Source organism: Fictibacillus sp. Mic-4 (assembly GCF_049843615.1).
Lineage (GTDB): Bacteria > Bacillota > Bacilli > Bacillales > Fictibacillaceae > Fictibacillus_A > Fictibacillus_A gelatini.
The window spans coordinates 115,344-346,029 of sequence record NZ_JBBHZM010000001.1 but is presented as its reverse complement, the minus strand read 5'-3'; the positions used below and the strand labels follow the sequence as shown (position 1 = coordinate 346,029).

The 230,686-nt window shown below is 41.1% G+C and carries 242 protein-coding genes, 1 tRNA gene, 1 pseudogene and 1 other annotated feature (2 of these 245 only partly in view); of the genes and pseudogenes, 50 read left to right on the top strand and 194 right to left on the bottom strand.

Annotation, left to right across the window (positions count from 1 at the left end; translation table 11 throughout):
* The 52 genes from WD019_RS01780 to smc form a co-directional block, all read right to left on the bottom strand.
* A protein-coding gene (locus WD019_RS01780; protein ID WP_425710458.1) for a FliA/WhiG family RNA polymerase sigma factor crosses the window boundary here: on the bottom strand, positions 1–481 show its 5' portion. It extends 287 nt beyond the left edge of the window; 481 of the gene's 768 nt are visible here — the first part of the coding sequence; the start codon lies at positions 479–481; the stop codon falls past the left edge of the window.
* A 106-nt stretch (positions 482–587) separates the two neighbouring features.
* On the bottom strand, positions 588–1,076 hold the full coding sequence (locus WD019_RS01775; RefSeq protein ID WP_026675852.1) for a chemotaxis protein CheD: 489 nt from the start codon (positions 1,074–1,076) through the stop codon (positions 588–590).
* A complete protein-coding gene (locus tag WD019_RS01770) occupies positions 1,069–1,710 on the bottom strand; it encodes a chemotaxis protein CheC (protein WP_425710457.1) in 642 nt (213 codons plus the stop codon). Before WD019_RS01770 ends, WD019_RS01775 begins: the two co-directional genes overlap by 8 nt.
* Positions 1,710–2,171, bottom strand: coding sequence for a chemotaxis protein CheW (locus WD019_RS01765; RefSeq protein WP_026675854.1), 462 nt, complete (start codon positions 2,169–2,171; stop codon positions 1,710–1,712). The genes WD019_RS01770 and WD019_RS01765 overlap by 1 nt, the downstream gene beginning before the upstream one ends.
* A gap of 27 nt (positions 2,172–2,198) precedes the next feature.
* Positions 2,199–4,238: a chemotaxis protein CheW gene (locus WD019_RS01760; RefSeq protein WP_425710456.1), complete on the bottom strand. Its 2,040-nt coding sequence runs from the start codon at positions 4,236–4,238 to the stop codon at positions 2,199–2,201.
* Positions 4,239–4,253: 15 nt separating this feature from the next.
* Complete coding sequence (locus WD019_RS01755) at positions 4,254–5,294, bottom strand: protein-glutamate methylesterase/protein-glutamine glutaminase (protein ID WP_026675856.1); 1,041 nt, start codon at positions 5,292–5,294, stop codon at positions 4,254–4,256.
* Positions 5,295–5,303: 9 nt separating this feature from the next.
* The gene (locus tag WD019_RS01750) at positions 5,304–6,158 is read right to left on the bottom strand and encodes a MinD/ParA family protein (RefSeq protein ID WP_425710455.1); all 855 of its coding nucleotides are present in this window, start codon (positions 6,156–6,158) and stop codon (positions 5,304–5,306) included.
* Positions 6,151–7,281, bottom strand: coding sequence for a flagellar biosynthesis protein FlhF (flhF, locus tag WD019_RS01745; RefSeq protein ID WP_425710454.1), 1,131 nt, complete (start codon positions 7,279–7,281; stop codon positions 6,151–6,153). The genes WD019_RS01750 and flhF overlap by 8 nt, the downstream gene beginning before the upstream one ends.
* A complete protein-coding gene (gene flhA / locus WD019_RS01740) occupies positions 7,281–9,314 on the bottom strand; it encodes a flagellar biosynthesis protein FlhA (protein ID WP_425710453.1) in 2,034 nt (677 codons plus the stop codon). Before flhA ends, flhF begins: the two co-directional genes overlap by 1 nt.
* A gap of 30 nt (positions 9,315–9,344) precedes the next feature.
* Positions 9,345–10,424 carry a flagellar biosynthesis protein FlhB gene (gene flhB, locus WD019_RS01735; RefSeq protein ID WP_026675860.1) on the bottom strand — a complete coding sequence of 360 codons (1,080 nt, stop codon included), beginning with the start codon at positions 10,422–10,424 and terminating at the stop codon, positions 9,345–9,347.
* A 3-nt stretch (positions 10,425–10,427) separates the two neighbouring features.
* Positions 10,428–11,207, bottom strand: coding sequence for a flagellar biosynthetic protein FliR (gene fliR / locus WD019_RS01730; RefSeq protein WP_035349718.1), 780 nt, complete (start codon positions 11,205–11,207; stop codon positions 10,428–10,430).
* Between the two features lie 2 nt (positions 11,208–11,209).
* A complete protein-coding gene (gene fliQ, locus WD019_RS01725) occupies positions 11,210–11,482 on the bottom strand; it encodes a flagellar biosynthesis protein FliQ (RefSeq protein ID WP_026675862.1) in 273 nt (90 codons plus the stop codon).
* 16 nt (positions 11,483–11,498) lie between these two features.
* On the bottom strand, positions 11,499–12,179 hold the full coding sequence (gene fliP / locus WD019_RS01720; protein WP_026675863.1) for a flagellar type III secretion system pore protein FliP: 681 nt from the start codon (positions 12,177–12,179) through the stop codon (positions 11,499–11,501).
* Positions 12,172–12,855 (bottom strand): flagellar biosynthetic protein FliO, encoded by a 684-nt coding sequence (locus WD019_RS01715; protein ID WP_425710452.1) that lies wholly within the window; start codon positions 12,853–12,855, stop codon positions 12,172–12,174. Before WD019_RS01715 ends, fliP begins: the two co-directional genes overlap by 8 nt.
* Before the next feature lie 13 nt (positions 12,856–12,868).
* A complete protein-coding gene (locus tag WD019_RS01710; RefSeq protein WP_425710451.1) occupies positions 12,869–13,231 on the bottom strand; it encodes a response regulator in 363 nt (120 codons plus the stop codon).
* A 30-nt stretch (positions 13,232–13,261) separates the two neighbouring features.
* Positions 13,262–14,398: a flagellar motor switch phosphatase FliY gene (gene fliY, locus WD019_RS01705; protein ID WP_026675865.1), complete on the bottom strand. Its 1,137-nt coding sequence runs from the start codon at positions 14,396–14,398 to the stop codon at positions 13,262–13,264.
* A complete protein-coding gene (fliM, locus tag WD019_RS01700; protein ID WP_026675866.1) occupies positions 14,388–15,383 on the bottom strand; it encodes a flagellar motor switch protein FliM in 996 nt (331 codons plus the stop codon). The genes fliY and fliM overlap by 11 nt, the downstream gene beginning before the upstream one ends.
* 40 nt (positions 15,384–15,423) lie before the next feature.
* Positions 15,424–15,855, bottom strand: a complete 432-nt coding sequence (gene fliL, locus WD019_RS01695; RefSeq protein WP_026675867.1) for a flagellar basal body-associated protein FliL — start codon at positions 15,853–15,855, stop codon at positions 15,424–15,426.
* Positions 15,856–16,071, bottom strand: coding sequence for a flagellar FlbD family protein (locus WD019_RS01690; protein ID WP_026675868.1), 216 nt, complete (start codon positions 16,069–16,071; stop codon positions 15,856–15,858).
* Positions 16,072–16,126: 55 nt separating this feature from the next.
* Positions 16,127–16,912: a flagellar basal body rod protein FlgG gene (gene flgG / locus WD019_RS01685; RefSeq protein ID WP_026675869.1), complete on the bottom strand. Its 786-nt coding sequence runs from the start codon at positions 16,910–16,912 to the stop codon at positions 16,127–16,129.
* A gap of 25 nt (positions 16,913–16,937) precedes the next feature.
* Positions 16,938–17,387, bottom strand: coding sequence for a flagellar hook assembly protein FlgD (gene flgD / locus WD019_RS01680; protein ID WP_026675870.1), 450 nt, complete (start codon positions 17,385–17,387; stop codon positions 16,938–16,940).
* 5 nt (positions 17,388–17,392) lie between these two features.
* The gene (locus WD019_RS01675) at positions 17,393–18,637 is read right to left on the bottom strand and encodes a flagellar hook-length control protein FliK (protein ID WP_425710450.1); all 1,245 of its coding nucleotides are present in this window, start codon (positions 18,635–18,637) and stop codon (positions 17,393–17,395) included.
* A gap of 10 nt (positions 18,638–18,647) precedes the next feature.
* The gene (locus WD019_RS01670; protein WP_425710449.1) at positions 18,648–19,226 is read right to left on the bottom strand and encodes a magnesium transporter MgtE N-terminal domain-containing protein; all 579 of its coding nucleotides are present in this window, start codon (positions 19,224–19,226) and stop codon (positions 18,648–18,650) included.
* A gap of 15 nt (positions 19,227–19,241) precedes the next feature.
* Complete coding sequence (gene fliJ, locus WD019_RS01665; RefSeq protein ID WP_026675873.1) at positions 19,242–19,679, bottom strand: flagellar export protein FliJ; 438 nt, start codon at positions 19,677–19,679, stop codon at positions 19,242–19,244.
* A gap of 1 nt (position 19,680) precedes the next feature.
* Positions 19,681–20,991 carry a flagellar protein export ATPase FliI gene (gene fliI / locus WD019_RS01660; protein ID WP_425710448.1) on the bottom strand — a complete coding sequence of 437 codons (1,311 nt, stop codon included), beginning with the start codon at positions 20,989–20,991 and terminating at the stop codon, positions 19,681–19,683.
* Entirely contained in the window at positions 20,960–21,766 is an 807-nt protein-coding gene (gene fliH / locus WD019_RS01655; RefSeq protein ID WP_425710447.1) for a flagellar assembly protein FliH, read from the bottom strand. The genes fliI and fliH overlap by 32 nt, the downstream gene beginning before the upstream one ends.
* The gene (gene fliG / locus WD019_RS01650) at positions 21,759–22,772 is read right to left on the bottom strand and encodes a flagellar motor switch protein FliG (RefSeq protein ID WP_026675876.1); all 1,014 of its coding nucleotides are present in this window, start codon (positions 22,770–22,772) and stop codon (positions 21,759–21,761) included. Before fliG ends, fliH begins: the two co-directional genes overlap by 8 nt.
* A gap of 76 nt (positions 22,773–22,848) precedes the next feature.
* Positions 22,849–24,444 (bottom strand): flagellar basal-body MS-ring/collar protein FliF, encoded by a 1,596-nt coding sequence (gene fliF, locus WD019_RS01645; protein ID WP_425710446.1) that lies wholly within the window; start codon positions 24,442–24,444, stop codon positions 22,849–22,851.
* A gap of 88 nt (positions 24,445–24,532) precedes the next feature.
* A complete protein-coding gene (fliE, locus tag WD019_RS01640) occupies positions 24,533–24,835 on the bottom strand; it encodes a flagellar hook-basal body complex protein FliE (RefSeq protein ID WP_051291170.1) in 303 nt (100 codons plus the stop codon).
* Between the two features lie 10 nt (positions 24,836–24,845).
* Entirely contained in the window at positions 24,846–25,295 is a 450-nt protein-coding gene (flgC, locus tag WD019_RS01635) for a flagellar basal body rod protein FlgC (protein WP_425710445.1), read from the bottom strand.
* A gap of 3 nt (positions 25,296–25,298) precedes the next feature.
* A complete protein-coding gene (gene flgB, locus WD019_RS01630; protein ID WP_026675880.1) occupies positions 25,299–25,679 on the bottom strand; it encodes a flagellar basal body rod protein FlgB in 381 nt (126 codons plus the stop codon).
* A 397-nt stretch (positions 25,680–26,076) separates the two neighbouring features.
* A complete protein-coding gene (gene codY / locus WD019_RS01625) occupies positions 26,077–26,856 on the bottom strand; it encodes a GTP-sensing pleiotropic transcriptional regulator CodY (protein ID WP_425710444.1) in 780 nt (259 codons plus the stop codon).
* A 68-nt stretch (positions 26,857–26,924) separates the two neighbouring features.
* Positions 26,925–28,322 carry an HslU--HslV peptidase ATPase subunit gene (hslU, locus tag WD019_RS01620; protein WP_035349721.1) on the bottom strand — a complete coding sequence of 466 codons (1,398 nt, stop codon included), beginning with the start codon at positions 28,320–28,322 and terminating at the stop codon, positions 26,925–26,927.
* Positions 28,323–28,396: 74 nt separating this feature from the next.
* Entirely contained in the window at positions 28,397–28,939 is a 543-nt protein-coding gene (gene hslV, locus WD019_RS01615) for an ATP-dependent protease subunit HslV (protein ID WP_425710443.1), read from the bottom strand.
* 93 nt (positions 28,940–29,032) lie between these two features.
* Entirely contained in the window at positions 29,033–29,935 is a 903-nt protein-coding gene (xerC, locus tag WD019_RS01610; protein ID WP_026675884.1) for a tyrosine recombinase XerC, read from the bottom strand.
* A gap of 61 nt (positions 29,936–29,996) precedes the next feature.
* Positions 29,997–31,301: an FADH(2)-oxidizing methylenetetrahydrofolate--tRNA-(uracil(54)-C(5))-methyltransferase TrmFO gene (gene trmFO, locus WD019_RS01605; protein ID WP_026675885.1), complete on the bottom strand. Its 1,305-nt coding sequence runs from the start codon at positions 31,299–31,301 to the stop codon at positions 29,997–29,999.
* Between the two features lie 7 nt (positions 31,302–31,308).
* Positions 31,309–33,387, bottom strand: a complete 2,079-nt coding sequence (gene topA, locus WD019_RS01600; protein ID WP_425710442.1) for a type I DNA topoisomerase — start codon at positions 33,385–33,387, stop codon at positions 31,309–31,311.
* A gap of 105 nt (positions 33,388–33,492) precedes the next feature.
* Positions 33,493–34,368, bottom strand: a complete 876-nt coding sequence (gene dprA / locus WD019_RS01595) for a DNA-processing protein DprA (protein WP_026675887.1) — start codon at positions 34,366–34,368, stop codon at positions 33,493–33,495.
* Between the two features lie 55 nt (positions 34,369–34,423).
* The gene (gene sucD, locus WD019_RS01590; protein ID WP_026675888.1) at positions 34,424–35,338 is read right to left on the bottom strand and encodes a succinate--CoA ligase subunit alpha; all 915 of its coding nucleotides are present in this window, start codon (positions 35,336–35,338) and stop codon (positions 34,424–34,426) included.
* A 21-nt stretch (positions 35,339–35,359) separates the two neighbouring features.
* Positions 35,360–36,520 carry an ADP-forming succinate--CoA ligase subunit beta gene (gene sucC, locus WD019_RS01585; protein WP_026675889.1) on the bottom strand — a complete coding sequence of 387 codons (1,161 nt, stop codon included), beginning with the start codon at positions 36,518–36,520 and terminating at the stop codon, positions 35,360–35,362.
* Positions 36,521–36,676: 156 nt separating this feature from the next.
* Complete coding sequence (locus WD019_RS01580) at positions 36,677–37,450, bottom strand: ribonuclease HII (RefSeq protein ID WP_026675890.1); 774 nt, start codon at positions 37,448–37,450, stop codon at positions 36,677–36,679.
* Positions 37,451–37,532: 82 nt separating this feature from the next.
* A complete protein-coding gene (gene ylqF / locus WD019_RS01575) occupies positions 37,533–38,384 on the bottom strand; it encodes a ribosome biogenesis GTPase YlqF (RefSeq protein ID WP_425710441.1) in 852 nt (283 codons plus the stop codon).
* An 8-nt stretch (positions 38,385–38,392) separates the two neighbouring features.
* Positions 38,393–38,932: a signal peptidase I gene (lepB, locus tag WD019_RS01570; protein ID WP_026675892.1), complete on the bottom strand. Its 540-nt coding sequence runs from the start codon at positions 38,930–38,932 to the stop codon at positions 38,393–38,395.
* 123 nt (positions 38,933–39,055) lie between these two features.
* On the bottom strand, positions 39,056–39,403 hold the full coding sequence (gene rplS / locus WD019_RS01565) for a 50S ribosomal protein L19 (RefSeq protein WP_026675893.1): 348 nt from the start codon (positions 39,401–39,403) through the stop codon (positions 39,056–39,058).
* Positions 39,404–39,519: 116 nt separating this feature from the next.
* The gene (gene trmD, locus WD019_RS01560) at positions 39,520–40,263 is read right to left on the bottom strand and encodes a tRNA (guanosine(37)-N1)-methyltransferase TrmD (protein ID WP_026675894.1); all 744 of its coding nucleotides are present in this window, start codon (positions 40,261–40,263) and stop codon (positions 39,520–39,522) included.
* Position 40,264: 1 nt separating this feature from the next.
* Positions 40,265–40,783 (bottom strand): ribosome maturation factor RimM, encoded by a 519-nt coding sequence (gene rimM, locus WD019_RS01555; RefSeq protein WP_026675895.1) that lies wholly within the window; start codon positions 40,781–40,783, stop codon positions 40,265–40,267.
* Between the two features lie 105 nt (positions 40,784–40,888).
* Positions 40,889–41,116, bottom strand: coding sequence for a KH domain-containing protein (locus tag WD019_RS01550; protein ID WP_026675896.1), 228 nt, complete (start codon positions 41,114–41,116; stop codon positions 40,889–40,891).
* Positions 41,117–41,131: 15 nt separating this feature from the next.
* Positions 41,132–41,404, bottom strand: a complete 273-nt coding sequence (gene rpsP / locus WD019_RS01545; protein WP_026675897.1) for a 30S ribosomal protein S16 — start codon at positions 41,402–41,404, stop codon at positions 41,132–41,134.
* Positions 41,405–41,485: 81 nt separating this feature from the next.
* Positions 41,486–42,826 carry a signal recognition particle protein gene (ffh, locus tag WD019_RS01540; RefSeq protein ID WP_425710440.1) on the bottom strand — a complete coding sequence of 447 codons (1,341 nt, stop codon included), beginning with the start codon at positions 42,824–42,826 and terminating at the stop codon, positions 41,486–41,488.
* A gap of 56 nt (positions 42,827–42,882) precedes the next feature.
* Positions 42,883–43,206 (bottom strand): putative DNA-binding protein, encoded by a 324-nt coding sequence (locus WD019_RS01535; protein ID WP_026675899.1) that lies wholly within the window; start codon positions 43,204–43,206, stop codon positions 42,883–42,885.
* Positions 43,207–43,310: 104 nt separating this feature from the next.
* Positions 43,311–44,294 carry a signal recognition particle-docking protein FtsY gene (gene ftsY / locus WD019_RS01530; protein ID WP_425710439.1) on the bottom strand — a complete coding sequence of 328 codons (984 nt, stop codon included), beginning with the start codon at positions 44,292–44,294 and terminating at the stop codon, positions 43,311–43,313.
* Between the two features lie 16 nt (positions 44,295–44,310).
* The gene (gene smc / locus WD019_RS01525) at positions 44,311–47,883 is read right to left on the bottom strand and encodes a chromosome segregation protein SMC (protein WP_425710438.1); all 3,573 of its coding nucleotides are present in this window, start codon (positions 47,881–47,883) and stop codon (positions 44,311–44,313) included.
* A gap of 173 nt (positions 47,884–48,056) precedes the next feature.
* Between smc and WD019_RS01520 the strand changes: the two genes are divergently transcribed.
* Positions 48,057–48,281, top strand: a complete 225-nt coding sequence (locus tag WD019_RS01520) for a DUF1128 domain-containing protein (RefSeq protein ID WP_026675902.1) — start codon at positions 48,057–48,059, stop codon at positions 48,279–48,281.
* Positions 48,282–48,320: 39 nt separating this feature from the next.
* Here WD019_RS01520 and rnc read toward each other — a convergent pair whose 3' ends face one another.
* The 9 genes from rnc to WD019_RS01475 all read right to left on the bottom strand — a co-directional run bounded on the left by rnc (position 48,321) and on the right by WD019_RS01475 (position 57,110).
* Complete coding sequence (gene rnc / locus WD019_RS01515) at positions 48,321–49,028, bottom strand: ribonuclease III (RefSeq protein ID WP_035349844.1); 708 nt, start codon at positions 49,026–49,028, stop codon at positions 48,321–48,323.
* A 160-nt stretch (positions 49,029–49,188) separates the two neighbouring features.
* Positions 49,189–49,425 carry an acyl carrier protein gene (gene acpP, locus WD019_RS01510; protein ID WP_026675904.1) on the bottom strand — a complete coding sequence of 79 codons (237 nt, stop codon included), beginning with the start codon at positions 49,423–49,425 and terminating at the stop codon, positions 49,189–49,191.
* Between the two features lie 77 nt (positions 49,426–49,502).
* Positions 49,503–50,243 carry a 3-oxoacyl-[acyl-carrier-protein] reductase gene (gene fabG / locus WD019_RS01505; protein ID WP_026675905.1) on the bottom strand — a complete coding sequence of 247 codons (741 nt, stop codon included), beginning with the start codon at positions 50,241–50,243 and terminating at the stop codon, positions 49,503–49,505.
* Between the two features lie 4 nt (positions 50,244–50,247).
* The gene (fabD, locus tag WD019_RS01500) at positions 50,248–51,186 is read right to left on the bottom strand and encodes an ACP S-malonyltransferase (protein WP_026675906.1); all 939 of its coding nucleotides are present in this window, start codon (positions 51,184–51,186) and stop codon (positions 50,248–50,250) included.
* Positions 51,186–52,196 (bottom strand): phosphate acyltransferase PlsX, encoded by a 1,011-nt coding sequence (gene plsX / locus WD019_RS01495; RefSeq protein ID WP_026675907.1) that lies wholly within the window; start codon positions 52,194–52,196, stop codon positions 51,186–51,188. Before plsX ends, fabD begins: the two co-directional genes overlap by 1 nt.
* Complete coding sequence (gene fapR, locus WD019_RS01490; RefSeq protein ID WP_026675908.1) at positions 52,197–52,772, bottom strand: transcription factor FapR; 576 nt, start codon at positions 52,770–52,772, stop codon at positions 52,197–52,199.
* 95 nt (positions 52,773–52,867) lie between these two features.
* Positions 52,868–54,910 carry an ATP-dependent DNA helicase RecG gene (gene recG / locus WD019_RS01485; RefSeq protein ID WP_425710437.1) on the bottom strand — a complete coding sequence of 681 codons (2,043 nt, stop codon included), beginning with the start codon at positions 54,908–54,910 and terminating at the stop codon, positions 52,868–52,870.
* 142 nt (positions 54,911–55,052) lie between these two features.
* Positions 55,053–56,726: a DAK2 domain-containing protein gene (locus WD019_RS01480; RefSeq protein WP_425710436.1), complete on the bottom strand. Its 1,674-nt coding sequence runs from the start codon at positions 56,724–56,726 to the stop codon at positions 55,053–55,055.
* Between the two features lie 21 nt (positions 56,727–56,747).
* A complete protein-coding gene (locus WD019_RS01475) occupies positions 56,748–57,110 on the bottom strand; it encodes an Asp23/Gls24 family envelope stress response protein (RefSeq protein ID WP_026675911.1) in 363 nt (120 codons plus the stop codon).
* 226 nt (positions 57,111–57,336) lie between these two features.
* On the opposite strand from WD019_RS01475, the gene rpmB reads away from it, so the two are divergent.
* Positions 57,337–57,525, top strand: a complete 189-nt coding sequence (gene rpmB / locus WD019_RS01470) for a 50S ribosomal protein L28 (RefSeq protein WP_026675912.1) — start codon at positions 57,337–57,339, stop codon at positions 57,523–57,525.
* 74 nt (positions 57,526–57,599) lie between these two features.
* On the opposite strand, the gene spoVM is transcribed toward rpmB, so the two are convergent.
* The 17 genes from spoVM to WD019_RS01385 all read right to left on the bottom strand — a co-directional run bounded on the left by spoVM (position 57,600) and on the right by WD019_RS01385 (position 74,946).
* Positions 57,600–57,680 carry a stage V sporulation protein SpoVM gene (spoVM, locus tag WD019_RS01465; RefSeq protein WP_035349723.1) on the bottom strand — a complete coding sequence of 27 codons (81 nt, stop codon included), beginning with the start codon at positions 57,678–57,680 and terminating at the stop codon, positions 57,600–57,602.
* A 101-nt stretch (positions 57,681–57,781) separates the two neighbouring features.
* Positions 57,782–58,426 (bottom strand): thiamine diphosphokinase, encoded by a 645-nt coding sequence (locus tag WD019_RS01460; protein ID WP_425710435.1) that lies wholly within the window; start codon positions 58,424–58,426, stop codon positions 57,782–57,784.
* Positions 58,423–58,995, bottom strand: coding sequence for an energy-coupled thiamine transporter ThiT (gene thiT / locus WD019_RS01455; protein WP_425710434.1), 573 nt, complete (start codon positions 58,993–58,995; stop codon positions 58,423–58,425). The genes WD019_RS01460 and thiT overlap by 4 nt, the downstream gene beginning before the upstream one ends.
* 48 nt (positions 58,996–59,043) lie before the next feature.
* Positions 59,044–59,691 carry a ribulose-phosphate 3-epimerase gene (gene rpe / locus WD019_RS01450; protein WP_425710433.1) on the bottom strand — a complete coding sequence of 216 codons (648 nt, stop codon included), beginning with the start codon at positions 59,689–59,691 and terminating at the stop codon, positions 59,044–59,046.
* A gap of 1 nt (position 59,692) precedes the next feature.
* Positions 59,693–60,571 (bottom strand): ribosome small subunit-dependent GTPase A, encoded by an 879-nt coding sequence (gene rsgA, locus WD019_RS01445; RefSeq protein WP_425710432.1) that lies wholly within the window; start codon positions 60,569–60,571, stop codon positions 59,693–59,695.
* 1 nt (position 60,572) lies between these two features.
* Positions 60,573–62,576: a Stk1 family PASTA domain-containing Ser/Thr kinase gene (gene pknB, locus WD019_RS01440; RefSeq protein WP_425710431.1), complete on the bottom strand. Its 2,004-nt coding sequence runs from the start codon at positions 62,574–62,576 to the stop codon at positions 60,573–60,575.
* Positions 62,573–63,337: a Stp1/IreP family PP2C-type Ser/Thr phosphatase gene (locus WD019_RS01435; protein ID WP_425710430.1), complete on the bottom strand. Its 765-nt coding sequence runs from the start codon at positions 63,335–63,337 to the stop codon at positions 62,573–62,575. The genes pknB and WD019_RS01435 overlap by 4 nt, the downstream gene beginning before the upstream one ends.
* Before the next feature lie 5 nt (positions 63,338–63,342).
* Complete coding sequence (gene rlmN, locus WD019_RS01430) at positions 63,343–64,428, bottom strand: 23S rRNA (adenine(2503)-C(2))-methyltransferase RlmN (protein ID WP_026675919.1); 1,086 nt, start codon at positions 64,426–64,428, stop codon at positions 63,343–63,345.
* A 25-nt stretch (positions 64,429–64,453) separates the two neighbouring features.
* A complete protein-coding gene (rsmB, locus tag WD019_RS01425) occupies positions 64,454–65,800 on the bottom strand; it encodes a 16S rRNA (cytosine(967)-C(5))-methyltransferase RsmB (RefSeq protein ID WP_425710429.1) in 1,347 nt (448 codons plus the stop codon).
* Entirely contained in the window at positions 65,790–66,716 is a 927-nt protein-coding gene (gene fmt, locus WD019_RS01420; RefSeq protein WP_425710557.1) for a methionyl-tRNA formyltransferase, read from the bottom strand. Before fmt ends, rsmB begins: the two co-directional genes overlap by 11 nt.
* A 24-nt stretch (positions 66,717–66,740) precedes the next feature.
* On the bottom strand, positions 66,741–67,220 hold the full coding sequence (gene def / locus WD019_RS01415; protein ID WP_026675922.1) for a peptide deformylase: 480 nt from the start codon (positions 67,218–67,220) through the stop codon (positions 66,741–66,743).
* Between the two features lie 37 nt (positions 67,221–67,257).
* Complete coding sequence (priA, locus tag WD019_RS01410; protein WP_425710428.1) at positions 67,258–69,666, bottom strand: primosomal protein N'; 2,409 nt, start codon at positions 69,664–69,666, stop codon at positions 67,258–67,260.
* Positions 69,663–70,868: a bifunctional phosphopantothenoylcysteine decarboxylase/phosphopantothenate--cysteine ligase CoaBC gene (gene coaBC / locus WD019_RS01405; protein ID WP_026675924.1), complete on the bottom strand. Its 1,206-nt coding sequence runs from the start codon at positions 70,866–70,868 to the stop codon at positions 69,663–69,665. Before coaBC ends, priA begins: the two co-directional genes overlap by 4 nt.
* Positions 70,869–70,930: 62 nt before the next feature.
* Positions 70,931–71,137, bottom strand: coding sequence for a DNA-directed RNA polymerase subunit omega (rpoZ, locus tag WD019_RS01400; RefSeq protein WP_026675925.1), 207 nt, complete (start codon positions 71,135–71,137; stop codon positions 70,931–70,933).
* 1 nt (position 71,138) lies between these two features.
* Entirely contained in the window at positions 71,139–71,753 is a 615-nt protein-coding gene (gmk, locus tag WD019_RS01395) for a guanylate kinase (protein ID WP_026675926.1), read from the bottom strand.
* A gap of 29 nt (positions 71,754–71,782) precedes the next feature.
* Positions 71,783–72,037, bottom strand: coding sequence for an extracellular matrix/biofilm regulator RemA (remA, locus tag WD019_RS01390; protein ID WP_026675927.1), 255 nt, complete (start codon positions 72,035–72,037; stop codon positions 71,783–71,785).
* Between the two features lie 233 nt (positions 72,038–72,270).
* Entirely contained in the window at positions 72,271–74,946 is a 2,676-nt protein-coding gene (locus tag WD019_RS01385; RefSeq protein WP_425710427.1) for a calcium-translocating P-type ATPase, SERCA-type, read from the bottom strand.
* Positions 74,947–75,033: 87 nt separating this feature from the next.
* Between WD019_RS01385 and WD019_RS01380 the strand changes: the two genes are divergently transcribed.
* Positions 75,034–76,749, top strand: coding sequence for an Rqc2 family fibronectin-binding protein (locus tag WD019_RS01380; RefSeq protein ID WP_425710426.1), 1,716 nt, complete (start codon positions 75,034–75,036; stop codon positions 76,747–76,749).
* A 74-nt stretch (positions 76,750–76,823) separates the two neighbouring features.
* Here the strand turns inward: WD019_RS01380 and WD019_RS01375 are convergent, their stop codons facing one another.
* The 48 genes from WD019_RS01375 to WD019_RS01140 form a co-directional block, all read right to left on the bottom strand.
* On the bottom strand, positions 76,824–77,471 hold the full coding sequence (locus WD019_RS01375) for a class I SAM-dependent methyltransferase (protein ID WP_425710556.1): 648 nt from the start codon (positions 77,469–77,471) through the stop codon (positions 76,824–76,826).
* A 76-nt stretch (positions 77,472–77,547) separates the two neighbouring features.
* Positions 77,548–78,174, bottom strand: coding sequence for an orotate phosphoribosyltransferase (gene pyrE / locus WD019_RS01370; protein ID WP_425710425.1), 627 nt, complete (start codon positions 78,172–78,174; stop codon positions 77,548–77,550).
* On the bottom strand, positions 78,171–78,887 hold the full coding sequence (pyrF, locus tag WD019_RS01365) for an orotidine-5'-phosphate decarboxylase (protein ID WP_026675932.1): 717 nt from the start codon (positions 78,885–78,887) through the stop codon (positions 78,171–78,173). The genes pyrE and pyrF overlap by 4 nt, the downstream gene beginning before the upstream one ends.
* On the bottom strand, positions 78,887–79,798 hold the full coding sequence (locus WD019_RS01360) for a dihydroorotate dehydrogenase (protein ID WP_425710424.1): 912 nt from the start codon (positions 79,796–79,798) through the stop codon (positions 78,887–78,889). The genes pyrF and WD019_RS01360 overlap by 1 nt, the downstream gene beginning before the upstream one ends.
* Entirely contained in the window at positions 79,795–80,568 is a 774-nt protein-coding gene (locus WD019_RS01355) for a dihydroorotate dehydrogenase electron transfer subunit (RefSeq protein WP_425710423.1), read from the bottom strand. The genes WD019_RS01360 and WD019_RS01355 overlap by 4 nt, the downstream gene beginning before the upstream one ends.
* Positions 80,565–83,774, bottom strand: coding sequence for a carbamoyl-phosphate synthase large subunit (carB, locus tag WD019_RS01350; RefSeq protein WP_425710422.1), 3,210 nt, complete (start codon positions 83,772–83,774; stop codon positions 80,565–80,567). Before carB ends, WD019_RS01355 begins: the two co-directional genes overlap by 4 nt.
* Entirely contained in the window at positions 83,767–84,861 is a 1,095-nt protein-coding gene (carA, locus tag WD019_RS01345; RefSeq protein ID WP_026675936.1) for a glutamine-hydrolyzing carbamoyl-phosphate synthase small subunit, read from the bottom strand. Before carA ends, carB begins: the two co-directional genes overlap by 8 nt.
* Positions 84,858–86,144 (bottom strand): dihydroorotase, encoded by a 1,287-nt coding sequence (locus tag WD019_RS01340; RefSeq protein ID WP_425710421.1) that lies wholly within the window; start codon positions 86,142–86,144, stop codon positions 84,858–84,860. Before WD019_RS01340 ends, carA begins: the two co-directional genes overlap by 4 nt.
* Positions 86,129–87,043 (bottom strand): aspartate carbamoyltransferase catalytic subunit, encoded by a 915-nt coding sequence (locus WD019_RS01335; RefSeq protein WP_425710420.1) that lies wholly within the window; start codon positions 87,041–87,043, stop codon positions 86,129–86,131. The genes WD019_RS01340 and WD019_RS01335 overlap by 16 nt, the downstream gene beginning before the upstream one ends.
* Positions 87,044–87,176: 133 nt before the next feature.
* Positions 87,177–88,493, bottom strand: coding sequence for a solute carrier family 23 protein (locus tag WD019_RS01330; protein WP_026675939.1), 1,317 nt, complete (start codon positions 88,491–88,493; stop codon positions 87,177–87,179).
* A gap of 302 nt (positions 88,494–88,795) precedes the next feature.
* Positions 88,796–89,332, bottom strand: a complete 537-nt coding sequence (pyrR, locus tag WD019_RS01325) for a bifunctional pyr operon transcriptional regulator/uracil phosphoribosyltransferase PyrR (protein WP_026675941.1) — start codon at positions 89,330–89,332, stop codon at positions 88,796–88,798.
* A 187-nt stretch (positions 89,333–89,519) separates the two neighbouring features.
* Entirely contained in the window at positions 89,520–90,431 is a 912-nt protein-coding gene (locus WD019_RS01320) for an RluA family pseudouridine synthase (RefSeq protein ID WP_026675942.1), read from the bottom strand.
* The gene (gene lspA, locus WD019_RS01315) at positions 90,424–90,894 is read right to left on the bottom strand and encodes a signal peptidase II (protein WP_026675943.1); all 471 of its coding nucleotides are present in this window, start codon (positions 90,892–90,894) and stop codon (positions 90,424–90,426) included. Before lspA ends, WD019_RS01320 begins: the two co-directional genes overlap by 8 nt.
* Positions 90,895–91,019: 125 nt before the next feature.
* Positions 91,020–91,697: a TraR/DksA C4-type zinc finger protein gene (locus WD019_RS01310; protein ID WP_026675944.1), complete on the bottom strand. Its 678-nt coding sequence runs from the start codon at positions 91,695–91,697 to the stop codon at positions 91,020–91,022.
* Between the two features lie 95 nt (positions 91,698–91,792).
* Positions 91,793–94,555, bottom strand: a complete 2,763-nt coding sequence (gene ileS / locus WD019_RS01305; protein WP_425710419.1) for an isoleucine--tRNA ligase — start codon at positions 94,553–94,555, stop codon at positions 91,793–91,795.
* Positions 94,556–94,612: 57 nt separating this feature from the next.
* Positions 94,613–94,860, bottom strand: a binding site (T-box leader).
* 63 nt (positions 94,861–94,923) lie between these two features.
* Complete coding sequence (locus tag WD019_RS01300) at positions 94,924–95,421, bottom strand: DivIVA domain-containing protein (RefSeq protein WP_026675946.1); 498 nt, start codon at positions 95,419–95,421, stop codon at positions 94,924–94,926.
* A gap of 79 nt (positions 95,422–95,500) precedes the next feature.
* Complete coding sequence (locus WD019_RS01295) at positions 95,501–96,274, bottom strand: RNA-binding protein (RefSeq protein ID WP_425710418.1); 774 nt, start codon at positions 96,272–96,274, stop codon at positions 95,501–95,503.
* A 10-nt stretch (positions 96,275–96,284) separates the two neighbouring features.
* On the bottom strand, positions 96,285–96,542 hold the full coding sequence (locus WD019_RS01290) for a YggT family protein (protein WP_035349854.1): 258 nt from the start codon (positions 96,540–96,542) through the stop codon (positions 96,285–96,287).
* A 42-nt stretch (positions 96,543–96,584) separates the two neighbouring features.
* Positions 96,585–97,019 (bottom strand): cell division protein SepF, encoded by a 435-nt coding sequence (locus WD019_RS01285; RefSeq protein WP_026675949.1) that lies wholly within the window; start codon positions 97,017–97,019, stop codon positions 96,585–96,587.
* 12 nt (positions 97,020–97,031) lie between these two features.
* Positions 97,032–97,709, bottom strand: a complete 678-nt coding sequence (locus WD019_RS01280; protein WP_425710417.1) for a YggS family pyridoxal phosphate-dependent enzyme — start codon at positions 97,707–97,709, stop codon at positions 97,032–97,034.
* 18 nt (positions 97,710–97,727) lie between these two features.
* Complete coding sequence (pgeF, locus tag WD019_RS01275; RefSeq protein ID WP_425710416.1) at positions 97,728–98,543, bottom strand: peptidoglycan editing factor PgeF; 816 nt, start codon at positions 98,541–98,543, stop codon at positions 97,728–97,730.
* A gap of 90 nt (positions 98,544–98,633) precedes the next feature.
* Positions 98,634–98,921: a YlmC/YmxH family sporulation protein gene (locus WD019_RS01270; protein ID WP_026675952.1), complete on the bottom strand. Its 288-nt coding sequence runs from the start codon at positions 98,919–98,921 to the stop codon at positions 98,634–98,636.
* Between the two features lie 121 nt (positions 98,922–99,042).
* Entirely contained in the window at positions 99,043–99,825 is a 783-nt protein-coding gene (gene sigG, locus WD019_RS01265) for an RNA polymerase sporulation sigma factor SigG (protein WP_026675953.1), read from the bottom strand.
* A gap of 96 nt (positions 99,826–99,921) precedes the next feature.
* A complete protein-coding gene (gene sigE / locus WD019_RS01260; RefSeq protein ID WP_026675954.1) occupies positions 99,922–100,641 on the bottom strand; it encodes an RNA polymerase sporulation sigma factor SigE in 720 nt (239 codons plus the stop codon).
* A gap of 24 nt (positions 100,642–100,665) precedes the next feature.
* On the bottom strand, positions 100,666–101,586 hold the full coding sequence (gene spoIIGA / locus WD019_RS01255) for a sigma-E processing peptidase SpoIIGA (RefSeq protein ID WP_026675955.1): 921 nt from the start codon (positions 101,584–101,586) through the stop codon (positions 100,666–100,668).
* 178 nt (positions 101,587–101,764) lie between these two features.
* Positions 101,765–102,916 carry a cell division protein FtsZ gene (gene ftsZ, locus WD019_RS01250; protein WP_026675956.1) on the bottom strand — a complete coding sequence of 384 codons (1,152 nt, stop codon included), beginning with the start codon at positions 102,914–102,916 and terminating at the stop codon, positions 101,765–101,767.
* Between the two features lie 76 nt (positions 102,917–102,992).
* Positions 102,993–104,276 (bottom strand): cell division protein FtsA, encoded by a 1,284-nt coding sequence (gene ftsA, locus WD019_RS01245; protein ID WP_026675957.1) that lies wholly within the window; start codon positions 104,274–104,276, stop codon positions 102,993–102,995.
* Positions 104,277–104,418: 142 nt separating this feature from the next.
* Complete coding sequence (locus tag WD019_RS01240) at positions 104,419–104,772, bottom strand: small basic family protein (RefSeq protein WP_026675958.1); 354 nt, start codon at positions 104,770–104,772, stop codon at positions 104,419–104,421.
* Between the two features lie 2 nt (positions 104,773–104,774).
* Positions 104,775–105,473, bottom strand: coding sequence for a DUF881 domain-containing protein (locus WD019_RS01235; RefSeq protein ID WP_081412531.1), 699 nt, complete (start codon positions 105,471–105,473; stop codon positions 104,775–104,777).
* On the bottom strand, positions 105,463–106,170 hold the full coding sequence (locus WD019_RS01230; RefSeq protein WP_026675960.1) for a DUF881 domain-containing protein: 708 nt from the start codon (positions 106,168–106,170) through the stop codon (positions 105,463–105,465). The genes WD019_RS01235 and WD019_RS01230 overlap by 11 nt, the downstream gene beginning before the upstream one ends.
* Entirely contained in the window at positions 106,154–106,939 is a 786-nt protein-coding gene (locus WD019_RS01225) for a cell division protein FtsQ/DivIB (RefSeq protein WP_026675961.1), read from the bottom strand. Before WD019_RS01225 ends, WD019_RS01230 begins: the two co-directional genes overlap by 17 nt.
* 179 nt (positions 106,940–107,118) lie before the next feature.
* Complete coding sequence (murB, locus tag WD019_RS01220; RefSeq protein ID WP_154657875.1) at positions 107,119–108,033, bottom strand: UDP-N-acetylmuramate dehydrogenase; 915 nt, start codon at positions 108,031–108,033, stop codon at positions 107,119–107,121.
* 42 nt (positions 108,034–108,075) lie between these two features.
* Positions 108,076–109,185: an undecaprenyldiphospho-muramoylpentapeptide beta-N-acetylglucosaminyltransferase gene (gene murG / locus WD019_RS01215; RefSeq protein WP_425710415.1), complete on the bottom strand. Its 1,110-nt coding sequence runs from the start codon at positions 109,183–109,185 to the stop codon at positions 108,076–108,078.
* Between the two features lie 126 nt (positions 109,186–109,311).
* Positions 109,312–110,412 (bottom strand): stage V sporulation protein E, encoded by a 1,101-nt coding sequence (spoVE, locus tag WD019_RS01210; RefSeq protein ID WP_026675964.1) that lies wholly within the window; start codon positions 110,410–110,412, stop codon positions 109,312–109,314.
* 102 nt (positions 110,413–110,514) lie between these two features.
* On the bottom strand, positions 110,515–111,870 hold the full coding sequence (gene murD / locus WD019_RS01205) for a UDP-N-acetylmuramoyl-L-alanine--D-glutamate ligase (protein ID WP_425710414.1): 1,356 nt from the start codon (positions 111,868–111,870) through the stop codon (positions 110,515–110,517).
* The gene (mraY, locus tag WD019_RS01200; protein WP_026675966.1) at positions 111,870–112,850 is read right to left on the bottom strand and encodes a phospho-N-acetylmuramoyl-pentapeptide-transferase; all 981 of its coding nucleotides are present in this window, start codon (positions 112,848–112,850) and stop codon (positions 111,870–111,872) included. The genes murD and mraY overlap by 1 nt, the downstream gene beginning before the upstream one ends.
* Positions 112,847–114,226, bottom strand: coding sequence for a UDP-N-acetylmuramoyl-tripeptide--D-alanyl-D-alanine ligase (locus WD019_RS01195; protein WP_425710413.1), 1,380 nt, complete (start codon positions 114,224–114,226; stop codon positions 112,847–112,849). The genes mraY and WD019_RS01195 overlap by 4 nt, the downstream gene beginning before the upstream one ends.
* A 1-nt stretch (position 114,227) precedes the next feature.
* The gene (locus tag WD019_RS01190; RefSeq protein ID WP_425710412.1) at positions 114,228–115,691 is read right to left on the bottom strand and encodes a UDP-N-acetylmuramoyl-L-alanyl-D-glutamate--2,6-diaminopimelate ligase; all 1,464 of its coding nucleotides are present in this window, start codon (positions 115,689–115,691) and stop codon (positions 114,228–114,230) included.
* A gap of 162 nt (positions 115,692–115,853) precedes the next feature.
* Positions 115,854–117,773, bottom strand: a complete 1,920-nt coding sequence (locus WD019_RS01185; protein WP_425710411.1) for a stage V sporulation protein D — start codon at positions 117,771–117,773, stop codon at positions 115,854–115,856.
* A 92-nt stretch (positions 117,774–117,865) separates the two neighbouring features.
* A complete protein-coding gene (locus WD019_RS01180; protein ID WP_425710410.1) occupies positions 117,866–119,998 on the bottom strand; it encodes a penicillin-binding protein in 2,133 nt (710 codons plus the stop codon).
* A gap of 13 nt (positions 119,999–120,011) precedes the next feature.
* Entirely contained in the window at positions 120,012–120,377 is a 366-nt protein-coding gene (gene ftsL / locus WD019_RS01175; protein WP_026675971.1) for a cell division protein FtsL, read from the bottom strand.
* Between the two features lie 13 nt (positions 120,378–120,390).
* Positions 120,391–121,323, bottom strand: a complete 933-nt coding sequence (rsmH, locus tag WD019_RS01170; protein WP_026675972.1) for a 16S rRNA (cytosine(1402)-N(4))-methyltransferase RsmH — start codon at positions 121,321–121,323, stop codon at positions 120,391–120,393.
* 40 nt (positions 121,324–121,363) lie between these two features.
* Entirely contained in the window at positions 121,364–121,795 is a 432-nt protein-coding gene (gene mraZ / locus WD019_RS01165) for a division/cell wall cluster transcriptional repressor MraZ (RefSeq protein ID WP_026675973.1), read from the bottom strand.
* Positions 121,796–121,922: 127 nt separating this feature from the next.
* On the bottom strand, positions 121,923–123,548 hold the full coding sequence (gene bshC, locus WD019_RS01160; protein ID WP_425710409.1) for a bacillithiol biosynthesis cysteine-adding enzyme BshC: 1,626 nt from the start codon (positions 123,546–123,548) through the stop codon (positions 121,923–121,925).
* Positions 123,549–123,642: 94 nt separating this feature from the next.
* A complete protein-coding gene (locus tag WD019_RS01155) occupies positions 123,643–124,539 on the bottom strand; it encodes a 2-dehydropantoate 2-reductase (RefSeq protein WP_425710408.1) in 897 nt (298 codons plus the stop codon).
* A gap of 89 nt (positions 124,540–124,628) precedes the next feature.
* Complete coding sequence (locus tag WD019_RS01150; protein WP_425710407.1) at positions 124,629–126,167, bottom strand: acyl-CoA carboxylase subunit beta; 1,539 nt, start codon at positions 126,165–126,167, stop codon at positions 124,629–124,631.
* An 89-nt stretch (positions 126,168–126,256) separates the two neighbouring features.
* Positions 126,257–126,469 carry a biotin/lipoyl-containing protein gene (locus tag WD019_RS01145; protein ID WP_425710406.1) on the bottom strand — a complete coding sequence of 71 codons (213 nt, stop codon included), beginning with the start codon at positions 126,467–126,469 and terminating at the stop codon, positions 126,257–126,259.
* 26 nt (positions 126,470–126,495) lie between these two features.
* On the bottom strand, positions 126,496–127,842 hold the full coding sequence (locus WD019_RS01140) for an acetyl-CoA carboxylase biotin carboxylase subunit (RefSeq protein ID WP_425710405.1): 1,347 nt from the start codon (positions 127,840–127,842) through the stop codon (positions 126,496–126,498).
* A gap of 169 nt (positions 127,843–128,011) precedes the next feature.
* On the opposite strand from WD019_RS01140, the gene WD019_RS01135 reads away from it, so the two are divergent.
* Entirely contained in the window at positions 128,012–128,503 is a 492-nt protein-coding gene (locus WD019_RS01135) for an N-acetyltransferase (RefSeq protein ID WP_026675979.1), read from the top strand.
* A 23-nt stretch (positions 128,504–128,526) separates the two neighbouring features.
* Here WD019_RS01135 and WD019_RS01130 read toward each other — a convergent pair whose 3' ends face one another.
* The 4 genes from WD019_RS01130 to WD019_RS01115 form a co-directional block, all read right to left on the bottom strand.
* Positions 128,527–129,156 carry an RsfA family transcriptional regulator gene (locus WD019_RS01130; protein ID WP_026675980.1) on the bottom strand — a complete coding sequence of 210 codons (630 nt, stop codon included), beginning with the start codon at positions 129,154–129,156 and terminating at the stop codon, positions 128,527–128,529.
* 112 nt (positions 129,157–129,268) lie between these two features.
* Positions 129,269–130,030, bottom strand: coding sequence for an enoyl-CoA hydratase/isomerase family protein (locus tag WD019_RS01125; RefSeq protein WP_425710404.1), 762 nt, complete (start codon positions 130,028–130,030; stop codon positions 129,269–129,271).
* A 105-nt stretch (positions 130,031–130,135) separates the two neighbouring features.
* On the bottom strand, positions 130,136–130,309 hold the full coding sequence (gene rpmF, locus WD019_RS01120; RefSeq protein ID WP_026675982.1) for a 50S ribosomal protein L32: 174 nt from the start codon (positions 130,307–130,309) through the stop codon (positions 130,136–130,138).
* 59 nt (positions 130,310–130,368) lie between these two features.
* The gene (locus WD019_RS01115) at positions 130,369–130,887 is read right to left on the bottom strand and encodes a YceD family protein (protein ID WP_026675983.1); all 519 of its coding nucleotides are present in this window, start codon (positions 130,885–130,887) and stop codon (positions 130,369–130,371) included.
* 151 nt (positions 130,888–131,038) lie between these two features.
* On the opposite strand from WD019_RS01115, the gene WD019_RS01110 reads away from it, so the two are divergent.
* A complete protein-coding gene (locus tag WD019_RS01110; RefSeq protein WP_425710403.1) occupies positions 131,039–132,226 on the top strand; it encodes a nucleotidyltransferase in 1,188 nt (395 codons plus the stop codon).
* A gap of 27 nt (positions 132,227–132,253) precedes the next feature.
* Here WD019_RS01110 and WD019_RS01105 read toward each other — a convergent pair whose 3' ends face one another.
* Entirely contained in the window at positions 132,254–133,303 is a 1,050-nt protein-coding gene (locus tag WD019_RS01105; RefSeq protein ID WP_081412533.1) for a SepM family pheromone-processing serine protease, read from the bottom strand.
* On the bottom strand, positions 133,287–134,087 hold the full coding sequence (locus tag WD019_RS01100) for a patatin-like phospholipase family protein (RefSeq protein ID WP_425710402.1): 801 nt from the start codon (positions 134,085–134,087) through the stop codon (positions 133,287–133,289). The genes WD019_RS01105 and WD019_RS01100 overlap by 17 nt, the downstream gene beginning before the upstream one ends.
* 117 nt (positions 134,088–134,204) lie before the next feature.
* Between WD019_RS01100 and ylbJ the strand changes: the two genes are divergently transcribed.
* Positions 134,205–135,413 carry a sporulation integral membrane protein YlbJ gene (gene ylbJ, locus WD019_RS01095; RefSeq protein ID WP_026675987.1) on the top strand — a complete coding sequence of 403 codons (1,209 nt, stop codon included), beginning with the start codon at positions 134,205–134,207 and terminating at the stop codon, positions 135,411–135,413.
* A 3-nt stretch (positions 135,414–135,416) separates the two neighbouring features.
* Here the strand turns inward: ylbJ and coaD are convergent, their stop codons facing one another.
* Entirely contained in the window at positions 135,417–135,905 is a 489-nt protein-coding gene (gene coaD / locus WD019_RS01090) for a pantetheine-phosphate adenylyltransferase (protein WP_026675988.1), read from the bottom strand.
* A gap of 6 nt (positions 135,906–135,911) precedes the next feature.
* A pseudogene (rsmD, locus tag WD019_RS01085) lies at positions 135,912–136,484 on the bottom strand (16S rRNA (guanine(966)-N(2))-methyltransferase RsmD); the annotation flags it as partial.
* 305 nt (positions 136,485–136,789) lie between these two features.
* Here rsmD and WD019_RS01080 point away from each other — a divergent pair.
* Positions 136,790–137,167 carry a DUF7147 family protein gene (locus WD019_RS01080; RefSeq protein ID WP_026675990.1) on the top strand — a complete coding sequence of 126 codons (378 nt, stop codon included), beginning with the start codon at positions 136,790–136,792 and terminating at the stop codon, positions 137,165–137,167.
* Between the two features lie 19 nt (positions 137,168–137,186).
* Here WD019_RS01080 and WD019_RS01075 read toward each other — a convergent pair whose 3' ends face one another.
* The 5 genes from WD019_RS01075 to ylbD form a co-directional block, all read right to left on the bottom strand.
* Positions 137,187–137,462, bottom strand: a complete 276-nt coding sequence (locus tag WD019_RS01075; RefSeq protein ID WP_026675991.1) for a YlbG family protein — start codon at positions 137,460–137,462, stop codon at positions 137,187–137,189.
* A gap of 89 nt (positions 137,463–137,551) precedes the next feature.
* Complete coding sequence (locus WD019_RS01070) at positions 137,552–137,992, bottom strand: YlbF family regulator (RefSeq protein ID WP_026675992.1); 441 nt, start codon at positions 137,990–137,992, stop codon at positions 137,552–137,554.
* 86 nt (positions 137,993–138,078) lie between these two features.
* A complete protein-coding gene (locus WD019_RS01065) occupies positions 138,079–138,468 on the bottom strand; it encodes a hypothetical protein (RefSeq protein ID WP_425710401.1) in 390 nt (129 codons plus the stop codon).
* A gap of 150 nt (positions 138,469–138,618) precedes the next feature.
* The gene (locus WD019_RS01060; protein WP_026675993.1) at positions 138,619–138,858 is read right to left on the bottom strand and encodes a YlbE-like family protein; all 240 of its coding nucleotides are present in this window, start codon (positions 138,856–138,858) and stop codon (positions 138,619–138,621) included.
* Positions 138,859–138,872: 14 nt separating this feature from the next.
* Positions 138,873–139,310 carry a spore coat protein YlbD gene (ylbD, locus tag WD019_RS01055; RefSeq protein WP_026675994.1) on the bottom strand — a complete coding sequence of 146 codons (438 nt, stop codon included), beginning with the start codon at positions 139,308–139,310 and terminating at the stop codon, positions 138,873–138,875.
* A 145-nt stretch (positions 139,311–139,455) separates the two neighbouring features.
* On the opposite strand from ylbD, the gene WD019_RS01050 reads away from it, so the two are divergent.
* Complete coding sequence (locus tag WD019_RS01050) at positions 139,456–139,950, top strand: PaaI family thioesterase (protein WP_425710400.1); 495 nt, start codon at positions 139,456–139,458, stop codon at positions 139,948–139,950.
* A gap of 11 nt (positions 139,951–139,961) precedes the next feature.
* On the opposite strand, the gene WD019_RS01045 is transcribed toward WD019_RS01050, so the two are convergent.
* Positions 139,962–140,987 carry a CAP domain-containing protein gene (locus WD019_RS01045; RefSeq protein WP_026675996.1) on the bottom strand — a complete coding sequence of 342 codons (1,026 nt, stop codon included), beginning with the start codon at positions 140,985–140,987 and terminating at the stop codon, positions 139,962–139,964.
* Between the two features lie 129 nt (positions 140,988–141,116).
* On the bottom strand, positions 141,117–141,551 hold the full coding sequence (locus WD019_RS01040; RefSeq protein WP_026675997.1) for a CBS domain-containing protein: 435 nt from the start codon (positions 141,549–141,551) through the stop codon (positions 141,117–141,119).
* 175 nt (positions 141,552–141,726) lie between these two features.
* Here WD019_RS01040 and WD019_RS01035 point away from each other — a divergent pair, with 175 nt between their 5' ends.
* Complete coding sequence (locus WD019_RS01035) at positions 141,727–142,074, top strand: YugN family protein (RefSeq protein ID WP_026675998.1); 348 nt, start codon at positions 141,727–141,729, stop codon at positions 142,072–142,074.
* A gap of 74 nt (positions 142,075–142,148) precedes the next feature.
* On the opposite strand, the gene WD019_RS01030 is transcribed toward WD019_RS01035, so the two are convergent.
* From WD019_RS01030 to WD019_RS00990, 9 genes are all read right to left on the bottom strand, one after another.
* Positions 142,149–142,997, bottom strand: coding sequence for a cytochrome c oxidase assembly protein (locus tag WD019_RS01030; protein WP_051291181.1), 849 nt, complete (start codon positions 142,995–142,997; stop codon positions 142,149–142,151).
* Positions 142,998–143,079: 82 nt separating this feature from the next.
* The gene (locus tag WD019_RS01025; protein ID WP_026675999.1) at positions 143,080–143,415 is read right to left on the bottom strand and encodes a cytochrome C oxidase subunit IV family protein; all 336 of its coding nucleotides are present in this window, start codon (positions 143,413–143,415) and stop codon (positions 143,080–143,082) included.
* A gap of 2 nt (positions 143,416–143,417) precedes the next feature.
* Positions 143,418–144,038: a cytochrome c oxidase subunit 3 gene (locus WD019_RS01020; protein WP_425710399.1), complete on the bottom strand. Its 621-nt coding sequence runs from the start codon at positions 144,036–144,038 to the stop codon at positions 143,418–143,420.
* Complete coding sequence (ctaD, locus tag WD019_RS01015; protein WP_026676001.1) at positions 144,038–145,885, bottom strand: cytochrome c oxidase subunit I; 1,848 nt, start codon at positions 145,883–145,885, stop codon at positions 144,038–144,040. The genes WD019_RS01020 and ctaD overlap by 1 nt, the downstream gene beginning before the upstream one ends.
* Positions 145,886–145,912: 27 nt before the next feature.
* A complete protein-coding gene (coxB, locus tag WD019_RS01010) occupies positions 145,913–146,935 on the bottom strand; it encodes a cytochrome c oxidase subunit II (RefSeq protein WP_026676002.1) in 1,023 nt (340 codons plus the stop codon).
* Between the two features lie 184 nt (positions 146,936–147,119).
* Positions 147,120–148,055: a heme o synthase gene (cyoE, locus tag WD019_RS01005; protein WP_026676003.1), complete on the bottom strand. Its 936-nt coding sequence runs from the start codon at positions 148,053–148,055 to the stop codon at positions 147,120–147,122.
* Positions 148,056–148,604: 549 nt separating this feature from the next.
* On the bottom strand, positions 148,605–152,051 hold the full coding sequence (gene pyc, locus WD019_RS01000; protein ID WP_425710398.1) for a pyruvate carboxylase: 3,447 nt from the start codon (positions 152,049–152,051) through the stop codon (positions 148,605–148,607).
* A gap of 103 nt (positions 152,052–152,154) precedes the next feature.
* Positions 152,155–153,324: an FtsW/RodA/SpoVE family cell cycle protein gene (locus tag WD019_RS00995; RefSeq protein WP_026676005.1), complete on the bottom strand. Its 1,170-nt coding sequence runs from the start codon at positions 153,322–153,324 to the stop codon at positions 152,155–152,157.
* Positions 153,325–153,465: 141 nt separating this feature from the next.
* Entirely contained in the window at positions 153,466–153,747 is a 282-nt protein-coding gene (locus tag WD019_RS00990) for a YlaN family protein (RefSeq protein ID WP_026676006.1), read from the bottom strand.
* Between the two features lie 120 nt (positions 153,748–153,867).
* Between WD019_RS00990 and WD019_RS00985 the strand changes: the two genes are divergently transcribed.
* The gene (locus WD019_RS00985; RefSeq protein ID WP_026676007.1) at positions 153,868–154,371 is read left to right on the top strand and encodes a hypothetical protein; all 504 of its coding nucleotides are present in this window, start codon (positions 153,868–153,870) and stop codon (positions 154,369–154,371) included.
* A gap of 50 nt (positions 154,372–154,421) precedes the next feature.
* Here the strand turns inward: WD019_RS00985 and WD019_RS00980 are convergent, their stop codons facing one another.
* A complete protein-coding gene (locus tag WD019_RS00980) occupies positions 154,422–155,756 on the bottom strand; it encodes a PhoH family protein (RefSeq protein ID WP_154657876.1) in 1,335 nt (444 codons plus the stop codon).
* Positions 155,757–155,909: 153 nt separating this feature from the next.
* Between WD019_RS00980 and WD019_RS00975 the strand changes: the two genes are divergently transcribed.
* A complete protein-coding gene (locus WD019_RS00975) occupies positions 155,910–156,500 on the top strand; it encodes a YhcN/YlaJ family sporulation lipoprotein (protein WP_026676009.1) in 591 nt (196 codons plus the stop codon).
* Positions 156,501–156,590: 90 nt separating this feature from the next.
* Complete coding sequence (locus WD019_RS00970; protein WP_026676010.1) at positions 156,591–156,791, top strand: YlaI family protein; 201 nt, start codon at positions 156,591–156,593, stop codon at positions 156,789–156,791.
* 53 nt (positions 156,792–156,844) lie between these two features.
* Here WD019_RS00970 and WD019_RS00965 read toward each other — a convergent pair whose 3' ends face one another.
* Together WD019_RS00965 and typA are read right to left on the bottom strand one after the other, a co-directional pair.
* Entirely contained in the window at positions 156,845–157,165 is a 321-nt protein-coding gene (locus WD019_RS00965; RefSeq protein WP_026676011.1) for a YlaH-like family protein, read from the bottom strand.
* 66 nt (positions 157,166–157,231) lie between these two features.
* A complete protein-coding gene (typA, locus tag WD019_RS00960; RefSeq protein ID WP_026676012.1) occupies positions 157,232–159,070 on the bottom strand; it encodes a translational GTPase TypA in 1,839 nt (612 codons plus the stop codon).
* A 145-nt stretch (positions 159,071–159,215) separates the two neighbouring features.
* Here typA and WD019_RS00955 point away from each other — a divergent pair, with 145 nt between their 5' ends.
* Complete coding sequence (locus WD019_RS00955; protein WP_026676013.1) at positions 159,216–159,401, top strand: DUF5325 family protein; 186 nt, start codon at positions 159,216–159,218, stop codon at positions 159,399–159,401.
* A 303-nt stretch (positions 159,402–159,704) separates the two neighbouring features.
* Here the strand turns inward: WD019_RS00955 and WD019_RS00950 are convergent, their stop codons facing one another.
* Positions 159,705–160,499, bottom strand: a complete 795-nt coding sequence (locus WD019_RS00950) for an inositol monophosphatase family protein (protein ID WP_425710397.1) — start codon at positions 160,497–160,499, stop codon at positions 159,705–159,707.
* A gap of 120 nt (positions 160,500–160,619) precedes the next feature.
* Positions 160,620–160,808 (bottom strand): hypothetical protein, encoded by a 189-nt coding sequence (locus tag WD019_RS00945; protein ID WP_026676015.1) that lies wholly within the window; start codon positions 160,806–160,808, stop codon positions 160,620–160,622.
* A 204-nt stretch (positions 160,809–161,012) separates the two neighbouring features.
* Here WD019_RS00945 and WD019_RS00940 point away from each other — a divergent pair, with 204 nt between their 5' ends.
* Positions 161,013–161,660, top strand: coding sequence for a YktB family protein (locus WD019_RS00940; RefSeq protein WP_425710396.1), 648 nt, complete (start codon positions 161,013–161,015; stop codon positions 161,658–161,660).
* A gap of 86 nt (positions 161,661–161,746) precedes the next feature.
* On the opposite strand, the gene WD019_RS00935 is transcribed toward WD019_RS00940, so the two are convergent.
* Positions 161,747–162,709, bottom strand: coding sequence for an NAD(P)H-dependent flavin oxidoreductase (locus WD019_RS00935; RefSeq protein WP_035349734.1), 963 nt, complete (start codon positions 162,707–162,709; stop codon positions 161,747–161,749).
* A 120-nt stretch (positions 162,710–162,829) separates the two neighbouring features.
* On the opposite strand from WD019_RS00935, the gene WD019_RS00930 reads away from it, so the two are divergent.
* Positions 162,830–164,308, top strand: a complete 1,479-nt coding sequence (locus tag WD019_RS00930; RefSeq protein ID WP_026676018.1) for an aminotransferase class I/II-fold pyridoxal phosphate-dependent enzyme — start codon at positions 162,830–162,832, stop codon at positions 164,306–164,308.
* An 81-nt stretch (positions 164,309–164,389) separates the two neighbouring features.
* Here WD019_RS00930 and WD019_RS00925 read toward each other — a convergent pair whose 3' ends face one another.
* Entirely contained in the window at positions 164,390–164,509 is a 120-nt protein-coding gene (locus WD019_RS00925; RefSeq protein WP_081412537.1) for a GapA-binding peptide SR1P, read from the bottom strand.
* Positions 164,510–164,629: 120 nt separating this feature from the next.
* Positions 164,630–164,929, bottom strand: coding sequence for a DUF3055 domain-containing protein (locus WD019_RS00920; RefSeq protein WP_026676019.1), 300 nt, complete (start codon positions 164,927–164,929; stop codon positions 164,630–164,632).
* A gap of 201 nt (positions 164,930–165,130) precedes the next feature.
* Here WD019_RS00920 and WD019_RS00915 point away from each other — a divergent pair, with 201 nt between their 5' ends.
* From WD019_RS00915 to WD019_RS00905, 3 genes are all read left to right on the top strand, one after another.
* Entirely contained in the window at positions 165,131–165,562 is a 432-nt protein-coding gene (locus WD019_RS00915; protein WP_026676020.1) for a DUF1885 family protein, read from the top strand.
* A gap of 172 nt (positions 165,563–165,734) precedes the next feature.
* Positions 165,735–166,946 carry a quaternary amine ABC transporter ATP-binding protein gene (locus WD019_RS00910; RefSeq protein ID WP_425710395.1) on the top strand — a complete coding sequence of 404 codons (1,212 nt, stop codon included), beginning with the start codon at positions 165,735–165,737 and terminating at the stop codon, positions 166,944–166,946.
* 5 nt (positions 166,947–166,951) lie between these two features.
* Complete coding sequence (locus tag WD019_RS00905; protein ID WP_425710394.1) at positions 166,952–168,682, top strand: glycine betaine ABC transporter substrate-binding protein; 1,731 nt, start codon at positions 166,952–166,954, stop codon at positions 168,680–168,682.
* 461 nt (positions 168,683–169,143) lie between these two features.
* Here the strand turns inward: WD019_RS00905 and lpdA are convergent, their stop codons facing one another.
* From lpdA to pdhA, 4 genes are all read right to left on the bottom strand, one after another.
* Positions 169,144–170,556, bottom strand: coding sequence for a dihydrolipoyl dehydrogenase (lpdA, locus tag WD019_RS00900; RefSeq protein ID WP_026676023.1), 1,413 nt, complete (start codon positions 170,554–170,556; stop codon positions 169,144–169,146).
* A gap of 4 nt (positions 170,557–170,560) precedes the next feature.
* Entirely contained in the window at positions 170,561–171,844 is a 1,284-nt protein-coding gene (locus tag WD019_RS00895) for a dihydrolipoamide acetyltransferase family protein (protein WP_425710393.1), read from the bottom strand.
* Positions 171,845–171,918: 74 nt separating this feature from the next.
* Positions 171,919–172,896, bottom strand: a complete 978-nt coding sequence (locus WD019_RS00890) for an alpha-ketoacid dehydrogenase subunit beta (RefSeq protein WP_026676025.1) — start codon at positions 172,894–172,896, stop codon at positions 171,919–171,921.
* Position 172,897: 1 nt separating this feature from the next.
* The gene (pdhA, locus tag WD019_RS00885) at positions 172,898–173,983 is read right to left on the bottom strand and encodes a pyruvate dehydrogenase (acetyl-transferring) E1 component subunit alpha (RefSeq protein WP_026676026.1); all 1,086 of its coding nucleotides are present in this window, start codon (positions 173,981–173,983) and stop codon (positions 172,898–172,900) included.
* Positions 173,984–174,368: 385 nt separating this feature from the next.
* Here pdhA and def (WD019_RS00880) point away from each other — a divergent pair, with 385 nt between their 5' ends.
* From def (WD019_RS00880) to rnjA, 4 genes are all read left to right on the top strand, one after another.
* A complete protein-coding gene (def, locus tag WD019_RS00880) occupies positions 174,369–174,920 on the top strand; it encodes a peptide deformylase (RefSeq protein ID WP_425710555.1) in 552 nt (183 codons plus the stop codon).
* A gap of 98 nt (positions 174,921–175,018) precedes the next feature.
* Positions 175,019–175,207 carry a hypothetical protein gene (locus WD019_RS00875; protein WP_154657878.1) on the top strand — a complete coding sequence of 63 codons (189 nt, stop codon included), beginning with the start codon at positions 175,019–175,021 and terminating at the stop codon, positions 175,205–175,207.
* A 44-nt stretch (positions 175,208–175,251) separates the two neighbouring features.
* Positions 175,252–175,461, top strand: coding sequence for a DNA-dependent RNA polymerase subunit epsilon (locus WD019_RS00870; protein ID WP_026676029.1), 210 nt, complete (start codon positions 175,252–175,254; stop codon positions 175,459–175,461).
* A gap of 3 nt (positions 175,462–175,464) precedes the next feature.
* Positions 175,465–177,135 carry a ribonuclease J1 gene (gene rnjA / locus WD019_RS00865; RefSeq protein WP_026676030.1) on the top strand — a complete coding sequence of 557 codons (1,671 nt, stop codon included), beginning with the start codon at positions 175,465–175,467 and terminating at the stop codon, positions 177,133–177,135.
* A 44-nt stretch (positions 177,136–177,179) separates the two neighbouring features.
* Here the strand turns inward: rnjA and WD019_RS00860 are convergent, their stop codons facing one another.
* From WD019_RS00860 to WD019_RS00845, 4 genes are all read right to left on the bottom strand, one after another.
* Entirely contained in the window at positions 177,180–177,845 is a 666-nt protein-coding gene (locus tag WD019_RS00860) for a potassium channel family protein (RefSeq protein ID WP_026676031.1), read from the bottom strand.
* 105 nt (positions 177,846–177,950) lie between these two features.
* Positions 177,951–179,759 carry an ABC transporter ATP-binding protein gene (locus WD019_RS00855; protein WP_425710392.1) on the bottom strand — a complete coding sequence of 603 codons (1,809 nt, stop codon included), beginning with the start codon at positions 179,757–179,759 and terminating at the stop codon, positions 177,951–177,953.
* On the bottom strand, positions 179,756–181,525 hold the full coding sequence (locus tag WD019_RS00850) for an ABC transporter ATP-binding protein (RefSeq protein ID WP_425710391.1): 1,770 nt from the start codon (positions 181,523–181,525) through the stop codon (positions 179,756–179,758). Before WD019_RS00850 ends, WD019_RS00855 begins: the two co-directional genes overlap by 4 nt.
* A gap of 198 nt (positions 181,526–181,723) precedes the next feature.
* Positions 181,724–182,272: a peroxiredoxin gene (locus tag WD019_RS00845; protein WP_026676034.1), complete on the bottom strand. Its 549-nt coding sequence runs from the start codon at positions 182,270–182,272 to the stop codon at positions 181,724–181,726.
* Between the two features lie 233 nt (positions 182,273–182,505).
* On the opposite strand from WD019_RS00845, the gene WD019_RS00840 reads away from it, so the two are divergent.
* Positions 182,506–183,351, top strand: coding sequence for a mechanosensitive ion channel family protein (locus WD019_RS00840; RefSeq protein WP_425710390.1), 846 nt, complete (start codon positions 182,506–182,508; stop codon positions 183,349–183,351).
* A 21-nt stretch (positions 183,352–183,372) separates the two neighbouring features.
* Here the strand turns inward: WD019_RS00840 and WD019_RS00835 are convergent, their stop codons facing one another.
* From WD019_RS00835 to WD019_RS00810, 6 genes are all read right to left on the bottom strand, one after another.
* Positions 183,373–184,674, bottom strand: a complete 1,302-nt coding sequence (locus WD019_RS00835) for a hemolysin family protein (protein ID WP_026676035.1) — start codon at positions 184,672–184,674, stop codon at positions 183,373–183,375.
* Between the two features lie 97 nt (positions 184,675–184,771).
* Positions 184,772–185,017, bottom strand: a complete 246-nt coding sequence (locus WD019_RS00830; RefSeq protein WP_026676036.1) for a YkuS family protein — start codon at positions 185,015–185,017, stop codon at positions 184,772–184,774.
* Positions 185,018–185,268: 251 nt separating this feature from the next.
* The gene (locus WD019_RS00825; protein ID WP_425710389.1) at positions 185,269–186,390 is read right to left on the bottom strand and encodes an N-acetyldiaminopimelate deacetylase; all 1,122 of its coding nucleotides are present in this window, start codon (positions 186,388–186,390) and stop codon (positions 185,269–185,271) included.
* A gap of 34 nt (positions 186,391–186,424) precedes the next feature.
* The gene (gene dapD / locus WD019_RS00820; protein ID WP_026676038.1) at positions 186,425–187,144 is read right to left on the bottom strand and encodes a 2,3,4,5-tetrahydropyridine-2,6-dicarboxylate N-acetyltransferase; all 720 of its coding nucleotides are present in this window, start codon (positions 187,142–187,144) and stop codon (positions 186,425–186,427) included.
* An 80-nt stretch (positions 187,145–187,224) separates the two neighbouring features.
* Complete coding sequence (locus WD019_RS00815) at positions 187,225–188,088, bottom strand: LysR family transcriptional regulator (protein WP_026676039.1); 864 nt, start codon at positions 188,086–188,088, stop codon at positions 187,225–187,227.
* A 95-nt stretch (positions 188,089–188,183) separates the two neighbouring features.
* A complete protein-coding gene (locus tag WD019_RS00810) occupies positions 188,184–189,083 on the bottom strand; it encodes a cation diffusion facilitator family transporter (protein ID WP_026676040.1) in 900 nt (299 codons plus the stop codon).
* A 334-nt stretch (positions 189,084–189,417) separates the two neighbouring features.
* Here WD019_RS00810 and WD019_RS00805 point away from each other — a divergent pair, with 334 nt between their 5' ends.
* Positions 189,418–189,591: an aspartyl-phosphate phosphatase Spo0E family protein gene (locus WD019_RS00805; RefSeq protein ID WP_081412538.1), complete on the top strand. Its 174-nt coding sequence runs from the start codon at positions 189,418–189,420 to the stop codon at positions 189,589–189,591.
* A 60-nt stretch (positions 189,592–189,651) separates the two neighbouring features.
* On the opposite strand, the gene WD019_RS00800 is transcribed toward WD019_RS00805, so the two are convergent.
* Together WD019_RS00800 and WD019_RS00795 are read right to left on the bottom strand one after the other, a co-directional pair.
* On the bottom strand, positions 189,652–190,026 hold the full coding sequence (locus WD019_RS00800) for a hypothetical protein (protein WP_425710388.1): 375 nt from the start codon (positions 190,024–190,026) through the stop codon (positions 189,652–189,654).
* A gap of 85 nt (positions 190,027–190,111) precedes the next feature.
* Positions 190,112–190,327 (bottom strand): hypothetical protein, encoded by a 216-nt coding sequence (locus WD019_RS00795; protein WP_026676042.1) that lies wholly within the window; start codon positions 190,325–190,327, stop codon positions 190,112–190,114.
* Positions 190,328–190,573: 246 nt separating this feature from the next.
* Here WD019_RS00795 and WD019_RS00790 point away from each other — a divergent pair, with 246 nt between their 5' ends.
* Entirely contained in the window at positions 190,574–192,553 is a 1,980-nt protein-coding gene (locus WD019_RS00790; RefSeq protein WP_051291184.1) for a transglycosylase domain-containing protein, read from the top strand.
* 182 nt (positions 192,554–192,735) lie between these two features.
* Positions 192,736–193,530, top strand: coding sequence for a hypothetical protein (locus WD019_RS00785; protein ID WP_425710387.1), 795 nt, complete (start codon positions 192,736–192,738; stop codon positions 193,528–193,530).
* A 471-nt stretch (positions 193,531–194,001) separates the two neighbouring features.
* Here the strand turns inward: WD019_RS00785 and WD019_RS00780 are convergent, their stop codons facing one another.
* Positions 194,002–195,102 (bottom strand): CotH kinase family protein, encoded by a 1,101-nt coding sequence (locus tag WD019_RS00780; protein ID WP_425710386.1) that lies wholly within the window; start codon positions 195,100–195,102, stop codon positions 194,002–194,004.
* Between the two features lie 124 nt (positions 195,103–195,226).
* Between WD019_RS00780 and WD019_RS00775 the strand changes: the two genes are divergently transcribed.
* Both WD019_RS00775 and WD019_RS00770 read left to right on the top strand, forming a co-directional pair.
* Positions 195,227–195,385 carry a hypothetical protein gene (locus WD019_RS00775; protein ID WP_425710385.1) on the top strand — a complete coding sequence of 53 codons (159 nt, stop codon included), beginning with the start codon at positions 195,227–195,229 and terminating at the stop codon, positions 195,383–195,385.
* Positions 195,386–195,495: 110 nt separating this feature from the next.
* A complete protein-coding gene (locus WD019_RS00770; protein ID WP_154657880.1) occupies positions 195,496–195,753 on the top strand; it encodes a hypothetical protein in 258 nt (85 codons plus the stop codon).
* Positions 195,754–196,083: 330 nt separating this feature from the next.
* Here the strand turns inward: WD019_RS00770 and WD019_RS00765 are convergent.
* Both WD019_RS00765 and WD019_RS00760 read right to left on the bottom strand, forming a co-directional pair.
* Positions 196,084–196,155 (bottom strand) — tRNA-Val (locus WD019_RS00765).
* Between the two features lie 133 nt (positions 196,156–196,288).
* A complete protein-coding gene (locus WD019_RS00760; RefSeq protein ID WP_425710384.1) occupies positions 196,289–196,843 on the bottom strand; it encodes a phosphatidylglycerophosphatase A family protein in 555 nt (184 codons plus the stop codon).
* Positions 196,844–196,958: 115 nt separating this feature from the next.
* Here WD019_RS00760 and WD019_RS00755 point away from each other — a divergent pair, with 115 nt between their 5' ends.
* The 3 genes from WD019_RS00755 (at position 196,959) to WD019_RS00745 (ending at position 198,772) form a co-directional block, all read left to right on the top strand.
* A complete protein-coding gene (locus WD019_RS00755) occupies positions 196,959–197,687 on the top strand; it encodes an alpha/beta hydrolase (RefSeq protein ID WP_026676048.1) in 729 nt (242 codons plus the stop codon).
* A gap of 132 nt (positions 197,688–197,819) precedes the next feature.
* Positions 197,820–198,332, top strand: a complete 513-nt coding sequence (locus WD019_RS00750; RefSeq protein ID WP_026676049.1) for a 2'-5' RNA ligase family protein — start codon at positions 197,820–197,822, stop codon at positions 198,330–198,332.
* Between the two features lie 2 nt (positions 198,333–198,334).
* Positions 198,335–198,772, top strand: a complete 438-nt coding sequence (locus WD019_RS00745; protein WP_026676050.1) for a GNAT family N-acetyltransferase — start codon at positions 198,335–198,337, stop codon at positions 198,770–198,772.
* Between the two features lie 183 nt (positions 198,773–198,955).
* On the opposite strand, the gene WD019_RS00740 is transcribed toward WD019_RS00745, so the two are convergent.
* Positions 198,956–199,849: a hypothetical protein gene (locus tag WD019_RS00740; protein ID WP_026676051.1), complete on the bottom strand. Its 894-nt coding sequence runs from the start codon at positions 199,847–199,849 to the stop codon at positions 198,956–198,958.
* 137 nt (positions 199,850–199,986) lie between these two features.
* Complete coding sequence (locus tag WD019_RS00735) at positions 199,987–201,165, bottom strand: hypothetical protein (protein ID WP_026676052.1); 1,179 nt, start codon at positions 201,163–201,165, stop codon at positions 199,987–199,989.
* 117 nt (positions 201,166–201,282) lie between these two features.
* Here WD019_RS00735 and WD019_RS00730 point away from each other — a divergent pair, with 117 nt between their 5' ends.
* Together WD019_RS00730 and WD019_RS00725 are read left to right on the top strand one after the other, a co-directional pair.
* Positions 201,283–202,251 carry a hypothetical protein gene (locus tag WD019_RS00730; protein ID WP_026676053.1) on the top strand — a complete coding sequence of 323 codons (969 nt, stop codon included), beginning with the start codon at positions 201,283–201,285 and terminating at the stop codon, positions 202,249–202,251.
* Positions 202,248–202,400, top strand: a complete 153-nt coding sequence (locus tag WD019_RS00725) for a hypothetical protein (RefSeq protein WP_154657881.1) — start codon at positions 202,248–202,250, stop codon at positions 202,398–202,400. Before WD019_RS00730 ends, WD019_RS00725 begins: the two co-directional genes overlap by 4 nt.
* Before the next feature lie 30 nt (positions 202,401–202,430).
* Here WD019_RS00725 and WD019_RS00720 read toward each other — a convergent pair whose 3' ends face one another.
* From WD019_RS00720 to wecB, 4 genes are read right to left on the bottom strand one after another with little or no spacing between them, the layout of a single operon-like run.
* Positions 202,431–203,330: an NAD-dependent epimerase/dehydratase family protein gene (locus tag WD019_RS00720; RefSeq protein WP_026676054.1), complete on the bottom strand. Its 900-nt coding sequence runs from the start codon at positions 203,328–203,330 to the stop codon at positions 202,431–202,433.
* A complete protein-coding gene (locus WD019_RS00715) occupies positions 203,327–204,151 on the bottom strand; it encodes a dTDP-4-dehydrorhamnose reductase family protein (RefSeq protein ID WP_026676055.1) in 825 nt (274 codons plus the stop codon). The genes WD019_RS00720 and WD019_RS00715 overlap by 4 nt, the downstream gene beginning before the upstream one ends.
* Positions 204,148–205,131: a polysaccharide biosynthesis protein gene (locus WD019_RS00710; protein WP_026676056.1), complete on the bottom strand. Its 984-nt coding sequence runs from the start codon at positions 205,129–205,131 to the stop codon at positions 204,148–204,150. The genes WD019_RS00715 and WD019_RS00710 overlap by 4 nt, the downstream gene beginning before the upstream one ends.
* Positions 205,128–206,216 (bottom strand): non-hydrolyzing UDP-N-acetylglucosamine 2-epimerase, encoded by a 1,089-nt coding sequence (gene wecB, locus WD019_RS00705; RefSeq protein ID WP_425710383.1) that lies wholly within the window; start codon positions 206,214–206,216, stop codon positions 205,128–205,130. Before wecB ends, WD019_RS00710 begins: the two co-directional genes overlap by 4 nt.
* A gap of 237 nt (positions 206,217–206,453) precedes the next feature.
* Between wecB and WD019_RS00700 the strand changes: the two genes are divergently transcribed.
* Positions 206,454–206,858, top strand: a complete 405-nt coding sequence (locus WD019_RS00700) for a hypothetical protein (RefSeq protein WP_051291187.1) — start codon at positions 206,454–206,456, stop codon at positions 206,856–206,858.
* Positions 206,859–206,895: 37 nt separating this feature from the next.
* On the opposite strand, the gene WD019_RS00695 is transcribed toward WD019_RS00700, so the two are convergent.
* Complete coding sequence (locus WD019_RS00695; RefSeq protein WP_425710382.1) at positions 206,896–207,933, bottom strand: glycosyltransferase family 4 protein; 1,038 nt, start codon at positions 207,931–207,933, stop codon at positions 206,896–206,898.
* A 177-nt stretch (positions 207,934–208,110) separates the two neighbouring features.
* Between WD019_RS00695 and WD019_RS00690 the strand changes: the two genes are divergently transcribed.
* The gene (locus WD019_RS00690) at positions 208,111–209,175 is read left to right on the top strand and encodes a glycosyltransferase family 4 protein (RefSeq protein ID WP_026676059.1); all 1,065 of its coding nucleotides are present in this window, start codon (positions 208,111–208,113) and stop codon (positions 209,173–209,175) included.
* Positions 209,176–209,238: 63 nt separating this feature from the next.
* Here the strand turns inward: WD019_RS00690 and WD019_RS00685 are convergent, their stop codons facing one another.
* On the bottom strand, positions 209,239–210,711 hold the full coding sequence (locus WD019_RS00685) for a glycosyltransferase (RefSeq protein ID WP_425710381.1): 1,473 nt from the start codon (positions 210,709–210,711) through the stop codon (positions 209,239–209,241).
* An 83-nt stretch (positions 210,712–210,794) separates the two neighbouring features.
* Positions 210,795–211,733, bottom strand: a complete 939-nt coding sequence (locus tag WD019_RS00680; protein ID WP_425710380.1) for a glycosyltransferase family protein — start codon at positions 211,731–211,733, stop codon at positions 210,795–210,797.
* Between the two features lie 209 nt (positions 211,734–211,942).
* On the opposite strand from WD019_RS00680, the gene WD019_RS00675 reads away from it, so the two are divergent.
* The 3 genes from WD019_RS00675 (at position 211,943) to cysC (ending at position 213,592) form a co-directional block, all read left to right on the top strand.
* Positions 211,943–212,260: a hypothetical protein gene (locus WD019_RS00675; RefSeq protein ID WP_425710379.1), complete on the top strand. Its 318-nt coding sequence runs from the start codon at positions 211,943–211,945 to the stop codon at positions 212,258–212,260.
* Between the two features lie 135 nt (positions 212,261–212,395).
* Positions 212,396–212,830 (top strand): hypothetical protein, encoded by a 435-nt coding sequence (locus tag WD019_RS00670; RefSeq protein WP_026676062.1) that lies wholly within the window; start codon positions 212,396–212,398, stop codon positions 212,828–212,830.
* Positions 212,831–213,001: 171 nt separating this feature from the next.
* Positions 213,002–213,592 (top strand): adenylyl-sulfate kinase, encoded by a 591-nt coding sequence (gene cysC / locus WD019_RS00665; RefSeq protein ID WP_425710378.1) that lies wholly within the window; start codon positions 213,002–213,004, stop codon positions 213,590–213,592.
* A gap of 37 nt (positions 213,593–213,629) precedes the next feature.
* On the opposite strand, the gene WD019_RS00660 is transcribed toward cysC, so the two are convergent.
* Positions 213,630–213,956: a hypothetical protein gene (locus WD019_RS00660; protein WP_425710377.1), complete on the bottom strand. Its 327-nt coding sequence runs from the start codon at positions 213,954–213,956 to the stop codon at positions 213,630–213,632.
* Positions 213,957–214,187: 231 nt separating this feature from the next.
* On the opposite strand from WD019_RS00660, the gene WD019_RS00655 reads away from it, so the two are divergent.
* The 11 genes from WD019_RS00655 to WD019_RS00605 all read left to right on the top strand — a co-directional run bounded on the left by WD019_RS00655 (position 214,188) and on the right by WD019_RS00605 (position 222,637).
* Positions 214,188–214,511, top strand: coding sequence for a hypothetical protein (locus WD019_RS00655; RefSeq protein WP_425710376.1), 324 nt, complete (start codon positions 214,188–214,190; stop codon positions 214,509–214,511).
* 115 nt (positions 214,512–214,626) lie between these two features.
* Positions 214,627–214,836 (top strand): hypothetical protein, encoded by a 210-nt coding sequence (locus WD019_RS00650; RefSeq protein WP_425710375.1) that lies wholly within the window; start codon positions 214,627–214,629, stop codon positions 214,834–214,836.
* 247 nt (positions 214,837–215,083) lie between these two features.
* Positions 215,084–215,464 carry a spore coat protein gene (locus tag WD019_RS00645; protein WP_425710374.1) on the top strand — a complete coding sequence of 127 codons (381 nt, stop codon included), beginning with the start codon at positions 215,084–215,086 and terminating at the stop codon, positions 215,462–215,464.
* A gap of 163 nt (positions 215,465–215,627) precedes the next feature.
* Entirely contained in the window at positions 215,628–215,909 is a 282-nt protein-coding gene (locus WD019_RS00640; RefSeq protein ID WP_425710373.1) for a hypothetical protein, read from the top strand.
* Positions 215,910–215,943: 34 nt separating this feature from the next.
* Complete coding sequence (locus WD019_RS00635) at positions 215,944–216,393, top strand: hypothetical protein (RefSeq protein WP_425710372.1); 450 nt, start codon at positions 215,944–215,946, stop codon at positions 216,391–216,393.
* 422 nt (positions 216,394–216,815) lie between these two features.
* Positions 216,816–217,583, top strand: a complete 768-nt coding sequence (locus tag WD019_RS00630) for a glucose-1-phosphate cytidylyltransferase (RefSeq protein WP_425710371.1) — start codon at positions 216,816–216,818, stop codon at positions 217,581–217,583.
* 3 nt (positions 217,584–217,586) lie between these two features.
* Positions 217,587–218,576 (top strand): GDP-mannose 4,6-dehydratase, encoded by a 990-nt coding sequence (locus WD019_RS00625; protein ID WP_425710370.1) that lies wholly within the window; start codon positions 217,587–217,589, stop codon positions 218,574–218,576.
* Between the two features lie 3 nt (positions 218,577–218,579).
* Positions 218,580–219,494 carry a putative nucleotide-diphospho-sugar transferase gene (locus tag WD019_RS00620; protein ID WP_425710369.1) on the top strand — a complete coding sequence of 305 codons (915 nt, stop codon included), beginning with the start codon at positions 218,580–218,582 and terminating at the stop codon, positions 219,492–219,494.
* A 15-nt stretch (positions 219,495–219,509) separates the two neighbouring features.
* Positions 219,510–220,691 carry a glycosyltransferase gene (locus tag WD019_RS00615; RefSeq protein ID WP_425710368.1) on the top strand — a complete coding sequence of 394 codons (1,182 nt, stop codon included), beginning with the start codon at positions 219,510–219,512 and terminating at the stop codon, positions 220,689–220,691.
* Entirely contained in the window at positions 220,688–221,626 is a 939-nt protein-coding gene (locus tag WD019_RS00610; protein WP_425710367.1) for a hypothetical protein, read from the top strand. Before WD019_RS00615 ends, WD019_RS00610 begins: the two co-directional genes overlap by 4 nt.
* 225 nt (positions 221,627–221,851) lie before the next feature.
* A complete protein-coding gene (locus tag WD019_RS00605; RefSeq protein ID WP_026676073.1) occupies positions 221,852–222,637 on the top strand; it encodes a hypothetical protein in 786 nt (261 codons plus the stop codon).
* A gap of 46 nt (positions 222,638–222,683) precedes the next feature.
* Here the strand turns inward: WD019_RS00605 and WD019_RS00600 are convergent, their stop codons facing one another.
* The 3 genes from WD019_RS00600 to WD019_RS00590 all read right to left on the bottom strand — a co-directional run bounded on the left by WD019_RS00600 (position 222,684) and on the right by WD019_RS00590 (position 225,223).
* The gene (locus tag WD019_RS00600) at positions 222,684–222,872 is read right to left on the bottom strand and encodes a hypothetical protein (protein ID WP_026676074.1); all 189 of its coding nucleotides are present in this window, start codon (positions 222,870–222,872) and stop codon (positions 222,684–222,686) included.
* A gap of 189 nt (positions 222,873–223,061) precedes the next feature.
* Positions 223,062–223,451 carry a CBO0543 family protein gene (locus WD019_RS00595; RefSeq protein WP_281172150.1) on the bottom strand — a complete coding sequence of 130 codons (390 nt, stop codon included), beginning with the start codon at positions 223,449–223,451 and terminating at the stop codon, positions 223,062–223,064.
* Positions 223,452–224,356: 905 nt separating this feature from the next.
* Positions 224,357–225,223 (bottom strand): polysaccharide deacetylase family protein, encoded by an 867-nt coding sequence (locus WD019_RS00590; protein WP_425710366.1) that lies wholly within the window; start codon positions 225,221–225,223, stop codon positions 224,357–224,359.
* Between the two features lie 547 nt (positions 225,224–225,770).
* On the opposite strand from WD019_RS00590, the gene WD019_RS00585 reads away from it, so the two are divergent.
* Positions 225,771–227,117, top strand: a complete 1,347-nt coding sequence (locus WD019_RS00585) for an APC family permease (RefSeq protein ID WP_425710365.1) — start codon at positions 225,771–225,773, stop codon at positions 227,115–227,117.
* A gap of 131 nt (positions 227,118–227,248) precedes the next feature.
* Here the strand turns inward: WD019_RS00585 and WD019_RS00580 are convergent, their stop codons facing one another.
* The 4 genes from WD019_RS00580 to WD019_RS00565 form a co-directional block, all read right to left on the bottom strand.
* Positions 227,249–227,473 carry a hypothetical protein gene (locus WD019_RS00580; protein ID WP_425710364.1) on the bottom strand — a complete coding sequence of 75 codons (225 nt, stop codon included), beginning with the start codon at positions 227,471–227,473 and terminating at the stop codon, positions 227,249–227,251.
* A 135-nt stretch (positions 227,474–227,608) separates the two neighbouring features.
* Complete coding sequence (locus WD019_RS00575) at positions 227,609–228,859, bottom strand: ATP-binding protein (protein WP_425710363.1); 1,251 nt, start codon at positions 228,857–228,859, stop codon at positions 227,609–227,611.
* Positions 228,860–229,529: 670 nt separating this feature from the next.
* Entirely contained in the window at positions 229,530–230,309 is a 780-nt protein-coding gene (gene fabI, locus WD019_RS00570) for an enoyl-ACP reductase FabI (protein WP_026676080.1), read from the bottom strand.
* A gap of 356 nt (positions 230,310–230,665) precedes the next feature.
* Positions 230,666–230,686, bottom strand: partial view of a hypothetical protein gene (locus WD019_RS00565; protein ID WP_169729193.1) — the 3' end only. Its footprint extends 126 nt past the window's final position; the window shows 21 of its 147 coding nt (coding positions 127–147); its start codon lies off the right edge, out of view; the stop codon is at positions 230,666–230,668.

Genomic DNA, 230,686 nt, shown 5'->3' with positions numbered 1-230,686 from the left:
CATCGATTGAGAGGACGTTGGCAAAAAAGCTTTCCGATAAGACGCTCGTTACTTCTTCTTCAGTAAGCCCTACTTCTTTTGCCACTTCGTCTGCTGTTACGGTCCGCAAATTCCTTTGCTCTAATTTTTCGATCGCCGCTTCAATTTTTTTTGTTTTTTCCCTGAGAGATCTTGGTAGCCAATCTTCTCTTCGAAGACCATCTAGAATTGCGCCTCTTATTCGAAACGAAGCATATGTATCAAATTTCAAATCCCTTTCTAGATCGAATTTTTCAAGGGCATCATATAAACCGAGCATCCCAAGGCTATTTAATTCATCTTTATTAATATTTTTTGGTAATCCTGTAGCGATTCTCTGGACATGATATTGTACTAGCGGCAAATACATTCTGAGAATCGCTTCCCCGATTTCCCTGTCACGAGTTGCATTCCATTTTTCCCATAATTCCTGTTCAACTGAGACGGAAGTTGATGTAGCCATCTCTACTCCCCCTGTTACAATTTACTTAGAAGCACGAAACTCTAGTGTTTTTTCGTGTCATCTTAAATTGTTATCATTTTAAATGAATACGTATCAATTCATCGATTTAAATTACATATATCCCCATATCAATTGTTTTTATGGATAATTCCGCCGTTTGTGGATTAAATTCAATTGTTCTTCCTTTATTCCCGCCCGTATCTTCGGCAACAAGGCGGATGTGCAGACGGTCAAGCTCTTTTTTGACAGCTTCTACATTGCGCGGACCTACCCTCATCATTTCATTTCCCCCTGCGAACTGAAACATTTGTGAACCGCCTGCAATTTTCGCCTTCACCTCATGTGCGCCAGCTCCCCATTTTATAAGATTTTCGAGCAATAGCGGTATGGCAGTATCCGCATATTTTGCTTTATTGATCGGCTTGACTCTCGTTAATTCGGAATTCGGCAACATGACATGTGCCATTCCTGAAATTTGCTTTCGTTCGTCAAACAGGACGACGCCTACACATGATCCTAAACCGGTCGTCCTTATAAGCTGTGGAGCTTTTGCAATATTCATATCGGCTATTCCTACTTTTATTACATCATTCATCCAGTGGAACCCCTAACGCCTGGAATATTTTCTTAAATGAGTCCGGGTCCGGTAACAAGAAGAAATAGCCTTGAATTTCATGCGCTAAGTGTTCTGATTGATCGATAAACGTCGTGTTGATAACAATCGCATGATCGCCAGCCCGGGATAGTTCAAGCAGACCAAAACTTAATATTGCGCCGGCCATGTCGATGCTTAAGGCAGGAGGGGACGGCTCAACATTCAGTTTTGTAAAATCCGCAAGCGACGAAAGGTAAGATCCGGCTAAAATATTACCCGCTTCTTGCAGGGCGGAAATCGCGAGTTCAGAAAATGCATGTTCACTCCTTGCTGCCAATTCTTCACCAATAAGATCGCGGCTCAGCCTTTTAGCCTGTTTGACTGGCAGCATAAAAAACATGCTGCCGGGTGCATCCCCTTCGATTCGTAAAAAAACCGATGATACAACCGTTTCAGGCCCCCCAACCAATTCCGTGATTTCCTCAAAATTCACGATTTTGACAGAAGGAACTTTCATTTCGATCGGCTTATTTAAAAGCTGGCTCATTGCGGTAGCGGCATTTCCGGCCCCGATATTCCCCACTTCTTTTAAAATATCCAGGTGAAAAGATGTGAAGTTTTGCTCAAAATTCATTACAATCCGCTTCCTATTTGCTCAAGTTGGTTCAACTCTTGTTGATTGAGCACTTTTTCTAAGTTCAGTAATATTAATAAGCGGTTTTCTAGTTTGGCTACTCCCTCAATGTATTCGGCACATACTCCGCCTACGACTTCAGGAGGCGGTTCTATGGCGTCAACCGGAATATCAATCACATCATTCGCTCCGTCTACAATCAGCCCTACTTCCATCATATCGACTGTAACAATGATAATTCTTGTGTTCTCGTTCGTTTCAATCTCTTCCATATTAAAACGGCTTCGCAAATTAAGAATTGGTGTGACAATCCCCCGTAAATTGATGACACCTTTAATAAAGTCGGGCGTTCGCGGAATTCTTGTGATGGGCAAAACTCGTTCAATCGACTTCACTTGATGGACATCAACTCCGTATTCCTCATCATTTAATTGGAAAACAATTACTTTCTTTTCATTCATTTTTAACACCCCGCAACCAATTTTTTCTTATTGTATTAATGCGTTACAATCAATGATTAGAGCAACCTGGCCATCTCCGAGAATCGTCGCGCCCGATATAGCAAAGACGGAGGTTAAATAAGACCCGAGCGACTTCAAGACAATTTCTTGTTGCCCGATAAAAGAGTCGACGACAAGGCCTGCCATTTTCTCCCCTTTTCGAACGACGACAACCGGGTAAAATCGGTCTTTTTCAGAAACAACAGGAACTTCGAAAATGTCTTTCAAAAAGATGAGCGGGACAACTTTCCCTCGAAAATCAATTACTTTTTGATGATGTGCCGATAAAATTTCTTCTTTTTTAATAACGGCTGTTTCGATGATTGACGAAAGTGGAATCGCATATTTTTCTTGCTGCACTTCCACTAATAAAGATGGAATGATCGATAAAGTGAGTGGAAGCTGGATCGAAAAGACCGTTCCAACGCCAGGTGTCGATTCAACCGCTACTTGACCGCCAAGCGATTCAATCTTACTTTTTACCACATCAAGACCTACTCCGCGACCGGATATGTCAGAGATGTGATCCGCAGTAGAGAAACCTGAAGCGAACAACAATTCATCGATCTGTTTATCCGTCATAGAAAGCGACATTTCCTTTGACACAATACCGTTTTCAATCGCTTTTTTCAGCACTTTTTCACGATTGATTCCAGCCCCGTCATCTTCAATTTCAATAAAAACGTGGTTGCCGCTATGATAAGCCCGTAAAGTAATCGTCCCCTCTTCGGTCTTTCCTTTCTTTTTGCGAACATCGGGCAGCTCGATCCCATGATCGATCGAATTGCGCAACAAATGAACGAGCGGGTCACCGATTTCATCAATTACCGTACGGTCCAGTTCCGTCTCTTGACCGATGATTTCCAGATTAATCGATTTATTCAACTCTTTCGCAAGCCCTCTCACCATACGCGGAAAGCGGTTAAATACTTGTTCGACCGGAACCATTCGCATTGTTAAAATAATCCCTTGTAAATCAGAAGAAATTCGCGCCATATGTTCGACCGTCTCATTTAATTCACTGTTTCTTAAATCTTTTGCGATATCTTCTAATCTGCCACGGTCAATAACGAGCTCTTCGAACAAATTCATTAATTGGTCAAGGCGATCGATATTTACCCGAATCGTTTTACTTGTAACAGTAGTTTGGCCTTTCTGTCCAGACATTGCTTCTTTCGCATGATCCGTTTTTTCCGCTGTTAAATTAGCTTCTTGTTGTTCTTCGTTCGCCTTTGTTTCAGTGCTGCCGGGAGTTTCTTCATCCACAGACTTTAAAAGCTCCCTCGTAATCGGGTGAACATCAACGTTCGTAATCTCTGAAACTCTTAAAATGCGATCGATCAATTCTTCGCTTGAAGTTTTTGTAATAACTGTTACTTGAAATTCGCTTTCAAACTCCTCTTGTTCCAGCATCTCTACAGATGGGACTGACTTTACAACTTCTCCAACCTGTTCGAGAACTTCAAAAACCATAAACACACGAGCGGCTTTCAATATACAATCATCCCGCAGGCGAATAATTGTATAAAATGCATTGTATCCCTGGTCGATGGATTCAAGAAGGACTGTTTTTTCGAAGGAATCGATCGCGAGTTCCTGCTCCCTGCCGTTGTCATCGTTGTTTGCATTTATAGGGGCAGCTTCCCCCTCTCCGTTTTCGATCGCAGCGAGCCTGGCTACCGTTTCCGTAACATTCCTTTTCCCATCGCCGCCATTGCTTATATCCAAAACCATTGCTTCCAAATGATCCAAACAAGAAAACAATACATCGAGGACATTGGACGAAACTTCTATTGTTTCGTTTCTGATTCCATCAAGCACATTTTCCATGACATGCGTCAGTTGTGCCAGGTCTTCAAAGCCCATCGTGGCGGACATTCCTTTTAACGTATGTGCCGAACGAAATATTTCGTTAACGATTGATATTTCATGCGGCGTTTTTTCAAGAGCAATGATATTATTATTGATCGCCAATAAATGTTCTTTACTTTCTTCAATAAACACATCTAAATATTGATTCAATTCCATGACGGCATCTCCTGTTTACACATTATTTAAAATACATGATGCAAGATTCTCGAGATGAGCGATGTGATCGATTTTTCCGGTTTTTACAGCTGCCTTTGGCATCCCATAGATAACGGATGATTCTTCTGATTCCGCGATGGTTATGCAATTTCTTTGTCTTTTCAAGTTAATAATGCCACTGGCCCCATCAACGCCCATTCCTGTCATGACAACTGCCACTTTGGAAAAACCCGTAAGATGAGCGGCACTGTCAAACAATACATTTACAGCCGGCCGATGTCCTAATGCCGGGGGATCTTCACTAAGCTCAATTTTTAGAATGCCTTTATCTTCTGCCACTTTCATATGCTTCCCCCCGGGGGCAATATAGGCGACATTGTTTTGAATACTCTCTCCATGCTCAGCTTCTTTCACCGTAAGCTCTGATAATGTGTTTAAACGCTCGGCTAAAGAGCGGGTAAACCCCGGAGGCATATGCTGAACAATTAATAATGGCGCGTTTAAAGTTTCTGGAAGCTTTGACAACAGTACTTGCAACGCTTTTGGTCCACCAGTTGACGTTCCGATAAGGACGATCTTCTTCAAAGAACATGGTGGCCTCTCAAATCTCTCAACCTTTTTCATTGGACTCATTATTTGAGGGCGCCTGTTCAACTTCACTTTTGCTGCCAGCACCACTTTTTCAATTAATTCCGCTTTCACTTTCTCAATATCCAGTGAGATAGATCCGGACGGCTTGGCAACAAAATCGATGGCTCCGAGCTCCATGGCTTGAATCGTATGATCAGCGCCGGCCTTTGTCATGCTGCTTAGCATAATGACAGGAAGGGGAGTCGTCTTCATTAGAATGCGTAAACATTGAAGCCCATCCATAATTGGCATTTCAACATCCAGCGTTAAACATTGCGGCTTTAACTCTTTCACTTTTTTCAATGCATCTTCGCCATCCCGCGCCGTGCCAACCACTTCAATTCGCTCATCTGATGCGAGCATCGTAGAGATCAGTTTCCGCATAAAGGCTGAATCATCAACGACGAGAACTCTTATTTTTGCCACCGGAACCTCCTACCTTTCTATAAGAAATGACTTAATCTTGTTGATAAAATGACTGAAGGTAGCAGTTCGCTTTTTTTCATCTCCTATATACGATCTTGTTAATTGCTCCAACGATTTACTAATTTTTGCTCCCGGTAAATAAAGAGCAAATGGCTGTTGCGCCTTTACCGCTTGCTGAACCGCCACGTCATGTGGCAAATAGCCGATACAGTTAACGTTCATGTTCAGAAAACGGCTTGATACTTCTTGTATTTTTCTCGCAACCGCCCTTCCTTCCCGTTCATTTTCACATTGATTGATGACAGTCTGGATGGGGAGATCCCTATTTTTGAACGTTAAATACTTTATCATCGCATACGAATCTGTAAGAGAAGTAATTTCAGGTGTTGTTATGACGATCGCTTCATTACTCGATAATATAAACCGTAAGCTCGTCTCGGAAATGCCTGCACCTAAATCGAATATAATGAAATCGTAAACCTGGTTTAAATGTTCGAGCTGCGATATAAAGTAGGCTTTTTGCTTTTCGCCAAGTTGGAAAATTTCAGTTAACCCGCTTCCTCCTGCAATATAATCTAAGCCTGATGGCCCTTTTTCGATGATTTCGCGGATGGAGCGTCTATTTTCAAATATGTCGACGATCGTATAGCTAGTTTTCATTCCGAGTAGTAAATCGACATTCGCCATTCCAATGTCAAGGTCGAATAGTAAAACCTTCTTCCCGAGCTTCACAAGATTAAGAGAAAAATTAATGGAAAAATTAGTTTTCCCTACCCCGCCTTTGCCGCTGACAACAGAAATTACTTTTGTTTGCTCGTTTTTAGACTGCAGTTTTCTTCGCAAATTTTCTGCTTGATCAATCATTTTTCATTTCCTCTAAAAACAAATGGATTAATTCTTCAGCCTTTGCTTCAAACATGTCATCCGGCACATTTTGGCCGTTCGTTATATACGCAAGCTTCGCCTTTTGTTCGATCATTAAGTTGAGAATGGATCCAAAAGTTGCCGTTTCGTCTTTTTTCGTCACAATCACCTTATGGATTGGTAGCTTCTTAAACTGTTCATATATTGTTTGCATATCCCCATACTTGCTCGTTAATGAAAGGACAAGGTAATTTTGCATTTTGTCATCCATTTGAATGATGCGCTGCAATTCTTCAATATAATATCGATTGAAGAAATTTCTTCCGGCTGAATCGACAAGAATAAGATCATAGCCAGCAAACTTTTCTTTCGCCCTCTTAAAATCTTCAGTAGAATAAGCGACTTCACACGGAATGTTTAAAATATCCGCATATGTTTTCAACTGCTCAACCGCTGCAATCCGATAGGTATCTGTCGTAATAAAAGCGACCTTCTTCTCATCTTGAAGAACAGCTTTTGCTGCAATTTTTGCAAGTGTTGTCGTCTTTCCTACGCCGGTCGGCCCGACTAAATTCAAGATTTTCGCTTCATAATGAAATCCGCCAAAATCGCTTTTTAAGATCAAGCTGTTAAGCCTGTTATTCAGCCATATTTTCCAGGAAAATGCTTTCCGGTCTTCTTCATCCAACAATTGCCACTTTTTATCCATTTCCGCAGTTAACTGCTCTATTAGAGAAGAACTTACTCCCTGCTCTTCAAAGAACATTTTCCATTTTTGAATCGACTCATGGTGTTTTGTTTTCGCTTGATGGAAAGACATCGTTTGCACCATTTGCTTTAATTGGCGTATTTCCTTCGTTAATTCTTCATGCTCATTTGCCTGTTGGTGACGTATCATTTCTGGAGATGGCGATCCGTTCTTCTGCCCCGGTCTGGATGCCTTTTGTATAGGCTCAGGGTCAAGAGCGGCAATAACTTCTACACTCGTTTTCTTAAAGAAACCTAAAAACCCGCCTGTTTGAATCTGTCTGGAATTAAGAATAATGGCTTCCTTCCCAAGATCAGAACGAATCGTTTTCATCGCCTCGTTCATTGACGGAGCTATGTATTTCTTTACCTTCATTAAATATTCACCACCCCAATGCTCTGTACTTCAAGTTCGGGTTCCAGCTCATTGTATGAAAGGATGGCGATGTCCGGCATATACCTTTCTACCAATTGCCTTACATACATTCGGACTGCTGGAGAACACAATATAACCGGAGTGTGGTCAAAGCCGGTCTGACGCTCAACCTCTTTCGTAATCGAATCAAAAATAAGCTGTGAGTCGGCAGGATCAAGCGACAAATAATTTCCATGTTCGGTTTGCTGGACATGATCCGCAATTTTCTTCTCGACTGAACCTCCCAACGTAATCACTTTAAGCGGTTCGTTTTCGACCGAATATTGTCTTGAAATTTGCCTTGAGAGCGATTGTCTTACATATTCGGTCAACAAATCGGTATCCTTAGTCATTCGCCCAAAGTCGGCAAGCGTCTCAAATATAACCGGCAAATTCCGAATTGAAATTTTTTCCTTAAGTAATTTGGCTAGTACTTTTTGAATTTCTCCGGTCGACAATGGATCCGGGGTCACTTCTTCAACTAACGTTGTATTCGTTTCTTTTAAATGATCGATTAACTGCTTCGTTTCCTTGCGGCCTAACAGTTCATGCGCGTGTTTTTTAATGACTTCCGTTAAATGAGTGGACACAACTGATGGCGGATCGACGACTGTGTATCCGGACAATTCGGCTCGTTCTTTCATCTCTTCACCAATCCAGAGCGCGGGCAGCCCAAATGCGGGTTCAAGTGTTTCAATTCCCTGAACAGATGTGTCCTCAACTCCAGGGCTCATCGCCAGATAATGATCAAGAAGCAATTCACCTCTTGCCACTTCGCTTCCCTTGATTTTTATCCGATATTCATTTGGCGAAAGCTGAATATTATCACGAATTCGGACCACCGGGACAATCATTCCAAGTTCAAGTGCCAGCTGGCGTCTTATCATAATAATCCGGTCTAATAAATCCCCGCCCTGGTTCGTATCAGCAAGGGGAATTAGACTATATCCAAATTCAAATTCTATCGGATCGACCTGAAGAAGATTAACGACACTTTCCGGACTTTTTAATTGTCCGGTTTGGGTCTCACCTTCCATCTCTTCTTCAATTTCCTTCTTCCCATTTTCCGCCTTCGAAAGCATGAATCCGCCAAGACCAATGAGCCCACCGATCGTAAGGGTGATAAAATCATGAATCGGTGTAAATATTCCAAGGACGATAATCGTGGCGGCCGCAACCATCAACATTTTCGGATAAGCTAAAATTTGTTTTGATACGTCATAACCTAAATTGCCGTCTGATGCGGCTCTCGTTACGATAATACCGGTCGCCGTTGAAATAATAAGTGCAGGAATTTGACTGACAAGCCCGTCACCGACAGTTAAAAGGGTAAATGTATGGGCACTTTCGGCAAACCCAAGCCCCATCTGGGTCATTCCAATAATAATGCCAAATAAAATATTGATCAGGACGATAATTATGCCGGCAATGGCATCACCTTTCACAAATTTGCTTGCTCCATCCATCGCCCCGTAAAAATCAGCTTCTCGTTCAATTTTTTCACGTCGTATTTTCGCTTCTCTATCCGAAATCATTCCTGCATTTAAATCGGCATCAATGCTCATTTGTTTTCCTGGCATCGCGTCAAGGGTGAAGCGGGCCGCTACTTCAGACACACGTTCAGACCCTTTTGTAATTACAATAAATTGAATAATAACGAGAATAAAGAAGACGACAATGCCGACGAGAATATTGCCCCCAACAACAAATTCTCCAAAGGTATGGACAACATTTCCGGCCTTTCCCTGGCCAAGGATCGACCGTGTTGTAGAAACATTTAATCCAAGCCGGAATAATGTCACAAGCAACAGCAACGATGGAAAGATGGAAAATTGCAAAGGTTCTTGTGTATTCATTGCGATTAAAATGATAATTAACGCAAGCGTTATATTGACAATGATTAAGAAATCGAGCATCCACGTAGGAAGCGGGATAATAAGCATAGCAACAATTAATATCACTCCTACGAGGACACTGAGGTCTCTTGCTTTCAAGTCTGTTCCTCTCCTCGCCTGTTGTTTCAACTAATACTTTTTCTTCAATCGATAGACGTACGCTAAAATTTCGGCTACAGCCTTAAATAAATCTTCTGGTATGACGCCACCGATATCTACTCTGGCGTAAAGGCTTCGAGCAAGCGGCTTATTTTCAACGGCAACGACATTATGCTTTTTTGCAATTTCTTTCATTTTTACAGCCACATAGTCCATTCCTTTTGCAATGACAATCGGTGCATCGGCTTTTGTTTCATCATATTTTAATGCAATCGCATAATGGGTCGGATTCGTAATGATCACATCCGCCTGCGGCAGTTCTTGCATCATTCGCCTCATTGCCATTTGCCGCTGCTTTTCTTTAATTTTGGATTTAATTTTCGGATCTCCTTCTGACTTTTTATATTCATCTTTTATTTCTTGTTTAGACATTCGAATATTTTTTTCAAAATCGAATTTCTGATATAAATAATCGAGAAAAGCTAAAAACATAAGAAGGACCGATCCGTACAAACCCATTTGAAATGTTAGCCTCGAAAGAACATCTAAAGATTGGCTGCTGCTCAAATGGCTTAGCCTGAGCAATTGATCTTTGTTATTCCATAACACAAAGAATGTAATGATGCCGACTAATATAATCTTTAATAACGATTTAAACAATTCTACTAAAGCCCTTATCGAATAGATCCGTTTAAATCCTTGCAGTGGATTAATGCGGTCAAGCTTTAGCTGAATAGCTTCGGATGAAAATAAAAATCCGACCTGGATAAAGTTAGCGAGAAGGCCGCTAGCCAGCGCTACCCCTAGAACCGGGGCTACGATCGATGTTGCCTTCATCGCAATATTCACGAAAAGCTTTTGAACACTTTCTTCGGTTAATTCGGTTAATAACCCATTCTGTAAACCGTTTATTAAAAGTGCGAGAAGCTCAGTCCCCATTTTATTTGCCATAAATGATAAACACAAAAACGTAACAAACAATGTTATAGCCGTATTGACGTCGGCGCTTTTTGCCACTTGCCCTTTTTTTCTTGATTCTTGCCGCTTTTTCGGGGTAGCTCTTTCCGTTTTCTCCTGTGAAAAATATTGAAGATCAAGTATTCTTGCCATCTCCTATGTCCCACCTAACAGTTCCAATAACTTTCTCATTGCCTCCACCATTTGATCCACAAGATAATGAACGCTCATAAAAAAGGCTGGCAAAATGAAAATAAGTAGAATAAATGCAACGATAATCTTCAACGGCAGACCGACAACAAAAATGTTAAGTTGCGGAACAGTTCTTGCGACAATTCCAAGAGCAACATCAATTAAAAATAAAGAGCCGACAATTGGAATGGACATTTGAAAGCCAATTACAAACATAGCGCCGAAGGTTGAAACGAAATATTTCGCCACATCGCCCGAACCGAATCCAAAAGACAGATCATTCACCGGCACGAAGGAATAACTGTAATAAATGCCATCCAGGAGAAGATGATGTCCATCCACACTTAAAATAAATAGGAGAGCAACTGTTTGTAAAAACTTTCCCATTAACGGCGTTTGTACCCCTGTTTGCGGATCGAAAACGTTCGCTATAGCAAACCCCATTTGAAAATCAATAAAACTCCCTGCAACTTGAATGGCATAAAAAAGAATTGCAGCAATCATCCCAATCGCAAGACCGATCATTGCTTCTTTAATAATGAGCAAGAAGTAGAAACCATCAATCGGTACCACCGGCATTTTCACTGAATAAGCAATCATCCATGATAAAAGGATTGACAAGCCGATTTTATGTACATTCGGTATATTTCTATAAGAAAAAAACGGAACCATTGCAAAAAAAGCGCTCACTCTTACAAAAACCAGTACATAAGTCGGCAACGAATTTAAAAATTGCAAACTCATCACTATGAACCTACGAATTTTGTTAAGTTCCCAAAAATTTGGTAAGTGAAGTTAAGAAGTTCCGACAGCATCCACGGTCCGAAAAAGATAAGCGCTAAAAGTACGGCAACAATTTTTGGAATAAACGCGAGCGTCTGTTCTTGAATCTGGGTTGTCGCTTGAAAAATACTGACAACTAAACCTACTACAAGCGCAAGCAACATAAGCGGCCCGCAGATTGCCAGCGTCGTATAGACCGCTTTTTCGGCGACTGATATAACAAATTGCGAATTCATATAGACACCTACTTGTTTAATAACTTAAAAGAAGAGACTTGACGATTAAATACCAACCATCAACAAGAACAAACAATAATAGTTTAAACGGCAGGGAAATCATCACAGGCGGAAGCATCATCATTCCCATGGCCATAAGCACACTTGAGACGACCATATCGATCACGAGAAAAGGCAGAAAGATCATAAACCCCATCTGAAAAGCCGACTTCAGCTCACTGATCGTAAAGGCAGGAACAAGTGTAGCGAGACCAATATCACTTATATTTTTCGGTTGTTTTGCCTTGCTGTAATGTAAAAAAAGCTCTAAATCTTTTTGTCTTGTATGTTTGGCCATAAATTCTTTCATCGGCAAGGAACCTTTTTCAAACGCCTCTTCTTGAGAGATTTTACCTTTGATTAAAGGCGTAATGGCTTCTTTATTCACTTGATGAAAGGTCGGTGCCATAATAAAAAAAGTTAAAAACAGAGCAAGTCCGATGATTACCTGGTTTGGCGGCGCACTCTGGGTTCCTATTGAAGTTCTAACGAAAGACAGCACAATGACGATTCTCGTAAAGCTTGTCATTAAGATTAGAATACTTGGCGCAAGTGATAAAACCGTTAAAAGCAATAAAAGTTGAATAGTTGTTTCCAGGTTTCCCGGATGATGGTTTGATAAAAAGTCCAGGTTAATCCCCGGGAGTAAATCATTCATGAGGCTTCCCTTTCTTTCCGATTGTTTTCAAGAAGGTTTTTCTCTCCTCTGCCAGATCATCCAGCTGGCTTTTTAAAAGGCGGGAGAAATCCCGGGAAGACTTCTCTACCTTTACACCTTTTAATTTTACTAACCAATCACTAATCGTACGGGAGGACGGCGGCGATGGGGAAGCATCTGTTTTTGCTAAAAGCTCCTCTACTTCGTCTTCATCCGTAATTTCTTTTAACAGACTGACTGTTTCGCCAACGCCGACAACCAGTATAGTTTTCCCGACTTTTACAAGCTGAACAGAACGGTTAGAACCAACCCCTACTCCGCCGACTGTTTGAATACCACCTCTTTCGTGAAAGGTCTTCGTTTTTTTCTGAATAAATTTAAGCAAAAAATAGAGAAGAAAAAGTACGAATCCTAAGGCGCAAACGACCTTCACAATCGTTGTAAATGTGCTGCCATTTGATGGCGGTGATTGATTTTGATTTATCGATTCTTCATTGCCAGTCACAGAATGTTCTTGTTTTCCCTTATCGCCAACACAATCCCAGACGGTCTTGCATTCTTCCTTTTCTGTTTTCGAGAACGTTTTTGCATCGACAGGAACGCTTTGAATGACAAGTAACAAGACAATGAAGAAGATGAAAATGAGTTTATGCTGAATTGACAAAAGATGCTTCATCCTATTTCCTTCTTTAACCCATCGTCTTTTTAATTGCCTCGATGACCCGATCGGGCTGGAACGGCTTCACAATGAAATCTTTCGCGCCGGCTTGAATCGCGTCAATAACCATCGCCTGCTGGCCCATCGCTGAACACATAATGACTTTTGCATCGCCATTTATCTTTTTAATTTCTTTTAACGCGGTAATACCGTCCATTTCAGGCATCGTTATATCCATTGTGACAAGGTCCGGTGATAATTCTTTATATTTCTCGACGGCCTGCATTCCATCAGCTGCTTCACCGACAACTTCATACCCGTTTTTTACTAAAATATCCTTGATCATCATACGCATAAATGCCGCATCATCTACGATTAAAATCCTATTTCCCATATTTACTACCTCCAACAATGAAAATTTGTTTTATAACGTTTGCAATCGGTCTTTTTTGCTCAAAATGTCAGTCACGCGTACGCCAAAATTTTCTTCAATGACGACGACTTCGCCTTTAGCTATTAATTTTTGGTTGACTAGTATATCAACTGGTTCTCCAGCTAATTTATCCAACTCGACAATCGATCCTGGAGCAAGATCGAGTATTTCTTTTATTGTCTTTTTTGTTCTTCCAAGTTCAACGGTTACCTGGAGCGGGATGTCTAAAAGCATATCCAGGTTTTTCGTTTCAAAATGGCTTCTCTCCATTTCATTGAAATCTGAGAAAACAGCCGGCTCTACAGATACTGCCCGATGGCTCTCCATCGGCTTACTGATTGGGCGCGGTTCTTCTTTCATCGGCTCTGAATGCCGATGAACCGTTCCGGTGCCAGCACTTTCCATTGCAGGCTTTTCTTTATATTCAGGCTCGCCCGCTAGAACCATTTCCCTCGCCGGCTGTGGATTCAATAATTCCTCAACTAATGTCTTTGCAAAATCAACCTGGACTAGTTGCATAATGCTCGAATCAATTAATGTTCCTACTTTTAGCCGGAACGAAATGTTCACTAGAATGTCTTCATCAGGAATCAGATTTTCCTCCGAATTAAATTCTAGAATGTCAAGTTTTGGAGGGGAAATATCAACTTTTTTATTAAAAATGGTCGACATCGATGTTGAAGCTGAGCCCATCATTTGATTCATCGCTTCCCCAACAGCGCTTAAATGAAGTTCACCAAAATCAGATGAAGGATTCGTTCCGTCTCCGCCAAGCATTAAATCGGCTATGATTCTAGCATCCGTCGTTTGGATAACAAGCAGGTTCGCACCTTTTATTCCCTCTGTATATGTAACTTGAACGGCAACATGGGGGACTGGAAACTGATCCATTAAACGATCTCTTTTTATAACCGAAACAGTCGGAGTTGTAATTTCAACCTTTTGATTTAACAATGTTGACAAAGCTGTGGCGGCACTGCCAAACGATATGTTGCCGATTTCTCCTAGCGCATCTTGTTCAATTGAAGTTAAATAGTCATTTACTGATACATTGTCTGAAGATTGAACATCCCTTCCATTTAACAACGCATCAATCTCTTCTTGTGATAACATTCCATCACTTGCCACTTTCCTCTTCCCCCTCAAGTACTTCGATAATTTGTACAGCCATTTGATTTCTTGACTTACCGGGCTGGCCTAAAAATTTCATCGTGTTTTCGATACGTATATGTAATGGTCGATCGATTTTTTGATTGAGCTGAATGATGTCTCCACACTCCAATTGCAAAAATTCCTCAACTGTCAAATCGGAACTTCCTAGTTCAACGGTTAACGGCAATTGGGTAAGTTTAATTTTTTGTTCTAAAAAGGCGGCTTCTTCGGGACGCCGGTTTTTTTGATTTGTCTGCATCCAATAGTGCACGGACAGTTTTGGAATAATCGGCTCGAGCACAACATGAGGAAGACAAATGTTCATCATTCCGCTCGTTTCCCCGATCGTCGTCGTCAATGAAATGACGACAACCGTCTCATTTGGCGAAACCATTTGCAGGAATTGCGGATTCACTTCAAAACCTACCATATTAGGTTCAAGCGAAATCATATTCCCCCATGCTTCTTTAAAGCTTTCTAATGTTCTATCAAACAATTGCGACATAATTTTTGTTTCAATTTCCGTTAAGTTTTCTACTTTATTCATGCTTGCGCCATATCCGCCCATTACCCGATCAAGCATGGCATACGCGATATTCGGATTCACTTCGATCAAAAGGCGTCCTTCAAGCGGACTCGCCTCAAAAATATTTAAGATCGTCATCTTCGGGATCGACCGAATAAATTCTTCGTATGGAAGCTGGTCAACGGATGCAACATTGATTTGCACATAAGTCCTTAATTGTGCAGAAAAATAAGTTGTTAAAAGCCTTGCGAAATTCTCGTGGACTCTTGTAATGCTTCGTATTTGATCTTTAGAAAAACGCAACGCGCGTTTAAAATCATATGTTTTAACTTTTCTCTCTTCTTCTTCCTTCTTTAATTCCTCTGCATCCATTTCTCCGGTAGAAAGGGCAGACAATAAAGCATCAATTTCACTTTGCGATAATATTTCTGCCAAGTGCCTCACCTCTTTTCTAAAGGGGTTTTAACGATCCATCTTATTGAACAATTTTTTCTGTAGTGTAGACTCTGACAACCTTTCCTTCTTGCATCAGGCGGTTGATTTTCTGTTTTAATACATCCTCTAATCCAGTAATCCCTTTTTGTCCTTTTAAATCGTTCGCCTTCTTATCAGACAGTTCGTAAATGATGATATTGTTGATCTGGAATAATCGCTGCTCTATTTCTTGTTTCGCTTTTTTACTGCCTGCAAGAAGCTTAAATTTCACTTTAATATAGCTATCATCTGCCAAATTCGTCGTAATCTCTTCCGTCTCTACCGTCAGCTTTTCAAGTTCGTCTGCGGCCGGACTATTCTCTTCTTTGGACTTTGGAGAAAATTGATGGAAGAGATAAAATCCTAACAATCCTGCAATGATGACGGAAGAGATGACTGTACCAATGACTACCGTTTTTTTGCTCTTCTCCATTCAATTGTCCTCCCCGTCTTGTAAACTTGATCCAATGACTGTAATTTCTTTATAATAGGCAGTTATTTTTTCAATAACTTCCTGTTCTGACTCTTTTACAACCAATTTCTTTCCTGTTGTAAGTGTGATCGTCGTATCCGGAAATGATTCTACCAGCTCAATATATATGGCGTTTAACGCAAATTGCGCGCCGTTTAATTTTGTTAAAACTATCATTTGAAGATGGGGGTTAACTATTGAGGCGCTCCCCCTCCTCCCTTCACATTATTAACTAACGTTTAAGATTGACGAGCTCTTGCAAAATTTCATCAGATGTTGTGATAATCCTCGTATTGGCCTGGAAGCCGCGCTGGGCGACAATCATCTCGGTAAATTCTTCTGAAAGGTCAACGTTGGACATTTCAAGCGAACTTGATTTTATTGTCCCTAAACCGTTTGTTCCCGGATTATTAACAGTGGCATTCCCTGAATTCGTCGTCTGCCTGAAGAGATTTCCCCCTGCTTTTTCTAACCCTTCATTATTATTAAATTTCGCAAGTTGAATTTTTTGAGAATTGTTTAATGATCCATTTTGGATGTAGCTAATCGTTCCATCCGGACCAATGCTAAAACTTTCAGCATCTTTTGGAATCGATAATTTGCCTCCAGTTCCCTGAACATAGAGCCCGTCTGTGGTAACAAGATTTCCTTTTTCATCCAAATAAAAGTTGCCAGCCCGCGTATAATACGTATTTGTTCCATCTGTTACGACAAAATAGCCATCGCCATCAACTGCTAAATCAAGTGTACGGCCAGTCGTTTGCAAGCTTCCTTGCGTTTGAACCGTATCAATGGCCGCAAGCTGGGAACCGAGGCCAACCTGTTTCGGATTCACTCCCCCTCTAGTAGCTGATGGAGCACTTGCACCGGCAAGTTGCTGGCTCACTAAATCGCTAAATACCGTTCTTCCTTTTTTAAACCCGTATGTATTGACATTGGCGATATTGTTGCCGATAACATCTAATTTCGTTTGAAAATTTTTCATTCCGCTAATACCAGCGTACATAGAACGTAACATATTGCTTCCCCCTTTAAGTTTTTGGTTAAGGTTTGCTCACTTTAATTACTGCCCGATTATCAATTTTTGTCCCATCATCTAACTCGAGCTTTGTCGTCCCGTCCTCAAACAGGACTGACTTCACAACTGCTGTTTTCGTCTTTGGCGATGGATCTCCTGAATTCCCCGAGCTATCCACTTCATACGTAACCGTTTTTCCAATGAGCTCGCTTTGTTGAAAAAAAGACATATCACTTTGCTGGTATAAAAACTGTTCAAACATTTTGTTCATGTTCGTCATTTGTTCAAGTGATGAAAAAGTTGCCATTTGTGAAATAAATTCTTTATCTTCCATCGGGCTAGTCGGATCCTGGTTTTGCAATTGCGTAATTAAAATTTTTAAAAAATCATCTTTTCCAAGCGCGCTTGTGCCTGTCTGTCGTTCGTTTTTTTGATAGTTTGATAAATAAAGGTCACTTGAAACACGATTCTCCATTTTTTTCACACCTTTATATTAAGTTCATCTAATATATCGATAAATGATTGGTCGTCATCCTGGCTATTTTTTTCGTCTTTTAATGATGGTTGTTGCTCCTGTCTGTTATGCCTGCCGGAGAATGATCCTTGTTCCTTATAGCCCGCATCCTGCAGTGATGTGAAAATATCAATTTTGTTAAGCTGTAAATCGGATCCGTGAAAGGCGGTTTTCAAGTGATGCAGCTGTGATTCGAGCAATTCTTTTGCTGCTTGTGTTCCGGTCATAATTCTCGCTGTTATTTCACCGTTTTTTGAGAAAATCTGAATATCTAACATTCCTAAATGCTCCGGCGTCAATTGAATAGAGAACCGGGATATTCCATTTTGCAAAATCGCCAATTGATGACGGCTTATAATTTGATTGAATTCACGAACAAATTGCCGTTCGGAGATTTCATCACCTTTATATTGAGGAACGTGAAGAACAAACTGTTCTAACGCATGCATCGGCGCGCTGTCAAATCGACTATTCATTGCATGTGACGCCGGTTTCGATGAAAAAAGTCGTGGATGAATCGCATCTATCCGCTTTAGCTGGCCTTCTATGCCCGCCTTGCCATCCATACTTGTGAAACTTGAAAGAACTTTTATAAATGGCCCGTTCTCCTTACTTGCATTCGGCTCAATTGATCGATGATTCGATTGGGACCATTGTTCAACCTGTTGAACGATTTCCTTTAAAAAATGGCCCCATGACGAATCCTTTTGGTCAATTTTTTGCAGGAACGGAAGATGAGTTACAAGTTCCCTTTGGATATGTTCGCCCACGCTTTGAAACATCCGGTTGTTTTCGATGGTTTTCAGATCGAGATAAGCGAGATGAATAACGAGTCCGAGCAATTGAACGACCGTTTCCTGTCCTTTTTCATCTTCCTTAACATTGCCCGCATGATTGGTTCCGTCGAACAATTTTTCCAATTGCTCCCCCAATTCCTTCGGCAAAAGCGAAAGCAGCTTTTTCGCATCATCCATTAATAGTTCTTTCGGCTCAAGCATTAGATCTCCCTCACCCAGCACTTTCTTTAGTTCAACAATGATTTGACCGGGTGGAATTTCAGCGTCCCTTGTCGAAACATCCTTCACATTTAAAGTTGAAATTTGTAGAGCCTGCAATAAGGCATTATTAAACTCTTCGGCTTGAGGATTCTGGGAACTATTTGATGCTATAAATTCCGACATAGGCATAGTACAGGGTACTGTAATCTTCACGTCTACTTCCTCACCTCCTTTGTTTTAATAGGATGGTTAGTTCAGCAGCTTTTTTGGGTGTCATTTTTTCCAATATTCCTGCCGTTGCTTCATCATCTAGCATGTTTAAAATCTCAATTGCTTCTTTTGTTTTCATTTCTTCAATAATTGCTGCTGCATTTTTTGGCGACATCGCATTGTACCAGTTGGCAACCTTTTCTTTTTTGTCATTTGTTTTTGCGCTTTCTTCTTGATTGGTTTTGCTGGATTGACTTGTTTCTTCACGTTTTTTTGCTGCGGCAAGATCATCTTTTAATTGAAGGACTTCTGTCTCCTTGCTTGATAAATCTTTTTCCAGGCGGGAAATGACTTTATTTTGCTGAACGATTTTTTTATTCAACAGTTCCACTTGATGATTGCCAGTATTTTGGTCAATGTTCTTGTCTTTGGTCGCAAAGCTGGAAATCACGGGAAGTTCTTTCACTTTACCGAAAACATCGATTCCCATAAGCAGCATTACAATCCAACCGACGATGATTGCAAACAATAATGGAAAGAAAATCATTAGCAAAGCCTGTATTTTTTTGCCCGATCTTTCGCTAGTTGCCATTTCGTTCACCTAATTTCATTGATTGATATAGCGCAAAATCGAAAACTCATCATTTTGCTTATTTTCTTCAATAAATAGGGTTCTCTTGTACTCTTCCATTTGTCTTTCTTTTAATTTTTCATACTTTTTCACTTCAATTGTTTTTGAAACGAATTGCTGCTCTGCGATCTTCATTAGTTCGCGCGCTTTTTGTACTTGAATTTGCGCTTTTGCGATTTTTTGGGTTAACGATAGCAGATACCGCTGTGTATTCTGAAGATCGTTGACTACCATTTTCGATTTAAACTGTTCGTTTGAATGATGTTCTATTTCTTCTTTCCTCTTTAACAATTCATAAAGGTTGTTCGCCATTTGTTCGAACATTTGTACCGCTTGAGCATATTCGGCTTCCAACAGCTCTTTTTCTTTCTTCTTAACACGCAGTACTTTTTCTAATTTAAAGTGAAAAGCCATTTTATTCGTCCTTTCCAAATTCAGCAATCAACCGGTTAACGGACTCTTCAAAAGTTGTTTTTTCATCCGTATTTTGTTTCAAAAAAGAAATGATTTTCGGATATGCTTTAATCGCTTGATCAATTTTTTCCGTCGAACCTCGTTTATAAGCGCCAATTGCAATTAAATCTTCTGCTTCAATATAGCTGCTGAGCAGTTCCCTGAAATGATCTGCCGCTATACGATGTTTTTGGTCGACAATATCGTTCATGATTCGGCTGACGCTTTTCAGCAAATTAATCGCCGGGAATTGGCCTTTATTGGCAAGGTTCCGGTCAAGAACGAAATGACCATCAAGGATTCCTCTGACCGTATCAGCAATCGGTTCATTGAAATCATCGCCGTCGACAAGAACGGTATAAAAAGCGGTAATGCTCCCTTTCTCGCCCATTCCGGATCGTTCAAGCAATTTCGGCAATAAGGCAAATACGGACGGAGTGTATCCTTTTGTCGTTGGCGGCTCGCCAATAGCCAGGCCTATTTCACGCTGCGCCATTGCAACTCGCGTAACGGAATCCATCATTAACATGACGTTTTGGCCTTGATCCCTGAAATATTCCGCAATCGCAGTTGCCGTCATTGCTCCTTTTATTCTCATGAGAGCCGGTTGATCAGAGGTCGCCACAACGACGATTGAGCGTTTTAACCCTTCCTCTCCAAGGTCTTTTTCAATAAAGTCCATCACTTCCCGGCCACGTTCTCCGATTAATGCAATGACGTTTAGATCCGCGGTAGAACTCCTGGCGATCATTCCCATTAATGTACTTTTCCCCACGCCGCTTCCTGCAAAAATGCCAACACGTTGACCTTTTCCTACTGTTAGAAGACTATCGAGCGAACGAACTCCTAGCTGTATTTTTTCCTTAATTCTCGGTCTCGAAAGTGGATTAGGTGGTTCATTTTCAGTTGGAAAGCTTTTTAACCCTTTGAACCGTATTCTTTCATCTAAGGGGGAACCTAGCCCATCCAAAACTGTCCCAAGCAGACTTCTACCAACTTTAATTTTCAGCGGCTCGTGGGTAGCTTCTACAAGACTGCCTGCCGATATTTCTTTCACATGGGTAAATGGCATTAATAATACATGCTCGCCGCTAAAGCCTACTACTTCTGCCTTTAGTTTTCTTCCGTCCTTTATATGTATCAAACAAAGATCTCCTATAGAAGCAACCGGCCCCCTCGATTCAATCATTAAGCCAACAACCCGATTCACTTTGCCAAATCGCCGATATGTATCAATGCGTTCAATTTTCGACAGCAGCTCCAGTGCTTTCATTTACTAGTACCTCTAAATATTCCATCATTTTTTTCTTTAACTCTGTAAATTGGCTGTCCAGTCCGGCTTCTATTTTTCCAAATGGGTACTCTAGCATACAGCCGTATTCTGGTAACGTTTCATCAGGGTATATATAAAAGTCCGTCGTCTCCAGCAATAAATTTTGTAATTCTTGCCTGTGCATGATGGTAAACTCGTACCAATCCGGATGAACATATAATTTAATCTCATCATTTTCCCTTGCTTCTTTAATCAAGTCTTTAACGATATTCGTCCAACTATCCGGATTTTCACGCAATGTATCTTTAACAAGCTTTTTCGCCATTCTCACGGCAAGTCTTACAATCGCCGGTTCTGCCTCTTCCAGTTTAGCCATGTAATCCCGTTTTGCGGCTTCCGCCATTTTTTTTACTTGTTCAAGAAGGGATTGATAACTTTCATACCCCTCCTTCCTTCCTATTTCATATCCAGCCCGGTATCCTTCTTGTCTGGCACGCTCCGTTTCTTCTTCGATTTTAATGAGAAGCTCTTCCCGGCTTCGTTCAAGATATGCCTCGTGTGCGAGACGCTCCTCTTCCATCTTTTCTTTCCATTGCTTCGCCTGGCGCTCAGCGCTATGAAGGATTTCAAGCGAACGTTTTTCACGGTATTCAATTCGTTCTTCGTCTGACAGTAAGTGATCAGTTACAATCGTTTGATCGATTTGTTGAATTTCAATTCTTCGGTTTGTCCGATGATTTAATTCCGCATGGGAAGATTTAATAACTTTAGACAATGATGTCATCTCCTCCACCGCGAGCAATCACGACTTCCCCCGCATCTTCTAACCTGCGGATAATAGCAACAATTCTAGACTGTGCTTCTTCTACATCACGCAGCCTGACAGGACCCATAAATTCCATTTCTTCTTTGAAATTTTCCGCCATGCGTTCGGACATATTCCGAAATAACACTTCTTTTACTTCTTCACTTGAAGCTTTTAGTGCAAGCAGTAAATCTTCATTTTGGACATCTCTGATAACACGCTGTATCGCACGATTATCAAGGGTGACAATATCTTCGAATACAAACATTCTCTTCTTAATTTCTTCCGCTAAATCAGGATCTTGAACTTCTAAAGATTCAAGAATTGTCCGTTCGGTACTGCGGTCAACGCCGTTAAGGACATCGACTACCGCCTCAATCCCCCCAGCCTGTGTAAAGTCATTGGATACGGTCGTTGAAAGCTTTCGCTCAAGTATTTGCTCGATTTCATTAATGATTTCCGGCGATGTCCGATCCATTGTGGCAATCCGTTTGGCCACATCAGCCTGCATTTCTTGCGGGAGTTCCGATAAAATTTGCCCTGCCTGGCTAGCGTCCAAATAGGACAAAATTAAAGCGATCGTTTGCGGATGCTCATTTTGAATAAAATTGAATATTTGAGCAGGATCCGCTTTTCGGGCAAAATCAAACGGCCGTACTTGCAATGTTGACGTTAATCGGTTGATAATGGCCATCGCTTCATTTTTGCCGACCGCTTTTTCAAGAACCGTTTTCGCATATCCGATCCCGCCTTGCGCAATATAATCTTGCGCCAGAGCTATCTGATGAAACTGACTAATGATATTTTCTTTCACTTCAGAATCTACTTTCCGAATTTGCGAGATTTGCAACGTCAGCTTTTCAATTTCCTCTTCACTTAAATATTTGTAGATTTGCGCGGCTATGTCCGGGCCTAAAGAGATCATTAAGAGCGCCGCTTTCTCTTTCCCTGACATTTCCTTTACTCCCCTGGCCATAAAGCATCCCCCTAAATCTTGCTAGCGGTAAAATGAGTCAACTGCTCATTGTCAATTGCCAAAATATCGTTTGCAATTAATCTTCTGATAACCATGTTCTGAGCAGTTTAACGAACTCCTCAGGTTTTTCCTTTGCCATTTTTTCCAGTTGTTCTTTGCGAACCGTTCCTTCTGATTCACGATCTATATTCACATCCGGTACATCGAATCTTTCCTTTTCAAAATCAAACTCTTCGATTTCCGCATCCATGTCTTCTCTTTCACGTTTCTTTCGTATTAAAAGGATGGCTAAAAGAATGATGACGACGAGTAAAACTCCGCCAATAATGTAAACCCAGATCGGCAAGCTAGATGTATTTGTTTGTCCTGTTGCCTGTTTTCCATGAAACGGTTGGACAGATACCGAAATTTTGTCTTGCATTTGTTGAGTTGTTAGATTTTGTGCCGCTGTCTTTGAAATGGACGTACTTACGACACTGCTTAATAATTGTTTAATATCATTGATCCTGGCCTGCGGAAGAGAATTCGGGTCGTTTGGCTTCGGTGGTTCAACAACGACTTGAATTCCTAAATCCCGGATTTCATATGGGCTTTTTTCAATTTCCCGTTTAATTTTATTAATGGCATAATTGATTTTGTCATCCGCTTTATCATACGTCCCATTTGATCCATTTGTCCCCGCCGGGTAAGTTGGTATATCGGTTTGGCCCGTACCTGCGACCCCACCCTGATTGCTTTGATTACCACTGTAGCTTTCCCTGATTTTTTCGACGCTTACTTCCAACCCCTTCATTTTTTTCTTATCAACAGGCTCTACTAAATTTTCTTCTCTTTTCTCCTTTGTAAAGTCAACATCCGCCGTAACGATCGATACGACTTTATCAGGACCGATAATCGTTCCTAACATTTGCTGGACACGGCGCTGGAGGTCTTTTTCAATATCCTGTTTGATTTGCTGCTCTTCTTCATATGTTGAGAGCGAAGAATTGGATTTATGTTCATTTAGATCAAAATCATTCGAATATTGATCTGTAATCACGATATTTTCCACAGGCAAATTCGGTATACTGCGGGAAACAAGTGTATATAATGCCTTTACCTGGCTTTCATTCAAGTTGTATCCAGGTTTAAGCTTCAATACAACGGATGCGGTCGCCTTTTTGTCTTCATCTGAAACCCACACGCTTTCTTCAGGCATGGTAATCATGACAGTTGCATCCTCGATGCCATCAATGCTTTTGATTAAATTAGCGAGTTTCGTCTGGGTAGCTTCCTTATTCAACACTTGAAATTCATTGTCCGTCATGCCAAACCCGCTTTTATCACTGAATACCGAAAAGTCGATATTCCCGCTTTTAGGTATTCCTTCAGCCGCAAGATCTACTTTCAATTGATCAACAACATCCGATGGGACGGATATCGTTGTTCCCCCATTTGACAGTTCTGACTTGATCCCTTTTGAATCCAGGCTTTCTTTAATTTGTCCGGCTTCCTGAGGAGATAAATTTGAATACAACGGAACGTATTCAGTTCTTGTGATAAAAAACACTGTTAAAATACTTGCAAGACATAGAATGATAGCTGATCCGAATAGGATAATTTTTTGTTTTTTTGTAAGTTCTTTGTAGCGCTGTACCACTTGATTTTTGAAGTTTATTAATTTCTCTTTCATCTTTTCCCCCAGATAAGTTACACGCAAAAAAAATTTAATGAAGGGACCCATAAATTTAAACGATGATGCGAAACATATAATAGCACTATTAAACTTGTGTTCTCATAACCTCTTGATACGCTTCGATCACTTTATTTCGTATTTCAAGGGCAGTTTGAAGCGTGATATTCGCTTTTTCACTTGCGATCATCACTTGATGCAAATCAGTCGCTTTTCCGGTTACGAGTTGTTCGGCCGCTTGATCGGCCTGGATTTGCGAATCATTTACTTTATGTATCATTGTATTTAATATATGTGCAAATGAAGCAGGTGCTCCATTTGAATTGATCTTACTTTTGTTACTAACTGATAGAGTATTTCCTAAACTAGTGATGGAACTGATAGAATCCATGATTCTCCTCCTAACGGCCTATTTCTAATGCTTTTAAATACATTCCTTTTGCTGCATTTAAAGCAGTGACATTTGCTTCATACGATCGGTTTGCACCCATTAAATCGACCATTTCTTTAAGCGGGTCAACATTTGGCATTCTGACATATCCATTTTGGTCCGCATCCGGCGAATCTGGATCGTAAACGAGTTTAAACGGAGTCTGGTCTTCAACTATCGCCGTTACTTTAACACCATTTCCGCCTTGTTGAGCCGGCTTTAAGGAACTATTTAAAACAGATTGAAAAGTGTTATTCGGTTCCATGACAACCATTTTTCTTCGATATGGCTCCCATTTACCATTTACCATTTTTCCTCTTGTCGTATCGACATTCGCCATGTTCGACGATGCGATATCCATTCTCAGCCGTTCGGCCGTCAAGCCTGATGCCGAATTATTCAATGCTTGAAAAAACCCCATCGATTACTTACCACCTTTTGCAACCATTTTCAATCTGGTAAAATTCGCATTTAATTCTTGAATCAAAGCTTGATATAAAATTTGGTTCTTCGCCATTTCCGCCATTTCATGATCAATATCAACCGTATTTCCATTATTGTTCATTACCGAGTGGTCCGCTTCTTTTACCGTAAAGTTTCCTCTAGTAGAATTACTGAAATCGAAATGCCGATTGTCTGTTTTAAAAGCTTTTATAGAGCTTTCTAGTTCATCCCGAAACACAACTTGTTTTGCTTTGTAGTTTGGCGTGTCAATATTGGCAAGATTATTTGTTATCGTTTTCTGTTTGAGCGCAGCACCATCGAGCCCCCGTTCTAACATTTGGATTACCGGAGCTGAAAACATATCGTAGATCCCCCTCCTTCTTTTTTATAAATAGGAAAATGAAACTAAAAAATGGTCCGATATACCATATTCTACTTGATGTATACAAAATTTGTCTATGACTTTTTTACTAAATCGACATTTTTTGATATAAATAGGTCTATAGTCCTAATTATATCTTCCTATAATTTCATTTCCTATAAAAACAGATTACTTGAAAGTAACAAATTTTTCTTATATTCATTATTCTAATCGATGTTCGCAAAATTTGTCTATGATTTTTTTACTACATCACCGGCATTTTTTTAATCATATAGTCCTATAATTTTTCCAGTTTTTAAAGAATACTATTTGTTCGTTTTTCTACATACAAAAAGGCTTTTGACAGTTTCGACTGCCAAAAGCCTTTTTCATTCGATTAAGAAGTCTTTAATTTTGAAAGCTCATGTAAAAATTTGTCGTTTAATACTTTAATGTACGTTCCTTTCATACCTAGCGAACGTGATTCAATGACTCCCGCACTTTCGAGTTTTCGAAGCGCATTTACAATGACGGAGCGTGTGATTCCTACACGGTCGGCAATTTTACTCGCGACGAGAAGCCCTTCATTTCCTTCTAACTCTTCAAAGATGTGTTCAATCGCTTCAAGTTCACTATATGATAATGAGCTGATCGCCATTTGAACAACTGCTTTGTTTCTTGCTTCCTCTTCAATTTCCTCTGCTTTTTCACGAAGGATTTCCATTCCAACAACCGTTGCTCCATATTCAGCAAGGACTAAATCCTCATCATGGAATGAGCGAGATAAACGGGAAAGAATTAATGTGCCAAGACGTTCTCCCCCTCCCACAATTGGTACAATTGTCGTTAAACCAGTAGCAAACAGCTCCTTGTTTTCAACCGGGAACGCTGTATAAAGGCTGTTGATGTCAAGATTAGGCGTCGTTTGCGTTAAATTGAACAGCGTGTTTGTGTACTCATTCGGAAATTGTCTTTCTTCCAACATTTTTTTCATACGCTCGTTTTCGATCTCTTGTTTTAAAGCGATTCCGAGTAATTTTCCTCGTCGGCTTACGACAAAGATGTTCGCTTCAATCACATCACAAAGTGTTTCCGCCATTTCCTTGAAATTGACAGGCTTGCCTCCTGTTTGTTGCAACATTGCATTAATCCTTCTTGTTTTTTCTAATAAATTCATTGCTAATCTTCCTCCTAAAATATTGTCCAGCATCATGCGATAAACGTTGCATGCGCCTTAAGTTATTGCTATAAAATAAACTGGCTTAAATCTTTGTTCTTGGCTATGTCGGCCAGCTTTTCGTTAACGTATTCAGGCGTGATCTTTACGACGTCTAGTTTCACATCCGGCGCTTCAAATGAAAGATCTTCCAACAATCGTTCAAGAATGGTATGCAGCCTTCTTGCACCGATATTGTCTGTTTCCTGGTTAACCTCATAAGCTATACTTGCAATCTTAGCTATAGCTTCGTCAGAAAATTCAAGATTTATACCTTCTGTCGCAAGTAATGCTGTATATTGTTTTAATAAAGCGTTATCAGGTTCCACTAGAATTCTTGTAAAGTCATCGACCGATAAATTTTTGAATTCGACCCGGATTGGAAATCTACCTTGCAACTCCGGAATTAAATCCGATGGCTTAGCCATATGGAACGCACCCGCAGCGATGAACAGAATATGGTCGGTTTTCACGGAGCCATATTTCGTCATGACCGTTGAACCTTCAACGATAGGCAAAATATCGCGCTGAACACCCTCTCTTGAGACATCTGCAGAACTATTATGATTCTTACCGGCGATCTTGTCAATTTCGTCTATAAATATAATCCCCGATTGTTCCGCTTTATAAACCGCTTCGCTAGTTACATCATCCATGTCTATTAATTTTGCGGCCTCATCTTGTGTCAGCACTTTTCGAGCTTCCCTGACCGTAAGCTTTCTTCTTTTCTTTTTCTTTGGTACGAGACCGCCAAGCATATCTTGCATGTTTAATCCGATCTGTTCAAGCCCCGATCCCTGGAACATATCCATCATTGATTGCCCCTGTTCTTCTACCTCAACGGTAACGAAATGATCCTCCATCTCACCAAGGGCTAGTTTATGTGCCATTTGTTTTCTTTGCTGCCTTAAGGAAAGATCTTCTTCGCTTTGGGAATTGTTTTGAGAGCTCTGTCCTCCCCCACCGAAAAACATTTCTAATGGGTTTTTGTATCCGGTCTCCTTCTGTTTTCCCGGCACCAATAATTCAACAAGCCTTTTGTTTGCATTTTCTTCTGCTTTGTCTTTAACCGCAAGCATTTTTTGTTCTTTTACAAGACGAATGGACGTCTCCACAAGATCTCTTACCATCGATTCTACGTCACGGCCTACATAGCCGACTTCGGTAAATTTCGTCGCCTCCACTTTAATAAACGGAGCATTTACCAATTTAGCAAGCCTTCTGGCAATCTCCGTTTTCCCCACACCTGTAGGTCCAATCATTAAAATATTTTTTGGCGAAATTTCATCTCGTAATTTATCATCGAGTAAACTTCTTCTATACCGATTGCGGAGGGCAACTGCAACAGCCTTTTTCGCTTCTTTTTGACCGATAATATATTGGTCAAGCTTTTCTACAATTTCGCGAGGTGTTAATTGTGTATTCAATTCCAACACACTCCTTAAAAATTATGGATGTAAAAACAGTCGTGTCCGATCGTGAGAATTCTAAAACAGGCCGCTTACAGCTTTTCTAAAATAATTTGATCATTTGTATAAACACAAATTTCTCCTGCGATTTCTAAGGAAGCTCTTGCAATTTCGCTGGCTGATAAATGCGGTGCGTTTTTCTTTAAGGCGCGGCCGGCTGCCAGGGCATAGTTGCCGCCGGAACCGATTGCGAGAATCCCATCATCCGGTTCAATGACCTCGCCGGTGCCCGAAATAAGCAAGAGGTGTTCCCTATTCATTACGATTAACATCGCTTCAAGTTTCCTTAAAATTTTATCTGATCTCCATTCTTTTGCAAGTTCAACGCTCGCCCGCTGCAAATTTCCATTATACTCTTCCAGTTTTCCTTCGAACTTTTCATATAGCGTAAATGCGTCAGCTACTGAACCGGCAAAGCCGGCAAGGACTTTCCCGCCATAGAGTCTTCTTACTTTTTTGGCACTATGTTTCATTACGACGGCATTCCCAAAGGTGACTTGGCCATCGCCGGACATCGCCGATTGGCCGTTATGCTGGATGGCAAAAATAGTTGTTGCATGAAACGAATGAGTCATTGAAATACCTCCCTCTTCTTTATAATGGCAGACAAACGCTTCCCTCATTTTATAATCTACTTTGATAAACCGGATTTTAGAAGTTGCTTTCGTTTATGCCCTGGGATGTGCGTTATTATAAATATTTTTCAAATGTTCTTTCGTTACATGTGTATAAATTTGTGTCGAAGAAAGGTGGGAGTGCCCAAGCAGTTCCTGGACCGCCCTTAAATCCGCTCCACTCTCTAACATATGGGTAGCAAACGTATGCCTTAAAACGTGCGGACTAATATGTACCGTTAATGCCGTTTTTTCAATCAGTTGATTTAAAATATTGCGTACTCCCCTGCTTGAGAGTGCCCCGCCTCTATAATTGATAAATAAGTGATTGGAAGTTGAATGGTATTTTTCTACGATTCTTTTTCTTCCGTCATTTATATACGTTTGTAACGCTTCCATTGCATAGCTTCCAAGCGGAACATAACGTTCTTTTCTACCTTTACCACGAATTAAAACCGTTTCTACAACAACATCAAGATCATCCATCCGTATATCGCAGCACTCACTCACACGGATACCCGTTCCGTAAAGAAGCTCTAAAATCGCCTGATTTCGCTGTCCGAGCGGCTCTTCAAGATTGCTTACTGTAAATAATTGCGTAAGCTCCTGTTCATACAGAAAGCTTGGCAATAATCTCTTTTTCTTCGGCAGCGAAGAGTAAGCAAATGGATTTTCTTTCACCAGTTTCTCCCTTAAAAGAAAGCGGTAAAAGCTTCTTAAAGAAGATATTTTTTTGGCAACCGTTGTTCTAGCATATCGCTGATTATAAAGATCTGTTATATAGTGTCTGACCAAAACATAAGAAACAGCAGCAAATCCGTCGATTGCCTGCTGTTTCATAAACGTCATGAAATGCAAAATTGCCTGTTCGTAAGTTTCGATTGTAAGCTGTGAACTGTTTTTTTCAATTTGTAAATATTCCTTAAACAAAAGCAAATGCTCGCGGTTTGTATCCAACCTAAACACCTCACAAAGCCACTAAAGCTTAACACAAATTTGAGGTATTGACAAGTGGAATTCACAATTTTGTTAAAAAATTCTGAATTGTCTCCAATGCCCGTTTAGCAAGTGCTTCGTAGCGTTCTTTCTTATTTTTGATTTTTGTAGAAAGCGGCGGAATAAGGCCGAAATTTGCATTCATTGGTTGAAAATGATGAGGATCGGCCGTTGTAATGTAATGGGCCATGCTTCCAATCGCTGTCTCCGCCGGAAATTCAACCGGATCTTGCCCTTGAATGAGTCTTGCCGCATTGATGCCAGCGACCAGTCCTGACGCAGCACTTTCCACATATCCTTCAACACCGGTCATTTGCCCTGCAAAAAATAAATCTTCGCGGGTTTTCAACTGGTACGTTTTACGAAGCAATTTTGGCGAATTGATAAACGTATTCCGATGCATCACACCATATCGGACGATTTCAGCATTTTCAAGTCCCGGAATCATTTGAATGATTTCTTTTTGCGGTCCCCACTTCAAATGGGTTTGAAAGCCAACGATATTATATAATGTTCCGGCGCTATTATCCTGGCGCAATTGCACGACCGCAAAAGGCCGTTTGCCTGTTCTGGGGTCTTCCAGGCCGACCGGTTTCATCGGTCCAAATAGAAGAGTCTTTTTCCCTCTTCGTGCCATTACTTCGACCGGCATACAGCCTTCAAAAAAGATCTCTTTTTCGAACTCTTTAAGCGGCACTGTTTCGGCAGAAATGAGCGCTTCATAAAAACGGTCAAATTCTTCCTCGGTCATTGGACAATTTAAATAGGCCGCATCGCCTTTATCATAGCGGGATTTTAAGTAAACTTTTTCGCGGTCGATACTTTCCACTTCGATAATCGGCGCCGCCGCATCATAGAAATAAAGATATTCTTCCGATGTTTCTTTTTTTAAGCTTTCTGATAAAGCGGGCGATGTTAACGGACCTGTTGCGATGATCGAAGGCCCTTCCGGAATGGAAGTCACTTCTTCGTGATAAACCGTCACGTTCGGATGATTTTTCACCCGTTCAGTAACAAGGGCAGCGAATTCATGCCGGTCTACTGCAAGCGCACCTCCTGCCGGTACTGAACAATCATCCGCCGATCGAATAATAACGGAATCAAGCCTGCGCATTTCTTCTTTTAAAACACCGACCGCATTCGTCAGGGAATTTCCCCGCAATGAGTTGCTGCAAACGAGTTCAGCAAACTTATCCGTATGATGGGCCGGAGTTTGCACTTTGGGCCTCATTTCATATAAATGTACATTAATTCCTCGTTTGGCAAGCTGCCAGGCTGCCTCACTTCCAGCAAGCCCGGCCCCGATAACCTTCACAACATTACTCATAAATTTTTTAGTTTCCTTCCTCTTCTGCATAATCACATGAAATACATTGAACGACTTTTCCTTTTTTCGTTTTCTTTTCAACGAGAATTTGTCCGCATTTCGGGCAGTTGCGCCCAACCGGCTTATCCCACGATACAAATTCACAGTCCGGATAACGGCTGCAGCCGTAAAAAATGCGTCGTTTTTTACTTTTTCTTTCGACAATGGTACCTTCATGACAATTCGGGCATGTAACGCCTGTATCTTTTACGATTGGCTTCGTATTACGGCAATCCGGGAAGTTGGAGCACGCCATAAATTTCCCATACCTGCCCATCTTATAGACCATTTCATGACCGCATTTTTCGCATGTTTCGCCTGCCGGTTCATCCTTTATTTCTACTTCTTTCATTTCTTCTTCAGCAATTTTCAGCTTCTTTTCAAAGCTTTTGTAAAAAATATCGATAACTTCTTCCCACTCTTTATTTCCTTCTTCAATGGCATCAAGATCATCTTCCATTTTAGCGGTAAACTCGACATTGAATATTTCCGGAAAGAATTCTAATGTCTGTTCTAGAACGACTTCACCGAGTTCTGTAGGAACGAATTTTTTGTCATCTAAGGCGACATAGCCCCTTTTTTGAATGGTATCGAGCGTAGGTGCATAAGTTGACGGCCGCCCGATGCCGAGTTCTTCCATCGTTTTGACAAGTCTTGCTTCCGTATACCTTGGCGGCGGCTGGGTAAAATGCTGCGATGGCTCGATCTCTTTTTTCTGAACAGCCATGCCTTCCTTTAAATCCGGGAGAAGTCGGTCCTCATCTTTCTTCCCATCATCATTTCCTTCTATATAAACTTTCATAAAGCCAGGGAATTTTACTTTCGAGCCATTCGCCCGAAAAATAACACCATTATTATCAATATCAACCGTCATCGTGTCAAGTACGGCGGATGCCATTTGGCTTGCGATGAAACGTTCCCAAATCAAACGGTAAAGACGAAGTTGATCACGGCTTAAGTAGTCTTTTAGCAGCTTAGGGTGCCGCATCGCTGAAGTAGGGCGGATCGCCTCATGCGCATCCTGTGCATTCTTCCCCGCTTTCTTTTCTGTACGCTCTCCTTCAAGGACGTACTCCTTCCCAAATTCTTCAACGATATAATTTTTCGCCTCTTCTTTTGCGAGGTCAGAAATGCGAGTTGAGTCCGTTCTCATATAAGTAATGAGACCAACCGTTCCCTCTTTGCCAATATCAATTCCCTCATATAACTGTTGGGCGAGCATCATCGTTTTCTTTGCCCGAAAGTTTAACTTTCTTGCCGCTTCTTGCTGAAGGGAGGAAGTGATAAAAGGCGGAGCAGGATTTCTTTTCCGTTCTTTCTTTTGTACTGAGCTAATTTTAAATTTCCTGCCCTTTATGCGAGCCAATATTTCTTTTACCTCTTCTTCATTGGCCAGATCTTTTTTCTTGCCATCCGCTCCGTAAAAACTCGCTTCAAATTCATCGTTATTAGCTGAAAAAACGGCTTTTATTTTCCAATATTCCTCCGGTTCGAACGATTGAATTTCCCGTTCTCTTTCGACGATCAAACGGACAGCGACGGTTTGAACCCTTCCTGCGCTTAAGCCTTTTTTTACTTTTTTCCAGAGGAGCGGACTAATGTTGTAACCGACTAGCCGGTCGAGAATGCGTCTTGCCTGCTGGGCATCGACAAGATCCATATTGATTTTTCTCGGCCGTTTGAACGAGTCTTTTATTGCATTTTTCGTAATTTCATTAAAAACAACACGGCAATCGGAATCGAGGTCCATGTCAAGGCTATGGGCCAAATGCCACGCAATGGCCTCTCCTTCGCGGTCAGGGTCAGCCGCGAGATAGATTTTTTTTACTTTTTTTGCAGCCGTCTTTAATTCTTTTAAGACGGGGCCTTTTCCTCGAATCGTAATATATTTCGGTTTGTAATGATCTTCTACTTCTACGCCCATTTGGCTTCTCGGAAGATCTCTTACGTGTCCCATCGAAGCTTTGACGATATATTTATTGCCAAGATATTTTTTTATCGTTTTTGCTTTAGCGGGAGATTCAACGATAACTAAATACTCTTCCATTTTCTGTTTATCCCCCTTTAAGGGTTTATTAAATCTTCCCTATTATTAAATAAGGCTCACCTTTTTGTCAAACTGTAAAACAATATATTTTAAATCCATTGTCGCCTAAATCGTCGAAATCAATTCGTCGATAATGTCTTTCGTCTCAAGAACTAGCTTTGCGCCTTGCTGGATTAATCGATTCGTTCCCATAGAATGTTCATCGATCATCGCCCCAGGCACGGCAAACACTTCCCTTCCTTGTTCCAGCGCCTGATCAGCTGTAATTAAAGACCCGCTCTTCTCGCGGGCTTCTATGACTAATAGGCCCGGAGCCAAACCGCTTATGATGCGGTTTCTCAATGGAAACTGCCATTTTTGCGGCCGGGTATGGAAAGGATACTCTGAAAGCAATAAACCTCTTTTCGCTATCGTATGCGCAAGCGGCTCATTTGATTTTGGATAAATATGTCCAAGCCCTGAGCCTAATACTGCGATTGTATTTCCATTTAATGATAAGGTCAAATGATGTGCATACCCATCAATTCCTTCAGCCAGCCCGCTGACGATCGTCCAGCCTTCTTCAATAAGCGGAGGCAACAGCTTTCTGGTGGCGGCAAGGCCCCTATTGGAAGGCTTCCTTGTCCCGACTACACTTAGCGATTTTTTGCTTAATAAAAGTTCTTTGTTTCCTTTCATATATAATACCCATGGCGGATCATAGATGTTTTTAAGCAAAGGAGGGTAGTTTGTATCAAAGTATGTAATCATTTCAATTTCATGTATGTAATATTGTTTCATGATGGAGTGATAGGACAATTTTCTTACATCTTGCAGGAATGCTTCAGCATGGTGTTCTCTCATTCGAAAATATTGCATAAGCTCTTCTTTTCCCATTAAGAAAATCGATTGGAGTGTAGAATCAAAGCGGATAAATAATTGCATCGTCTTCCAACCAACACCGCGGCAATGATGTAAAAGGATGAGGCGTTCGATATCCATATGATCCTCCTATCATTTTTTAAAAAAGCTCCCCGAATAGGGAGCTTTTTTACTATTAAACATTCGCTTTATGTGTGATGCAGCGCTCGAGAAGTCCTTTCTCCTTTAAAACAGAAACGAGTGTTTCACCCATAACAGAAGGTGTTTCTGCTACTTTAATGCCACAAGCTTCCATCGTTTTAATTTTTTCAGCAGCTGTACCTTTACCGCCGGAAATAATGGCGCCAGCATGTCCCATACGTTTTCCTGGAGGTGCCGTTTGGCCACCAATAAAGCCGACGACTGGTTTCTTCATGTTCGCTTTAATCCACTCGGCAGCTTCCTCTTCAGCTGTACCGCCAATTTCACCGATCATAATAACAGCATACGTATCTTCATCTTCATTAAAAGCTTTTAAAACATCGATAAAGTTTGTTCCGTTAACAGGGTCGCCGCCGATACCAACAGCCGTTGATTGACCGATGCCGCGCTGTGTGAGCTGGTGGACCGCTTCATATGTTAATGTACCAGAACGGGAAACAACCCCAACGTGGCCTTTTTTATGAATGTAGCCAGGCATAATGCCGATTTTACATTCTTCAGGAGTAATGACACCAGGGCAGTTTGGCCCAACGAGGCGAGTCTTTTTCCCTTCCATATAACGTTTTACTTTAACCATATCCATGACTGGAATATGTTCTGTAATACAAATGACTAGATCAAGTTCGCTGTCTACCGCTTCAATGATCGCATCTGCTGCAAATGGAGCAGGCACGTAAATAACAGAAGCATTTGCCCCGGTTGCTTTCACCGCTTCTTCAACCGTATTAAATACAGGCACTCCTTCAACTTCAGAACCGCCTTTACCTGGTGAAGTACCGCCTACAATTTTTGTACCGTATTCAAGCATTTGTTTTGTATGGAATAATGCTGTAGAACCTGTAATCCCTTGAACGATTACTTTTGTATCTTTATTGATGAAAACGCTCATGTTTGTCCCCTTCCTTTCTGTTTACTTTACGAGTGATACGATTTTTTGAGCTCCATCTGCCATTGATTGTGCAGAAGTAATGTTAAGACCGGATTCTTCTAAAATCTTCTTGCCTAGTTCAACGTTTGTTCCTTCTAAACGGACAACGAGCGGAAGGTTAAGGCCGACTTGTTTCGTTGCTTCAACAACACCTTCGGCAATAACATCACATTTCATAATTCCGCCGAAAATATTGACGAAAATACCTTTTACATTCGGATCGGAAAGAATGATTTTAAACGCTTCCGTTACTTTTTCTGCAGTCGCACCGCCGCCTACATCAAGGAAGTTTGCAGGGTCTCCACCGTAATGTTTAATGATGTCCATCGTCGCCATTGCAAGACCGGCACCATTTACCATACAACCGATATTGCCATCGAGAGAAATATAGCTTAAGTCATACTTAGAAGCTTCGATTTCCTTTGGATCTTCTTCTTCTAAATCACGATACTCCATGATTTCCGGATGGCGGTAAAGCGCATTTGAATCAAAGTTTAATTTTGCATCAAGCGCCATTACATTTCCGTCTCCTGTTACAACAAGCGGATTGATTTCAGCAATTGAGCAATCGTTTTCAACGAACGCTGTGTATAAGCCTAACATGAATTTAACAGCTTTATTCACTAATTCTTTTGGAATATTAATATTGAATGCTAAACGGCGAGCCTGAAAGGGTTGTAGGCCAATCGCAGGGTCAATCACTTCTTTGAAGATTTTTTCCGGAGTTTTTTCGGCTACTTCTTCAATTTCCGTTCCGCCTTCTTCTGATGCCATCATAACAACGCGGGAAGTCGCACGGTCGAGAACGAGGCCAACATAGTACTCTTTCTTAATGTCACAGCCTTCTTCGATAAGCAAGCGTTTTACTTCTTTACCTTCAGGTCCTGTTTGATGTGTAACTAAGACTTTGCCAAGAATTTCTTTTGCATATGTACGCACTTCATCAAGGCTTTTAGCTACTTTTACTCCTCCTGCTTTTCCGCGGCCACCGGCGTGGATTTGCGCTTTTACTACGGATACAGCGCTTCCTAATTCTTTTGCCGCTTCAACAGCTTCTTCTACAGTAAAGGCAACTTTACCATTAGGAACAGCCACTCCGTATTTTCTTAGAATTTCTTTCCCTTGATACTCGTGGATATTCATTCTCCATCCTCCTATCATGTTGAAAACTTAAAGTACCGTTATTCATTGTATATAAACAATCGCCTACTGTCTAGCATTCGACATTATTTTTAACAGAGGCAACATTCTTAAAATGCCTTACTTCGGTAAAAGTAATGTATTATATACGTTTTTTTCTTAATTGGCGTATTGTTTTACAGGCGCAAACGACTTTCTATGCTCCTCTGTGATTCCATACTGCGTAAGCGCCTGCAAATGTTCTTTTGTCCCGTAACCCATATTTGTAGAAAAGCCATATTGCGGATATTTTTCATGGAGTTTTTTCATTAATCGGTCCCGCGTCACCTTTGCGATAATCGAGGCAGCCGCAATCGACACACTTTTCGTATCGCCTTTAATAATTTTCGTCTGCGGAATCGGAATCGGCACTTCCATCGCATCAATAAGCAGGTGATCCGGCTTCATCTTTAACGCTTCAACGGCTTTCATCATCGCTTTTTTCGTTGCTTCATAAATGTTCATAGCATCTATCTCATGTGGTGGAATGATCCCTACTCCAACCGCCGCAGCGTTATTCATTATTTCTTCATAAAAAAATTCACGTTTCGTGTCCGTCAACTGTTTAGAATCATTGAGCCCCGGTATGTAGGCATCTTGTTTCAAAATGACGGCTGAGGCAACAACGGGGCCTGCAAGCGGTCCACGTCCAACCTCATCAATTCCCGCAACAAGCGTTTTTCCTGTTAGCCAGCACTCTTTCTCATATGTGAGCATTAAATCGTACGCTATTCGCATTTTTTTGTTTGCTAATTGCTCTCGCTTGAATCTATCAACGAGCTTCTTTACTCCGATTCTCGAGTCGTTTTTTAACTTCTCTATGTAAGTTTCTCTCTCTTCAAAAGCAAGTGACCGCAACTTCTGTTCAATCTCTTTAATGGTTTCGATTTTCATTTTACTAAACTCTCTTTCTTTATATGGATCGGACCCGCCCTTTTAATGAAAAAAGGCACGCATAATGAAAGCGTGTCTTTTTCTAGTTTGGCGGTCTTTCATATGAAATTTGTCCGAGTTTTTCGGAACGTAAATCACGAAGGATAATTTCGGCAGTTTTATCGTAGTCAATTTGTCCCCCGCCCATAAGACATCCTCTTTTTCTGCCGATTTCATCAAATAAATCCAGCGGTTTTTCGGGTATTTCGATAAGCTTATACCGCTCCTTTAATTGATCTGGATACCATTCTTTTAAATACGTTAAAGCGAAAAGGACAACTTCAGAAAAATCAAGCAATGTTTCTTTAATCGCACCAGTAACAGCTAATTTTAAACCGATCTCTTCATCTTCAAACTTCGGCCATAATATTCCCGGTGTATCTAACAGCTCAAGTTGATCGCCAACTTTAATCCATTGCTGTTTTTTTGTTACTCCCGGCTTGTCACCGGTAATTGCGATATTTTTTCCGGCAAGCCTGTTAATCAACGTTGATTTGCCGACATTTGGTATACCGAGGATAAGAGCTCTTACCGCTCTTGGTTTAACGATTCCTTTCGCTCTCATTTTAGCAAATTTCTCTTTAACAAGTTCTTTCGCCATTCCTTCGATTTTATTAATTCCTTTGCCTGCTTGTGAATTCAATGCCAACACTGGGATATTTTGATGCGCAAAATACGATTCCCATTTTTTTGTTACATCCCTGTCTGCCATATCTGCTTTATTTAAAAGCAAAAGGCGCGGCTTTCCGCAGATGATTTCATCAATCATTGGATTTCTTGAAGCAAGAGGAATTCTCGCATCTACTAATTCAAATACTACATCAATAAGCTTTAATTTCTCAGTTATTTCCCTTCTTGCCTTAGCCATGTGGCCGGGAAACCATTGTATCGTCATATTCTCACCTACTTCATGACACCAATATCAGATATCGGCCAAATCCGAACACTCGCTTTACCAATCACACGATCGATTGGGACAGTGCCAATATTTCTCGAGTCAGTGGAGTGGCGGCGGTTATCCCCTAATACAAATAATTGCCCTTTAGGGACGCGTTTTTTCCCCGTGATCTCTTCCAATGTAAAATCATATGTTAAGTTTCCGTCTTTCGTTATCTTTTTATTCGGCTCTAAATAAGGCTCTTTTACCTGTTTTCCATTCACGTAAAGCACGTCATCTTTATACATGATTTCATCGCCAGGCAGGCCGATTACTCGTTTTATGTAGTCTTTAGTTGGTGTTGCTTTAAAAACGATAATATCTCCTCGTTTCGGCGTTGCGATCTTGTTTACGATTAAACGGTCTTTATTGTGTAACGTAGGCATCATCGATTCGCCGTCCACGACGATCGGAGCAAAGAAAAAATATCGGATTACTCCGGCAAGGAGCAGTGCGATAATTAATGCTTTGACCCATTCCCACGTTCCATTCTTCTGACGCGCCATATTTCTTCCTCACCATCCAATTTTCTCTTTTTCTAAATTCATACTTTAAAACATGCCCTTATTTTGGAACATTGATTAAAGTAATGAAAAAGGAGCTTGAGTGAGTCAAGCTCCTTTGCCAAATTATTTACGGATTTCTTTAATACGTGCTGCTTTACCACGAAGGTTACGCAGATAATAAAGTTTCGCACGGCGAACTTTACCATGACGTACAACTTCAAGTCCAGCGATCTTCGGAGAGTGGACAGGGAATGTACGTTCAACACCTACACCGTAAGAAACTTTACGGACAGTAAATGTTTCGCTGATTCCAGAGCCACGTCGTTTAATAACAACACCTTCGAATAGCTGAATACGCTCACGAGTACCTTCAACTACTTTTACCTGGACACGTACAGTGTCTCCAGGGCGAAACTCAGGAAGATCTGATTTCAATTGTTCTTTCGTTAATTCTGCAATAAGCTGTTGCATGTTATTGCCTCCTTCCCACAGATGTTCTTGCTAATTCGACAGCAGCGGAACACCGTATTCAATAGCCTAAGCCACAAAATAAATCTTACCATAGAGAAAGGCCATTGACAAGTCATCTATTGATGTTTATGTTCCTTTTTTATTTCTTGAAGCCATTGTTGCTCCTGCTCGGATAGTTCGGCGCCAATCAACATATCCGGCCTTTTTAGCCATGTCCGTCTGAGAGATTCTTTTATTCGCCATTCGGCGATTTTTTGATGGTTCCCCGACAGCAGCACATCAGGAACTTTTAACCCCCGAAAATCCGCAGGCCTTGTATAATGGGGATGTTCAAGTAGTCCCGAGCTAAAAGAATCTTTCACCGCTGATTCTTCATTTCCGAGCGCACCAGGCAAAAGCCTTGTCACGCTATCAATGATGACCATAGATGCCAGTTCGCCTCCTGTCAGGACAAAGTCACCAATCGAAATTTCGTCAGTCACCAGATGTTCGCGAATGCGTTCATCATATCCTTCGTAATGACCGCAAATAAACAGGAGGTGGCTTTCTGCTGCCAGCTCTTCCGCCTTTTGTTGTGTAAATCGTTCTCCCTGGGGGCAAAGCAAAATGACTCGAGGCTTTTCTTTTGCTTGTCCGGATAATGCTTGAACGGCGTCAAAGATAGGCTGGGGTGTAAGCACCATTCCCGCTCCGCCTCCATATGGATAATCATCGACATTTCGATGTTTATTCGTAGAAAACGTTCTAAAATCGGTCACATGATACTCAACCAGCCCTTTTTCTTCTGCTTTTTTTAAAATAGAGGACCCGAGAACACCAGTGAACATCTCAGGGAATAAGGTTAAAATATCGATTCTCATCCTATATCAGACCATCCATAACATGAATCGTAATTGTTTTTTCCGCTAGATCGACATTTTTTACGACTTGCGGGATGTAAGGAATTAAAATATCAGGACCAAATTCCTTTCGTTTTACAACCCAGACATCGTTTGCGCCCGGGGAAAGAATTTCTTTCACTTTTCCTAATTCTTCCCCTTCTTCTGTCACTACTTTGCAGCCAATAATGTCATGGTAAAAAAATTCTCCTTCTTCAAGCTTTACTTCCTGATCAGGAGAAGCTTTCAGCAATGACCCTTTAAATGGTTCGACATCATTAATATTGTTATAGCCTTCAAATGTTAATAAATCAAATTGTTTATGCTTGCGATGGCTCTTAACGATCACCGGAATCTGCCGGTTTTCTCCCGCGACGTCAACGAACAGTGTATTTCCTTTTTTATAGCGTTCTTCTGGAAAATCCGTCCGCGAGATGACGCGAACTTCGCCATGAATCCCATGCGTATTCACAATTTTCCCGACATTAAGCCATTTCGTCATGAAAATAAAACCTCCTTTTCATTGCTTATGTATCACTAGTTTGCCTTACATGCCGCTTAAGTATTGAAAAAAGGGGAGGTTTCCCTCTCCCTTTTTTTTCGATACTTATATAATTTCCAATGAAATTCGTTTGCTTTGATTCGTACCAGCAGCATTGACAACGGTTCTGATCGCTTTGGCTACCCTTCCTTGCTTGCCGATCACCTTACCTGTGTCCGAATGATGAACAGATAATTGGTAAACGAGCTTCGAACCGTCAGCCACTTCTACGACTTTCACTTCGTCTGGATGATCTACAAGAGCTTTTACAATCGTTTCGATTAACTCTGTCATCTCATATCACCCATTTTATTTTTGAAGTTTAGCGTTATGAAACTTTTCCATTAAGCCAGCTTTTGAAAAAAGATTACGAACAGTGTCAGAAGGTTTTGCACCGTCAAGCATCCATTTAAGCGCTTGTTCTTCATCAATTTTCACTTCTACCGGATTTTTTAATGGATTGTAGTATCCGATTTCTTCAATGAAACGCCCATCACGTTTCGCTCTCGAATCTGCTACTACTACACGATAAAATGGAGCTTTTTTAGCACCCATACGTTTTAAACGAATTTTTACTGCCATTGTAAAAAATACACCTCCGAAATTAGTTCACACAAATTAATATTATACTATATTTTAGGCTTGATTTCAAGCCAAAATACCTTACATAAATGGAAGCTTAAAGCCTTTTTTCTTTCCTTTAGTCATGCCAGCCATTTGTTTCATCATTTTCTTCATATCTTCGAATTGCTTGATCAAACGGTTCACCTCTTGAACGGTCCGGCCACTTCCTTTTGCAATTCGTTTTCTGCGGCTTGCATTAATGATTTCCGGCTGCTCTCGTTCATGCTTCGTCATTGATTGAATAATCGCTTCGACATGGCCGAGCTGCTTTTCATCGATTTGAATGTTCTTCAAGCCTTTCATTTTAGCCGCCCCGGGAAGCATCCCCAGAAGTTCATCAAGCGGCCCGAGCTTTTTCACCTGGCCCATTTGCTCCAAAAAGTCATCAAACGTAAATGACATATCGCGCATTTTCTTCTCAAGCTCTTTCGCCTTCTCTTCATCGACCGAAGTTTGCGCTTTTTCAATAAGGGTCAGCACATCTCCCATTCCGAGAATTCGGCTTGCCATGCGATCCGGATGGAAAGGTTCAAGAGCATCCATCTTTTCCCCCATGCCGACAAATTTAATCGGCAGTCCGGTGACCGCTTTTATTGATAGCGCGGCACCCCCGCGTGTATCTCCATCAAGCTTTGTTAAAATGGCGCCAGTGAGTGCAAGCTGTTCGTTAAAGCTCTGGGCGACATTTACGGCGTCTTGACCTGTCATTGCATCAACGACGAGGAAAATTTCATGCGGATTTGCCATTTCTTTTACCTGACTTAACTCATCCATCAATTCTTCATCGATGTGCAGGCGACCGGCTGTGTCGATAATGACATAATCGTTATGGTCTTCTTTCGCCTTCATTATCGCCTGGCGGGCAATTTCTACCGGGCTCACTTTGTCGCCTAATGAAAATACCGGTATGTCTAATTGCTTGCCAAGCGTCTCCAATTGGTTGATCGCAGCGGGACGGTAAATGTCAGCCGCAACGAGCAGAGGCTTTCGATTATGTCTTTTTCTCAAGTGGTTTGCCAGTTTTCCTGACATCGTCGTTTTACCGGCCCCTTGAAGCCCAACCATCATAATAATGGTAGGCGGACGATTGCTGACGGCAATTTTACTTTGCTCCCCGCCCATTAATGAAGTGAGTTCATCATGGACCACTTTAACGACTTGCTGTCCAGGCGTAAGGCTGGAAAGCACTTCTTGTCCGACAGCCCGTTCTGTCACTCGTTTAATAAAATCCTTGACGACTTTGAAGTTCACGTCCGCTTCAAGAAGGGCAAGGCGAACTTCACGCATCATTTCTTTTACATCCGCTTCTGATACTTTTCCTTTTCCGCGGATTTTCTTTAAGGTATTTTGCAATCGGTCGGCTAATCCTTCAAATGCCATTGTATGTGTCGCCTCCTCAAAATGCTTATAGGCTAAGGCCCTTTAACCATTTGTTCCTATTCGATTTTTTCAAGGCGATCGACGATTTCCAGAACCGCATCAGGCTGGCCTTCAAGCAATTGCTTTAATCGGGAAAGCAACTGATCGCGTTCCTGAAATCTTGCAAAAAGCCCGAGTTTTTCTTCATATTCTTCAAGCATCGCCTCGGTACGTTTAATGTTATCATAGACGGCCTGGCGGCTAATATTAAATTGTTCAGCGATTTCTCCAAGGGAATAGTCATCCAAATAATACAATGCCATGTAATTCTTTTGCTTTTCCGTTAACAATGATTGGTAGAAGTCGAATAAATAATTCATCCGCATTGTTTTATCAAGCATTTGCCGCACCCCTTGTTAAGTGAAATGCCTTTACGTTAATTTATAGTACACGACTTTAGGTTTTTATGTCAAGTCTATTTTCTTAACAGAAAAAAAGCGGAGGATTACTCCGCTTCTTCCTCAAGGCCTGCAAATAAACCGTAAACAAATTTATCGGGGTCAAACGGTTCGAGATCGTCGATTTTTTCGCCGAGACCGACAAATTTAACAGGAATATCAAGTTCGTGGCGAATGGCAAGAACTATTCCGCCTTTTGCCGTCCCGTCAAGTTTCGTTAAAATAAGACCTGAAACGTCCGTTGACTCGCCGAAAATTTTCGCCTGGCTCATTGCGTTTTGTCCTGTCGTCGCGTCTACGACGAGCAATACTTCATGAGGCGCGCCCGGAACCTCGCGTTCGATCACCCTTTTTACTTTTTCCAATTCTTTCATTAAATTCACTTTATTTTGCAGCCTTCCTGCCGTATCACAAAGAAGCACATCGACATTTCTCGACTTTGCTGCCTTTACGCTGTCATAAATAACGGCTGCCGGATCGGAACCTTGCTGGTGTTTGATCACATCCACGCCCGCGCGTTCTCCCCATACTTCTAATTGTTCAATGGCGCCTGCACGAAACGTGTCTCCCGCGGCAAGAAGCACTTTTTTCCCTTCGTTTTTAAATCGGTATGCCAATTTCCCGATAGACGTCGTTTTGCCGACTCCATTAACACCGACAAATAATATAACCGTCATTCCGGATTCCTGCATATTTAAATGACCATCTTGATCATCTTTATGAAGCATTTCCGCAAGTTTTTCAGAAATCACCGATTTTAATTCATTCGTATCTTGAATATTACGGCTCCTCGCGACATCTTTTAACTCATCGATTAAATCCATAACGGTATGAACACCGACGTCAGAGCTAATTAAAATTTCTTCAAGCTCTTCAAAAAATTCTTCGTCAACCTTACGATAGCGTTTCATTAAATCATTCACTTTAGAAGCGAACGAATTTCTCGTTTTGGAAAGACCGCTTTTAAATTTTTCGGTTACAGAATCAGATTGTGTCGTAAATTTTTCTTTTAATTTTTTTAAAAAACTCATTAACGTCTCCTCATTTCTAGTTCATATTGCCTACCAATTCTTTCGTCTCTTCCAATCTTACCGAGACAAGCTTTGATACTCCAGATTCCTGCATTGTTACTCCATACAACACATCAGCTTCTTCCATTGTTCCTTTTCGATGTGTGACAACGATAAACTGCGTTTCTTTGCTGAACTCACGCAAATAGGCTGCATATCGGCTTACATTGGCATCATCAAGAGCCGCTTCTACTTCATCTAATATGCAAAATGGGACAGGCCTTACTTTTAAAATCGCAAACAATAAACTGATTGCCGTCAGCGCCCGTTCGCCCCCTGACAATAAGGCAAGGTGCTGCAATTTTTTCCCCGGTGGCTGAGCGAAAATGTCGACACCCGTTGTTAGTAAATGATCAGGGTCTGAAAGTGAAAGATCCGCTCGCCCGCCGCCAAATAATTCTTTAAAGATGCTGCTGAAATGCGAGCGTATATTGGTAAATGTTTCTTCAAACCGTTTCTTCATCTCTTCGTCCATTTCGTGAATGACATGATAGAGCGTTTCTTTCGCTTCGGTTAGATCGTCCCTTTGCCCTTTTAAAAACTCATAACGTTCTGCGACCCGTTCATATTCTTCAATTGCCCCGAGGTTTACAGTTCCTAATTCATCAATCGAAAGCTTAATTAATTTTACCTTTTTGCGTGCTTCATTAGCTTCGACCGATAAAGTAAACTTTTCTTTCGCCCCTTCAAATGACAGTTCATATTCCTCTCTTAAGCGGGCAAGTCGATTTTCGAGTTCGACATCAAGGCGATTGATCGTTACTTCCTCCTCGCGAAGCCCATCACTGAGTTGCTTTAAGAGCCGTTTTGATTCTTTCAACCTGCACTCCTTCTCTTCGACCTTTTCATATAAAGACTTCCGCTCTTGTCTTTTCGAAGTTATAAGTTCAAGCGCCCTCTGTTTTTCCTTTCGCTTTTCCTTAATTTGCGAATCAAGCGATTCCTCACCGGAAGAACTGCTATCCATTTCCTCTTCCAACAGCCAATAATCTTCTTCACTTTCTTTTAATTCCTGATCAATTTCTTTTAATTCCTGGTTGAGACGTTCAAGATTATCCTTCTGGTTGGATACTTGCTGTTCAACTTCAGCAATCTTAATTTTAAAAGAAACTGTCGCCTGGTGAATTTCCTCTTTGGACGTTGCCTGAATTTTTTTCTTTTCGCCAAGATGTTCAATATTCCTCTCAAGCTCATTGATATTGCCCGTTATCTGTACTAGTTTGCCTTCCAGTTCCTTTATCCGCTCCTGGATGGTTGTTTGCTCTGAATGGAACGAATTTTTTTCCCTGTCATACAGTCTTAAACGTTCGTTCACATTTTTTTCTTCTATTTCAATTTCTCTCAGGTTGCTTTGGAGCGATTGCTGGTAAAGACGGCTGTTACTTCCTTCTTCTCTTAATTGTTCGAGCTTTTCTTTTAAGTTGTTGATTTCCTCTTTTAATGTTTTTACACTTTCTTCCAATTTTCGTGTTTGGCCTTCCATAGCTGTCAATTTTTCTGTAATCGACTCAAGCTCCCGTTGCCTGCCGAGGAGAGAATAGCTTTTTTGCTTGACGCTTCCACCGGTCATCGATCCGCCCGGGGCGACCACATCACCTTCTATCGTCACGATCCGATAACGGTAATTTGTCATTTTTGCCAATTCATTTGCTCCTTCTATAGATTGGGCAATGATAATATTCCCGAGCAAATTGGAAACCACTGAAGCATAACGATCGCTATAAGAAATAAGATTTGATGCAATGCCGATAAACTCGCGGTGAGTGGATAAATTCTTAAGCTGATGTTCGGGAAAATCTTTTTTCTTCATAACAGATAACGGCAAAAATGTAGCTCGTCCAACCCGCTTTTTTTTCAAAAAAGCGATCGCGCTCATGGCATCCTTTTCTGATTCAACAACAATATGCTGCATGGCGCCGCCTAATGCCGTTTCAATAGCGGCCTCCAGATGAGCCGGGACTGTGATAAGCTCCGCTACGGCTCCTTCTATCCCGGAAAGAGATGTACTTTTTGCTTTTAAAACCTCTTTTACTCCTTGAAAGAACCCGGCGTATTCATCTTGCATCGATTCAAGCATTTCTTTTTTTGATTGAAATTGCTGAATAAATTTATATGCCTGGTAAAGGTCGCTTTGTTTTCTTTCATACTTGCGCTCTTTTTCTCCAAGCTCTTTTTTGACATTGTTGTACGCTGTAATCCGTTTTTCAATTTCTATTTCAGCCTCTTTGATTTTCCCAAGCAATTCACGTTTTTGCTGATCGACCACTTTTCTTTCTTGAAGGTATTCTTCATGCTCGCGATCCAGCCGTGAACTCTTCATCTGTTGTTGATTTTGCTGGTCCGTTAAATACCTGATTTCATTTTTTATTGCAGCCTGCTCGTTTAACCGTTCGATATATTCGCCTTTAAGACGTTCTAGTTCCGTTTCTAAATCCATTTCAATAAGCGCAAGACGTTCTTCTTCTTTTTTGAGCTTATCCTTTAACGACTTGAGTAGCCCTGTTTTCTTTTTTAATTGTGCGGATTCCGTATTTAAAACAGACGTTAATTCTTCCTTCTTTTTTTTCAATCCGTTGATTTGCTGCTTTAACGTTTCTTTGTTTTGAAAATAGTTTTTCTTTCGTTCTTTTAAAACTTCGCGCTTTCCTTCAAATTTTTCAAGTTCTTCACTGACCGATAGCAATGATTGCTGCAACTGGTCGATGGAGGCATCCAACGTTTGGATTTCGGTACGTATTTGTTCAAGAAAGGTTTCCTCGTTTTTCACTTCAGTGGCCAAATGGTTTTCCTTGTCTTTTAACTCATCAAGCCGGATCGATTGTTTTTCCCACCGTTCATGCAGTTCCTCTATTTCGTGCACAATTAGCGCTACTTCGATTTGTTTTAGCTCTTCTTTTTTTTCAAGGTAGTCTTTTGCGATCGAAGCCTGGATTTTCAATGGTTCAACTTGCCCTTCCAATTCATGCAGGATATCTTCAACCCGATTTAAATTATCCTGTGTCTCTTCAAGCTTTTGTTCGGCTTTTTGCTTTCGTATTTTATATTTTAAAACACCGGCTGCTTCCTCGAAAATTTTCCTCCGGTCCTCCGCTCTACTACTTAAAATTTCCTCTATCTTTCCCTGGCCGATAATGGAATACGCTTCCTTGCCGAGACCTGAATCCATGAACAGTTCAACGATGTCTTTTAGACGGCATTGCTGTTTATTAATTAAATATTCACTTTCCCCCGACCGGTAAACCCGCCTTGTTACACTTACTTCATTATAATCAATCGGCAGATGCTGATCCTCGTTATCTAACGTTAATGTTACCTCAGCTACATTTAACGGCTTTCGATGATCGCTTCCCGCAAATATAATGTCCTCCATCTTAGAGCCACGAAGCGATTTAGCAGATTGTTCGCCAAGGACCCATCTGACGGCATCCGATATATTGCTTTTTCCGCTTCCATTCGGTCCGACAACAGCTGTCACACCGGGAACAAACTCTATATTGATTCGCTCTGCAAACGATTTAAATCCTACAACATCCAAACGTTTGAGGAACATTCAATTATCCCCCTTTGACTTGCGGCATTAAACGAAAACATTTTCTTGTCTTATACCTTTATTTGCCGCACTTTTTTTCTTATGTATGTTAACTTGTTTATTTTATCATAGATTTACAAGACGTTTGAAGGTATAATTGTAAGAACAAATGTGGCGAGAAAGGGTGTTACTTTTTGGATTTATCCACTAGAAGTTTAGAAAATATGGAATTTATGATTGAACAAATGAAAAAGAAGCTTCAGCTTGTTAACTCCGGTATTATACAGGCAGTAGATTACAAATTAGAACAATATGATGAAATTAAAGAATTATACGATGTCGTCATGAAAATGCCAGGCTTTACTGTAAGAGATTTAGAAGGAATCGTTGAGGAGCTTGGCTCACTAAAAGCAAAATAAGATTCTTGAAGATAATGAAAACACCCATTGCGGGTGTTTTTATTGTTGATTGATTTTTTGAATGGCTTCTTGAGCCGCATGCTGTTCCGCTTCTTTCTTCGAACGTCCAAAACCAATGCCAAACGTTTCATTGTTAAGACGCACCTCTGAAACAAATTCCCGATTATGCGCGGGACCTTTCTCTTGAACGATTTTATAATCGATCGTTCCTATGCCTTCACGTTGAACATATTCTTGCAGTTGACTTTTAAAATCCATCACATGAGAAAAAGCACCTTCGTTTATTTTAGGAACAACATGTTGATCCAAAAATTCGATGACTTTATCAATTCCCTGGTCCAAATACAAAGCACCGATAAACGCTTCAAAAACATCAGCAAGCAGCGCCGGCCTTGTTCTCCCGCCAGTATGTTCTTCTCCCTTGCCTAACAGAACATACTCGCCAAAATGAAGATCGTTTGCGAACTTAACAAGTGACGGTTCACAAACAATCGCCGCGCGAAGCTTCGTTAATTCCCCTTCGCTCATTGTCGGGAATTTCGTATAAAGGTATTGGGAAATCGTTAATTCCAAAACAGCATCTCCCAAAAATTCAAGGCGCTCATTGTCTTCGTGAGGACGTCCCCGATGCTCATTCACATATGATGAATGGGTAAATGCCTGAACGAGCAAGTTCACATTATTAAATGTAATATTGATGCGCTCTTGCACAGGTTCAACCTTTTGTTTTCTTGCCCGGTCATCCATTGTTTTGCGAATATGGTGCTTATATCGGTTTTTCGTATGTTTTTTAATTGACGGTTGTTTTTTTGAATTGGTCATAATTTCCTCCCGCATAAAAACGGCCTGTAAAAAGCCTTAAGGAAATAAAGTCCCGTAACGAATTACGGGACTTTTTGATCTAAACTTATTTGTTGTGGCTGTTTATGTAATTTACAACATCACCAACTGTTGTAATTTTTTCAGCATCCTCATCGGAAATTTCCATATCAAATTCGTCTTCTAATTCCATAACAAGTTCCACAACATCTAAAGAATCCGCACCAAGATCTTCTTTAAAAGAAGCTTCAGGCTTCACTTCTGAAGCGTCAACACCAAGACGGTCAACGACAATCTTTGAAACTCTTTCTAAAACGTCTGCCATGCTTGTCACCTCCTTTCAATAGTATATGTTATTTTTCATAAAAAAACTAGGAAAAATTGCTCTAGCCATCTTGCTAGTTACATTACCATTCCACCGTCAACATGGATCGTTTGCCCTGTAATATAACCGCTGTTGTCTGATGCTAGAAAAACGACAAGCGCGGCGATATCGTCCGGCTGGCCGAAACGGGCAAGCGGAATCGTCTTTAACATTTCAGATTTAACTGTTTCTTCAAGAACATGTGTCATATCGGTTTCGATAAACCCCGGGGCAATGCTATTCACCGTAATGTTTCGGCTTGCCAGCTCTTTTGCAGCCGTCTTCGTCAGGCCAATGACCCCGGCTTTGGCCGCCACATAATTGGCCTGTCCTGGATTGCCAGCCACACCGACGATGGAAGCAATGTTGATAATTCTGCCGCTTCGCTGTTTCATCATTTGGCGGGACACTGCTTTCGTACAAAGGAATACTCCTTTTAAGTTTGTATTGATTACGGCGTCCCATTCTTCTTCCTTCATCCGCATAAGCAAATTATCGCGGGTAATTCCTGCGTTATTTACAAGAATATCGAGTGAACCGAATTCATCAATCACTTGTTTGATCATACTATTCACTGATTCGCTATTCGAAACATCGGCCTGGATGGCAATAGCCTCCCCGCCATGCGCGCGAATTTCATCGACCACTTCATTTGCCTTTGCTTCACTGCCCGAATAATTTACCGCAATTTTCGCACCTGCTTTCGCAAGGTGGAGCGCGATGGAACGGCCGATGCCGCGAGATGCTCCGGTAACAAGTGCCGTCTTTCCATTTAACATATGTTTATTCTCCCTTCAACTTTTTAACAGCCGCTTCAAGTGTCGCATGATCGCCAATCGGAATTGTAATGGCGCGGCGGTGCACTTTTTTCACAAGTCCTGACAATACTTTGCCCGGACCAATTTCAATAAATGTATCAACACCTAAATCAAGCAATTCTTGAACGGTCTCTTCCCAGCGAACCGGAGAAAAGATTTGCTCGACGAGTTTTTCTTCAATTTCACTTGCTGCCGTTACTGATTTTGCTGTCACGTTCGCGATAACAGGGATATTCGCGTCACGAATTTCAATTTCTTTAAGCACATTATGCATCTTTTCGGCAGCCGGCTTCATTAATGAAGAATGGAAAGGCCCACTCACTTGAAGCGGAATAACTTTCGCCCCCTCTTCCTTTGCTCGTCCGGAGGCAATTTGTACGCCTTCTGCTGTTCCTGAGATGACAATCTGACCCGGACAATTTAAGTTGGCAATTTGAACAACCGTTCCATTTCCCGAAACGTCATCGGTGATCGCTTTAAGCGCTGCTTGATCCATGCCAAGAACTGCTGCCATTGTGCCAACTCCTGCGGGTACAGCTTCTTCCATAAAAAGGCCACGCTGTCTAACAGCATATACCGCATCCTCGAACGAAAGGCTGCCGCTCGCAACAAGGGCCGAATATTCTCCAAGACTATGTCCGGCAGTGAAATCCGCTTGAATCCCATATTGTTTAAGTACTTCTAAAATAGCAATACTTGTTGTTAAAAGGGCAGGCTGTGTATTTTCAGTTAATTTTAATGTTTCATCAGGCCCATTAAAAATTATGGACGATAGCGAAAAACCTAACCTTGCATCCGCCGCATCAAAAATCTTTTTCGCCTCACTAAAAGATTCATAAAGGTCTAATCCCATACCGACAGTCTGCGAACCCTGTCCTGGAAAAAGAAAAGCGATTTTACCCATTATTGTTCCTCCTGGCTTTCTTTTAGTTTCAATTCTTGCATTTTTTCCGTAATGATCGGCACGACATTTTTCTCGACCATTGCTTTTGTTTGGCGGATCGTATGAAAAATTGCATTTTCGTCAGCCGAACCATGCGCCTTAATAACCGGGGCTGCCAGACCGAAAAGAAGTGCCCCGCCATACTCGGAATAATCCATAACTTCTTTGATCGCTTTAAAGCGTGGCTTTAAAAGAAGAGCAGCAAATTTGCTTAAAGCATTCGATGTCAATTCTCTTTTCAATACATTCATGACCATCATCGCTGTGCCTTCCATTGCTTTCAACGTAAGGTTTCCGGCAAACCCGTCACAGACAACGACATCACAAACACCATTGGTTAAATCTCTCGCTTCAACATTACCGATAAAAGAAATGGGGGCCTCTTTCAAAAGTGGAAAAGTAGCCTTGCATAATGCATTTCCCTTTTCATTTTCCGTGCCGACATTCAGCAAACCAACTTTCGGATTTTCGATTCCCCGAACTTGTTCTGCATAAGTTGAACCCATGATCGCATACTGCAGCAGGTGTTCAGGCTTAGCATCCATATTCGCTCCGGCATCGAGCAGCAAAAATCCTCTGCCGTCGATTGTCGGCAACGTTGGAGAAAGAGCCGGGCGATCGACTCCTTTTATTCTCCCTACAACAAACAAGCCGGCAGCCATTAACGCTCCCGTATTTCCGGCCGAAATGCAGGCATCGGCACGTTGTTCTTTCACTTCTTTCGCGCTAAGTATCATTGATGAATTTTTCTTTTGGCGAACAGCACGCACCGGTTCATCATCGCTATTGATTTTTTCATCCGTATGGATAATGTCAATATTTTGAGGGCTTGTTAAATGCCTTTTAATATCAGGTTCGCTCCCGATCAACGTAAATTTCAGATCGGAAAATTCGCGAACAGCTTTCATTACTCCTTTTATAATGACCTCTGGTGCGTGATCTCCACCCATGGCGTCAATTGCAATTCTCATTTATGTATTTCCTTCCTTTGCATCATTTGTGGAGCGGAACATGATAAATTCGCCGGAAAATACTGGCTCTTGATCCACATAACTGGTGACTTCTACGGTTGTCCTGTCTTCTTCGATTTTCAGCACTCTCGCTTTTGCAACAACCCGTTCACCTTCCATGACTTGTCTCATAAAACGAATATTTGCTTTCGCAGTTAAGGCTAACTGATCATTAATAATGGCAACGGCAAGTGAATTGGCCTGAGCAAATAGGTGATGGCCACGTGCAATCTTATTTCGGGAAAACACGTGCTCTTGTTTTATATCAAGAATCGATATGGCTGTTTCATCCAATTGGAGATCGATAATTTCTCCGATCACTTCTTCGATCGAGAGCGCCTTTACTTCATCCAATTGTTTTTGCGCAACATGTTTGATCCGTTCTCTTAATTCAGGAATCGATAGTTCAAGCCTGTCCAGCCGTATCGTTTGTACACTTACCCCGAATTTTTCTGCCAAATCTTCGTCTGTAATAAACGGAGTGTCCTTTATCGTCGTTTTTAATAATGCTTGTCTTTCCTTTTTGCTTCGTCTCATAATTACACCGTCCGAAAAATCTACTATAGAGCATTTAGGAGCAGGTACTAATAGTAGTATATAATAGCAGTTCTTATTATTCAAGAATGTCTTCTTTAATCAAGGCGCTCTCTATTTAATATTCCTTCTTTCTCCATATACTCTCTTAACGGCTTATATTCGGGCGCTACCCAAAAGCGCTCTGAATGTATGAGTTTTGCAGCATCTTGTCTCGCTACTTCAAGAACTCTGTAATCATGAACGATGTCCGCCATTTTAAAATCCGGAAGACCGCTTTGTTTATGGCCAAAAAAATCTCCCGGCCCGCGCAGCTCAAGATCTTTTTCCGAAAGGGCAAAGCCGTCATTTGTTTCAGTCATGATCCTCATCCTTTCTTTCCCCTCATCGGACTTTGGATCGGCAATTAAAAAGCAATACGATTGGTCTCTTCCACGACCTACCCTTCCACGAAGCTGATGAAGCTGCGAAAGGCCGAATCGTTCGGCATCATAAATGACCATAACTGTCGCATTGGGAACATTTACCCCGACTTCCACTACGGTGGTTGAAACAAGAATTTGACATTGGTTTTCAGCAAACTTTTTCATTACTTCTTCTTTTTCTGATGGATGAAGGCGGCCATGCATTAACCCGATTTGGTATGATGTGAAATATTGGCTAAGTTGAAAGTGGACATCAATTGCATTTTGCACATCAAGTTTTTCCGATTCTTCAATAAGAGGACAGATCACATACGCCTGCCTTCCTTTTTTCAGCTCTTTTTCCACAAACGCGAGCACCCGGTCTAAGCTTGTATGCTTCGTCCAATAGGTTTCAATCGTTTTTCTTCCAGCAGGCATTTCATCAATCGTTGAGACATCCATATCGCCAAATACAGAAATCGCAAGCGTTCTTGGAATTGGCGTGGCGGTCATAAACAAGACGTCAGGATCAAGGCCTTTTTCTCTTAAAATCCTCCGCTGGCCAACGCCAAAACGGTGCTGTTCATCTGTAATGACGAGTCCGAGCCGCTTAAATTCGACCTCCTCTTGGATTAACGCATGTGTTCCAACCAATATATCGATTTTGCCATCTGCAAGCTGATCTAAAATTTCGGCTCGTCTTTTGCCTTTAATTGAGCTTGTTAACAATTCTACGGTAATATCATGCCTGGACAAAAAATCGACAAGCGACTGGTAATGCTGTTCGGCCAATATTTCAGTTGGTACCATTAAAGCCCCCTGAAAATGGCTGTTTGCTGCAGCAAATAAACAAATAGCAGCAACTACCGTTTTTCCTGAACCAACATCACCTTGAAGGAGCCGATTCATTCGATAGCTCGATTTGAGGTCGCGCAATATTTCATCTGTGACCCTTTTTTGCGCCTTTGTCAATGGAAAAGGGAGAGATGAAATAAATTCATCCACATTTTCTTTAGAAAAAAGCTTTGCTTCTCCCTTTGATTGCTCTCGATTGACTTTTCTAAACGCTTGCATCTTTAATTGGAACAAAAGTAATTCCTCATAAACCATTCTTCTTCTTGCCTGTTTTAAGATCGTATAATTTTTAGGAAAATGCAGCCAATATAAAGCCCTATTTCTTGGAAGAAGCCGGTATGACTCCAGAAGTTCAGGCGGGAGTAATTCTTCAATATCCCGGCCAAACTGGACGAAACCTTGCTTGATCATTCTCCGTAAGCTCTTCATATGAATCGTTCCTTTAACCGAATAAACCGGATCGATGCTTTCGTCCTGTGGCTGGACGCCGAACTTAACGTCGCTTGCGGTTAGCGTCATCCGATGTATATCCCATTTTCCCGTTACGGTAATCGTCGCTCCGGGGGATAATTGTTTTTTCAAATAGGCACGGTTAAAAAATACGACGGTAATCAAATATCGCCCAACAAGCACTTTAACACTTAATTTTGATTTTTTCCTTGAGTAAAAGGCTAGAGAAGGCTCGCTATGAACCTTCCCTTCTAACGTAGCCTTTTCTTCATGCTTAACATCTCGTAAATCTTTTAACTGATGGTCTTCATAGCGGTATGGTAAATATTCAAGCAAGTCCTTGACGGTGGATACTCCTAGTAGTTTCAAATCTTCCGCCTTGCTTTCTCCGATTCCCTGGATGCTTGTTACCGGCAATTGATCGATACTCACTGTTGGTGTATAAACCTCCCTGAAACGTCGGCATTCGCTAGTTGGATATGGCGAAAAAACCTGGTTTTCTATTGCTCTGAATAAATTAAAAATATTCCCCCCCATACTGTAACATATCAGCAAGAGAGAGAATATAGTTTGTTTATTCAACTGAAATAATATAATCGTAAATCGGCTGCTTTCCTGAATGGACTTCCACTTCCAAATCCGGGAACTGTTCTTCTATAAACGATACGAGCTGATCCGTCTGTTCTTCGGTTGCATCTTCCCCTGCAAAAATGGATACAATTTCCGAATCGTCATCAATCATCTGCTTTACTAATTCGATTGCCGCTTCATGTTTTTCTTCTTTTGATGCAATGATTTTGCCGTCTTGAATTCCCATATAATCGCCTTTTTTTATTTCGACGCCTTCTATAGAAGTGTTCCTTACGGCAACCGTGACTTGCCCTGTTTTAACCTCATGTATAGCATTTGCCATTTTGCTTTGATTGGCGGCAGTATTATCTGACGGATTGAAAGCGAGCAATGCCGCAATTCCCTGAGGTATCGTTTTCGTCGGGATGATCACAACTTCCTCATCAACTACGCTCGCCGCTTGTTCTGCAGCCATAATGATATTGCTATTATTCGGCAAGACAAATACGGTTTTTGCATGTGTACCGCTAATTGCACGTGCAATGTCTTCCGTGCTCGGATTCATCGTTTGGCCACCTTCTAATACGCTACTTGCCCCGAGTGATTGAAACAAATCTCGTATCCCGCTCCCCATCGCAACTGTAACGATCCCATACGCTTTCTTTTCTTGCTTGAATGTCGGATCATTCGAACGTTCAGCCGATTCTTGGCCAACGATTGCGCTATGCTGCTCTCTCATATTTTCAATTTTAAGGTTAATAAGGCTACCATAACGTTGTCCAATGTTTAGCATATCGCCCGGTTTTTCAGTATGAATATGCACTTTTACTAATTCATCATCGCTAACGACAAGTAGAGAATCACCGTGTCTGCTTAATTCATTCCGGAAACGTTCTTCGCTAAACGATAATTTGTTTGCTTTATTTTTATCGAGCTTTACCATAAACTCTGTACAATAGCCGTACTGAATATCTTCGGTCTTCATATGTAACTGTGCTTTATGATGCATGCTATTAACCATTTCTTGCATCGATGGAGCGCTATCTGAAACAGCCGGTTCTTTACCTTCCAGTGCGTTTAGAAATCCTTCATAAACAGCTACAAGGCCCTGGCCCCCTGAATCAACAACTCCGACTTCCTTTAAAACAGGCAGCAAGTCGGGTGTCCGATTTAACGATCTTTTGGCTTCTTGAACAATTTCAGACATAACGAGATGAATGTCGTCCGTTTTTTTAGCCATTTTTACGGCATGTCTCGCAGCATCTTTCGCAACCGTAAGAATGGTCCCTTCAATAGGCTTCATTACCGCTTTATAAGCCGTCTCTACTCCGTTTTCAAACGCTCTTGCAAATTCGACCGAGAGAAGAGTTTTTTTGCCTTCAACCGCTTTTGCAAAACCACGAAATAGCTGGGATAAAATGACTCCAGAATTCCCACGCGCCCCCATTAATAGCCCGCGGGAGAAAGCGTTTGCGATAATACCGATCTCAGACGATGGATTGTTTTCAACTTCCTTACTTCCAGCCACAATCGTCAAACTCATATTCGTGCCGGTATCACCGTCTGGAACCGGAAAGACGTTAAGCGCGTCAATCATCGCCCGATTTTTCGCTAAATTTGCTGCTCCCTGTTGAACCATAGCGCTAAACTTTTTTCCGTCTAAAACCTTTAAAGACACTAAAGCTTCCTCCTAACGTAACTATGGGGTCGTCACCCTCACACCCTGGACAAAAATATTTACAGAATCAATCGATAATCCTAGCATTTGATCAAGCGTATATTTTACTTTTGTTTGGACATTATGAGCCACTTCAGAAATTTTCGTTCCATAGCTTACGATAATGTACATATCAATATGAATCTCATCTTCTTCTAAACGCACGACAATGCCACGGGAAAAATTATCACGGCCTAACAGTTCCGTAATTCCATCTTTAATTTGTTTACGGGACGCCATACCCACAATTCCATAACAATCGATTGCTGCACCTCCGCTAATGGCAGCGATAACTTCAGTCGAAATATCAATATGGCCATACTTATTTTTAATTTCTATGGACATGAATAGAACCCCTTTCGTGAAACCATTGATTAACACTCATTTTACTATACAATATGTTTTTTTAAAAGCTACCAGACAGTAAGGATAAAAATATTGTCAAGGATTTTTACTTGAAATACTTAATTTAAACTATTGCATTCTTCCTCCTCTCATGCTACTATTAGTTAGTATTTAACATACTACTGAAGTTTTTTCGATCTGCTGTAATAAAGGAGGTACAACGATTATGGCTCGTAAATGTGTGATCACTGGAAAGGGTCCTAAAACTGGAAATAAGCGTTCTCACGCAATGAACAAATCTAAAAAAAGCTGGGGCGTTAACGTTCAAAAAGTTCGCATTTTAGTAGACGGTAAGCCTAAGCGTGTATACGTTTCTGCTCGCGCACTTAAGTCTGGAAAAGTTGAGCGTGTTTAATAAAAAAACTGTGGCTAGCCACAGTTTTTTTATTAAATGCAAAAAAGCATCCGATTAGAGGATGCTTTTTTGTGTTACCCTTTTTTAATCGATCCTAAGATTGCCCGTATAAATCCTCCTAAAAACTTAGGTAGCTTAATGGTATAAAACTTCATCTTCCCCCTCCTCCAGGCCCTGTATAAATAATAAGACATTCACTACTAATGTATTCTCTTATAAAAAAAGCGTACCAATGGACCTGCCATCTAAGGATGTATTATGAATCACGGCTCTTTATCATCATTAATATGCCGCTTGAGAAAGAATAAGTACCATTTTTCTTTACAAGCTCGTTTGAAATGCAAAGCGTCGATCCTTTTTTAAGCGTTGCATTTTCCAGTGGGTATTTAAACCCGGAAAGGGTAATTCCTTCGACAATATTAGTAAATGCAAGGAAAGAAATATACCGAAAGTATTCATCCCCTTCAATGATGTAGTCACCCGGGGCAAATAATTCAATTTTGTTCTGAGAATCGACAATGCTCATCTTTATGCCGTTTTCCAGTCCTTTTAACAACAGTTGAACATTGACTAACTCATGATCCAATCGTCCCCCCGTTGCCCCGAGCAAAATAATTTCCTGAGGAGTTTGCCCGAACGCCCAGTTAAGCGCAAGCTCCAAATCCGTTTCATTTTTTTCGTCAGGGTAAACAAATGTTGTTATCCCCCGCGCCTCAATCGTTTCTTTTTCCGTACGTGTTATCGAATCAAAGTCACCGAACGCACAAGATGGAGTGATTCCATTTTCCAATAATGTCCACACACCTCTGTCCACTCCGACCCAGACCGTATTTTCCTGTTTTACTTGCGATAAATCCGGCAAACGATGGACCGGCCCTCCGGCCACAATATAAATCATCATGCTGCGCTTGATACTCCCTTATTTGATCCGTGCAAGATTTTTGGAGCTGTGTTAGTAAGAAATAGAAAAGTGATAAGGGTGATCATTGCTACCGGAATCATGTACGATATATTGTAGAGCAGAGAATAAATGTATGGGTTCATGTTGTCAGGTGCATAGCTTCCAAAAAAGACAACACCGGAAATATAATGGCAAACAAGGCGTAATAAACTGCCGAAAATAATGCCGAACACAATAGACTTCGTTCGCTGTTTCGTAGTTGCATTTGGAGCTACGGAAAAAAGCCCGGCAAATCCTGCGGCCATGAAAGCCAGCGGGTAATCAAGCAAAATGGAAACAGGATGCGCTCCTGCAATAGGGTTTAAGAGCAGTTGCAAGAGCCCGACAACAAGTCCTGTTAAAAGCCCTCCTTTTAATCCCCTGCGAAAGGCCATTAAGAAAATGGGGATCATTTCTAGTGAAACCGATCCTCCCTGCGCCCATAAACCTCTAAAGCTAATCAGGCCAAGAATGATCGAAAGAGCGGACATAATTGCAACTTCCGCTAAAAAAACGACCCGAGAATTCATGATAAGACCCTCCTAATAAATAACCGGCATATGAAATGCCGGTTGTTTTTATTTTCCGCGAATAGAAGCTATGGCACGCTCTACATCTTCTTTGCCGTAAATGGCGGAACCGGCGACGAGTACGTTCGCACCAGCTTCCACGCACAGTTTCGCCGTTTCTGCGTTGACACCGCCATCAACTTCGATGTCAATCGTAAGATTACGTTCACGAGCCATGGTTGCTACCGCTTTGATTTTCGGCAATACGTCATGGATAAACGACTGCCCGCCAAAGCCCGGGTTCACCGTCATTAAGAGCACAAGATCCACATCTTTGAGAACATGTTGAATCGTATCGACAGGAGTAGCCGGATTAATGACGACACCTGGCTTTACGCCAAGTTCTTTAATTAAATGGATCGTACGGTGTAAGTGCGGGCAAGCTTCCACATGAACAGAAAGAATATCGGCACCCGCTTTAACAAACTCCGGAATGTATCGATCGGGATTTTCGATCATTAAATGGACATCCAGCGTTTTCGCTGTTAACGGCCGAATGGCGCTCACAATAAGGGGCCCCATCGTAATATTTGGAACGAAATGGCCATCCATTACATCAATGTGAATATAATCTGCTCCAGCGTTTTCTACTCTTTTAATTTCTTCCCCGAGTTTTGCAAAATCTGCGGAAAGTATGGATGGTGCAACTTTAATCATGTCAGTACCTCCGTTTTTGCTCTTTTATTTCTTGTAAAAATTCCAGGTAATGCTCATATCGGGATGTTGCGATTGCTCCATCCGCCACCGCTTCTTTAACGGCGCATTTAGGCTCTGAACTATGGGTGCAGCCTCTGAATTTACATGATGGCCGCCTGTCCCTCATCTCTGGAAAATAATCCGATAGCTCTTCAGGCTCTATGTTAATAAAATCGAGTGAGCTAAATCCCGGAGTGTCAGCAACAAGGCCTTCCCCGAAAGGAATAAGTTCCACATGCCTTGTCGTATGTTTACCTCTGCCCAATGATTGAGAAATGTCGTTCGTCTCCAAATTCAAATTAGGATTGATCGCATTTAATAAAGACGATTTGCCTACTCCTGACTGGCCGGCAAAAACGGTAATATGATCTTTAAACAGGCTTTTCACTTCATCCATACCGACATGCAGGATTGTCGAAGTGGTTAAAACATGGTATCCCAATTTCTCATATTCTTTAATGTAGTCTTCTATTTCAAGTTTTTTTTCATCGAGAAGGTCAATTTTTGATATACAAATGATCGGTGTAATCTCATTGGCTTCAATATGGACGAGAAAACGGTCAAGTAAAAGCGAACTAAAATCAGGCCGATTGGCGGAAAAAACAAGAATCGCCTGATCGACATTTGATATGGGCGGGCGAATGAGCTCATTTTTCCGTTCTTTTATCTCCAATATATAGCCATCCGTCTCGCTCGATGATTCAAATTCCACCCAGTCACCGACAAGGGGGCTTATTTTTTTCTTGCGGAAATTCCCTCGTCCTCTGCACTGAAATACTGTCCCATCAGATAAAACATAGTAAAATCCTGCAAGTGATTTTATAATTCTGCCTTCACTCATTTTAATCACCGTGTTTCCCTTTAAACTTTCCTTTTTTCACATCTTCATAATCAAATGTTTTAGAAGCCACTTTTTTATCGTTCAAGTAAACGGTATAAGAAGCTTCACCATCAGGCTTAACCGTCAGCGGCAACATATACTCCGTTGTTTCCGTTATATCTTCCTCTTTAAACACGCTGTCTGTGGCATTTGCATCACTGTAAACAATTTTCACATGGAATGTTTTCCCTTTATCTTCATCTGAAACTTCAACTTTTAGTTTATTATTGAATGTAATTTCCTTATCTTTACCATCTGGTTTCGTTTTTTTTTCAGGATCCTCGCCTTTTGAAATCGTCACTTTAATGGTCGACCCTTTTTCAACGCTTGTATAAGGCGATGGCGATTGATTGATGACTTTTCCATTTTCTACTGAATCCGAATACTCATAAGTGAATTCAACTTTAAGACCATTGTTGTCGGTATATTCTTTCACCCTGCTCTGCCACTGATCGTAAAAATTCGGCAATTGGATCGATGGGGCTCCCTTAGATACTCGCAATATAATTGGATCCTCTGATGGATTTACTTTTTCACCCTTTTTAGGCTTTTGTGAAATGATATTATCTTTTGCCACTTCTTCAGATTCAACCGGAACGACTTCAATATTATCCGTGTCATATCCATTCTCGTCCAACTGCTTTTTCGCTGAATCAATATTCATTCCTGTAACATCAAGCATATCTACTTTTTTAAATCCTCTTGAAACATAAAGGGTAATGGAACTTCCTTCTTTTGCGCTCGTCCCTTCACCCGGCGATTGGCTGATAACATGTCCCTGAGCCACTTTATCATCATAACGAATTTTTCGATTGACTTTAAATTTATGCTTTGCAAGTTCGTCAAAAGCATCTTCATATGGTTTATTTACGACATTTGGAACAGTAACTTCTTTAACAGCAAATAAGCTAGGAAAGACGGTAAAAGCAGCAACGGTTGAACCTCCAACTAGCAACACCGCAAGAAGGATGATAAGCCACCATTTTTTCTTCTTTTTCTTCGTTTTTTTCTCGGGCTTATCCGGTTGTTCCTCTATCTTCTCTACTTCAGCACCAGTTGTGTTCGCCTGCGGGCTGGAAATAGGCGTCATAACGCGCGTGACATCCTCTTCGTCATCATACGATTGCCATTTATTTTCATTGACACGTTCAGGTAGTAGAGCTGTATCTAAGTCTTCAAGCAATTCATCCGCACTTTCATATCGTTGCAACGGATTTTTTGCCAGTGCTTTCAAAATAATATTCTCAACACTTTGAGGAATCTCCGGATTTAATACTCTCGGCTCAGGAATTTCTTCCTGCAAATGTTTTAATGCGACAGAAACAGGAGATTCACCTGTAAATGGAACAGATCCTGTCAACATTTCAAATAAGACAATGCCTAAAGAATAAATATCGGATTTGGCGGTTGCTCCCCCTCCTCTTGCCTGTTCAGGAGAGAAATAATGGACGGAGCCTAAAACCGAATTCGTATGTGTAATCGTAGCGGACGTAATGGCAAGAGCGATGCCAAAATCGGTTACCTTCGCAACTCCCTGTTCGTCTATTAAAATATTATGGGGTTTTATATCCCGATGAATAATCCCATGGCGATGGGCAACAGCCATTGCTGATGCAATCTGTTTGATTATGCGGATTGCTTCATCAACCGGAAGACGGCCATGTTCTTTAATGTAGCCTTTTAATGTTTTCCCCTTTACGTACTCCATAACAATAAAGTACGTATTGTTTTCTTCGCCGACGTCAAAAATATTAACGATATTTGGATGGTCTAAACTTGTCGCAGCTTCTGCTTCCCTTTTAAATCTTCTAATAAATTCTTCATCACTAGAAAACTCCGGCCGGAGAATTTTAACGGCAACATCTCGGTCGAGGATTAAGTCTTTAGCACAATAGACAATGGCCATTCCCCCATCACCGATGATGTCTAGTAATTTATAACGACCACTTATTCTTCTTCCAATCATTTAGCTTCCCTTTCTTGCTCTTCGCGATCATTGGAAATTAGGACAATTGTTATGTTGTCCTCACCTCCAGCTTCATTCGCAAGGCTGACGAGCCGCTCTACTTGTTCATGTATCGTCAATTGGTCGTTATTTAGCATTTCTTCCATCGTTTCTCTAGACACTTTATTCGATAGTCCATCAGAACATAATAAGACAACATCGCCTTTTTCCCATGTAAACGAAAGAAGATCAACATTGATCGTTTCTTCCGTGCCAAGCGCCCGCAAAATCCAATGTTTCCTCGGATGGTTCTCCGCTTCATCTTCAGACAGTTGCCCTGAACGGACAAGTTCATTAACAAGTGTATGATCTTCCGTCATTTTAGTTAATGAACCTTGTTTTAAAAGGTAACAACGGCTATCTCCAATATGTAACAATGAAACGGACGCCGGGGTACAAATGGCTGCAACTAAGGTCGTCCCCATTCCATCACATTCTTTATTCTCTTTTGCATGTTGAAACAGCTTCTGATTCGTATCTTCAACCGCATCGAGCAGCCATTTTTCAGCTTTTTCCGGCGTATCAACTTCGCCTGAGTCTGTATCTTTCCACTTTTCATTTAGTAATGAAACCGATTTTGAACTGGCGACGTCTCCCGCCTTATGTCCACCCATGCCATCTGCAACGATGGCAAGAAAGTGTTCACCTTTCGTGAACACTCCCCCGCTGTCTTCGTTATGCTGCCGTACTTTGCCTGTATCAGTTTTCAGTGCATACTTCATGAAAGTCACCTCGTTTCTTCTTGACGCTCCTTGGCCCGGAGCTGCCCGCAGGCCGCATCAATGTCATGCCCTTGCTCGCGGCGAATCGTAGCATTTACCCCGCGTTTTTTTAGCGTCTCGAGAAATTTAAAGATTTGCTTCCTCGGTGTCCTGACATAGTTGCGTTCCGGAACATAGTTGACTGGAATTAAATTGACATGGCATTTTACATTTTTAATTAATTCAGCCAATTCTTCCGCATGTTCAACCTGGTCATTGACGCCGCCGAATAGACCGTACTCAAAAGAGACACGTCTTCCCGTTTTTTTAATATAATATCGAATCGCATCCATTAACTCATTTAAAGGATACAAACGATTGACTGGCATAAGCTTGCTTCGGAGCTCTGTATTCGGTGCATGGAGGGAAATCGCAAAATTAATTTGCATTTCCTGGTCAGCAAATTGATAAATGGCTGGTACAATTCCACTCGTCGAAACCGTAATATGCCGGGCCCCGATGTTTAAACCTTTATCATGGTTAACGATCTTTAAAAACTTTAGCATCCCGTCAAAATTATCAAACGGTTCACCGATGCCCATAATGACGATTGAATCGACCCGTTCATTCGTTTCGTCCAATGCCCGTTGCACTTGAAGGACTTGTGAAACAATTTCCCCGGCGTGCAGGTTTCTTTTTAGGCCTCCAAGTGTTGATGCACAAAATGTACAGCCAAGACGACATCCTACCTGTGTTGTCACACAAACGCTGTTGCCGTAGTTATGGCGCATTAATACGGTTTCAATCGAATAACCGTCTTGCAATTCAAATAAAAATTTGATCGTTCCATCCGATGATTCCTGGCGAACGACTTCTTTCATCGGTTCAATATAAAAAACATCTTGCAGCTTTTCTCTTAATCCTTTTGGCAAATTGGTCATTTCATCATACGATGTGACACGTTTTGTGTATAACCAATCAAAAATTTGAGCCGCTCTGAATTTTGGTTCATGAATATCTTCGAGCCAATTTTGTAAATCCGAAAGCTCCAATGAAAAAATGGAAGGTTTAATATCCGGATTCGCCTGTTTTTCACTTAATGGTTTCAGCATGCCAACTCACCACCTATTGTCTTTTCTAGCTTTTTTTAAAGCATGCTAAGTAAAAGCCGTCGCTGTTAAAATAATGGGGCAAAATTTGCACCTGGGCTTTTCCCGCTTTTACATAGGGCTGCAACGGTTCTGGAAGTCTTTTAATAAATGCGTCATCCCAGCTGAATTCCGGATGTTCATTCAGAAATTGAACTGCCATCTGTTCATTCTCTTCTTTATCGATCGTACATGTACTATATAATAATAGACCCCCGGGCTTCAGAAGACCAGCGACTTTATCTAAAATCTCTCGTTGAATATCGGTAATTCTTTCAACATCTGATTCTTTTTTCGTCCATTTTAAATCAGGCTTCTTCCGAATAACACCAAATCCTGTGCAAGGAGCATCGACTAAAATGCGATCAAATGATTCCGGTTCAAATACATCAGGCGCCTTTCGTGCATCTAACGCTTTCGCTTCAACATTCGTTAAATGAAGGCGACTTTTTAGTTCAAGGATGAGCTTCACTTTATGTGGATGAAGGTCAAGCGCAATCACTTCACCTGAATGATTTAACAATTCTGCGATATGCGTCGTTTTCCCTCCCGGAGCGGAACATGCATCCAAAATTTTTTGCCCTTGTTTAACATCGAGCGCCGGGGCAACGAGCATCGAACTTTCATCCTGAATCGTCAATAGCCCTTTTTTATAACTTTCTGATTGGGGGAGGCTGCCTTTTACAATTTTAATAGCACTCGGGGAAAGTTCTCCACGACTTGCGATAACCCCTTCGTTTTCCAACAATTTGATGGCCTCTTCCCTTGTCGTTTGGTTGCTGTTGACTCTTGCTGCAACCGGTGCCGGGATTGTATTTATTTGGCACATCTGAATCGTTTCTTCTTCTCCATACTGCTTGATCCATCGTTTCACCAGCCAGCGTGGAGTGCTATATTCAAGGGCGATACGGTCGATTTTATCGTCGATCTCTTTAAAACTTCTGACCCCTTCTCGCTGAATTTTTCTAAGGACACCATTGACGAATGACGCAATTCCTTTATGGCCGCGTCTTTTTGCAATTTCGACGGCCTCGTTCAAGATCGCATGGTCGGGAATTCTGTCTAAATAATGCATTTGGTACAACGACATGCGAAGCAATACGAGCACCCAGCGGTCGACCTTGTCCATCCCTTTTTTAATGAACGGCGTAAGAAAGAAATCAAGCGTGTTTTTTCTTTGAATGGTTCCATAGACAAGTTCGGTTAAAAGTCCAATGTCAGTTTTGCTTAACTCGCTCTTCTTGATCGACTGGTTAAGAAGGAGGTTGCTGTAGGCCTGGTTTTGTTCAATTTTAATAAGGATATCAAGGGCAATGTTTCTTGCACTATTTTTCAAAAGATTCACCTAACTTTGTTCCAATGGATAAATTGGCACCTTGTAGAAACTGCTTTGCCGCCATTCGTTTTTTGCCGGCCGGTTGCAATTCCGTTACGAGTATCGCCGTTTTGTTTCCGGAGGCAACGACAAAACCGTCATTTTGGATTTCTACAATCGTGCCGGGTTCCATCGGTTCCTTCCGCTTAACTTTTAATCCCTGCCATATTTTTAGCGGTTTACCGTTTAAGCTAGTATAAGCGACAGGCCATGGATTTAACCCGCGGATTTGATTGTAAATATCTTCGCCATCTTTCCCCCAGTCAATTTTCTCCTGCTCCCTGGAAATATTGCTGGCAAATGTCGCTTTCTCATCGTCCTGCTTTACCGGACGTATCTTTCCTTCGATAAGGTCAGGTATTGTTTGCGATAATAATTTTGCCCCGGCCGCGCTAAGTTTATCATGCATCGTACCGACAGTGTCATCCTCTTCAATCGGAACGACAACTTGAGTGAGAATATCTCCGGCATCCAGCTTTTCGACCATATACATGATCGTAACACCTGTTTCTTTTTTTCCATCGATAATGCATTGATGAATCGGCGCTCCGCCTCTATATTCCGGAAGCAAAGAGGCATGTACGTTAATGCAGCCATATTTGGGAGCTTCCAATACCGCCTTCGGCAAAATTTGCCCATATGCCGCCGTCACGATCAAATCTGGCTTTAATTGAATGATTTCTTCATATTCTTCCCTTAATTTCCGCGGTTGATAAACAGGAATTTGATGACGCAAAGCTTCTTCTTTTACAGGTGTCGGTTTAATGATCTTTTTGCGCCCCTGCGGCTTGTCCGGCTGTGTGACAACCGCCTGCAGTTCATAGCCATCCATAACTAATTGGCGTAATATAGGGACGGAAAAATCCGGTGTTCCCATAAAAACAATTTTCACTCCAGGCACCTACCTTTCTCGTTCCAATTCTTCTTCTGTATAAAATTTTGTCACTTTTGTCGTAAATAAAATACCGCCTAAGTGGTCGATTTCATGTTGAAGGGCTCGCGCTAAAAAACCTTCCGCCTTTAAAATAAATTCTTCGCCAAAACGGTTTTGCGCTTTAACCGTTACCTTTTGCGCCCTCGTTACATCCCCAAATAAACCGGGAAAGCTTAAGCATCCCTCTATTCCGGTTTGTTCTCCTTCCCTTTCGGTAATCGTAGGATTGATCATTTCAATTTGCCCATTGTCATCACCGATATCGACAACGGCGATTTGCTGGCCAATCCCGATTTGCGGAGCGGCAAGGCCTACACCTTCCGCCTCATACATCGTTTCAAACATATCGTCTAACAATCGGTGTAATTCATTATTAAATTCTGCTACTGGCTTGCATTCTTTTTCTAAAATATCATTTGGATGACAAACGATGTCTCTTACTGCCATTTAAAAACTCTCCATTCATTAATTAATCACTGAGATGCTACATCATATTTAGTGCATTCATATCGATTGATAGTTGCAATTCGCCGGATGAAATTTCACGCTGATAGTGATGAATCAGGTCAGAAAAATATTCATCCAGCCGCGGTTCATTTCTGTATTTTACCATGACTGCATACCGATATCTATCTTTAATGCGCGAAAGTGGCGATGCAACAGGACCGAGCACGATCGTTTCGTTCGTCATCTGGCGTTTTAAAAATGCCGCGATTTTTTCACTTACACTAACAACCTTCATTAAATCCGGATGAGAAATCGTCACTAAACTTAAATAGTAGTATGGCGGGTATTGATGGGCTTTTCTTATTCCCATTTCTTTTTTGTAAAAAGATAGATAGTCGTGTTCGGCAGCAAGTTGAATGCTGTAATGGGAACACGTATAGCTTTGAATGACAACTTCCCCTTTTAACGCGTGCCTGCCCGCTCGCCCGCTTACCTGGGTTAACAACTGAAACGTTTTTTCTGAAGCCCGAAAATCCGGCAGATGGAGCATCGTATCCGCTGCCAGTACACCGACGAGCGTAACTTTAGGAAAATCAAGCCCTTTAGCAATCATTTGTGTGCCGAGAAGTATATTGGCCGCACCGCTACCAAATTCATTCAGCAGCTTTTCATGGCTTCCTTTCCGGGATGTTGTATCAACATCCATCCGAATGACTTTCGCCTCTGGCAAAATTTTGGCCAATTCTTCTTCAACCTTTTGCGTCCCTGTTCCAAAAAAACGGATATGTTCACTATAACAGGACGGACAGACAGAAGGCATTCCTTCCTGATAACCGCAATAATGACATTTTAATAGATGGTGTTTTTTATGATAGGTTAATGAAATATCACAGTGCGGGCAGCCTGCTACATAGCCGCAATCACGGCATAAAACAAAGGTAGAATAGCCGCGGCGATTAAGAAGCAGTACAGATTGTTCCCCTTTTTCGATCCGCTCGGAGAGCTTGCTATAAAGCTCTCGTGAAAACATCGAACGGTTTCCCGCGCGCAGCTCTTCCCGCATATCTATTACTGAAACGGCAGGAAGTTCTCTATTATTTACACGTTCTTTCAATTCACATAAGGTATAAACGTTTCTTTGCGCCCGCGCATAGCTCTCTAATGAAGGAGTGGCACTTCCTAAAACGACCGGACATTGATGAAACTTTCCTCGCCAAATGGCCACATCTCTGGCATGATAACGCGGATTTTCTTCCTGTTTGTAACTCGATTCATGTTCTTCATCGATAATAATCAATCCAAGATTTTCAAACGGCGCAAATACAGCTGACCTTGCCCCGACCACGACGGACACTTCTTTACGATGAATCTTCCGCCATTCATCATACTTTTCACCGATGGATAATCCGCTATGCAATACAGCAACATGTGAACCGAACCGCTCCTTAAAACGGGTGACCATTTGTGGCGTTAACGCGATTTCCGGCACGAGCACGATCGCTTCTTTCCCTTTAGTTATTGCTTCTTGTATCGATTGCAAATAAATTTCTGTTTTCCCGCTTCCCGTCACCCCATGAATGAGCAGCGTTTCATGCTTACCGTTTTCGATGTTTCGTAAAATCGGTTGAATGGCCTTTTGCTGTTCTGTCGTAAGCATCAGCGGTTTTGAAGGATGATAGTTTTTATCATACGGGTTTCGGTAGACTTCCTGTTCAACTAAAACAAGAAACCCTTTTTTCACCATCGCCTGAATCGTCGATCGTGTCGTATCAAACATATCGATCAAATCACCGATCGGAACAGCTTCATTATGACTTAAAAAGTAGTTTAATATTTCTTTTTGTTTTAAAGCCTGTTTCATTAAAGAATCCAAGTAACGTTCGATTTCTTTGCGGCCGCCATTGGCTTTCACTAGCTTTACCGTTTTTACCGCTGCTTTATCTTTTATTTGATAAATGACTTCAAGCTTTTTTTCTTTTACGAGTTTTTGAAAGAGCGAAAGAGGCGATGGCGTTACCGATAATACATCTTCTAAAGGTACACTCTTTCGATGTTTAAACCATTCGCTTATTTCAGCCGGCAGGCTTTCATTTTCATTTAGCAAGCGAAATTCTTTCTTGTACGTCGCCTTCATAGCTGAAGGAAGCATCACTTGATAAGCGGAAATTAAAAAGCAAAGGGTTTCTTTTGCGAGCCATTTTCCTAACTCGATTAGTTCATCTGTTAAGACAGGTACAGGATCAAGGAGTTCATCAATTTCTTTCAGCCGCTTTGCCTCCGACTTCCCGCAAAGTTCGATGACGAACCCTTGCAGTTTTCTCGGTCCAAACGGAACGACGACTCTCATTCCCGGTTGGATCGTATCCGTCCATTTTTCAGGAACCTTGTAGTCAAACGAGCGATTGACCGTATTTGCCGGAACATCGACGATGACTTTCGCAATCATTTGGCCATCAAATCCAATATTTCTCGCAACAATCGATGAGCAACTTCTTCTTTACTTAATAGCGGAAATTTTTTCATCTCACCATCTTTTCTTATGATGGTCACTTCGTTTGTTTCCGTTCCAAACCCGGAACCAGGGCTAGCCACATTATTGGCAACAATCATATCCAGATTTTTCCGCTCGAGCTTGTCCTTTGCATATTCTTCAACATTATCTGTTTCTGCAGCAAAGCCAACAAGAATCTGGTGCTGCTTATTTCTTCCCAGGGCATGCAAAATGTCGACTGTTTTCTCCATTTCAATCGTCCAGCCTTCATTTTTTTTCTTCACTTTTTCCTGATATTTTACTTTTGGCGTATAATCGGCAACGGCCGCGCATTTTATGACAATATCCTGTTTCTCATATCGTTCCATTACAGCATGATACATGTCTTCCGTTGAAGTGACCGATACGAGCTCGACTCCTTCAGGCGCCTTTAGCGCTGTCGGACCGCTCACTAAAGTGACATCCGCCCCGAGTTCGCGGGCCGCGCGGGCAATTGCATAGCCCATTTTTCCGGACGAATGGTTCGTAAAATACCGGACGGGATCAACCTCTTCACGCGTTGGTCCTGCCGTTACGAGAAGATGTTTTCCTTGTAAAGGCAAATCCGGTTTCTTCATAAAAAAGGAATCGATTGCCTCGATGATCTCTTCCGGCTCCGCTAATCTCCCTTTTCCAATATACCCACAGGCAAGAAGCCCTTCGCCAGGTTCGATAAATTGGTAGCCAAAAGAAGCAAGGGTTTGCATATTTTTTACAACGGCAGGATGAGTATACATATGAACGTTCATGGCAGGAGCGATGAAAACTGGTGCCGTACTTGCCGTCAAAGTTGTTGTGATCATATCATCAACGATTCCATTGGCCAGCTTCCCAATTATATTTGCAGTAGCCGGAGCGATAACAATTAAATCCGCCCAATCGGCTAAATCAATGTGGGCGATTACGTCAGGCCTTCTTTCTTCAAATGTATTTGTATATACTTCATTACGTGACAAGGTTTGAAAGGTAAGGGGAGTGATAAACTCTTGCGCTGATTCACTCATCATCACTTTTACCTCGTAACCTTTTTTATATAAGTGGCTTGTAATGGTCGCTGCTTTATAAGCGGCTATTCCACCGGTTACGCATAATAAGATTCGTTTCCCCTTCATTTCCATAGCAGACCGCCTCCATTGATTCATTCATCATCTTAAAAAAATAACAACCTATAACTAGGTTGTTATTTTTCTTGCTCCTTCTTTTTCACCGACAATAATCCAGCATTAATCTCTTCTAATGCTTTTCCGACATATTTATGAGAGACTGGCTTTTCGATCAAACTGTTAGAGTATTTTTGAATTTCCCTTGCTCTTTTCGAAGAGAGCGTAACAAGGGAATATTTGGAATCAATTCTTTCCATTAACTTATCGATCGATGGATAAAGCATGTTATTCAACTCCTAATAAATTTTTATAGCGGTTCGTCACACGATCCACACGACAATGCTCGGTCGTGATAATGGCTTTAATCCGGTTGCATGCACATTCTACTTCATCATTGACAACAGAATAATCGTAATGCTGCATCATCTCAATTTCTTCTCTTGCCACTTTCATTCGATTGCTGATTAAGTCTTCAGTCTCCGTCCCCCGGCCGACAATCCGATTGCGCAACTCTTCCAGGCTCGGCGGAGTGAGGAAAATAAACACGCCTTCTGGAAAGGCCTTTTTTACTTGAAGTGCGCCTTGAACTTCGATTTCAAGCAAGACATCTTTTCCTTCATCCAGCGTTTTTTTCACATACTCAATTGGCGTACCGTAATAGTTCCCGACATATTCCGCCCATTCAAGCAGTTCATTGTTCTGAATCATTTGTTGAAATTCTTCATGTGTTTTAAAAAAGTAATCTACTCCGTGCTTCTCTCCGGCGCGAGGCTTTCTCGTCGTTGCCGACACTGAGTAGTTAACTTCAATGTTCTGCGCCCGTAATGCTTTGCAAATCGTACCTTTACCAACTCCGGAAGGACCTGAAAGCACGAACAATATGCCGCGTTCTGTATTCATATAAACCTCCTAAAACAACCTTCCATTCCTTAGTCCTCGGTGCCTTCTTCAATTGAAAGCAAGCGTTGTGCTACCGTTTCCGGTTGAACAGCGGTTAAAATGACATGATCACTGTCGGTTATAATAACAGCTCTTGTCCTCCGTCCATATGTCGCATCGATTAACATATTCCCGTCTCTAGCCATCGTTATTAATCGTTTGATTGGTGCAGATTCTGGACTGACGACTGAAACGATGCGGTGAGCTGCAACAATATTTCCATATCCTATATTTATTAATTTCATAAAATAACCGCCCCTAACCCTGGTAGTTCTATTCTAACCATTTCCTGTCCGAGCCATAATCTATGTATATGAAAAACGTTTGTCCGCACCCTGATTGCTTTCATTTTACCATACCATTATGTAATTCTAAACAATTTTGTCGAAAGATACAACAATATTGCTAAAGCAATTTTGTTGGTGATAAAAGGATGAATATTTACTCACCCTTTTATCACCTCTTATTCATCCCTTCATTACCTCTTAAAGACCTGGAATCCGGCGAGCGCAAATGTTGGAATGGAAGCCATACCGATGACAAGCAGCCAGTCGCGCAAATTGAGCGGAATCGTATGGAAGATGGATTGCAGGAATGGAATGTACATCGCGACGAGCAAAAGCAAGACCGATGATAAGACGGCTAGAACAAGGTATATATTTTGAAAAGGATTACGATGGAAAACGGATCGCTCGCTCCGGCAATCAAACACATGGATCAGCTGGGCCATGACAAGTGTACAGAAAGCTATTGTCTGTGCTCTGATGAGAAAATCCGGATTTTCCTTAAGCGCAATCCAAAATGCTAATGTTGTCACCGCTCCAATCATAAATCCCCTGGAAATTATTTTCCAACCCAATCCCCGTGAAAAAACGCCTTCATTTGATTTTCTCGGCTCACGTTTCATTACATTGTCTTCAGCCGGATCGACACCGAGCGCCATTGCCGGCAATCCGTCTGTTACGAGATTTACCCATAATATTTGAATCGGCAAGAGCGGAAGCGGCATTTTTAATAACATCGCGAACAACATAACAAGTATTTCCCCAACGTTAGAAGCGAGCAAATAGCGAATGAACTTTCTAATGTTTTCATAAATATTTCTTCCCTCTTCAATCGCCGCCCGGATCGTCGCAAAATTATCATCACTAAGGACGAGGGACGATGCTTCTTTCGCCACATCCGTTCCCGTTATGCCCATCGCCACACCGATATTGGCGGATTTAATGGCGGGTGCGTCATTCACGCCGTCCCCCGTCATCGCCACGACATGTCCACGTTTCTGCAATGCCTTGACGATTTTCAGCTTATGTTCCGGTGAAACACGGGCATAAACATAAATATTTTCAACTTCCCGTTCTAATTCTTCCTCGCTCATCGCCTGCAAAGACGCGCCATCAACTACTTTTCCGTTTGGCGGTAATATGTCAAGTTGTCTCGCGATAGCGCTTGCGGTAACGACATGGTCACCGGTTATCATCACCGTTTTAATGCCGGCTTTTTGACAATCTTTAATGCTCCTGCGCACTTCTGGCCTTGGCGGATCGATCATCCCTTGCAATCCGACAAATGTAAGATGGCTTTCAGCTGATCGCGCCGAAGTTGCATCATCTGCCGATTTTAACGGTTTATAGGCGACAGCGATTGTCCGAAGGGCCTGGCTGCCAAGCGACATGATGGCCTCTTTTACTTTTTCAATATGTTGTTGCCTGATCAATTGGCGTTTTCCATCCCATATAATATAGTCACATTTTTGCAAAAGGACATCTGGTGCACCTTTTGTAATCACAAACTTTTCACTATTTTTGTTTTGGATGACGACACTCATCATTTTCCGCGTGGAGTCAAACGGAAATTCGTCGAGAATTTCGATTTGCTCCAGCAATGATTCTTTTGTGATTCCTGCCTTCAATCCACTCACGACAAGGGCAGCTTCTGTCGGGTCGCCATTAATCGTATACGAATCTCTATTTTCCGAATAGACAAGTTCTGCATTGTTGCACAGAATGGAGTAAGATAGCAGCTGCAAAAGCGTTTCATCGTTTTCGATATTGCATTTCTTCCCCTTTCTTAAAAACTCGCCAGTAGAGTCCCCGCTTCCTGTCACATTCCATGTTTGACCTTCTTTCCATAAATGTGTAACGGTCATTTTGTTTTGGGTAAGCGTGCCTGTTTTATCCGAACAAATGACGGTTGCACAACCAAGCGTTTCAACAGAAGGCAGTTTTCTCACAATCGCTTTTCGCTTAATCATTTTTTGTACGCCTAATGCAAGCGCGATCGTAACGATAGCAGGAAGTCCTTCAGGTATCGCCGCAACTGCAAGCGACACTCCGGATAAAATCATGCTGTATAAGTCATGCCCTTCATAAACCCCGACCGCGACTACAAGAACGGTCAATAATAGCGCGATTACAATTAAGATTTTCCCGAGCTGTTCAAGCTTTAATTGAAGCGGTGTTAAAAGGGTTTCGGCACTTTGGATTAAATGCGCGATTTTCCCCATTTCCGTTTTCATTCCCGTGCCGATGACGATCCCAACGCCGTTTCCTCTCGTCACCATCGTCCCCATAAACGCCATGTTCGATTGATCACCAAGTGGAAGTTCCCTCCCTCTTATGCTATCAGATGATTTATGAACAGGAAGGGATTCGCCGGTCAATGCCGATTCTTCAATATATAGCCCTTTTGCCGAGATGAGTCTCAAGTCGGCTCCAACCCGGTCTCCGCTCGAGATTTTAACGACGTCTCCGACAACCAACTCTTTCGCCGGAAGGTTCGTCCATGATCCTTCTCGTAAAACGGTAACGGTCGGTGCGGATAACTCCCTGAGCGCCGCAAGTGACTTTTCCGCTTTCCTTTCTTGAATGAACCCGAGAATTCCGTTCATGATGACAATTAAAATAATGGCGATCGCATCTAAATACTCTCCGAGCATTCCTGATAAAAGTGTGGCAGCTAGCAAGACAAGGACCATAAAATCTTTAAATTGTCCGAGAAATACGAGAATGGCCGATGGCTTTTTCGCCTCTTGCAACTGGTTGTAGCCGAATTCCTTTAACTTCCTCTCGCTTTCTTTGTCCGAGAGGCCCACTTTCGTATTACTGTTCGTCAGCTTTTCAACCTCTTCCTGCGATAATTCATACCAGTTCATACTTCCACCTCTGCTAGATTAGTTATAGTCAACTATATGCGGGCATGTCCTTAAACATGCTATACTTAATTGAGTAGAAAGAGGTGAATGATGATGAGCTTTGACGGAATTGTAACAAGAGCGGCTGCGAACGAATTGAGCGAGCGGCTTCTTTCGGGCCGGATTACAAAAATCTATCAACCTGATAAAACAGACTTATTGTTTACTGTTCGTGCGGGCAGAAAAAATTACAAACTATTGATTTCAGCTAATTCCTCGTTTGCCCGAATCCATCTAACGGAAAAATCGTATGATAACCCTCAAGTTCCTCCCATGTTTTGCATGCTATTGCGCAAACATCTGGAAGGGGCAATCATCGAAGAGATCGATCAAATTGAAATGGAACGGATCATTGAAATCAGATTGAAAAACAGGGATGAAATCGGTGACGAGACATATAAAAAGCTAATCATTGAGATTATGGGGCGACATAGCAATATTATTTTAATAGATGAAAAAACAGGGATGATCCTTGACAGTATTAAACATATTCCGCCATCTTTAAACAGGCACCGGACGATCCTTCCCGGGCAAGCTTATGTTGCGCCACCATCTCAGCATAAAGTTTCCCCGCTTGAGGAAACCGAAAGTGGACTCGTGGCGAAAATCGATTGGAATGCGGGACAAATTGACCGTCAGCTCGTTCAGCTTTACAGTGGAATCTCTCCGCTGATCGCTGCCGAGATTACATCAAGAGCTGGCCTGCCAACAAAAGAAAGAATTGCCAGTGCTTTTTTCAATGTATTGGACAAGATATGCCGACATGAATATGAACCGCAAATGGTGGCCACAAACGAAAAAGAGTACTTTTCCGTTATTCATTTAACCCACCTGCAAGGTGAAGTGAGGTCATTTGAAACAGTTAGCGGGCTCCTTGACCGCTTTTTTTACGGAAAAGCGGAACGGGACAGAGTCAAACAACAAGCGGCCGACCTCGAACGGTTTATTCAAAATGAAATAGATAAGCTGAAAAAGAAAATCAAAAAGCTGAAAGCCACACTTCAATCGACGGAAAAAGCGGATCAATATCGGATCTTTGGCGAGCTTATAACCGCTCATATACATTTGATTAAAAAAGGGGACAAAAAAGTCGAAGTGATGAATTACTATGAAGAAGGGCAGCCGGTTGTCACGATTGACCTTGACCCGTTAAAAACTCCATCAGCAAACGCCCAGAGCTACTTTAAAAAGTATAACAAGCTGAAAAGTTCCATCTCTGTCGTCAAGGAGCAAATTCAAATTGCACTAGAAGAGTTAGAGTACTTTGAAAGCTTAGGGCAACAAATGGAGTCGGCTTCCGTTAAAGATATTGCCGAAATAAGAGAGGAACTGGAAGAACAAGGGTATCTTAAACAGCGCTTAACGAGGCAAAAGCGGAAAGCAGGCAGCAAGCCGGAATTAGAATCTTATCTTTCCTCTGAAGGGATCCTGATCTATGTCGGCAAAAACAATAAACAAAACGATTATTTAACCCATAAGGCGTCCCGCCAAAATGAAACGTGGCTTCATACGAAAGACATCCCGGGATCGCATGTCGTTATAAAAGCGGAAAAGTTTGGCGAGAAAACATTGCTTGAAGCCGCGAACCTTGCCGCCTATTTCAGCAAGGCCCGCCAATCAAGTGCCGTGCCGGTCGATTATACTTTGATCCGCCATGTAAAAAAGCCGAGCGGAGCAAAGCCCGGTTTTGTCATTTATGACAACCAGCAGACCATTTACGTGACCCCAAGTGAAGATTTAATGCTTAAATTAAGGCAGAAATAGCGCGGACGAATGTCCGCGCTATTTGCTGTCGGGCAATACTCGAAAGGCAAAGCCAGACGCTGTTTGTGCCGCGGCTATTTTTTTGCGACCGTAATTAGCGCAAGACCGCCGAGCACTTCATGATGGCGGACGGATGATAAGCCAAGTTCATTCAAAAGAGCGGTTAACTCCTCGCTCGAGTAGCGATGGCGTCTTGTCGAGACGTTCGCCCATTTTAACATTGCCTCCTGTTCAAATCCGCTAATTCCATTTTCCAGGCAATATTGAAACGCCTCGGACTGCTTCATATGTAATGATGGATTTAACATCGCAAGACTGCCATCTTTTTTTGTCACTCGCACCATTTCCGACACGCCTTCACGCGGTTCAGGAAGCAAAAACATGACACAAGTCGATAGTGAAACATCAAACGTTTCATCCGAAAAAGGAAGCTTGCAAGCATCTCCAACAAGAAATTCCCCTTTTTCGCTGCGATTATGGAGAAAAAAGTTTTGCCGCGCAGCCTTTACCATTTCCGTGGAAAGATCAACGCCGGTCAGCTTTTCCGCTTCATCCGCCCCTCTTAAGAGAAGCCTGCCTGTTCCGCAGCCGACATCTAGCACCCTTTTTTCTTTCCAAGTGCCTGAAAGCTCTTTTAATGTATCGTGAATTGAACCTAACCATGTTGTTCGCGCCATTCCATCAAAAAATGAAACAAGCTGATCAAATTCCTCGCCATTCATCTTTCTCAAAAAATACACCCCCTATTAAAATAGTAAACTCCAGTGCATTATTATTCATTATGCACTGGAGTCGTTCTTATGCTTCAAACCAATTTTCCGGATCTTTTTTCCACTCTTGCAACCTGGCTTGATGTTCCTCCGTAACATAACCTTCTTTTACGGCTACATCTATTAATGTACTATAATTTGTTAACGTTTGCACGTTAAGTTCGGCATCCGCAAGTTGCGCATTCCCTTTTTCAAGTTCGTATGTGAAAATGGCGGCAACACCTACAACATCGCAACCTGCTTCGCGCAATGCTTTAACGGCTGTTATACTGCTTCCGCCCGTAGAGATTAAATCTTCGATGACGACGACTTTCATTCCCGCATGTACTTGCCCTTCAATTTGCTTTCCTTTTCCATGGGCTTTTGCGCTACTTCTGACATAACACATTGGCAGATTTAACCGCTCGGCAACTAATGCCGCATGTGGAATTCCAGCCGTTGCCGTTCCTGCAATCATTTCCGCTTCCGGGAAGGATTCCTTTACAAGTTGCGTTAAGCCATCGGCAATTTTCCCGCGCACATCCGGGAATGAAAGCGTCAGCCGGTTGTCACAATAAATTGGCGACTTCAGCCCACTTGACCATGTATATGGCTCATCGGGAGATAATGTAACAGCTTTTATTTCAAGCAATTCTTTTGCAATTAGTTCTTTCATTCAGGCTTCCTCCACTCGCTTACTATTGTTTCATAGCTTTTTACCGGATTGTGTGAATGTGTAATGCTTCGTCCAACAACAATGAAATCAGAGCCTAATTTTCTTGCTTCAGATGGCGTTGCCGTTCGTTTTTGATCGTTTTTTTCATCGCCTTCCATGCGAATGCCTGGAGTGACCGTCAAAAACGCGGAGCCGCATTTTTCTTTAATTAAGCCTGCTTCAAGCGGTGAACAAACGACGCCATCCATCTTGCTTTCTTTCGCAAGAAATGCGTACTCGGCGACAACGTCGTTCATCGCTTTCGAAATAAGAAGCTCTTTTTGCAACATTTCTTGCGATGTGCTTGTCAATTGTGTAACCGCAATGCAAAACGGCCGTTTTTGCCCCTTAGCGATTCCGGACTCGAGACCTTCCACTGCCGCTTCCATCATCTTTTTCCCGCCGGCAGCATGCACATTGACCATGTCAACACCGAGTCCCGCCAGACGGTTCATTGCTTTTTGAACTGTCGTCGGGATATCATGCAATTTTAAATCAAGGAAAATCGAATAATTTTTTTCTTTTAATTCAGCGATCAACCCCGGGCCTTCCTGATAAAAAAGCTCCATTCCGACTTTAACCCAGAGATGTCTGTCCCCAAACGGCTCTAGAAATTGATTGACCTGCCTTTTATCCTGAAAATCGAGCGCAATAATTACTTCATTGTTTGTCATTATTTCCAGCTCCCTCCAATGATGTCCGTTATTTTTTCTACTCCCATCCGATCTAAGAGAGCGGGCAATTGTTCGATAATCATCGGGCAAACAAACGGGTCAACGAAATTCGCCGTTCCGACCGCCACACAAGAAGCGCCGGCAAGCATCATTTCGATGACATCTTCCGCACACATGATCCCGCCCATGCCAATAATTGGGATCGATACTTTTTGGCTTACTTCATAAATCATTCGGATCGCCACCGGTTTTACAGCCGGGCCGGAAAGGCCGCCTGTTTTGTTCGCGAGAATCGGTTTTCTCGTCTTTAAATCGATTCTCATTCCGAGCAATGTATTGATCATCGAAAGTCCGTCCGCACCGGCTTCTTCCACCGCCACGGCCATTTCGACAATATCAGAAACATTCGGAGAAAGCTTCACATATACCGGTTTTTCTGACACTTCTTTTACTTGTTTCGTGAGCTCATGGGCCACCTTAGCCTGTGTCCCGAATTGGATTCCGCCTTCTTTTACATTTGGGCAGGAAATATTTAATTCCAAAACGGAGACGAGCGGATGTTTTGATAATTCACGTGCAACGTGAACATAATCTTCAACTGTTGTTCCAGCAATGTTAGCGACAATCGGGATTTGATATCGTTCAAGCGCAGGCAGCTCGTTTTTAATAACTCCCTCAAGACCCGGGTTTTGCAGGCCGATTGCATTAAGCATTCCAGCATTCGTCTCTGCGACCCTCGGCGTCGGATTGCCGAAACGCGGCTCAACGGTTGTTGCTTTAATCGCAATGGCTCCAAGTACGCTTAAATCATAAACTTTCGCATATTCTTTTCCAAAACCGAAACAACCAGATGCCGGCATGATCGGATTTTTCATTGTAAGACCGGGTAAATTCACTTCAAGCCGGTTCATAGTTCCACCTCTCCAATCGGGAATACTGGCCCATTACTGCAAATTTTCACATAATCGAACGGTTCTCCATTTTTCACATGACAAACACATGCAAAACAGGCGCCGACTCCACAGCCCATTCTCTCTTCCAGAGAAAAATATCCTTTTTCCGGCTGGATGTTCGTCTCAATCGCCTTTAACATCGGCGTCGGACCGCATGAATAAAGCATGTCATAATCGAATGGGTTCTGTAAGATGACATCCGTCACGAATCCTTTGGTGCCTTTTGAGCCGTCAACTGTTGATACGTACACTTCACTGAATTCAGCAAACTTCTCTTCGTAAAAGCAATCTGCTGCAGATTGAAAGCCTAAAACGGAAATGATGCGGATACCGCGCTTTTTCAATTCTTTCCCTAAGTAATAAAGAGGGGGAACACCGATGCCGCCGCCAACAAGAAGCGCCGTTTGTCCTTTCTTTAAATCATTGACACCAAACCCATTTCCTAAAGGACCAAGCAAATCGACAACATCCCCCGGCTTTTTTTCGCTTAAAAGAGCAGTTCCGATTCCTTCTTTTCGGTAAAGCATCGTTAATTCATTTTTTTCGAGATCGACATCGCCAATCGAGATCGGGCGCCGCAAGATCGGATGATATCCATCACTTACTTTTAAATGGACAAATTGCCCGGGAGATGTCATCATTTGGACGACATCTCCTTTCACGACTAATTGAAAAATGTCGCGGGCGATTTTCTTCTGGGAAACGACTTTTACGAGTTCTTTTTTCATACGGATACCTCTTGATTCATTTGAAATGCAGGCATCGAACGAGCTGTAAAGGTTAATGATTCAAGCACCCCAAGCAGCGCTTCTGCCGTATCGAGGCTTGTCAAACAAACGACCCCGTTTTCTGCAGATTCACGGCGAATTCTAAATCCGTCACGCTCCGGCGCTTTTCCTTTCGTCAACGTATTGACGACAAATTGCGCCTCTCCCTGGCGAATGACATCGAGCAAGTTCTTTTCGGCTGAGCCGATTTTATGGACGACTTTCACCGGAATATGATGGTCTGATAGGAAACGTGCCGTTCCTTCTGTCGCCATAATCGTATAGCCGATTTCATAAAAGCGTTTCATTAATTGGAAGGCTTCTTTCTTATCTTTATCCGCTACCGTGAAGAGTACAGATCCATATGTCGGAATCTTCATACCTGAGGCAATAAGCCCTTTATATAACGCTTTTTCGAGCGTAACATCGCGGCCCATTACTTCTCCCGTCGATTTCATTTCTGGCCCTAAAAATGTGTCAACGCGGCGCAGCTTTGCGAATGAAAAGACCGGTACTTTAACAAATACTTCATCTTTTTCTTCGCGATAGCCCGTGCCGTATCCTAATTCTTTTAATTTTGCCCCTAAGATGACTTTTGTCGCGATATTGGCCATTGGCACACCGGTAATTTTGCTCAAGAACGGCACGGTACGGCTTGAACGAGGATTGACTTCTAATACGTACACTTCACCATCATGAAGGACAAATTGAATGTTGAGAAGCCCAACAATGCCTAATCCTTTTGCCAACTTAATCGTACGTTCAACCAATTTTTCCCGTTGTTCGTTCGAAAGATTTTGCGGCGGGTAAACGGCGATCGAGTCACCGGAATGGACGCCTGCACGTTCGATATGCTCCATGATGCCCGGAATATAAACGTCTTCGCCGTCAGAGATGGCATCAACTTCTACTTCTTTTCCTTCTAAATAACGGTCAATTAACACTGGGTGTTCAGGATTAACGTTGACCGCATTTTCCATGTAATGAAGCAGTTCTTCTTCTTTATAAACAATTTCCATTGCCCGCCCTCCGAGTACATAAGATGGGCGAACGAGAACCGGATAGCCAATTCTATTCGCGATGTTTACAGCTTCTTCAACTGAAAACGCGGTTTTCCCTTCCGGCTGCGGAATTTGAAGTTCTTGCATCGCTTGTTCAAAACGGTCGCGGTCTTCCGCACGGTCCATATTATCAAGCGATGTTCCTAGAATTTTCACGCCTCTTTCTTCTAAAGCAGATGCAAGGTTAATGGCCGTTTGCCCGCCGAACTGAACGATAACCCCTTTCGGCTGCTCAAGATCGATCACATGCATTACGTCTTCAATCGTGAGCGGCTCAAAGTATAGTTTATCGGATGTGCTGAAATCAGTTGATACCGTTTCCGGGTTGTTGTTAATGATGATCGCTTCATAACCCGCTTCTTTAATAGCCCATACGGTATGGACGGTCGCGTAGTCAAACTCGATCCCCTGTCCGATGCGAATAGGTCCAGAACCAAGAACAAGTACACTCTCTCTTTCCGTTTTTTCGGATTCATTTTCTTCGGCATACGTCGCGTAAAAATAAGGTGTTGCGGATTCAAATTCGGCCGCACACGTATCAACCATTTTATATACCGGCATGATTCCATTTTCTTTTCGAAGGTTGTATACATCGATTTCCGCCATTCCCCATGCTTTTGCAATCCATTTATCGCTGAACCCTTTTTCTTTCGCCTGTTTTAATAGTTCAACGTTCCCGACATTTTCAAGCAGCTGTCGTTCAAGTTCAACGATGCCTTTAATCTTCACAAGGAAGAATCGGTCAATTTTCGTTAAGCTCCAAACGTCTTCGATTCCCATTCCTCGTCTGAAACTTTCCGCTACACAATATAATCGTTCATCATCGGCAGTCATTAAACGCTTGTTCAACTCTTCGTCCGTCATTTTTTCAGCGTTTTTCACTTCTAAATGATACGTTTTTGTTTCAAGCGAGCGTACAGCTTTTAACAGCGATTCCTCAAGGTTGCGGCCGATCGACATGACTTCTCCTGTCGCTTTCATTTGTGTACCGAGCTTGCGATTGGCGCCTTCAAATTTATCAAACGGCCAGCGCGGAATTTTTGACACGATATAATCGAGTGCCGGTTCAAAGCTTGCATACGTTGATCCTGTCACCGGGTTGATGATTTCATCAAGCTGATAGCCCACCGCAATTTTTGCCGCGATTTTCGCAATCGGGTAACCGGTCGCTTTTGAAGCAAGTGCTGATGACCGGCTGACACGTGGATTGACTTCAATGACATAGTACTGGCTGCTATTTGGATCAAGCGCAAGCTGAACGTTACAGCCTCCCTCAATTTTAAGCGCGCGGATAATTTTAAGCGACGCATTTCGCAGCATTTGATAGTCTCTGTCACTTAACGTCTGGCTCGGGGCAACCACGATCGAGTCCCCTGTATGGATGCCGACAGGGTCGATGTTTTCCATATTACAAACGACAATCGCCGTATCGTTTTTGTCGCGCATGACTTCATATTCAATTTCTTTAAAACCGGCAATGCTTTTCTCAAGCAAAATTTGATGGACCGGACTTAAGTGCAAACCGTTAGAAACGATTTCTTTCAATTCTTCTTCATTCGTCGCAATACCGCCGCCGGTTCCGCCTAACGTAAACGCCGGGCGAATAATGACCGGATAACCGATTTCGTTGACAAACGTGTATGCTTCCTCAAGCGAATGGATAATCGCGCTTTCCGGCACCGGTTCATTTAATTCGCGCATTAGTTCACGGAAAAGGTCGCGGTCTTCCGCCTGTTGGATGCTTGAAAGTTCAGTCCCTAGAAGTTCCACATTGCATTCTTCCAAAATGCCGCTTTCTGCAAGTTCAACCGCTAAGTTCAAGCCGGTTTGGCCGCCAAGTGTTGCGAGTAGTCCGTCCGGACGTTCCTGGCGGATAATGCGGCTGACAAATTCAAGATTTAAAGGTTCGATAAATACTTTATCGGCCATCGTTGTATCTGTCATGATCGTTGCAGGGTTCGAATTCACCAGGATAACTTCAAAGCCTTCTTCTTTTAACGCCTGGCAAGCCTGTGTTCCGGCATAGTCAAATTCAGCAGCCTGTCCGATCACAATTGGACCGGATCCGATCACAAGGATTTTTTTTATGTCTTCGCGTTTAGGCATTTTTCAAACCTTCTTTCTTGTTGTTTTTCATTAAAGCAATAAATTGATCGAACAACGGATTCGCATCATGCGGCCCGGGCGACGCCTCTGGATGATATTGGACGGAGAAAGCCGGCTTATATTTATGTTTTAATCCTTCCACCGTCCCATCATTTACGGCAATATGCGTCACTTCAAGGTCCGTGCCCTTAATTGAATCCATATCAACGGTGTAGCCGTGATTTTGCGCCGTTATTGAAATTTTGCCAGTCGAAAGTTCTCTAACAGGGTGGTTGGAACCGCGATGTCCGAATTTTAATTTTGTTGTGTTCGCACCTGATGCGAGTGCAAATAACTGATGGCCCATGCAAATGCCGAAAAGCGGGATTTCTTTCTCCAATATCGCATTGATCATCGGAAGCGCTTCAGGCACGTCTTTCGGATCTCCAGGACCGTTGCTTAAAAACACGCCGTCCGGATTTAACAAGGAGATTTCTTCCGCAGTCGTGTTATACGGTACGACGATAACATCACAATCTCTGTCCACGAGTTCGCGCAAAATGCCGCTTTTTGCGCCATAATCGACAGCAATGACGCGCAAGCCGCGATTCGGAATATGATAGGCATCTTTTGTTGAAACACTTGCAATCTGGTCTGTTCTCTCAGGCATATTTTTCAATTCTTGAACAACTTCTTGAGCATTTCTTTCTGCGGAACAAATCTTTCCTTTTAACGTACCGTAGTTGCGGATAATGCGGGTTAATTTCCGCGTGTCGACTCCTTTCAGACCAGGAATGTTTTTTGCTTTCAACAGTTCATCCATTGTCGATAATGCTTGAAAATGGCTCGGGCTATCGCATGCTTCATGAACGATGAGCCCGGCTGCCGCAGGTGTGATCGATTCAAAATCGTAGCGGTTCGCCCCGTAGTTTCCAATTAGCGGGTAAGTTAATGTCACGATTTGACCACAATAGGATGGATCTGAAAGAATCTCCTGATACCCGGTCATTCCCGTATTAAATACCACTTCGCCATCACGTTCTTCTAAGCTACCAAACGCTTCGCCGTAAAGTACATTTCCGTCCTCTAATACCAACATTCTTTTCATGCGTTTACACTCTTCCTTTCAAACTTGATGTTTCCTTCTACGATGGTCATGACCGGCCACCCTTTACAATTCCATCCCGCAAACGGCGTGTTTTTCCCTTTTGATGCAAAACGTTCCGGGTTAATAGCCTCTTCATGCTCAAGATCGATGACCGCAATGTCTGCCGTTTTTCCTTCTTCAAGCGAGCCGAATGGGAGATTGAACGCTTTTGCCGGATTGATGGTTAAATGGTCAACGAGTTGTTTGAGCGAAATAACGTTTTTCAAAACGAGATTCGTATATAGCAATGGAAAAGCAGTTTCAAGACCAACGATTCCAAACGGCGCAAGTTCCATTCCTTGATCTTTTTCTTCCGCAGTGTGCGGTGCATGGTCAGTCGCGATGAAATCGATGACACCTGTCTTTAATGCTTCAATGAGTGCATCCCGATCTTCTTTCGCTCTTAGTGGCGGATTCATTTTAAAGTTTGGATCAAGTTCAGGTATGTCGTCTTCGCATAATAAAAGATGATGTGGAGTAACCTCTGCCGTAACTTTAATGCCAGCCTCTTTTGCATCTTTTATGACGCGAACCGATTCTTTCGTGCTTACATGGCAAACATGGTAGCTGCTGTCCGCTGCTTCTGCGAGCAATACATCTCTTGCAATTTGAACAGCTTCACATACGGAAGGTATTCCGTTAATGCCGTGCTTTTTGGAAAATTTCCCTTCATGTACGGAACCTTTGTTAATGAGCGTATTTTCTTCACAATGAGCAACGATTACCATCTGATGTTCCGCTGCTTCTTTCATTGCATCAAGCATCATTCCTGCCGATTGAACACCTACTCCGTCATCAGTGAAAGCAAAAGCACCAGCTTCTTTTAACTGTGCAAAGTTCGTCAGTTCACGCCCTAATTGCCGTGTTGTAATCGAAGCATACGGCAACACACGTACATGTGCCGTTTCCTTAATTCTTTTGTTCAACCATTCCAGTTGTTCTTTCGTATCTGGGACCGGGCGCGTATTTGGCATGGCCGCAATTGTTGTAAATCCACCGTGGGCGGCAGCTTTCGTTCCAGTTTCGATCGTTTCTTTATGTTCACCACCCGGCTCACGTAAATGGACATGTAAATCAATCATTCCCGGAATGACGAGCTTACCACTTACATCAATGACGTCATGGCCAGTCCCATCAATTTCTTCAGCGATTTTCGCAATTTTCGTTCCATCAACAAGTATGTCTTTTGATTCAAGATTTCCTTGATCGTTTAATAATTTCCCATTTTTTAACAACGTTGCCATTTTAAATCCTCCTTCATGATGGATGTTAATGCCCATTTTAATACTGCCATGCGGATAAAAACGCCATTATGCATTTGCTTGAAAATTCTCGAACGCGGCCCTTCTACAAGTTCACTCGCAATTTCCACATCGCGGTTAAACGGTGCCGGGTGCATAATGATGCTATGCTTTTTCATCCTTCTTTCACGTTCAATCGTTAATCCGTACCGCTCGTGATATTCTTCCTTTGAAAGCCCCATTTTTGCTTCGTGGCGTTCATGCTGAATGCGGAGCATCATAAGGACATCGGCCATTTCAACCGCTTCATCAATCGAAACATAAGGAAATTCTTTCATCGTTTCATCAAACCATTCAGGCGGTCCCGAGAAATACACGTTGGCTCCGAGGCGGGTTAACACTTCGGCATTCGACCTTGCTACCCGACTATGTTTAATGTCACCGACGATCACAACGTTTAGGCCCTGAATGACGAGGTACTCCTGCTGGATGGTCAATACATCAAGTAACGATTGAGTTGGATGGTTTCCGCATCCATCTCCGGCATTAATCAGAGGTATATTGATTTTTCCAACGAGATCATCAAAATAACGATCCTTTGAGTGACGAATGACAACTGCTGAAGTTCCGATTTCCTCTAATACGCGAATCGTGTCATAAAGCGTTTCTCCTTTTTGCACGCTTGAGACATCCGCTTGAAAGTTTAGCACTTCAAGCCCTGCTTTCTTTTCAGCGACTTCAAAGCTAAATCTCGTTCGAGTGCTTGGTTCAAAGAAGAGGTTCGCCACAAAGGTTTGCCGTTTCGGCGTCCATATTTCACCTTTTGAAAAATGATCCGCATCCCTTAAGATCTCTTCGATATCATTTGTCGGTAAATCTTTCATTGTCAACAAATTGTTCATTTAAAACCTCTCCTTTTATGTTTTAAAAAAACCACCCTAAAGGATTTTAGGGTGGTTTAAAGAAAGAGACGCTATGGTTGCTTCCCTTTTTTATTCACCCTTCTAAGTCTCTCGTACTTAGTTAAAAGGCTGTTTATGCAGCTGTTTCATCATTTCCATCTTTTGGTCCAAACATGTTTTGCCCGGCTTCATCTTTTTCCCGTCCCGGCAGAACAAGATTTAGTAAAACTCCGATGATGGCGGCGAGCGCCATTCCTCTCAGTTCAAATGCGCCAATCTTAAACGCCGCTCCCCCGATTCCCGTTACGAGAATGACAGAAGCAATGACAAGATTTCGCTTGTTTCCAAAATCTACTTTATTATCAATCAGCATCCGTACACCGGCAGAGGCGATAATCCCGAAAAGAAGAATGGATACGCCGCCCATAACGTTTTGTGGGATCGAGCTAATTAATGCCGTTAATTTTCCGATAAAGCCAAACATGATTGCAAATACAGCGGCACCGCTTATGACAAAGACAGAGTAAATTCTTGTAATGGCAAGCACCCCGATGTTTTCTCCATATGTCGTTACCGGAGGGCCTCCGATGATCGATCCTATAATAATCCCGATCCCGTCACCAAGCAATGAACGATGCAAGCCCGGCTCTACAAGGAAGTTCCGGTTGACAATTTTCGAAAGTACCATCTGATGTCCGATATGTTCCGCGATTGGCACAATCGCAATCGGCATCATCATTAGCGCAATCGTCCAGGTAAAATGCGGCGTGTAATTGACAAATGGAATGAAGAAATCAGGTACGGCAATCCATGATGCATTTTGTACGGCCGAAAAATCGACAAGTCCGATGAAATACGCATATGAGAAACCAGCAATGATTCCGATTAAAATTGGAATTAAGCTGAAAATCCCTCTTAAATAAATCATGCATATAATCGTTACACCAAGCGTCACTAATGCGACCGAAAAGTGTGCCAGACTATAGGCTTTTGTTGCAGGGTCGTTCATCGCCATTGAGACCGCATTAGCCGCAAGTCCTAAACCGATAACCATAATGACCGGACCCACAACGACCGGGGGCATGATTTTCATTAACCAGTTTAACCCGAACGATTTTATAATAAGGGCCACAATTCCATAGACTAGCCCGGCAAGGAAACAGCCGACCATCGCCATCTCCTGGCCGCCAAGAGTCTTCGCCAAAAGAATCGGCGTGATAAAAGCAAAGGACGAACCAAGATAAGCCGGAATTTTCCCTCTTGTAATGATCTGATAAGCGAGAGTAGATAAACCGCTTGAAACAAGGGCAACCCCCGGATTCATATGGGTTAAATAAGGGACAAGTACAGTAGACCCGAACATAGCAAACAAATGTTGGATGCTTAAGATGATCCAACGGTTCCACTTCGGCACTTCATGTACATCAAGGATCATATTTTCATTTTTCATCATTTTCCACCTCGCTAATATTAAAGAAAAAGCCTCTTTTGCAGGAGGCAAAAGAGGCGTTAAGATGTATACGGGTAGTATGTGCGTCACCCGCATGCTCATATTCGCCCTTTGATAGCCTCTCTGGACTATATTTAAAAGGGTTTAGCGGTAGTTCAAAAAGTCCGGGAAACATTGCCTGCGAATTTCTGCGTCAGCTTGCTCCTTCGCTCCTCACGTATTAAGATACGCTCCGGTGCTCGGAGACTACGCTTCCTTGAACTTCTTGGCTCTGTTTGTCATCCTTTTTGAACACTCATTTACTATTCATTTATCGAAACTTCATCTTTTCCGTCTACTTCCGAAAGCGAACAGGCAATGACTTCCGTTTGCGATGTTGGAACGTTTTTTCCGACATAATCGGCCCGGATTGGCAGTTCCCGGTGTCCTCTGTCTACTAAAACGGCAAGTTGCACAAGGGACGGTCTTCCTAGATCCATGATCGCATCCATCGCGGCTCTTACTGTACGTCCTGTATAAAGGACATCATCGACTAAGATGACTTTTTTGTCCGTTAAGTCAATGGGGAAATCCGTTCCTTTTAATTCCGGTTCTTGATTTTGTGTTTTCACTTTCAAATCATCCCGATAGAGCGAAATATCAATAACCCCAACGGATACGGGTTTGCCTTCAATGGTTTCAATCCGCTCAGCAAGTCGGCGGGCCAGAAATTCTCCTCTCGTTTTAATCCCGGCAAGAACAACGTGATCAATACCTTTATTACGTTCAATAATTTCATGAGCAATCCGGGTCAGTGCCCGGCGTATCGCCTGATCGTCTAAAATAACTGTTTTCTTCACCGTAATCACCTGCCTGAAGGTTTATACTCGAATAGCCTTAAAAGAAAAGTCCCCTCGCCGTACGACGAGAGGACATGGGTTGACTTACTCCACCTAAAAACCGTTTCCTTCTCAGTCTCACGGGACTTGAGTTAAAGGACTATTCATTTCACTATTGATTATTACAAAAGTACGTCTGATTGTCAACTTATTTTTGCCGCAACTGGTCAATGAGCCGCTGCATATCATCGGGAATAGGCACTTCAAATTCCATATATTCACCGGTCCGAGGATGGTCAAAGCCGAGAAGACCGGCGTGAAGCGCCTGTCCATCGATTGGCAATGTCTTTTTCGGGCCGTATTTCGGATCGCCCGCAAGCGGAAAACCGATATACTTTAAATGAACGCGTATTTGATGTGTTCTTCCCGTCTCCAGTTTGCACTCAATGAATGTATAATCGGAAAAACGCTCTAAAACATTAAAATGGGTCACCGCTTCTTTGCTGTTTTCTTCGGTTACCGTCATTTTTTGCCGATCGCTTTTATCCCTGCCAATCGGCGCATCAATCGTTCCATAATCATGTGGAATGACGCCATGGACAATCGCTTTATATTTTCTTGTCGTTGTTTTCGCTTTTAATTGATTAACTAGCGATTCGTGCGCCATATCATTTTTTGCGACCATTAATAACCCTGTTGTGTCTTTATCAATTCGGTGAACGATTCCCGGCCGAAGCACCCCGTTGATTCCTGATAAATCTTTGCAATGGGCCATCAACCCGTTCACAAGCGTTCCTGTATAATTGCCGGGAGCGGGATGGACGACCATTCCGCGCGGTTTATTGACAACAAGGACGTCAAGGTCTTCATATACAATATCAAGGTCCATCTCTTCCGGAATAACATCAAGCGGTTTCGCCTCCGGGATCGTGATTGATATGACATCCCCCTCGCTACATTTATAATTCGTCTTTACTTCTTTTTGGTTAACCGTAACAACGCCTTCTTTAATCCAGGCCTGAACTTGGGAACGTGACCATTCCTCGTTCAATGATGATATGAGCTTATCTATTCGCTCGCCTGTCTGGTCTTTTTCTATTCTGATCTCTATTTCATCCATGAAGGCTCTCCTTTTTCCGTTTACTTTCTAAATACGTGTGAATAAAAATGAAAATAACGCCAATCGTCAGCGCTGAATCCGCTATATTGAAAACAGGAAAATAGTAATGAACAATAATTACACCTATAAAATCGACAACTTCCCCGCGGAAAATTCGGTCGACAAAGTTTCCAATGGCTCCGCCTAAAACGAGTCCAAGCGCAATTTTTAACAGCAGCTGATTTTTTGGCACTTTTCCCATGTAGTACATGACGGCGATGATAACGATAATCGTAATAATGATAAAAAACCACATTTGATTTTGTAAAATGCTGAATGCAGCTCCCCGATTTCGTTGTGATGTAATATAAAAAAGATGACGTATAACGGGTATTGTTTCACCGTATTCTAAATGTTTGACAATCCACCACTTTGAGAGCTGATCAAGCCCGAGCACAAGCGCCGCTAACAAATAATAATACAATATACTTCTTCCCCCGACTCTGATAAATTTGAAAACACATTAAAGTGCCCTTTCTATGTACTTAAAAAATTTTAGCATAGGACGAAAAGATACACAATGAATTGTAAAGAAGATGAATATGAGAATTACTCCTCATATTCATCTTCTCTATCTTCAGCATTCATATATTGATCATATTGGATATTTCTTTGAAATGACACGCTGTCGTCACCTCTGTAACCGTATATATCCGTTGAAGCGATCGCCTCGACCTGTTCGACATAGCCCATTCCGTCCTGGCTATCAATATTAGAAGAATCATCAAACGTCATGCTGTTATCGTTATAAGAAGCAACAATATCATACGCATTTTGTTCGTTGTATTCCGCTTCATCACTGCCCGTATAATATTCTTCTTCCATATCATGAATTACCTTTTCCTCAATGGGGCGATCATACCATTCGGCTTCATCATTCGGTGAAGCTTCTACCACCGTTCTTGCCGTAGGAATCGCTTCTAATCGCTCCATAGGAATAGGTTTGCCGGTCACTTCGCAAATTCCGTATGTCCCATTATCGATCCGTTGAATAGCGTCTTTTATATCCTCTAATTGTTCGCGCAAATGCTCACGCAGGCTCAAGTCTTTTTCTCTTTCATACAATTCCGTGCCTGAATCAGCCGGGTGGTTATCATATTGTGATAGCTCGCTCGTTGATTGATTTAAGCTTAATCCATGCCCAAATTCATCGTTATCTTTAAGCCTTTCTTCAATCCTCTTTTTTTCTTCCAACAATTGTTGCTTGATCTTGTCATATTTACCCATGTACGATCTTCCTTCCGCCATCAATAGTCTGTTTTAGTTTGACCACATATGCGGAAATTATGAACCCCCTGCAAATACATGCAGGGGGCTAGTTTTTACTGATAATGTTTGGTTACGATATCAGCACATGAAACACAAAGTGTAGGATGATTCGGATCCTCACCGACCGTATTCGAAACCACCCAGCAGCGCTCACAAGTCTCACCGCTTGCCGGTTTTACCTCGATGGCAAGATGGTTAAATGATTTCGCAGCCTCAGGTGCTTTATTTTTCTCAGGGCCAATTTCCACTTGTGAGACGATAAACAATTTCTTTAAATCTTCCACATTTTCTAGCCATGTTTTAAGTTCCGGAGTCGGATATAACGTAATTGAAGCCGTCAATGATTTTCCAATCACTTTTTCATTTCTAGCTTCTTCAAGCGCTTTAAGTACTTCATCACGTGCTTCCATAAATAAATCCCACTCTTTTTCAAGCTTTTCTGTGTTTGGAAGCTCTTTTACCTTCGGCATATCGGTTAACTGTACGCTTTCCTCTTTTACCCCCGGGATGTAGCTCCATACTTCGTCAGCAGTATGTGCGAGGATCGGGGCAACTAATTTAGTAAGCGAAATTAACGTTTCATAAAGAACAGTCTGGATGCTCCGGCGTTTAGGATCATTTTCGGCATTAATGTATAACGTATCTTTTGCAATATCAAGGTAAAAGGCGCTTAAATCAATCGTACAGAAATTGTGGATCGCATTATAAACCGTTAAGAATTGATAATCGTTGTATCCGTTAAGCACTTTTTCTACCAGTTTATTCAATTTTACAACCATATATTTGTCAAGATCGCTTAATTGTTCAAAAGGCACTGCATCTTTTTCAGGATTGAAATCATTTAAATTTCCAAGCAAGAAGCGAATGGTATTACGAATCTTCCGGTATACTTCAGCGACTTGCTTTAAAATATCATCCGAAACACGGACATCTGCCTGATAATCGACGGAGGATACCCAGAGGCGGATAATATCGGCTCCTAATTGTTTCATTACTTTAATCGGATCAATCACATTACCAATCGATTTGCTCATTTTCCGCCCTTCACCGTCTAATGCAAAGCCATGGCTGATGATCGTTTTATACGGCGCTTTTCCGGTAATCGCAACTGAAGTGGATAGGGATGAGTTAAACCAGCCGCGATATTGGTCAGAACCTTCCAAATAAACATCGGCCGGACGCTTGAGGTCATCACGCTCTTCCAATACGCTCCAGTGAGAAGATCCTGAATCAAACCAGACATCCATAATATCCGTTTCTTTTGTGAATTTGCCATTTGGGCTGTGCGGCGATGTAAAGCCTTCCGGCAGAAGGTCTTTCGCCTCGCGCTCAAACCAGATGTTTGAACCATGTTCGCGGAAAAGTTTCGCAACATGGCCGATCGTTTCTTCCGTCAAAATCGGCTCGCCATCTTCGCCGTAAAATACCGGGATCGGGACTCCCCATGCACGCTGACGGGAAATACACCAATCTTCGCGGTCTTTAATCATATTATAAAGCCTTGTTTCACCCCATCCTGGATGCCAATTTACTTCTTTAATGGCGGCGAGAATTTGCTCGCGAATGCCTTTAATCGAAGCGAACCATTGGGCAGTCGCCCGGAAAATTACTGGCTTTTTCGTCCGCCAATCATGCGGGTAGGAGTGGGTGATAAAGCTCAGTTTAAGCAGTGCACCCTGTTCTTTCAGCTTTTCAGTGATCGGCTTATTTGCTTCATCATAAAATAGCCCTTCAAATCCCGGTGCTTCTTTTGTCATATACCCGCGGTCATCGACAGGGCAAAGCACATCGAGATTGTACCGCCTTCCGACAAGGAAGTCGTCTTCCCCGTGTCCTGGCGCTGTATGGACACACCCTGTACCGGCATCTGTCGTGACGTGTTCCCCGAGCATAACAAGGGAATCGCGATCATAAAACGGATGTTTTGCTACGACATATTCCAGTTCCTGACCTTTTACAGTCTGGATCACTTTCGCCTCTTCCCACTCAAGCTCTGCTCGAAGCGTCTCAAGCAAAGCTTCGGCAACTAAATATTTCTGTTCATTTACTTCAACAATCACATAGTCAAGGTCAGGATGAACTGAAATACCAAGGTTTGCTGGAATCGTCCAAGGGGTCGTTGTCCAGATGACGATGTTAACGTCAGTACTTAATACGCCTTTTCCGTCTTTCACCGGGAAAGCAACATAAATGGATGGGGACTTCTTGTCATAATACTCAATTTCCGCTTCAGCAAGCGCCGATTCTGAAGATGGCGACCAGTATACGGGCTTTTGCCCTTTATAAATCAATCCGCGTCTTGCCATTTCCCCAAACACTTCAATTTGGCGGGATTCATAGTCTTTCGTTAATGTAATATAAGGATTCTCCCAATCTCCGCGAACGCCGAGACGTTTAAACTGCTCGCGCTGACGATCGACCTGGCTGAGCGCATATTCGGCGCATAAGCGACGAAATTCCGCGATAGACAACTCTTTTCGTTTCACTTTCCCGCTTTTTGTAAGAGCTGTTTCAATCGGAAGACCATGAGTATCCCAACCGGGTACATATGGGGCATTGAATCCCGTCATCGATTTAAAACGAACAATGATATCTTTTAAAATTTTATTTTCCGCATGTCCAATATGAATATCGCCATTCGCATAAGGAGGTCCATCATGAAGGACGAACATCGGACGTCCCTTCGTATGCTCCTGAACCTTTTTATAAATGTCCATTTCTTCCCATTTGCTTTGGATTTCTGGTTCCCTCTGTGGCAAGTTGCCGCGCATTGGAAACTCTGTTTTTGGCATCAATAACGTATCTTTGTAATTCATAAAATCCTCCTAAAAACGATTAAATTATTTATAAAAAACAAAAAACCTTCTCGCCACTCAAGGGACGAGAAGGTTACCCGCGGTACCACCCTAATGAGCTTTCTATGTAAGAAAACCCGCTTGAATTCGTATCGTGAATGAACGTCTACACTTACTAAGGATTTGGCTTAATTCGAAAGCCTTTTCTACTGTTCGGCATAGAAACTCCGGGGTGATCTTCTGCACTCCGTCCTGCCGGGCTCACACCATCTCCGGCTCGCTAAAAAAAACAATTGAATGCATACTCTCCCCATCATAGTCATCACTATATAATTTTAATAAGATGTTTTAACAAAGTATATTCTATAAAAACGGAAATCGTCAAGAATTTATTTAATCTCCAATTTCAATTCATCAGATTCTTCCATTTGCTCAAGTGCGTCCCAATCCTCGTTTTTTACCATTTCCAGCTGCGCTTCAATCAACATTCTGAATCGCGCGCGATAAACGGACGATTGCTTTTTCAATTCTTCAATCTCCATTTGAATCTTTCTTGATTTCGCAAGTGCATCATTAATGATTCGGTCGGCGTTCTTTTCCGCTTCTTTAATAATAAGCCTTGCTTCTTTGTTGGCGTTGCGTTTTACTTCCTCCCCGGTTTCCTGGGCAACAAGGATCGATTTATTTAACGTTTCTTCAATATTTTTGAAGTAAGCAAGCTGTTCTTCAAGTTTCTCTACTTTTTCTTCAAGGTCTTTCTTTTCACGAATGACACTTTCAAAATCTTTAATCACTTGATCTAAAAAATCATTCACTTCATCTTCATTATATCCACGAAATCCTCTTGTAAACTCTTTATTATGAATATCCAACGGTGTTAAAGGCATAGTATGCCACCTCCACTAAAGCTTGGTGTTAATACGTTATTTCGACAATATTATCGGCAATCCTTCTATTAGTCTTAAATTATTTTAATATCCCATATTTAATCCGCCATTTTTCTTTCTTTGTTTTCCCTTCAATCGCAATCAATTTCGATCGGCCGAATCCGCGCAAAGATAAATAATCGCCTTCTTCCACTTGAAAGGAAGGCTCATCAATAATTTTCCAATTGACTTTTACTTTACCCTGTTGAATGAAGGGAACAACCCTGGAGCGCGATAAATTGTAAATTTCCGCAAGGACTCCATCGAGCCTTAAAGATGAGACCGTCCCCTCATTTTCTTCAAAGGTTTCTACTTTTTGTATTAATTCACTCTCATCAATATCGAAAAGCTTTACAGTTGCCTTTCCGATTTTTTGCAAATTCATTTTGACATAATCAAAAATTTCACGGGCGACAATCAATTGAATCTTTTCATCTTCAAGTAAAATATCACCGAATTTTTCTCGTTTTACTCCGATGTTCAAAATAGCTCCAAGGACGTCGCGATGGTTGATTGTAACGAACCTGGCGGGATAATGAACTTCGATAGCGGCCACCTCGTAATCGCTTTGTTCTGGTTCATAGTACGAGGGATAAATTAACGCCCGTTTTCGCTCACAATAAGAAGAGCCTCCCCAAAATGAGAGGCGCACATCCGCATCTTTGCCGATTATCTGTGTAACGATTTGCTGCTGTCTTGGATCAAGAAAATCGGTTAATTTCATTGCATACCGATTCATGGCGTATTCTTTCCATTCTAGAACTTGATCGACGAACGCATATTCATCCGGACGGAAATGTTGATATATGCTCATAAGCTACCCCTTATCCAAAATGAGTGTAATACATTTCCACTAATGCTCTTACTCCGGTCGATGCCAGATTTAACACCAAAAAGGCTGCAATTGGCGAAATATCGATCATCCCGCCAATCGGAGGTATGATTCTCCGGAAAGGAGATAAAAAAGGTTCAACAATCCTCGCTAAAAATTGACCGATCGAGCTATTCTGGGCGTTCGGAAACCACGATAACAGTATGTAAGCAATCATGATATAGGAATAGATTTCCATTAACCGTATCATCCAACTCCCGATCTCTGCTACTAACAAAACACATCACCCTTGTTATTTTTCGTCATCAATTATTTCTGAAATGGAACCAGAAACATCCACATTTTCAGGCGTACATAAAAACGTATTAGGCCCAAGCTTTTGAATGTCGCCTCCGATGGCATACACTGTACCGCTTAAAAAATCGACAATCCGTTTCGCCTGGTCATGTGGCATTCGTTGTAAATTGATAACGACCGAACGACGATTTTTTAATTGGTCAGCGATATCTTGAGCCTCGGAATATAGCCGTGGTTCAACAAGAACAACTTTTGATTGCTGGTGAACGCTTTGCAGGCTGACGACATTTTGTTTTCCTTTTTTTAAAGGGACAGCTGGCCGCACTTCTTCCTCTTCTTCTACCATATTGCCCTCATCATAGCTTTCTTCATACTCGTATTCTTCTTCGTCAAGATCAAAAAAGCGCTTGAATTTCCCTTTTAAGCCCATTCTTTACACCTCCTAAAATTCTTTTCCGACTAAACTTGTCCCAATTCGAACAAAGGTTGCCCCTTCTTCAACAGCGATCGTATAATCGTTAGACATTCCCATTGACAATTCCGTACAAGGAGCATATTCGTAATTCTTTTGTTGAATCATTTTTTGAAGCTGTTTCAATTGGTTAAAAACAGACCTTAGTACATCTTCATTTTCCGTAAATGGCGCCATCGTCATCAAGCCGACAATCCGTATGTTTGGATAGTCCTTCATACGATCGATAAATGCCCCCACCTCGTGGGTAGGAAGTCCATGTTTTGATTCTTCTCCTGAAACATTGACTTGAACAAAACATTGGATGATGCGATCGGCACGCTTATTAATTTCTTTTGCGAGCGAAAGCCGGTCAAGTGAATGAATATAATCGACATAAGGGAGAACTTCCTTCACTTTTCTTGATTGCAAAGTCCCAATGAAATGCCATTTTACGTCGCCTTCTATCGCCTTATATTTTTCCATCAGTCCTTCAGGGCGGTTTTCCCCAATATGGCGAATTCCTGCAGATACCGCCTTCTGTGCAGTTTCGACACTCACATACTTCGTTACCGCAATGATTTTAACGTCGTCTGTCGTTCTGTTTTTTTTTCGGCATGCTCGCTCGATATTTGAATTGATTTCCGTTAAATTTTCTTGAATATTCAATCTGTATGACTTCTCCTTTCAAAACAAACCGACATAACTCATTATCCGGCCCGTCCGCCCGGATTCCGCCCGATGCGAAAAAAACACATCATTATTGCAGCTTGTACAATAAGACGTAACCGCAATGTTCTCAGCTAAAACGCCTTCATGGATTAATAAAAGCCTGTTTGTTTCTTGCAAGCTTAACTTGTATGTATTTTCATCTGTTTGTTTGTATGGCTTTGGCAAAACTCCGCCAAGTGCCTCATCCACCTTTCGAATGACCAGAGAATCAACTTCGTAACAGCATTGTCCGATAGATGGTCCAATAGCAACATGAATTTCTTTTGCTTCAACATGCTCTTTGGTAACCCATGTCCTGATCATTTTAGGGCCAATTAAATCGACCGTCCCCCTCCAACCGGCATGTGCCAGACCAATAAGCTTAAGCCGAGGAGCAAAAAAATATAGAGGGACACAATCTGCATATAATGAGGTGAGCAATACTCCATGCTCGGAAGTATAAATTCCGTCCGTTCCACGAATGGCGCTATCCAGATCGCGTGCCCCGAGTCCCGCATGCTCTTTTGTTACTTTTGCAATCTTCGACTTATGCACCTGCTCCGTTCCAATCCACTGATCAAGAGGGAAGTTTAACATTCGACTTACTTTTTCCCGGTTAAGAAGGACATGTTGCTTATTGTCCTCTACATGAAATCCCATATTTAAGGATGAGAAAGGCTTTTTGCTAAATCCTGATTGTCTTGTTGTAATACCCGCAATGATACTCGGATCAATTGTTTTCCAAAGATCCAATTCATAAACGAGACCATTTTTTCGGAATGGCTCTGACATAGTGACACTCCATTCGTTAAAAAACCCGAAATAAGATTATTATTACGGATATTTTAACATATTTTGCTGAAGGAAACGTAGAAAATTCAATTATTTTTTCACTTGATCAAACGGTTCTTTTATATATTCATTCATATCTTTTGTATCCATATGCCTTACTAAGATCACGTCCGTTCCTATTTTAACAATGTTTTTCCACGGAATAACGATATCGCTCTCCCGCGAAAAAAATCCGAGCATTTTTCCAGCGCCAGGAATAATCAGTGCCTCAATTTTACCGGTATTTAGATTAATTTCTAAGTCGGCAATATGGCCAAGTTTTTTCCCATTTGCTACATTAACAACATCCTTCACTTGAAAGTCCGATATTTTAATCATTTTATCCCCGCCCTTCTATAACTACTATATGAGCCGAACAGGCTAAAATTACTTCGCAATTTTCTGGGAATCAGCTTTTGCCGATTCCTCATAAAAAAAACCCGCATTAGCGGGTTTTAGGTTAACTGCTTTGGATATTTTTATTCATTTGTGAAATGGCTGCTTTTTCAAGCCGTGAAACTTGCGCTTGAGAAATTCCGATTTCATCTGCGACTTCCATTTGTGTTTTGCCTTGAAAGAAACGCATTGTCAAAATCAACTTCTCTCGCTCATTTAATCTTCGCATCGCTTCTTTTAATGCAATTTCTTCAATCCATTGAAAATCTTTTGCTTTCTCATCGCTTATTTGATCCATTACATAAATTGGATCTCCCCCGTCATTGTAGATCGGTTCGAATAAAGACACCGGGTCTTGAATCGCATCGAGGGCGAAAACAACTTCTTCTTTTGGAACATCTAATACTTCAGCAATTTGTTGGGCGGTCGGTTCTCGTGACAGCTTGTTCATTAATTGATCACGCACTTGCAGCGCCTTATAGGCAATATCCCTCAATGATCTTGAGACGCGAATCGGGTTATTGTCCCTTAGATAACGCCTGATTTCACCAATAATCATTGGAACAGCATAAGTTGAAAACTTAACGTTTTGTCCAAGGTCAAAATTATCTATGGATTTCATAAGACCGATACAACCAACCTGGAACAAATCATCCACAAACTCCCCGCGATTATTAAACCGTTGAATGACACTCAAGACGAGCCGTAAATTTCCATTGATTAATGTATCGCGTGCAGTAGGATCCCCGTTTTGCATTTTCTTGAATAGTTCGCGCATTTCAGGGTTTTTTAAAACCGGAAGCTTAGATGTGTCTACTCCGCAGATCTCTACTTTATTTCGGGTCAACGTATTTCCCTCCTACCAGGAGTTTTTTGTCAAAATTAAGTATCTCCTTAGGCAGGATTTTTATGCACGACCCAAAATGACTTTATTGTAATTTTTTTACACCATTTTGTTGAACTCTTTTTGCAATCGCTTTATGATTCGTTTTTCTAAACGAGAAATATACGATTGAGAAATGCCTAACATATCCGCGACATCTTTTTGTGTCTTTTCTTCTCCGCCGGATAAACCGAAGCGAAGTTCCATAATTTGTTTTTCTCTGTCATTTAATGTGAATAATGCTTTTAATAAAAGTTTTCTGTCTACATTTGCTTCGAGGCGTTTAGTAATGATGTCATCTTCGGTGCCGAGAACATCGGACAAGAGGAGTTCATTCCCATCCCAATCCACATTTAGCGGCTCATCAAAGGAAACCTCTGAACGTGTTTTATTATTTCTCCTTAAATACATTAAAATTTCATTTTCAATACATCGCGAAGCGTATGTCGCAAGCTTAATTTTCTTTTCCGGATTAAACGTATTCACTGCTTTAATCAAGCCAATTGTGCCAATGCTAATTAAATCTTCAATATTGATTCCCGTATTTTCAAACTTGCGGGCAATATAAACGACAAGTCGCAAGTTACGTTCAATCAATAGCGATTTTGCGGCCTTATCCCCTGTTGGAAGTTTTTCTAAGAGAAGCGCCTCTTCTTCTTTTGTTAAAGGGGGTGGAAGGGCCTCATTTCCTCCAATATAATAAATTTCATCACTTTTAATTCGGAGCTTTATCAGTAATTTATACCAGAACAATGTAAGTTTTATGCGCAATTTAGCCATAGAGACTCCCCTTTCCAATCAAACTTATGAAGCGCTGTCCTTATAATTCATCATCATTAACTCCGGATGGACGATGCATGTAAATTTCCCTTCGCTTGATAATGGCGTGAAGTTTAAGCCGACAAGCACTTTTTTCGTTACAATTTTTTTAGTTTCACCTGTTATGACAACAGAGTCTGGCTTAATCGCCGTTAAAAAATGCTGGTCCCTACCGACTGATCGATATGGAATGACGCGCAGCCGCGATTCCCACGGATGATTTTCTCCTTCATTGGTAAAGGCCGAAATATCTTTTGCAAGCCTTACAATTGGCTCAGGGAATAAAGAACCATGTTTTGTCATATCCAAAATCATAACCGGCACTTTTGTAATCGGATCAACAAGCTTGTTGCCACTGTCGATTAGGCCGACAGAGTGAATGACGCAATCATCAATTGAAATTTGAACGTTTACTAATTCCGAATAATGAATCTTTTCAACCTGGATATCATCTACCCTTCGTTTTGAAAAATACCAAATGATAGGAAAACCGAGAATGACAAATAGCCAGCTTAATGGATCCCCTAATCCTGTCCCATTTGTGACGAACATTCCGCTTTGTATCGCCAGATCTTTCTCTAAAAAATAATGAGCTGCAAACATCCCTCCTCCGGTGACAAAGGTTACAAAATAAAACATCAGCACATTTTTAAATAAATAAGTAAACTTATAAAAACCAAATGAAACCACCATAATGACAAATGAAAACAGAAGCTTAATGAACGGATGATATAATGAGATTGTTGAAGGAATAAATAATAATAAGACGTAAGAAGACCCAATGAATGCACCGGCTATAATTCTCCATCGATTCAGTTTTCGCTTTAAAAATAGGCCAGTTAACATAATGAGAAGCAAATCAATGCAAAAATTTAGAAACCAAATGACATCAAGGTAGAGCGTCATTTGTTTTCTCCTTTCGTTAAATTTAAAATCAGTATAAAAGATTATAAGTATGAAGTCTGTCAATTTATGAGACAAGAACCTTTATAATTTTGAAAGGTTTTGTCAAAGTCTGTAGTCGAAAACGATTGATTTTCGGCCATTAAAAAATCCACGTTCCAATTATGGAACGTGGATTTTTTTATCTGCGGCGATTGCGATTGCGATTTCGCAAAAATGCAGGTATATCAAGTGTTTCAGAGTCAGATTGGCTTGTTTGCTGCGTATTTCTTTGTTCCCGCACCGGCTCTTCACGCTGAATGGTAGGCTTTGGTTGCGGTTTAGGATTTGTAGATTGCTGGAATTTTGTCCTTGGCGGCTCTAAGCCCTGTGAATTTTCTTTTTCATCAAATCCGGTCGCAATAACCGTAACAAGAATTTCGTCTTTTAAATTTTCATTGATGACCGATCCGAAGATCATATTTACTTCAGGGTCAGAAGCGGATGAGACGATGTCTGCTGCTTCGTTTACTTCATACAGGCTTAAGTTAGAACCTCCCGTAATGTTCATAATCACACCTTTTGCCCCATCAATCGATGTTTCAAGTAATGGAGAGGAGATTGCTTGTTTGGCCGCCTCTGCAGCGCGATTGTCCCCTGTTGCAATACCGATACCCATTAATGCCGATCCTCTTTCCGTCATGATTGTCTTCACATCGGCAAAGTCAAGGTTAATTAATCCAGGTGTTGCAATGAGATCGGAGATACCCTGGACACCCTGGCGCAAAACGTTATCTGCTTCGCGGAATGCTTCTAGCATCGGCGTATTTTTATCAACGATTTCAAGCAATCTATCATTCGGGATAACAATCAATGTATCTACTTTTTCTTTTAATACACTTATCCCTCCAACAGCTTGAACCGCGCGTTTTCTCCCTTCAAATGTAAAAGGGCGGGTAACGACGCCGACTGTTAATGCTCCAAGTTCCTTTGCGATTTCGGCGATGACAGGAGCTGCGCCAGTACCTGTACCACCGCCCATTCCAGCAGTGACAAACACCATATCGGCTCCGCGAAGAACTTCTTCAATTTGCTCTCTGCTCTCCTCAGCAGCTTTTTTGCCGATATCCGGATTAGCACCTGCCCCTAACCCTCTTGTTAATTTTGATCCGATTTGCATTTTAATTTCTGCTTTAGAAAGGTTGAGCGCCTGTGCATCTGTGTTGACGCATATAAATTCAACGCCTTGTACTCCATGCTCAATCATGCGGTTTACCGCATTGCTTCCGCCGCCGCCTACACCTATTACTTTAATTGTTGCCAATGAATCCATATTCATATCAAACTCTAACATGAGCGTTCCTCCTAATGACGATTTCCTCTGTCTCTTAGATGAAGTCCAGGTTGACTGTCTTCCTTGAACTTCTTTCTTAGTCAAAAAATAATCCAAACCAATTTTTCACTTTGGATTTCACTCCGCCGCTTTCTTTTTCAATTTGTTTGGACACCTTTGGCTCTTGCTTTCTCTTTTGCTGAACTTCGTATCCTTCTTCGCTAAGTGCTGCTGCTACTTCTTTCCCTTGAACTTTAATATTGCGATAAGTAAATTGAATCAATCCGACACCAGTAGTATATTGAGGTTCTCTTACCCCAATGTAATCCGGAAGGGACACTCTGACATTTTGTTGAAAAATTTCTTGGGCTAATTCCAAAAGTCCCGGCATGGAAGCGACTCCGCCTGTAATTACAAATCCTCCTGGTAATTCATTATACCCGTGTCTCGCAAGCTCGTCATCTATCATTTCGAACATTTCAGCCAGTCTTGCTTCTATAATGTGTGCTAAATCTCTCTGGCTAATTTCCTGTTCCGCCGATGAACCAATCTGGGGGACCTTAAACGTTTCATCAGGTGAGGCAAGGTCTACAAATGCATGGCCATGCTTTAATTTAATTTTATCCGCATCTTCCGCTGTCGTACGCAGGCCGATGGATATATCTTTCGTAATATATTCCCCACCAATTGGCAAAACGGAAGTAAACTGCATCGATCCTTGATCAAAAACGGAAACCGTTGTCGATCCCCCGCCAATTTCGATTAACGCAACTCCTAATTCTGTCTCATCCTTTGACAAAGCGATGGAGCCCGTTGCCAGAGGTTCAAGACAAATATCAATAATTTCCAAACCTGCTTTTTCTACGCAGCGAAGCAAATTATGTAAAATGGTTTTCGAACCGGTGATAATGGTTCCTTCCATTTCAAGTCTAACCCCGAGCATGCCTCGCGGATCAATAATTTCATCCGTTCCGTCGACGATAAACTGACGCGGAATAACATCAATAATTTCTCGTTCGGGAGGAATGGACACGACTTGCGCTGCCTCTATCACGCGAGCAATGTCTTCATCACCAATTTCTCTGTCTTCACTTGATACAGCTACAACGCCATGACATGGCTCGAGCTTAACATGATTTCCCTTTACACCTACAATAACACCATTAATCGGTATTCCAAGCATTCGTTCAGCCTGTTCAACCGCCTTTTTAATTGAACGAACAGTTTCATCAATATCTATAATTGAGCCTTTTTTAATACCTGCTGATTTAGCATGTCCTACACCAATTACATTAAAGGATTCATTGGTCATTTCTCCAATGATAACTTTAATATTGGATGTACCGATGTCTAAACTCACATAAATCTCATTGCTGTTCATTCTCTGGCACCTCCTTTTAATCTATTAATCGGTTTATAATCCGAATGTTTAATTATAAAAAAAAGAGTTCGTTATCTAATTAAGAAATTAATTCCACAAGAGATGGTGATTCCCTCTTTTTTTCTTTAGTTTTCTCGAAAAATTATTGATTTTTCCGTGCATTTGTCCATTTATCCATTACAAGTCTTCGTATCACAGCTATATTATTAAACAACCTTACACCAAATGCAAATATAGCGGCAAGATAAAGGTCAATTCCAAGCTGGACTCCTAAAAAGCTAAGTCCACCCGCTAAAAGAATGTTAAAGAAGAAGCCGGTGATAAATACTTTGTCTTCAAATGTACCTTGCAGGTGGGCACGCATCCCTCCAAATAATGTATCTAAAGCGGCTAGAACGGCGATAGACAGATAGTTTGTATAATCAGGAGGAATTCGAATGTCCGTTAAATATCCAAGCACGAGACCGATAATTAAACCGAAGACCGGAAGCCACATGCTTATCCCTCCTTTACTTGCTTCATATAGTTCACACGGATTGGCTTGCTATATGGGGGTAATGTTAAATGTTTAACCGGCTTCGAGGTAATGTTTAAATTTTCTCTCACAAAATCCTCGGCAGACTGTGAAGCAATAATTTGAGATTTAAGCTTCTTTGGATCTTTTGCAATGACGCGAATGATAATCGGAAACGTTGAAATTGGTTCATTATTCACGTACGTTTTTCCATTAACAAGGCGAATGGAAGAGCGTGAAATGATCCTTTCACCATTAATTGAAATATCTTTTGCTTCATACCGGTTCAGTTCATTAACAAGTCTCTCTAGCAATGCCGGAAACATTGCTGGATCTATTTTTCCCGAAAGTTCCTCATTAAACGGTTCGATACGAATTAAAATTCCTTGTCCGCTTTTTTTCGTTAATCCAGCTTCTGTTTTTAAGTCTTTTAGGGCCTCTTTCATCGCTAATAATTTATACTCTTTCGTCCTGCTTTGATAGTCGTTGAGTAACTCTTCATTTTTTTCTACTTCTTTATTGAGCTCCATCTGCTTCTTTTTTTCTTCTTCAAGAGCCGACCTTAGTTGCCATATATCACGTTTATCTTGTTTTTTAGGATGATTCGTTGTTTGAAATTGAATAGCAAGCATAAATCCTAGAGTACATGCCACAAGGCTTAGCGCGATCCTTCTATCCTTCAATTTCGTTCTCCTTTTCAGCTAATAAAGGCTCCATTCTTATTTCATCTTTTTTAGAGATGGAAACATCGATCCCCTCTGAAGCGAGTACATTTGCGATATACAAGTTCAATGATTTTTCCAGCGTGTCTTTATTTCCGATGGCGGAAATAACAAATGGAGCAGGATATTGATTGCCGTCAACGCTAACAACAGGACCGATACAAGAAATGTAGCTATTATGATTGATCCGTTGTCCATTAACAGCAACCGCTTCCGCTCCGGAAACGAGAAGTTCATTAATCACTTCCCGGATATGTTCCTCATGAACGATATAGTTGTTCGGATTTTCTCCATCGGGTATATAAGAAGAATCAGAGAGGGTTACTTCAATCCCTTCTCCTTTCACTTTAACCTCGCCTACGATCATTCGAAGCTGCTTTAATTCCTTTACAAGACCGGCTGAATTTTTTTCTTCGTTCGCCACATTTTCTTCCTTATCTTGCACTTTTTGTTGAATCACTTTTAGTTCATTCGATAATTGTTTGTTCGTTTTTTGCACATCTAAAATCTGCGACCTGAGGCTATCTTCTTTTTTCCATTCTTCACTTATTCGGTTCGATGTTTTTTCTGTTTTTGCCAGCTGATAGGAAAAAGAAAGGAAAAACCCCGTAATCAGCAAAATGAAAGAATAAAAAAGATATTTACCGCTTGCTTTCATCTCCTTGAGCCCCTTTCTTTGGAAATTCATCAAAATATGTGCTTACATCCATATTGATGATTCCTTTTTTTCCTGGCCCAAGTTTCTCAACAACTGAAGGGTAAGCTTTCATTTTTTTGGCAAAACCAGACACGGTCGTGCGAACAATATATCCATCCGTCATGTACAATGTGATCTGGTCTTTCTTATCATCAGTTGGGGTAAGATGAATTTCGGAAATTCGATGAATCATGCTTTCTGGAAGCTTTTTAAGCTCGGCCGCCATTTTTTTTAACAGGCTGGCATCCTCCCCCTCCCATTCATCAATAATCGGGGCGTTTACCGGCAGCTTATCTTTCGCGAGCGGCGAGAGAAATGCACCATTTTGAAGAATCGGATAATAGCGGCCCTCTCTTTTTAAATAAGCTACTTTTTCATATTCCGTTACATCGATTACAAGATGATTAAAAAACTTTTTATGTAAATGAACGGAAGCAATTTCGTCGATTTTTTTTACATTGGTCCGTACTTCTTTTTCCGATACATTTAAAAAATTTGTATCTTCCGTTATTTTACTCGCTCGCCTGATCTCCTCATCGCTAACAGAAACGTTTCCGCTAACTGTAATTTTATGTACGCGGCTTAAATCAGACTGAAAGTAAACAATAGTCAAGATTAATAGAAAAAAAAGGGACAAGTAAAAAATCATACGCCTGTTTGCTTTTTGTTTTCGTTGCATTTTCAATTTCGGAATTCGATCCTCAATTGGCACAACTTTCGGCTTGTCCATCTTTTCTCCTCCATTTTTTGAAATGAAAGCGGAAACGGACGAATAAGCACGCCGTTTCCGCTTCATTATAACATATTCCGTGAATTAATAATATTGTTCAACAAGGAGGACAAACAGAACGGCGAAATCCTACCGTAATGTTTCCCGGACGTTTTGAACAATCTTTGATATGGCATAATTCATGAGTTCGTTCTGCCAATAATCTCTACTTCTGTCTCCATATCGATCCCATGTAATTCTTTTATTTTTTTCTTTATAAAATCGATTAAATCAAGGACGTCCTTTGCTTTTGCTCCACCGGTGTTTACGATAAAGTTGGCATGCATTTCGGAAATTTGTGCCCCGCCGATTTTTGTTCCTTTTAAACCAGACGTTTCGATTAAGCCGCCAGCATAGTTTGGGAGCGGATTACGAAACACGCTTCCGCAACAAGGATGATTCCATGGCTGCGTATTTTTGCGGTAATCTTTGTTTTTTCTGAGCTCGGCCATGATCTCTTCTTTTTCACCTTTATTTAAACGGAGCACGGCTTCGACACAAATTCCTCCTTCTTTTTGAAGAATGGACGTACGATAAGAGAATGCCAGCTCCTCGTTAGTTAACCATCTTAAGCTTCCATCCGGAAATAAGATACGTGCTTTCGACACGATTTGGGACATATCCGAGCCATGGGCGCCTGCATTCATATAGACCGCCCCGCCGACAGAGCCTGGAATGCCAGCAGCGAATTCCAAACCGCTATAACCTTCCCTTGAGAGAACAGTTGCAAGCGTCACAAGTGAGTATCCTCCCCCGACTGTTATCTCTTCTTCATTTTTATAGAGATGGTCAAGGCCTTTCCCTAGTTTAATAACGACACCTTCAATTCCATTATCGGAAACTAATAGGTTAGAACCCCGTCCAATGGCACGAAACGGCACCTTTTCTTGCTTAATCAGTTCCAGCGCTCGCTGCAATGAATCTATGCTTCCCGGTTCAAAAAGTATATCTGCCGGGCCACCGATCTTTAATGTTGTATGATTTTTAAGGGGCTCATTTTCGAGAACCTTACCTAAATTTTCTTCCCTTAATTGTGCTGCAAGTTTTTCCAACATTCTCCCCCCTATTTATGCTTCTTAACTCATCATATGTGTTCTTTATTTAAAAGTAGCCGTCGATTTTGAGAGGTCTTTCATCACTTCATAAAGCCGATTCGCCGCATCCGGCATCCCGAGTTGCTTTGAAGCTTTATGCATTTTTGACCACTCTTTTTCATCTGTAAGAATGCGGTCAATATGTTGAACAAGAAGCGAACCGTTCATATCTTTTTCTAAAATAACAACGGCAGCGCCCTTGCTTTCGAGTGCCCGGGCATTTTTTTCCTGATGGTTATTCGTTACGTATGGACTGGGTATTAAAATGCTCGGGATGCCAAGTGCGGTAATTTCCGCGATCGTTGTCGCACCTGCTCTGGCAACTACAAGGTCCATGCCCGCAAGCACTTCCGGCATATTATGAATAAACGGGACAATCGTAACATTTTTTGGATTCCCGTGTTTTTTAACCTGTTCCAGAACATGATCGTAATGAACTTCCCCTGTCACATAAACAAATTGATAGTTTCGCTCCCCGACAAGATCGAGTGCTTCGAGAAAAGCTTCATTGATCGGGCGCGCTCCCCGGCTTCCACCAACAATTAAGACCGTTTTCTTTGCCGGATCAAGATGAAGAGATTCTTTTCCTCTTTTGCCGTCTTTATCTTTCACTTCTTGAGCCCTTGGATTTCCCGTGTATACAACCTTTTCTTTCGGAAAATATCCGGCTGCTTCTTCAAAGCAGATCGCTACTTTTTGAACATACTTGCTTAAAAACTTGTTCGTTAAACCAGGAATGCTGTTTTGTTCATGAACGATTGCAGGGATGTTCAGTTTGCTTGCCGCATAAACAACAGGGCCGCAAACATAACCGCCTGTTCCAATAACAATATCAGGCTTAAACTCTTTCAGCAGTTTCTTGCTTTTTGAAACGCCTTTTAAAAAGCGAAGCACGGTTTTTATATTTTCGACAGAAAGACTGCGTTTAAAACCGGTAATTTGAATGCTTTCAAACGGAATGTTTTCTCTTGGAACTAGCTTTGATTCCAGCCCTTTTTCCGTCCCAATATATAACAGCTCTGACTCCGGATGAATTTTTTTAATTTCTTTCGCAAGGGCAAGCGCGGGGTAAATATGTCCTCCCGTTCCTCCACCACTTAATACAATTTTCATTTTCATACCTCCGAAAAACGGATTCAAAAAAACAATGACCCTGTCAGTATGCCGGACAGGGTTATTGCAAGCCATCCTCAATTAGAATAAGAGAATTTAACGTTAAATACAAGAATTTTAATACATTTAATATTTAGCATAGCGGCTTATATTTAAGAGCACGCCAATCGAAGCGAGCATTAACGTTAACGATGAGCCGCCATAGCTTAGAAAGGGCAGCGTAATTCCTGTAACCGGGATTAAGCCAGTTACGACACTGATGTTAATCATGACCTGGATCGCAACCATCGCGACGATGCCTGTAGCAAGAAAACTTCCAAACAAATCAGGGGCACCGAGCGCAATTCGAATGCCACGCCATAATAATAGGCTAAATAAAAGCAAAACGAGCGCCCCACCGATGAACCCGAGTTCTTCAGAAATGATCGCAAAAATGAAATCGGTTTGTGGTTCAGGCAAATAGCCGAACTTTTGCCGGCTTTGTCCAAGACCAAGGCCGAGCAGCCCTCCAGGACCGAGAGCATAAAGGGATTGGATAATTTGAAATCCACTGCCCTTTGGATCGCTCCATGGGTCAAGAAAAGACGTGATCCTTTTCATTCGATAAGGAGCCGAAGCGATAAGCCCGACAAAGCCGGCTATTCCCAATAAGCCCAATCCAGCAAAATGAGCAATTCTCGCACCCGCAACAAAAATCATGACGATGCATGTCCCGACCATGACCGTTCCAGTCCCTAAATCAGGCTGAAGCATGATCATCCCAAAGGCAAGCATGACGAGCGATAAGGTAGGGAGCAGCCCTTTTTTAAATGAAGTAATTTTCTTTTGATTCGCCGCCAGGTATTTTGCCAGAAAGGCGATCATTGCCAGTTTCATAAACTCCGAAGGCTGGATCGAGAAAGCGCCAATACCGATCCAACTCCTGGCACCCCCGCGCACCATTCCAATCCCCGGAATTAATACGACGATGAGCAGCAGGAAACAGACGAGCAGCAATATTTTTGACCATTTTTGCCATGTGTGGTAATGAATATTCATAATAAAAAACATCGCAGCGACCCCGACACCTGCAAAAAGAAGCTGGCGTTTTGCAAAAAAGAAAGCGTCTTTAAACTTATAGACTGCCATGTCCGCACTTGCACTATAAACCATCACAATGCCGAGAGACAAAAGTAAAAGTGTCGTAACGATCAATACTAAATCGGGTGTTGATCTTTTGGACGGCAAGGAAAACACCTCAACTCTTTTTAAATTGGCTCGTTCCTATTCAATAAAGCCACAGTTTAAAAAGGAGGGATGCCCTCTCTTTTTAACCGACTTGTACAAACCTTACTTAAGTTTATGCACAGCGTCGATAAAGATGTCTCCTCTTTGTTCAAATGTTTTATATTGATCCCAGCTGGCGCATGCAGGCGATAGTAAAACGACATCACCCGGTGAGGAAGTACCGTAAGCAACAGGAACAGCTTCTTCCACATTATCAACACGTTTAATCACTTCTATTCCCGCTTCCCTGGCTACCCGTTCAATTTTTGGCGCCGTCTGCCCGAACGTTATGATCGCTTTCACCTGGTTCAGGTAAGGCTTTAGATCATCAAATTCATTGCCACGATCCAATCCCCCTGCGAGTAAAACGATTGGTTCATTGAAGGCGGAAAGAGCAGCCTTTGTCGCCAAAATATTAGTTGCTTTTGAATCGTTGTAAAATTTCCGCCCTTCAACGATTCCAACATATTGTGTGCGATGCTTCACGCCTGAAAACGTCGCCAGCACGTGAACGATTTGTTCTTGTTTCGCACCGCTCAACCTGGCGGCACTGATTGCCGCCAAAATATTTTCTAAATTATGTTTGCCCGGAAGCACGATTTTCTCTAACGGAATAATGGCCTCATTTTGGAAATAAACGATCCCATCTTTAATATAAGCGCCATCTTCACAAATCGATTTCGTTGAAAACGGAATTTTTTTCGCTTTTGAATGTTTCACCAGCTCACGAATTCGTTCATCACTCTCGTTGTAAACGGTATAGTCCTCCGGGGTTTGCGCTGCAAAAATACGTGCTTTAGCTGCCCCGTAATCTTCCATTGAGCCATGATAGTCGAGATGGGCTTCAAACAAGTTAAGCAATAGAGCCACTTTTGGATGAAACGTTCTCGTCCCCATTAGTTGAAAGCTCGACAATTCGGCAACGATCACATCTTCTTCTGTCGCTCGATCTGCCACTTCACACAATACGGTTCCAATATTTCCGGCAACGAGCGGACGTTTCGCACTGTTTTTAAGCATTTCGCCAATGAGCGTTGTTGTCGTCGTTTTCCCGTTGGATCCGGTTATTCCAATAATATCAGCTTTCGAAATGATTCCGGCAATTTCCACTTCTGTAATGACAGGGATATTTTTTTCCAGCGCTCCTTTCACAATCGGATTGCTATACGGAATACCCGGATTTTTAACGACATAATCAATTCGCCCATCAAGCAAACTAAGTGGATGCCCGCCGCAAATGACATGAATGCCCTTGTCCGCAAGCTCTTTCGCCTGTTCATTTTCTTCAAAAGGCGTACGGTCGTTAACCGTAAGTATGGCGCCATACGAATGAAGCAGTTTTGCCGCTGCAAAACCGCTTTTCGCAAGTCCGAGTATTAATACATGTTTCCCTTTAAATTCTTCCCTTTTATCCACCATCAAACCCACACCTCAATATAAATTCCGAGCGCAGCAAAAAGAAGGCCAACCGCCCAGAACGTGACTACAATTCTCCATTCAGACCAGCCGCACAGTTCATAATGATGATGCAGCGGACTCATCTTAAAGATTCGTTTTCCTCTCGTTTTAAATGACCATACTTGAAGCATGACGGATAATGTTTCGATCACGAAAACACCGCCGATAATGACTAACAATAGTTCTAGTTTCGTTATAATGGCAATCGCGCTTATCGCGCCGCCTAAAGCAAGAGAACCGGTATCGCCCATAAATACTTTGGCAGGATGGGCGTTAAATACTAAAAATCCGAGAACAGCGCCGACAATTGCGACGGCAAATACGGCCGTTTCGGATTGGGATGGGCTCATATTGGAAGCCAATACCGCAAATGCACCAAAGGCAATCGCCGAAGTGCCCGCGAGTAGTCCGTCCAATCCGTCCGTTAAATTAACTGCATTCGATCCGCCGATCAACATAAAGACAACAAGGACCGGATAAAACCATCCAAGCTCAAAATCAATGTGGAGTCCGGGAATCGTAAGCTTTGTTGAAAAATCCGTATTTAAAAGGCCAATATAAAATACAGCGGCGATGATTAATTGCCCGAGCAATTTCTGCTTAGACGTTAACCCGAGATTTCTTTTCTTGACCACTTTAATAAAATCATCGAGAAAGCCAAGCAGTCCATATCCGATTGTAACAAATAACAATAAATACGTTTTCGAAGATACATTAAAAAATTTCAAATTCATCACATATGTCGCAATTACAGCGGCAAGTACAATAATAATTCCGCCCATCGTCGGCGTTCCCGATTTTTTCTGGTGAGATTTTGGCCCTTCTTCCCGTATGCTTTGGCCGAATTTCAACCTGCGTAAAAAAGGGATAAAAAACGGCGAACTTATAACGGCAATAAGAAAAGAAGCAAGAAGGGTAAATAACAATACTTGTTCGATCATTTTCTTGCCTCCTCTTCATCTATAAATTCTTTTACTAACGTTTCCATCTGCATTCCTCGAGATGCTTTAAAAAGAATGACTGTATCCTTTGAAAGTTTTTGCCCGATATATTCTTTTGCTTCTTCTTTTGTAGGAAATATCGACACACTCACGCCATCTGGCTTAAGGGTTTTAAGTTCCTCGCCAATCCATCTTCCTTTTTCCCCGATCGTAACAGCTTCGGTAATAGGAGTTGTTATATGCGGGGCAACTGCCCGGTGCATCGATTCTTCCTCGTTGCCGAGCTCATACATGTCGCCAAGCACAACAACTTTTTTCGGATAATTATTTAATCCTTTTATGGCTTCAATTGCAGCAATCATGCTTGTCGGGCTGGCATTGTACGCATCATTAATAAGAAGAGCCCCTTTTTGGCCTTTATATTTTTCCAGGCGCATTTTTGTCATGGTCAAGTTCATTAATCCTTCTTTGATCGCATTTTCTTCGATGTTCAAGTAATGCCCGACTGCTATCGCATATGCGGCGTTTTTCACATTATGCTTTCCTAATAGCGGCAAGTAGTAGGTTGTCGTTCCGCCTTCCAATTGGAAGCTGTAGCCATTTTCGTCCCCTTCAATATTGTCGATATGCAACGTGGAATTCTCATTATAGCCGCATTTCAATACATTTTTTGAACAAACATGTTCTAATAGGGGTTCGTCTCCATCAATGATCAAAACTCCGCTTTCTTTTAGACCGTCTTTTATTTCAAGTTTTGCTTTTGCAATCCCTTCCCGGCTGCCGAGCGCCTCAATATGGGACTCGCCAATGTTGGTGATGATCGCAACATCGGGCTCTGCAATTTTGCTTAACAACGAAATTTCGCCAAACCCGCTCATTCCCATTTCTAGAATAAGTACTTCTGTTTGTTCGGGCATTGACAAAATCGTAAGCGGAAGTCCGATATGATTGTTGTAATTGCCTTTCGTTTTATGGGTTTTAAAAGTTGTTGCGGCAACACTTTCGACCATATCTTTCGTCGTCGTTTTCCCGTTGCTGCCAGTTACGCCGATGACAATCGGGCGTATTTTCTTTAAATACAGCTTTGCCATTTTTTGCAGAGCACTTATCGTATCTTCTACAAAAAGGATAGGAAAGGACGGATCAAGGTCATCCGGAAGTGGCTCACCTTGTTTCCAAATAGCTGCAATCGCCCCATTTTTTATTGCATCCATTAAAAAATGGTGTCCGTTAAACCGCTCGCCAATAATCGGAACATATAAAGATTTCACAGATGGCACACGCGTATCTTTCGTCACTTCCTGGATGATTGTATTTTCAACATTGCCTCTTGTAGTTAAGGCGATGTTTACATAGTCCTTTAACAACATTTTCATTTTAGTTCTTCGCTCCAATCGCTTCTTTTGCTACTTGGCGGTCATCAAAATCAAATACGTTTTTCCCGATAATTTGATACGTTTCATGACCTTTTCCGGCAATTAAAACTATGTCGTCTTTCTTCGCCTGGTTAATTGCATACTCAATGGCGTCTTTTCGATTGACAATTTTTACGTACTCTTCTCCCTCGACGCCTCTCTCCATATCTTGAAGAATTGCCTCGGGATCTTCAGTCCGCGGATTATCGGATGTAAATATTGCTGTATCCGCATGCTCTACTGCGATTTGCGCCATAATCGGTCGCTTCGTTTTATCGCGGTCACCGCCGCAACCAACAACAACATACACCTTTCCGGTTGCAAATTCTTTGATCGCCATAAGCGCATTTTCCAAACTGTCCGGAGTGTGTGAATAATCAACGATCACCGTAAAATCTTGACCCGCATTGACCGTTTCAAATCGTCCCGGTACCCCCTCAACTTGTTCAATTGAGTGGATGATGGCATCAAGTGAAATTCCAGATCCAAGCGCTGCCGAAATCGACGCGAGAACATTATAAACGGAAAATTTCCCGATAAGCTTGATCGAAACCTCTTTTTTCTCCTTTGGAGTAACTAAGGTAAACGATGTTCCTTTAGCCGTAATGTTAATATTTTTAGCCATAATGTCAGCCGGTTGATCAATTCCGTACGTAATGACTTGAGCTGACGTCATCCTTTTCAACCGTTTCGAGGCGGGATCATCATTGTTCAATACAGCGATTTTTTTATTTTCTTTGCTGTATGTATTTCCTAATTGAGAAAACAGCAGGCCTTTTGCATGAAGATATTCATCCATCGTTTCATGGTAATCCAAATGGTCTTGCGTTAAATTTGTAAAAACGGCGATGTTAAAATCACATCCGCGGACACGCCCCTGGTCCAGCGCATGTGAAGACACTTCCATGACTGCCGTATTGACCTTTTCATCTACCATTTGTTTAAACGCTTTTTGAAGGAAAATACAATCCGGGGTTGTATTGGAAACTTTATAGCTTTCACCGTTAATCTTCATATCAATCGTTCCGATTAATCCGGTACGGTTGCCGCAATCGCGGAATATTTTTTCGATGATATGGGATGTTGTTGTTTTTCCGTTTGTGCCTGTTATCCCGATTAAGTGTAACTGTTTTGTCGGCTGGCCATAAAATCGGTCTGCTAAAATGGCCATCGCCCTCTTCGTATCGCTAACACGAACGACCGGGACCGTTGTTTTTACATCCTTTTCTGCCAGAACAGCAACCGCTCCGTTTTGTACGGCTTCATGGACAAAGTCATGTCCGTCAAGAGTAAGCCCGTCAATACAAACAAATAAACTGCCCGGAGCTTTTATGCGAGAATCCATATTAATTGCTGTAATGTCAGGATTTTGTTTATTGTCTATTGTGGTAAATAGCAATTCATTTACGAGTTTTTGAAGCTCCATGTTATCATGACCTTTCATTTTCAATATAAGTTTTAGGGAAGCAAGAGCCAGGCTAAGGCTTAGCCATCATTCTACGCTGCAGCGAACTTCTTTTTCAGAAAAAGAAGCCAAAGCGAAATCCGCTTGGGCTTTGCATACACATCTATTTTAATCGTCGGTCGCCTATTTGTCACCCATAAAAAGACGAATCGTTGAACCGGGCTTCAGTTTGACACCGGGTTTTGGAGATTGTTCGACGACAACATCGCCGGAGCCTGACGCATCTATTTTTAAATCATACATCATGTCGCCGAGTTCTTCACGGGTTTTTCCAACAAGGTTCGGAAGCTTAATAAGCGGCTGGTCGAGATAAGTTCGTTCTTTTTCAATCTGCTTCGTTCGTTTTTCAACACCCATTGCCCGCAGGCTGTCATCCATAATCTTGCCGACGATTGGCGCGGCTACCGTACCCCCGAATTGAACCGTTCCTTTCGGATTATCAACCGCCACATAAACGACAATTTGCGGATCATCTGCAGGAGCCATTCCAATAAAAGAAACGATATAGTTATTTTGCAAATATTTCCCGCCTTCCGCTTTTTGCGCCGTTCCTGTTTTTCCTCCGACTCTGTAGCCTTCGACGAAAGCATTTTTCCCTGTTCCGCGTGCAACGACATTTTCAAGGGCATAACGGACTTTTGCGGACGTTTCTTCCGATATTACTTTGCGTCTTAATTTCGGTGTTTGCCTCGAAATCACTTTCCCTGTATTCGGATCGACGAGCTCTTTTGCAATATATGGTTCGTATAAATAACCGCCATTTACGGCCGCAGACACGGCAGCCACTTGCTGGATCGGCGTAACCGCAACACCTTGACCAAAAGCTGTCGTCGCCAGTTCAAGCGGTCCGACATTGTTTAAATTAAATAAAATGCCTGTCGCTTCACCTTGAAGATCGATCCCCGTTTTTTGACCAAATCCGAATTTTTTAATATAAGAAAAGAGTTTCTCCTTTCCTAACCGTTGTCCTAACATAACAAATCCCGGGTTGCAAGAATTTTCCACCCCTTCTAAAAACGATTGGCTGCCATGCCCGCCTCTTTTCCAACATTTTAATTTCCGGCCAGCGACTTCAATATAGCCTGGATCATTAAAATGATCTTTATCTAAATCTACTTTTCCTTCTTCAAGGGCTGCGGCGAGTGTAATAATTTTAAACGTTGATCCTGGTTCGTACGTTTTCCAGACAGGCAAATTCCGATTGTACACTTCTTGCGGAACCCGTTTATAGTCTTCTGGATTAAAATTCGGCCGGCTCGACATGCCTAATATTTCTCCTGTGTTCGGGTCCATGGCCATCGCAATGATGGAATCAGGGTTATACTTTGCTTCTGCATTATCCAATTCTCTTTCGATGATCGTCTGAACCCGTATATCCGCTGTCAGCTTTAAATTATATCCATCTTGTGGACGTTTGTATTTATCAGATAAAGAAGGCATTCTTCTTCCTCGCACATCAGAGAAGAACGAAACATATCCTTTCTTCCCTTTTAATTCTTTATCATAATAAAGTTCTAGCCCTGTAAGACCTTGATTGTCGATACCGGCAAAGCCGAGAACATGGGATAAATAACTGCCAAATGGGTAATGGCGCTTACTATCTTCCGCGACAAAAACGCCGGGAAGGTCTAACATTCTCACTTTATTGGCTAATTTATTGCTAATCTTCCTTCCGCCTTTATCTAAACGAACGATGCTTGCCCTTTCTGTAATTTTTTTATAAACATAGCTTTTCGATATATGTAATGTCGAGGCAAGTTTTTCAGCTGTTTCTACAGAATTTTTCACTTGCTTTGGAACGACGTAAACGGTCGGTGCACTAATGTTTGTGGCGAGTGCAACATTGTTCCGGTCAAGAATTTCGCCTCGTTTCGGTTCAAACGGAACGTCCCTGCTCCATGAGTCAAGTGCTTTTCCTGTCAGCCAATTGCCGACGACAAACTGAACATAGCCAAGCCTCACGGCAATGATGAAAAAAAACAATAGCCCGCATAATAAGACAAAAATTAAGCGCCTGCGTACCGTCACATTAGAAACTCGCAACTAAATTACCTCCTCTTGTCGGCTCGTTTCAATATATGCTTGTACACAGGCGCTTAGAACGCTTGTCTTTTTATTCAATTGATCTCATTTTATTAAGGATACTGCGGCTTTAATTCGATTTTTAAATGATCATCATCTTTCACGACTACATTTTTCCGAATATCCTGGTTGACGACAAAGCCTGACCCGGAAACCGTTTGATTTAGATTCATCACTTTAACAAACCGCATCGCATCCATAAGCGACCAGCCCGTTAAATCAGGCATTTTCACCGTTCCATCGGTCCGTAAAATGACCCGTTCCCCTTTTAGCACTTTCGTCCCTTTTGCCGGCTCTTGCGCGATGATCGAATCACCCGTACCGAGTTTAACCGGGCGCAGCCCCTCCTCTTTTAGGCTGGCCGTTACATCATCCACATTTTGCCCTGAATAATCATCCATCGCAATTCCTTTATCTTCGGCCAGAACTTCTTTTTGTCCCGTTTTATCTGTTTTTACCGTCGGTGCGATGTTTAAATATTGCAAACTGTTTTTTGCGACACTGTTAAAAATTTTCGCAACCGGTTCAGAGCCTGTTTCTGTATCTTTTAAATGAGGCTCTTGAACGGCAATGTAAAAGACGAGTTTCGGATTTTTTTGCGGCGCCATGCCTAAAAATGAGAAAAGATAGCTGGATTTTCCGACTTTATACTTGCCGGTTTTTTCATCAGCGATTTGGGCCGTTCCCGTTTTCCCCGCAATGTCATAGCCTTTCACATTGTACAATTTCCCGGTGCCATCTGTTACGACTTTTCCGAGCAATTGGCGGACATGTTTTGCCGTACTTTCGGAAATTGGCCGGCTAACAATTTCTGGTTCATGATCTAAAACGACTTTTTTCGTTTTTGGATCAACTATCTTTTCAATGGCAAATGGCTTCATCATTTTTCCGCCATTTGCTACCGCTGTCGCCGCCTGAACAAGTTGGATCGGAGTGACCGTCGACCCCTGGCCGAACGCCGTTGTCACTTTTTCTATTTCTCGCTGAAAGAGAAGGGTCCCTTTATTTTCGCCAGCCAGGTCGATGCCCGTTTTCTTGTCGAATCCAAATTTTTTTAAATATTGGTAAAAACGGTCAAATCCAAGTTTCTCTCTTGCTAAAATCGAAAAGGCGACGTTAGATGATTTCTCAACACCTTCATCAAACGTAATACTGCCCCATCCCTGGTTCCAGTCATGGATCGGTGTAGGGCTGCCCGGAACTTTATAGGAACCGGACTTGTATTTCGCGCTACCGTCATAAACGCCTTCTTCAATGGCTGCTGAGAGTGTAAATATTTTCATCGTTGATCCAGGTTCAAACGTGCCACTAATAGCATCGTTCGTGAAATTTGTAATGTCCCGTTTATTTAGATTGAAATCAGGATGGTTCGCCATCGCGAGAATTCTTCCTGTTTTCGGATCAGCGACAATGCCGATCATTTTTTTCGGGTCGTACTCTTTTTCAACTTGCTTCATCGCTTCTTCTAAATACAATTGAATATGGTCGTCGAGTGTTAAATAAACGTTATCCCCGTTTTTCGGCTCGATAATCTTCTCTTTTGAATCGGGTAGCTTTAATCCGTCCCGATCGCTTTGAAATAGAATTTTGCCGTCTCTTTCCGCTAAATACTCATTGAGCGACCTTTCAACCCCCATTACGCCTTCTTCTTTTCCATTTTTGTGTGCTGTGTAGCCGATGACATGGGAGGCGAAATTTTGATTCGGATAATAACGCTTTGTACTTGGTGTGAATTCAATGCCGGGAATATCAAGCTTTTCAATCTTCTCCTTTTGATCCTGGCTTAAATTTTTCCACCCCGGTGGTTCTACCTGGAACAATCCTTTTTTGCTTAATGTCGCTTCAATTGTCGCTTCATCTTCTTTTAAGATCGGGGCAAGCTTCACTGCCGCCTCATGAGGGTCTTTTATATATGACGGCTGGTCTTTTTTCAAAATCGCATACATATCGTATGCCGCAACATCTTTAGCGAGTACATCGCCGTTCCGGTCAAAAATCGTTCCCCTTTTTGCATTAAGCGTATTTTCACTTGTCCATAGCCGCTTGCCAAGCGCCTTCAGGTCTACATGATCCACATTTTTCGCATAAGCAACATAAAAGTACCGCCCAATCAATACAAAAAAGAGCAGGGTAAACACGAGCATAATGACCCCCGCTCCTAAATTGATATGTTTCTTTCTACCCATTGTTTCACTCCGTTTATTCGTTTCCTACATTTTTTACCCGTTTTTCATTTAATTCCATGCCTTTTTCTTTCGCAATCTTATAAATGCGCTCTTTCGAACTTAATGAAATGACTTTATCATTTAAATCACTTACAATCTTTGATTCCGTTGTAATTTTTCCTTTGAGATTTTCAATTTTAGAATTCGCTTTATAAAGCGCGGCGTAGTTTGAAACGATAAATAGAGCGCCAACAAGAAGCATAATGCCAGCCAGCGACCAGAGTAATTTTTCCCCTTTTGTAACCCTTTTTTTGACGATTTCTGTACGGATTTTTGGCTGTACAGACGTATTCGGTTTCATTTGCTGCTGTCTTTGAATGTTATGTGCTAAATTATCCAACTCTTTCTCCCCTTTATCTTTGTTTTTCTGCAACCCTTAATTTCGCCGAACGAGAGCGGCGGTTCTCTTTAATTTCATCTTCTCCTGGCAGAATGGGCTTTTTCGTAATGTTTTTCAAAATCGGCCTTGCCTCTTCCGGAATAATTGGAAGTCCGGGTGGCAAATCAGGCGGTGTGCTGAATTTTTTAATGATTGTCTTACATGCCCTGTCTTCTAATGAATGGAAGGTGATGACGCTCAGCCTTCCTTCAACGTTTAATAATTGGATCGCATCATGGATGGCTTCTTCAAATGCTGCCAGTTCATCGTTCACTGCAATCCTGATTGCTTGAAATGTTCGCTTGGCAGGATGTCCGCCAGTTCTTCTTGCCGGGGCGGGAATCGCTTCTTTAATTAAATCGGCAAGTTCACCTGTCGTCTTGATGGGTGACTTCATTCGCGCACTTTCAATTTTCCTGGCGATTTGTTTTGCAAATTTTTCTTCACCATACCTGGAAATGATTTTTACAAGTTGTTCGTACGGCCATTCATTAACGACTTCAAAGGCGGACAACGGGGAATTTCGATCCATTCTCATATCAAGGGGCGCATCGTGCTGGTAACTAAAGCCTCGTTCCGCTTCATCCAATTGAGGGGAGGATACGCCTAAATCAAATAAAACACCATCCACTCCTGTAATTCCGAGATCATTTAATTTTTCTTTTAAATAGCGAAAATTACTTCTTATAATCGTAAATTTGCCCTTATACTCGTTTAAAATCGCTTCTGCATTTTGAATTGCTTTTTCATCCTGGTCAAATGCGAACAAATGTCCTGTCGTCAATTTGGAAAGAATGAGTTTGCTATGGCCCGCTCCTCCAAGTGTACAGTCAACATATATTCCATCCGGTTTAATATTTAATGCATCAACTGCTTCTTCTTTTAATACGGTGATGTGGTCAAACATGTAAAACTTCCCTTTCTCTTTCAACATGTGCTTGATTGTGCTACAGATCAAAGTCCATTAAACTCTCGGCAATCTCCCCGAACGATTCTTCCGATTCCTGGAAGTACTCTTCCCAGATCGATTTGCTCCAAATTTCAATTCTATTCGATACACCGAGTACAACACAATCTTTTTCAAGTTTTGCATATTCCCTTAAAGGTGGTGCAATGTTTACTCTCCCCTGTTTGTCCAACTGGCATTCGGTTGCACCTGAAAAGAAGAAGCGGGTAAAGGCTCTTGCATCTTTTTTGGTGAATGGGAGTTTTTTCAGCTTCTCTTCGAGGACTTTCCATTCCTCCAGCGGGTAGCCAAAAATACATTGATCCATGCCTCTCGTTAGAATAAATGTATTTCCGAGTTCTTCACGAAATTTAGCGGGGATAATCATACGCCCTTTGTCATCAATATTATGTTGGTATTCACCCATGAACATTGGAACGCTCCCCCACTTTCTACCCCTACTCTACCACAACGCTCCACTTTTCACCACTACAAGTATAATTCGTGTGCGAAAAAAAAAATCCTGCTGTCCTAGCAGGATTTTTTTATCTGAAATTCCTTCAAATATAGACAATTTTATGTTGATCATCGAATGGAAGTGATGCGTTCATCAGATCGTGAATAAGGTCAAACCCATAGTCATTCATATAGTAAAAAACGTTCCATGTCCGCTCTTGAAGCTTATGAAACGGTAACAATTCAAGCGCCACCGCGTCAAATTTTTCAAGCGGTTCTTTAAACCTTTTTTTCATTTTCTTTTCCATTTTATGATGTAAATAATCAACTTCATGCAAGATGCGATTTAAATTAATGGTCGAAAGCTGCACTAAACTTTTATCAATTTTTTCAGCAAGTCCTGAAAGTTCTTTATGAATTTTTGCCATTTGTTGTTTGCTGTCGGTTATTAAAGGTTCTATCTCATATGGCTTATGCGCTTCATACCACGCCTTTTTTTCAACCTCTGTCCCTGACTTGATGACATGCTTCGCCTCAAGCCCTGTATCGTCGAGCTGTTTCTGCGTCTGTTTGGAAACGATCGTTAACGAGAGTCTCGGGATAAGCGGCGGCATTTTTAAAGAAAATTCATTAAAGATTGGTTTTAATGCCGACCAATAGGCAATTTCCCCGGAGCCTGCAATAAAGCTGAGCGTCGGAAGTACCCATTCTTGCATAAGCGGACGGGTGACTACATTATTGCTAAATAAATGCGGTTTCTCCTTCGCCATTTCCATCAACTGATCTTTCGTGTAGCGGACATCCCCTTCTTTTGAACGGAAGCCGCCAGTCCCGTCACGGAATAATAAAACACGCTCCCTATTAATGTATAAAAACAAATGAGCGTTATTTTCTTGATATTCGATCGGGCGTGGATAGTTTTTATTTTGCAACGTTTTTAATCCTTCCACAAAACGCCGGTCCACTTCTTCATTCTTTTCAATTAAATTGACTAAATATTCGGACTGTAGTTGTTTAAAGTTGGGATCGCCCGAATCGAGGAGGACAAGTCCATAGTCTCCAAAAAGGTACGTAAGCAGGTGGGCAAATGAGTCAACGATTGTATCACTTGCATCAAAAATATGATGTACTTTTTTCACGATGTCCTTTGTGAATTCCGTTTCGCCAAATTGCTGAAAAACGCCATCGCTCCACTTTACAGCTTGTTCTTTATCCCATTTCATAAGAGAAGCCGAAGTTTTTACTGGATCCTCCGCTTGCAGTATTAATTTTTCAGCAGAGTCGTTTTTCTTTATGTATACATGATTAATCTCGTCATAATCATGATCTTCTCCAGCAATCCAAAATATTGGAATGACAGGTATGCCGAGAATGCTTTCTTTTTCTTTAGCAAATTTTAAAATGCTTATACATTTATGAATCGTATACAACGGACCCGTTAATATCCCTGCCTGCTGGCCTCCGACGACAACAACACTTTCCTTATTTTTTATTTTTTCGATATATTCCACCGTACGATGCGAACAATTAAATTTCCGATTATACGTGAACAAATAGTTGGCAAGGGCATCTCTTTGAAACTTCCGGGTATAAAGCTCTTCAAGCCTTTTTTGATAAACCTCCTGATTGTGATAGTCATAATTAAACATATCTTGAACATTTTCGAATGAATGTTTGTAATCTTTGGCAAGGATATTCGCCTCAGGAAGGGAGAAATTTTCGATCCTCATGTGTTAACTTCCTTTCTATACGGATGTAAACCCTCTTGTAACATATGCTGATATGAGTATAGCAAATGAACCTTATTTCCAAAAAGAAAATGCTTCAAGCTTTTCTTTGATGCTCCATTCCCTTAATCGCTTCATAAACGAATGAAGTGTAAGGGACTTCAATTCCTTGTTTTTGAGCCAGTTTTAGAACATAGCCGTTAATGGCGTCAATTTCAGTTTCTTTCCCATTTTCAATATCCATCCGCATAGAAGATTTGTTGTTGGACGTATTTTTGCATATGGCCATTACATTTTCAAGCAATTCATCTTTCCGTTCAATCTTAAGGATTCGGCATGTTTCATGAAACAAACCGACCATTAATGATTGATAATGGGGATTATCGATTAATTCCCCGTTTCTAATTTGAAAAATGGCCGTTAATGGATTGATTACACTATTGGCAACCAGCTTTTCTTTTAGTATCGGCCGGTAATCTTTATATATGATAACCGGAAACCGCTCATTTGAAATCTGTTCCCATAATCCCGCATCGATAGGGCCGCGAAAAGACGCAAGCTTTACTCTTCCGATTCCGGTGTGAACAATCTCATATTCCGATGTTCTAATGGCTCCATGCTCAACAACGGCAACAGAAATCTGTTCATTTTCAAGATGTTGAAGCAATTCGAGATGGCCCATCCCGTTTTGAACAAATAATAGTTTCGCTCGTTTTGCCCTCGAATCAAAAAGAAGCGGCTTTAGCCCGGAAAGTTGAGTTTGCTTCACTGCAATAATGATGTAATCCGCATCATAATTAAAGTCTTGAATCGATTTCGCATTCACCTCAACTACCCTTTTGTCCGCGTCAATCGATTCATAATGGAGCCCATTTTCCAATAACTTTTTTGCCTGATTAGCAGACTTTGTCCAGATTGTCACATGAGCTTCTTGCTTAAGAAAATGAGCGAACAATAGGCCAATGGCCCCGCCGCCAATGACAGAAATTTTCATAACGTTTTCCCCTTCCCATCTACTATTATCTTCTTTCAGTTTAACACGTTTAAATGCAAAAAACCTTCCGCCATAAGCGGAAGGCCAAATCATACCGGATAAACCGGATGCTTTCGTTCACTAAATGTCATTTCCTTTGATTCAAGAAATCGAAGCCGGTGATGCAGCGTCTCTCTTAAACGGGAAGGCGCCACAATGTCATCGATAATCATTTCTGATGCAAGTTTGTAAATATCAATATGCTCTTTATATTCTTGTTGTTTCTGCTGGACAAAAAGCAATCGTTCTTTCGGGTCTTCAATTTCATTAATTTTATTGGAATAGACGGCGTTAACCGCGGCTTCAGGCCCCATAACGGCAATTTGCGCAGTCGGCAAAGCGATGCAACAATCCGGTTCAAATGCCGGTCCCGCCATCGCGTATAGACCTGCACCATATGCTTTGCGGACAATGACCGATAGTTTTGGCACGGTAACGTCACTCATCGCAGCAATAAGCTTCGCCCCGTGGCGGATAATTCCCGCCCTTTCCACTTTTGTGCCAATCATAAAGCCCGGCACGTCAGCAAAAAAGATGAGCGGAATCGAAAAAGCGTCACAAAGCGTAATAAATCGGGCCGCCTTATCTGCCGAATCGACAAATAGGACGCCGCCCTTTACTTTCGGCTGGTTTGCAACAATTCCGACTGTTCGCCCTTCAATTCGGGCAAGCCCTGTAATGATTTCGCCTGCAAATAGTTTTTTAATTTCAAAAAAACTTCCATCATCGACGATTCTTGAAATCAATTCGTACATATCGAATGGAACGTTTTGGTTTTCCGGAACGATCTCCTCCAGAGCCCTTCCGTCGACTGGCGGCTTTGGTTCCTTCATTATAGGCTTTTGCTTGTAATTGGCAGGGAAATAAGACAAGTAGTTTCTCGCAAGCTCTATCGCTTCTTTTTCGCTTTGCGCTAAAATATCTCCACAACCGCTTACGGAGCAGTGCATGCGGGCACCGCCCATCTCCTCAAGCGAAACTTTCTCTCCAATGACCTTTTCCGCCATCCTCGGAGAGCCGAGATACATAGATGCATTTTGATCAACCATGATGACAACGTCGCAAAATGCTGGAATGTAGGCGCCGCCCGCAGCCGATGGACCAAATAACAGGCAGATTTGCGGGACCATCCCGGACATTTTCACCTGGTTATAAAAAATCCTTCCTGCCCCTCTTCGGTTCGGAAACATGTCAATTTGGTCGGTAATTCTTGCACCGGCAGAATCGACAAGATAAAGCATCGGTACTTTCAGCCTCTGGGCTGTTTCCTGAATTCTGATGATTTTTTCAACGGTCCTTGCTCCCCATGAACCTGCCTTTACCGTTGAATCATTTGCCATTACGCAGACGGTTTGCCCGCCTACTTTACCCATTGCCGTAACGACACCGTCAGCCGGGAGATTGCCTGCTTCGTTATTGGCAAATAATGCATCCTCAACTGAAAATTCGCCTTCATCAAACAATCGTTCCAACCGTTCCCTGACAAACATTTTATTCTGGGACGCATTTTTTTCATGATATTTCGGCGCCCCGCCTGATTTAATTTGGTCAATCATGTCATTCAATCGATTTTCTAATTTGGCCGTCATGCAATCGGTTCCCTCCCAATAGATAAATTGTAATTCCCGGTAAAATTAAAGAGTGAGCGCTCGTTCAGCTAGAGCCCAACAGGCTGCTATTATGTTAAAATAACGAGCGTATCTCCTTCATTAACAAAGTCACCAATCCCTACTTTAATGTCAGTAACAGTGCCTTCTATTGTGCTTTCAATCGGAATCTCCATTTTCATTGATTCAAGGACAACGACTAATTGACCCGGGCTAACCCCCTCACCTTTATTAACAAGCACATTTAAAACGGTACCCGCCATGTTTGCGTTAATTTCTTTCATTTCGTCCACCTCTTGATTTATGGTTTTTATGATTTTTTCATTAATTGTTTTTCAGTTAAAAAGGCCGTCGTATAGTTTCCTTTTTGGAAATCATCGTCATTTAATATTTGCTCAAATAATGGGCTATTACATTTTATTCCCGTTAATTGGAAGTCATTAAAAAATGCCTTTGCTTTTAATAGGCAGCCTTTCCTGTTGGAATCGCTTACAATGATTTTCGCGATCATCGGATCATAAAAAGGCGATACGTGGTTGCCCGCCTCATACCCTCCGTCAACTCTGACACCATCCATCTCAGGAAAATGAAGAGTCACTAATTTGCCAGGTGAAGGCAAAAAGGTAGCCGGATCTTCGGCATACAATCTAAATTCCATGCTATGGCCCTTTTGTGCGATTTCATTTTGCAAAAGGGTTAACGGCTTTCCACTGGCGACTTCAATTTGCCAGCGAACAAGATCCAGTCCAGTAACCATCTCTGTGACAGGATGTTCAACTTGAAGTCTTGTATTCATTTCTAAAAAGTAAAATTGACCATCTTCAGCCACTATAAATTCGACCGTTCCTGCATTAGAATAAGAGACAGCCCGGGCCGCCTTGATGGCCGCTTCACTCATTTCATTTCGGATCGTTTCATTCAAGAAAGGGGATGGAGATTCTTCTATCACTTTCTGATTCCGGCGTTGAATGGAACAATCTCTTTCAAACAAATGGACAATGTTCCCCTGTCCATCGCCAAAAATTTGCATTTCAATATGCCTTGCACCAGCAATATATTTTTCTATAAACATTAAATCACTGCCAAAATAGGCTTTCGCGCGTTGTTGTGTGGAAACGAACGCTTTTTTTAATGACGGTTCGTCATCACAGCGTACCATCCCAATTCCACCGCCGCCGGAACTTGCTTTTAGCATTATTGGATAACCAATTTCGTTTGCAACCCTACAGGCTTCTTCCAAGTCTGAAATCGGTTCAACGGTTCCGGGGACAATAGGAACTCCCGCATTTTTCATTGTTTTTCTCGCCTGAATCTTATCGCCCATTGCGTCTATAACTTGCCATGAAGGTCCAATAAAGCGGATGCCCGATTCTTCTACTTTTTTTGCAAAAGTACTGTTCTCCGAGAGAAAGCCATAGCCGGGGTGAATCCCGTCCACTTTTTCTTTTAACGCAATTTCTAATAGTTTGTTCACATTTAAATAGGATTTCATAACAGGCGGCTCTCCAATTCGAAACGCTTTAGTCGCCTGCTTTACATAAGGAAGTTCGGAATCTGCATCGGAATATACCGCAATAGACTCGATTCCCATCTCATTACAAGTTCGTATAATGCGTCCGGCAATTTCACCGCGGTTCGCAATTAATATTTTTCGCAAAAAGCATCCCCTCCTCGTTTCTTTTGTCATTTCAATATTTCGACAAAAGCTTTAATATTCCTTTCTATATTTTTTTATCAAAAGGAATATTTCATTTTTAAAGAATTTTAAGTGTAATTAGTATATACTATAAATAGATCAGAACAAATGTAATTAAGGGGGAGCCTTCATGACAGAAACGTATCAAGTAAAACGTTTGAAAGTGAATTATAAAACATTGGAAGAATTTAAACAATTTAAAGAATACGGCATCCAGGAACTATCCATGCTTGAAGATTTGCAGGACAATATTATCGAAAACGACAGCGAATCTCCTTTTTACGGGATCTATTACGGGGATAAACTTGTCGCCAGAATGAGTTTATATAAAATTGAAGCGGAATTCGATAAGTACTTTGATCCGCCACAAGATTACTTTGAATTGTGGAAACTAGAAGTCTTGCCGCATTATCAAGGCAAAGGATATGGAAGGGCACTTGTGAATTTCGCTAAATCATTGAATTTGCCGATCAAAACAAATGGCAGACAGCAATCATGTGGATTTTGGGAAAAATTAGGATTTGAAGCGGTAACGTATAATCCGGAACGCGACCGCGGCGAAAACCCATATGTCTGGTACCCGAGCGGCGTAACGGAACAAAAAGTGGAACGAACGTACTAAAAGATGGCATTATGCCATCTTTTTTATTTTTTCATCTTTTGCAAATTTCCGTTTACGTCCATTTTAAAGGTTAGATTTTTTCCATCTTCATCTTCCAGTACAACCATTTTTCGCGCCCTATCCATAATTTGGATGAGAGCTTTATAATCTTCACATACAATCTGGTATTCCTCATTTAATTTTTGCAAATGTTGCTGCATATCTTCATTTTGCTTTTTTAATTCTTCCAATTGTTTGCGAAGCTGCTTATTTTCCGATTCCACCCCATGGCTCTGCGCTTGTTTTGACTTGAAATTTTTTAAAAACAAGATGACGTCATCCATCGAAAGCGATTTTTCCTTTCCCGCTACTACATATTCGTCCCTTTTTACCTGGGTTTGTTTTGAAGAATCTTCCTGGGATTCATTTTTAAGAGCTTTTTCTTTATTTCTTTCTTTTCGCTGCTTTTTGGCAATTGTAATGGCTGACTCATATTGTTTACGAATGAGTGAATTCCAGCGAAATCCACAGGCGGCAGCGGTTCTGGACAGTTTTTCTCCTACTTCTTCAAAGGCCGCAAGCTGTGTACTTCCTTCGCGAATATGGCGCAACACAACTTCTGCGAGCAACAAGTCTTCATCCTGACTCCATGCATCCTGACGAACAGCAGTCAACCTAATCCCTCCATCTTTATGTCGTTTTTACATTGATATGCAATTAATAGATAAGATAGACTTTTGTTCTACTAAAAAGATTATGTCCTTGTTGCCCATAACTATACAAAACTTATTTTTTATTCAAAAAATCAGCAACCGCTTTTTTATGTTCATCCGTCTCCCATAATTTAGCGCAATGCCTTACTTCTTGTTCTACTCTTAGCTTGATCCCGGCTGTATCGATACTATCGAGATAACGCTGTTTATATGCTTGTAAACATTCCGTAGAATGAACAGTGTACCGATTGAAATATTTTTTTGCTGAGGCCATCATATCATCTTCTTTAATGAGATATTGAACGAAGCCAATGTCTCTCCCCTGCTTTGCCGTCATCAATTGGGCGCTCCATAATAAATCAAGTGCAACTGCTTTGGGCAACCGTTCCAATATGTAAGTACCGCCTCCCCATCCTGTCGTTATGCCCAATTTTCCTTGAATAAATCCCATTTTAGCCTCTGCTTTTGCAAGGCGCATATCACATGCCGCCGCTATCTCACAACCTCCTCCTACGGCCGTGCCGTTTAGAAGAGCAATCGTTGGCTTTGGAAAAAAGAATATTTCATTTAAAACATCGCTCATCTTCGAAAGCATCGCGTATGCTTCATGTTCCGTATGTAGCTGGTGGAAAGCGGTTAAATCTCCTCCAGAGCAAAAGGCTTTTCCGCCTGAACCCTTTATGACTAATAATTTTACGCCCGAATCGGCTTTTGCTTCCGATAAGTATTGCTTAAGTAGATCCATCACTTCAAAATCAATCGCATTATGTACTTCAGGGCGATTAATAGTAATAACGCCTAGTTGCTCTTTGTTTTCATAAAGTACTTTATCCATGCAGACAGCCCCCTCAAGTAGTCGTTCATATTGTATTTTTCTTGATCGGGAGGGGAAATTCCTTTTAAATAATAAAAACAGGAGGCCTTATGCCTCCTGTTTTTATTATTTGCTTACTACTTCTTTTCCTTTGTAAAAACCGCATTCACGGCAAACACGGTGAGAAAGTTTGTATTCTCCACATTGTGGACATTTTACCATTCCTGGCATAGCAAGCTTGTAGTGAGTACGACGCTTTGCCTGGCGAGTTTGGGAAGTTCTGCGAAAAGGTACTGCCATGTTGATCCACCTCCTTAAAAAGGTTCTACTCGGAAACAGAGTTCTGTTGTCCTACCATCTTACTTGTTGTCACGCTCAAAAAATTTTGCAAGGTCAGCAAGCCTCGGGTCAATTTTGTTTTTACGGTCTTCTTCAGTGACGACTTGCCACCCTTCTCCAGAATGCGGGGCCTGACTTGCACCCTCACATTTGGACGTAACCTTAATCGGCTTTGCGAGCAAAATATGCTCCTCAATGTACGGATTCAGGTCTATAACGTTCCCTTCTACTTTATGAAGGTTTTCTTCTTCAGAAGAGATCGGGAAGCCCGGATCTAATAAAAAAATTTCTGTTGTTTTTATCGAAAATGGGAATTCTACATCAACCAGAGTCGTTGAACATGGCAAAATCATTTCACCTTCAACGGTTATGTAGAATGTTGCTTTTTGCTGCGTAATATCTGCATGTCCTTTCACATGAACAGGAGAAATCCGGCGAATTTCTTTATCTCGCTTCATTAATTCCGAAAAGTCAACATGTTCATCAAAAGTTAGCGGCTTCCGATAAAAACTTCTCAATTCCTGTAGTGACCATTTCATTTTTTTCACCTCAAGGCAACAGTAGTAATTATATCGATCAAAAACTAAATTGTCAATATGATATCTTTACACACTATGATCGGTTACAATATAAGAAAAGCGCTGTAGTGTTTTCTTATCCGATTTGTTTGAAAAAGGAGCTGTCCAAAAAATGAAAGCATGCGGGATTGTTGTTGAATATAATCCTTTCCATAATGGACATTATTATCATCTGCAACAAGCCAAAAATCAAACCAATGCCGATTGCATGATCGCCGTCATGAGCGGGAATTTTTTGCAGCGCGGCGAACCTGCCCTTCTTTCAAAATGGGAACGTGCGAAATGCGCACTTATGGGCGGAGCCGATTTGGTTGTTGAGCTCCCTTACCCATTTGCAACCGCACATGCTCCGCTTTTTGCAAAAGGCAGCATCAGTTTATTGCATGCACTAAGGGCGGATGCTGTTTGTTTCGGAAGCGAAGCCGGCAACATCGATCTTTTTTATCAAACAATTGAATTCCTTTCTGACCATAAAGATACATATGAACAAGCAATTAAATCTTTTGCGGCAAAAGGCTACTCCTATCCAAAAGCGGCGTCATTGGCATTTGAAACGATCTCAAGCGGAGAGAGCTTGTTAGACTTAACAAAACCTAATAATATTTTAGGTTTTGAATACGTTAAGACAATTGTAGAAGAAAGTTATCACATGAAAGCGGAAACGATTAAGCGAATGGGTGCAGGCTATCATGATCTCGATGTTACGAAAGGGCAAATTGCTAGCGCAACCGGCATCCGCAACATGATATTTTCACAAGCTGCGGCTATTGATGAACTTCGTGACTTTGTGCCGTTAGGTACTTATGCAATTTTAAAAAGCGCTGATCGTTTGCTGAATTGGGAAGCTTTTTTCCCTTTTCTACAGTATCGGGTGTTGTCGAGTTCACCTGAGGAGCTAAAACAAATATACGAAATGGAAGAAGGACTCGAGTATCGATTGAAGAACGTCATGAAAGACGCGGAGAATTTCCAATCGTTCATGCATGCTTTTAAGACGAAGCGATACACATGGACAAGGCTGCAGCGGCTTTGCTTACACCTTCTCAATAATGTGAAAAAACAAGAAATAAAGCCTCTATTAGCCGGAAAGCCTCCATATATCCGGATTCTCGGAATGAGCAAAACAGGACAAGCTTATTTGCACCAGGTCAAAAAGAAGCTAGAACTTCCTCTTGTCACTTCGATCTCAAAATTTGACCATCCAATGCTTGAATTAGAGAAAAAGGTTTCTTCGATTTATGCTCTAGTGCACCCTTCTCCAATCGTTACTAATGAGTATGGCCCCCCAATACAAGCATAACGAAACTCGCCCTAATGGCGAGTTTCGTTATGCTTGTTTTAATTTTTTTAAGTAATTTAATGCGTCCGTTAATGTCCGAACCGGGACGATTTTCATTTTCGTTTTAATATCCTTTGCCGCTTTTACGGCATCGTTATAATTGTTCCCGGCCACCGGCGCAAAAAAGATTTCAGCTTTTGCTTCATTTGCGGCAACTACTTTTTGCTGGATTCCGCCAATTGGACCGACCTGTTCTTTAATGTTCATCGTACCGGTCCCGGCAATCCGGTGCCCTTTTGTTAAATCACCTTCTGTCAGCTGATTGTAAATTTCAAGCGTAAACATCAATCCCGCTGAAGGACCGCCAATTTCACTTGTTTTGATTTGAAGGGGAGGATTGGTTTTGACATCAATGTTGGTGACGGGATATTCGATACCAATACCGGCTTTATGAGCCCCTTTTTGTTGATTTTTTTTTGGAAAATTAGCGACTTCTACCGTCTTCGTCAAAGATTTCCCGGCACGTTCTAAACGTATCGTAACGTTGTCTCCTGCTTTCTTTTTCCCAAGAATCGCCAAAAGGTCTTCCGTTCTTTTAATTTGCTTTCCATCCACCTTAACGATTTTATCGCCAGGTTGGATTTTGCCGCTAGCCGGCATACCTTCAATTACGCCATTAACATATACTCCTTTTTCAATGATATCGACTTTCTTATGCGCTTTCCGATACGCTACAATCGTTGCAGCATGTTGGGAATCTGACATCATTTGCAGCTGCCTTTGGTTGTATTCTTCATCGGTTTCTTCAGGAAGGCGAATGTCTTTTGCCGGCAATATTTCTTTATAGTCACTCATTTTCGCCAACACATATTGAGGAATGTTTGCTTTTCCGATTCGAACCGTTGTCAGCATAAAGCTTCCGGCCTCATGATCTCCTCCTTTCACATGAATGATTGGAGCCAATTCTTCCGCACTTCCTGGTGCCGTTATGTAATAGGGTAATGGGTAAAAAGCGATAATGATAGCGATAACGATCAATAAAATCGGCAACGCTTTCGAGAACCAACCCGTTTTCTTCGTATTATGTGTCGTGCCCATTCTTGTTCTCCTTCCATTCTTCTATTTTCTTAACGATGGCTTTGATTTTTTCCTTGCCCGCTTTTTCACCTAGCTCAATGATTTCATTGACATTTTTATACGTCGTTGAACTATACTGTTCAACAGGCGGACGAATCATAATGTCAGATGCGATTTCATGTCTTCGCCCAATTTCGCGCTGCATAATGTCAATGCTTTGACTGATCACATCAAATATAGATGTAATGACAGGCTCGGCCCTGAATTGGGAGATGTCAACGGCAATGACGATATCCGCTCCCATTTCTTTTACAACTTCAACCGGTACTTTTTCGATGACACCTCCATCAACAAGCAGACGATTATTAATTTTCTCCGGTACGAATATCCCCGGGATGGAAATGCTGGCCCTTACCGCATCTGCCATTGACCCTTTCGTAAAAACGACCTTTTCTCCTTTTAATAAATCGGTGGCCACGATCGCCAGCGGAATGAGGGAGTCTTCAATGTTTTTATTATGTGTTAATAATCGTATAAGCTCCTTAATCTTTTTGCCGGAAATAAAGCCCATTTTCGGTATCGTATAATCCATATAATACTTTCTTTTAAATAAAGATGCCAATTTAATGAGGCTCTCATTCGTATGCCCGAGACCGACCATCGCGCCTATCAGTGCCCCCATGCTGCTTCCGGCGATTAGATCAATCGGTATTCCCGCCTCTCGTAACGCTTTAATCACGCCAATATGAGCGAATCCCCGCGCCCCTCCAGAACCAAGCGCTAAACCAATGATCGGCCGCTCCATTAAAAATTCCTCCGTTCTAATCCCGATATCTATTTTTTAACATATGGTCTAAATGGCACCTCTATACGTATAAATATAAAGATAGGACATGGTTAGTAGTATTGGGGGAAATAATTCGTGAATTTATCTTTTTTAAAGACGCTCTTGTTGACGCTCTCTGCCGGGTTTCTTGCTTTATCACTAATGATTTTTCCATCCGAGTCTTTAGAAGCGGCACGGGTCGGTTTGAAAATTTGGTGGAAGGATGTTTTCCCCTCGCTTTTGCCGTTTTTCGTCATGTCAGAGTTGTTAATCGGATTTGGCTTTGTCCAATTTATTAGTGTTTTATTTGAGCCATTCATGAGACCGCTTTTCCGTGTGCCTGGTGCCGGCGGTTTCGTCTGGGCAATGGGGTTAACCTCCGGATTCCCGGCCGGGGCTAAACTTTCTGCACGATTATGGCAAGAAAAACAAATTACTGCAATTGAAGGTGAAAGGCTTGCCTCTTTTACAAACGGCTCTAACCCTTTATTCCTCTTTGCCACCGTTGCCGCAGGCTTTTTTAATCAAGCGTCGTTAGGCATTATTTTTGCAATTAGCCATTATGTCGGTAATTTTTTCGTTGGAATTATTATGAGATTTCATGGCGCCCGTCATGAATTGACTGTACAAAAAAAGAAACCGCTCTCTATATCACCAAAAAGCGCCTTTCGTCAAATGCATGAAACACGAATTAAAGACGGGCGACCGATTGGCCAACTTCTTGGCGATGCCATCCAATCATCAACAAAAACCCTTCTTATGATCGGCGGCTTTATCGTTTTGTTTTCTGTTCTTACAAGAATTTTAAACTTGTTACATATTACAGAACTATTGGCTTATTTTATTAAAAACATGCTAAGTAGTCTTTCCATTTCAACAACCTTAAGTTTACCGTTTATTTCGGGAATCTTTGAGATGACAACAGGAAGTTATCTTGCAAGCGAAGCCCATGCGCCCATCTTTCAACAATGTATTATCACTAGTTTCATTTTAGGTTTCGGCGGCTTTTCCGGGCATGCTCAAGTAGCCAGCATTCTGGCTCCAACCAAAATACGGTTTAAGCCATTTTTCTTTGCTAGAATTATGCATGGACTTTTTGCCGCAATTTTAACCGCGTTCATTTTTCATCCACTGTACAAGCCAAAAAAGGAAACGACACTTGAAGTCATGGGTTATCTTCATCACTCTACTGGACAACTGCGAGAATTCATTCTTCATTATGGATCCTATTTCACGTTAATTGCCCTTATTGCCTCCATCTTCATCTGGTCGGTGCGAAAATCAAACCAATCAAGCCTTCGTTAATTTTTAACGAAGGCTTGAAAATTTTTCTTTTAACGCGATTTCTACCGGTTCAGGAACAAGATCTGACACGTTAGCGCCATATTTTGCAGCTTCTTTTACAATACTTGAGCTTAGAAAGGAATATTGATTATTTGTCATCATAAAAAATGTTTCAATGTCTTCATTTAACTTCTTATTAATCGAAGCAATCTGCATTTCATACTCAAAATCAGAAACGGCTCGAAGTCCACGGAGTATGACATTTGCCCCCACCTTTTGAACATAATCGATTAAAAGTCCGCTAAATGAGTCCACTCGAACATTCGGCAACTCTTTCGTTGATTCTACGAGCAATTGAATCCTTTCTTCAACCGAAAAAAGAGGCTTTTTACTTGAGTTAGTCGCAATGACAATAATAATTTCATCAAAAATTTTCGCCCCGCGTGCAATAATATCAAGATGGCCAAGCGTAACCGGGTCAAAACTGCCTGAACATACCGCTATTTTTTTCAAATCGTATCACCTGCCCGCATCGAATTTATAAAATGAGATTGCCGTTGTCTTGCCAAAAAGTTCGGATTTAACTTTATAGAGACGGCCAATTTTTTCAGGAAGAACGATCGAACCGTCATGTTCGGCTATAATTTGAGCGTCTTTCGTCAGCAATTCAAACTGATCAAGCATCTCTATATCTTTTTCTATTCTTTGTTTCGCATAGGGGGGATCCAAAAACACAATGTCAAACTGAATAGCACGCTTTTTAAGTGCTTTCAAAGCCCTCTGGGAATCATTTCGATAGACTTCAGCTTTTGATGAATAATTGCATTGATCGATGTTTTTTCTTATCGTTTCGATTGCTTTTATATCTTTATCGACAAAAATAAACAGATCCATCCCGCGGCTCAAAGCCTCGATTCCAAGTCCCCCACTTCCGCCGTATAAGTCTAAGCCAATCCCCCCATTAAAATAAGGTCCAATGATGTTAAACATCGATTCTTTTATTTTATCCGTAGTCGGACGGGTCGACTGGCCGGGTACCGCCCTGAGCGCCCTTCCTTTGCATTCTCCAGATATAACTCTCATTTCGTCCTCACCTTTATGTAATTTTCCCCATTAATCCTAACACAATTAAAGAATAATTTTCTATTCTTTAGTATATATTGTCCCGCTCTGGTCATACTAGATTTAACAACATCGATTACCGATGTTGTTGCCAACCGCGGAGAAGACTTACTTTTCCCCATAAGTTCTTCCTCCGGTTTCTCCTCTCCCATCGCCTTTGAAGATTTAAGTGAAACGGTAATTCACTTATAAGTAAAGGCACCCCGCAAAGAGTTTTGCGGGGATTTTTTTTCTGCTCTTTTTATGTTACATTTTGAGTAGAAAGGAGCAATTATATGATTCAACGATTTATCGAACTTGGGGAAGGATATTCGGACTTATATGAATTAATTGAAATTGCTAGAAACAATCAACATCGATTAAAACATTTGCTCAGCCTGCAAACAACTATCGGCGGCAAAGTAAAAACGTCGCTTGTCGTTGTCCTCGCACCTACTGAAGAAGGCGAATTCCAACCTTTATACATGTGTCGCGAGGGCATTCCTTTGCCATCAAAAAGGTATGAATTGTTCGAAATTCTTGCAAAAGAGCTTCAAAAAGAAATTATCGCTTTTGAAGTTAAGCCGTCTAGCGAGTTCCAGGAAAAAGAGCTTTTCTACCATTATCTTATTGGGATTTTACGGTTAAATTATTTAATTCCTCCTCTTACGTAATAAGGGATATAGCGCTTAGCTATATCCCCATTTTATAATCATATTCTTTAGCTTTATCAGGAATTTTACTTTCATACACTGTTTTCAATTCATGTTTAAACGAGCGCTTTACCTCTTTTACAAAATGCAATGATTCCAATTTCTCAACAATTTCATTGATTTTTGAACCATCACAATAAATAACGGCATATTTTAAACGTTTTGATATGTAATGAACATTTCCATAACGTCTGAGTTGCTTCGAGAACTTAAGCGAATATAAATAAACCGATAGCCCTAAACGATTTCCAATCATAGGTCGTGCTCCTTTTAAAATGTTAAGTTAAGTCTAGCATGAACCTTTCATTGGTACAATAGGAAAGAGACCTTTTCACAAAGGCCCTTTTATTGACATCCACAACTACCGCCAGAACCACACCCACCGCTGCAACTTCTTGAATCAAAAAACGGGTTGCCCGTTGGGACTTTAATATGTTTAGAAACACTGCCTGCTATCAGCATGCTGCATTCGATTAATAACGTTTCAAGCTCTTTTTCCGCTTTTTTAAAATTGGCAATCGTCTCGTGGAAATCAAGCTCTCTTTTTAAAACCCGTATATCAGTTGACACCTGTTTATAATCAGGATGGTATTTCCCAAATCGTTGAACTTCCTCATACCGTTCCTTCATGTCGGTAAATTGGCGAATAAGTTTTTGAGCACGCTTATCTTGCTCTAATTCAAATTTACACATTCGATATCGGGCAGCTAACTCGGATTCGGCTATCATTTTGCCAAGAAGATAGGATTCATCTAAAAGTTCAGTATTCGTAATTGTTCCTATCATCCAATCACCCCCTGCCTTAATTGTATACTTTCTATTATAGCGAATTATGTACAATGATAAAAGGCAATACACCTTGACCATATCGATCAAGGTGTTTTGATAAGAACTTGCAACTCTTTAGAGACCCCGTATGAAGATCCATTTTTTCTTTTTAATTCCAATGTCAATACGTGAACACCTTTCGGCAATTCTTCCAGTACAAAAGCGGATTGGTATACGTTTTGTTTGAACTTTCCATCTACTTTTACAGCAATATGTCCATCTTCATAATCGGGATCGTTCGGATTACTTCCAATAAAGGAAAACCCGGGTATAAAGCAATCGACATATACTTTATTTCCTTTCACTGAATAATTTACCGTCCATTTGATCTGTTTGTGTACAATTGCCACTTCTTGTCCTTTAACCATATCATGTTGTTGATTGCACTCTGTTATACTTAACACAGTGAATAGTGCAAGAATGATGTTTTTCATCAAAATAAACCACCTTAAAGAGCAGATGCATTTAGTTAACATAATTAAAATTTAGTAAACTGCTCTTTCGAAATTATTTAACTTATGGTTTATTTTTTGCAGCATGTCCTTTTTTTATCCAAAGTAGAAACCTATAGAATCCTATAGGTTTTAGCCGTTTTCCCCCATCATTCCAATAAAATCTAATAAAAGGGACAGGCCTTTCACCTGTTGATGAAAACGGTCAATCCGTTGGCCAAAAGTTCTGCCAAAAAATACTTTCGCATCTTCTTCAAGTTTCTCAATGGACGCAGGGTTACGGGTCAACTCTCGATACCAATTTGGCTGTTCCCTCATAAAATATTTTAAATCCGGACGGGTACTTAAATATTCAATAATTTCTCTCCTCATTACCGCCTCATCCTCTAATCTTTATGAAATGGGTGACTTCCGCTATGTGTTTCAGTTTGCCGCTCATTAGATGCCGGTTGATTGGATTGGAAATAAGACAATAAACGTTGGATTTCTTCTATCGCCCCGCTTATTTGCCCGATGTGTTGCTGCAGGTCGCTAATATTTACCTCACGGATTATTGAAAAAAAATCGCCAAGTGTTTTTCCTTTTTTATCTTTACTATCGTTTTCCTGTTGCACGTCTATTTTTTTGTTAACTGCCTCCTTCTCATTTTGAACGGTTTTCTTTTTTCTAGAAGCTCTGTATTGGTTCCAGCTTTCATGTTTATCCCCCAGGACAATCCAGTCCTGATACACTTCCTTCCATGTCCGTTTTTTTGCCCGGACTTCATGTATCAGCTTAGGATGTTGTAGAACAAATTGTCTAAACTCCTCAATATCTTTTTTCATTTCATCACCCCTAGCTGCCATTAAAGCTACATGCACCTAATACATGATACATTAGCGCCTAGTAAAAGGTGCGCCTATTTTTTATTTGCAAATGATTTACGGCTATGGATAAAATAAATTCAAACCAAAATTAAGGAAGGAATCCATGATGGCTCTACAAAAAGACATTGAATACTTTTTAGCAAATGCTTCTAATGAGGAAAGAGAAATTTTGTCGATTATGTTGGACAGTTTGATTCAAAAACGCGAATCCACGTCCTCCACTTATATTTCCAGATTAATGGACATGACTACTCAAATAATGGATGATGATTCGATAGAAATAAGCGTTCCCATTACTCCACTACTTGCCAATAGCCTCGGCATTGTACACGGAGGCTTAACTGCAACCTTACTCGATACGGCAATGGGAACGGCAGCCAATCGACATCTTGAACTCCATCAAGCAGCGGTTACATCAGAAATGAAAATCAACTTTACTTCACCTGGAATGGGCTCTAAGCTGACATGTAAAGCAAAAGTTCTTCATCGCGGCAAACAAATGATTGTAACGGAAGGAAAAGTGTTTGGTGATGAAGGCCAGCTTGTTGCTCTTGCGACAGGAACGTTTTTCGTCATACATAAAAAGGAGAACGAATAACGTTCTCCTTTTTATGGAGTAAGGAAATTCTGGGTATAGTCTTTCTTATATACGCCAACACCTAAATGAGTATAATTTTTATTTAAAAGCGCCTTTCGATGTCCTTCACTATTTAGCCATCCTTCAACCGCCGCAGGTCCATCGGTATAATTTGCCGCTATATTTTCTGCAGCCTCTGTATACTTAATATGGGCTTTGTTGAATCGATTCGCAAGATCACCTTCAGTAGGAGAAACGTGGGAGAAATAATTTTTTTCCACCATCTCTTTACTATGGGAAAAAGCGACTTCCGCCGCTTTTTCATGCCAGACGACCGGTTTTAAATGATGTCTTAAACGAATAACATTTGTGACATCTAATATTTGCTTTTCCTCTGCCTGTTCAATTAATCGTTCTTCCTCATCGGAATACTCCGGTGGATTCATGAGTTCCCCACGATACACAATGGAATAAGGCCGCTGCATTAACAAAACATCTTTCGTCATGAAACGAATGCTGGAAAGCCGCTGGGTAAATTTATCTATATATAATTGAATCCAAATATTCCCCACTTTTACAAGTGGCCGTACATTCATTTCTTCTTCGGAAAGCTCAAACCGGTAAAAATTATCATTGTCCTTAACTGTTACATCGCTTGTTACAGAAATATGATGCAAAATTTTAGTTGATGGTTCCCCAATCGCAAATGGCTTTATCGGTAGTTTTTTGCCAATCGCATAGATCGTAATGACCTTTTCATCTTTTACGCCTACTTGCATATATGTATTTGGATTTTGAGAATATATGTACCAATCGTATCCATAAGAAGAAGGATCAATTCGCACGGGATCTCCGAGCTTTTTAATTAACTCATCTTTCGATTGGCCAATTAATTTTGCCACGCTCGAAGCCGGAACTTTTAAGGGCGGATTATTGATTTCAGGCTTCACTTGTTCGTGCTTAATAATGCTTTTTTCAGTCGAAGGAAATATATTGATGTCCAATAACCAAAATAAAGCTAAAATAAGAACAATAATGGCAACGATAATTTTTTTCAAATGAACAGCTCCCTTCAACCAACTTAATATCCATTGTAAACGTAAAGGAACTTGTAAGCAAAAAGATCCAACCCCTTAGTACTAATATATATTTCAACATAAAACAATAAAGCACCTTCAATAGGCGCTTTATTGCTGAATTTGTCCATGTTGTTCCGAAATCTCGCTTAATGCATAACCTGCTTTAGAATCTGATTCTTTTCGAACAGCGATATCCCCTAATGAAACGATCCCTACTAATTTGTTGTTTTCCACAACAGGCAAGCGCCGAATTTGGTGTTTTGACATTAAAGATGCCGCTTCTTCAACGGTCATATCAGGACCCGCTTTAACCAACTTCTCATTGCTCATAATGTCAGTCACTTTTGTAGAGCCTGGCTTTTTATCTGCTACAGCGCGAATGACAATGTCACGGTCAGTAATAACGCCTAACAGCTGCTCATTATCGCAAATCGGGATTACACCTACATTGTCTTCTTTCATTTTTAGCGCAGCTTCGTATACGTTATCTTGTGGTGAGCACACATTTACATTTTTAGTCATAATGTCGCTTAATTTTTGCAAGTTTATGTCCTCCTTTTCATGATTTCTTAACTAGTTTCCGCTAATATTACGCATATTATTCAATAGATCATTAAACAGAAATTACAGAATAAATGGTGACAAAGATTGCTTATTTTACTCATTTCTACTATCATTAATAAATAAGGATACATACGAAATTGTAGGAGGTTTCAACATGAAATTCGAAGACACTGGTTTGACCGGGAAAGTTTTTCAATTTTCCTTTCTCGAACATATTATGCATAAGCATGCAATCATCCGAGCTGGCCAATGGGATTATGAGCGAATTACATACGATTATAAATTCGAAGACATGACAAATGGCGATGTTTATTACTTACGTGTTCCGTGCCGGGTGATTGAAGGCGTTACGGAACAGCCGCATGCGAAAGTTGAGATCTTGACACCTTATTTAGGCAAGCACTATTATCCTCACGGTGTGGAGTATGATGAAGAATTTCCGAAAGCAATTGTTGACCGTTGCAGAAAAATTTTAAACGCAGTTAAAGAGGACCTTGAATAAAGCATCCCCCTTTTCCGGAGTGAAAAGGGGGATTTTCTTTTCCGAAAAAGCAAGAGCGAAAAATATCGCTCGATTTAATGTTTGTTTTGAAATGCAAGGATGCTCGCTTCAATTCTTGCCGTTTCTTCTTCATCCCTTTCTTTCTGACGCCTTACCCATCTAAAGAATATAACGCCAAGAATAACCGCATAAACAAATTCTTGCATAATTTTCATGACGACCCCGCCGGCAATTTGATCCTCTAATGGCGACATACCAAAAAATACTCTTGGTGCATCCATATATGTCGTAAACAGGACCCGATTGGCAAACATAATTAACGCACACGCTGGCGTTAACAAGAGCCCGCTTCCAAAGATGTAAGCAATCCGTTTAATCCCTGACATATCATCATATTCCTCTACCGGACATAATGCTGGCCACCATGTTATAAACGAAGCAAGAAGCAAAACCATATGATAGAGCGTCATTAATGGCATATTCGCCATTACAAAATCAAAAATGCCCGGAATATGATAGAACGAAAATAGCATCACAAAGCTAACCAGTGCGATAAGCGGTTTCGTCGCTGCCCGAAAAAACCGGGTGAATCCATTCTCTTTTTCTAATATTGTTTTATAAAACGACACCGGTAAACTAAGGATAATAAGTGGCGGAAAAACAAGGTACATAATCGCCATTTGCGCCATGTGAGCCGTAAAGGAAAAGTGGTGACCTAGAACGCTTAATGGGCTTCCTTCAGCGATATACATGAAAATTAAAGCCAAGATAAATAATACTTTCTGAGATGTTTTTACACCTTTGGGCACGAAATATTTAAAGTATACAACAGCTAAAACAATGGCTAATAAAAGAATATCCGGTCCATAAAGAGCAACAAATCCATAATCGCTTAAATGGTGGTAAAGTCCATGATGATGCATTCTATTTTAACTCCTTCCTGAATGGAAAGTAGATTTGTTCAATAGGAAAAAATGGCTGCAATTGTCGCAGCCATTTTAAAATTTAAGTCGTCCAAATCATTGCCGCAATTCCAGCGACGGTTACAGCAGCACAAAGTATTCCAGTGGCAATGCCTAAAATTGGAAACTCATGCCCTTTATGACTTAAGTGCATCCAAATATATAGTTGGAAAAATACTTGCACAATCGCAAGGACGAGAATGAACAAAACAGCAAACGTATTTGGGACTTTATCGCTCCAAATTGCGTAGAATGCGATAATCGTCAAAAGAATCATCATAACAAATGAAATCGTATGTTGCTTTCTTTCTTGTTTGATCTCAAGTTTGCGCTGTAATAATTCAGTCTTGCTAACCTCTGTATGATGGTGTTCAGCCACTCTTAACCCACCTTCCCCATAAGATAAACAACGGTGAAAATGAATACCCATACTACGTCTACAAAGTGCCAGTATAAAGCAAACAAGTAGTACTTAGGCGCATTATAAAGGTTAAGGCCTCTTGACCAGTTTCGCACTAAAAGCGAAATGAGCCATAAACAGCCAAATAATACGTGTCCTCCATGAAAACCGACTAGCGTGTAAAACGAAGAACTGAAAGCACTTTTAGTAAAAGTATGCCCTTCATGCACATATTCATTGAACTCATAAATTTCCAATCCAAGGAAAGCCAGGCCGAGCAGCAACGTAATGAAAAACCAGCCTTGCATGGCACGGATTTTATTTTGTTTCATTGCCAAAATGGCATAGACACTTGTTAAAGAACTTGTTAAAAGGATCATCGTTGCAAGGAATACCGTTGGCAGCTGAAATAATTCCTTTGCAGTCGGCCCGGTTCCGTGCATATGCCGAAGCCCTAAATACGTTCCAAATAATGTAGCAAAAAGTACCGTTTCTCCTCCAAGGAAGAGCCAAAAGCCAACAAACTTATTTTTACCTTCGAGGGTTGCCTTCTCGGGATGTTCCGGAATGTTTGTATCTGTAAAACGTTTGCTCAGATTCATTACGCTTTAACCCCCCTTAAATCGGCTTCCACTTCTTCTTTATGAATATGGAATCCGTGGTCATCGATAACGGAACGTAGAAGCATACAAATTAAGCCAATACCAATACCTACTCCTGCAACGAGCCAATGATGATAAATAAATCCAAAACCAGCAATAAAGAAACCGATGCTCATAATTAACGGCAAGATTGAACCGTTTGGCATATGAATATCTCCAACAGGTTCAGCAGGAGTCATTTCTTTATTACCTGCAGATTTTTCCACCCAGAGGGGATCAAGACCGCGAACGAGCGGCGTTTGTGCAAAGTTATATTCCGGAGTAGGAGTTGGAATTGCCCACTCTAATGTTCTTCCGTCCCAAGGATCTCCAGATGTTACTTTGTACTTAGACGAAATCGAAATTAACATATTAACCGCAAGAACAATAACACCAAGTCCCATCATGAGTGCGCCAATCGTACTTATAAAGTTCATCGTGTCCCAATGTTGTCCTGTCAAGTATGTAAATACACGACGTGGCATACCCAATAATCCTAAGAAATGTTGCGGGAAGAATGTTAAATGGAAACCAATAAAGAATAACCAGAAATTCAAGAATCCTAATTTTTCATTTAATTTACGGTTGAAAATTTTTGGATACCAGTAGTATAGTCCAGAAAATACTCCTAAAACTACTCCACCGACAATGACATAGTGGAAGTGAGCAACGACAAAATATGAATCATGGTATTGATAGTCTGCTGCAGGGATTGCCAGCATAACACCTGTTACCCCACCCATAACGAACGTCGGGATAAAGGATAGTGCCCAAACATTGGCAACTGTAAATTTCATTTTGCCGCCCCACATCGTAAATAGCCAGTTGAAGATTTTAATCCCCGTCGGAACGGCAATTGCCATCGTAGCAACGGCAAAGATGGAGTTCGGCACAGCTCCGAGCCCTACGGTAAACATATGGTGAACCCAAACCATGAAGGCAAGGAATCCGATTAAAACGGTTGCAAAAACCATGGAGCTATAGCCAAATAAGCGTTTTTTCGCAAATGTTGAAACTACTTCAGAAATAATTCCGAATACTGGCAAGATCAAAATATACACTTCAGGGTGTCCGAAAATCCAGAAAATGTGTTCCCAAATAATCGCGTTACCGCCATTATCGGCATTAAAGAAGTTTGCATCAAACACACGTTCAAACATTAATTGAAACAAGCCGATTGTAAGCGGCGGGAATGCAAACAAAATTAATAGTGAAGCAACAAATGATGTCCAGGTAAACAATGGCATGCGCATAAATGTCATTCCAGGAGCACGCATATTAATGATTGTAACGAGGAAGTTAATCCCACCCATTAATGTTCCGGCACCTGAAATTTGCAAACCTAAAATATAAAAATCGACTCCATGTCCGGCACTTGTCGTTGATAATGGAGCATACGCCGTCCAACCAGCATCAGCCGCACCGCCTAAAAACCAGCCGCAGTTAAGCATAATGCCGCCAAATAAAAACATCCAAAAACCTAAAGCATTTAAAAACGGAAACGCAACGTCACGCGCACCAATTTGCAACGGAACGATACAGTTCATAAATCCGATCAAAATCGGCATTGCCGCAAAGAAAATCATTGTTGTACCGTGCATCGTCAACAACTGGTTAAATGTTTCGCCGACAAACATATCATTTTCTGGTTTAATCAGCTGAAGACGCATGAAAAGAGCTTCTATTCCACCGATTAAAAAGAAGAAAAGACCACCAAGCAGGTACATAATACCAATTTTTTTATGATCAACAGTCGTAAGCCAGTCCATCAGCCCACTTCTTTTTTTGTGACTTGCAATAGTAGACACAGGTTTACCCTCCTTTTTAAAGCACGATTACTTCAGCTTCAGACTCATTAAATAGTCAGCAACAGCGTCAATATCTTCATCGCTTAACTTGCCGCCAAATTTCGGCATATTGTTGCCCGGTTTCACTTTTTGCGGATCGTGAATCCATTTCTTTAAATTTTCTTTATTATGGTCAAGAATTCCAGCAATTCGTTCTTTGTCACCGAATCCGGTTAAGTTTGGCGCGGTGTTTCCGCCATCTTTTCCAACGGCATGGCAAGACATGCAGTTTTGCTTAAAGACTTTTTGCCCGGCTGCTGTATCAGCTGTAGATTTGGCCGTTGCACTCTTCATATTCGTTAACCAGTCTTTGTACTCGCTTTCAGAGACGACTTTTACTTTAAAGTCCATTAATGCATGGGAAGCCCCGCATAGCTCGGCGCACTTACCTTTGTAAACTCGTTCTGTTTTGCCAGTTTCAAGCCAGGTGTATGTTTTCGTTCCATCACCGGGGTTCGTGTCCGTTTTACCCGCTAATGAAGGAATCCAGAAAGAATGTAAAACATCTTGAGAAGATAATTCCACATGCACTTTCGTATTTTTTGGAAGTACCAGTTCTTGTGAAGTCACGACACCTTCTTTTGGATATTCGAACTCCCACCAGAATTGATGTGCTGTCACTTTTAAATCAATTTGATTTTTCGGAGCCTTATCCCCTGCACTTGCTTTAAACGTGCCATACACTCCCGGGACGGCAAGAATTATAAGCAAAATAATAGGGATAACCGTCCACGTGATTTCAGCAAGATGATTGCCTTCCACTTGTTTAGGAATGGAATCATCGCCTTTTTTCGCTCTAAATCGGAATAATGCGATAATATAAATTAGAAATACAACTACCAGAACAAGCGTCATTATGGCGATACTTAAAACCATTAATGAGTACTGGTCTTTCGCGACCTGCCCTTGCGGATTAAGCGTTGATATTGTCGGGTCTCCACACCCCATCAGCATAAACGCCATCATGGCAAACAGAGGAACAAGCCGTCCTTTTTGCAGCCATTTTTTCATCACTTCATAAAACCCCACTTTCTCGTTGTAGTTCTCTACAGTATCTATAAACTGACTTATCTGACAAAGAATAAGACTTCTTTATCATGAATCAGTAAATAGCAAATCCATTAAAGACCTTTATGTAAAAAAACAAAGGGTTTTATACAATCCGAAAGTGACCACTTTCGGATTGTATAAAAAATTATATATTGACAAGAATCATAACGACAAATAGGATCGTCAAATAATTCAATGAGTAGACGAACATCATTCTAGCCCATTTAATGTCGTCCTTTGTTTTCATTCCTATTAAACCGAGAGCGAGCCAACCAATCCCTAACAGTGAAGCAATGATAATATAGACTGTTCCGAACGAATAGAGATATAAAGATACAGGAATCAATGCTGCAACATACCAGTTGATTTGTCGTTTGGTCATTTTAAATCCCGCGACAACCGGCAGCATAGGAATTCCCGCTTTGCGATATTCTTCACAGCGTTTCATTGCAAGTGCCAGGAAGTGCGGAGGCTGCCAGAGAAACATGATTAAAAACAAGATCCATGCTTGCATGTCAACTACCGGATCGATTGCGGCCCATCCGATTAGTGGAGGGACGGCCCCGGAAATGCCACCGACTACCGTATTGATAGAGTGTGTACGCTTTAGCCACATCGTATAAACAACGACATAAACAAATAGACCAATTAAGCCAAATACCGCAGCGGTTAAGCTTGTCAGAGCAAGAAGCACGGTTCCTAAAGCTGAACAAATAATTCCGAACCATAAGGCTTGCCGGGAACTTACTCTTCCAGTGACGGTCGGCCTTGACATCGTCCGTTCCATCAGATGATCAATATCGCGATCAATGAAGTTGTTCAAACTGCATCCACCGGCCATTACGAGTCCAGATCCGACAATGGCCAAAATTAATTTCCATATATTATCTAAAAACAACAATTCATTATATCGAATGGCAATAAATGCACCGGCAAAGACAGTAATGAGGTTTGAATTAACAATCCCCATTTTTGCAACCGTAAAAAAGTCCTTCCACGTCCCCGTAGGCTTACTTTCTGATAACGAGGCATGTTCCACGACTGTATTCGCTGCTTCATACGTCGTCTCTGTTTTGCTCATCGTTAACACCCCCTTTAAACAAAAATCAATAGCTATATCTGCCTACTTTTTCAACCATTATAAATGTGTAATTTTATAGACAGATTTGAAAGGTCCTTTAACATTATAAAACAATTTAAGGGCTTTGTATACTTCGACTCTGATTGACATAGACCTATATTATTTGTACTATTCTTGGAGATTTATTACCAGTTTTAAATTTAACAAATTTGTGAAGCTTTCTTTTTCGACAAATTCGATAAATCTATTTCAACTGCATGTTCAAAAAGGAGGACAAACAGGGCCAAGAAGTTCAAGGAAACGTAGCCTCCGAGCAAGGCAACTACGCTGGGTTGCTTCCATGCAGCCTTGTGCCGAGGAAGCCTTCTACAGAGCAAAGCTCGTAGACGCAGGCACACGGACATCCTCGCCTTAATATGTGAGGAGCTAGAGCCGCGCTGACGCAGAAATTCGCCGGCAATGTTTCCCGGACTTTTTGAACAACCTCTTGTAGTATTTGTATTTACTTGCAAATGATACTCAAAATAAAAAAGCGCGGGGTGCGCTTTTTTATTTTGAGAGTTCTAGCAATAAATCGCCAGGAGAAATGGCTTCTCCGTTCTTCACATGGACTTCTTTTACCACTCCATCAAAAGGCGCTTGAACGGTCGTTTCCATTTTCATAGCTTCTGTAATCATCAGATGATCGCCCTTTGCCACTTTTTCGCCTTTTTCCGCGAGCACTTTTACAACCGTTCCCGGCATTGTTGCTCCGATATGCGACGGATTCGTCGGATCGACCTTACGTTTAGCTTCAACCGCCGTTTTAATGTTTTCATCTTTTACGATGACTTCACGCGGCTGTCCGTTTAATTCAAAATAAATGACTCTTGTTCCATCAACTTGAGGCTCGCCGATCGAAACAAGTTTGACGATCAATGTTTTACCTTGTTCGATTTCTACTTCAATTTCTTCACCGAGCCTCATTCCATAAAAGAATGTTGGTGTATCCAGCACGGAAACATCGCCGAACTTGTTAAACATTTTTTCACGATCCAGGAACACTTTTGGGTATAAAGCATATGAAAGGACGTCATAGCTTGAAATTTTTCGGTTTAGCTTGTGTGATAACGTCTCTTTGATTTCAATAAAATCCGCCGCCTCAAGCAGTTCTCCCGGACGTCGTGTAATCGGCTCACGCCCTTTTAAAACAAGTTGCTGCAGCTCTTTTGGGAATCCTCCATAAGGTTGTCCGATGTACCCCTGGAAAAATTCAATGACAGAATCCGGGAAGTCCAATGTTTCCCCTTTCTCATACACATCATCTTCTGTTAACTGATTCTGCACCATAAAGAGCGCCATATCACCAACGACTTTTGATGATGGAGTCACTTTAACTACATCTCCAAACATATCATTGACCCTGCGGTACATCCGTTTCACTTCGTCCCAGCGATCGCCAAGCCCAACCGCCTTCGCCTGCTGCTGAAGGTTAGAAAGCTGACCGCCCGGCATTTCGTGGACATACACTTCGGGATCCGGAGCTTTCATGGTTGTTTCAAAGCCTTCATAATATTTCCTTACATCTTCCCAATAATTACTTAAGCTTTGCAGCGCATTGATATCGACATCTGGCTGTCTTTCATTACCGGAGAGGGCATAATAAAGCGAGTTGGCAGATGGCTGTGACGTTTGACCGGCCATTGAGCTGATGGCCACATCGACAATATCAACTCCCGCTTCAATCGCTTTTGCATACGTATAGACACCATTGCCGCTCGTATCATGCGTGTGTAAATGGATAGGAAGATCTACAGCTTCTTTCAATCGGGAAACGAGTTCATATGCCGCTTCAGGCTTTAAAAGCCCGGCCATATCTTTAATGCCTAAAATATCGGCTCCTGCCTCCTCAAGTTCCTTTGCCATGTCGATATAGTAATTTGTCGTATACTTCGTTCTTGATGGATCTAAAATATCTCCCGTATAGCAAATGGAGGCTTCTGCAATTTTTCCGCTTTCGCGAACCGCATTAATCGCCACCTTCATTCCTTCTACCCAGTTGAGACTGTCAAAAATACGAAACACATCAATTCCAGCTTCCGCCGATTTTTCTACAAATTTTTCAATAACGTTATCAGGATAGTTTTTGTAACCTACAGCGTTCGATGCCCTGAGGAGCATTTGGAAAAGAAGATTCGGCACTTGTTTCCTCAATTTCGTTAAACGCTCCCACGGATCTTCATTTAAAAATCGGTAGGCGACATCAAACGTTGCCCCGCCCCACATTTCAAGCGAGAACATCGATGGCCATAATTTTGCTGTAGGCTCCGCAATGTGCAATAAATCATTCGTTCTCACACGTGTTGCCAATAGCGATTGATGCCCATCCCTGAATGTCGTGTCCGTAAGAAGCACTTTCTCCTGAGCTTTAATCCATTGAACTAATCCCGATACCCCACGTTCCTCTAAAATTTGCTTCGTGCCTGTCGGAATTGGCTCAGAATGTTTAATTTTCGGAATTCTTGGTTTATCAAAAGCCGGTTTCTTTACCTTTGTTAAACCGGGGAAGCCGTTGACTGTCGTTGAACCAATATACGAAAGCATTTTCGTGCCGCGGTCTTTGCTTTCAGGGAATACAAAAAGCTCTGGCGTTGTATCAATAAATGACGTATTGTAATTGCCTGATAAAAATTGCTCATGAGTGACTACATTTTCCAAAAATGCAATATTTGTTTTGATTCCTCGAATACGGAACTCTCTTAAATTACGATGCATTTTCGCCGCTGCGTGTTCAAATGAAAGTGCCTGCGTCGATAATTTAACTAATAATGAGTCATAGTATGGCGTGATAACCGCTCCCTGGAAACCGTTGCCTGCATCAAGCCTTACGCCAAATCCTCCGCTTGAGCGATACGCCATGATCTTTCCTGTATCTGGCATAAAATTGTTGCTTGGGTCTTCTGTCGTAATCCGGCATTGAATGGCATAACCGGTACAATGGATATCTTCTTGCTTTGGAATGGCAATTTTCGGACCATGTAAAGAATGCCCTTCAGCAATTAAAATTTGCGATTGCACAATGTCAATTCCAGTCACCATTTCCGTAATTGTGTGCTCGACTTGAACCCGTGGATTGACTTCAATAAAATAATAGTCTCCCTCTTCCGTTACAAGAAACTCAACTGTTCCCGCATTCAAATAATTTACATTTTTCATTAATTGAACAGCTGACTGACATATTTCTAAACGCAATTCTTCCGAAAGGGAAACGCTTGGAGCGACTTCAACCACTTTTTGGTGGCGGCGTTGAACGGAGCAATCCCTCTCGAATAAATGAACGATATTTCCTGACTTATCGGCGATAATTTGAACTTCGATATGTTTCGGTCTCTCGACAAATTTTTCAACATACACTTCATCATGGCCAAATGCCGATTTCGCTTCTGATTTCGCCCTGTTGTAGCTTTCTGCAAGCGAATTATCGCTTCTTACGATACGCATCCCACGGCCGCCGCCGCCAAGCGATGCTTTAATAATGATCGGATAGCCATGCTGGCGGGCAAAATCCTGCACTTCCTCAAGGCTTTTCACCGGCCCTTCGGAGCCCGGAATAACGGGGAGCCCCGCTTTGATCGCTTGTTCTCTTGCCTGTACTTTATCGCCAAACATCATTAAATGCTCAACTTCTGGTCCAATAAAAATAATTCCTTCTTCCCGGCAGCGTGAAGCAAATGCCGTATTTTCGGATAAAAACCCATAGCCAGGATGAATGGCGTCAACATCGTTCGCTTTTGCAATTTCAATAATCCCTTCAATGTCTAAATAAGCATCGATTGGTTTTTTTCCCTCACCCACGAGGTAAGCCTCATCCGCCTTATAGCGATGATAGGAACCCGAGTCTTCTTTAGAATAAATAGCGACAGTTCGGATATTTAATTCTGTACAGGCTCGGAAAATACGAATAGCAATTTCTCCGCGATTTGCAACTAGAATTTTTTTAATTGGCTGAAGCGTCATATTTGGTTCCTCTCCTTTTGTATGTTTTGGCTTTATTTATCTATCTATTATTAAAGTTTAACATTTTTAGAGGAGTAAAGTAACTGAAAATTTCCGCCATTCATTATTTTGCCTTTGTCACTAAATACGGCTTTTGGATCGCCGGGGATTCAAGCCTGTCTTTTTTCCGTTTATGGTTGACATAGCATGAAATGTTGATCAAAATGCCGACAGAAAGCAATGATAGGATAAGCGAAGAACCTCCGTATGAAATAAATGGCAATGTAACGCCTGTGATCGGAAGCAATCCGGAAGCGGCTCCTAAATTGACAACGGTTTGAATACCGATCATGCCAGAAATCCCGAACGCAAGCAAACTTCCATAGATGTCTTTACAGCGGATTCCAATAATAAACCCTTTAATGACGATAAATGCTAAAAGGCTTATTACGAATAAAACTCCCCAAAAGCCTAATTCTTCAGCAACTACAGCGATAATGAAATCGGTATGAGGCTCAGGCAAATACCCATATTTTTGAATGCCTTCGCCAAGGCCCTTTCCATTTATGCCGCCTGATGCCATTGCGACATATGACTGAATGAGCTGATAGCCCCATTTGCTCTTATGTTCAAACGGATGATAGGCACCCGCAAAGCGCATCTTCTGATTATTCGATAAAAACTGGCTTCCTAATAACATCATTCCAAGCGTAAAGGCCAACAACAATAAAATGTGCCTTTTTCGAAGGCCTGAACATAAAACAATGATGCCCGTAATTCCAGCGAGAATCAGGGCCGTGCCTAAATCAGGCTGTAAATAAATAAGGATGAACACGACGGCAAAAATAATTAACGGCGGAACTACACTTGTCCCAAAATGGTCTAGCCGGTCCTGTTTTTTTGAGAATATGGCGGATAAGTAAATAATCATGCCAAGCTTTACGAATTCAGACGGTTGAACACCTAAAAGCCCGAATTTAAGCCAGCTCTGGGCATTATTCGAAACTTTCCCGAATAAAAATACCGACCCTAGAACAATTATGGATCCAAAAACGATAAATTTCAGCCATCCTTTATAGATGTGAAAGGGTACAATCATCGTCACCAGACAACAAATAAGCCCGACAATAAAAAAAATAAGCTGCTTCATAAAAAAGTAGTCGCTCGAGACACCGTACCTTATTAATCCGTAAATGCTACTCGCACTATATACCATGATCAGCCCGAATCCGCATACCGTTAAAATGGCCACGATCAAACTGTAATCATAGTATTTAAACATTTTTTTAATCATAGGAACATTCCTTTGTGTCAAATTTCATGTATGTACGTAGTATAAATTTAAAATATTTGCGTGGCGCTTACAAGTAAAAACACATAAATGTAATGAAAATAAAAAAACCCAAGCCGCTTCAAAACGGCTTGAGTTATCGTGCTACTTTTTTATCGATGCTTCATGAAGCGCGGACAATTTTCGCTCTAATGATTCCAGCAATTCTTTACCGGCCTCTTCGTCCACTAATTTTAAGCGTACTGCAAAATCTATTTCTCGGGATAAACCGAACATTTGCGTATCAAGTACTTCCTCATAGAGGGGACATTGCGGCATCGTTAAATTTTCCATTTGTACTTCGATGAGTTTCAAGATTTTTTCAGCATCTGCTTTTAGCAATTCGTAAGCTTTTTCGCTATGTCCTGTTGCCATCTCAGGTGACAATTTCATCCCTCCGTTCTCCCCCTAACTATTCTACTTTTAAATATAGCCTTTTAATGTTAAAAAATCAACATTTTACGGCGTACGCCAATTTTATGGTATGATGTTTTAGAGGTGATACATATGAGTTCCATTCTAATGATCAAAGGCAATGTAAAATATACCATTACTTTAGATCCAGGCTTATGGATATTTGATGATAGAAAGATTGACATGGACACCGTTTTTTTAAACGGAAGAAAGCTAGACGACAGTGACGAAAAATATTTAAAAGATGTTTCTAGCCACTGGGACCGGGAAATTAAAGAAGGGGCACGATTGCCTGAAAATAATGAGAATAAACAACCGAAAACGTACCTAAAGGAAACGCTATTAACCGGTTCATTCGGGATTCCTTTCGCGCCTTTTTTAAAAAATGCTGAACCGCTAGCCGGAGCAAAATATGTTGTTTTAGAAACAGAAGGGTCTTCTATTGAAGTTCCGCTCGATGAAGCAATGGAAGCAATTCTTGCATTTTCAAAAGAAGGAAAGCCGTTAAAAGAAGATGGTCCGGTTCATTTTTATTATGGCGACGGCAGGAATAAAGACAACCCGATAAAAAATATTAAAGGGTTCATTGTAAAGTAACACTCGATTTTCCATCGAGTGTTACTTTTTTCGTTAAAAAAATTTTAAATTTAAAGCAAATCTGCCGCCAGCTGGGCTAACGTAGAACGCTCTCCTTTTTCAAGGCGAACATGTCCACTTATTCCTTGATGCTTGAATTTCTCAACGACGTATGTTAAGCCGTTGGTAAATTCGTCTAAATAAGGATGGTCGATTTGATGAGGGTCTCCGAGCAGAATGATTTTGCTGCCTTCCCCAACCCTTGTTAAAATGGTTTTCACTTCATGCTTCGTGAGATTTTGCGCTTCATCAATGATGATGAACTGTTCAGGCAAACTTCTGCCGCGAATATATGTTAACGCTTCAACATGGATCGAGCCAATCCCTGCTAAAATTTTTTCTAATTCCCCTTGTTTTTTCGTATTAAATAAATACTCCAGATTATCATAAATCGGCTGCATCCATGGCTTTAGTTTTTCTTCCTTTTCCCCGGGCAAATAGCCGATATCTTTTCCTACAGGGACGATCGGGCGGGCGATAAACAATTTAATGTAGTTTTTTAAATCTTCCGTTTGCATGAGTCCTGCAGCCAGGGTTAACAATGTTTTCCCTGTTCCGGCTTTCCCAATTAAAGTGACAAGCTGGATGTCTTTTGCCAGAAGCAGTTCCATCGCCATTTTTTGTTGGACGTTTCGTGGCCGGATCCCCCATACAGGATCAGAATCAAACAAAAGCGGCTTTACTTTTTTCCCGGTCGCATCTACTTTCCCGAGAGCTGAAACGGAACTTCTGTACAAATCTTTCATGATCACGAATTGGTGCGGACAAAAAGAATGATTAACAAGTTCAATCGTTTGCAGTTCCTGCTTTTCAAAAAATTTATTGAGGACTTCACTGTTCACATAAATTTCCTTATATCCCGAATAGGTCTGATCATCACGTTCAACAACCCGGTCGCTTAAAAAATCTTCCGCCTGTATTCCTAACGCATCAGCTTTGACACGCACGAGCACATCCTTGCTGACGAGAATGACTTCTTTTCCCTGTTCTTTGCTTTTTTCTTCATTTAACAAATTTAATGAAACCGCAAGAATTCGATTATCATTAGTATGTTCCACAAATACTTCCTGAAGACGATGAAACGATTTATGATTTAATTCCACACGCAAGATGCCTCCATTATCGAGCGGGATCTTTTCATGCAATTTTCCTTTATGCCGTAATTTATCAATCAAACGTGAAATTTCGCGTGCGTTTCTCCCCACTTCATCCATATACCTTTTTTTTGAATCCACTTCTTCCAATACAACCGCCGGAATAATGACTTCATTTTGAGCAAAGGAAAAAATGGAATAAGGATCTTGTAATAAGACATTTGTATCCAGGACATATATTTTACTCAAAATACATCCTCCTGACTTCTAGTTTTATCCTTCTTTTTCGCATCAAATCGGATATACGGACTAACTCTATAGTTCATAGTATGAATACTTGAATAAAGATAGAAGAATTCACAAAAAATAACCGAAAAGATTTGCTCTATGAAAGGATGAATTTCGTTGAATACATTTCGCATTTGTGCAGCCGCCGCCATTATCTCTCTTCTGGTTGGCTGCAATACGAATAAAGGGGCAGAACAACAGAACTATGCAGGTAAAGTGCACGTTAAACAAAGCGTCAATTATGAACGAAACCAATCGCCAAAAACATCACCGCAAGTTTCAAAACATCTCGTTCAGCTAGTTTCCGGAATTCCGGGCGTGAATGATGCAACAGCGATCGTTCTCGGAAGGTATGCCGTGGTCGGTATCGATGTTGATAAAAATTTTGATAAATCGAGAGTCGGTTCCATTAAATATACGGTAGCGGAAGCATTAAAGAAAGATCCGTATGGAGCAAATGCCGTGGTCACTGCGGATCCGGATACTGTCCAAAGGTTAAAAAACATGGGACGCGACATTCAAAAAGGACGGCCTGTGAGCGGAATTACAAAAGAGCTTGCCGAAATTATCGGGCGGCTTATGCCACAAGTCCCTCCTGATCTTATGGCGCCGAATCCTTCACCAACAAGAACGAATGACAAACAACTGTCAGGCAAAGACGATAAACAATTGAAAAAGATTCAAAAGGAAAATGAAAAAAGAAAATGATTTAAAAACTCCTGGGAGAACCTCAGGAGTTTTTAAGTGGTGCCCGTTAGATGAAAAATGGTATAATTCATTTAGAAAGAGGTGGTTAAAATGCGTGTAAAATGCGTACTTTGCGACACCATTCATACACTTGATGACCTTAGCGCAATTGCTAAAAAGCTGCGCAATCGACCCATTCATACGTACATGTGCGATCCATGCCATGAAAGAATCACAAATAAAACGAACGATCGAAAAGCGACTGGAAACTTTATATTATACCGTTCTCCGGCAAAAGAAAATGAATGGTAATAAGAAAGCACAAACACCCGCTTATACTTCTTATTTGAAAAAACCGAAGCATGTTAACCCATGCTTCGGTTTTTTGCTTTCTTGCTTTGATAAAGCCGCACTTTGTAGATGATCAGAATTAACGCTGCGACAATTAGTCCTTCCGCAACTGGAAGGCCAATTCCGAACAATGTTAAAGGAAAGCAGCCGATTACCAAAAACGTGTAAATGACTGCTGACTTTAATATGGGCAGCTTTTTTGCAAATCCTAGCTTATAAACAATAATCGATAAAATCGTAATGACGATATATAGGAGAAAAAAACCTTGCACCGGATGTTGATCAATTCCTAAAAGAAGCGCAATCGGTGATGAATCCTGGCCAGACGCTTCCATTATTTTTTTACTATCCATCCTTTGACACCTCCACGTTGGAAGAACGAATTGCTAATGTAAATTCGTTTATTGTTGCTTTGCGAGTTTTTTCTTTTTCTCTACCCTTTCCCGTTCGCCTTTATCGAGAATTTTTTTACGGAGACGAATGCTTTCAGGCGTTACTTCGCAATATTCATCGTCATTTAAATACTCTAGCGCTTCCTCTAATGTCATGATTCTCGGTTTTTTCATTGTAACGGTCGTATCTTTTGTAGCGGAACGCATATTTGTCATTTGCTTTGCTTTTGTAATGTTGACGGTAATATCATTTTCACGGGTATGTTCCCCAACGATCATTCCTTCATAAACCTCCGTACCCGGCTCAACGAAAATAGTACCTCGATCTTCGACGTTAATAATGCCGTATTGAGTTGCTTTACCGTTTTCCATCGAGACAAGCACCCCTTGCCTGCGTCCGCCGACATTTCCGGCAATAAATGGCTGATAGCTGTCAAAGGAATGGTTCAAAATCCCGTATCCCCGTGTTTGAGTTAAAAATTCCGTCGTATAGCCAATCAATCCGCGGGCAGGAACCATGAATTCAAGCCGGACCTGTCCGGAACCATTATTAATCATATTCAACATTTCGCCTTTTCTCTCGCCGAGCGATTCCATAATTGCCCCTGTATATTCTTCCGGGATGTCAATTTGCACACGCTCAACTGGCTCACAGCGGACCCCATCAATTTCGCGAACGATGACTTCCGGTTTCGATACTTGAAGCTCATACCCTTCACGGCGCATATTCTCAATTAAGATGGATAGATGAAGCTCACCGCGCCCTGAGACGATCCACGCATCCGGCGAATCCGTATTTTCCACACGAAGCGATACATCCGTCTCTAATTGAGCTCTTAAACGCTCTTCAATTTTACGGGCCGTAATATATTTTCCTTCTCTGCCCGCAAATGGCGAATTGTTTACTAAAAATGTCATTTTCAAAGTCGGCTCATCAATACGAAGAACAGGAAGAGCCTCTTCTTCATTTTCCGGACAAACCGTTTCACCAACGTTAATTTCTTCCATTCCCGAAACCGCTACTAAATCGCCTGCTTTCGCTTCGTTTACTTCAATTCTCTTAAGGCCAAGGAAACCAAAAATTTTCGTCACGCGAAATTTCTTTATACTTCCGTCAAGCTTCATTAAGGAAACGGCCTGGCCAACCTTCATCGTCCCTCTAAAGACACGCCCGATCCCGATACGGCCTAAATAATCATTGTAATCGAGCAATGCGACCTGGAATTGAAGCGGCTCTTCGCTGTTATCAACAGGTGCCGGAATATGATCAATGATCGCATTAAATAAAGCGGTCATATCCTCATCCTGCTTTTCCGGATCCAGGCTTGCTGTTCCTTTAATCGCCGAAGCAAATACGACCGGAAATTCAAGCTGGTCTTCATCTGCTCCTAAATCAATGAATAAATCAATCACTTCATCAACGACTTCAAGCGGACGGGCAAACTCGCGGTCGATTTTATTAACGACAACGATTGGCGTTAATTTTTGTTCCAATGCTTTTTTTAGCACGAAGCGCGTTTGCGGCATGCAGCCTTCATAGGCATCAACAACAAGCAATACCCCGTCAACCATCTTCATAATCCTTTCGACTTCTCCGCCAAAGTCGGCATGTCCCGGTGTATCCATAATGTTAATGCGTTTATCCTTATAATTAATGGCTGTATTCTTTGCCAGAATCGTAATTCCACGTTCTTTTTCAAGATCGTTAGAATCCATTGCACGTTCATGCACATTTTCATTCGTACGGAACGTGCCGGACTGATGCAAAAGTTTGTCCACGAGCGTTGTTTTTCCATGGTCAACATGGGCGATAATCGCGATGTTTCTAATGTCTTCTCGACGTTTCAACGTAATCTCTCCTTAAAGATCTATATCAATGAGATCATTTTTATCTTGAATTATTTACAACTGTTCTATTATAGCACAAATGAAATATCTTTTTCTTTTTTTCACAAAATCATTTACAATAAACATGAAGATTGGAGGGTTAACTTTGAAATTTACGAACGTTATATTTTTTCTAATCGCCATGTTAGCCGCTTTGTCGATTGCTTCCATTGGCGTTGCGCTTGCAGAAAAAAGCTGGCTCATCGGAATTCTCGCGGTTATAGGCGTCATCGTATTCATGGGCTTAGGCTTCACGTTAAAAAAGCGGCTTAGAGAAGCCGGCAAAATATAAGAAAAGCGAAAGCGCCCGAATTGCACCTAACTACGTCGACGTCCTGTGGACAACGGTGCAATCCTCGCCGTCCTGGCTTGCCCGACAGCTGCTTGCGCTTGCGCCTCACCCTCAATGTCTCTTCCTCTACAAGAGAAGCTCCGAAGCCTGCTGTGTCGAGACAACTCGAAGCTTATTCGTGAAGTAGATGCTCGTGGCTGTTGCCGCCACAGGGGAGGTGAAGCGACTCGAGGGGCTGGGCGTACGCTCGCCACCTATTCCTTAATATTCTCCTATGTAAAAATTCTTCGCTGATCGTTCCTATCAGCGAAGAATTTCTTTTAAAATGGATTCATGGAGTCCCGGTTTGGCGGCGAATATGCTATTTTTGTCTAAAACATTAATTTCATCTCCTGAGGCAGTCGTTACGATCCCGCCGACTTCATCGATTAATATGATTCCTGCGGCAAAATCCCATGGGGAAAGGCGCATCGTTATGTAAGCATCCAGCCTGCCGCATGCAACATACGCGAGCTCCAAAGCCGCTGACCCATAAGATCTTGTTCCACGGGCATTTTTGACGATTGGAATAAGACGATGATGATCGATCCTCGTATTCGGTCTCACCCATGTTGCGTTAATGCCTATTACCGCTTCATTCAAACTCGTATTTTCAAGGGCTGGCAACTTTTTCTCGTTCAAATAAGCTCCCTTTCCTTTCATGCAATGAAACAGTTCGCCTCTGACAACATCATAAATGAACCCAATTTTCCCTTCGCCGTTTTCATAAATCCCAACTGAAATCGCAAAATTGAATTGTTGATTGACAAAGTTTGTCGTCCCATCAATCGGATCAACTATCCAGACGACTCCATCGGCATTTGTCACTTCATCACCAAAGCCTTCTTCACCGAGTATTTTATGCTCTGGAAATGTTTCATTAATTTTGCCGATAAAAAACTTTTCAACCTTTTTATCCATATCGGTCACAAGGTCTGAAAAATTCGATTTATATGTAATTGTACGTTTTTCAGTGAACGATTGTTTTAACAGTTCGCCCGCCTCAAAAATCCACTTTTCAGCACATTCATAAATGGTTTGCCATGTAGAAACATTCAATCTTATCAGCTCCATTACTTCAATCTTTTTTATTATTATAGCGCACACTTATTCAATCACAAAAAAACGAACCCTCCATTTTAGGGTCGGCTAGTTTTTATTATCCTGAATCCGGCCTGATCATGCCTCTAATCTCACTAATTCCTGGCGCAATTTTTCGAGTTTCCGTTTAGAGTCATTAATTTGCTTTTGGTCTTTTGCTTTCATTGCATCAAACAATGTTGATAATTCATAGTCAATTTCAAGTTTCAATACAGGAATTCTCCGCTCAGCATCATTCTTTTTTAATGTTTGAATCACTTGTTTCATTGTTACACTTCCCTTCCCTATCGTTTTTATGAAAATTTTTTAGTGTCGTTTTAAAAATCCTTCACTCTATCATATGGCGTTTTATCTCGTCTGTAACCGACAAATGCTCAATCTTTTCGATACGAAAAAATCAATTTTGAGTTTTTAGATGTACAAAATGGTATGATAAACTACATGGAGAATATCGTCAGTAAGGAGGAATGAATGATGTCGATTCATGCAGCATTTTCTAAGGAAGATTTTGACGTATTCAAGGTAGATGGATTAGAGGCTCGGATGGAAAAAATAAAATCTAACATCTGGCCAAAACTCGAGGAACTCGGGAATTATTTTGCGCCCATTTTATCTGCCCGGACCGGGGAAGAAATGTTTTTTCATGTCGCCAAACATGCAAGACGAAAAGTGAATCCGCCTAACGATACGTGGGTTGCTTTTTCAAGTAATTCTCGTGGTTACAAAATGCTCCCCCATTTCCAAATCGGACTCTTCGAAACCCATATGTTCGTCTGGTTTGCGATTATTTATGAGTGCCCAATAAAAGAACAATTTGGAGCTCTAATGGAAAAAAGAATAGAGGAAATTGTAAGGACGATTCCAGACGAGTTCGTTTGGTCAGGCGATCATACGAAACCGATAGCATATCCTCATCAAGAAATCAAAACAAGCAAATTAGAAGAAATGATTGATCGACTTAAAACGGTAAAAAAAGCTGAATTACTATGCGGTATTCATCTTTCTCGGGAAGATGTTATACATATGAGTGCAGAAGAATTAGCTGCGAAAATTGATTCAACCTTTGAAACACTCTTACCTCTCTACCTTTTAAAAAAACAAGCTTACGTGGCAAATTGACGGCAGGAAGGGGAGATTTTTTCTCCGCTTCTTACCATCATTATATTGGGGTTAAATAAAATGGTATAGGTAAGTATCTAATATTTTCAAAAGATTCCTTTCCATTTTGCCTGTATTTGTTTAGCTTCTTCAATCATTCGATTGACTAATTCTTCAACAGAAGGAATGTCGTGGATTCTTCCGATCACCTGGCCAGCCCAGCCAAAACCTTCTTTTTTTAACCCTTCGTAAATTAACTTTTTATTTCGCTCTCCACTAATGAAGTCTTTTAAATGTTCATATGTAGGTCGGGTTTCTTCTTCTTGAAGAATTTTATCGGTCCAAGTGTTCGATATCGCTCGTGCGGGTGCACCTATTTTTCGTTTGATAACAACCGTATCCGTTTCAGCTCCGTTAACGATCATCTCTTTATAAATAGGATGGGCGTGTTCACATTCTTTCGTTGCAATAAATCGTGTCCCCATTTCAATTCCTTCCGCTCCAAGGGCTATCGCCGCCATCAATCCCCTGCCATCGCCAATTCCACCGGAGGCGATGACCGGAATGGAAACGCTGTCAACAACTTGTGGAATTAACACAAACGTGCCGGTATCCTCTTTTCCAATATGGCCCCCGCCTTCCTGGCCAACAACCATTACGCTATCTGCTCCAAGTTGTTCAGCCTTTTGCGCCTGTCTTCTTGAGGCGACAAGCACTAATTTTTTCGTATTGACTCCTTGCAGCATGTCAAAAATCGGCGCAGGATTTCCTCCTGTCATGCTGATCACTGGCACTTCTTCCTGGATGGCCACTTCAAGCATATGTTCAAATGGTCTCCCATGTTGTCCAATCGCAAAGTTAACACCAAACGGCTTATCCGTTAGCGCTTTAACCTTTTTAATTTCTTCCCTTAATTCTTCCGGCGACTGAAGTGACATGGCCGTAATTTGCCCTAATCCTCCTGCATTTGAAACCGCAGACGCTAATTTCGAATAAGCAAGATAAGCAAGCCCGCCTTGAATAATCGGATATTGAATTCCCAAAAGTTTGGTTACCCTCGTTTTCACCAAATCTCCACCCTCTTCATTAAAATAATCCTTACATATTAGAATGAATTTTGATATACTTTTCATGTTTTATGTATAATAAAACAATTATGATTATGTTTATTATAGATGAGGTGCTGAATATTGTCACAACATGAAACTCCATTGTTTACCGGTTTAAAAAAACATGCCGGACGAAATCCGATACAATTTCATATCCCCGGCCATAAAAAAGGTGCCGGCATGGATCCGGAATTCCGCGAATTTATCGGAGACAATGCTTTATCCATCGATTTAATTAACATCGCGCCTTTGGATGACCTTCATTCGCCAAAAGGAATGATTGATGAAGCGCAAAAACTTGCGGCTGAAGCGTTTGGTGCGGATTATACATTTTTCTCCGTTCAAGGCACGAGCGGTGCGATCATGACGATGATTCTATCTGTTTGTTCACCTGGGGATAAAATTATCGTGCCGCGAAATGTGCACAAATCGATTATGACAGCGATCGTTTTCTCTGGGGCAACACCGATTTTTATCCACCCGGAAGTGGACAACGAACTCGGCATATCGCACGGAATTACACCAGAAAGCGTAAGGAAGGCATTAAAGCAAAACCCAGATGCGAAAGCCGTGCTTGTCATTAACCCGACCTACTTTGGCATTTGTGCCAATTTAAAAGAAATTGTAGAGATTAGCCATTCATACTCGATCCCTGTTCTTGTTGATGAGGCACATGGCGTATTAATTCATTTCCATGATGAACTTCCGCTTTCTGCCATGCAAGCCGGAGCGGATATGGCAGCGACAAGCGTCCATAAATTAGGCGGTTCATTAACTGGAAGTTCGATCTTAAATGTAAAAGAAGGGCTTGTATCAAAAGACCGCGTTCAAACGATTCTTAGCATGCTGACAACGACATCTACATCGTATTTATTGCTCGCTTCACTTGATGTAGCACGAAAACGATTGGCAACGGAAGGGCATGATTTAGCCGAGAAAACGATTAGGCTGGCTAATGAAACAAGGGCGAAAATCAATGAAATTCCACATCTTTATTGTGTTGGAAAAGAAATATTAGGAACGGGCGCAACATATGATATGGATCCATCGAAGCTTTTAATCTCTGTTAAAGAACTTGGCATAACGGGGTATGATGCTGAAGTATGGCTGCGCGAACATTACAACATTGAAGTCGAATTATCTGATCTTTACAATATTCTCTGCTTAATTACGACCGGCGATCACGAGAAAAATACGCATATCCTCGTTACCGCTCTTCGGGAACTATCCAGCTTTTACAGTAACGAGGAAATCGAAAGCGTCTCTCAGGCTCTTCCCGTCCATGTGCCGAATATTCCGGCACTTGCCATGTCGCCACGAGATGCCTTTTATGCGGATACAGAGAGTATTCCTTTTGCAGAATCGGTAGGGCGAATTATCGCTGAGTTTGTAATGGTCTATCCTCCCGGAATCCCTATTTTCATTCCCGGCGAGATCATTACAAAAGATAATCTGGACTACATCCAGGAAAATGTCGAGGCTGGCCTTCCCGTTCAAGGGCCCGAGGACTCAAGCTTAAAAATGATAAAGGTCATTAAAGAGCACGTCGCTATTAAATAGATGAACTCGTTTTAGGAATCGACAATTGGTCGATTCCTGTTACGGTTCTTTAACAAAAATGAGCTCCGGAATTTCCGGAGCTTATTTCTTAATTTCATTTTCAGTGCAGTGCGGGCACTCTTTTGCATATAATGTTGTTACTTTCTCATCTTCAAAATGTTCGATCGTACAATCACATACCTGGCAAATGATAACTCCCATGTTATACATCTCCCTCCCAATTGTAAACGCTTTATTTATCGTATTTCTATAATATTATGTCACAATTGGAATGTCAATACCGAATTTGTATAACACATTTAAAATTCATATGAACATAATTTAATCGTATTGCTCCACGGTCGGAACAAACGGTATGGTCTCTTCAAAAAATAATGCCAGGTCTTCCGCTTCTTTTATTGAATTGATGTTAAACACATTTTTCAAATAGTCATAGTTATTAATGTCATTTAAGTCAAGCAATGTCGATCTGCCAGTTTGCATGCAAATGACAAGAGGTTTTCCAAAAAACATATTCGTATGGACGATTCCAAAGTCATAGCGAACATGCTCTGTCGTAAATCCAACAAACCGCACGTTAATGGTTTCTTGCTCATCATAAAGTTTTTCAAACATTTCCATCCCTCCTTATGATCCAATATTTTCACGCAGCGGGCTGAAACGTTTACATGATATAACAACTATATTCATTGCCTGGTGATTTATAACAGTTCATTGATACTATTTCATTCCCTTTATTCGGCTTTTTAAAACCATATTGTCATAATATTTTAAAAAATGGTACACTATTTATACTATCCTGCAGAATGGAGTGATGAACAATTGGCAAACAATGCCTACATTAAATTAGTTCCGGCTTCAGCCAAACAATCTATCACACTACAAGAAGTAAAAGATTTACTCCTGTACTATAAAGACATCACGTCAAAAACCGGAGATCAATTAGCATGGAAGTATGAAGAAGCCTCTTTTCCATATACGATAGAAGAAAAACGAGAAGCAAACTCTCGCTGGTTTTATTTAAAAGGGACGGATCCACGCCAATATAAATACATTATGATTGGCATCGATGAAGAGGCATCCGAAGAAAATAGCGAGGAACAAACGATGTACATACAAGTAACGGTCCCTGATGGAGCAACACATGGGGATAAAGGAAAGGCGAACGAATTTTGTAAATTCCTAGCGAAAAAACTTTCAGCTGAACTTCATTTATTTAATGGACGAATCATGTACTATTACAAAAGGAAATAGCGGTTCAAAACGCTTTTGCAAGTATAAACTTTTGCAAAGGCGTTTTTTCATAATTGTTAAGGTTTTGAATATGAATAAATAACAAATTAGATGTTTAACTGCATGGTGAAACGGGTAATGTTAATATGTTGCCGAAAAAGGGTTACTACTATTAGTACTAGGGGTGAAACATATGGAACCGAAACTTATTGTGAAAAATGTCACTAAAATTTTTGGCAAATCTCAAAAAGCGGCACTAAAGCTTCTTGAGTCGGGGCTTTCCAAGAAAGAAATTTTAAAACAAACCGGGGCTACGGTTGGAGTAAATCACGCCTCGCTGGAAGTCTATCCGGGCGAAATTTTCGTCGTCATGGGCTTATCCGGAAGCGGAAAATCTACATTGATTCGAATGTTGAACCGGTTAATTAATCCAACTTCCGGTGAAATTTTAATTGATCGAGAAAACATCGTCCAAATGGGGCCAAAAGAGTTGCGGGAAGTACGCCGAAAAAAAATTAGCATGGTTTTTCAACATTTTGCTCTCTTTCCGCATAAAACCGTTCTTGAAAATACGGAATACGGACTGGAGATTCAAAACATTCCTTCTGAAGAACGTAAAGAAAAAGCGTTAAAGGCGCTTGAAGTGGTTGGATTAAAAGGTTACGAGAATCAGCTTCCATCCCAGCTTAGTGGAGGAATGCAGCAAAGAGTTGGACTTGCCAGAGCGCTTGCAAGCGATACGGATATATTATTGATGGATGAAGCATTCAGTGCCCTTGACCCATTAATCCGTAAAGAAATGCAAGATGAACTCTTGGAAATTCAAGAGTCGATGAAAAAGACGATCATTTTCATTACACATGACCTGGATGAAGCACTTCGCATAGGAGATCGGATTGCTTTAATGAAAGATGGCACTGTTATTCAAATTGGGACGCCGGAAGAAATAATGGTTAATCCGGCAAATGAGTATGTAGAACGCTTTGTGGAAGATGTGGACCTTTCAAAAGTATTAACTGCCTCCCACGTATTAAAACGCGCCGAAAAAATCTCCCCTGATCGCGGCCCGAGAGTGGCTCTCCAAATTATGAAAGATCAAGGATACTCCAGTATTTTCATTGTCGATCGCAAGAAAAAACTGCTAGGTGCGATTACTGCGGATGATGCTTCTATGGCGGTAAAAGAAAATAAATCGATTGAAGATGTGATGAAACGGGACATCGTGACTGTACATGAGGATACGTTATTAATCGACTTACTAGATGCCCTGGCAACTTCTTCTCTCCCACTTGCTGTCGTGGATGGAGAAAACCGTCTGAAAGGGGTCATCATTCGAGGCGCCGTCATCGGAGCGCTTGCAGGAAATAAAGATGCATTAAATGTAAACAACGAGAAGGAGGCATAATTGTTTTGAGTATTCCTAAACTACCTTTAGCCCATTGGGTGGATATCATTGTTGAATGGATTACCCAACATCTGGGTGCTTTCTTCGACGGCATATCTGCTATTATTGGGACATTATTAGATATCATTATGACCGTTTTAGGCTACGGCCCGCCAATTATTCTTATTTTATTATTGACGCTGCTAGCACTTTATACGAGCAGGTGGGGTGTCGCGATCTTTACGTTTATTGGCTTATTGCTTGTCGACAATCTCGGGCTTTGGGATGCGACGATAAAAACATTGGCATTAGTAATTGCATCTGTCGTTATTACAATTGTGATCGGGATCCCGATCGGGATATGGAGTTCCCAAAATGACAAAGTTCGAAAGGCCATCACTCCAATATTGGATTTTATGCAAACAATGCCAGCATTCGTATACCTTATTCCAGCCATTCTTTTCTTTGGCATCGGTGTTGTTCCTGGCATATTAGCTTCCGTCATTTTCGCCATACCGCCAACAATAAGGCTTACGAATCTTGGTATACGAGAAGTTCCAAAAGACCTGATTGAAGCAACAGAGGCATTTGGCTCCACCACTTCTCAAAAACTGTTTAAAGTTCAACTGCCGCTTGCCGCTCCGACAATTTTAGCGGGTGTTAACCAGAGCATCATGCTGGCATTATCAATGGTAGTTTTCGCATCGCTAGTCGGCGCGCCTGGACTCGGAGCTGAAGTTTATCGGGCAGTTACGCAAATCAAAGTAGGCGAAGGATTCGAAGCCGGGCTTGCCATTGTTATTATCGCAATTATTTTAGACCGTATATCCCAAAATTTCATCAAGCCACAATTTGACAAAACCATTCAAAAGAAATGGATTTATGGCGCATTTACAATTGTCTTTCTTGTCGCTTGTATTTTTGCCGCGATTGGCCAGGCCAGACCCGATCTAAAGGGCGCAGGAAATGTAGGAAGCCAGGTAAATTATGAAATTACAGGGATTGATCCTGGTGCAGGCCTAATGAAAGCAACCGAAAAAGCAATGAAAGATTATCAGCTTAAAAAGTGGACGTTAAAAGAAGGCTCTGCTGCCGCCATGACAGCACAATTAAAGAAAGCTTATGAAAAAAAACAACCGATTATCGTTACAGGATGGACCCCTCATTGGATGTTCAGCAAATATAAGTTAAAATATTTAGATGATCCAAAAGGCTCTTTTGGCAAAGGTGAAGCGATCCACACAATGGTTCGAAAAGGGCTGAAAGAAGATAATCCCGGGGCTTATCAAATTTTAGATCAATTTTATTGGAAACCGTCCGATATGGAAGAAGTCATGCTTGATATCGAAAATGGCGCTAAACCTGAAGACGCTGCTAAAAAATGGATAAAACAGCATGCCGATAAAGTGAGCCAATGGACAAAAGGAGCGCCTAAAGGAAATGGCAAAAAGGTTTCACTCGTATATGTCGCATGGGAATCTGAAATTGCCAGTACAAACGTCATCGGCGCGGTGTTAAAACAAGAAGGCTACAATGTTTCGCTTAAACAAGTGGAAGCAGGCCCAATGTTTGCCGGTGTGGCGGACGGCAGCGCGGACGGAATGGTTGCAGCATGGCTGCCGACAACGCACAAAGATTATTATAATAAATATAAAGGCAAGTTAGTGGACCTTGGTCCAAATCTTAAAGGCACAAAACTTGGATTAACCGTGCCAAAATATATGAAGATCAACTCCATTGAAGATTTAAAAAAATAAGTTATAAAACCTGCCGGGGAACCCCGGCAGGTTTTATATATAGAGGCAAAAGCTCATGACATAATATACAAGTGTACTGATAATCGTTGTCTGGAGGGCGAATTTCTTTTCTTTGAATAAGGAGTACGTCAATAAATAAGTGAAATAAGCAAACAGGAATAGCAATACGATCTCGAAAAGCCTGCGATCGTGTTTAGAAAGATGGATGACAAGTGAAAAACCCGACCAAATCAGTGCATGCACAACGATTGAAATAAACAGCCTCATCCCCTCACCTCTTGTACTATCCATATGTCAAGAATGGAACAAAATTGCTTCACAACTTTGTTCAGAAGTGAGAAGTGAGACGTTGGATATGTCGGAATCGGCTATTCGTCGATTCCAGTTATCCACTTGTTTTTTAACAACTATAGTTTCCTAAAATAAAAAAACCTCTTTCCTGAGAAAGAGGTTTTTCGATATTACTTAACGATATGAATTGGTGTTCCGATTGCTACCTCTGCAGCTTCCATTGCAATTTCCCCTAATGTAGGGTGAGCATGAATGGTCATCGCAATATCCTCTACAGTCATTCCTGCTTCAATCGCTAAGCCAAGTTCAGCGATCATATCCGATGCATTAGATCCTGCAATTTGCGCACCGATCAATAATCCGTCTTCTTTGCGCGATACAAGCTTCATAAAGCCATCTGTATCATTGAGTGATAGCGCACGGCCGTTTGCTGCAAACGGGAATTTTGCAACAGTAACATCATAGCCCGCATCTTTTGCTGATTTTTCATCATAGCCTACAGTTGCAAGTTCAGGATCAGAGAAAACTACTGCCGGGATCGCTACATAATCGATTTCAGCAGGATGGCCGCTGATCGCTTCAGCCGCAACTTTACCTTCATAAGATGCTTTATGGGCAAGTGCCGGACCTGCAACGATATCACCGATTGCATAAATGCCTTTTACATTTGTCTGGCATTGTTTATCGATTTTAATGTACCCGCGTTCGTCTTTTTCAATGCCCACTTCTTCAAGGCCTAGCTCATCCGTGTTTGGACGGCGTCCAACTGTAACAAGCACGTAATCTGCATCAAATGTTTTCGTTTCGCCTTTTACTTCGGCAGTAACTTTAACACCGTCAGCCGTTTCTTCTACGCCTTTTGCCATTGCTTCAGTGAAGATTTCAACATTGCCTTTTTTCTTTAAGCGTTTAGATACAAGCTGGATCATTTGTTTTTCGAATCCAGGAAGAATTTGCTTGCTGCCTTCTAATACTACAATTTCTGTTCCAAAATTCGCATAAGCGGATCCTAGTTCAATTCCGATGACACCGCCGCCGATGATGACCATTTTCTTCGGAATTTCTTTAAGCGCAAGCGCTCCAGTAGAAGAAATGACACGATCGCTCCATTTGAACCCTGGAATTTCGATTGGACGAGAGCCAGTAGCTAAAATACAGTTTTTAAAGGTGTACGTTTGCGCTGAACTTTCGGTCATAACACGAACGGTATGATCATCATGGAAATAAGCTTCACCACGGATAATTTCAACTTTATTTCCTTTTAATAGACCTTCTACACCACCGGTTAACTTTTTCACGACACTTGCTTTCCATTCTTGCACTTTAGAAAAGTCAACTGTCACATTTTCCGCTTTAATTCCGATTTCATCGCCGGAAATAGCATGTTCGTAGCGATGGCCTGCATTAATTAACGCTTTTGACGGGATACAGCCAACATTTAAACATACGCCGCCAAGCTCACCTTTTTCAACAATAGCAACTTTTTGTCCGAGTTGAGCGGCACGGATCGCTGCCACATAGCCTCCAGGTCCTGCCCCTACAACAAGAGTATCTAATTCAATCGGAAAATCACCTACGACCATTTTATTACGCCTCCATTACTAGTAGTTGTGGATCGTTCAGTAAACGTTTTATATGATTTAATGCATTTTGCGCGGTTACACCGTCAATTAAACGGTGGTCAAAGCTTAATGATAATGCAAGTACAGGTGCAACAACAATTTCTCCGTTTTTCACAACCGGTTTTTCAGCAATGCGCCCAATTCCTAAAATCGCTACTTCTGGATGGTTGATGACTGGCGTGAACCATTGGCCGCCTGCAGAACCGATATTGGAAATGGTGACAGATCCGCCTTTCATTTCTTCAGGAGAAAGTTTGCCATCACGCGCTTTTGCGGCAAGTTCATTGATTTCAGCAGAAATTTTGAAAATCGATTTTCGATCTGCTTCTTTAACAACCGGAACCATTAAACCATGCTCCGTATCAGCGGCAATACCAATGTTGTAATAATGCTTGTACACAATTTCCTCATTTGCATCATCAATTGACGCATTTAACGCAGGGTATTCACGTACAGCTGAAACTAATGCTTTGACGACGTAAGGCAAGTAAGTCAGCTTAATGCCTTTTTCAGCTGCGACAGATTTGAATTTCTTGCGATGCGCGACGAGCTCAGTCACATCAATTTCATCCATCAATGTTACGTGAGGGGCTGTATGTTTTGAATTCACCATTGCTTTTGCGATGACTTTACGGACACCGCGAAGCTTTTCACGTGTTTCAGCTTCAGAAACCGGAATCGCAACAGGTTTTTTAGCTGCCTCTTCTTTTCCTGTTTCAGCTGCCTTATTTTCTTCTTGAGCGGCATCGCCTTTAGCAAACTTATCAATATCTTCTTTTAATACGCGACCATTATCGCCGGATCCTTGCACTTTTCGGATATCAACGCCTAGTTCACGGGCATATTTTCGTACTGAAGGCATTGCAATGACTCGTTTGTTGTCATCTGAATCATCTTTTGCAGGCGCTTCTTTCTTCTCTTCTTTTGCAGGTTTCTTTTCTTCCTCGGCTTTTGGCTGTTCTTCTGTTTTTTCTTCTTTTTCAGCCGGCTCGTCGCCTGTTTCAACTTCACCTTCAGCATCAATCGTAACAAGTACATCGCCTACTACGCAAACCGTGCCTTCTTCAACCTTAACGTCTAAAATTTTCCCATCGACCGGTGATGGGATTTCAACAACGGCTTTATCGTTTTGAACTTCAAGAAGAATATCATCTTCTTTTACTTCATCTCCCGGTTTTACGAACCATTTAACGATTTCACCTTCGTGAATACCTTCACCAATATCGGGAAGCTTAAATTCGAACGCCATGATAACGCCTCCTTTTTCTTTCTCGAGGTTTTCATCACTATTTAGAAATGAATCCCTATTTGTCTATTTAAAAATTAGAAGTTATAGACTTGCTTCGCTTTTTCAACAATATCTTTATGATCAGGTAACCATGTATCTTCCGCTGCTGCAAATGGATAGACGGTATCCGCTGCCGCAACACGAAGAACTGGAGCTTCTAGATGAAGGATCGCACGTTCCGTAATTTCAGCGACGACATTTGCAGCGATTCCTGCTTGTTTTTGCGCTTCTTGAACGACAATCGCGCGTCCTGTTTTTTCAACAGAAGCGATAATTGTCTCAATATCAAGCGGGCTAATTGTCCTTAAATCAATAACTTCAGCGGAAATGCCTTCTTTTTCAAGCTCCTCTGCCGCTTTAAGAGAGGCATGTACCATTGCTCCATATGCGATGATGGAAATGTCTTTTCCTTCGCGTTTTACATCGGCTTTTCCGATTTCAATTGTATATTCTTCCTCTGGAACTTCTTCGCGGAACGAACGATATAATTTCATATGCTCTAAAAATACGACCGGATCGTTATCGCGAATGGCTGAGATTAATAAGCCTTTTGCATCATAAGGAGTGGATGGGATCACAACTTTCACCCCTGGCGTTTGGGCCATAAGGCCTTCTAAACTATCCGCGTGCATTTCAGGAGTCTTTACCCCGCCCCCAAAAGGTGAACGGATCGTAACCGGTGAATGAAGTTTTCCACCTGTACGGAAACGCATGCGTCCCATTTGGCCAGCGATGGAATCAATTACTTCAAATAAAAAGCCGAAGAATTGAATTTCCATAACCGGACGGAACCCTGTCAAGCCTAAGCCAATGGCAAGCCCGCCAATCCCTGATTCGGCAAGCGGCGTGTCAAATACACGATCTTCGCCAAATTCTTGTTGAAGCCCTTCCGTTGCCCGGAATACGCCGCCGTTTTGACCTACATCTTCTCCGAATACAAGAACATTTTCATCTTTTTTCAATTCAGTACGCATCGCATCTGTAATTGCCTGGATCATTGTCATTTGAGCCATATTACTTCGACTCCTTTGCTTTGTATTCTTCCATTTGTTCACGAAGGTTGTAAGGAAGCTCCTCGAACATAATGCCGATCAAATCGGTTACTTTTTGTTTCGGCGCGCTATCTGCTTTCTTAATAGCTGCTTTAATGTCTTCCTTCGCCTTTTCTACCACTTCTGTTTCTTGTTCTTCAGTCCAAAGCCCTTTCTTCTCTAAGAACTTGCGGAAACGGACTAATGGATCTTTCTTTTCCCATTCGTTATCAAGATCTTTTGTACGGTAACGCGTCGGGTCGTCCCCTGCCATCGTATGAGGTCCAAAACGGTACGTTAATGTTTCAATTAATGTTGGACCTTCTCCGTTTAAAGCACGTTCGCGCGCTTGTTTAGTTGCTGCATACACTGCCAGAACGTCCATCCCGTCGACTTGAATTCCTTCGATACCGGCAGCGACTGCTTTTTGCGCGATAGTTTTTGCGGCAGATTGCTTTTCGACAGGAACAGAAATTGCAAATCGGTTGTTTTGAACGACAAAGATTGTTTGTGCCTGGTATGCGCCGGCAAAGTTAATCCCTTCATAAAAATCGCCTTGAGAAGAACCGCCATCACCCGTATATGTAATGACAACGTTTTTCTTGCCTTTTTTCTTAAGACCAAGGCCAACACCGGCAGCCTGAATAATTTGGGCACCGATAATGATTTGTGGGAACAAAATATTTAAGCCATCCGGGAATTGCCCACCTTGAAAATGTCCTCTAGACCATAAAAATGCTTGGTAAAGCGGGAATCCGTGAAATACAATTTGCGGAATATCGCGATATCCTGGCAAAATCCAGTCTTCTTTATCTAATGCAAATTGCGATCCAAGCATCGACGCCTCTTGGCCGGCTACAGGCGCATAAAACCCTAAACGCCCCTGGCGGCTTAAAGAAATTGCACGTTGATCCCAAATACGCGTATACACCATACGGCGCATTAATTCTTGTAATTGTTCGTCGGATAAATCAGGCATCGCTTTTTTATTTACGATTTCGCCATCTTCCGATAAAATTTGAAACGTTTCGAATTGGCTTTCTACAGTTTCGATCGTATTCAATTTCATTACGTTCACCTCTTCCTTTCTAGGCCGATATAAATTCATCATGAGAAAAAGACACACACTTGTTAGAATGCCCAAATTCTTCTTTCTACATGACTGGTTTGCCATAAAACTTTAAACAAAACTGTATTACTGAATGCTCATGCAAAAAGTAGTACAATTTTTCATCGCCATCATTAGTTTACACTACGAAATAAAGCGCAGTCAATTCTTAAATCTCACTATTCTATAAATCGAGACGGTTTTAAACTTAAACAAGTGTATCATTCTGTATCACTCGTGGTTACCATCTGTTATATAATTCGTTGCTTCTATTCAATACCCTTTAGGCATAAACTTTTTCCATATGGTAAAATAAATGTATCAGGTTAAATGGAGGAAAAAAATGATGTTAACAATGAAAGATATTATAAGAGAAGGAGATCCTATTCTTCGCCAGGTAGCAAAAGAAGTATCCCTTCCTCCTCGTCAGGAAGATGTTGAAACAGCAAAAAAAATGTTGGAATTTCTTATTCATTCACAAAATCCCGAAATGGCTCAAAAATATCATTTGCGGCCAGGTGTCGGATTGGCAGCTCCACAAATTGGCATTTCCAAACGATTAATAGCCGTTCATGTGACAGACGACAATGGTAAATTGTATAGCGTGGCATTATTTAACCCTAAAATTGTCAGCCACTCTGTTCAAGTCACATATTTAGAAGGCGGAGAAGGTTGCCTTTCCGTTGACCGCCCCGTTCCAGGCCTCGTGCCGCGATATGCTAAAATTACCGTTAGAGGCATAGACCATAAAGGAGAAAAGGTTGAACTTAAATTAAAAGGAATGCCCGCCATTGTTTTTCAACATGAAATTGACCATTTAGACGGGATTATGTTTTACGATCGAATTAATAAAGAAAAACCATTTGAGCCCCCTGCTCAAATGGCGCTTTATCGATAGGAAAGAGCGGCTGCCGATTCCAAATAAGCCCTCCTCAAGCAATAGTTGAGGAGGGTTTATTTTATTTTACGCTCTTGCACATACTAAGCGTAAAAAAAATGGGTGATACTAATGAAGCGAAGAAGAAGAATGTTGCGCCGTCTGCGTGCATTAATGGAACAATACCCTTGCCTGACAAACAGAATGAAAAATCGTTATTGCTTCCATTAATCGTAATGCAAAAAGATGAGATGAAAGTCATCTTTCATCTCATCTTTCCTATGAAAAAGGCTAAAAATCCTTTATAATATAAAAAGAAATAAATAAAGTTTTCGGTAAGGAGTAGAAAAATATGATTTTTAAAGTGTTTTATCAAGAAAATAAAGAAGAAGTACCAATTCGCGAAAATACAAAAGTTTTGTATGTTGAAGGCGAGTCATTAGAAGATGTCCGAAAAAAATTAGCAGACCGCAATTACAACATTGAATACATACAAGAAATCAAAGGAAAATTCCTTGAATATGAGAAAGAATCTAAATCATTTGAACTGGAGAATGTGTAACATATGAAATTTGTAAAAAACCATCAAACTGCTGTATTTGCCCTCGGCGGTTTAGGAGAGATTGGAAAAAATACGTATGGCGTACAGTTTCAAGATGAAATCATCTTAATTGATGCGGGCATTAAATTCCCTGAAGATGAATTATTAGGCATTGATTACGTTATCCCGGACTATACGTATCTTGTCAAAAATGAGGACAAAATTAAAGGCTTATTCATTACTCATGGCCACGAAGACCATATTGGGGGCATTCCTTATTTGCTTCGGGAAATTAATGTCCCAATTTATGGCGGAAAGCTCTCGATCGCCCTTATCAAGAACAAGCTTGAAGAACATGGGCTCTTGCGCAGGACACAATTGCACGAAGTGACGGAAGATGACGTTATTAAATTCCGGAAAACATCTGTCAGCTTTTTTAGAACAACCCACAGTATTCCTGAATCGTTTGGTGTGGTTGTAAAGACACCTCCGGGTAACATTGTGCACACTGGAGATTTTAAATTTGACTTTACACCAGTTGGCGAGCCAGCTAATTTAACAAAGATGGCCGAGATTGGGAAAGAAGGCGTTTTATGCTTGCTTTCAGACAGCACGAACAGTGAGGTTCCCGGATTTACGCTATCGGAGCGAACCGTAGGCGAAAGCATCCAGGAAATTTTCCGTAAAGTAAATGGGCGCATTATTTTTGCAACCTTTGCTTCCAATATCCATCGCTTGCAACAAGTGGTTGAAGCATCCGTGCAAAACAACCGGAAAGTAGCCGTTTTTGGCCGCAGCATGGATTCTGCCATCGATATCGGGCAAGACCTTGGCTTCATTAAAGCGCCGAAAAATACATTTATAGATGCAGCCCAGATTAACCGTCTCCCTGACAATCAGGTGACGATTCTTTGCACCGGCAGCCAGGGTGAACCAATGGCCGCATTATCGCGAATTGCAAATGGAACCCATCGGCAAATTCAAATCATCCCTGGAGATACTGTCGTCTTCTCTTCTTCTCCTATTCCGGGGAACGCATTAAGCGTCAGCAAGACGATCGACAGGCTGTACCGGGCGGGGGCGGAAGTTATTCACGGTTCATTGAACAACATTCACACTTCCGGACACGGCGGCCAGCAGGAGCAAAAATTAATGCTTCGCTTGATCAAGCCAAAGTATTTCTTGCCGATTCATGGGGAATATCGGATGTTAAAAACCCATGTGAAATTGGCAACGGATTGTGATGTTCCGGCCGAAAATTGTTTTATCATGGATAATGGCGAAGTACTTGCATTATCCGAAAATGAAGCGGCAATTGCGGGTAAAATTCCTTCAGGTTCCGTTTATGTCGATGGAAACGGCATCGGGGACATTGGAAATATCGTTCTTCGTGATCGGAAAATTCTTTCCGAAGAAGGACTTGTCGTCGTGGTCGTCAGCATGAATATGAAAGAATTTAAAATCGAGGCCGGACCTGACATTATTTCACGCGGATTTGTTTACATGAGAGAATCCGGCGATCTCATCAACGATGCACAAGATTTACTCGCAAAGCATTTGGACAACTTGATGGCTGAAAAACGAACCACCCAATGGTCGGAAATAAAAAATGAGATTACTGATGTGCTTGCTCCTTTCCTTTACGAAAAGACGAAGCGCCGTCCGATGATCTTGCCAATTATTATGGAAATTTAATATTTGAAATGACGAAACCGGTTATCCTAAATGGATAACCGGTTTTAACTATCTGCAAGCATTTGTTTTTCAAGAAGGTTAATATCTTTATCTCCGCCGATTACAATTAAAATATCGCCTTTTTCAATTTTTAAATCGGCTTTCGGCGAGACAATAATCTCTTCTTTACGGCGGATAGCCACGACGTTACAACCAAATTTCGCCCGAATATCAAGATTGGCAAGAGTTTGATGATCCATTTTCGCTGTAGCGACCAATTCAACCATGCTGTACTCTTCCGATAGTTCAAGATAATCCTTGATGCTGCTCGATACGACCTGGTGGGCAATCCGAATTCCCATATCCCGCTCTGGATGAATAATGCGGTCGGCACCAATTTTTTGCAGCACTTTTTCATGATAATCATTCTGGGCTTTTACTGTAATTTTTTTAACACCTAGCTCCTTTAAAAGCAACGTAGTTAAGATGCTGGCCTGAAGATTATCGCCAATCGCGACAATAACATGTTCAAAATTGCGAATCCCAAGACTTTTTAACACATTTTCATCGGTCGTATCCGCGATAACAGCATGTGTGGCGATGTTCGAAAATTCATTTACCCGTTCTTCATTTATATCAATTGCCAATACTTCCATTCCTGCTTCACTCAATGCTTTGCAAATACTGCCCCCAAAACGGCCGAGTCCAATAACGGTATACTGTTTGTTCACACCCATTCCCCCATGCTTTTCCATCTTTCATTCAATTTTACCATAATTAACTTTAACGGCAAAAAGGTGCAGAAAATGGAGTGGAAATAGGATCCACTCCATTTTTTACATCGCTTCCAACATCTTAAACTGCGATGCGACTAAATGATAATATTCCCCTTTTTGCTGCATAAGTGAATCATGATTGCCTTCTTCGATAATATTGCCGGAACTTAGCACGACAATTTTATCCGCTTCGCGAATGGTAGAGAGACGGTGAGCAATGATGATGGCCGTTCGACCTTTCAAAAGAGTTCTTAAAGCGTTTTGGATTTTCAACTCCGATTCGGTATCAATACTTGCCGTCGCTTCATCTAATATCAATATATCCGGATCCGCTAGTAGCGCCCTTGCAAATGATAGCAATTGTCGTTCCCCGACAGATAGGACATTCCCTCTTTCTTCTACTTCAGTATCAAATCCATTTTGTAACCGGTTAATGAACGTATCGGCACCAACCGACGCGGCTGCACGTTTTACTTCTTCATCCGTCGCAGTCGGTCGGCCAAACCGAATGTTCTCCATAATTGTGCCTGAAAAGATAAATGTATCTTGCAGGACAATACTAACCTTTTGACGTAAGCTGTCTAATTGGATGTCTTTTAAATTATATCCGTCAATTTCCACACTTCCTGCTGTTGGATCGTAAAATCTGCTGATCAAATTGGCAATCGTCGTTTTTCCAGACCCTGTATGGCCAACGAGAGCAACCGTCTGGCCAGCGCCAATCGACAAATTGATTCCGTTTAACGCTTTCCGTTTATGATCATACGAAAATTCAACATCGTTAAATTGAATAGCTCCATGAATTTTTTCTAGTACAATCGGATGGTCGCTTTCCGCGACATTTGGACGTTCATCTAAAAATTCAAAAATGCGTTCGGATGATGCCATCGCTACTAACAATTGATTGTACACCTGGCCAAGCCTCGATACAGGCTCCCAAAACATTCCTAAATAAAAAGCAAAAGTGACGAATACCCCGATATTCAGTGATCCAGAGTCAATGAGGTACGCACCAAACCAGATTAAGATAGCGGTTCCAATTGCATTTGACATATCGACAAATGGTCGGAAAAACGCATTCTTTTGTGATGCATCCCTCCAGCTTTCAAATGTTTCATTGTTCACACCTTCAAAAAAGCTCATGTTTTCTTTTTCTTGCGTGAAAGATTGAGTCACCCTGATTCCTTGAATGCTTTCATTTAAATGAGAATTCAGTTTCGATTGTTTTAACCGGACCACTTGCCAGGAGCGGCGTATTTTTTTACGTAAACTGGTTGAAACAAAAAACATCAGTGGAAGGATGACCATAATGGCCAGCGTCAATTTTACGCTATAGAGAAACATGATCACAATGATTCCGGCCAGCAACACTAAATCCATTAATGTGTTGATAACACCATTTGTAAACAAATCTTGCATCGAGTTAACATCATTAATGATCCGAACGAGAATCGAACCTGCTGACCGCTGATCAAAAAATCGATGCGATAATCGTTGGATATGTTTAAACAAATGCTGCCGGATATCAAAAATAATGTATTGACCGAGTTTATTCGTCCAGCGAATCCTCAAGATATTAGCAACCCATGAAATCAAATACATACCCGCGATCGCGATAATCAATTTGATCAATAGCGGCACATCTTTATTGGCAACCGCATGGTCAAACGTTAAAACACCGATGAAAATTGGAATCACTAATCGAACGGCCGTAGTGATCACCATTGCAATGATCGACATAGGTAATAAATTTTTGCTATATGGCTTCATATAAGCTAAGAGGCGTGTCATTTGTTTCCAATTAAACGGCTTATCAATGACATTTTCATTCGAATAACGAAATCTTTCTACTTTTCGTTTAGCGCTCATTCTCCCACTCCTCTTACTCTCTGGCTTTGATAGAGGATCTCTTTATCTTTGTACTGAATATCATAAATGCGGCGATAAAGTCCGCTTCCTCTAATGAGCTCTTCATGTGTGCCGCGTTCTGCCACTTTTCCGTTTTCAAAAACAAGTATTTCATCCGCATGTTTTAAGGAGGAAATGCGATGGGCGATAATAAACGTTGTTCTTCCCGCCATTACTTCCTGGAACGCTTTTTGAATCTTGAACTCCGTTTCCATATCGACCGCACTCGTCGCATCGTCTAATATTAAAATTCGCGGATCGATGCAAATTGCCCGCGCGATCGCAATCCGCTGTTTCTGGCCACCTGAGAGTCCGAGCCCACGTTCCCCCAAAATGGTTTCATATTGATCAGGCAGTTCCATAATAAAATCGTGAGCCTGTGCCCGTTTTGCCGCATCGATAATTTTCTCCATCGGCACATCCGGCCTGCCGTAAGCGATGTTATCTTTAATTGTTGAAGAAAACAAAAATGATTCTTGCAAGACGACCCCGATGTTTCTTCGCAAGTGTTGGACCGAATAATCTTGAATTGGCCTTCCATCGATCAAAATTTCTCCGTCACAAGGTTCATAAAAACGGGATATTAATTGCGTTAATGTCGTTTTGCCACTTCCAGTCGCTCCGACAAGACCGATAATTTTCCCTTTCTCCGCTTTAAATGAAACATTTTTTAAAGCGTATTCTTTTTCATTGGCGTATTGATGAGTGACATGTTTAAATTCCACTTCACCTTCAATTTCGTCTACCTCTATCGCATTTTCTTGATTTTGAATATCTTCAGGCTCATCTAAAATTTCGAGTAACCGTTCACCCGAAGCTTTTGACTGGGAAAACGTATTAATAATAAAGCCTAAGTACATAATTGGCCCCATTATGTACCAAACAAGACTAAAAAAGGCCACAAGCTCACCAGGCTTTAAACTTCCGTTGATCACTAAATATCCGCCATATGACAACAAGCAGACGACCGACAAATTTCCAATCAACTCCATGAGAGGAAAGTATTTCGCCCAAATGTTCGCCGTATCGATTTGCCTTCCTTTATAGTCTTCATTAGACGTTACAAATTTGCTGATTTCAAAATCTTCACGGGACAACGATTTTACCGTATTGATTCCACTAATATTTTCTTGAACTTTTGTATTGAGACGTCCCATCGAGCGGCGTATTCCCCTGAACGCCGGGTGCACATCTTTATCAAATTGATAGACGACGATTGCTAAAAATGGAAGAGCTGCTAATGTCACAAGTGCAAGTGGAATGGAATAATAAAACATAACCGCTAAACTAAAGCCGATGATTAAGACAAAGTTAATGAATTGGGCAAAACCGAACGATAAGAAAAAACGAAACCCTTCTACATCCGCCGTGAGCCTTGACATTAAGTCGCCCGTTTTCGCATTGTCATAGTATCTGAACGGCAAGTATTGCAATTTTTCATACAGCTTTTCCCTTAACTTATAGACGGCACTAATTCCGAACAGATCCCCTAAATAGTTCTGAAAATAAGTGGCTACCCCTTTTAAAGCCATGAGGGCAATAAAACCTATTGCTAAATAAGGTACAAGCCCAAACTGCTTTTCCGTAATGACCTTATCAATCGTCAGCTGCAATACCATCGGATAAACGACCGTTATCGCCGTTACTAATATGAGCGCCATACAAGACCATATGAAATACTTTCGATAAGGCCAGTAAAATTCTTTCAAACGTTTAAACGTTTCCACTTCTTCCCCCACCCCACTTTTTAAAATTATTAAAATAAGTACAATATACATCATATAACGTAACACGAAGAAATAACCATCTTTTTGCACTGGATTTTTCATTATTTTTTTTGTTGTTAATTTTCCTTTTTTTTCGATAAGGGAGACAAAAAAAAAGAACCTAACTTACTTGTTAGGTCCTTTTCATGTATTTTTCACTTAAACTTCAAGAGTTTTTTGGCCAGGCTTCCAGTTCGCAGGGCAAAGTCCGCCTGTTTGAAGCGCTTGTAACACGCGTAATGTTTCATCCACATCGCGGCCGATATTGTTATGGTTAACAACAGAGTACTTCAATTCACCTTCTGGAGAGATGATGAATAAACCGCGAAGCGCCACACCTTCCTCTTCGATTAAAACACCGTACTTTTTAGATACTTCGTGGTTTGTATCAGCGGCTAACGGATAGTTTAACTCGCCTAATCCGTTCATGTCACGAGGAGTGTTAATCCATGCTTTATGTGTATGGATCGTATCAGTGGAAACACCGATAACTTCTGCATCAAGATCAGCAAATTCTTCGTAACGGTCACTCATTGCCGTAATTTCCGTCGGGCAAACGAAAGTAAAGTCCATTGGGTAGAAGAATAATACCGTCCATTTATCTTCTTTCATAATATCTTCTAAGCTTACTTTGCCGAATTCTTTGTTCGGCATTACTGCATCCATTTCAAAGCGTGGTGCTTGTTTTGCTACCATACGTTCTGCCATGAAAAAATCCCTCCAACAATATTAAAGATTTGATTTACATTAGTCATTATAAAACAAGCTTTCTTTTTAGTCAATGTTAATTAATAATTAATTTAATTTAGGCTAATACTTCCATCAGCACACCTTATAATCTGCCCTTTATCTTAACAGCTTAAACGTCATAAGTGAAATAATTGGATTGTTATCTTACATTCGCTATACTTAGTAAATGAGAATAGATTGGGAGGGTTTAGATGCTTCATGCAATAACAAACATTCAATATGGAGATTTAGCGGTTTCCTCAGGGATATTTATTTTAAAACTGATTGTCATTTTTATTATTTACTCCATCGTAAAAAAAGTCGGTCATTCCATCATTCATACGGCATTTAACAATTTTGCCAAACGTAATGAAATGTCAAAATATCGGGCAAAAACGTTAGAAACATTAATGAACAGTATTTTCGCCTACACTCTTATTTTCATCGTGTTTGTGGCTGTTTTTGGACTGTTTGGCCTTGATATAAGAGGGCTTTTAGCAGGCGCCGGAATTGTTGGCCTTGCCATTGGATTTGGCGCAAAAGATTTAGTCAGTGATATAGTGACAGGATTTTTTATTTTGCTTGAGAAACAGATTGATGTCGGCGATTATATTACAACCGGGTCTTTTTCCGGCATTGTTGAAGAAGTAGAATTACGCACAACGCGGGTTCGCGGATTTGATGGAACTCTCCATTACATCCCGAATCGCTTGATTACAAGTGTTTCTAACCATTCGCGAGGAAATATGCGAGCACTTGTCGACATACAAATTCCATCATCGCCTGAAGTTGAAAATGCGCTTGAAATTATTAAAGAGGAATGCCAGCAGTTGGCTAATAAAATCCCGCATTTATTAGAAGAACCGAAAGTATTAGTCGTTCAGTCAGGGGATTCGGATGATCTTTCTCTTCGAATTTTGGCCAAAACTGAGAACTTGAAGAAATGGTCAGTTGAAAATGCTCTGTATGACCGCCTGAAGCGCCGATTAAAGGAAGAAGGGATTGAAATACCGGAGAAATCTTCGGAAGATCATCCAGATGTGGACTTTGAAGTTTAATTTAGGAAAAGAGAGTTCCTCTTAGGATGAACTCTCTTTTTTTATAGCTTCTACTTCGACTTTCTTTACAGTATGGCCGTCAACTTCGGAAATGGTAAAGCGATAATCTTCGTAATCAATCATTGTCCCTTCCGCAACATCAACCGTCTGAAATAAAATCCAGCCTCCGATTGTGTCCAAATCAGTGTCATCGATATCAAGTCCGAACAAATTATTCACTTCGGAAATTAATACTTTCCCATCTAAAACAACTTTCGTCGGCGAAAGCTTTTGAATGCGCGGCTGTTCGTCTTCATCAAACTCATCCCTGATTTCTCCAACGATTTCTTCTAAAATGTCTTCCGCGGTCACAATCCCGGCGGTTCCCCCGTATTCATCCATCAATACGGCCATGTGAACACGGTCTTTTTGCATTTTAACAAGCAGCCTTTGGATAGGAATCGATTCATGTACCGTTATAATCGGGTGTATATAATCATTTAAATCCCCTTCTGTTTCTGTTACATGTTCATTAAAAAACTGCTTAATGTTAACGAGGCCAATTAAACGGTCTTTATCGCCATCAGCAACCGGATAACGGGTGAACTTTTCCGCCCTCATAATTTCCATGTTTTCTTTAAATGAATTTTGTGTGTACAAACAAACAATTTCCGTTCTCGGTACCATGATTTCTTTAGCCGTCCTGTCATCAAATTCAAAAATTTTGTTCATATAGCGATATTCGGATTGGTTGATTTCACCGCCTTCAAAGCTTTCCGATAAAATAAGGCGCAGCTCTTCTTCCGTCACTACCTTTTCATTCTCATTGGCCGGCTTTACTCCGAACATCCGTGAAAAAAGGTTAGCCGAGCCATTAAGCAAATAAATGAAAGGAAATAAGACATAGTTAAATATGATGAGCGGCCTTGAAACGGACAGGAGAATCGATTCTGCTTTTTGTATGGCAAAGGTTTTGGGAGCCAATTCCCCCAGCACGACATGAATAAATGTAATAAGTGCAAACGAAATAATAAAAGAAATCGTATTTTCAAGTGCATGAGGAACTCTAAATAATTTGATGATCGGATCAATAATTGCCTTTACCGTCGGTTCCCCGAGCCAGCCAAGACCTAATGATGTCATTGTAATTCCAAGTTGGGTAGCTGAAAGATAACCATCAAGATTACCAATAATTTTCTTCGCAGCAATGGCGTCTTTATTCCCCTGTTCGGCCAGCTGCTCAATTCTTGTCCTTCTTGCCCTGACGATCGCAAATTCAGAGGCGACAAAGAAAGCGGTAATAACAATTAGTAAAATAACGATGATGATATTATAGAATTCCATGATCCAGATTCACCCCCTTATCAATGTTTTCCCATTCCTTTTATGTAAATAAACAAGGAGGAACAGCCCTTTTTGGCACTGTTCCTAACTCATTCCCTTATTGCTTTAAATGTTTTTCGACCTCGCTGCATACTTCGTCAGCATTTAAACCGTGAGCGTTTAGGACAGGACCTTTAATTGACGTATTTTGAATGCCCATCATGTTATGATCTAATCCTGTAACGACACAGCAGTCACACCCTTTTGCATCATTTTCATTTCGAAGTTCAACAACTTCATACCCTCTTGCCCGAAGTGCATCTGACACGTTGGTTAATGATTCTTCTACACCAATTCTAGCCATTGTTCCACCTCCTTACCCCAATATCACGATAGCGTTTCCGCTTTTCTGTCTTAATGTAACCAACTGTTTGAGGCTCTATCCAAAGCTTAGTATTAAAAACGGGGCTCCGACTTATAAAATGTCTTTAAACTAAACTTTTGGACATAATCAGAGCAAGCGGTATGAAAAGTGTCTTTTAGAACGGTTCTATCGTCGGAATCTGCGAATTACCGATTCCACTAAAAAAAACGACCGCGGGATGCGGTCGTTTTTTAATGATTGGATTTCCATGTTAAGTATGATACTAAGGTCGATATGGCAACGTCAATCGCGCCTTCATCCGGTTTTAGCTTTGCGTGATGCAGCCCGTATTCACAATCGACACCGAGCCAGAACATGAATCCGGGAATTTCATCGAGAAAGTAACCGAAGTCTTCTCCTGTCATCGCTTCACGGCACTCAATCAAATTGACATTTGTTTCTGTCTGGACAAATTCCATAAATTCACGTGTCAACTTGCTTTCGTTAAACACTTGCCGATAGTTCGCTCCGTAATCAATGAGTGCTTCGCATTCAAATGACGCTTCGATTCCTCTGACCATCGATTCAATGCGCGATTTTACTTTTTCCATTGAAGCAAGCGACAATGTGCGAATCGTTCCTTCAATTCTTGCTTGTTCAGCAATGATGTTTTGTTTCGTCCCGCCCGTAATTTTCCCGATGGTTACGACAGCTGAATCGAGCGGATCTACGTTTCTTGCGACAATCGACTGAAGCTGGGTAACAAGATAACTTGCGGCAACGACCATATCGTTCGCATGATGGGGATAAGCAGCATGTCCGCCCTTCCCTTTTAAATCGATAAAAAGCTCAGAAGTGTTCGCAAATAGGAGGCCTTCCTTCGTTGCTACCGTGCCTACAGGGTATTCAGGGGCAATATGCAATGCAATGATCATATCAGGCTTTAATTGACTGAAAATATCACTCTCCAGCATTGGCTTTGCACCGCCCGGGCCTTCCTCAGCGGGCTGGAAAATAAACAACAGGTTATCGTCAATTGGATGTTCGGCAAAATGAGTTAATACGCCTAAGGCAATCGTCATATGAAGGTCGTGGCCACATGCATGCATTTTCCCTTCATGAAGCGATTTAAAAGCATATGATGTCTCCTCGAAAATGGGCAAACCGTCAATATCCGTCCTGTATCCAATTGTCCGTTTTGGCCGCACGCCATGAACTTTAACAAGTATTCCTGTTTTCCACCTATGGATTTCAAGCCGCTCTTGAGGCAATGTTTTTATATAGTCTAACAGGAATTTTTGTGTTTTAAATTCTTGGAACCCGAGCTCTGGTATTTGATGAAGTTGTCTGCGAATCTCAACAAAAGATGGCATTTTCTTTGAGTCCTTTCAAGAAACCCCGAAATGATTATTCTTCATTTAATTTGCGGAGCTCTTGTTTAATTTCCGTTTTCGATTTCGTTTTCTCATCAATTTGCTTGATCACGCGAGCCGGCGTTCCAGCGACAACCGTATACGGTGGAACGTCTTCGATAACGACTGCACCTGCAGCGACAACCGCTCCTTTTCCTACTGTCACTCCTTCAAGGATGACGCAATTAGCACCAACAACAACGTCGTCTTCTACGACAACCGGTTTTGCTGAAGGCGGTTCAATCACTCCTGCAAGCACGCTTCCTGCGCCAATGTGGCAGTTTTTTCCGACTGTAGCTCGTCCACCAAGCACAACGTTCATATCGATCATCGTGCCTTCACCAATAACTGCACCGATATTAATAGAAGCTCCCATCATAATAACGGCGTTGTTTCCAATCTCCACTTGATCCCGAATAATTGCACCAGGCTCAATGCGTGCATGAATGTTTTTCATGTCTAACAATGGAATCGCAGAATTGCGGCGATCGTTTTCAATGACATAATCTTCAATTTTTCCTTCATTTTCTTTCAACGCCCGTTCGATTTCTTTCCATTCACCGAACAGAACACCAGTATTTCCGTTAATAAATGATTTAGTAGATTCGCCAAATTGAATTCCTTCTAAATCACCTTTAATGTAAACTTTCACAGGAGTCGATTTCGTGCTGTTCGAAATAAAAGCGATAATTTCATTCGCATCCATCATTTTCATGTAAAACCCTCCAATATTCTTATAAAAATTCACTTATGATTGTTATTAAACCATTAATAAGGAAATACGTAAACTATATTTTACTTAAATTCTTTAGCGAGTTGAAGAAACGCCTCTACCTGCTTCAATTCTCGTGCGGATTCTTGGTAAATAAGCCATGTATCCCGTTTCATCGGCTCTTTATCCTCATTGCTTAATGGAATTTTATATACTTCATCCTCCGGCCTTAAACTGACCGAAGGCAAAATGGCGTATCCGATCCCGTGAAGCGCCAGCTGCTTGCATGTTTCAATTTCATCAACGATGATTGTTTTTTGCGGCGTTGTCTGGAAATGACTATGCCACCAGTCCTGTATTTCTTGATAATAGGTTGAGGCGCTTTTAAACTGAATAAATGGTTTATTTGTTTGCGGCAGGTCTTCGATTCTGGAAATGTCGGTATCTACTAAAATAAGCCGATCCTCCAACAAATATGTTTTGATGCCTTTCCACTCCGGATTTCCACGAACAATTCCAACATGTATGCTATCTTCATATATATGCTTCATGATGTCGCTGCTCCATCCGGTAATAAGGGAAATGTTCACATGCGGGTAGAGGTCCACATATTTTTTCAACACGTTCGGAAGCCAATATTGGCCAATGATCGAAGCAACGGCAATCTTCAATGTCCCGTGCACTTCATTCGATAGCATGTTTAATTCATCTAACACTCGTTCCTCATCTTTTAATGTCCGTAGGGCATGCTCTACTATTTTTTCGCCCGCAGGGGTCAGCGATAGCCCTTTTTGCGAACGAATAAAGATTTTCGTCCCCCAATTGTTCTCAATCGTTTGCAGGCGCTGGCTTAATGCAGGTTGTGAAACATATAACCGTTCCGCCGCTTTACGCATATTTAATTCTTCAGCGAGTATTTGCAATATCTTAAATTCAGAAAGCTGCATGAATTCCACCTACTCCAACATAAGTTTTTCTTATCATATATTAATAGTATGATCCAGTTTTCTTATTCATAAAAGAAGATGAAGGAAAAGCAGGATCAGTGATCATCCTGCTTTTCCTTTATATCACATTTTTCAAGCGGTTCTACATGAACTTGAATGCTTTCTACATTATAATGATGTTCTAATTTTTTCTCTATTTCTTCCGTAATTTGATGGCTTTCGATAACATTTAACGTTGGATCCACACGGATGGTTACATCAATTATGGTACGATTCCCATGTTTTCTCGCTTTTAACTCACTGACATCTTCAACGCCATTTACCGCTAATATTTTTCTTTCTATATCTTTTCCTTCTTTATAGTCAAAACCATCTGAAAGATTGTGTGAGGTTTCATAAAAAATATCCCAGCCTGTTTTTAAAATGACCATTGATACGGCGATTGCGGCGAGAGGATCAAGCCACGGAAGGCCGAACTGTGAACCGAAAATGCCGACTGCCGCAGCTAAACTGACAAAACTATCAGAGCGGTTATCAAGGGCTGCCGCTTTTAACCCCTGGCTACCCGTTACTTTCGCAAGTTTTGAATTGATGACATAAACCGCAAACATCACTATGGCCCCTCCAATTGCCACAATTGCTGTTAAAGTAGACGGAGTGCGCAAGGCAGGGTTAAAAATGCTTTTAACCGCAGAAATCAATACTTCAAGGCCAATAAAAACCATAATAAAAGATGATGCCATTGAAGCAATCGTTTCAGCCCGAAGGTGACCGTAAGGATGGTCTTCATCCGCCGGTTTTCGTGAAATCTTTAATCCGATTAGAACTAAAACAGAAGCAATGATATCAGTTGTATTATTCAAACCGTCTGCGACAAGCGCTTTTGACGAATAGATAATTCCGATGGCCAATTTTACGATCGATAAAAATATATACGCACCTAAACTAAGATATACACCTCGTTCAACCTTTTGATAGGTTATCTGATCTCCCATAAATGTCTCCTCTCAAGAAAATCATATAAATATCATATCGTTCGAAATGATAATGAGTCCAGAGCAACCTTTTTCCCCAGAGGAAACATTTGTATATGTTTGAACACCTTCATTAGCGAAAATGCCAAATTTCATTAGATATTGTCAAAAAGAAAGAATAACCGTCACTCTGGCAAGTTTTGGTTTCGTCGAATCTTATCAATCCAGCACAGAAAAATCATTCAAATTTTGTCGGGTTATTAGAAGTTTCGACGAAAGGCTTTTCTTCTCGAACATTATGTAGCATAATGAATTTTGGTCAAGGACAAGTATATTTAAATCGGAGGTCTTATAATTGTTAACCACATATATCGAGTTTAAACGGAAGCAAATGATAGATACGGCCAGAACACACGGCCTGTCCGACCAACTGACGATTCGATACAGCCAAGAATTAGACAGGCTCCTCGATCTATACGAGTTACAACAGAGAAAACTAAAAATGGTAACAAACAAACGCATTTCTTAAACAAGATAAGGCATCCTCTATGTACTAGAGGGTGCCTTATAAATTAAGTACTAGCGATCGCTATCTTCCAGGAAAGTCGAATACTTTTGCATTCCTTGAATCGTTTTCTTCCACTACTTCTCTGACACTGCTGCTTGTTCTTCTCCTCCTATCCGTGTCCCTTCTTTTTTCTCTTCTTGCTGCTTCTCTATCTTCATCCATTAAGTGCCTGAATTTTTTAATCATCTTACCAAATTGACGGTCATCAATGATTCCTGCAGCAAGAAGATAACAAGCAAAGGCATAGGCGATGGCGTTCGTTTCAACATTCACATTGACATCGACATCAACATCCGAGTTGCCGCTATGATTTACAGCCGATGTATTTTTGATATAAACGTTTTCTTCAACTAGCTCTCCACGTATATCATTACGTTTTCTTTTCAAAGGATCCAAATCCGTTAAACCTCCATTATTAATATAGAAAAGGATACTAACAACGTTGTGTTAATATCCCTATTCTTCTATCAGATGGTTACATTTAATCGCGGTTACGGCGACTGCGGCTGCGATTTCGATTGCGGATTTCATCTTCAATATCAATATTAATATTTACATACGAATTGCCGCTGTTTCGAATAATCGCCCGGTTGCTGTTACGATCGTAAATGTCATTCGCGACATCTACAGTGTCGTTTACATTAACCTCTTCATTGCGACGATCGCCATCATACCAATCATCTTCATAATTGGACATTTAAGAATCCCCCTTAAGGCAAATATTAAGGCTTTTACAGCCTCAATATAACTTATTCATAGAGAAAAATTTTGTTTGGACGAGTACATATAGATAAATGTTGTATTTTAAAAACAAGTACTTTCCTTTCCAAAATGATAGGCGTTATGTATGATTAATAAATAACTTAAAGTAGATTTCCTCTACTTACCATTTTCTAATCAAGTGATTTGATAGTATGATACAAGCAGCGATGAGGTGATATAAATGGAACAAGTACAAACAACCGAATCCAGGTTGAATCGCAGGCTTAAGTTAAAATATGAAAATAAACATAAACGAAAGAAACTTAAAACGATCGCTATTCTAGCGGCGGCCATTCTTGCTTTATTGTTTTTAATCGTTAACATCTGTATTTGGACGCGCGACATTAGCAAATTAGACTATGCCGTTGCAAAGCCGTTACTCATTTATGACAAAAATGGCCAGCTTGCAAGCAAAATGATCGGCAGATCCGAAGGGGTTACGTTTGACAATATTCCAAAATCGATGATCCATGCGATTGTGGCAACAGAAGACCGCGATTTTTATAAACATCATGGAATCGATTATACCGGTATTATGCGGGCTATGGTGCGTAATGCAATGGCAGGAAGAGTGGTCCAGGGGGGAAGTACGATCACACAGCAGCTTGCAAAAAATGTGTTTTTAACAAACGACCGAACATTCAGCAGGAAATTTAAGGAAATCTTTTATACAAAAAAGATTGAACGAACCTATTCGAAAGATAAAATTCTTGAGTTGTACCTTAATTCGGTCTATTTCGGCAACGGCGCCTGGGGGATTAAAAGTGCCGCTAATACGTATTTTGGAAAAGACGTGAAGGATTTAACCATCAGTGAATCGGCAATGCTAGCCGGGTTGGTCAAAGCTCCGAGTTATTATTCGCCGATCAGTCATTATAAGCAAGCAATCGAGCGAAGAAATGTCGTTCTCTCATTAATGAAAGAACAAGGCTACTTGACGCAAACCGAATATAATCAAGCAAAAGCCGAAAAAATTGCCCTGCATAAAAAGACCCCGGGTAAAAATGTAGAGAACTACCCGTATTATGTTGACTATGTCATTCAAGAGGCTGAAAAACGATACGGTATTTCCAAGGAAGAAATTTTGTCTGGCAAATATACGATTTATACATCGCTTGATCCTAAGCTGCAAAAAGCAATGGAAAATGTGTATGAGAATCGTTCGATGTTCCCCGGCAGCACCTCAAATGAAATGGTGCAAAGCGGCGGAGTCTTTATCAATCCGAAAACAGGAGGAATTTCCGCACTTGTCGGAGGAAGAGGAACACATACATTCCTTGGCTTTAACCGGGCTACACAGTTAAAACGCCAACCCGGCTCTACAATAAAGCCGCTATCCGTTTACACTCCAGCACTTGAGGACGGATATGGCCCTTATTCCACCCTGCAAGATAAACCCGTTGACTTTAATGGGTATAAGCCCAAAAATGCCGATTTATCCTACCGCGGTGAAGTCACGATGTATCAAGCTGTAGCAAAATCGTTAAATGTGCCGGCTGTCTGGCTGTTAAATAAAATCGGCCTTGATAAAGGTTATGAGAAAGTAAAAGAATTTGGCATCCCAGTAACAGAAAAAGACCGTAACTTAAGCCTGGCATTAGGTGGATTATATGAAGGAACTTCCCCGCTTAAAATGGCACAAGCATACAGTGCTTTTGCCAATAACGGAAAAATGGAAGAGGCTCATGCGATTGTCGCGATTAAAGACCGCGACGGCAAAATTATTGAAAAATGGGAAAAGAATGAGACAAAAGTCATGAAACCAAAAACGGCTCAACTTATGACGTACTTACTTCAAGGTGTAATTAAAGAAGGAACTGGCGTTAATGCAAATATTCCAGGCATGGACATCGCTGGAAAAACAGGTTCCACTCAAGTGGAAAATGGGGACATCCGCGGAACGAAGGACCACTGGTTTGTTGGATATACACCAAACATTGTCGGGGCATTCTGGCTCGGCTACGACAACCCTGACAAAAAGCAAAATTATTTAACATCGTCCAGTACACAAACCCTTCCGCCATTGTTTAAGGAAATTTTACGTGAAGCAAACGTTCCGGAAAACACAAGTGATTTTAAATTGCCGCTAGCGGAAAAAGAATTGAAAAAACATCCGAAAAAGCAATCCGCATGGGATTCGTTCGTGGATTGGCTATTTTAAACGACAGGCTGCTGCTCATTTTTTTATGACGGCAGCCTGTTTTTAATAGATTCTGTGCGTTTTCATTACCGACAAACGTATAATTTTGAAAAAGATAGACTAATAACGTAGTACTTTGTCCTCCCATGATACATAACATGTAGCATCAGGTGTTTATATATCTTTATGAGGAGGAACCATTTGTGAATAAAAGAATGTCAAAAAATATTCTTCATCCTTTAGTTGGTTGCAATGTAAAAATTAATCTCGGCGGCCCAGAATCTAAAAAAGGGACATTAATGTGCTGTAAAGACGATCACTGCGTCCTGTTAAGTGAAGACGGTGATGTATTATACTACCAGCATGAGCATATAAAGAGCGTCACAAAACATTCTCAAGATTACTCTGGATACGATAACGGCACTTCCTATATCGACTGCGATTCTTTCCACACGATATGCAAAAATATGAAATATAAATGGGTTAAAATTAACCGCGGTGGCCCTGAAAGCGTTGAAGGTGTCATAACACACATTCATGATGATCACCTGGTTCTTGTTGTTAAAGAAGAAGTCATTTATGTGCCAATTTACCACATCCAAAGCTTAAATGAAATCGAGAAAAAAGATGATGATAAATCCAGCGGCAAGTCTAGCGGCAACGGAAGAAGCAGCAATAAAGGAAGCGGCAATCGAAGAAGTGGCGGCGGACGCAGCGGTAATCGAAGAAGCGACGGCAGACGCAGCGGTAATCGAAGAAGTGACGGCAGACGTACAGGCAACAGAAGAAGTGATAGCAGGCGCACAGGTGAAAGGCGAAGCGACGGCGGACGTAGAAGAAGTTTCTCAGAAGTTCATGAAGCTGTCAAAAAAGCTCACGTATCCGGTACACATCGATATATGTTTAGAGATCCGGAAGAAAGCAGCTCAAAGCGATCAATGCGTTCATGGGGAGGCAAAAACGACCCAAGTAAAGCATGGATCACGAGAATGTGCTAGTACTCATATAAACCAGGTTGTAAGAAGGGCATCTTATCATCATTTTAAAATTTAACCGCAAAGGAGCCCTTCTTACAGCTACATTTTCCAAGTCAATGGATACAAGGTGGGATTACGATAGATTTAAATCCATACATGTTTTGTAAACAGGAGAATAAAAGACTAAGCTGACACCTTATACCGCGAATCAAACCCTATATGGATTAAGGAACCAGGACCTTCCTCTAAAGCCACCCAATGTTTCGCTTGCCGCACTCTTGAAGAACAATTAAGAAAGTTCATCGATCAACTCATCGTCCTCGACCCTGGCAGTGATAGCCGCAAAATCGGCAAACTCGAAAAAATAATTGGCAACTCTATTGAATTGACACTGGCTCGAGGCGAAACGGTCATTCTTAATTTACACCATATTAAGTCAATTCACATTCCTTAATGGCAGAACTCCATCATTTGGCGATGGAGTTTTACGTTTTAATCCAATTCTAATAAATGCTGTTTCAAATATCGATTTCGCTGTTTAATATACTGTGAAATGACATGCCGCTCTTTTTCAAAACGGCCTGAATATTTGCCTTTATACGGGTCTTGATCGACATATGGCCGTAATTGATCGTACATCATATTTATCACTGGCATTAATTGTTCTAAGGTAAATTGATGATTTAAAATTTTTCTCATCAACATTTTATATTGTTTTCGGAAAGCCGGAACGTCCAGGATTCTTGCGGTTAGCGTATTATAGCCTTCGATCGGGATATAATCATAGGCTAACATCCGGCCGTGGATATCCCTTCCCCATGTTGCGTCATAATCCCATGGAATAAGCTCAAACAACCCTGTTTCTCTCGGATAATACAAAGCGTAATTATGAATAAACCCGTCAAAATTTTGTGTGCAAACAACGCCGGCCAACCAGCGCAAATATTTGTCCACATTCACATGCTTAATGATTTCCTTGCCGAATTGGGCTTGCGGCACTGTATTGATTTTATAGATGAATTGCTTTAGTTTTTCATCATCTTCTTTTGTACCGTATTTCCGGCTATAGCCCGAATCGAAGGAGTCCTTTACATCGTTATCGATAGGGCTAATGAGGGAAAAGTTCGCATCATCATTCTCAGCGTAATAAATCGCCCCATCCGGCAAACCTTTTTGTTTTAAGAAATAGCGGTCGACGGATTCCAGCCGCAAGTATATCCCCTGAAATTCATCATTGATCTCGAGAAGGATATGATTGGCTTCAGGCGCCAGACAGCCAATCATCTGGAAGAAATGAAAGGATAGTTTATTTCGAATAAAGGAGTGGTCGATGTATTCCGCATTCAAATGAAATTCTTTTTCCCCTGAAAACATATCCGGCTTTACATATGTGCACTGATAAGATTTTTTAGGCAGTTTTCGAATATGGGCTCCACGATAACTGATCATAATTTTCATTTTGTCGATTCGGCTGTTGCTGATCGATAAATTAGCGGGAACTGGCCGGTCAGACGATACATCTTTATTTAACGCTTTAACATTCTTCTCTTCAATACGAATCGAATACAACGGAAGTTTTCTTTTTGATTGCATCCTATCTTTCCTTTTTTGTTTTCATATATATGCTGCCATTCTATTCAATACGACACCGATAATACAGTCCAATGCATTACAACGTGCCTTTTTTCACAAAATACCTTCAAGGAGGACTACTAAAATGAAAAACATCAAAAATCAATACTCACCGGCTCAAGGTAATGGTTATTCTGGTGAAAATAAAATTTCCAGAAACCGTATTCCGGCAAAAGTGGAGAAAGCCTTTGAAGAACGTGCCGCTATTGAAGGTGACGGAATCGCTGCAAAACGTCCACAATAATGAGGAAGAGCGGAATCGGCTACGCGACGATTCTGAGCATTTCTTTTGGTCCCAACTATTTCATTTTTTGCATATACTGGCATAAGACCATTTTGAAAGGGAGAGAAAAAATGAACGATTCCGTTGTTCGACAATGGTTTTCCCCGGCTTTCCCATTTCCGATCTCCCCCACTCCCCCGACGGTAGCAGATTGGTGGCTGTGGAGCACCGGTTTTCCGATGGAGCCATTATATTTAACATACGAAGAGCTCAAAGCGATGATCGGAGCATCACCGCATGCTGCCCCTATGTCATTTCCCGGACAGGATCCACAATTCCCGCCAATTGCAAGGAACGGTTCTGAAGTTGCGGATGTTGGACGCGAGTAGGAAGGAAGACACGATGGTTTTTACGAAGAACGGATACGGAAGCAACGAATTGCCTTCGGACAATAATTACTCTAGTTTAGACAATACATTCAGCAAATTGGAAATAAAATACGGTGTTCGGACAATAATTTGGGTAGTTTGGAAAATAGAACACAGAGTTTGGACAATACATTCGTTAGTTTAGAAAATAAAACTCGTATTTTTGGGTTTTCTGAAACGATAGAAACGTTTAAAAGTGGTTCTCAGCCTAATATAAAAGAAATGGAAGACTGAATTTTCGTTTTGCTAAATAAAAAGCACTTTGCTTTAAGCAAAGTGCTATAATAGGAATGAGCCGTACTGGGTTCGAACCAGTGACCTCCACCCTGTCAAGGTGGCATTCTCCCGCTGAACTAACGGCTCATGATTAACTATGTATTCTTTTGTATCGGACAAGTTTTATTATATATGGCTTAATGAATTTTTGCAAGAGTTTTTTATAAAAAAATTAAACCCCAACTGCCCAACCCTGATAGGATCAGGCAGCTCACGCTTTTTAGCCGATTTTCTCTTCCTGATCATGCTTGCGTATTTCCTCTAAAGACAGCCTTTCTTCCTTATCCCTGAGCCGGTGAGCTAATCTACTCGACGCATTTGCCGCAATGCTTCCAACTAAATCATCTAAAAACGTATGCACTCTATTGGTTGTTTTCGTATCAAGGCTGCGAATGATTCCGGTCTTATATTTATCGAGATAACCAAACGTAGTCACCGCTATGCTTCCATAGCCAAAGACGGCGCCTAAGGCGATCGTTTCATCCACGCCAAAAAGCCCTTCATCTGTTTCAATTATGGATTGCAGCGGCTCTGAAAGCTTCCTTTCTTCGGCAAGTTTGTCAAGCTCAATGCCGACCAATAAGGCATGTTGGATTTCTCGTTTCATCAGAACAGCCTCAACGCTTTCAATACATTCTTCCATCGTCAAATTCGGTGAAAACGGCGCCTGCATTTCATAAACAATTTCGGCAATATCCGTTACTTTCACACCACGCTCAGCTAATAATGTTCTTGCAGCAATTTCTACTTCACGACTAGAAATACGCTTTCTCATCTAACTCACCTCTATATCAGTATTTTCGACGGATGGTGCTATTTTTTCCATTATAGCATTTATGATACAATGAAACGGCAAACAACACTCGACTTTTGACAATTGGGGGATTTGAATGGCTACCATAAATGGCGAAATAAAAGAACAAATGATCTACAGCAATACATTAAAAGAAGAAATCCGGCTGTTGATCTACTATCCTGAAAACTATTCTCCTTTATATAAATATCCTGTACTTATTGCCCAGGACGGCCAGGATTATTTTCGACTCGGGAAGCTTGCGAGCACGGCAGATGAACTCATTCGCCAAAAAGAAATTGAGGAATTAATCATCGTTGCAGTTGATCATAATCGCGGCAAAGATCGTCCAGCCAAATACCACCCTGAAGGGGAGAAACATGAAAGCTATTTGCGGTTTCTCGCTTTTGAACTCGTTCCATTCATCAATGAACATTTCGCTACGTATTTGCTTGGAGCCGGATTTGGCTTAATGGGCGACTCCCTTGGCGGCTATGTTGCTCTTAAAGCCGGACTTCTCTTCCCGAGAACGTTTGGCAAATTAATTTTACAATCACCTTTTATTGACAATGACATCATACATATGGCCGAGACTGCGAACACGTTGGATCTACTTACGATTTATCATTCGATTGGCGATGAGGAGCATCAGTTTAAAAGCCCCGCGGGAGGCATTAAAGATTTTTTAACACCGAACAGAACATTACATTCTGTCCTTTCTAATAAGCAGCTTGAGTATCGCTATACTGAATTTAACGGTAATCATCTTTGGGCAAACTGGCAGAAAGACCTTTATCCCGCGTTAAAATTTTGTTACGGATTATAGCCAAACTGGGAAACTGTAGGAATATTTGCTATACTAATAAAAAGCAGCAGCAGTATTTATGAACTTCGTAGCGATTTTTGCCCACTATAAAGTCGCCGCTCGCTTTTAGCATAATGCAAAGGAGGAAATTATATGAGATATGGTATCGTTATTTTCCCATCAAAAGAGCTGCAAGAAAAAGTGAATTCTTATCGAAAACGTTATGACCCGCACTATGCATGGATTGCTGCACATATTACGCTAAAGGAAAGCTTTGATGCATCTGACTCAGAAATTGATAATATCGTTGACTACATCGAAAGAATCACCAAAAATGTTCCTCCATTTGAAATTACGATTGAAAAGGTTGGTTCCTTCCATCCCGTAAACAATGTTATTTATTTAAAAGTGAACGATGGGCATGATTTACGTGCATTGCATGATGCCTTTTATTCAGGCCCACTAGAAAATGAAGAGCGCTATAATTTTGTGCCTCATTTAACATTGGCTCAAAAATTATCCGATATTGAACATGCGGATGTGTTGGAACGCTTAAAAATGCTCGATATCAGGCACCAGGAAGTAGTTGAAAGCATCCATTTGCTAAGAAAGTCCGAAAAAGGCAACTGGTTACCTTATCGAGAGTTTAAGCTGGGAGGAAAGTAACCATGAAATTTTCCATTGTAACAACATCTGATAGCGCTTACAAAGATGCGCTCGAAGTCCGGAAAGAAGTTTTCGTACAAGAGCAAAATGTGCCTGAAGAACTTGAAATTGATGAACGTGAAGCGGAGTCTCTCCATTTTGTCCTTTATGATGAGGATAAACCCGTTGGCGCTGCAAGGCTGCGCCCTATAGATGACGGCGCTAAAGTAGAGCGTGTCTGCATTCTTAAGTCATACCGAAATAAAAATCTCGGTGCGTTAATGATGAGGCACATGGAGCAGGTCGCAGTGAAAAACCAATATCCTGCACTTCTATTATATGCACAAGTACAGGCAAAAGATTTTTACAAAAAATTGGGATATGATCTCATCTCAGAAGAAACCTTTCTTGATGCGGATATACCCCATGTTGCCATGAAAAAAGTATTAGGAACATCTTGAATGATGTTTCTAATACTTTTTTTCAATCATCCTGTTCAAAAAGGAGGACAAACAGGACGGAGGAGTTCACGGCGGCGCAGCTTTGAGTAGCGGAACGTATACATTTAATACGTGAGCAACGGAATAGCAAGCCAACAAAGAAATCCGACCGTAATGTTTCCCGGACTTTTTGAACATCCTCTGTTAAAAGTTTACAGCGATGTGATTCACCGCCTTCACCTTATATTGTTGCTTGTTATAAAAGACAAAGGCTTCTACGATAATGTTGTGATCGATATCTTTTTTAAATGGGATCTGGAAATCTTGAACAGCTAAAGATTCACCCGGTAAAATCTTCGTTTCCTGGATAGGGCATATCCATATTTCTCCTCGTTCTTTTGCCGCATTCGCCCATTCATTATCCATGAACATCCATCCAAAATTCGCCAGCTGATCGCTATTGGCAGTATGAAGTTCTGGAGAGAATATTTTTCCTTTTAAGATGCATGCTTCCTCCGGCTGAAAACGAAAACAGATGTATGGATTTTCAAGCGGCTGAATGCCCGTATTCTCCATATGGAAAGAACCTTTAATGATCCCGGTCCGATTTTCGTTAAATATGACCGAACTATTGAAATAACAAATGCTGTTAAAATCTGCTTTTTCAACTAACGTGCCCGATCCATTTTCCGGAAAGTTCAGTAACGTGCGATCCACATTTTTTCTCAAATTCAACCTTTTTTCAAGACCCTTTATCCGTTGTTGGTACGATTCAAGAAGTTGATCCTTTTCGTTGATTTCAACCTGAATCTTGCTAAGCAAATCTTCGTAATCTAATATTCGTTGTTCATGGTTCACTTTTTTCGCTTCATTTAACTGGCTATATACGTTTTCTAACTCCACTTTTAACTTTTGAATTTCCATTTCCTTTTCTTCAAGTTCTTTTTCTCGCGAGGCAGCCTTCAATTCGGATTGCAGACGTTCGATCGTCTCTTCAGCAAATACAAGCTTCCTTTCAAGATCAAGCGTTTTTTCCTGGTAATACTGCGTTCGTGAAATTAAGCGGTCATAGCTCAAACGCTCTTTTTGAGAATTCATCCCGATTCCCCCTTCAACATAGGCTCCCATCATTATATTATGTATGTAAAATGCATTCGTTCATTTTTATTTCATTTATTTTTATGAAAAAGAGCGAGATGCACCTCCCGCTCTTTTCACTCTTCAGATCATTTCATTTATGGTTGTGGTTTAAATTTAATATCTTCAAATGTTACACAATCTGACACGGTTAAATTACCTTCTTCTACACTGACAATTCCAGATTCAAATACGGTGACTCCACGATCGTTAATTAATTGTAGCTGGAATAAATCACCTGACTTGCTGTCTACTGCCGCAAAGTTAAAGTCGAATTCTTCCCCATCTCCCAACCTTCCGGTACCGGAAATGGTTAACTTAAGTCCGCCTTTAAATTCTTCGCAGCATAATGTTTCTTGATCAAAGTCGGTAGCTGTAAATGTAAAATTCTTTTGGCCGTCGCTCGTATCAAGATCTTCGAAAGTAAAGCGCAATGAGCTGTCATGAATGCTGCAATTCGGGCAAATGTCAGCAAGAACTGCCAATCGTCCTCTTTCCGATGCGTTTTCACCCGTCATCCCATTAGCTTCCCCGCTTGCTGCACAATCACAATTCGGTCTTGGGAAAATTCCCGGACATTGTTCAGGGAAGCTGATATCTGGGCAAACATCATTATCTTCAACAGATGATACTAAGTCATTGCTTCTTGGCGTACAGAATTTAGCGAGTACTTCGAGTTTAACCTCAGCTTCTACTTGAATGTCGATGCAAAATGTCACTTCGATCGTAAAGTGCGATGGACATGGTGAATTTAATAGAACGGTTCCTGTCGGGATTTTGCAAAGGATTTTCGTAATTCTGCAGAAGAGATCTGTTCCATCCGGGAAACAAAGCACAAATGATTCTAAGACTGAAGCGTTCACCAGAATATCTGTAACAATTTCTCCATGCCGGTCAACCACTTCTATAATGACATCTGATGTGAACAACAATTCAACAAGCTGGGCATCTGCAAAGCCGCCATTTACTGCAACTGTTACATCTCTTTTTTCCCCGATTTGCTCACAATTAAAATGTTCGGAGACGCATTTATGGTGATGATCGTTGCTTAATGGGAAGGCAGGTGGAGTTCTTGGCGTTTTACACTTAATTCTTAGCGGGCGGCGGCCAGGGTCTTCCATCGCCTCTTCGATCCTTCTCATTTCTTCATGGGAGAAAGCGATTCTTTTTGTCACCGAAAGTGTATCCGTCACCCAGTCGTACACTTTCTGCACTCGTATACACTCATCCTGAAGGGAATTCGCAGCCTTCGGGATCGGTTTATGGTGTTTTCCCATTGTGTCCCTTCCTTTCCTCATCATGATCTGAAGATTCCATACATACTATGGGAATACAATAGGTTATGACACCAGAAAACTCGCCTATTTTTCGGGTAAATCAAGGGAGGATAACTTGTGGGGATCATCTATTGGAACAACAAAAAACTAGAGGATCTGAATCATGGTGAACTCGAACAATTGCTATTGCTCTCTCCTTACTGGGGACTTGCGCTGGACAGGAAACAAAATGAGCTATTCGGTGGGCTTAAAGGATTAAAAATAGGCATTATTGGTTTATCGGCTAACCAGCTCAACCGGTTGAAGATGTTGCTTGAACATACGGAAATTCAATTAACAGAGAAGCTCCAAGACGATTGTGATCAACGCTTATTTATCGAAGTGATCGATCAATATCCTACCCCGCTAGCTATTCGGACGGCTGATCAAAAGCTCATCTACATACAGCCCGCCTTGCAAACAGAACTGCCTATTCAACGGAGCATTCATAAAAATATTAACGTAAAGCGAAAGTCCGGGCCGATTACCATTTTCATACCGCCAAAGTATGAATCCTACCTTTGTGAATGGAATGCCTACATCCTTATCCAATCCGCTCTCCGTTCCGAATTCAGGTCCCTTTCAAATGTTGATCGCAAGACATATTCACTACTTGTCCGCCGTGTGCTGATGAAAGTAAACCCTTACTTTGCAAAACTATTAACCATTCCGGCCATCGAAGAGGCGGCTCCTATGGCAAATAGAAATAAGACTGAAAAACAAATGAATTGGCCGGCGTTTCCTCCGTTTGACGAGTTCAAAACTCAACCATCAACGCCGCCAAAATCGGCTAAGGCTAGTTCTTTTGAATATTCCTATTCCACGAAAAGAAGCCAGAGTCTTGTAAAAAATCCAACAAACGATAACCCTATTAATCCATTTAAGCGCCATGAAGCGAATAATAAAACTTCGCCCATCTCGCCATTTTCCAGGGCACCGAATAAATCAACAACCGTCATCAACCCATTTCTTCCGAGAAGGTACACCCAGCCCCGCTCTCAAGAATATGATAACAGTACGTTCAATAGGAGGAGAGATGAATCTTGAAAAAAAGTAACATCCACGAACTATACCGAGAAGTAAAACGAAGGAAAACTAAAGAAGCGGCTGCAAAAAAAACATTGTTCACCCCGAAAAAAAAGAAAGGCTGCAAAAATTGCGGCAAAGTGACGTGGAAACCGAATAAAGCGCAATAAAACATTAAGACCACTTCCAATAAAGTGGTCTTAATGTTTTTGTCGAAAAGAATGGAAAACATCCTTGACGGATTGTTCAAATGGTATTTTAGGCCGCCATCCTAATTGGTTTATGAGCGTCGTATCCACTTTTAAAAAGTGATCCTTCCCGTTATTATCGGTTTCAACGATACTTAGCTCTACCGTTGTTTCTTTTTGTAATAGATTTAGAACTTGCTGCAAGGAAATCTCCCTGCCGGAGGCGATCCCATAAACAACGCCTACTTTGCCGGACTGAAAGAGCAAATCATAGGCAACAATTGCATCCCTTACATCAAGGAAATCACGTTTGTTGTTTAAATTGCTCACTTCTATTCTATTTTCCTCTTCGCCTTTTTCTATTGCGACTATTTTTTTGGCGAACGTCGATATGACGCCTTTTGAAGGACCTGGACCGATTAAATTTGACGGTTTCGCAATGACAATGGGCTGGTGAAAAAGAGGTGCCCAGGAGGCAGCAAGGAGGTTTTGCATCGTTTTGCTTAGACTGTACGGGTGTGGCGGAACCGAACCGATACCCGGTTGAAATTCTAAAGCCGACGTAACGAGAACGACTTTTTGTAAAGTGGCGGCCGTCCGAAGTGCTTCCAATAAATAAAGGGTGGCAATGACATTGGCTTCAATTGCCTTAGTCGGCTCTGACCATGATTCCGCGACGGAATTCATCCCTGCTAAATGAAGGACATATTCTGGCGAAGTTCGCTCTATGAGGAGCTGAACAGAAGATAAATTCGAAAGATCGCATTGAATGATTTTCCATGGGGCGCCCCCCGCATTCTTACTCCTCGATTGCCCAATGACGTTCATCCCTTTTTTATAAAAATACCGGCATGCATGCTGGCCGGTAAATCCGTTTGCTCCTGTAATTAAAATGGTAGAGCCCGGTTTCATGAGGCATCCATCCAGGCTTTTAGCTCTTGAAGCATTTTTTTATAGGAGGGCACTTTGTAGTTGATGTCTTCCCTCGTATTGAGCAATGTACGGTCGAGAAACAGTTCTGAATGTGGCTTGATGACAACATCTTCCTTCTGGAAAACGTCCTGGATGATTTTCAGCAATTCATATTTCGAAACTTTTTCCGGCGCTGTCAAATGATATAAGCCTGTGAGTTCTTGCTTAAACGCATACGTTATAAATTTCGCAAGTTCCAGCGTCGTAACTCCATTCCAATACACTTTCGTAAAGCCGCGAATCTCTCCTTTCTGGTTCATAAACCAGTGGAAAAGCCCGATCCCGTCTTTTAATTCCGGTCCGATAATCGATGTTCGAATCGTTAAATGGCTTCCCTCTTTCACTTCGCCCAGGGCTTTCGTTCTTGCATATACTGTAATGCCATCCGGTTCGCTCGATTCTGGATAGTTTCCTTTCGAGCCGCTAAACACGCAATCGGTACTAATATGAATCAATTTGCCGCCGTATGAATCTAATAGTCTTACAAGTTCATGGGGCAATAAACTATTAAGAATGATCGCTTCACGTTTACGGATCGCCGCGAACTCGTTTAAGACTCCGATGCAGTTAATGACGAAGTCAGGTTGAATGTTCGTTATAATTTCTTTGAGCTCATTAAAATCTGTCGCATCTAAATGAATATGATTGTGTTGCTTTTTGTCCCTTGAAGTGACATAAATATCATCATCCGTATGCTTTTTTAAATAGCCTGCGATTACATGCCCTGCCATTCCGCCGCCGCCAAGGAGCAATAGTTTCACGGCAAAAACCTGCCTTTTTCAAGCATTTTTTTAATTTCTTCTTTCGTCATTAAGTTTTCCGAAGAACTGTAACTTTTTAATTCAACTTTTTTAAAAGTAGAATAATGTTCATATAAGCCTTCAATTTTAATCGTCGGAAGAATAACGAAATATTCATTGTCAAAATAAACGGTCGAATCGCTTTCGAATTCTGAAAGCAAAATTTCGTGCAATTTTTCCCCCGGCCTGATGCCAAGTTCTTTAATTTTCACGTCTTTTTTTCCGGATGCTTCCATTAATACTTCTGCAAGATCTAAAATTTTGCACGTCGGCATTTTCATCACAAAAATTTCTCCGCCCTGCGCCTCATCTGTTGCTTTAAATAGCAGTTTGATTGCATCTTCCAGCGTAAGGAAAAATCTTGTCATTCGCTTATCTGTAATCCCGACATAGCCTTTTTGAATTTGATTTTTAAAGACATGAATGACACTTCCATTTGTTCCTAATACGTTTCCTCCGCGCACACATACGAATTTTGTATCCGAATTCAGCAAATTGGCATGAATAATAAGCTTTTCGCCAATCGCTTTTGTCATTCCGTAAAAGTTAGCCGGATTTGCCGCTTTATCTGTAGAAATATAAATCACTTTGTTTACTTTATTGGCGATTGCGGCTTCGATGACGTTTTGCGTTCCGATAATATTCGTTTTCAATGCTTCATATGGCTGATGCTCGCAAATCGGAACATGTTTTAACGCTGCGAGGTGATAGACATAATCGACTTTTTCGGATGCTTTCATTAATCCATCCAGCTCTCGGATATCACCAATAATAAATTTAAGCTTCGAATTGTTTTCAAAGTAACGCTGCATTTCTACCTGGCTCGCTTCATTTCTCGAGAGGATGCGAATTTCCCGGGGATTTTTCGGGAGCAGCTGTTTTACTAACTCATGGCCCCATGACCCCGTTCCTCCAGTTATTAATATCGTTTTGTTTTTCAACCTGTAGTCCCTCCAACTAAAAATTTAACCACTTTCTCGGAAACGTTCGGGTCAAAATAGCCCTCCGGAAAGTCCCAAACATTATGTTGACTGATCATCACCTGAACCGCTTCCTCTATACTTTTTTTGTTTACACCAGAGACAATATTGCTTCCGCACTCTACCGTTTCGGGCCTTTCGGTGCTGTTTCTCACCGTTACGGTCGGGACATGGAACAAGCAGCATTCTTCCTGCACCGTTCCGCTGTCGGTCAAGACACATAATGCATTTTTCTCTAATTTCACGAAATCAAAGAAACCGAATGGTTCATAAAATTCGACCAATGGATCGAGTTTTAGCGTTGAAAGGTTTTCCAGCTTTGATCTCGTTCGCGGGTGAATGCTGCAAACCATCCTTCGTTGATGAGTTTTGGCTACATGATTTAAGCCTTCGAAAATTTCTTTTAGATGATCGACATCATCGACATTTTCCGCGCGATGAATCGTCACGAGAAAAAACTCCCGTTCTTTCAATTGAAGCTTTTCTAGTTTATCGCTTCCATCAATCGGTTCTTTATAATATTCCAACACTTCATAAATCGGATTGCCTGACATGAAGATCCGGTTTACAGGCACACCTTCTTTTAGCAAATTTTCACGGCTTTTCGGTGTATACGGCAAATTATAGGACGATACGGCATCAATGATTTTACGGTTCTTTTCTTCCGGAACGCGCAAGTCGTAACAGCGGTTGCCAGCTTCCATATGGTAAACCGGGATATTCATTCGTTCCGCTAAAATGGCCGATAATGCACTATTCGTATCGCCAAGAACGAGCACTTTATCCGGCCTTTCCTTTTCAAAAATAACTTCAAGCTCCCTGAACATGAGTGAAAGTTGTTTTCCTAAGGAATTTTGCTGCTGGCTTAAAACATAGTCTGGATGGCGGACATTTAACTCTTTAAAAAACACATCATTTAACGAATAAGTGAAGTTTTGCCCCGTGTGGACGACAATATGTTTTTCTGCCAGTTGGTCCAGCTTCTTAATGATTAAATTGAGTCGGATGATTTCAGGGCGAGTCCCTAAAATCGTCATTATACGCATCTGAGTTTTAATCCCCTTTTGTTTTTTTTCATAATAGAGTATGAATAGTAGTTTTGAATGTATAGACGATCTACTAAAATCACCAAAAAGGGCAATATTTTTATCATAAAATAAACAATCCCGCAGGCTTTTTTTGTTAACGCGCTGAATCTATTAAACTTTCATAAAAATTGATAATGGAGTACAAGCCATTTTTTAAAATTTTCATACATTTAAAAATAGAAAGGGGGGATGTTAATGGCTACCGTTTTAGATACAGGCTCAAGCCAGCCTAACAATGGAAGTGCGTCTACTAATATTCCAGTTACAGCTTCACCTGTAAAAGTTGCCGAGTTTGGATTAAGCCCGTATGTTTCTACGAATAAAATCATGCTCAGCTTTACGGCTGGAGTTACTACAACACTTGCTCTTCCGACACTATTGTTCAAAATTGTCAGAGATACAACGGTCATATTTACGACGCGGAGCCGGGTTGAAGTTGCTTTAGGACAACCTCAGACCATATCTTTTCAAGCCGTAGATTTAAATGTGCCAGTTGGAAATCATGCCTATTTTGTAACTGTTGAACTTGAAAATCCGCTTTTAAACTCCGCTTCCATCATCGGACCCATCTCATTTAACGGCGTGGCATACAGTCTCTAAATAACAGAGTGTTGAGAAATGATTTTCTCAACACTCTTTATTCATCTGCAAAATGCAGCATCGCCTGCTCGAAAAGATTCACGCTTTTTTCCCACGTCCATTTCTTTGCCTCATTTTCTCCTTCATTAGCAAGCTTTTTTCTCAGTTCTACATCTTGAATCAATTGAATGATGTCCTCGCTTAACCGATTTTCATGGCGGTACGAAATAAGGCAATTTTTCTCATGAACACAGTAATCGGTGTTTCCCCCTGCATAAGTCGTAACTAAAGCCGCTCCGCATTTCATCGCTTCAAGGCCAGGAAGGGAGGCCGTATCAAAGGTCGAGGAACTTGCAAAAATATCGGTCAAATTTAAATAATAATTGAGCTGAGCATCATCTTTCGGGGTTAAGAAGCGGTATTTGTTCATTCTACTGAGTTGTTTTAACTGGGGGGAGGAAATATATTCATTCGGCGGGCATATTAAATTGATTTGAACAGATGGATGTTGCGCTTTAACCCGGTCAAGCATTTCGATTAAGTATTCTTGCTCCCGGTGCCAGGAATATCCGCCTTCGGGCCTTCTAATAATCGCACTGATCTGCAATTTTTTATTCATCTGGCGAATCCCCATGTTGTAAAATTCATTGCTTACCCCTACTGGTACAATTTCCCCCGTAATTCCGTGATTTAATTCAATGATTTGTTGTTGCCATTTAGAAAGGACGACCAAATTTTTACTCAAATGATAGGTTGGAAAGGAGACATGATTATCGGGAAGAAATGTCGGTTCATAACAAAGGCTTAAACGAACGTGTTTTCCTTTTCCTAGCATGCTTGCATTTTGTGCAGGGCCAACGGTTGTATAAAAGTTTGAAACAATAATATCCGAATGCGGTATATCCTGTTCAGTAATGATCGATTGTTTTGATCGAACCACCTCTGCAATATGGAGAGGATACTCAATGACTCCTTCTGGCGGCATTAAAAACCTCACACAATGCCCTTTTAGTGCCAGGCCGTTTGCCAATTCAGCGAGCATTCGCTGGGCCCCGCCCTTGCATAGTGTAATCACTATAAACGTTACTTTCATCATCTTTTCTCCTTAAAATTTATCTTTATAGATAATCTATGACAGTTATTTCTGATGGATATAGACAGACCGTTAATTTCTTGTTGCCTACATCTAGTAAATGATTGTCTAAATGAGGAACCAATAACGTGAAGTTTCATAAACTTTATTGATAAAAGAGTTATAGAAAAGAGGGCTTAAATGAACATTTTGTTTACGTATTATGTTCCGAGCGGCGGGGTTGAAACGTTAAACCGCCAGAGGTGTAAAGCGTTGAGCCGTTCAGGCATCAACTGCCACCTTCTATATGCTGAAAGGGGCTCAGGAATTCAAAACATTGAACAGATCCCGACATTTATTACGAATAATGATACGGAGATTAAGCAAATCATTGAAACTGGAAAATATGATGCGATCATTGTTTGCTCCAACTATTTTCTTTTACCAAAATTGCGAGAAATGGGATACAAAGGAAAGGTAGTTTTTGAAGTACAGGGCTTAGGCGAACGAGACTATGCCGATACTTTAATGAAAAGCATCTACGATTGGGTCAGCACCTATGCGGATGGCCTTTTATATCCCGAAACTCCGCATATAAAAGAAATCATGGAAAAATATTATCCAAACATGAAAAAATATTGTTTCCACAATTGTTTTGATGCTTCCGCTTTTTCTTACTGTGCGCTGCCTAAAGAGAGTCCCCCTATTGTCGGCTGGGTTGGACGGATTGAGAGGAACAAAAATTGGAAACTGTACTTAACGATTGGTCATCTTCTTATTGAGCATAAACAGGCGATCAAGTTATGGATGTTCCACGATCCTTCCTATGTCGGGCAAAATGAACGGGATGAATTCGAAAAAACGGTTGACCGTCTAGGACTTCGCTCCATTTTAACCATTTTTGAAAACATCCCGCATAGCAAAATGCAGGAATACTATTCAACGATCGGGGACTCTGGAGGGTTTTTATGCTCAACCTCCATAACAGAAGGTTTTGGCTATGCGCTTGTTGAAGCACTTGTCTGCCGTTGCCCGGTCTTAACGACAGATTCTGATGGCGTAAAAAGTTTTATCGTCCATAACCATACCGGCAAATATATTTCGCTTGATCAGAAAACAATACTAAAAGAAGCATTAGAACTGATGGAAAACGATACACTCCGTGAAACGATCCGGAACAATGGCCAGCAATTCGTTCAGGACGTTTTTTCCCCGAATATTTATTGTTCAAACTTTATTCGCATGCTCGATGAACTACTTTCCTGAAATTTTAAATAGGCTGCCAGTCCAACCTGATATGCTCTCCTTAAGGTAGGCAGCCTAATTAAATTACCAGTTTTTATCAGTTTCGTACCCTAGCTCGATTAACAAGTCCCCTGCCACACTCTTAAACACTTCCTTCATTTCTTCATCAAATTCCTTTCTCCAGCTCCCTATTTTCCCCTGCCGGAAGGTCGGAGACCGCTTTGGATTAATATTTTTTCCCATGCATTCAATCAATTGATCGTGCGCAAGAGGCGGATGGGCATCTTCCCAAATAAATTTAGACAATCTAACCATTGCCTTATTGCACGCTTCCTTTGAAGTCATAAAATCCTCATATTTAACGGTTAATACACGATTTTTCCCGTTCCATTTCCAAAAGCTTGAAAAATAATCATGAATGTTCGGGTAGAAAAATGTCTTGAGTTGTACCCCTTGAATTATGTCCAATATTTTTTCTTTTTGTGTCATGCCCGTTTTTGTGAATTTTTCATACAGAGGATACTGTGGCAATCGATCGATAAAATAAGAAAGAGAGACCGCGACATCCCTCGGATCGCGAATTAATAATATTTGCTTCATCTTGAAGTTTTCAAGCATATCATGCCATTCTTTTGAATAATAGATATGTCCGCTTAAAAATTCATTATTCTTTATAGTACTCAATACTTTCAAATGATCTTCCAATTGGGCGGGCAATCCTTCGAACATGTCTTTGTAGGGATCATGGAAAGCGCCGGGAATCCCAAGCAAAATTTGTTTTAAAAGGTGCGTTCCACTTTTCGGCACGGTATTCAGAAAAAAGCCGGTAAAGCCTTTTCCGTTGTTCGCTGGCTTTAAATCCTGGAGAAATTGACTCAACGCTCCGTAATGGGTTTGTTGTACATATTTGATTTCATCATTGATCTTCTCAGCATGCCGTTTCGTTCCCATTTGATCATGAACACGATAATAAACAAGCGGTTCATCAATATAATAAAAATGATATTTCGGTAAAATTCTTAGCCATAAGTCATAATCGTGCGTATAAGGAAGAGATTCATCAAACATTCCCATTTCATTAAAGATGTTCATATCAGCCATAACGGTGCATCCGTTAATAAAGCATCCTTTCATCATATGCTTGCAAAACAATTCGCGGGTTGGATGATGGACGCCTATTTTCGGGCTCGTGACCCGATCATTTTCATCAATTAAAAAGTAACTCATATAACTAATGCGGGCACCGGTCTCTTTCATCTTTTTCATTTGCCTTTCCACTTTTTTAGGATCATAAATGTCATCAGAGCTAAGCCATGTAAAATAATCACCGGTTGCGCTTTTTATCCCAGCGTTTAGTGCTGAAGCTGTTCCACCGTTTGCTTTTTCTATATAGCGAATCGAATGAAGGAATGACTTGACTTTATCTGTATATAAAATCGAGCCATCATTTACGACAATGACTTCAATATTTGAATACGTTTGGTTCAATGCGCTCTTGATTGCCCGGTCGATATAAGGACAATTATAGAACGGAATGATAATAGAAACTTTATCCATACTTCTTCCTCCTATCCATATTTCACTGTTTTTCAGTCACTCCCTTTTCTATACAAAAAGAGGGTAATCGTATAGCTGCGATGTTACAGGTTGGCTTTTTTCGCGATTTCTTCTTTCATTCGACTGATCATCTCCTTCGCTCTATGTTTAATTGTATGCCTCGAATGGATAAATGAATGGCCTCTTGATGCAATTTCAAGCCGCAATGGTTCATTATGCAAGTAAAATCTCGCCTTCTGAAGAAAATTCGATTCATCAACCGCGACAAAGTTTTCGCCGTCGATAAATCCTAAATCCTTTAATTCGTTCGAATGAGGAGCCAAAAGCAACGTATTGCAGGCAAGCACTTCAAAATATTTCATGACTGGATAATGATAGATGGAATCGCAAGTAAGGAATATTTTGCTTCGGTTAATCTCCATTGCGTATTTTTTCCCGATAAACATATCCCGTTGGCTTTCGCTGACTTCCTTGTAGCCGGGATGAGGATGATAAACAAATCCTGGCTCACGTTTCATTGTTTGTAGCATTTGGGAACGAACCGGATACAGAAAAGAGAATGTCGCCCCCATCATTAAATAATCAATCGTTTTCGGAAGGTCATAATCACGAAATAGGTTCGGTTCAACAGAGTGTGGAAGCCAATGCATGCGATTTTTCATGTGAGGAAACCATTGCAAGAAAGCATCGCGATAATGTGTAAATACAACGTCGATTTGCTCTCGTTCAACAAATCGTTCACGGAGAAATCTTTTATGGTGAAGGTCGTGGAATATCATCCCTTTCGGGATCGTAACATGCGACAGTCCGCTAATATGCGGCGTAAATCCGTTAAAATAATCGTTCAGCAAAATAAAATCAGGTTTAAATGATAGAAATTCCAAACAGCGGCCAATCGGGCCATCCTTATCCCATAATTCGACCGATGCTTGATTGCGCAATTCAGCCATTAAATACGCCGTGCTTTTGTCTAATTGAAGCGAACGGTCTTTTGTCACAAACAAAAGTTTCAGCTCTTCCATACGAATCACCGCCTTCTTTTAATAAGAAGATATGAAACTAGTCACAAAGCTGATTGGACATCGAAAAAAGGTGAATAATTGTCCATTTTTCCGATTCTATGGGGCAACGCCGAATCATTGCTCTACTTTTTTGTATAGTATAAAGCATGGCTTTTCCTACTATTTTTTTAGCTTAGCCTACTATTTTTATAGAAGGAGATGAAGGATGAGTGGCAAATGGCGATATAAAAACGCAATCTTTACAAGATCTTTTAAATGAATTGCAGCAATTAATCGATCAATTATTAGGGGGGATTTCCTTCCCATCATTCAGCACGATAAAAGGCGAGCTGCTGCGCTTGAAGAATGCCGGAACAATAATTTCCCAGGTTTATACATTGGCCTCACAAATTCCCGGGGAGCCTATATTGACAGGTGTAGTCGTTGTGGAAGTTGGAGTTGATCTTGTTAAATTTATCCAACCCGGATCTGGAACAGCCCCGATCATCACCATCCGCCTGGAAGACATTTTAGGTTGGGAACTATAGATAGATTCATGCTTTAATGACCATTTTTTTCAAAATAGGAGTTTGAATTATAGCAATTCTTTCTATCAGCAATAAATATAAAGCATAAGCTATTGCTAGAATAGCTTATATAGAATTTTTTTAGGGGGAAATCAAATGGCTATAAAAAGAAAGAAAAAAGCACAATCTCAAAACGAATCTCCGGAGCTTGCAAACACAGCCAATAATCTGCAAAACTTAGCAAATAATCTACTTTTAAACAATCTCGCCGCTTCAAATGGATCAAGTGCAGCAATCAACCCTTTGCAAACACCAGGATCGCTGCAACTACCCGATCTTCAGCCGGTTATAAATACCATCGTTGCAGTTGTCCAAGAAATTCTGGCGATCGTCAGCAGCTTAACAAGCGCAATCGCTAGTGCACTTCAGGCTATCGTACAAGCATTGATTCAGCTTGTCGTGCAACTATTGCAAAACATCATCGCCCTGGTTATTTCAATCGCCTCAGCAGTACAGGCCATTATAACGCTAGTCGTTCAATTAATTCAACAAGTTATAGCGTTGATTAATTCGGTTCTTTCGGGATTGTAATGGTTCCTAAAATTGCCAGAGTGAATAAATCAATCACTCTGGCTTTTATTCTCATTTCCCACTCGCAAATAAAGCTTTCCATGCTATTTATATGAAACTTATATAATCCTGAAGCTCCCTTACTTTTCCCCAGGGATTAAAAATAAATCGTTCAATGTTTGGAGGAAAGCAATGAAAAATATATCGTGGCAGAAAACAATCATAAACAAAAGGCATCGCCAAAGGCTTCACGGTCATAAGAGCTTTGTTCTCTGGTTTACAGGACTATCAGGGTCCGGGAAATCAACATTGGCAAATAAAGTGGAGGCAAAGATGAACTCCATGCAAGTATCCACTTATTTATTGGACGGAGACAATCTCCGCCATGGATTAAATAAGGACCTTGGATTTAGCAAGAAAGACAGGAAAGAGAACATAAGGAGAATCGGTGAAGTAGCAAAGTTGTTTGTCGATGCCGGACTCGCCGTGATCGCTTCTTCTATTTCCCCTTTTGCAAAAGACCGCGAGGCAGTGCGAAATTTATTCCCAAACGGGGAATTTATCGAAATTTACACTGAGTGTTCACTAAAGGAATGCGAAAGGCGTGATCCAAAAAATCTGTACAAAAAGGCAAGAAACGGAGAAATCAGCCATTTTACAGGAATTTCTTCTCCTTATGAGCCTCCTGAACATCCTGAAATCATCGTAAATACGGAAGAGATGACGATCGGGCAATGCGTAAATAAAATCATCACCTATTTAATGCGCAAAGGTTATATTTGATAAATGCCAAAGGCAGAGAACACAATTTACTCGCAGATTACTTCATCTTCACCAGACGGACCGTGCTTTTCTCAAATTCGTTCGTTTCTTCAATTTCCTTTAATACGAAGGTTTGGCCGCTTCCTTTAATATGAGAAAGAAGCCTGCGGATTTGCTTTTCAGCTTCTTTTTGATTTGCTGCTGATACTACAAAAGTCATGACCATCATTTGATTGGGGAAAATCTCATTTGTTTCAACAACAACTTTGTAATATTTTTTTCGATTCCATTCATCGTTTACTGTACATTGAAATTCTTGAAGAAGCTTTCTTAATTTATTGATTTTCTCTTTTTTCGTCGAATTTACAGCCGGATTCTGATCCATTTTTTCCCCTCCTTCCATCCCTTTTTATTAAAATACTAAAAAAAATATTCATTATTCCATTTAATATAAAACTTTCAATACCTTTTTATTTTCAGTAGTTATTAAGACTATTTTTTAAAAAATAGTGGTTTGTCTTTTGCAAATAAATTCTTTCTAAATACATATAAGTATGGAGCTTTAAAATGGTATAAAGCTTTGTAAACCAAATAAGAACATAAGGAGGTATTTATATTGTCTTTAAAAAATAGCAAGAAAAAAGCGGAATCTCCCAATTTACTTGATCCCTTGCAAAATCCATTAAACGACTTGATCAATAGCCTTCCCAATTTACTCTGGCTACGCACAATAAGGTCTCAACTTTTGGCGATTAAAAATTCCGGAGCGACAATCTCACAAGTTTTTGTCGATGCCACTCAAATTCCCGGAGAACCTGTATTGATGGGCGTACAAGTTTTAAGCGTGGACTTGAACTTTGTTGTATTCATTCAGCCAGGTTCAGGCGGTTCCACGACAATCACAATTCGTCTCGATGCGATTATCGGTTGGGAAATGTAGCGGAACGACCAGTCTGCTCCAACCCAAGTTTTTCTAATTGAGGCAATTGCACTGTCCAAATTGCTCCCTTCCACATACTATAAATCATCGCGGAGGTTCAAAGGAGGTTTGTTCAGTGAGAAAACCAAAAAAACAAAATAGTCTCTCCAACGATCATTTAACTGAGTTTTCACAAAAAATAAATTCATTTGCATCAACGATCACTAAAGAAAATGTAGCCGAAAAAAAGCAACAGCTGCAAGGCTTGATAAGTGAATTCAACCATATTGTGAATGAGCTCATTCAAGCAAACCAGAAAGTGTCTCAAGAAAAAACAAAAAAATGATAAAAAAAGGCTATCACACAACCTATTTATCGCAACTATCATGACAATAATCTATACCAATCTTTAACAAATTTCATTTAATAGTATAAAGCAATTACTACCCTATAAGGAGGAATTTTAAGTGAGTTTTTTTGAAGAAAGCAGCAACTGCCGAGTACGGCACGTGGAAGAAAACAAATGTCATCCTTGCTGCACTCCACGTTTCAGCGCTCTTGAGGCGACAAGTCGTCATCCATTAGGTGAAGCGATGGTTAACTCAGAATTGGATCAAATCGCCAGTACCAACCAAATTGACGAAGAATCTATCACCATTAAAGATTCTTGTGACGTTGTGGTGGAAACACGTTCAAACCAGGCATTAGTGCTTGTGCAAATTGCAGCCCAGGTAGTCACCGCTGCAATCACAATTGCCGCAATTAATAGCGATGTTGATGAAGATGCGGTTCTTGCAGATTTAGACCAAATATTCAAGAGCAGACAAATCAATCGCCAAAAAATTTGCATTGAAAACTCCCGCGGCGTCAGAGTCGAAGCATCCGATGACCAATCCATCATCGCAGCCCAAACCGCAGTTCAACTTTTAACAGCTGTCATCACCATCATTGCTGTCAACTCAAATGTCGGCTAATATCCGAAAACACCTGAATTAAATTAAATTCAGGTGTTTTTTCCTTTTCCAAGGACGACAGCTTTGCTAAAACCGCTCTGTTAATTCCCGGTCTTACATTCGCCTTTTCGTCTACTGATGCATAGTATATAAGACGAGATTAAAAAAGGAGGCCATTTATAAGATGAGTGATCAAACCAAACCGGAAAATGAAGGGCTAGAAGAAAGCCCTTCAAGCGGGGATAAAACCAGTGAACTTTCACAGCAAGCAATGAATATGCAAGTGGCAAATATTTTTCGTAAACATGGGATTACGAAAGAACACTTAAAACAAATATCTGAGGAGCAAGTAGATGAGTTAAAAAATTTGTTGGAACAATTTAAAGCTCAGCTGGACTTTCTTAACCAGAATCAAGAAAAAAAGAAAAAGGGCGGTAGAACCCGGCCACGACGGAGAGGAAGATAGCCGAAGGCTATATCATTGACGAGGGGGAATAAGAGTGGAACATTCAAATAGCGATAAATCAGTTCAAACCATTGAAAGAAAATGGACGGCATTAGATCCCTCAAGTCGTCATCCATTAAGTGTCCAAAATTTAGCCAACCGCAAGAACTTAAAGGAGCGGATTCAATTAAAAGATGCCGAAAACATTCATTTTATTACAATTTCAGAGGAAACAATCATTGGCTTAAATACTGCATTTCAAGCAGCCCTTGTATTCATGGCAGAAGTCGCCATTAAAAATGTTAGAATGAGGGATGCAGTCATCCAAGATTTACTCTCTTCTATTCAGATTGAACCCCCTTCTATCCCAAAAGTGGATGTTGAGAATTCGCGGAACATCACCATTGTTCTGGACTCCACCACAGCGATCCTTTCAGCTCAAATCGCGCTCCAAATATTAAATGCTTTTCTTGAAACCATTAACGGATATAAGCTTTTGGATTGAAGGCAACGGAATTTTCCGTTGCCTTATTTCTACATCCCATTATCTATTGAATTTATCTCCGAAAAAATAGTTTAATGACGCACTTCTTCTACCTAAACAAAACTAGAGGTTGTTTAATAAACTATTATATCTTAATTGAAAGGTGTGAAAGATTAAATGTGGACGAATTTTTGGGGCGGTTGCGGGGCAAGCTGCCGTTGCAGCGGATGCGAAAGCTGCGGGCATTGTGGCTCTTGCCGCAAGTGCAATAGGTGCAGTTCTTGCAATTGCGGCCGTTGCAAGAAGAAATGCGAACCTATCGAAACCTTATTTACGTGCAAAAAATGCAAAAGGCACCGTAACTAATTTTCACGCGGAGAAAGATCTTTTTCTTCATAAAAGATCTTTTTCTTTGTTCACTTTGAATCGAAGGAGGGAATTTTATGAAAGTGGTCATCCTTTGCGGCGGAAAGGGAACAAGAATGTCCGAACTTACCCAGGACCTCCCTAAGCCGCTTGTGCCGGTCGGAGAAAAGCCGCTCATCTGGCACATTATGAAACTTTATTATCATTACGGCTTTAACGACTTTGTTCTATTGCTTGGCTATAAGGGGGACAAAATCAAAGAATATTTCATCGATTATGCATGGAAGAATCATAGTTTTACATTAAATACGCGAAGCGGGGAAATCCAATTGAAAAACAAGCCGGAAAATTGGACAATCACCCTTCTTGACACTGGCCTTGAAACGATGACAGGAAGCAGAATTAAACAAGCCGAAGAGTTGATCGGAAAAGAGACCTTTATGCTTACCTACGGCGACGGGCTTTCAGATATCAACCTTCATGAGTTGATGAAGTACCATCAAGAAAAAGGAGCGATCGCAACAGTCACCGGCATTAACAAGAAAAGCCAGTTTGGGACGCTTACTGTCAATAATGGAATGGCCGAATCCTTTCAGGAGAAAACCGCATCCGAAGGATTGATCAACGGAGGTTTTTTTGTTTTGAATCATGAGGTTTTTCAGTATTTGCAGGATGATGAGAACTGTGTTTTTGAGCAAGAGCCGCTCATGAATCTGGCGAAAGATGGACAGCTCTCCGTTTATGAGCACAACGGATTTTGGACTGCCATTGACACGTATAAAAATGTTTTAGAAATTAATGAAATGTGGAAACAAGGAAAGCAATTATGGAAGGTATGGAGATAAAACATGAATGAGTTTTGGAAAAACAAAAATGTGTTCGTTACAGGATGCACAGGCTTTTTAGGAAGCTATTTAGTGAAAAAGCTTGTTGATTTAGGGGCAAACGTCACTGGATTAATCCGTGATACAGTTTTCAACTCCAATTTGTATAAACATGACCATTACAAAAAAATCAATATTGTTCACGGTTCCCTTGAAGATTATGCTGCGATTCAGAGGGCGCTTGGCGAATACGAAATCGATACCGTTTTTCATATTGCAGCACAGGCGATTGTGGGAGTGGCCAACCGAAACCCAATCTCCACTTTTGAAGCGAATATACGCGGAACATGGAACATTTTGGAAGCGTGTCGGAATCATCCTTTAATCAAACGCGTCATTATTGCTTCAAGCGACAAAGCGTATGGCGATCAAGAAAAGCTACCTTATGATGAAACAATGCCACTGCAAGGAAAGCATCCTTATGACGTTTCAAAAAGCTGCACCGATTTGCTTGCTCAAACGTACCATCATACGTACGGGCTACCGGTATGCATTACAAGATGCGGGAACCTGTACGGCGGCGGGGATTTAAACTTTAACCGGATCATACCGCAAACGATTCGTTCTATTCATCATGGCGAAGCACCCGTTATCCGCAGTGACGGAACATTCATTCGTGATTACTTCTATGTTGAAGACGCTGTATCCGCTTATTTGCTCCTGGCTGAAAAGATGGAAGAAAAGAACCTGGCCGGCGAAGCGTTCAATTTCAGCAATGAAATCCAATTAACCGTGCTTCAATTAGTTGAAAAAATCCTCAAATTGATGGACAGCGATTTGTCCCCGCAAATTTTAAACCAGGGAACCAATGAAATCAAGCACCAGTATCTTTCCGCTAAAAAAGCACAGGAAATTTTAAATTGGAAACCGTCCCACAGCATCGACGAAGGATTAAAGAAAACAATTGCCTGGTATGAAGAATTCTTTAACGCCAATGGGAAACTTGAGGGATAACATATGAGTAGCGTGTATTGTACCGTTTTATCAAAAGGAAGATTATACCAGGCTATCACCCTATTTCACTCACTCGAAAATGTGATGCAGGACTATCGTGTGTTTACCTTATGTATTGATGATGACACCTACGGACTTTTGAAGAAAATGAACTTAAAAAATATTACTTTCACCCATGTAAAAGAGCTGGAAGATGCGCAATTACTCGAGCTAAAAAAACAACGGAAGCGAAATGAGTATTGCTGGACGTTAAAACCTCTTTTCATCGAAAAAATAATGAAAGATTATCCATCCATCAATAGGGTGACATATATTGACGCCGATCTCTATTTTTTTGAAAATCCAACGGTTATATTTGAAAACCAGCCTGACTGCTCCGTCCTGCTCTCAAGAGGAGACATTGTCATTCCTTCCTTCGATCCTGCCTTGATTAAAGAATTGCAAAGGCTGCTCGGTAACTACAATTCCGGATTGATCAGTTTTAAATGTGATGATCCTGGTTCGGCCTGCTTAAAGTGGTGGAAGGAGAAATGCTTAGAACATTGCGTAAATGCACCCGGTGAAGGAAAATTTGGGGATCAGGGCTACCTGGACTCAATGCCCGGCCAGTTTCCGAATGTATGCGACATTATCACTCCGGGAGTCAACATTGGCCATTGGAATTATGCCAAACATCGATATTCAATGAAAGATGGCGCGATTTTTGCTGATGAAGCGAAGCTGATTTGTTATCATTTCAGCGGCTACCGAATCCTTAATAAAAATGACATGAAACGGATTCACGAAAAAGACAGAAAGGACTCCCCAATGTTGCTTCATAACATTTACCAGCTTCATGTCAAAAATGCTATTTGCCTTGTTGAGCAAATCGATCCTGATTTTAACGGCTACGCTGAAGGCCAGGACATCCACAGCTAAAGGAAGGTGATCACGATGAAAGCCAGCATTATCGTTCCATCGTACAATGCTAAAGAAAGATTGCATTATAACTTGCTATCACTCAATCAGCAAGATTATCCTTTTGACGATTTTGAAGTCATTGTCATTGATAACGGATCGACGGACAACACGTTGGAATTGCTGAAAACTTTTAAAGCAAACTATTCCCTTATTCCAGTAAGAATCGAGCAAAACAGAGGAATTGCCTATGGAAGGAACCAGGGGATAGTAAATGCTACGGGAGATATCTTGATTTTTCATGACAGCGATATGATTGCGGCAAAAGACTATGTTCGAAAGCATATTGAAGCCCATCAAGATGATCACTCCGTCATTTGCGGCCTGTTCTGGAAAAGAATTTACAGTTTTTATTATCCAAATTTCGAACCTTTTCATATTGAAAAGTTCAAAACGCATGCTCATAAATATCCGAATAAACAATTGTCCAATACGGAAAAAACAACGCTCATTACCAAAGGGCAAATTATAAATGGCAGCTTTATGGACTATGCCTTTGATTTAGATTTGCATTTGATACATTCACTAAAAGAGATCATTAACCGGCATGGGGAAAGCCTGTCGGGCTACCATTCCCCTTGGAGATTTTTTTACACCAACAATGCTTCCGTATTAAGAAAGAATGTTCTTGACATCGGGACATTTGACGACCGGATCGTAAAATATGGATATGAAGACTACGATCTAGCGATTAGGCTCCATCAGTCTGGACACCAATTCAAGCTCAGGACGGACATCGTGAGTGTTCATCAAGAGCATCCGACCAATCTGACATCCCTTAATGATTCGATTGAAAACATCAATTACTTATGCCAAAAGTACAACGACATCCGTTCTCTTGACATTCAGCTGATATTTTCAGGTCGATTTAGCCAGGACGAAACAAATGCCATTATGGGCGATATCCTTAAACTGCGCCATTCAAATGAATACGATGATCTTCTTTCCGTTTTTTTGCAACTCCTCCATTTAGAAAGAAAGAGGAATTTCGGCAATAAAATAGAGCTTTCAAATGAAGTTTTGAATTGGCCTGAAATTCAACAAAAGCTGTCAGCACTGCGCCAAAAATTCGGAATGCGGGATTTTATTGAAGCCTTCCAACGATTAGTAAAGAGAATTTATCAAATGGATATCCTTACTGAGGATGTGATCACATGAAAAAATATCATTTTACCACTATCGTTTCTAAAACACATCTTTTTAAAATTATCGCCATGTATCAATCGTTGAACATTCATTGCGAAGATTTTTGTCTGTTCATTTTATGTGTGGACCATGAAGTTTACGATATTCTTAAAACAAGGAATTGGGAAAATGCCCAACTTTTCGAATTAAAAGATGTGGAAGATAAAGAATTAATAAAAGCAAAATCAAACCGGACCATTTATGAGTATATTTGGACACTTAAATCTTCTTTTCTACTATATATTATGAAGAACCATCATGACGCCCGGTATTACGCCCATCTCGATTCGGATCTCTACTTCTTCTCCAATCCAGAACAAATATTTGAAGAAGCCCCTCAGGCATCCCTTTATTTGACAGATCATCATAATTCGGAACGGTTTATGCACTATTATGATCTGACAGGAAAGTTCAATTCCGGATTTGTCGGGTTTAAACATGATCCGATTGGCTGGAAAGGCATCGAAGAATGGAAAACTAAATGCCTGAAGCATTGTTCCATTGACATCGATCCGGTTGCGAAAACTTACGGCGATCAGCGGTATATCGAGGATTGGCCAGAACGCTTTGACAATGTCCACGTCGTGAAATCCATCGGGGCGAACGCTGCTTTATGGAATATTGAAAAATATAAAGTTTCAAAACAGAATGGAAAGGTTTATCTTGATCATGAACCACTCATCTTTTACCATTTTTCAGGACTTTATATTCTTGGCCCACAGGAATTCAACCTCTGTTACTTCTATCATATTGACGACGTCAACACCGTTCAATTCATTTATTTGCCATATGTTGAGGAATTAGCGCAAATCATAAAAGAAGTTCAAGAACAACATCCCTGGTTTACTCCTGAATTTGTAGATAAGGAAAAGATCCCCACTAAACATCTTTATGATGTAAGTAAATGATCCCCACTGCCACCCAACTTCTAAATAAATGAAGCCTGGCTTATCCTTTATTAAATTAGACAATACTGCAATCGTTTAAGAACACTTAGAAAATAGATCAATCCATTAGGTAAAATAAGTTGAAAAAAGCCTGTTCGATGGACGAATAGGCTTTTTACCTTGTCTTAATAACGTAAATAAATTTTTGTGCTATAATACTACATATTGTGAAAGGAGAATGATATTTTGTTTAAAACAAATAAAACATCATCAACAAATAAAAATCGAAAACCATTACGATGGCAACCGCTATTGGTTTTTGGAATAGCAGGAATTGTGCTCTTATACTTCATTGCGGCGAATACCTTTATATTCCGTTTTCTTACGCTCGTTTCTTTTGCCGTCTTAATTACGATTTCCATTCTTCTTTATAAAAAAATAGAAAACGTAATGAATCTCATTTCTTTATCGGAAAAGAAAGACGATCAAGCGGCTGAGGAGAAAATCGTTCACGTCGCGAAAAGCGAGGAAACGAATAGTTCCGAACTAAAAGTAGCCGAAACGGATGAAGAAGCGAAACAAAAAGAAATGGAACTGACAAAGCTTGAATGGGACAAAACCCAAATATTCAACGAGCTTTTTACAAAAGCGAATTTGCAAGAGGAAGAAAAGAAACATTATCTTCGTCGCATTACTGAGAAAGAAAAAGAAGTATTTAGCTTGAAGCAAGAACTCTCGGGGTTTAGAAATAAAATTCAGCAAGCAGTCATTGATAAGACAAATTTCTTTTTAGGAAGGGACATGGAGCTGGAAGATATTATCGACACCCTCGATCCCGACTTCATACTGGACGCTTCGTTTGAAGAAATCAATGAAAAGTTGAAATTGGTCAAAAATGAACTTTCCGATCACCAGATTCAATTTTTAAAACAATCCGGACATATCAATGACCAATTTGAAGTTACAAGAATGGGGTATCGCGAGTGGCTAAAAATTGCGAAGAAAAAAGGCGCGAAAAAAGTGCATCAATAAATGATCAAAAAACAAGCTCTCCAAATAAAGGAGGGCTTGTTCTTGTTCAATCGGAGTTCAGTCTTTCTGCCTGTTCTTCGGCGATCTCGTTTCGTTCGCCGCCATCTGATAATTCTTCGGCAAACTCTGCCGCCATATTATCAGTATTTACAAATTGTCCGGACCGCTTCAATTCGCTTACTGGTTCAAATGGCGGCGAATTATAGTCCGTTTTCCGATTGGGCCTTCGCTTCATTTCCTTCCCCTCCTGGTGCGGTTATTTATGTAGTATGTGAGCAAAATGTATTTTTATCCTAAACCGTTGCCGTTTTTTCAAATACGTTTGATTCCATTTGCCTGGACTAGAAGATAGGTTCATAAAAGTAAGCGAATAGCTACTCCGCTCATTAGACCTTGATAGATAATAGAGACCTGAACTGTTAAATCATCGCCGATATCGTTTTAACAAATGAAGAACATATTGGTGGAAGAGATATAAAGCGATCAACAGGAAGGGATAGCATATGGCAGAATACCATAGCTTCCACCCGTTATAATAAAATGTTCCACTCCATAAAAACAGAACTTCATATATCAGTGCAAAAATGGACCATGCTGCTATATAGAGAGTTTTCCGCATCCAGCTCTTTCCACCGGGAAAGTAATTCAAGTAAATTAAATTAATGGCTGGATAAATTCCATATACAAAAATGAGCGTCCCCCAATCCGCCCCCTTTTGGAAATATCCATACCAACCATATTTGAGGTCGAGGTACACATCAAAGATGGTCTGTAAATGCAATGCAAACAAGCATGTCGTTATGATTTCAATCATTGACATTCGTTTTGGCATAAACAGTGCGAACAGATTAAACAAAATGACTGTCAGGACGAGAAAAAGCACGATTAGCGCTCCAATCCAAATTTTCTTCTTTTTTCAAAATCCCCTTTTATCAGGTTCGTTTTAAGGGAAGCAAACCTTAGTGCCCCTTCAGCTAAGAAAGTTCTTATTTTCAAGAACAAATTTTCACCTGTGGTGCTATTTTCAAGGCATTTGGACAATAAACAGTGGATTTCCGACAATAAATCGATTCCATCGGACAATAAATAGCCTCAGTAGGACAATAAATTTAGTATTTTCTTCATTTATGGTCCAAAAGTAAGATTTTATTGTCTAAACTGGATGGCTTATTGTCCAAATAAGAGCATTTATTGTCCGAGAACGAAATTATTTTAAATAAAGTAAAAATTCGTGATCGTTTTTTCCTCATTTCACGGATCTAACGAGGTGTTCTTAAAATAAGAATGTCCTATTACTGAAATGCAATCTTTTTTCTAGAAGGGGCATTAACTTTTTAAAATCGACATTCCGTTATTCATTTTTGTATGATCACATATACTCATTGCCGATATTTACGATCAGGAACGGAGCAAATTGGTTGATCTATGTCTATTCCACTTTATTACCGTTACCATTTATCCCTTAAAAAGGTTAAAAATATACAAAAGGATAATGACTAAAGATAAACTAAACATTTTTGCAAATTAGTATCAGCCTCAATCGGAGTTATATTCATTTGAGTCCAAACGCTTTGGATTAGTAAGATGTTGACATCCTCGGTTAAGCTACGTTATATCCAGGCGGCTCATGACCAGGGGAAACAAGTAGAAAAAAATTGATAGTTACATCTTAATTGTTTTAGATCTTGCAAATTGAAATAGAGGCTATCTGATAGGCCTCTATTTTAAATTATAATCCTCTAATTTAACAAACCGATAGCCATTTCGTTTTAATAGAGAAATTGCCTGGATCACTCCTTCAGCCGTTTCTCCTATTGGTTGATTCATGTGACAGATTACGATTGATCCTGGCTTAGCACTTAATAAGGCACTTTTGACTTGAGCTGCAGAATATGTAGCACCTGCATCCCCGAGAACATTGAAGTTAACGGGCTGTTCCCCGAGATCATTTACGATTTTCACGGCAACATCATCATAATAAGCTGTGCCGGAACGAAAAAATTTTGGTTTTCGGCCAGTTAGTTTTTTGATTTTCTCAGCACTTTCCAACACTTCCGAGACGACTTCATTTGCATTGGCCGTTCCTTTTATTCCCCACACTGATTTTCCGGTTACCGAAAGGGGTCTATGGAGCAGGCCATGATTTTCAATTTCAAACAACGGATTTTTTGCAAGAGACAAAAAAGTTTCCTTATTGCTATCGATCCACCTGCTATTGATAAACAAAGTAGCCGACACTTTTTGTTTTTCAAGAAAATCAATCAGTTTTTTATCGTACCCGCTGCCACGTTTGCCACCGCATGCATCAAACGTAAGCGCAATCACTTTTTCTTGTGTAGCTAGTCTTGTTTTCACACCTGTTACGTTTTCGCCCCACTGTTTTGGGATTTGCTTTTGATATTTATTAATCATTTCCGCTCGAATTTGAGCCATCGTTTCATAGTGACTTTTTCTTGTTTTGTCAACGTTACGATTCGTTTGATGAGAACTGACAGATGGCTTTTTTTGATCTTTATTATCGTTATTGCATGCAGAAAGCCCCAAAAGGGAGAAAACAATAAAAATGAACATGACTTTTTTCGTCAAAATGACACCTCTTATCAAATAAAATGCTGGATAAAAATTCACAGCGGCATCGAAAAGGATTAATTTTGGAATCGTTAATTTCTGCCCGACCCGTAAAATGCCGTCCAATAAGCGGTTTAAAGAACGGTATTGTGCATCCAATGTTGAAAGGTGCAATCAAATTATATGTTTTTTCCGGCATCAAAGGCAACATTTCCTTGTTAAGATCGCCAATCATTCCATCGCAATTGAATAGTTGTTCAACTTGTTTCGTACTAATCATACTCCCTCATTTGTTTTACAATCCATTCGCCTGTCGCAATATTTATGAAAAATGGAATAGAATATGCAATTTTGAATATTAAACGACAAAAAATCATTTTTAAAATTTTCAAAGCAAAAGTAAATTCACTTTTATTTGCCGCAATGGCACAATTATTGCATGAATATTCTGCGAAATATAAACATTTAAAAAACGGAGGTGGCAAATTGTAATTTCTGCACATGCCTATTTACTTTTCAGCGTGTTTTAAAAAAGGGAACTCAATTTTAGTAGGAGGAATGATACGTGAAAAATGGTGTACAATTAAAGCGTTCTCTGAAATTATGGCAAGTGGTCATGATGGGACTGGCCTATATGACCCCAATGGTTGTATTTGATACATTTGGCATCGTTTCCGGCATGACTGGCGGACATGTTCCTACCGCATACTTAATCGCTTTATGCGCGATGTTATTTACAGCGGCAAGCTATGGGAAATTAGTGAAGGTCTACCCTACCGCAGGATCAGCCTATACGTATACGCAAAAAGCAATTAGCCCGCATCTAGGCTTTCTTGTCGGATGGTCATCGCTATTGGATTATCTTTTTTTGCCTATGATTAATGCTTTATTGACCAGAATTTACCTTAATGCTTTATTTCCTGAAGTTCCATCATGGATTTGGGTTGTCGTCTTTGTTGCCATTGTAACTTTTCTTAATCTAAAGAGCGTTAACATCCTGGCAAACTTTAATACTTTTTTTGTGTTGGTTCAGATCGCCATCATGATCGTTTTTGTCGTTCTGGTTGCTAAAGGGCTTCATCATGGCGAAGGTATGGGAAAGGTATTTACGATTAAGCCATTTTTTACGGAGAATATGCACATCTCTACATTAGTAGCCGGCGCAACCGTTTTATGCATGTCCTATTTAGGATTTGATGCGGTTACCACACTTTCCGAAGAGACAAAGAATGCGAAGAAAAACATTCCTCGCGCCATTTTCCTTACCGCTCTCTGGGGAGGAATTATTTTCATAACCGCATCATTCTTTATCCAATTGTATTTTCCTGATATTTCGAGATTTAAAAACCCGGATGCCGCTTCGCCAGAAATTGCGCTTTATGTAGGTGGAAAATTATTTCAATCGATCTTTTTAGGAATTACATTTATTAATACGCTCGCGTCAGGCCTTGCGTCACATGCAAGCGTTTCCCGCCTGTTGTATGTCATGGGACGTGATAATGTATTCCCGAAAAAGTGGTTTGGGTATGTCCACCCGCGTTGGCATACTCCTGCATTTAACGTTCTTTTAGTCGGATTGATTTCACTAACGGCGATTTTCTTCGACCTTGTAACAGCAACAGCCATTATTAACTTCGGTGCCTTAATTGCCTTTACATTTGTAAACTTATCGGTGATTAATCATTTTGCTGTTCGTGAGAAAAAACATAAAACGGTTAAAGGCTTCTTTAGCTATATCATCATGCCGCTCATTGGAGCAGCAGCCATTGTCATGTTATGGATTAACCTTGAGAAGAGTTCCATGATTATGGGGCTCGTCTGGGCAGCTGCAGGTTTTGTCTATTTGTTATACCTTACAAAAGCATTCCGTTCAGCTCCACCACAATATGCGGCTGAAGAAGTGCACATGTAAAAAAGTCAACTATAGAATAACCGAAGCGGAATGCTCCACTTCGGTTATTTCTTAATCCCAGAACCTTCTATGACTACTTCTTACGCGTTTGCATCTGCAAATAATCGAGGAAGTTGTTCTTCTTCTCCTGGCTACTCGAACAATGGCCGAAAGCCGGTTTCTTCCAGTCGTCCGCTTTTTGCATTTACTTGTAACTCTTTCAAATCCAGAAGTCCGCTTTTTGCATTTACTTGTAACTCTTTTAAATCCGGAAGTCCTTTTTTTGCATTTACTTGTGACCCTTTCAAGTCCGGAAGTCCGCTTTCTGCATCCACTTGTAACCCGGCGGCGATGTTGATGACAACGGTTGCATCCACACATAAATAATCCCCCCATTTGTAGATTTGAGAAAGAGTTTTCTTTCTCAATCTATCATACGCGAGGGGTGGAAATCGTGCTTAGACAAGTATAGTAGTTTAAAAAAAATAGACTTTCAAGCTTAATAGAATTGCTTATGCTTTCGGGAAAGTTAACTTAAAAGTCGTTCCTATATCCGGTTCGCTTTCAACGTTGATTTTGCCGTTCATTTCCTCTACAATTCGATAACTTGCTGTAAGGCCAAGCCCGGTGCCCGAAGGCTTTGTTGAAAAATAAGGATCGCCTAATTTTTTTAATTGCTCTTTCGTCATGCCAATTCCGGTATCTTTTATATGTATGCTTACTTCGTTTTTATATTCAATTGTCGATAATGTGACCTGCCCTCCCTGTGGAGTTGCCTCGATCGCATTTTTAATGATGTTCATTAAAACTTGCTTCAATTTCCCCTGGTCGCCGATAATGTATAAGTCTTGATCCGTATTGTAATGGAGTTCAACCCCTTTGAGAAGCGCAAACGGGTTCATTACACTCCCCAGACTATCGATTAATTCTTTTATATTGAGCTGTTCAATTTTCAGCCCGTCTTGTTTTACAATCGACAAATAATCGGTAATGATCGCCTGGGCACGATCAATCTCTTGAATCATCATGTTTAAGAAAATTTTTTTATCATCCGGTATGTATTCCTCCGATTGAAAAATTTGCATAAATCCGCGCGCCACTGTCATCGGATTTCTTACTTCATGAGTAATGGAAGCGGCAAGCTGTCCAACGGAATTAATCTTATCCGCTTGTTCCATTTGCTTATTTTGTTGATTTCGGTAATTTTCGACTAAGATAATAATGAGTGCAAAAGCGGCAATCATCACAGCGAGATAAAGAACCATCAACGATAAGTCATGTGCGTTCATTTGCCAATTATGCCAATTGAATGCACAACGAGCTAATTTTAATAAAAAAATGATTAAAGACATTTTAATCACAAGAAATATCTTTTTTCGTAATTTCCCATGATGAAAGGCTTTATATGTAAGTAAGCAGAATAAGATAATGGCCAGGCTCACAACAATTCCGAAGAAAATACCGGTAGTGCCGATAATGAAGATCCGGTAGATAAAATATAAGCCAAATGTCGTAAACCCAACCAGATAACTGCCATACAAAAAACTCATCGCAAGCGGAATGGCCCGAAAATCAAAAAAGTACCCTTCTTTCATCTCGACCGGAAATGTGATGCATAAAAAAAGAGAAAAACCATTTATAATTGCAAATAAAACGGTTGGATTAAACCACTTCTTCTCATTATACGTATGCGGGACGGCCAGTTGAAACGAAACAAGCGGAATGAGAATGATCAATACATTGAGTAAAACGTCTTTAATCATTAGCCTACTCACCCCCTTTTTTCACTTTTTTTAATTGATTCTCCATAATCTTCATTATCCCTTTATTTAAATAGTAAAAAAACGAGTCCAAAAGTCCTATTTGTCGACATTGTTCGAAAAAAATTCTTTTTTTGCTCCAAATGATTGACAGGTTTTTCAGGAAATTTTTTGTGGCCTGGCTATCTCATTTACCCAATCAATCCTTTAAGCCTCTTAATAAAATATAGTATTCCGAAGGCAAAAGAGGTGATAGAATGTCTAAATGCAAAAAATGTTGCAAAAAGAAAAAAGTGCACGTCAGTTACTCATTAAGTTTTAAAAAGAACGTGCACGAACATCAGACTTGCGGCTGTTCTAAAAAAACTTCCGGCCATAGCTGTGGGAAAAAACATGGCGGCCATGTCTCTAAGCAAAGCGGGCACACGGTAAAAAAATCGTGCGTTTACAGCCCTTATCACAAAAAAAGTGATGGCCATGCTCATCAACACGAGTCGTCAACTATGCATCAACATAAGGACGAATCCAGCTCAAGCTCAAGCTGCCACTGCCACAAAAAGAAAAAGCATTGCCGCTGCGGTTGCAAACGCCGTCGTTTCTGCTGCTAATTAAACGTAAACGAAAAAGCCTTCCTGTCCTATTTCTGGACAAGAAGGCTTTTTCCCCTTCATTATTAATTTCCTAAAATGTTATAACCGCTGTCAACGTGGATAATTTCGCCAGTAATGCCACGGGAAAGGTCGCTCATTAAGAACAATGCCGTATCTCCCACTTCTTCCGGAGTTGTTGTGCGTCGAAGCGGCGATTTTTCTTCGATTTCTTTTAAAATGCTATTGAAATCGCCAATTCCTTTCGCAGCCAGCGTGCGGATCGGGCCTGCTGAAATCGCATTGACGCGAATGCCGTCTTTGCCAACATCGTTCGCTAAATATTTGACACTGGCGTCAAGCGCTGCTTTCGCTACACCCATGACGTTGTAATTTTGTACGACGCGCTCTCCCCCGAGATACGTCATTGTCACAATGCTTCCGCCTTCTGTCATATATTGACGTGCTTCTTTTACGACAGCCGTTAGCGAGTAGGATGAAATGTTATGGGCAAGCAGGAATCCATCACGCGTTGTATTTAAATATTCCCCTTTTAGCTCATCCGTATTAGCAAAGGCGATACAATGCGCAATGCCGTGGATCGGGCCGACTTCTGCATGGATTTTTTCAAATGCTGTTTTAATTTCTTCATCATTTGTAATGTCACATGGCAACACGAGATGGTCTTTACGTTCAAGTGTTTCTGCGAGGTCTTTCACGTTTTTCTCAAGACGTTCTCCCGCATAAGTAAATACAAGCCGTGCACCCGCGCTTGCAAGCGATCGGGCGATTCCCCAGGCAATGCTGCGCTTATTCGCAACACCCATGACTACATATGTACGATCTTCTAAAGATAGATTTAACATCGATTTTCCTCCCTACTGGTAGGTTTAGATTTTTTCTAGTGAATGTTCAAAAAGGAGGACAAATAGAGCCGAGAAGATCAAGACGGCGTAGCTTTGAACAAGGCTACCTCACGACTTACCTTCGATGTTGCCTTGCACCGAGGAAGCCTCCTACAAAGCTTAGCTTGTAGACGCAGGTGCAACATCGTATGAAACTAATACGTGAGTAGCGCAAAAGCAAGCCAACGAAGAGATTCGACTGCTATTTTTCCCGGACTTTTTGAACTTCGTCTATTATGTGTTATTAGTACCTAGTCCCAATCCTAGTATAACAGATTTCATAGGAAAGAAAATACCTTTCCTGCCGCGATGTTACATTATCCTTTGCTCGTTTCAAT

Coding starts and splice junctions, on each gene's coding strand:
- WD019_RS01775 (WP_026675852.1), bottom strand. CDS start 1,076: ATGAATGATGTAATAAAAGTAGGAATAGCCGATATGAATATTGCAAAA.
- WD019_RS01770 (WP_425710457.1), bottom strand. CDS start 1,710: ATGAATTTTGAGCAAAACTTCACATCTTTTCACCTGGATATTTTAAAA.
- WD019_RS01765 (WP_026675854.1), bottom strand. CDS start 2,171: ATGAATGAAAAGAAAGTAATTGTTTTCCAATTAAATGATGAGGAATAC.
- WD019_RS01760 (WP_425710456.1), bottom strand. CDS start 4,238: ATGGAATTGAATCAATATTTAGATGTGTTTATTGAAGAAAGTAAAGAA.
- WD019_RS01750 (WP_425710455.1), bottom strand. CDS start 6,158: ATGATTGATCAAGCAGAAAATTTGCGAAGAAAACTGCAGTCTAAAAAC.
- flhF (WP_425710454.1), bottom strand. CDS start 7,281: ATGAAGGTAAAGAAATACATAGCTCCGTCAATGAACGAGGCGATGAAA.
- flhB (WP_026675860.1), bottom strand. CDS start 10,424: ATGGCAAGAATACTTGATCTTCAATATTTTTCACAGGAGAAAACGGAA.
- fliR (WP_035349718.1), bottom strand. CDS start 11,207: ATGAGTTTGCAATTTTTAAATTCGTTGCCGACTTATGTACTGGTTTTT.
- fliQ (WP_026675862.1), bottom strand. CDS start 11,482: ATGAATTCGCAATTTGTTATATCAGTCGCCGAAAAAGCGGTCTATACG.
- fliP (WP_026675863.1), bottom strand. CDS start 12,179: ATGAATGATTTACTCCCGGGGATTAACCTGGACTTTTTATCAAACCAT.
- WD019_RS01715 (WP_425710452.1), bottom strand. CDS start 12,855: ATGAAGCATCTTTTGTCAATTCAGCATAAACTCATTTTCATCTTCTTC.
- WD019_RS01710 (WP_425710451.1), bottom strand. CDS start 13,231: ATGGGAAATAGGATTTTAATCGTAGATGATGCGGCATTTATGCGTATG.
- fliL (WP_026675867.1), bottom strand. CDS start 15,855: ATGGAGAAGAGCAAAAAAACGGTAGTCATTGGTACAGTCATCTCTTCC.
- WD019_RS01690 (WP_026675868.1), bottom strand. CDS start 16,071: ATGATAGTTTTAACAAAATTAAACGGCGCGCAATTTGCGTTAAACGCC.
- flgG (WP_026675869.1), bottom strand. CDS start 16,912: ATGTTACGTTCTATGTACGCTGGTATTAGCGGAATGAAAAATTTTCAA.
- flgD (WP_026675870.1), bottom strand. CDS start 17,387: ATGGAGAATCGTGTTTCAAGTGACCTTTATTTATCAAACTATCAAAAA.
- WD019_RS01670 (WP_425710449.1), bottom strand. CDS start 19,226: ATGGCAACTAGCGAAAGATCGGGCAAAAAAATACAGGCTTTGCTAATG.
- fliJ (WP_026675873.1), bottom strand. CDS start 19,679: ATGGCTTTTCACTTTAAATTAGAAAAAGTACTGCGTGTTAAGAAGAAA.
- fliI (WP_425710448.1), bottom strand. CDS start 20,991: ATGAAAGCACTGGAGCTGCTGTCGAAAATTGAACGCATTGATACATAT.
- fliG (WP_026675876.1), bottom strand. CDS start 22,772: ATGGCCAGGGGAGTAAAGGAAATGTCAGGGAAAGAGAAAGCGGCGCTC.
- fliF (WP_425710446.1), bottom strand. CDS start 24,444: ATGAAAGAGAAATTAATAAACTTCAAAAATCAAGTGGTACAGCGCTAC.
- fliE (WP_051291170.1), bottom strand. CDS start 24,835: ATGGATTCTATCAGTTCCATCACTAGTTTAGGAAATACTCTATCAGTT.
- flgC (WP_425710445.1), bottom strand. CDS start 25,295: ATGGGGTTTTTTCAAGCATTGAATAATTCGGCATCAGGCTTGACGGCC.
- flgB (WP_026675880.1), bottom strand. CDS start 25,679: ATGTTTTCAGCTCCGGTAATCCAAATGTTAGAACGGGGGCTCGATGGT.
- codY (WP_425710444.1), bottom strand. CDS start 26,856: ATGAATTTATTAGAAAAAACAAGAAGGATTAATGCAATGTTGCAACAA.
- hslV (WP_425710443.1), bottom strand. CDS start 28,939: ATGACTCATTCGTTTCATGCAACAACTATTTTTGCCATCCAGCATAAC.
- trmFO (WP_026675885.1), bottom strand. CDS start 31,301: ATGAGTAATGTTGTGAAGGTTATCGGGGCCGGGCTTGCTGGAAGTGAG.
- topA (WP_425710442.1), bottom strand. CDS start 33,387: ATGGAAGAGTATTTAGTTATCGTTGAATCTCCCGCTAAAGCAAAAACG.
- dprA (WP_026675887.1), bottom strand. CDS start 34,368: ATGGATATCGAACGCCTCATCCTTTTACATCATTGCCGCGGTGTTGGT.
- sucD (WP_026675888.1), bottom strand. CDS start 35,338: ATGAGCGTTTTCATCAATAAAGATACAAAAGTAATCGTTCAAGGGATT.
- sucC (WP_026675889.1), bottom strand. CDS start 36,520: ATGAATATCCACGAGTATCAAGGGAAAGAAATTCTAAGAAAATACGGA.
- WD019_RS01580 (WP_026675890.1), bottom strand. CDS start 37,450: ATGAAAATCGAAACCATTAAAGAGATTGAACAGAAGTTGCGGTCACTT.
- ylqF (WP_425710441.1), bottom strand. CDS start 38,384: ATGACGATACAATGGTTTCCCGGCCACATGGCTAAGGCAAGAAGGGAA.
- lepB (WP_026675892.1), bottom strand. CDS start 38,932: ATGGCGCGTCAGAAGAATGGAACGTGGGAATGGGTCAAAGCATTAATT.
- rplS (WP_026675893.1), bottom strand. CDS start 39,403: ATGCAACAGCTTATTGCAGAATTAACGAAAGAACAATTGAAATCAGAT.
- trmD (WP_026675894.1), bottom strand. CDS start 40,263: ATGAGAATCGATATTTTAACCTTATTCCCTGAGATGTTCACTGGTGTT.
- rimM (WP_026675895.1), bottom strand. CDS start 40,783: ATGACGAAATGGCTTAATGTCGGGAAAATTGTGAATACGCATGGGATT.
- WD019_RS01550 (WP_026675896.1), bottom strand. CDS start 41,116: ATGACAGAGTTAATCGAAACGATTGTAAAAGCTCTTGTAGATCATCCA.
- rpsP (WP_026675897.1), bottom strand. CDS start 41,404: ATGGCAGTAAAAATTCGTTTAAAACGTATGGGTGCTAAAAAAGCTCCA.
- ffh (WP_425710440.1), bottom strand. CDS start 42,826: ATGGCATTTGAAGGATTAGCCGACCGATTGCAAAATACCTTAAAGAAA.
- WD019_RS01535 (WP_026675899.1), bottom strand. CDS start 43,206: ATGCTTGATAAAACAATGCGGATGAATTATTTATTCGACTTCTACCAA.
- ftsY (WP_425710439.1), bottom strand. CDS start 44,294: ATGAGTTTTTTAAAAAAATTAAAAGAAAAATTTACGACACAATCTGAT.
- smc (WP_425710438.1), bottom strand. CDS start 47,883: ATGTTCCTCAAACGTTTGGATGTTGTAGGATTTAAATCGTTTGCAGAG.
- rnc (WP_035349844.1), bottom strand. CDS start 49,028: ATGGATGACCGGGCAAGAAAACAAAAGGTTGAACCTGTGCAAGAGCGC.
- acpP (WP_026675904.1), bottom strand. CDS start 49,425: ATGGCAGACGTTTTAGAAAGAGTTTCAAAGATTGTCGTTGACCGTCTT.
- fabG (WP_026675905.1), bottom strand. CDS start 50,243: ATGTTAAATGGAAAGACGGCACTTGTTACCGGAGCATCTCGCGGCATC.
- fabD (WP_026675906.1), bottom strand. CDS start 51,186: ATGGGTAAAATCGCTTTTCTTTTTCCAGGACAGGGTTCGCAGACTGTC.
- plsX (WP_026675907.1), bottom strand. CDS start 52,196: ATGAGAATTGCAATTGACGCCATGGGTGGAGATCACGCACCAGAGGTC.
- fapR (WP_026675908.1), bottom strand. CDS start 52,772: ATGAGACGAAGCAAAAAGGAAAGACAAGCATTATTAAAAACGACGATA.
- WD019_RS01475 (WP_026675911.1), bottom strand. CDS start 57,110: ATGTCCATAGAAATTAAAAATAAGTATGGCCATATTGATATTTCGACT.
- rpmB (WP_026675912.1), top strand. CDS start 57,337: ATGGCTCGTAAATGTGTGATCACTGGAAAGGGTCCTAAAACTGGAAAT.
- spoVM (WP_035349723.1), bottom strand. CDS start 57,680: ATGAAGTTTTATACCATTAAGCTACCTAAGTTTTTAGGAGGATTTATA.
- WD019_RS01460 (WP_425710435.1), bottom strand. CDS start 58,426: ATGATGATTTATATTGTGGCCGGAGGGCCGGTCCATCGTTTGCCGGAT.
- thiT (WP_425710434.1), bottom strand. CDS start 58,995: ATGAATTCTCGGGTCGTTTTTTTAGCGGAAGTTGCAATTATGTCCGCT.
- rpe (WP_425710433.1), bottom strand. CDS start 59,691: ATGATTAAAGTTGCACCATCCATACTTTCCGCAGATTTTGCAAAACTC.
- rsgA (WP_425710432.1), bottom strand. CDS start 60,571: ATGAGTGAAGGCAGAATTATAAAATCACTTGCAGGATTTTACTATGTT.
- pknB (WP_425710431.1), bottom strand. CDS start 62,576: ATGATTGGAAGAAGAATAAGTGGTCGTTATAAATTACTAGACATCATC.
- WD019_RS01435 (WP_425710430.1), bottom strand. CDS start 63,337: ATGAAGTATGCACTGAAAACTGATACAGGCAAAGTACGGCAGCATAAC.
- rlmN (WP_026675919.1), bottom strand. CDS start 64,428: ATGCTGAAACCATTAAGTGAAAAACAGGCGAATCCGGATATTAAACCT.
- fmt (WP_425710557.1), bottom strand. CDS start 66,716: ATGGGAACACCGGATTTTTCCGTCCCTATATTACGCCAATTAGTTATG.
- def (WP_026675922.1), bottom strand. CDS start 67,220: ATGGCAGTAAGAGACATCGTTTGTCATCCAAATGATATTTTAGAAAAA.
- priA (WP_425710428.1), bottom strand. CDS start 69,666: ATGATTGCGAAAGTCATCGTCGATGTTCCGGCAAATACGGTCAATCGC.
- coaBC (WP_026675924.1), bottom strand. CDS start 70,868: ATGGAAATGAAGGGGAAACGAATCTTATTATGCGTAACCGGTGGAATA.
- rpoZ (WP_026675925.1), bottom strand. CDS start 71,137: ATGCTTTATCCATCGATCGATAAGTTAATGGAAAGAATTGATTCCAAA.
- gmk (WP_026675926.1), bottom strand. CDS start 71,753: ATGAATACAGAACGCGGCATATTGTTCGTGCTTTCAGGTCCTTCCGGA.
- remA (WP_026675927.1), bottom strand. CDS start 72,037: ATGAAATTAATAAATATAGGATATGGAAATATTGTTGCAGCTCACCGC.
- WD019_RS01385 (WP_425710427.1), bottom strand. CDS start 74,946: ATGAACTGGTATGAATTATCGCAGGAAGAGGTTGAAAAGCTGACGAAC.
- WD019_RS01380 (WP_425710426.1), top strand. CDS start 75,034: ATGATGATGAGCTTTGACGGAATTGTAACAAGAGCGGCTGCGAACGAA.
- WD019_RS01375 (WP_425710556.1), bottom strand. CDS start 77,471: ATGAATGGCGAGGAATTTGATCAGCTTGTTTCATTTTTTGATGGAATG.
- pyrE (WP_425710425.1), bottom strand. CDS start 78,174: ATGAAAGAACTAATTGCAAAAGAATTGCTTGAAATAAAAGCTGTTACA.
- pyrF (WP_026675932.1), bottom strand. CDS start 78,887: ATGACAAACAATGAAGTAATTATTGCGCTCGATTTTCAGGATAAAAGG.
- WD019_RS01360 (WP_425710424.1), bottom strand. CDS start 79,798: ATGAACCGGCTTGAAGTGAATTTACCCGGTCTTACAATGAAAAATCCG.
- WD019_RS01355 (WP_425710423.1), bottom strand. CDS start 80,568: ATGAAAAAAGAACTCGTAAAAGTCGTTTCCCAGAAGAAAATCGCCCGC.
- carB (WP_425710422.1), bottom strand. CDS start 83,774: ATGCCTAAACGCGAAGACATAAAAAAAATCCTTGTGATCGGATCCGGT.
- carA (WP_026675936.1), bottom strand. CDS start 84,861: ATGAAAAGAATGTTGGTATTAGAGGACGGAAATGTACTTTACGGCGAA.
- WD019_RS01340 (WP_425710421.1), bottom strand. CDS start 86,144: ATGGCAACGTTGTTAAAAAATGGGAAATTATTAAACGATCAAGGAAAT.
- WD019_RS01335 (WP_425710420.1), bottom strand. CDS start 87,043: ATGAACAATTTGTTGACAATGAAAGATTTACCGACAAATGATATCGAA.
- WD019_RS01330 (WP_026675939.1), bottom strand. CDS start 88,493: ATGAAAAATGAAAATATGATCCTTGATGTACATGAAGTGCCGAAGTGG.
- WD019_RS01320 (WP_026675942.1), bottom strand. CDS start 90,431: ATGGATGAAATAGAGATCAGAATAGAAAAAGACCAGACAGGCGAGCGA.
- WD019_RS01310 (WP_026675944.1), bottom strand. CDS start 91,697: ATGGGTAAATATGACAAGATCAAGCAACAATTGTTGGAAGAAAAAAAG.
- ileS (WP_425710419.1), bottom strand. CDS start 94,555: ATGAATTACAAAGATACGTTATTGATGCCAAAAACAGAGTTTCCAATG.
- WD019_RS01300 (WP_026675946.1), bottom strand. CDS start 95,421: ATGCCTTTAACACCGTTGGATATTCATAATAAAGAGTTTACAAGAGGA.
- WD019_RS01295 (WP_425710418.1), bottom strand. CDS start 96,274: ATGAGCATATATCAACATTTCCGTCCGGATGAATATGCGTTCGTCGAT.
- WD019_RS01290 (WP_035349854.1), bottom strand. CDS start 96,542: ATGATACGGTTAATGGAAATCTATTCCTATATCATGATTGCTTACATA.
- WD019_RS01285 (WP_026675949.1), bottom strand. CDS start 97,019: ATGGGCTTAAAAGGGAAATTCAAGCGCTTTTTTGATCTTGACGAAGAA.
- pgeF (WP_425710416.1), bottom strand. CDS start 98,543: ATGTCAGAGCCATTCCGAAAAAATGGTCTCGTTTATGAATTGGATCTT.
- WD019_RS01270 (WP_026675952.1), bottom strand. CDS start 98,921: ATGATTAAAATATCGGACTTTCAAGTGAAGGATGTTGTTAATGTAGCA.
- sigE (WP_026675954.1), bottom strand. CDS start 100,641: ATGGCTAAATTGCGCATAAAACTTACATTGTTCTGGTATAAATTACTG.
- spoIIGA (WP_026675955.1), bottom strand. CDS start 101,586: ATGACGCTCTACCTTGATGTCATTTGGTTTCTAAATTTTTGCATTGAT.
- ftsZ (WP_026675956.1), bottom strand. CDS start 102,916: ATGTTAGAGTTTGATATGAATATGGATTCATTGGCAACAATTAAAGTA.
- ftsA (WP_026675957.1), bottom strand. CDS start 104,276: ATGAACAGCAATGAGATTTATGTGAGTTTAGACATCGGTACATCCAAT.
- WD019_RS01240 (WP_026675958.1), bottom strand. CDS start 104,772: ATGTGGCTTCCGGTCTTCGGTTTAATTATCGGTCTCGTGCTTGGATAT.
- WD019_RS01230 (WP_026675960.1), bottom strand. CDS start 106,170: ATGAAAGCAAGCGGTAAATATCTTTTTTATTCTTTCATTTTGCTGATT.
- WD019_RS01225 (WP_026675961.1), bottom strand. CDS start 106,939: ATGGACAAGCCGAAAGTTGTGCCAATTGAGGATCGAATTCCGAAATTG.
- murB (WP_154657875.1), bottom strand. CDS start 108,033: ATGTTGGAAAAACTTGCAGCACAATTAAGGGAAGAAAATTTAGGTAAG.
- murG (WP_425710415.1), bottom strand. CDS start 109,185: ATGAAAATTGTATTAAGTGGTGGAGGAACGGGAGGACATATTTACCCC.
- murD (WP_425710414.1), bottom strand. CDS start 111,870: ATGGTGGATAAAAGGGAAGAATTTAAAGGGAAACATGTATTAATACTC.
- mraY (WP_026675966.1), bottom strand. CDS start 112,850: ATGATCGAACAAGTATTGTTATTTACCCTTCTTGCTTCTTTTCTTATT.
- WD019_RS01195 (WP_425710413.1), bottom strand. CDS start 114,226: ATGAAAATGTTGTTAAAGGACTATGTAAACATCGCCTTAACTACAAGA.
- WD019_RS01190 (WP_425710412.1), bottom strand. CDS start 115,691: ATGGAGCTTCAAAAACTCGTAAATGAATTGCTATTTACCACAATAGAC.
- WD019_RS01180 (WP_425710410.1), bottom strand. CDS start 119,998: ATGGGTAGAAAGAAACATATCAATTTAGGAGCGGGGGTCATTATGCTC.
- rsmH (WP_026675972.1), bottom strand. CDS start 121,323: ATGTTTGACCACATCACCGTATTAAAAGAAGAAGCAGTTGATGCATTA.
- mraZ (WP_026675973.1), bottom strand. CDS start 121,795: ATGTTCATGGGTGAATACCAACATAATATTGATGACAAAGGGCGTATG.
- bshC (WP_425710409.1), bottom strand. CDS start 123,548: ATGAGGATCGAAAATTTCTCCCTTCCTGAGGCGAATATCCTTGCCAAA.
- WD019_RS01155 (WP_425710408.1), bottom strand. CDS start 124,539: ATGAAAATTTCTGTCATTGGCGGCGGGGCCATTGGCCTATTGTTCGCT.
- WD019_RS01150 (WP_425710407.1), bottom strand. CDS start 126,167: ATGACGGCCAAATTAGAAAATCGATTGAATGACATGATTGACCAAATT.
- WD019_RS01145 (WP_425710406.1), bottom strand. CDS start 126,469: ATGAAAGAAATTAACGCAAACATGGCGGGTACCGTTTTAAATGTGCTT.
- WD019_RS01135 (WP_026675979.1), top strand. CDS start 128,012: ATGACAGAAACGTATCAAGTAAAACGTTTGAAAGTGAATTATAAAACA.
- WD019_RS01125 (WP_425710404.1), bottom strand. CDS start 130,030: ATGGATAAAGTACTTTATGAAAACAAAGAGCAACTAGGCGTTATTACT.
- rpmF (WP_026675982.1), bottom strand. CDS start 130,309: ATGGCAGTACCTTTTCGCAGAACTTCCCAAACTCGCCAGGCAAAGCGT.
- WD019_RS01115 (WP_026675983.1), bottom strand. CDS start 130,887: ATGAAATGGTCACTACAGGAATTGAGAAGTTTTTATCGGAAGCCGCTA.
- WD019_RS01110 (WP_425710403.1), top strand. CDS start 131,039: ATGAAAGCATGCGGGATTGTTGTTGAATATAATCCTTTCCATAATGGA.
- WD019_RS01105 (WP_081412533.1), bottom strand. CDS start 133,303: ATGGGCACGACACATAATACGAAGAAAACGGGTTGGTTCTCGAAAGCG.
- WD019_RS01100 (WP_425710402.1), bottom strand. CDS start 134,087: ATGGAGCGGCCGATCATTGGTTTAGCGCTTGGTTCTGGAGGGGCGCGG.
- WD019_RS01080 (WP_026675990.1), top strand. CDS start 136,790: ATGATTCAACGATTTATCGAACTTGGGGAAGGATATTCGGACTTATAT.
- WD019_RS01075 (WP_026675991.1), bottom strand. CDS start 137,462: ATGATTGGAAATCGTTTAGGGCTATCGGTTTATTTATATTCGCTTAAG.
- WD019_RS01070 (WP_026675992.1), bottom strand. CDS start 137,992: ATGATAGGAACAATTACGAATACTGAACTTTTAGATGAATCCTATCTT.
- WD019_RS01065 (WP_425710401.1), bottom strand. CDS start 138,468: ATGAAAAACATCATTCTTGCACTATTCACTGTGTTAAGTATAACAGAG.
- WD019_RS01060 (WP_026675993.1), bottom strand. CDS start 138,858: ATGAGGAGAGAAATTATTGAATATTTAAGTACCCGTCCGGATTTAAAA.
- ylbD (WP_026675994.1), bottom strand. CDS start 139,310: ATGAAAAAAGATATTGAGGAGTTTAGACAATTTGTTCTACAACATCCT.
- WD019_RS01050 (WP_425710400.1), top strand. CDS start 139,456: ATGATGGCTCTACAAAAAGACATTGAATACTTTTTAGCAAATGCTTCT.
- WD019_RS01035 (WP_026675998.1), top strand. CDS start 141,727: ATGAAATTCGAAGACACTGGTTTGACCGGGAAAGTTTTTCAATTTTCC.
- WD019_RS01030 (WP_051291181.1), bottom strand. CDS start 142,997: ATGCATCATCATGGACTTTACCACCATTTAAGCGATTATGGATTTGTT.
- WD019_RS01020 (WP_425710399.1), bottom strand. CDS start 144,038: ATGAATCTGAGCAAACGTTTTACAGATACAAACATTCCGGAACATCCC.
- coxB (WP_026676002.1), bottom strand. CDS start 146,935: ATGAAAAAATGGCTGCAAAAAGGACGGCTTGTTCCTCTGTTTGCCATG.
- cyoE (WP_026676003.1), bottom strand. CDS start 148,055: ATGAGCAAAACAGAGACGACGTATGAAGCAGCGAATACAGTCGTGGAA.
- pyc (WP_425710398.1), bottom strand. CDS start 152,051: ATGACGCTTCAGCCAATTAAAAAAATTCTAGTTGCAAATCGCGGAGAA.
- WD019_RS00995 (WP_026676005.1), bottom strand. CDS start 153,324: ATGATTAAAAAAATGTTTAAATACTATGATTACAGTTTGATCGTGGCC.
- WD019_RS00985 (WP_026676007.1), top strand. CDS start 153,868: ATGAGTTCCATTCTAATGATCAAAGGCAATGTAAAATATACCATTACT.
- WD019_RS00970 (WP_026676010.1), top strand. CDS start 156,591: ATGCGTGTAAAATGCGTACTTTGCGACACCATTCATACACTTGATGAC.
- WD019_RS00965 (WP_026676011.1), bottom strand. CDS start 157,165: ATGGAAGCGTCTGGCCAGGATTCATCACCGATTGCGCTTCTTTTAGGA.
- WD019_RS00945 (WP_026676015.1), bottom strand. CDS start 160,808: ATGAAACAAGTGATTCAAACATTAAAAAAGAATGATGCTGAGCGGAGA.
- WD019_RS00940 (WP_425710396.1), top strand. CDS start 161,013: ATGATGTCGATTCATGCAGCATTTTCTAAGGAAGATTTTGACGTATTC.
- WD019_RS00925 (WP_081412537.1), bottom strand. CDS start 164,509: ATGGGAGTTATCATTTGCCAGGTATGTGATTGTACGATCGAACATTTT.
- WD019_RS00920 (WP_026676019.1), bottom strand. CDS start 164,929: ATGGAAATGTTTGAAAAACTTTATGATGAGCAAGAAACCATTAACGTG.
- WD019_RS00910 (WP_425710395.1), top strand. CDS start 165,735: ATGGAACCGAAACTTATTGTGAAAAATGTCACTAAAATTTTTGGCAAA.
- lpdA (WP_026676023.1), bottom strand. CDS start 170,556: ATGGTCGTAGGTGATTTTCCGATTGAATTAGATACTCTTGTTGTAGGG.
- WD019_RS00895 (WP_425710393.1), bottom strand. CDS start 171,844: ATGGCGTTCGAATTTAAGCTTCCCGATATTGGTGAAGGTATTCACGAA.
- WD019_RS00890 (WP_026676025.1), bottom strand. CDS start 172,896: ATGGCTCAAATGACAATGATCCAGGCAATTACAGATGCGATGCGTACT.
- pdhA (WP_026676026.1), bottom strand. CDS start 173,983: ATGAAATTGAATACGATCGAAACTGTAGAAAGCCAATTCGAAACGTTT.
- def (WP_425710555.1), top strand. CDS start 174,369: ATGTTAACAATGAAAGATATTATAAGAGAAGGAGATCCTATTCTTCGC.
- WD019_RS00875 (WP_154657878.1), top strand. CDS start 175,019: ATGGGTGATACTAATGAAGCGAAGAAGAAGAATGTTGCGCCGTCTGCG.
- WD019_RS00870 (WP_026676029.1), top strand. CDS start 175,252: ATGATTTTTAAAGTGTTTTATCAAGAAAATAAAGAAGAAGTACCAATT.
- rnjA (WP_026676030.1), top strand. CDS start 175,465: ATGAAATTTGTAAAAAACCATCAAACTGCTGTATTTGCCCTCGGCGGT.
- WD019_RS00855 (WP_425710392.1), bottom strand. CDS start 179,759: ATGAGCGCTAAACGAAAAGTAGAAAGATTTCGTTATTCGAATGAAAAT.
- WD019_RS00845 (WP_026676034.1), bottom strand. CDS start 182,272: ATGGCAGAACGTATGGTAGCAAAACAAGCACCACGCTTTGAAATGGAT.
- WD019_RS00840 (WP_425710390.1), top strand. CDS start 182,506: ATGCTTCATGCAATAACAAACATTCAATATGGAGATTTAGCGGTTTCC.
- WD019_RS00835 (WP_026676035.1), bottom strand. CDS start 184,674: ATGGAATTCTATAATATCATCATCGTTATTTTACTAATTGTTATTACC.
- WD019_RS00830 (WP_026676036.1), bottom strand. CDS start 185,017: ATGGCTAGAATTGGTGTAGAAGAATCATTAACCAACGTGTCAGATGCA.
- WD019_RS00825 (WP_425710389.1), bottom strand. CDS start 186,390: ATGCCATCTTTTGTTGAGATTCGCAGACAACTTCATCAAATACCAGAG.
- dapD (WP_026676038.1), bottom strand. CDS start 187,144: ATGAAAATGATGGATGCGAATGAAATTATCGCTTTTATTTCGAACAGC.
- WD019_RS00815 (WP_026676039.1), bottom strand. CDS start 188,088: ATGCAGCTTTCTGAATTTAAGATATTGCAAATACTCGCTGAAGAATTA.
- WD019_RS00810 (WP_026676040.1), bottom strand. CDS start 189,083: ATGGGAGATCAGATAACCTATCAAAAGGTTGAACGAGGTGTATATCTT.
- WD019_RS00795 (WP_026676042.1), bottom strand. CDS start 190,327: ATGTCCAATTATGAAGATGATTGGTATGATGGCGATCGTCGCAATGAA.
- WD019_RS00790 (WP_051291184.1), top strand. CDS start 190,574: ATGGAACAAGTACAAACAACCGAATCCAGGTTGAATCGCAGGCTTAAG.
- WD019_RS00780 (WP_425710386.1), bottom strand. CDS start 195,102: ATGCAATCAAAAAGAAAACTTCCGTTGTATTCGATTCGTATTGAAGAG.
- WD019_RS00775 (WP_425710385.1), top strand. CDS start 195,227: ATGAAAAACATCAAAAATCAATACTCACCGGCTCAAGGTAATGGTTAT.
- WD019_RS00770 (WP_154657880.1), top strand. CDS start 195,496: ATGAACGATTCCGTTGTTCGACAATGGTTTTCCCCGGCTTTCCCATTT.
- WD019_RS00760 (WP_425710384.1), bottom strand. CDS start 196,843: ATGAGAAAGCGTATTTCTAGTCGTGAAGTAGAAATTGCTGCAAGAACA.
- WD019_RS00755 (WP_026676048.1), top strand. CDS start 196,959: ATGGCTACCATAAATGGCGAAATAAAAGAACAAATGATCTACAGCAAT.
- WD019_RS00750 (WP_026676049.1), top strand. CDS start 197,820: ATGAGATATGGTATCGTTATTTTCCCATCAAAAGAGCTGCAAGAAAAA.
- WD019_RS00745 (WP_026676050.1), top strand. CDS start 198,335: ATGAAATTTTCCATTGTAACAACATCTGATAGCGCTTACAAAGATGCG.
- WD019_RS00740 (WP_026676051.1), bottom strand. CDS start 199,849: ATGAATTCTCAAAAAGAGCGTTTGAGCTATGACCGCTTAATTTCACGA.
- WD019_RS00735 (WP_026676052.1), bottom strand. CDS start 201,165: ATGGGAAAACACCATAAACCGATCCCGAAGGCTGCGAATTCCCTTCAG.
- WD019_RS00720 (WP_026676054.1), bottom strand. CDS start 203,330: ATGAAACCGGGCTCTACCATTTTAATTACAGGAGCAAACGGATTTACC.
- wecB (WP_425710383.1), bottom strand. CDS start 206,216: ATGCGTATAATGACGATTTTAGGGACTCGCCCTGAAATCATCCGACTC.
- WD019_RS00700 (WP_051291187.1), top strand. CDS start 206,454: ATGGCTACCGTTTTAGATACAGGCTCAAGCCAGCCTAACAATGGAAGT.
- WD019_RS00695 (WP_425710382.1), bottom strand. CDS start 207,933: ATGATGAAAGTAACGTTTATAGTGATTACACTATGCAAGGGCGGGGCC.
- WD019_RS00690 (WP_026676059.1), top strand. CDS start 208,111: ATGAACATTTTGTTTACGTATTATGTTCCGAGCGGCGGGGTTGAAACG.
- WD019_RS00685 (WP_425710381.1), bottom strand. CDS start 210,711: ATGGATAAAGTTTCTATTATCATTCCGTTCTATAATTGTCCTTATATC.
- WD019_RS00680 (WP_425710380.1), bottom strand. CDS start 211,733: ATGGAAGAGCTGAAACTTTTGTTTGTGACAAAAGACCGTTCGCTTCAA.
- WD019_RS00670 (WP_026676062.1), top strand. CDS start 212,396: ATGGCTATAAAAAGAAAGAAAAAAGCACAATCTCAAAACGAATCTCCG.
- cysC (WP_425710378.1), top strand. CDS start 213,002: ATGAAAAATATATCGTGGCAGAAAACAATCATAAACAAAAGGCATCGC.
- WD019_RS00660 (WP_425710377.1), bottom strand. CDS start 213,956: ATGGATCAGAATCCGGCTGTAAATTCGACGAAAAAAGAGAAAATCAAT.
- WD019_RS00645 (WP_425710374.1), top strand. CDS start 215,084: ATGGTTAACTCAGAATTGGATCAAATCGCCAGTACCAACCAAATTGAC.
- WD019_RS00640 (WP_425710373.1), top strand. CDS start 215,628: ATGAGTGATCAAACCAAACCGGAAAATGAAGGGCTAGAAGAAAGCCCT.
- WD019_RS00630 (WP_425710371.1), top strand. CDS start 216,816: ATGAAAGTGGTCATCCTTTGCGGCGGAAAGGGAACAAGAATGTCCGAA.
- WD019_RS00625 (WP_425710370.1), top strand. CDS start 217,587: ATGAATGAGTTTTGGAAAAACAAAAATGTGTTCGTTACAGGATGCACA.
- WD019_RS00620 (WP_425710369.1), top strand. CDS start 218,580: ATGAGTAGCGTGTATTGTACCGTTTTATCAAAAGGAAGATTATACCAG.
- WD019_RS00615 (WP_425710368.1), top strand. CDS start 219,510: ATGAAAGCCAGCATTATCGTTCCATCGTACAATGCTAAAGAAAGATTG.
- WD019_RS00610 (WP_425710367.1), top strand. CDS start 220,688: ATGAAAAAATATCATTTTACCACTATCGTTTCTAAAACACATCTTTTT.
- WD019_RS00600 (WP_026676074.1), bottom strand. CDS start 222,872: ATGAAGCGAAGGCCCAATCGGAAAACGGACTATAATTCGCCGCCATTT.
- WD019_RS00595 (WP_281172150.1), bottom strand. CDS start 223,451: ATGATTGAAATCATAACGACATGCTTGTTTGCATTGCATTTACAGACC.
- WD019_RS00575 (WP_425710363.1), bottom strand. CDS start 228,859: ATGATTAAAGACGTTTTACTCAATGTATTGATCATTCTCATTCCGCTT.
- fabI (WP_026676080.1), bottom strand. CDS start 230,309: ATGTTAAATCTATCTTTAGAAGATCGTACATATGTAGTCATGGGTGTT.